The sequence below is a fragment of the Streptococcus oralis SK304 genome, from assembly GCF_000287715.1.
In the GTDB taxonomy this organism is placed as follows: domain Bacteria; phylum Bacillota; class Bacilli; order Lactobacillales; family Streptococcaceae; genus Streptococcus; species Streptococcus oralis_Y.
The window spans coordinates 1-230686 of the sequence record NZ_ALJN01000006.1 but is presented as its reverse complement, the minus strand read 5'-3'; the positions used below and the strand labels follow the sequence as shown (position 1 = coordinate 230686).

The window sequence follows — 230686 nt, the reverse complement described above, 5'->3', positions numbered from 1 at the left end:
CGTTGCGTTTGCCTGACTTGAAGTCGGCAACGGCAGCTTCGTTATCCGCAAAGACTTGGTGGATGATTGGAATCAGAACATCTGGATCTGAGATTTGCACCAAGCCTGCTTTTTCCACGTATTCACGCGCGCCACCACCATTTTTAGCCAGATGGACAAAGACTTTCTTGGCAATCTTAGAAGAGATCGTGCCGTCTTCGATGATGGCAATCATTTCTACTAAGTTTTCTGGTGTCAATTCGATTTGTTCCAGTGTTTTGCCTTCAGCATTCAAGAACTGAGCGACTTCACCTTGGAGCCAGTTAGAGACTTGTTTGGCATCGCCACCGAGGGCAACAGCTTTTTCAAAGAAGTCAGAAGTGACTTTGTTTGCAGTCAACTGGCTAGCATCGTAGTCTGACAAGCCAAGATCAGATACGTAGCGAGCACGGCGTTCTTTTGGAAACTCTGGCAATTCTGTACGCATTTCCTCAATCCACTCATCTGAGATTTCAAAGAGAGGTAGGTCTGGTTCTGGGAAGTAGCGGTAGTCTGCAGCACCTTCTTTGACACGCATGAGGATGGTTGCCTTGTTGGCTTCATCGTAACGACGTGTTTCTTGGCGAATTTGACCACCTGAGCGAAGGATTTCAGCTTGGCGTTGGACTTCGTATTCAAGCCCCTTACGGACGTTAGAGAAGGAGTTGAGGTTTTTCAACTCAGTCTTGGTACCGAATTTCTCTTGACCATAAGGACGAAGGGAGATATTGGCATCCACACGCATGGAACCTTCTTCCATCTTAACGTCTGAAATGCCAGCGTACTGGATGACTTCCTTGAGGGCAGTAAGGTATGCATAGGCTTCTTCTGGCGAACGCATGTCCGCTTCAGATACAATCTCAATCAATGGCACCCCTTGGCGGTTGAGGTCAACATAAGAGTAACCATCTGTACCGTGGGTGTTTTTACCAGCGTCTTCTTCTAGGTGAGCACGTTCGATACCGATTTTCTTGGTTGTACCATCTTCTAACTCCACTTCAATCCATCCGTTGTAACCGATTGGTTCATCAAACTGAGAAATTTGGTAGGCTTTAGGATTATCAGGATAGAAGTAGTTCTTGCGGTCAAAGTGCATGTGCTTGTGGATGTCCATGTTGAGGGCAAGAGCTGCCTTGATACCAGCATCGACAACCCCTTTATTGAGAACTGGCAGAACTCCTGGGAAGGACCAGTCAATCACGTTGGTGTTGGCATTTTGGTCATTTCCAAAGTGGGCAGAAGTTGGTGAGAAGATTTTTGAATTGGTGTTGAGCTCTACGTGGACTTCAAGTCCAATGACTGTTTCAAAGTTCATTAGTTGTCACCTCCAAAAATCACGGGTTGTTGTTTGTGGTAGTCTGTTGTTGCTTCAAAGGCAGCAGCAGCTTGGTAAATGGTCTCCTCAGAGTATTTAGGACCAATCAATTGCAGACCAACAGGTAGACCTTGAGAGAATCCAGCAGGAATCGAAATTCCTGGTAGACCTGCCAAGTTGACTGGGATGGTCAAAAGGTCAGCCAAGTACATGGCAACTGGGTCATGGTTGAGTGAGTCCAAGTCATAAGCAACACTTGGAGCAGTTGGTCCCAAAATCAGGTCATAATCCGCAAAGACGTTTTCGAAATCTTGGATGATGAGGGTACGGACCTGACCAGCTTTCTTATAGTAGGCATCGTAGTAACCTGATGAAAGGCTGAAAGTACCTAGCATGATACGGCGTTTCACTTCTTCACCGAAACCTTGGCTACGGCTATTTACATAGATTTCATCAAGGTTGCTTGCATCTTCTGCACGATAACCGTAACGGATACCGTCAAAGCGTTGCAAGTTTGATGAGGCTTCTGATGAAGCGATAATATAGTAAACGGCAACACCGTATTTAGAATGAGGAAGGCTGACTTCTTCAACGATAGCACCAAGTTTTTCAAAGTGTTTGGCTGCGTTAAGAATTGTTTCCTTAACTTCTGGGTTAATTCCTTCACCAAAGTATTCCTTAGGCAAAGCAATTTTCATGCCCTTGATGTCTAGGCCAATTTTTGAAGTAAAGTCGGCAATACGGACAGGAGCAGAAGTAGAGTCTTTGGCGTCTTCACTAGCAATAGCGTTGAGTAAGAAGGCATTTTCCTTAACAGTTGGTGCAAAAGGTCCAATCTGGTCTAATGAGCTACCGAAGGCAATGAGACCGAAACGTGAAACTGTTCCGTAGGTTGGTTTGAGACCAACAATCCCGTTGAAGGCAGCAGGTTGGCGGATAGAACCACCAGTATCAGAACCAAGTGACAAACGAACTTGTCCTGAAGCTACAGAAGCCGCAGAACCGCTTGATGATCCACCAGGAACCTTGCTATGGTCCCAAGCATTTTTAGTGGCACCATAGTGTGAAGTCTCACCAGAACCACCCATGGCAAATTCGTCCATGTTGGTTTTTCCGACGACAATCATGCCCTTGGCTTTGGCATTGGCAACGGCTGTCGCATCAAAGATAGGCTCGTAGTTGTAAAGCATTTTTGAGGCTGCAGTTGTGAGGATACTGTCTGTAGAGATATTATCCTTAACAGCCAGTGGAATTCCTGAAAGAACATTGTCCACGTCAATTCTAGCTTCATCAATAGCCTTAGCTTGAGCAAGGGCTTGTTCTTCAGCGATAGTGACAAAAGCATTGATAGCTGTTTCTCGAGATTTAATATCTTCAAGCGTTGCTTGTGTCAATTCAGTTGCAGAAATTTCCTTAGAGACAAGGAGGTTGTGCAAGTCTTCAATAGTTTTGTTATTAAAAGTCATTAGGCATCTCCTCCATCATCTAAGATAGCTGGTACCTTGATATAGTAGTTTTCTTTTTCAGGTACGTTTTTAAACAAGCGATCACGGTCTGTTCCTTCTTCGGCCACATCAGGTCGGAGTACGGTCTTACGGTCAGCCATGGTCGTAGTAGGTGCGACACCAGTTGTGTCGACTTCGCCCAGCAATTCAACCATATCAACAATCTTAGACAAGGTTGTTGCAAAGGCAGCAGTTTCTTCTTCAGAGAATCTTAATTTTGAAAGATTGGCAACGTGTGTTACCTCTTCTTGCGTAATTTTCATCTTGCATCCTTTCGTGAAATGATGATTTTTAGTCTGTTCTATTTTACCATATTTTCCTATAAATAAGGGAGCCAAACTGAAAAGAAATAGAAATTGAAAAATCGCTTTTAATTCGCTATAATGGTTAAACTAGAGAATAGAGAAAATAAGAGTTAGGATAAAAATATGTTCCATCAATTTATCACCAGATCTCAGACGGTTCCTCCTCCTATTCCACTCTTTTGGTATGGGGCTATGATGCTTCTTTTAGTGCTTTGTATTTATGGAGCACTTGCTTATCACCAAAATCCGAAATTTGTCCGCTTGTTTAAGTGGATTCAGATTCTCCAGTTGCTAGCCCTATATAGTTGGTATGTTGGTTTTGGGATTCCATTTTCTAATAGCCTTCCATTTTATCATTGTCGTTTGGCTATGTTTGCGGTGGTTTTTTTGCCTGATAAATGGCGGAGCAAGCAATATTTTGCCCTCTTAGGAGCAAGTGGAGCGGTCTTTGCTTTGGTTTACCCCGTTTTTGACCCCTATGATTTTCCTCATATTACCAGTTTTTCATTTTTGATTGGCCACTATGCCCTTTTGGTGAATTCCTTGGTTTACTTGATGAATCACTATGATAAGACCTTGCTCAAGAAATATATGATTGTAGCCTATACCTTTATCCTCAATCTCTTTCTAGTTGGGGTTAATCAGGTGACGGGTGGAAATTATGGTCTCTTAAGAGATACACCGTTTATCTCGAATGCTCCTCTATGGCTAAAGTACCTCCTTGTGTCGGCCATCCTTTCACTGGCTCTTGTTCTCTTTGATATCTTGTTCAAGAAACGGTGGGAAAATAGAAATCAGGTAAAATCTATACTCTAGCTTACCTTTTCATCAGATGAGCAATTGAAAAACTCCCCAAAATCCGATATAATGGAGAGTTGAAAGGAATGGTAAAATCCAATGTAAACATCATTCTTAGCTACTGAAACAACTAAAAATAGAGAATCAAAGAAAGAGAACTTATGACTATTCAAGAAGAAATCAAGAAACGCCGTACCTTTGCCATCATCTCCCACCCGGACGCGGGGAAGACAACCATCACTGAGCAGTTGCTCTACTTTGGGGGCGAGATTCGTGAGGCTGGTACCGTAAAAGGGAAGAAAACAGGGACTTTTGCAAAGTCTGACTGGATGGATATTGAGAAACAACGTGGTATTTCGGTCACGTCATCTGTTATGCAGTTTGACTATGATGGTAAGCGCGTGAACATCCTAGACACACCAGGGCACGAGGACTTCTCAGAAGATACTTATCGTACCTTGATGGCGGTGGATGCTGCGGTCATGGTCGTCGACTCTGCCAAGGGTATCGAGGCCCAAACCAAGAAATTGTTTGAGGTTGTGAAGCACCGTGGCATTCCAGTCTTTACCTTTATGAACAAGCTGGACCGTGATGGCCGTGAACCACTAGATCTCTTGCAAGAACTAGAAGAAGTCCTAGGTATTGCAAGTTATCCAATGAACTGGCCAATCGGGATGGGGAAAGCTTTTGAGGGCTTGTATGACCTCTATAACCAACGTTTAGAGCTCTATAAAGGGGATGAGCGTTTTGCTAGTCTAGAAGAAGGTGACCAGCTTTTTGGCAGCAATCCTTTCTACGCTCAGGTTAAGGACGACATCGAACTTTTGCAAGAAGCGGGAAATGAATTTTCAGAAGAAGCTATTTTAGCGGGTGAATTAACACCAGTCTTCTTTGGTTCAGCCTTGACAAACTTTGGGGTGCAGACCTTCCTTGAAACCTTCCTTAAGTTTGCTCCAGAACCACATGGGCACAAGAAAACAGATGGCGAAATTGTGGATCCTTATGACAAGGATTTCTCAGGATTCGTTTTTAAAATCCAAGCCAACATGGATCCTCGTCACCGTGACCGTATTGCCTTTGTCCGTATCGTATCGGGCGAATTTGAGCGTGGGATGAGTGTTAACCTTCCTCGTACTGGGAAGACTGCCAAGCTTTCTAATGTCACCCAGTTTATGGCGGAAAGTCGTGAGAATGTGACCAATGCCGTGGCAGGTGATATTATCGGGGTTTACGATACTGGTACTTATCAGGTTGGGGATACCTTGACAGTTGGAAAAAATAAGTTTGAATTTGAACCACTGCCAACCTTTACCCCTGAGATTTTCATGAAAGTTTCTGCTAAGAACGTTATGAAACAAAAATCTTTCCACAAAGGGATTGAGCAATTGGTGCAAGAAGGAGCCATTCAGCTTTATAAGAATTACCAAACTGGCGAGTACATGCTAGGGGCTGTGGGACAACTCCAGTTTGAAGTCTTTAAGCACCGCATGGAAGGCGAGTACAATGCAGAAGTAGTCATGAGCCCAATGGGTAAAAAGACCGTTCGTTGGATCAAGCCTGAGGACTTGGATGAACGGATGTCCTCAAGCCGCAATATTTTGGCCAAGGACCGCTTCGACCAACCAGTCTTCCTCTTTGAAAATGACTTTGCCCTCCGCTGGTTTGCGGACAAGTATCCAGATGTAGAGTTGGAAGAAAAAATGTAACTCAGCACCAACAATTGGAACTAAAGTTCCTAATTGTTGGACGCTAGTCGCTATTTGGCGAACTAGCTAACTGCCTTACTAACTACGTTTGGCAAATAGAATCGATTTGCCAAACTCCGTGTCGTAGTGTAAAATCGGCTTACCGAAACGCTTCACTAGGAAAAGTCCACGAATCAATACCGTTCGTGGACTTTTTCCCTAATAGATAGGCAAAAGATTTTTCTAATTACTCTCTAAATTCTGCATAGAATAAGGTAGGCTGGACTAATCTCTGCACAGTAAAGATAATTGGAGTTAAGGGAAAACAAGAACCTCAGAAGTGTTCACCTTTTGTGAATTCTCTGAGGTTCTTTGCGTTTTAGTTTCCATATTTCTGGTAAAAATCGACCTTAACCTGGATAAAGGTTTCGGCTTCGCGTAGTAGCTGCAGGAGGGTGGCACGGGTTTCAAACTCCTCACGTGTTTTAGGGAGACTCCGATTGCGGAAGACTTGCAGATAGCGTTCGATGTCATCAAGTAGGTCATGAGCAGGATTGGTCTGACTTAGCTGGGCAGCAATCTTTGAAAAGAGCTGGGCCAAGATCAAACTCTCACTGGCGGCTAGGTGACAGGTATTGATCTGCTGGGCCATATTTCGCAGGATGCGACTTTGTCTCTGCCTCATCTCAAAGTAGTGGATGTGGTAGTCCGTCTGGTGAAAGAGATGATCCGAGTGATCCAGGTAGACCAGTTTGAGAGCTTCATCGAGGAGGTTGTCTAATTGGTCAACGAGTTGGGCTTGATTGCGTCCGTCTCCTCTTGACAGATAGTATTTAAAGCGAAGCAGGATGTCTTTTAACTTTTCTTCGACCTGAAGGTGGTAGCTTTGAATGGCTTTCTCACGAGAGGGCATGTAAAGGTTGACCAACAGAGCAAAGCTTGTCCCGATGAGAAAGAGAAGCACTTCATTGAGCAAGAGTTCTGAAGAAGTAGACTCCTGTACCAAGAGATGACCGACCAAGACACTGCTAGGGGTGATGCCGATTTCCCAACCCATTTTATAGGCTAGAGGCACATAGAGAGCCAGATAGAGGCCTAGACTCCAGATGTGAAAGCCCGTAAGCTGAAAGGCTAGAACGCCGATAGCGAGCGCTAGGAGCATGGAGAAGAGGCGGTTACGTGCTAATTTCAGTGTGCTTCGGCGCGTGTCAGAAAGGCTTAAGAGGGCGATAATACCAGCTGAAACAGCTGAAGATAAATCCAAAAAATAAGCGAGAAAACAAGCGAGACAGGTCGCTAAGATCAGTTTTGTCGTACGTTGGGTGATAGACATGAGAATTTCCTAAACTAATAGAATCGAGTGTTTAACGAGGAATCAGGTACTAGGGCCGAGGTTTTCGGTTTGTAGCATACTCGGCAACCGCTGTAAAGAGAACATCTGTAGAAGAGTTCAGGGCTGTTTCGCAGGAGTCTTGAACAACTCCGATCACAAAACCGACTCCGACAACCTGCATAGCCAAGTCGTTGGAAATCCCAAAGAGGCTACAAGCGACAGGAATGAGGAGAAGCGATCCCCCAGCAATTCCAGATGCCCCGCAGGCAGAAATGGCAGCTACTACACTGAGCACAAATGCTGTCCCAAAGTCTACCGAGATTCCGAGTGTATTGACAGCAGCCAGGGTCAGGACATTTATGGTAACGGCAGCGCCAGCCATATTGATGGTCGACCCAAGCGGGATGGAAACAGAGTAGGTGTCAGGATTCAGTCCCAGGTCTTGGCAAAGTTTCATATTGACCGGGATATTGGCAGCAGAGCTACGAGTGAAAAAGGCTGTAATACCACTGACACGTAGACATTTCAAAACAAGGGGATAGGGATTTTTCCTCATAAAAAGAAAGGCGATGAGTGGGTTGACGATGAGAGCAACAAAAGCCATGGTAGCAATCAAAAGTCCTAGGAGGACACCATAGTTTGCCAGACTGGCGATGCCCTTGTCTGAGATGGTCTTGAACACCAAGCCTAAAATTCCAAAGGGAGCTAGGTTGATAATCCATTCCACGATTTTAGAGGTGACATCCGCCATGGTTTTCAGTAATTCTTTACTGTGTTTACTTGCCTCTCTCATAGCCAGACCAAAGACGACTGCCCAAGAGAGAATCCCGATATAGTTGGCTTCAACAATGGCATTCAAGGGATTGTCCACCAGTTTGAGCAAGAGGTTGCTGAGAACTTGACCGATACCGTCAGGAGCAGCAACTTCTGTATTTGCACTGGTCAGAGTGATTTGTACAGGCAGTAAGAAACTAGCTAGAACGGCTACCAATGCAGCAGCAAAGGTTCCGAGCAAGTATAGGAAAATAACAGTCTTCATATTGGTATTTTGTCCCTTTTGATGTTGGGAAAGGGCATTAGCAACAAGGGCAAAAACCAAAATAGGAGCGATGGCTTTCAGTCCACCTACAAAGAGGTCTCCAAGCAGAACAATTCCTGTAAGGTTTGGAAAGAGCATCCCTAATGTCGCTCCCAAAATCATTCCAATAAGGATTCGTTTGATGAGGCTGGCCTTGGTCCAGGCTCTAATGATTCGTTTCATAGCAGTCTCCTTCAAAATGTATTGTTTATAATTATAGTATAAATATGCTATAGAGGCAAGTGATATTTTGAAAATAGGAACAATAATTGAATAATTATGAAAGAAAAGAGAAGGACGATTTTATGGTATAATAGGAAAAAGGAGTTTTATATGCAAGATTTTTTTCAACGCTATTTTGATAAACTTGATTTAACAACCATATTAGAGAATCTCTTGACCAAGGTGATTTCTCTTTTGATTTTGTTTTTACTATTTTATATAGCTAAAAAGATGCTTCACGCTACTGTCCGAAAGATTGTCAAGCCCTCACTTAAATTTTCAAATCGAGATGCAGGAAGACAAAAGACCATTTCGCGTTTGCTGGAGAATGTCTTTAACTACATTCTTTATTTCTTTTTAATCTACTGCATCCTGTCTATTTTGGGCTTGCCAGTTTCCAGCCTCCTTGCTGGGGCAGGGATTGCTGGGGTAGCCATTGGTATGGGGGCGCAAGGCTTTCTATCCGATGTCATTAATGGCTTCTTCATCCTTTTTGAACGCCAGCTTGATGTGGGTGATGAAGTGGTCCTCACAAATGGACCGATTACCGTCTCTGGAAAGGTCGTTAGCGTAGGAATCCGTACAACACAACTGCGAGGTGATGATCAAGCTCTTCACTTTGTTCCTAACCGCAATATTACCGTTGTTAGTAATTTATCCCGTACTGAATAGTCCGACTATTTTAGCAGATTTGTGGTACAATAGAAGGAGTTTGGTAAAGGAGAGAGTATGCTATTTGTAGAGAAAAAATTAGGTCACGATCGTACTTGGATAGACCTTGATGTGGACAAGATTAAAAATATGGAAGATCTTTCTGACATCTATGGATTGGACAAGGAAACCATCGAGTATGCTCTGGATAGAAATGAACGAGCCCACATGGATTATAACCGTGAAACGGAGACGGTAACCTTCATTTATAATGTTCTTGATTTAGAAAAAGACAAAGAATATTATGAAGCGATTCCGATGACCTTTATCGTTGAAAAACAACGGCTGATTACCATCAGCAATCACAAGAATACTTATGTGATTAAACGCATGGCAACCTACCTTGAAAGCCATGAAATTATTTCAATCTACAAATTTCTTTTTGCCAGTTTAGAGATTATTAGCAATGCTTACTATCCAGTTATTGAAGAGATGGATAAAAGTAAGGATGAAATCAGTGCACTTCTTCGTCAAAAAACAACTAAAAAAAATCTTTTCGCCCTCTCTGACTTGGAAACTGGTATGGTTTACCTGACAGCAGCTGCCAAACAAAATCGTCTCCTCTTGGAACACATCCAAGGGCATGCTCTTTATCGTAATCTTAATGAGGTAGAAAGAGAGCAGTTTGACGATGCTATGATTGAAGCCCATCAGTTGGTTTCAATGACAGATTTGATATCTCAAGTCTTGCAACAACTCTCAGCCTCTTACAACAACATCCTAAATAATAATCTAAATGATAATTTGACAACTTTGACAATTATCTCAGTCTTGCTAGCTATCCTTGCGGTTATTACAGGATTCTTCGGAATGAATGTTCCCTTACCGTTTACAGATGAACCAAATGCTTGGATTTATATTTTGATAGCTAGTCTCATTTTATGGGCAGTCTTAGCTCAATGTTTAAAGAAAATTGCTAGAAATTAAAAAAAGGAGCCAGAATGGCGATTGAAAACTATATGCCAGATTTTGCTGTGGAAGTAGTTTATGATCTGACAGTCCCAAGCCTGCAAGCGCAGGGGATCAAGGCTGTTTTGGTCGATCTGGACAATACCCTCATTGCTTGGAACAACCCTGATGGGACGCCAGAGATGAAGCAATGGCTACATGACCTTCGGGACGCGGGCATTCGCATCATCGTAGTCTCAAATAATACCAAAAAACGGGTTCAACGTGCAGTTGAGAAATTTGGGATTGATTACGTTTATTGGGCCTTGAAGCCTTTCACATTTGGGATTGACCGTGCCATGAAGGAATTCCACTATGAGAAAAATGAAGTGGTCATGGTTGGTGACCAGCTCATGACAGATATTCGGGCAGCGCATCGTGCAGGTATTCGCTCAATTTTGGTCAAACCCTTGGTCCAACATGACTCTATCAAAACGCAAATCAACCGGGCTCGCGAGCGCCGTGTCATGAAGCAAATTACTGAAAAGTACGGACCGATTACATATAAAAAAGGAATCTAACTATGGAAGAAATTCTCTGTATTGGTTGTGGAGCAACCATTCAGACGACAGACAAGGCTGGTCTTGGATTTACTCCCCAGTCGGCACTTGAAAAAGGTTTGGAGACTGGCGAAGTCTATTGTCAACGCTGTTTCCGTCTCCGCCATTACAATGAAATCACAGATGTCCAGTTGACGGACGATGATTTTCTCAAACTCTTGCACGAGGTGGGAGACAGTGATGCCTTGGTGGTCAATGTCATTGATATCTTTGACTTTAATGGCTCTGTCATCCCAGGCTTGCCACGTTTTGTATCGGGCAATGATGTCCTCTTGGTCGGAAATAAAAAAGATATTCTGCCCAAGTCAGTTAAACCGAGCAAGATTAGCCAGTGGCTCATGGAGCATGCCCACGAAGAAGGACTTCGTCCAGTGGATGTCGTCCTGACTTCGGCTCAGAATAAGCATGCCATTAAGGAAGTCATTGACAAGATTGAACACTACCGTAAGGGACGCGATGTCTATGTGGTCGGTGTGACTAACGTTGGAAAATCAACTCTAATCAATGCCATTATTCAAGAAATAACGGGTGATCAGAATGTCATCACGACTTCACGCTTTCCAGGGACAACCTTGGACAAGATTGAGATTCCACTTGATGATGGATCTTATATCTACGATACACCGGGGATTATCCACCGACACCAGATGGCCCACTACTTGACGGCTAAAAACCTCAAGTATGTCAGCCCTAAAAAGGAAATCAAGCCAAAAACCTATCAACTCAATCCTGAACAAACCCTGTTTTTAGGTGGTCTTGGACGCTTTGACTTCATATCAGGAGAAAAGCAAGGATTCACAGCTTTCTTTGACAATGAACTTAAACTCCACCGTACCAAGCTAGAAGGCGCTAGTGCTTTCTATGACAAGCACGTCGGAACCCTTCTAACACCACCAAATAGCAAGGAAAAAGAAGATTTCCCAAAACTAGTCCAGCATGTCTTTACCATCAAGGACAAGACAGACCTAGTCATTTCAGGCCTAGGCTGGATCCGCGTAACAGGCACCGCCAAAGTCGCCGTCTGGGCACCAGAAGGCGTCGCCGTCGTCACACGAAAAGCAATCATTTAAACACAGAAAGGAAAGGGTTATCTTTATAAAGGCGAGCATTGCGAGCCCATAGAAGATACTTTTCGCCGTGGTGTCAGTTGGTACAAGGAATTGTACCAACTGCGGAAAATTAGAGACCTTAGGCTCAAATTTTAGTCATGAAAGTCCGCAGGACTTTGCTGACGTCCATCACCACTTCAGAAAAGTATTAAAAGAAACTCTTTTAAAGAAATTATGTCATTAACATCGAAACAACGTGCCTTCCTCAACAGCCAGGCACACACCCTCAAACCTATCATCCAAATCGGAAAAAATGGACTCAACGACCAAATCAAAACCAGCGTACGTCAAGCTCTTGACGCCCGTGAATTGATCAAGGTTACGCTCTTGCAAAACACAGATGAAAACATCCATGAAGTAGCTGAAATCTTGGAAGAAGAAATTGGTGTAGATACTGTCCAAAAAATCGGACGCATCTTGATCTTGTTTAAGCAATCCAGCAAGAAAGAAAATCGCAAGATTTCTAAAAAAGTCAAAGAAATCTAAAACCTACTCCAAACAACTGTTTTTACAGAGAATTAAAGGAAGACGAGCCTATGGCAATCGAATTATTGACTCCCTTTACCAAGGTAGAGTTGGAGCCAGAAATCAAGGAGAAAAAACGCAAACAAGTCGGGATTCTAGGAGGGAATTTTAATCCCGTTCACAATGCCCATCTAATCGTTGCTGACCAAGTACGGCAACAGTTGGGACTGGATCAAGTCTTGCTCATGCCCGAATACCAACCTCCTCACGTGGATAAAAAAGAAACTATCCCTGAGCACCATCGTCTCAAGATGCTTGAATTGGCAATAGAGGGGATTGAAGGTCTCGCCATTGAAACCATTGAGCTAGAGCGCAAGGGCATTTCCTACACCTATGACACCATGAAGATTTTGACCGATCAACATCCAGACACGGATTATTATTTCATTATAGGGGCTGATATGGTGGACTATCTGCCTAAATGGTACCGAATTGATGAGCTGGTCGACATGGTTCAGTTTGTTGGAGTTCAGCGCCCGCGCTACAAGGCAGGGACTTCCTATCCAGTTATATGGGTGGATGTTCCTCTCATGGACATCTCCTCCAGCATGGTGCGTGACTTCATTGCCCAAGGTCGGAAGCCTAACTTTCTCCTACCTCAGCCAGTGCTAGACTACATCGAGAAGGAGGGGCTTTACTGATGGCATACCAAGACTATATCAACTGTTCCCGAGAGGCTTTGTTGGAAAGAATGGCAGAGCTTCTACCTGAAAAACGTTTAACCCATTGTTTGGGAGTGGAGCGTGCAGCCATAGAGCTGGCGAAGCGATTTGGAGTCGATGTTGAGAAAGCTGGTCTAGCAGGCCTTCTTCATGATTATGCAAAAAAGCTGTCAGATCAGGAATTTCTAGACTTGATTGACCGTTACCAATTAGACCCTGACCTTAAAAACTGGGGTAATAATGTCTGGCATGGCATGGTTGGTATCTACAAGATTCAGGAAGATTTGGATTTACATGATCCTGAAATCCTGCGAGCTATTGAAATTCATACAGTTGGGGCTGGTCAGATGAGCGACCTAGATAAAGTTGTCTACGTCGCAGACTATATCGAGCACAATCGTGCCTTTCCAGGAGTGGATGTGGCGCGTGAAATTGCAAGTTTGTCGCTCAATAAGGCAGTGGCTTATGAGACAGCTCGTACCGTGGAGCATTTAGCTTATCAGGGATTTCCCATCTATCCCCAAACCCTTGAAACCTATAACGCCTTTGTGCACTATTTGAAAGAGGACTAAATGAACGAAAAAGAATTACTAGAACTAGTCGTGAAAGCGGCTGATGAGAAACGTGCGGAGGATATCCTTGCACTTGATGTACAAGATTTGACCAGTGTGACGGACTACTTTGTCATCACTAGCTCGATGAATAGCCGTCAGTTGGACGCTATCGCAGATAATATCCGTGAAAAAGTAGCGGAAGCAGGCTTTAAAGGCAACCATGTTGAAGGTGATGCAGCAGGAGGCTGGGTTTTGCTAGACCTCGGTGGTGTCGTTGTGCATATCTTCTCAGAAGAAATGCGTGCCCACTATAACCTAGAAAAACTGTGGCATGAGGCGGAGTCTGTAGATATTTCTGAAGCCTTGGCCTAGTAGATGAACTCAGTTGCAGTCAACTGGGTTTATTTGCTTATTTTAGAAAAAAATGGATAGAAAGGTGAGGGCGTCGTGTTTTGTTCATCTCGAAACTGAACACGAGCTAAAAGCTACGAGAAAAAGAGTAACTTCCTTTGTATTTGACGATATAGCAGAAAGTTTCCTATTTTCTCCTTGCTTTTAACGCTCTTTGTATCTTAATTATGGCGACATATGAAACTTTTGCGGCTGTTTACGATGCTGTGATGGACGATAGTTTATACGATAAATGGACGGATTTTTCTCTACGTCATTTGCCTAAGACCAAGGATAGAAAGAAACTCTTGGAATTGGCTTGTGGGACAGGTATCCAGTCTGTGCGCTTTTCTCAAGCAGGCTTTGATGTGACGGGGCTTGACTTGAGCGCAGATATGCTGAAGATTGCGGAGAAAAGAGCTACTTCAGCCAAGCAAAAGATTGATTTTATAGAGGGCAATATGCTGGATTTGTCCAAGGCTGGTCAATACGACTTTGTTACGTGTTACTCGGACTCTATCTGCTATATGCAGGATGAGGTGGAGGTAGGAGACGTCTTTAAGGAAGTCTATAATGCCCTCAATGAAGACGGAGTTTTTATCTTTGATGTGCATTCAACTTACCAGACAGATGAAGTTTTTCCAGGCTATTCCTACCATGAAAATGCGGAAGATTTTGCCATGCTTTGGGACACCTATGAGGACGAAGCTCCTCACTCCATCGTGCATGAGTTGACTTTCTTTGTCAAGGAAGCGGACGGTTCCTTTAGTCGCCACGATGAGGTACATGAGGAGCGGACCTATGAGGTCTTGACCTATGATATTTTGCTGGAACAGGCCGGTTTCAAGTCTTTCAAACTCTATGCGGACTTTGAGGACAAGGAACCAACAGAAATTAGCACCCGTTGGTTTTTTGTCGCGCAGAAGTAGGAGATTTCTATGACCATCACAGGTATTATCGCGGAGTTCAATCCTTTTCATAATGGCCACAAATACCTGCTTGAGCAGGAGGAGGGACTGAAAATCGTTGCCATGTCTGGGAATTTCATGCAGAGAGGGGAGCCTGCTATCGTGGACAAGTGGACACGGGCCCAGATGGCGCTGGAAAATGGAGCGGATCTGGTAGTGGAATTACCCTTTTTAGTCAGTGTTCAGGCAGCGGATTTCTTTGGACAAGGAGCAGTAGATATCTTGGATCGGTTGGGCATTGATAGCCTAGCTTTTGGGACAGAGGAAGTTCTGGATTATCAGAGAATTGCCGACCTATACACCGAGCAAGGTGCTGACATGCAGAAATTTGTAGATAATCTGCCTGATTCCCTCTCCTATCCCCAGAAAACCCAGGCCATGTGGAAGGAATTTGCAGGTCTCGATTTTTCAGGCCATACCCCCAATCATGTTCTGGCTTTGGCCTATGCCAAGGCGGTTGCGGGACGAAATATTAAGCTGCATCCGATTCAGCGTCAGGGAGCTGGCTATCATTCTGTGGATAAGGATGTGGACTTTGCCTCGGCAACAGCCCTCCGTCAGCACCAATCAGACAAAGATTTTTTAGAACGCTTTATGCCTTCTGTTGCCCTCTTTGAAAATGCTAATAAGGTGAGTTGGGATAACTATTTTCCCTTGCTCCGCTATCAAATCTTGTCAAATCCAGACCTAACCACTATCTATCAGGTCAATCAAGAAATGGCGGTGCGCATCAAGGAAGATATCAAAACAGCCCAGTCTGTTGACGAATTGGTCGAGGCAGTTGCGACCAAGCGTTATACCAAGGCGCGTGTCAGACGCCTCTTGACTTATATTTTGGTGCAGGCCAGAGAAAGCGACTTGCCAGAAGCCATTCATGTCCTTGGCTTTACCGAAAAAGGCAGACAACATCTCAAGTCTCTGAAAGGGCAGGTCCATCTAGTCAGTCGAATTGGCAAAGAACCTTGGGATGCTATGACTCAAAAGGCAGACCAGATTTACCAACTGGGGCAGCCAAGTATCGCAGAGCAGAATTTCGGCAGAGTGCCTATCAAAATCGAATTAAACTAAGTCTACTGAAAGGTAGGCTTTTTTATTTTAGAAATTTTAGTTAGCAGATTGAAGATAAAATTTTTGGAAAATGACAGATTTCCTAAATTAAGAAATCAGCAAAAAATTATTAATATAATAACTAGATTCTTGTCCTTGGATCCACTTTATAACTCTTATTTTATGGTATAATCATGATAATATAGATTAAAAGGGGGATATACGAAAATATAATGCCGAGGATTCTTAATTTTCTTCTGAAATTCAAACCATTGAAATATTTATTGAAAAGACCATCATGGAGTAGTAATGTTAGAGTTGTTGAGTGGTACAAAATATTTATAGCTAGTATATGGGTACTGTATCTTGCACTTGAGATTGAACAATTTAAACGCTTTGTTTTACCTATCTATAAATTTGTATCTAATTATAATTTTTTAAAAGTTATTATTTCAATTTTGTATGAGAATCGTGTAATAATATTGTTAGCACTGACTATACCAACAATATTGTTCTGGTTTTTAGACATAATTTTTAAAAAAGTTAGTTATAAGAAACTGGACCCAGAGCTATTTCCAGAATATGACTTGGATGACCATCCTTTTCAAACTCATCTGGTGGAGTTTTTAAATAGTCCAGACTCTATCCATAATGTCTTCTGGCTGGATGGTTCTTGGGGTAGTGGGAAAACATTTTTTATAAAGACGTTTTTTGAAAATCAAATTTACAAAAAGAAAGAAATCTACTATATTTCCTGCTTTGGGATAAAAACAAGAGAGCAAGCCGAGAAAATATTGATCAATGAAATAGAAAAACAATCCATACTCGGAAATTTGGACTTTATTCCACTTGTTGGAGGAGTTTTTAAATGGTTCTTTAAAACAGTTGGAACGGATTTGATGAAGCGAGATTCTATCATTATTTTTGATGATTTCGAACGGGTTTCATATGCAGAAACATCAGATAACCCTTCAGATTACAATGATTTATTGGGTTATATTGACTATCTTTCTGAGAATAAAAGATTTAAAATTATTGTAATTTTAAATATTAAGGAAATAGGGTCAGCAGAGAGACTCATTTATAGTAAATTTAAGTTAAATCAAAATAAAATGGTATCTGCAGAAGAAGTCATAGATAATATTTTGAAAAAGAGTAAATTGAGAGATGATGACTTTGGAAAAATGTTATCATTGATTTTTAAAATTCATTATGTAGATATAGGTGAAAGAGTTGTAGAAGATAAAAATAAAGATTCAAAACTAAAAAAACTAAGCTTGAGAGAGTTCCAGAAGTCGTTAGAAAAACTTTCAAATATAACTGATAATAATGAGAAAGCAGACTACATTATCAATTGGATGAATGGTTGGGAAGAAACAGATAGTATTCTAGTATTATTTTTTCAATGTTATAAATATTTTAATGGCATAGATATGTATAACAAGTTATTTGAGTCTAACGGATATTTTCATTTTGAAATGTTAGCAAAGATTGTAGATTTTAATATTGAGGATCTTATAGCAAGTTCAGATGTTTATTTGAACGTAGATGGAAACTCATATAATAAGAAAAAGGACTATCTTTCTCAACTTTTATCGTGTTTATGGGAGATAGGGCTAAGAAATTTATTTTTATCAGAAGAATTTAAGGATATATTTTATAGTGACTATAATTATTCTAGTTATGAAATAGAGGAGCGTCTAGTTGAAATATACTATGATGTTTTAGACAAGAATATAAAAGATGATTATCGAATTAATAACATAGAGAAACTAGAAAATCCAGAATATCAGAACTTTATAAAAAAATGCCTACCTTTGGAATCAAAAGGGCAAATTACAATTAATCAAATTCCACTAGATAACTTAGTATTAAGTGATAGCTGAACTAGAAATCTTTTCTTCTAAAATTCACACAAAACTCTTCAATTTGGGTTTGTGAAAATCGGTTTTTTATGATAGAATATTAAGGAATGTATGTCATTCGATAAACAAATTTAATGAGGTAAAAACATGGAAATCATGACACTTGCGATTGCTGTTTTTGCCGTCATCATTGGTTTAGTCATTGGATATGTCAGCATCTCAGCTAAGATGAAATCATCTCAAGAGGCTGCAGAGTTGATGCTTCTAAATGCTGAACAAGAAGCAACTAATTTACGAGGACAAGCTGAGCGCGAAGCGGATTTGTTGTTAAATGAAGCCAAGAGCGAAAGCAAGTCTCTTAAAAAAGAAGCACTATTGGAGGCCAAAGAGGAAGCCAGAAAATACCGTGAAGAAGTGGACGCTGAATTTAAGTCAGAACGTCAGGAGCTCAAGCAAATTGAAAGTCGTTTGACGGAGAGAGCTACGAGCCTTGACCGCAAAGACGACAATTTGACGAACAAAGAAAAAACACTTGAACAAAAAGAACAAAGTATTTCTGATAGAGCAAAAAACCTTGATGCACGTGAAGAGCAATTAGAGGAAGTCGAAAGACAAAAAGAAGCTGAACTTGAACGTATCGGCTCGCTTTCCCAAACTGAGGCTCGAGATATTATCTTGGCTCAGACAGAGGAAAACTTGAGCAAGGAAATTGCTAGCCGCATTCGTGAGGCTGAGCAAGAAGTGAAGGAGCGTTCAGACAAGATTGCGAAAGATATCTTGGTTCAGGCTATGCAGCGTATCGCTGGTGACTATGTAGCAGAGTCAACAAACTCGACAGTTCACCTACCAGATGATACCATGAAGGGGCGCATTATCGGTCGTGAAGGTCGCAATATTCGTACCTTTGAAAGTTTGACAGGGGTCGATGTGATCATCGACGATACGCCAGAAGTGGTAACCTTGTCAGGATTTGATCCGATTCGTCGTGAAATTGCTCGTATGACCATGGAAATGTTGCTCAAGGATGGCCGCATCCACCCAGCTCGTATCGAGGAGTTGGTTGAGAAAAACCGTCAAGAGATTGACAATAAGATCCGTGAATATGGTGAGGCTGCTGCCTATGAGATTGGTGCGCCAAACCTCCATCCAGACTTGATGAAGATCATGGGACGCTTACAGTTCCGTACTTCATATGGACAAAATGTCTTGCGTCATTCGATTGAGGTTGCTAAGTTATCTGGTATCATCGCGAGTGAACTTGGTGAAAATGCGGCTCTTGCCCGTCGTGCTGGATTCCTTCACGACATCGGAAAAGCTATTGACCGTGAGGTTGAAGGTAGCCACGTTGAGATTGGTACGGAGTTGGCTCGTAAGTATAAGGAACACCCAGTTGTGGTGAATACCATTGCTAGCCACCACGGCGATGTCGAAGCTGAAAGCGTCATTGCGGTGATCGTTGCTGCAGCAGATGCCTTGAGTGCAGCGCGTCCAGGTGCTCGTAGCGAGTCTCTTGAAAGTTATATCAAGCGTCTCCATGACTTGGAAGAAATCGCCAATGGCTTTGAAGGCGTGCAAAATAGCTTTGCCCTTCAAGCAGGACGTGAAATCCGTATCATGGTAAATCCAGGACAAATCAAAGACGACAAAGTCACAATCTTGGCTCACAAAGTTCGTGAGAAAATTGAAAACAATCTCGATTACCCAGGAAATATCAAGGTAACCGTGATCCGCGAACTTCGTGCAGTAGATTATGCGAAATAAATAAAAAAGAGCAGTTGAAATATTACTGCTTTTTTGTTACACTAGATAGAAAGACTGTAGGAGGATAACTGACCTTATCATCAGTATCCGAGAGAAATTTTACTTTATTTCACAGACTAACTAAAGGAGACATAATGGCAGACCGAGGCTTGCTAATCGTTTTTTCTGGTCCTTCAGGAGTTGGGAAAGGAACGGTTAGAAGAGAGATTTTTGAGAGTTCTGAGAATCAATTTCAATACTCTGTATCGATGACGACGCGTGCGCAACGTCCTGGTGAAGTGGACGGAGTGGACTATTTCTTCCGTACTCGTGAAGAGTTTGAAGAGCTGATCCGTCAAGGCCAGATGTTGGAATATGCAGAATATGTCGGTAACTATTATGGAACTCCTCTGACCTATGTCAACGAAACTCTGGATAAGGGAATCGATGTCTTTCTTGAGATTGAAGTGCAGGGAGCTCTTCAGGTTAAGAAAAAGGTTCCAGACGCTGTCTTTATCTTTCTAACGCCACCAGATTTGGATGAATTGCAAGATCGTTTGGTAGGTCGTGGAACAGATAGCGCTGAAGTGATTGCCCAACGAATCGAAAAAGCCAAGGAAGAAATTGCCCTCATGCGTGAGTATGATTATGCCATTGTCAACGATCAGGTGCCCCTCGCTGCTGAACGTGTCAAGCGTGTGATCGAAGCAGAACACTTCCGTGTGGACCGTGTCATTGGTCACTACCAGGAGATGTTGCCAAAATCTCCAACTACTCGATAAACTATAGGAAACAGGTACAAGCAAATGATGTTAAAACCCTCTATTGATACCTTGCTCGACAAGGTGCCATCAAAATATTCACTCGTAATCTTGGAAGCAAAACGTGCCCACGAACTAGAAGCAGGCGCGCCAGCAACTCAAGAGTTTAAGTCTGAAAAATCAACTCTTCGTGCTTTAGAAGAAATCGAGTCTGGAAATGTAACCATTCACCCAGATCCAGAAGGAAAACGTGAAGCAGTTCGTCTCCGTATCGAAGAAGAAAAACGCCGCAAAGAAGAAGAAGAAAAGAAAATCAAAGAGCAAATTGCTAAAGAAAAAGAAGATGGTGAAAAAATTTAAGGTTGGGGGGACTCAATCTTATTTTTTCTATTGCAAGAATTTGCTGACAAGAAGGAGGTGAGAAAATGGCTATCGCAAAGATTATCGTGGATGTCTCCTTGATGCAGACGGACCAGCCCTACAGTTACAAGGTCCCTGAGGAATTTATAGACATGCTGGAAGTCGGTATGCGGGTCCATGTCCCCTTTGGCAAGGGCAATCGTTTGATCCAAGGGATTGTGTTGGCCTTGGAGCCCCAGTCGGATGAAGAAGTGGCAGATCAGGATTTGAAAGAGATTGCAGAGGTGCTAGACTTTTCTCCAGTCTTGACCCAGGAGCAACTTTGGTTGGCTGAGGAGCTACGTAAGTCTGTCTTTTCTTACAAAATCTCCATCCTAAAAGCTATGTTGCCGGGATTTTTAAACTCCAGTTATGATAAGATTCTCTATCCTCTGGAAGGTCTGAGTCAGGCAGATCGAGAGCGCTTGTTTGGTTCAGAAGATTCGCTAGCCTTTTCTTCTCTAGATTTGGCCAAGCAGGCAGAAATGATGCGATTGACCAGGAAAGGTCTGCTCCGCTTAGAATACCAGGCAGTCGATCAAAAGAATGTCAAGACCCAGTCTTGGTATGAGGTTGATGCTACTCAGCTAGAGAAGATCGAGATTTCCGCGCGTGCTAAGAAAAAGGCAGAGCTGAGAGACTATCTGCTGTCTCATCCTGAAAGTGCTCCTCTGGCTAGCTTGTTAGAATCCTACTCACGCGAGCAAGTCAACTTCTTTGTGGAACAAGGTGCTGTGTCCATAGTCCAAAAGGAAGTGCAACGCTCAGCTGTTTATTTTGAAGGCATTGAAGTCAGCCAACCTTTGGAATTGAATCCTGAACAAAGACAGGCACGTTATGCGGTTGTCAGTGCTATTGGCAGTCAACAGCCTCCCTTCCTCCTTCAAGGAATTACAGGAAGTGGGAAAACTGAGGTTTACTTACAGATTATCCAAGGGGCCTTGGACAAGGGTAAGACAGCTATTTTACTGGTACCTGAGATTTCCCTGACTCCACAGATGACGGAGCGCTTCATTGCTCGTTTCGGCAAGAAAGTAGCCATCCTTCATTCAGGCCTGTCCAATGGTGAAAAGTACGATGAATGGCGCAAGGTTGAACGTGGCGATGCCCAAGTTGTTGTTGGTGCCAGATCAGCCATCTTTGCCCCGCTGAAAAATCTAGGTGTCATGATTATCGATGAAGAGCATGAAGCTAGCTACAAGCAAGACAGCAATCCCCGTTATCATGCTAGAGAGGTCGCCATTCTACGGGCCCAGTACAATCAAGCAGCCCTAGTCCTTGGTTCGGCAACACCGAGCTTAGAAAGCCGTGCGCGGGCTGGCAAAGGTGTCTATCAACACTTACGCCTGACCCAACGAGCCAATCCTATGGCTACGATACCCGAGGTTCAAGTGATTGATTTTCGTGACTATATCGGGCAGAATGAGACATCAAACTTTACGCCTCCTTTGCTAGAGGCCATTCGAGACCGTTTGGATAAAAAAGAACAGGTAGTCCTCATGCTCAACCGCCGGGGTTATTCTAGCTTTGTTATGTGTCGGGAGTGCGGGACCGTGGATACTTGTCCCAACTGTGACATTTCTCTCACCCTGCACATGGATACTAAGACGATGAACTGCCATTACTGTGGCTTTTCGAAGGGAATTCCTCATGTCTGTCCCAACTGTCAGAGTCGCAGCATTCGCTACTACGGTACAGGGACTCAGAAAGCCTACGATGAGCTAGCAGAGCTCTTTCCTCAGGCCCGCATTCTGCGGATGGATGTGGATACGACCCGCAGGAAGGGTAGTCACCAAGCTCTTCTTGACCAGTTTGGCCGAGGGGAAGCAGATATCTTGCTGGGAACTCAGATGATTGCCAAGGGCTTGGATTTTCCCAATGTGACTCTGGTCGGAGTTCTTAATGCAGATACGGCCTTGAATCTACCCGATTTCCGTTCTTCTGAGAGAACCTTCCAACTCTTAACTCAGGTGGCTGGTCGTGCAGGTCGAGCGGAAAAGGCTGGGCAGGTCTTGATCCAGTCTTACAATCCTGAGCACTATGCCATTCGTTTTGCAAAAGATCAGGATTATGAAGGTTTTTATGCCTATGAAATGAGTATCAGGCGCCAACTCGGCTATCCGCCTTATTATTTCACTATTGGGATTACCCTCTCTCACAAGAAAGAAGAAGAGGTTGTCAAACATGCCTATGAAGTCATGGGAATTTTGCGCTCAGGTTTATCGGAAACTAGTAAAATCCTTGGACCGACACCAAAACCCATTGCACGTACCCACAACCTTTATCATTACCAGATTTTGATTAAATACCGTTTAGAAGATGAGCTGGGACCAACCCTCAATCAGGTCTTGGCTTTGACTCAAGAACGGGAAAATAGCGAGCTTCGTCTCAGTATTGACCACGAACCGCAGCAATTTTTATAAGAAGGAGAAGAAATGACAAAACTAATCTTTATGGGGACACCTGATTTTTCAGCGACAGTTTTGAAGGGTTTGTTATCAGATGATCGTTACGAGATCCTAGCTGTTGTGACCCAGCCAGACCGCGCTGTCGGCCGTAAAAAAGTGATCCAAGAAACCCCAGTCAAGCAGGCTGCCAAAGAAGCAGGTCTTCCCATTTACCAGCCTGAAAAATTATCTGGAAGTCCAGAGATGGAAGCTATTATGAATTTAGGAGCGGATGGGATTGTGACCGCTGCTTTTGGACAGTTTCTCTCAAGTAAACTCCTTGATAGCATGGATTTTGCGGTCAACGTTCACGCTTCCCTTCTTCCCAAACACCGTGGTGGTGCCCCCATTCATTATGCCTTGATTCAAGGGGATGAGGAAGCTGGTGTGACCATTATGGAAATGGTTAAGGAGATGGATGCAGGGGATATGATTTCTCATCGCAGTATTCCCATCTCAGATGAGGACAATGTCGGGACCTTGTTTGAAAAATTGGCAATCGTTGGTCGTGATTTGCTTTTGGACACTTTGCCTGCCTATATTGCTGGGGAAATCAAACCTGAACCGCAGGATCCAAGTCAGGTTACCTTCTCGCCAAATATCAAACCAGAAGAAGAAAAACTGGATTGGACTAAAACCAATCGCCAACTCTTTAACCAAATTCGTGGGATGAATCCATGGCCTGTTGCCCATACTTTTCTCAAAGGCGACCGCTTCAAGATTTATGAAGCTCTACCAGTAGAAGGTCAGGGAAATCCAGGTGAGATCCTCTCTATTGGCAAGAAAGAATTGATCGTCGCAACGGCTGAAGGAGCTCTATCTCTCAAGCAAGTGCAACCAGCTGGTAAACCTAAGATGGACATTGCTTCCTTCCTCAACGGAGTTGGACGGACATTGACTGTAGGAGAACGATTTGGTGACTAAAGTAGAAACGGCTAGAAGTCTAGCTCTAACAGTGCTAGAGAATGTTTTTGTCAACCAAGCATACTCCAATATTGCCTTAAATAAACACCTCAAGGGGAGTCAACTCTCAGCGGCAGACAAGGGGTTGGTGACAGAGATTGTCTATGGAACGGTAGCCCGAAAACTGACTCTGGAATGGTACCTGTCCCACTTTATCGAAGACCGGGATAAGCTAGATAGCTGGCTCTATATCCTGCTTCTTCTGAGCGCCTACCAACTTCGGTATCTAGATAAGGTTCCTAATCACGCAGTGGTCAATGAAGCAGTAGAACTCGCCAAAGCCCGTAAAAAAGGCAGTGAAAAATTGGTCAACGCCGTCCTTCGTCGTATTTTGCGAGAAGGCTGGCCAGATGTTGACAGCATCAAACGCAAAAACAAGCGTGATTCCATTGCCTATTCTCTCCCGGTTTGGCTAGTATCTAAGCTCAAGGAAGAGTACGGTGAAGAGCGAGCACAAGCCATCTTTAAAAGTCTCTTGGTGCGCAACAAAGCCAGCATCCGGGTGACTGACTTGAGCCGAAAAGAGGAAATCAAGGCCGTGTTAAAGGCGAGTGATTCACCTTTGGCCGCTTCTGGTTTGGTCAAGGAGCAGGGACACTTTGCGGGACATGATTTGTTCTCGGAGGGTGCTATTACCATCCAAGATGAGTCCAGTCAATTGGTTGCTCCGGCTCTTCATCTACAAGGCCATGAGCAGGTTCTGGATGCCTGTGCCGCTCCGGGGGGGAAAACAGCCCATATTGCCTCTTACCTCACATCTGGAAAGGTGACCGCTTTGGATCTTTATGATCACAAGTTGGACTTGTTCCAAGAAAACGCCCAACGTCTAGGTGTGGCGGATCAAGTGCAAACGAAAAAAAAGGATGCAAGAAAAGTGCATGAGTTTTTCGGTCGAGACTCTTTTGATATGATTTTAGTAGATGCCCCTTGTTCTGGAATCGGTCTCTTGCGCCGCAAACCAGATATCAAATACAATAAAGAAACAGCAGATTTCACATCCTTACAAGAAATTCAGCTGGAAATATTAGGTAGTGTTTGTCAAACACTACGAAAAGGTGGTATAATAACGTATAGTACCTGTACTATTGTCTCTGAGGAGAACTTTCAAGTCGTTGAGGCATTTTTAGAAAGTCATCCCGAGTTCGAGCAGGTTAAACTAGAACACGAATGTAAAGATATCCTGAAAGATGGCTGCATCCTGATTACTCCAGAATTGTATGGAAGTGATGGATTCTTTATTAGCCAATTTCGCAAGATATCAGAATAGGAAGGAACTGACACAATGGAAATAGCATTAATAACAGATGTTGGTCAGAAACGGACAAATAATCAGGACTATGTCAATCACTTTGTCAACCGAGCAGGACGCACTATGATCATCTTGGCTGACGGGATGGGAGGACACCGTGCAGGAAATATCGCTAGTGAGATGGCGGTAACAGACCTCGGTGTAGATTGGGTGGATACCCAAATTAACTCAGTCAATGAAGTTCGTGAGTGGTTTGCCCACTACCTGGAGATTGAAAATCAAAAAATTCATCAACTAGGTCAGGACGAAGCCTACAGAGGCATGGGGACAACGCTAGAAGCTGTTGCGTTTATTGACAACCAAGCCATCTATGCTCACATTGGAGATTCTCGTATCGGTTTGATTCGTGGAGAAGAATACCACCAGTTGACGAGTGACCATTCCTTGGTTAATGAATTGCTCAAGGCTGGTCAATTGACTCCAGAAGAGGCAGAAACTCACCCTCAAAAGAATATCATCACACAGTCTATCGGACAAAAAGATGAAATCCAGCCTGATTTTGGGATGATTACACTGGAGTTAGGAGATTATCTCTTGCTCAATAGTGATGGTTTGACCAATATGATTTCGGCAAGCGAAATTTATGATATTGTAACCAGTGATATTTCCCTAGCAGACAAGGCGGCAACCCTCATTCGTTTTGCTAACAATGCAGGAGGTTTAGACAACATTACGGTTGCCCTTGTTTACATGAACGAGGAGGCGGCGGAATGATCCAAATCGGCAAGATTTTTGCCGGGCGGTATCGGATTGTCAAGCAGATTGGTCGAGGAGGCATGGCAGATGTTTACTTGGCCAAGGATTTGATCCTAGATGGGGAAGAGGTGGCAGTTAAGGTCCTGAGGACCAACTACCAGACGGACCCGATTGCTGTGGCACGTTTCCAGCGGGAAGCGAGGGCTATGGCGGATCTGGACCATCCTCATATCGTCCGGATAACAGATATCGGTGAGGAAGATGGCCAACAGTACCTAGCTATGGAATACGTAGCAGGACTTGACCTCAAGCGTTATATCAAAGAACACTATCCTCTTTCAAATGAAGAAGCGGTTCGGATTATGGGACAGATTCTTTTGGCTATGCGTTTAGCTCATGCTAGAGGAATTGTTCACCGAGATTTGAAACCTCAAAATATCCTCTTGACACCAGATGGAACTGCTAAAGTTACTGACTTTGGGATTGCAGTGGCCTTTGCAGAGACGAGTCTGACCCAGACCAACTCGATGCTGGGTTCGGTTCATTATTTGTCACCTGAGCAAGCGCGTGGTTCTAAAGCGACTTTCCAGAGCGATATCTATGCGATGGGGATTATCTTCTATGAGATGCTGACGGGACATATCCCTTATGATGGAGATAGCGCGGTTACGATTGCCCTCCAGCATTTCCAGAAGCCACTTCCGTCCGTCATTGCTGAAAACCCATCTGTCCCTCAGGCTTTGGAAAATGTTGTCATCAAGGCAACTGCTAAGAAATTGTCTGATCGCTATCAGTCTGTTTCAGAAATGTATATGGACTTGTCAACTAGCTTGTCTTATAATCGTCGGAATGAACCGAAACTGGTCTTTGACGATGCGAGTAAGGCGGATACGAAGACTTTACCTAAAGTCCCACAAAGTACATTGACCTCGATTCCAAAAGCTCCGGCGCAGGAAGAACGTCCTCAGTCAAAGAAATTAACCCCAGAGCAAGCACCTACGCAAAAGCCAACTAAAAAGCGGAAGTTTAAGGCTCGCTATATGATTCTTTTAGCTAGTCTTCTATTAGTTGCAGCCTCTTTGGTCTGGATTTTATCTAGAACACCAGCAACGATTGCTATTCCTGACGTAGCTGGACAAACTGTTGCAGAGGCAAAAGAAGCTCTTAAAAAATCCAAGTTTGAAGCCGGTGAAGAAAAGTCAGAGGCTAGTGATACCGTAGCAGAAGGACGTGTTATTCGAACGGATCCAGAAGCTGGTAGTAGCCGAAAAGAAGGAACCAAGGTTAATTTGATCGTTTCTTCTGGTAAGCAATCCTTCCAATTGAGCAATTATGTTGGACGCAAGTATACGGATGTCGTAGCTGAACTCAAGGAGAAGAAGGTTCCTGAGAATCTAATCAAGATGGAAGAGGAAGAATCCAGCGAAAGCGAACCTGGAACCATTCTCAGACAAAGTCCTGCAGCAGGTACGACTTATGATCTTTCAAAAGCTAGCACAATTACTTTAACGGTTGCTAAGAGAGTAACAAGTGTTTCTATGCCAAGTTATATTGGTTCAAGTCTCGAATTTACAAAGAATAATTTGACTCAGATTGTCGGTGTAAAAGAGGCCAATATTGAGGTTGTCGAGGTTTCGACTGCTCCTGAAGGGACAGCAGAAGGTACAGTTGTAGATCAAACACCAAAAGCGGGTGAACAGGTTGACCTTGCTAGCACGCGTATCAAACTTTCCATCTACAAACCGAAAACACCACCATCAACTTCATCTTCTAGTTCTGCACAACGTGGGAACCAAGGTTCTTCTACAACTCCAAATCAGGGGAACCAACAAGGAAACACTCCTTCAACTAGTCAATCAAATAGTGAAGGAACCCGTGAAAGTTCTCGAGATTAAACGAATCTTTGTCATGATTTCATGACAAAGATTTTTTTTCATTGATTTTTGTGATAAAATATAGGAAGCAGAAAAGGAGGAGAAAATGGACGAATCGAGAGAGTTGAATGCCGTCATTGATGTGATTATGCTAGCTGGAACCATTCTCTTAAAAAGCGGTTCGGAGATTTATCGGGTGGAGGACACCATGATCCGTATCGCTCATTCACAGGGAATAGTGGATTGCAACGTTCTTGCCATGCCAGCAGCTATTTTCTTTTCTATTGAGAATACCAATATTTCTCGTATGAAACGAGTAACTTCTTCCTCCTACAACATCGAAAAAGTCTGCGATGTGAACCAAGTATCACGGGAGCTTGTCGGAGGGCAGATCGATCTCTCTACGGCTTTTGAAAGGCTAAAGGAAATCAGAAATCAAGCTCTTCCTTATACCAAGTTCCAAGTGACTATTGCAGCAACTCTCAGTGCCCCTTTTTTCTCGATTATGTTCGGGGGGAATACCTATGATGCTTTTGGTGCAGCCATTGCGACCTTACTTGGTTTTGCTTTTTCTCTCTATGTAGAGAAGTTTGTCCGCATTCCTTTTGTAACCGCCTTTGCGGGTGCCTTTGTTTTTGGATTGATTGCCCAGTTCTGGGCCCGCTATACAGGATTTCCTTCGACGGCAGACTTGATCATAGCGGGAGCCGTCATGCCTTTTGTTCCAGGGATTGCTCTGACAAATGCAGTTCGGGATATCATGACCAACCATATCAACTCTGGTATGAGCAAGATGTTTGAATCCTTGCTCATTACCCTCGCTTTAGGGGCCGGCACCTCCGTCGCCCTTGTTTTGATGACATAAGATGACTCTAACAAGTATTTTACTCCAAGCAGTGGCGAGTTTACTCGCCATTATCACCTTTCTAATCGTACTAAATGTTCAGCGTTCCATGCTCCTACCTGGTGGTGTTCTGGGAATGGGTGTCTGGCTCCTCTACCTCGTGCTCAAAGAACCAACCAATGTTATTGTTGCGACCTTTATTGCAGCGGTGGTTGGTTCTTGTATCAGCCAAATTTTAAGTATTGTATATAAGACGCCAGCAGTGGTCTTTGTTTTGGCCATTCTTGCTCCCTTGGTGCCCGGTTATCTATCCTATCGAACGACAGCCTTCTTTGTGACAGGCGATTACAGTCATGCCCTTACCAGTGCAACACTAGTAGTTATGTTGGCTCTGGTCATTTCTATCGGGATGGCAAGTGGAACAGTGATTCTGAAACTTTATTACTATATCCGAAAACAGCGAGGCATATCCTCCTAATGCTGTCAAAGCAAAGACTTGATTTGTTGAATCAAGTCTTTTTTCTCTCATTTGTTCCTATTTGTGATAAAATAGAATAGAACGATTTTTTACAATGAATGAAAAAACAGAGGTAAATATGACAATCGGTATTGATAAGATTGGTTTTGCGACCAGTCAATATGTCTTGAAATTACAAGACCTAGCAGAAGCAAGGGGAGTTGACCCCGAAAAATTTAGCAAGGGACTCTTGTTAAACGAAATTAGCATTGCACCATTGACTGAGGATGTTGTCACCTTAGCTGCCAGTGCAAGCAACTCTATCCTCACAGATAAAGAAAAAGAAGAAATCGATATGGTCATCGTGGCGACCGAGTCAGGAATTGACCAGAGTAAGGCAGCAGCGGTCTTTGTTCACGGTCTATTAGGTATCCAGCCGTTCGCTCGCAGTTTTGAAATCAAAGAAGCTTGTTACGGAGCAACAGCTGCCCTCCATTATGCCAAGTTGCATGTGGAAAATTCTCCAAAGTCCAAGGTCTTGGTCATCGCCAGCGATATTGCCAAGTATGGTGTAGCGACTCCAGGTGAACCAACTCAGGGAGCTGGGAGTGTGGCGATGTTGATTACGCAAAATCCGCGTACCATGGCCTTTAACAATGATAATGTTGCCCAAACGCGTGATATTATGGATTTCTGGCGCCCAAACTATTCAACCACTCCTTATGTAAACGGCTTATACTCAACTCAGCAATATCTTGACAGTCTTACGACGACTTGGGATGAATACAAGAAACGTTATGATTGGACTATGAATGATTTTGTGGCCATCTGCTTCCACTTACCTTACCCTAAGTTGGCCCTAAAAGGCTTGCGCAAGATGATGGATAAGACTTTGTCTCAGGAAAAAAAGGATAGTCTGCAAGAAAACTTTGATAAGTCCATTCTCTACAGTCAGATGATTGGGAATATCTACACAGGTTCCCTCTTCCTTGGGCTTCTCTCCCTTTTGGAAAATGCAGAAAATTTGAAGGCTGGAGATAAAATTGTCCTCTACAGTTACGGAAGTGGAGCGGTTTCAGAGTTCTTTAGTGGAGAACTGGTAGAAGGTTATGAAACTTACCTTGATAAGGATCGCTTGAGCAAACTCAAGCAACGTACAGCATTGTCTGTTGCAGACTATGAAAAAGTCTTCTTCGAAGAGGTAGAGTTGGATGAATCTGGTTCAGCCCAGTTTGCAGGTTTTGAAAATCAAGACTATGCCTTGGTTGAAATTCTCGACCACCAACGTCGTTATAGCAAGGTTGAAAAATAATGAAGAGAAGTTGGAATGGATTTTCTAAAAAGTCATACCATGAGCGCCTTGAGTTACTGAAAGCTCAGGCGCTCCTTAGTCCTGAAAAGCAAACCAGTCTGGAGCAGGATGAACAAGTCAGCTTGGCAGTTGCAGATCAGCTGAGTGAGAATGTAGTGGGAACTTTTTCTCTGCCTTATTCTATCATTCCAGAGCTTTTGGTGAACGGTCAGGACTACACAGTTCCCTATGTGACAGAAGAACCCTCAGTGGTTGCTGCGGCCAGCTATGCAAGTAAAATCATCAAGCGAGCAGGTGGCTTTACTGCTCAAGTACATGAGCGCCAGATGATTGGTCAGGTATCCCTTTATCAAGTTGCTAATCCAGATCTAGCGCAAGAGAAGATTGCCAGCAAGAAAGCGGAGCTCTTAGAACTTGCCAATCAAGCCTATCCCTCCATCGTCAAACGTGGTGGTGGGGCGCGTGATTTGCATGTAGAGCAGATCAAAGGTGAAACAGACTTTCTCGTCGTCTATCTCCATGTCGATACTCAGGAAGCCATGGGAGCCAATATGCTTAACACCATGCTGGAAGCCTTAAAATCAGTCTTAGAAGAACTCAGTCAGGGACAGAGTCTTATGGGAATTTTGTCCAACTACGCGACCGATTCTCTGGTGACTGCAAGCTGTCGTATCGCCTTTCGCTACTTGAGTCCCCAAAGGGACCAAGGACGAGAAATTGCGGAGAAAATAGCTTTGGCTAGCCAGTTTGCACAGGCTGATCCCTACCGAGCAGCTACTCACAATAAAGGGATTTTTAATGGTATTGATGCCATTTTGATTGCCACTGGTAATGACTGGCGTGCCATCGAAGCTGGGGCCCATGCCTTTGCCAGTCGAGATGGACGCTATCAAGGTCTTAGTCAATGGACACTGGACATGGAAAGAGAAGAATTGGTCGGTGAGATGACCCTACCCATGCCGGTAGCGACCAAGGGTGGCTCTATCGGTCTCAACCCACGTGTAGCCCTTAGTCATGAACTACTGGGAAATCCTTCTGCCAAAGAATTAGCTCAGATTATCGTGTCTATCGGTCTCGCCCAAAACTTTGCGGCCCTCAAAGCCTTGGTAAGTACGGGCATCCAGCAAGGCCACATGAAATTGCAGGCCAAATCCTTAGCTCTCCTAGCAGGTGCTAGTGAGTCCGAAGTTGCTCCCCTCGTTGAGCGCCTCATCGCAGATAAAACCTTTAACTTAGAGACAGCCCAGCGTTATCTGGAAAATTTACGATTATAAAAAAACTCAGACGAATTCGTCTGAGTTTTTTGTACTTAAATACTTTTTCCTGGTAATAAGGTAACTGGTAAGAAGTAACCAGTTGTCGCGACTTCCTTATCTTCGATCTTCTGCAAGAGGAGATCAACAGTGAGGTGGGCAATCTCTTCCAAGGGTTGCTTGATGGTCGCGAGTTGAGGGTAGTAGTTCTCAATAAAGTAAGTCCCGTCATAGCCGATGACTTTGAGCTCTTCAGGAACAGAGATTCCCAGTTCCTGAGCGATTTTGATCACCAGAATAGCTGTCAAATCATCCGAAGCAAAAATCGCATCTGGTTTCTGATGAGTCAAGATATTCTTGATTTCCATTTCTTTTCGGACGGGAGAAAAGTCACTCGAAACATTGATAATAGGAGCTTTTGGGAGAACGGATGCAAAGCCAGCATGACGCAGTCCAGTAGGCGAGTTGGAATTGTCATTCCCTGTAATCATGATGATAGACTGGGCGCCTGTCTTGACCAAGGTTTGGGCTGCGAGAACACCGCCGCCGTAGTTATCAGAGGAGACGACAGGGATGTCTGGAGACAAGTTTCGGTCAAAGGAAATAATCGGTGCCGTCACACGATTGTAGTCTTCGATTCCCAAGTTGTGACTTCCAGAAATGATACCATCGACCTGGTTGGCCTCCAGCATTTCAATGTACTCCCGTTCTTTTTCAGAGTCATGTTCGCTGTTACAGATGATGGTCTTGTAGCCATTTTTGAAGAGTTGGTGTTCCAACTTGTCAATCAACTCCGCATAAAAGACATGACTGATGTTTGGAAAAATAAGTCCAATCAACTTGGCAGATTTTCCTTGGAGACTTCGAGCCAGATTATTGGGCTTATAGCCTAGCTCTCGCATGGCTTCATTAACCTTTTGAATGGTTTTCTCAGATAGATACCCCTTTTTATTGATGACCCGTGAGACGGTAGTGGGGCTGACGCCTGCAAGTTTTGCGACATCAGTTAGTTTTGCGACCATAATCTAATTCATAGTAAGTTCCGGTTGGGTTTCCAGACTTGATCAGGATACCATTTTGGTCCGCATGTGGGAAGACACGACCAGAAAATACTTTTTCTCCTTTATTGATGAAAATTTCAAAGACTGACTTGTCGATGAAGATAGTGGCAGTAGTAGCTTGGTTATCGATAGGGCAAGAACGAGTCGTACCAAATTCTTGGGCGTACTGTTCACCAGCCTGACTACGATCTACTGTCACTTGTCCATTGACAAGGTCAAAGTTGATGGAAAGCCCCTTGCCTTCTTGATCAGCAAGTAAGATAATCTCGCTCTGGCTATTGGCCTCCAAGTTGAGCTCGAGTTCATAGGTGTTGTTGGTTTGAGTACGATTTGAGAAGACCTCTTCAGAAGAACGAAGTTCTTTGATAGCTGCGATAGGGTATTGGTAGAGTTTCCCATCTTTGATGGTCAGTTCCTTAACCAGTGAGAGGGCACCTTGATAATCAAATCGATCAGATGGGTAGGCTACATCTGGTAACCCAAGCCAACTTACTGCTAGTGCACGTCCGTCAGGAGCGTTGAAGGCTTGAGTTGCATAGGCTTCGAAACCATAGTCTAGATTATGAAGTTGAGACACATCTACCATTTTAGCATTTTCAGGATCAAAGGAAGCCCCGATTTTGTACATATTTGGAAAGATATTATCGTAGTCTAGAACTTTTTTATCCAATCCTTGTGGACAGTAAAGAAGGACAGGTTGCTCCCCTACAAAGACCAGATTTGGGCATTCCATCATGTAGGCAGTGCGATCGTTAGCGAAGTCAAGGTCGCCAACTGCTTGCCAGTTTGTATAGTCATTGTCCACAGCCTTGTAGAGACGGACGAAGCCTTTTTTCTCCAAGTCCTGTCCGCCGACGATAGCATAATATTGTCCCTTAAAGTTAAAAACTTGCGGATCGCGGAAGTGGTCAGTAGAGTCTGCTGGCTGGTCAATCAAGATCTTGTCAATCTTTGTAATCTTACCATCCTTATCCATCAAAGCACCAATCTGGTAAGGGTGACGAATCCAGTTTTCATCACGGACATTTCCTGTATAAAACAGGAACAACTGATCGCCAAACTGCATGGCAGAACCAGAGTAGGCACCGTGGCTATCTAATGGAGTATCTGGCAAAACTTTGACTCCAGTTTCTCTAAAGTGTACTAAATCATCACTTTCAAGCTGCACCCAAGACTTCAACCCATGGGCTGCACCAAAGGGGAAGTTCTGGTAAAAGAGAATCCATTTGCCATCAAAATAAGAAAAGCCATTTGGATCATTGAGAAGCCCCATTTTAGGCTCGACATGGTAACGAGTATGCCAAGGAGATTGTGCTATCTTTTCCTTGATTTGCTTGATTTCATCATTAGACCAATCTTCATAGCGTCTATAACGGCGCTCAGTTGTCCATTCCATTTTATCTTTCCTCCATAAGTTCTATTCTATTATTAATAGTAAACGTTTTCGATAAAAAAAGCAAGTCTTTTATGTTAAAAAAGAGAAAAATATGTCAAACGATTACCAGAAATCAAGCAAAGGAAATTTGACAAATTTTCACGAAAAAATGAAAGAAAATGTAAATAAAAAGCTTTGAACCCTCTAATATAAGGATATTTTTTTGAGGAAAAAGAAAATATCCCTCAAAAACGAGCAAGAATAATCAGGAGTAAAAGAAAGAAAATAAAAAATTCTGCAAAACGCTTGACATATTTTAGAAACATGATAAAATAATAGTCGTAGGGCGAATAAAATCGCTTTCAAACAAGAACAAAATTTTATAAGGAGATTTTTGCAAATGAACAATCAGGATATTGCAAAAAAGGTCATCGAAGCCCTCGGCGGACGTGAAAATGTCAACAGTGTAGCCCACTGTGCGACTCGTCTACGTGTCATGGTCAAAGATGAAGGGAAAATCAATAAGGAAGTGATTGAGAACTTGGATAAAGTTCAAGGAGCTTTCTTTAACTCAGGTCAATACCAAATCATCTTTGGTACTGGTACAGTAAATAAGATGTACGATGAAGTGGTTGCACTTGGTTTGCCAACATCTTCTAAAGAAGATATGAAAGCAGAAGCTGCTAAACAAGGAAACTGGTTCCAACGTGCTATCCGTACTTTCGGTGACGTCTTTGTGCCAATCATCCCAGTTATCGTAGCAACTGGTCTCTTCATGGGTCTTCGTGGACTCTTGAACGCTCTTGGAATGACACTTCCAGAAGATGTTACCATTTACAGCCAAATCCTCACAGATACAGCCTTCATCATCTTGCCAGGTTTAGTTGTGTGGTCAACCTTCCGTGTATTCGGTGGTAACCCAGCTGTTGGTATCGTCCTCGGTATGATGCTGGTTTCTGGCTCACTTCCAAACGCTTGGGCTGTAGCATCAGGTGGTGAAGTAACAGCTATGAACTTCTTTGGCTTCATTCCTGTTGTTGGTTTGCAAGGTTCCGTTCTTCCAGCCTTCATTATCGGGGTGGTCGGAGCCAAGTTTGAAAAAGCTCTCCGCAAAGTGGTCCCAGATGTCTTGGATCTCTTGGTGACACCGTTCGTGACACTTTTGGTCATGTCTATCCTTGGACTCTTTGTCATCGGACCAGTCTTCCACGTCGTTGAAAACTACATCCTTCTTGGAACAAAAGCGATTCTTGCCTTGCCATTTGGTCTTGGTGGTTTGGTCATCGGTGGGGTTCACCAATTGATCGTCGTATCAGGTGTACACCACATCTTCAACTTGCTTGAAGTGCAATTACTTGCTGCTGACCATGTGAACCCATTTAACGCTATTATCACTGCAGCGATGACAGCTCAAGGGGCTGCAACTGTTGCCGTTGGTGTCAAAACTAAAAATCCAAAACTGAAAACACTTGCTTTCCCAGCTGCTCTTTCTGCCTTCCTCGGTATTACAGAGCCTGCTATCTTCGGGGTAAACTTGCGTTTCCGTAAACCATTCTTCCTTTCATTGATCGCTGGTGCTATCGGTGGTGGATTGGCTTCAATCCTTGGACTTGCTGGTACTGGTAATGGTATCACCATCATCCCTGGTACAATGCTTTACGTTGGTAACGGTCAATTGCTTCAATACCTTCTTATGGTAGCTGTATCATTCGTTCTTGGTTTTGCCCTTACTTACATGTTTGGTTATGAGGATGAAGAAGAAGTCGCTACTGAAGTTGCGACAGAGCGCTTGGTCCAAGAAGAAACAACTGGTAACATTCCAGTAGCTCCTCAAAATGAAACAATCCAAACTCCTATCGTTGGGGACGTAGTTGCTCTTGAGAATGTCAATGACCCAGTCTTTTCAAGTGGTGCAATGGGACAAGGGATCGCTGTAAAACCAAGCCAAGGTGTGGTTTACGCACCAGCTGATGCCGAAGTATCGATCGCCTTTGCTACAGGACATGCTTACGGTTTGAAGACAGCAAATGGAGCTGAGATCTTGATTCACGTTGGTATTGATACGGTGACTATGAACGGTGAAGGCTTTGAACAAAAAGTTGCTCAAGGCGACAAGGTCAAAGCAGGAGACGTTCTCGGAACCTTTGACTCAAACAAAATCGCTGCTGCAGGTCTTGATGACACAACAATGGTTATCGTGACTAATACAGCAGACTACGCTTCTGTGACACCAGTCGCAAGTGGTTCAGTTGTCAAGGGTGACGCGATCATCGAAGTGAAAGCCTAATCCTCTTCAAAAATCAAACCTAAAAACGAACAAATGTCATGTTTGTTCGTTTTTACTTGAATGGTAAGATTTACAGAGGAAAATCTAAAATATAGAGAAATGTAGACTTTCAAAATGTGCTATAATAGAGAAAACAAAGATAAGAGGTTTATCATGACAAAATTATACGGAAGCTTAGAAGCAGGCGGTACAAAGTTTGTCTGTGCTGTCGGAGATGAAAATTTTAACATTGTAGAAAAAACACAGTTTCCTACAACAACTCCTATCGAGACTATCGATAAAACCATCGAGTTCTTTTCAAAATTCGATAATCTTGCAGGTCTTGCTGTCGGATCGTTTGGCCCTATCGATATCGACAAAAATTCAAAAACCTATGGCTTTATCACAACGACTCCAAAACCTCACTGGGCAAATGTAGACCTACTTGGTGCCCTTCGTCGTGCCCTAAATGTGCCCATGTATTTCACCACAGACGTAAACAGCTCTGCCTACGGTGAAGTAGTTGCTCGTAACAATGCTGGCGGTCGTATCGAGAATTTGGTCTACTACACGATCGGTACAGGGATTGGTGCAGGTGTTATCCAACGCGGTGAGTTTATCGGAGGTGTCGGACACCCTGAAATGGGGCACTACTATGTGGCCAAACACCCAATGGATATTGAAAAAGAATTCAACGGTGTTTGTCCATTCCACAAAGGCTGTTTGGAAGGTTTTGCGGCTGGACCAAGTTTGGAAGCTCGTACAGGTATTCGTGGTGAAAATATTGAACTCAACAGCCCTGTCTGGGATGTTCAAGCCTACTATATCGCTCAAGCCGCGGTCAACGCAACAGTGACTTTCCGCCCAGACGTGATCGTCTTTGGTGGTGGAGTCATGGCCCAACAACACATGTTGGACCGTGTACGTGAGAAATTCACAGCTCTGCTCAATGGCTATCTACCAGTACCAGACGTGCGTGACTACATCGTGACGCCAGCAGTCGCAGGCAATGGTTCCGCTACACTTGGGAATTTTGTCCTTGCAAAAGAAGTTTCAAAATAAAAAAAGCATCCGTTTGGGCAACCAAACGGATTTTTCTATTCTTAAAACATCTGCCAGAAGAAATCAATAATATAGGTCAAACCATAAGTATAAACCACTAGGGTAAAGGGTTTGGTCAAAACGATGATAATCATATAGCGCTTGAAGGTCATCTTGGTCAAAGCTGCCAGCATGCAGAGAAAGTCAGCTGGGCTAACTGGCCAGATCATCATAAAGATAAAGAAACGCTCAAAACGATTGCCCTTATCTAGCCAGCCAATGTACTTGTCATAGGTGCGCTTGCTGACGACGGACTGGACAAAGGCCGCACCGTAGAGGCGAACCAGATAAAAGATAATGGCACAGCCAATCACGATACCGATATAGTTATAGATAGTCCCGATGATATGTCCGTAAATAAAGACCCCAGCCACTGAGGTCAAAGCTCCCGGAATGATCGGAACAACGGTTTGTAGGATCTGTAAAAAGATAAAGAGTGGTGGCCCCCAAATCCCAGCTTGCTGGATAAAGGCCGATAGGGTTTCTTTGGACTGTAAAACACCCGCCTGATAGGCCCAAATACAGAAAATCAAGGTGCCGACTCCCCCGACGATAGACGAAATATTGATGACTTGCTGCAGAAGGGGAGAAACAGCTTTCATTTGCTTATGCTGTGACATAGAAACTCCTTATAGATAGTATGATTCTACTATACCATATTTTTCTTATAAAGACTAATTTGATTCCTTATCTTGCTTTTTATATAAGTGTGGTACAATTAAAGAAGTAAGTCAAGAGATATAACGGTGAAAGAAATGTTAGATTTAAATTTTAAAGGAAGATGGAGAAAATACCAAAAACAGGTCTTGGATCGTTTTCAAGACTATCAAGCAGATGGGCATGTTCACCTAGTGGCGGCACCAGGGTCCGGCAAGACCACCATTGGTATCGAGCTAATCGCTCGTTTTGGCAATCCAGCCCTTGTCTTGGTTCCAACTGTCACCATTCGTGAACAATGGGTGGACAGGATTCAAACAGCCTTTTTAGAGAACGAACAGAAGATTTCAGATCTCGTTTCCCAAAACTTAAAGGAAATGAAAGCATTAACGATTGTGACCTATCAGGCTTTTCATAGCGCCATGAACCAATTGCAATCACAAGAAGATGGAGAAGCAGAGGATTTTGTGGGGTTTGATTTGTTTTCAAGTCTAAGAACTCAGAAAGTTGCTACCCTTTGCTTGGACGAATGCCACCACCTGCGCAATGAATGGTGGAAAAGTCTGGAAGCCTTTCGCAAGCAGTATGAACAGCTGCAAGTCATCTCCCTGACAGCGACACCACCTTATGACAGCGAGCCTGAACTCTGGGAACGCTATATCCGTATGTGTGGGGAAATTGACCAAGAAATCACGGTACCTGAACTAGTCAAGGAAGACACTCTTTGCCCTCATCAGGATTTTGTCTATATGTGTTCACCAACAGCTGAAGAGGCGGAACGTCTCAAACGGTTTGAGGAGTCTAAGTGGGACTATATTCACCACCTTATAGTTGATCCTGATTTTCAAACATTTGTAGTAGGGTCTAAGGTCCTCAAAGGGGATATTTCATCTGATTTGCTCTTAGAAGATCCCAAGTACTTGTCTGCTATTTTGATTTATATGCATTCTCAGGGGTTAACGATTCCTCCCTCTTTGCAAAATTTACTGGGAACCCAGAAGCTTCCAGCATTGACCTCCTACTGGCTGGAGACGCTGTTGCAGAGCCTACTCTATCAGACACCAGATTGGTATGAGGGTCCAGATGGATATAAGAAAAAGTTAGAGGCTGACTTGAAGGCGCGTAGCTTGGTGGAAAAACGTCAGGTTTATCTGGTTAAGTCTAAGGCTTCTGACCAGCTTTTAACCCAATCTCTGGGGAAGTTGTCTGCCATTGTCGATATCTTTTTGACGGAGTATGAGAGTCTAGGTCAGGAACTGAGACAGTTAGTACTAGCTGACTATATTCGCAAGGATTTTGCTACCTATCTGGGAGATAATCAGGCAACCATTTCTCAGTTGGGGGTACTTCCTTATTTTGAAAGCATTCGTCGAAAAGCTCAGGAGCAAGAGATCCCTGTATCTTTGGCTGTCTTGTCAGGTAGTGTCGTTATTTTGCCTACCGATGTGGTAGCAGAGTTGAAGGAACTCTTGCCTCAGGTTCCTCTTAGTTTCTCATCTATTGGTCACTTGGATCCAAAAGATTATGTGCAGGTTGGTTTTCCTAGCTCAGCTAAGGGAATCGTAGCGGCAGTGACGGAGCTTTTTCAACGAGGGCAGATTCAAGTCCTAGTCGGAACCAAATCTCTCCTCGGAGAGGGTTGGGATGCTCCTTGTGTTAATTCCCTAATACTCGGAAGCTTTGTGGGGAGCTTTATGCTAAGTAACCAGATGCGTGGCCGTGCCATTCGTATCTGGCCGGGACATCCAGAAAAGACCAGCAACATCTGGCATCTGGTAGCCGTTCAAGCGCAAGCACTTATCACTCTTCCTGGTGAGGAGCCTAGACCAGAGAGCAATCAGGATCTGCAGACCTTGTCGCGACGGATGGAGCATTTTCTTGGCTTGGCCTATAATCAGGAGAGTATTGAGACCGGTTTGGATCGTTTGGATTTTCCCAAGCCCCCTTTTAGGAAAAAGCAAATCAGCGAGTATAATGAGCGAGTTAAGAGTCTCTCCAAGGATCGAGCAGGCTTGCGCAAAAAATGGCAAGATGCTCTCGTAGTGGCAGATCGATTTGAGATTGTCACTGAAGTCGCTGCTCAACAACAGAAGATTCCAATCATGCTCCAGTTTGATGCATTAAAATGGGTTCGCATGTCTTTGTTGCTCCTAGCAGTGGATTTATTGCTCTTGTTGTTTAGATTGAGACTGATTAGAGTTTGGTGGCTTACGGCAGCCTGTCTCCTCTTTTTTGCCTTTGCATCTTGGCGCTACCTCTGCTATAAGAGTCCCTATAAACGATTGCAGTCTCTGGGTGAGCAGATTCGAAAGGCTCTGCTAGATTTGGGGCATCTAACGGACGGTCAATCCCGCGTTCAGGTAGAGGAGGACAAGGGAAATTATATGATTTTTGTCTATCTCAAGGGAGGAAGCATGAGGAACAAGGAGTTGTTTGCTCAGACTGTGGGAGAATTCTTTGCTCCAGTGGACAATCAGCGCTATCTCTTGAAGGCAGAGAAAGTCCGACAAGATCAGTCACCTTACTATGCCGTGCCTAGTCTTTTTGACAAGCGCAAGGAAGAAGCGCAGAAATTCCTCGACTTTCTGACTCCGACTATCGGACATTATCACCTCGTCTACACACGAACAGAGGCCGGACGGAAAACTCTTCTCGAAGCTCGTATCAAAGCTCTCTCCAATAAAAACGACCGTACCTTGACTAAGAAGAAGGTTAAGAGCCGGTTGGAGTAGGAGCGTATGGAAAAATCCATCTGAAACATGATATAATATAGTAAAATTGTGCATTATAAAGGAGAGAATGATGCAAGTAAAACCAGAACTGGAGATAGAAAAACAACTAATCACCCAACTGGTAACTGGGGAAAGTCAATGGACTTATCGAGAAGATTTAAAAACAGAAGACCAATTATGGGACAATTTCTTTACTAAACTAGCCCAAAACAACGTTGCCCTGCTAGCAGACTATCCTTTGACAGAGCAGGAAAAACGCCAGATAAAAAACCAACTCAACTTTATCAGCTACTATGATGCTGCCAAGTGGTTGGTCGGTGAAAACGGCATTGCCAAAGTCGAGGTTCAAAGAGAGGATGCAAGCCTAGGAACCATCCGCTTATCCGTCATCTGGCGAGACAATATCGCAGCTGGTAAGTCTAGCTATGAAGTTGTCAATCAAGTCGAGAGAGACAGGGCCAATCCCCTAGATCAAGACCGTAGGCTAGATGTGACCCTCCTCATCAATGGCTTGCCCATGATTCAAATTGAACTTAAAAGTCCTAGAGTTCCCTTTTTAGATGCCTTTCATCAGATTAAAAAATATGACCGCGAAGGCAAGTTCCGTGGCATCTACTCTAGTTTACAGATGTTTGTTGTGACCAATAAGGTAGACACTCGCTATATCGCTGCAGCTAGGGAAAATAAACTCAATAAGCAATTTCTAACCAAGTGGGTAGATAAGGACAATCATCCTGTGACAAACTTAACCAGCTTTGCTCACGAAGTCCTTTCCATCCCTCGTGCCCACCAGATGGTCATGCAATACTCGGTCATTGATGATAGCAAGAAAGCTCTCATCCTCTTGCGCCCCTACCAAATCCATGCTATCGAAGCGGTGCAAGAAGCTTCTCGCCAGCAAGCATCAGGATATGTTTGGCATACGACAGGTTCAGGGAAGACCCTGACTTCTTATAAGGTGGCTCGGAATCTCCTCCAGATTCCATCCATCCAAAAGACGATTTTTGTCGTTGACCGCAGGGACTTGGACCAACAGACCACTTCATCTTTTCTCTCTTATGCGACCAATGATGTCATTGATATCGATGAGACGGATAATACCCATGATTTGGTCAAGCGCTTAGGAAGCAATGATAAGCGTGTCGTGGTGACAACAATCCAGAAAATCACCACCATGATGCGCAAGTTTGAACAAGGACTTTACCAACGAGATGCGGACAAAATCAAGGGACTCCGAGTGGCCTTTGTCGTGGATGAATGCCACCGTGCCGTGACTCCACAGACACAAAAAGATATTAAGGCCTTTTTCCCTCAGTCCCTCTGGTATGGCTTTACAGGCACCCCCATCTTTAAGGAAAATAAACGCCAGCAAGTCGGCGACCTAGCCCAAACCACCCAGCAACAGTATGGAGACCGTCTACATGAGTATACAGTCAAGGAAGCCATCCATGATGGCGCAGTTCTAGGGTTTAAGGTGGATTATCGCAATACCCTCATCACAGATCAGTCTGAAGATCAAGTCCCAGATAGTGTCTACGAAGATGAGGAGCATATGCTGGAAGTCTTGGATGCCATTATCAATAAATCCCGGCAACAGCTAGGCTTCCAAAAGGGAGTAGGTAAGACCTACAATGCCATCCTAACCGTTAAGTCCATCCCTCAAGCCCAAGCCTACTATGACCTACTCAAACGAGTCAAGGCTGGGGAGACGAGAGTCAAGGTATCGGAGAGGGTCAAGCAAGTCCTTCCTGATTTTCCAAAGGCGACCATCACCTACTCCGTTACGGAGAATGAAGAAGAGTCAAGAGCCAACCAAGACCACATGAAGCAGGTTCTAGAAGACTATAATCGAGAGTTTGATACCCACTTTACCATGGCGGATCTTCGTGGCTTTAATACAGATGTCAATAACCGCCTAGCTCGAAAACAGGACAAATACCTCTATCGCAAGGAGCAGTTAGACTTGGTTATTGTGGTCAATCGTCTCTTAACGGGATTTGATGCTCCTTGTCTATCGACTCTCTTTATCGACAGAAAGCCTATGCAACCGCAGGACTTGATCCAAGCCTTTAGTCGAACCAATCGGATCTTTGACTCCAGTAAGACCTATGGTCATATCATCACTTTCCAAAAGCCTCTAGCCTTTAAGGAAGCGGTGGATAATGCCCTCAAGCTCTACTCAAATGGTGGAGAAAACGAGGTTCTAGCCCCAAGCTGGGAAGAGGAAAAGAGGAACTTTTTACGGAGTTGCAGTGATTTCCAAAATCTCATCACCGATGATCCTGATGAAGGACTCCAAATCGAGCAAATCTCTACATCTGAGTTGAGAAAGCTCGCCAAGGCCTATCAGGTCTTTGATAAATACTTAGCTTCTATCCGAGTTTATAAAGAGTATGATGAGGAAGAAATCTACGCCCAGACGGGACTAAGCGCAGAAGAATTGGAAACCTATCTAGGCTTTTATCAAAATATCCTGGCAGAATTAAAAAGTCGAAGAGATGATGGTGGTGAGGATGGGGAGCCCCTTGATATTCACTATGAACTAGAGTCTATCCAAGTGGATGAGATTAACTATGCCTACATCCTAACCTTAATCCAAAGCCTGATCGAGCAAGGTCAAAGTCAAGAAAAGAACCTAAGCGCTCAAGATAGAGAAGCAGTGGATAACTATATTGAGAGCCTTGAGAAGACCAATCCAAATCTTGCCCAGATCATCACTGAACTATGGAGAGAAGTCCAAGCAAATCCAGAAAGCTATCGTGGTCAGTCCATTGCCAATATCTTGGATCAGATGATCGAGGCAGTTATCCAGCAACATATCCAAGTCTTTAGCAAACGTTGGTATGTCGGAGAGGATGAACTCCGTTACTATGTCGAGCACTACCGCAAGGGAGCTAAAAAACAACTAGGAGAGAGCCAGCTGACCAAGAGCCAGCGCTATCAGGACTATAAGATAGAAGTGGCGGATGCCCTCAATCCCCTCCTCTATAAAAAACAAATCAAGGAAGCTTGTAAGCAACTTGTCGAAGAAGTTATTGAGCCACTCAGAGTGGGGAGATAGTCCTTCGAAGTTTCGAAGATATAGACTTCCTAAAGTTTATATGTATTCTAAGCTTCGAATGATAAGAAATACATAAATTTATGAGTGTTCTAAGCTTCGAATACTCTACCTGAGAAAGTTTTGAGGTCTTCGAACTTTCGAATAGTCGTCTTTCCTAAAGTTTAGATGTATTCTAAAGCTAGAAAAGTTAAAATCTAAAAATAGTAAGAGTCTCTATCTGACAGACGGATGTGTGTCTAGTCAGATAGAGATTTTCTGTTTCTGAAATGGCTGATTTATCCTGTAAAAGTAAGAAATAGACTGAAAAAGTGCTGTTGAGCTGATAAAGTAGACAGTTGAGCGGATGAGTGTCCTAGGTTCTTTGCTATTTGTTAGAATTGTCTTATCAACTTAAAGGAGAAATCTGATGAAGAAAGATAAAGTAAATGAGGAGAGTTTCCTATCGGTGCTTCCTCTATGGGGACTCCTATTTTTGCTCTGTTCATTGTTTCAAGTCTATGTAGGAAAGGATAGACCTTTGATTCAACCTGATAAACAAGGAAGTATTGTAAAAACAGATCAAAAACAGGTCTATCTTCCAGAACTAATCCAGTCTTTATTTGATAAAGAAAAAACTAAATGATTCGTTAAATAGAAAGGTTATCATCATGACAAAAACATTCACCATCCGTCCGCTAAGCTATACCAACTTTACCAACCGCGAGTTTGAAAGTCTCATGGTAGATACGGGTCAACTACTAGAAGTTTTTGCCAAGGCACATAAGGACGAGCCTATGTATAGCAAGCACCTCGATTCCTTCAAGAGCAAGCTAGCAGACTTCCAAGGGCAACTCGCTATCGTGGAAAAGAAAGAGACGACGAACCTGACCGAGGTCGATCGCAATCGTGATAGCGCCCTAGTCGGTCTCTTTACTCTTCATAGGGGCTTTGCTAAGATCAAGGAGAGCAAGCTCAAAGAAGCTCATGAGACCTTGAAACCAGTCTTTACCAAGTACAAGGATATCACCAAGCATAGCAATGATGTGGAAACCGCAGAAATCAAGAGTCTGCTCAAAACGCTGAGCGAAGAACCCTACCAGATGGCAGTTACTAGCCTGGGACTAACCCCTATGCTGACGGCGGTGACTAGTGCGCAGGAGGAATATGATAAGGTGGAAAGTCAGGCGCGTGCGCATAAGTCTGCCAAGGAAGTCGGAAAGACCAGACAAGTCCGTACCGAACTAACCAGCATCTACGACCTCTTTATGCGCTACACCGCAGCCAGCGCAGAAGCCTACCCAGAAAAAGAACACCTAACCAAACTCCTCAAGGACCTGAATACAATCCGAGATAGCAAGCGACGATTGACTGGTTCAGGTAAGAAGGATAAGAAAGTGAAAACAGAAGAAACTACACAAGTAGCAGGATAAAGACAAACGTCTTTAGATATATTATTATCTAAAGGCGTTTTTTGGTGGATTCGTGGTATAATTTTAGTAGAAGATAATGGAGGAAAAATTTTCTTTAAAGTTTCAGATTTTATGGTAGTCGTGTTTTAGATATTTAGAAGAGAGGCAGGATAATAAATTGGAAGTTAATAATAATTCAATAAAAATTAAAGAAGTAACAACTCATCTTGGGACATTTGATATTTTATCAAATACTAAGTTGGAAGTTTTTTCGTTTATAATAAATGCCAATGAGTTTGACTATAGAAATGCTATAGAATATTTGTTAGAATCAGTCGCGGAGTTTGCTTTATCTAGGAAGATAAATAAAGAATACAAAGATAGCCCACTGCATTTATCAAAAAAAGCTAGAGAAAAATTTAGAGATTATACAAAGAATACAGGGGAATTAGGGGAATTTTTTTTATATTGCTTTTTAGAAGGTCATCTTGGAGCACCAAAAATTCTATCAAAATTAGAGTTAAAGACAGCAAAGAATATGTATGTGAATGGTGCTGATGGTTTACATTATTTAAAATTAGATGATGGGAATTATCATTTGATTTTTGGAGAATCAAAGGTCGAGAAAAAATTAACTGATGGCTTGAGGAGTGCTTTTGAATCAATCAGTGATTTTAAAGAAGGTAAAAATAAAAAAGGTGATAATAAAAGTGGAATAATGTTTGAAAAAGGCTTATTAAATTCAAATCTTAGTAGAGAAATTGAAGATGAAGATGAGAAGATGTTTTTGAAAAGCATTATTTATCCATCCTCTAAGTCAGATTTTTATGTAGATGATGCTTTTGGAATTTTTGTTGGATTTGAGTATAATTATTCCGAATTGCAAAAATTATCTAATATTGAATTTAGAAAAGCTATTAAAGAAAAAATTTTAGAAGCAACAAAAAAGCAAATTAAGAATATCAATAGATATGTGCAAGTGAATAAATTGTTTGGTCACACTTTTTATATATATGTTTTGCCATTTGCGGATATCGAAATTGATAGGAAAATGATTTTAAAGGAGTTATTGAGTTAATGAACTTTATAGAAGAACTAACAGAAGAAGCTCTTCGTGATGAATATTTAACTTCGTTAGTTACTAAAATTGAAAAGAGTTATGGACGTTTTCTTTTCAATGGTAATTATATAAGATTGGATAATAAAGAATTTTATGATTTAATGCGCTTCACAGATATCTTATCTAGAAGTAATAATACGAAAGCGAAAAATTTAGTATTGAAAATTTTAGCACTTTGTAGTGAGCATCCTAATATAAAAGAAAATCAGGATTTTAAAATTTTTGCTTCAAGTGCTTTGGTAAAAATGGGAAACTTCCCATCTCTAAATATTGTTAATCCAGACGGCGAATTAAATTCTGAAATTGTTATTGATAAAGTAGTAAAGGAAGTTTTTCAAGAGTCACCTAAAGAAGGTTATTTCTTTACAGATGCTCAATATAAGTTGTTTGAAAATCTGAAAGATAGTAATCATTTCAGTTTTTCTGGTTCAACTTCTTTTGGGAAATCATTTGTAATTGAGTCGTTCATTAAATATATTATAGATACAAAAAATTCCAGTGAAAATATTGCTATCATAGTTCCAACTAAAGCATTAATTAATCAAAATGTTTTGAAATTAAAAGATGAATTGAATAATGATAAGTATGAGGTTGTTGCTTATCCTAAAATACCGTTACTTTATAAGTTAAAAAATAAGCGTTTTATATTTGTTTTTACCCCAGAAAGGTTAATTTCATATTTTGCTGAAAATTCTAATCCCTCAATAGGTTACTTATTTGTTGATGAAGCACAAAAATTGTTAAATGATGATACACGAGCGCCCCTATTGTACCATTCTATTGCTCAAGCTAAAAGGAAAAGTGTCAATATTTATTTTGCGTCACCCAACATCCCGAATGTAGAAGATTTTTTAAAACTTTTTGGTAGTAGTAGAGAAGAAAGTATGGCAATTTATGAAAAGTCGGTCACACAAAATAAGTTTTTAGTGGATTCGTTTAATAAAAAATCTGCTATGATATTGGAGAATGAAATTGAGTATCCGTTGGGAGGATTAAATTATTTTGAAACAGAAGATGAAAATATAAGAGAAATTCTTACAAAGTTAGGAAGAGGATGTCAAAATATAGTATATTGTAACACAGTGAAGTATACTTTAAATTTTTCAGTAAATTTTGCTATAAATTTACCTGATATAAAAAATGAGAAATTAGAGAAATTAATTAAAAGAGTATCTTCTACTATTCATAAAGACTATTATTTGATTGATTGTTTACGGAAGGGAGTTGCTTATCATTTTGGAAATTTACCACAGGTTGTTCGAGAAGGAATCGAAGAATTGTTCAAAGAAGGTGTTATAAAATACTTGTTTTGTACATCAACACTTTTAGAAGGAGTGAACCTACCGGCAAAGAATATTTTTATTTTTTCTGAAAAAATAGGTTTACAAAAAATGGATGATATTGATTTCTGGAATTTATCCGGTAGAGCGGGTAGACTAACAAAAGAATTAAGTGGCAATATCTTTTGTTGTTATATAATTGACAAAAAAGGATATTGGAAAGACAGTGATTTTGCTATTTTAAAGAAGAAAAAAATTGAACAAAAGATTCCTGTCTTGTTAAGAAAAAGGAATCAAAATTTCTATCAAAATATAAATAATTTGTTAAATAATGCACCATTAACTAATAAAAAATTACCTGAACCTAAAAAGAAAATTTTAGAAATGTATTCAAACATACTTCTATACCAAGATTTTGTTGAAGGATCTTCTATTTTGAAAGATAAATTTTTAGAAAAAATAGGTGATAGTGGTAGGAAAACATTGAAAAAAAAGCGATTAGAATTAGTAGTTCCAGAAAAAATTATTGAACAAAGCATTAATATTAATTTAGACTCACAAAATAAAATATTGACAGGTATAGCTACTCCTTTTCCAAATAAATTTGACTATGATGCTTGCTTGGAAATATTAAAAATATTATGCCAAAAATACAACTGGCTTATTTTAGAGAGCGGTGGTAATCATCCGTTGTTAAAAAAAGAAAGTCAACTTAAATATTTAGCAACATTGATGTTAAATTGGATTAGTGGCAGACCCTTAAATCAAATTATTAATTATATGATTAATTATTACCATAATAAAGGAAATCCTCGAGATTTTGAGATAGATAATAATTTTTATATTCCTTTTGACAAATTTAATAGAGATCATGTAAATGCATTAATTAATCAAATTATTAGAGACATAAATACGAAGATTCAATTTAAAATTAAAAATTATATTTCTAATTATGTCCTGTTACTTATTGAAAAAGGTATCGAAATTGATAGTGAGTGGGCTAGTTATTTAGAATATGGGACTACTGAGAAACAAGTAGTAGAATTGCAAAATTTAGGTTTTTCAAGAACAACTTCCTTATTTCTAAACAAAAATTTTATTGAACAGTTTATCTTTAATGAGATGGGAGAAATTATAGAGATAAAAGAGGAAGAGTTGCAAAAAAAATTGGACGTGGCAGAATTCTCTGAGGAATTTCATGAAATTAGCGAAATATTGAGATGGGAGAAATGATGGGAAAAAAGAATATTCCTAGAGTTAGATTTAATGGCTTCAATCATCAATTTGCTACCAAAATATTTGGTGAGCTCATAAAATCAATAAGTACAAAACATTACATTACAAATGTTATAAGTAATTCAGGAGAATATGCGGTCATACAACAAGGAGATATTCCGATTTTAGGTTATTCTAACGAGCAACCATTTAAAAAATATAATAGTGTCATTCTTTTTGGAGATCATACTTTATCACTATATAGACCTGAGTTCCCATTTCTTTTAGCTACTGATGGATTAAAAGTTTTGCAATCGAGTGTCTTGAAACGAGATTATTTATATTATCTAACTCAAAAATATGTTCCGAAAAATCAAGGATATAAGAGGCATTTTTCAATTCTAAAAAGCATTTTTATTAATTTCTCGCAAGATTTAGCTGAACAATTCGCCATAGGTTCTCTTTTCCGCACCCTTGACGAACTTCTTACTAGCTACAAGGACAATCTCGCCAACTACCAATCTCTCAAGGCAACCATGCTCTCCAAGATGTTTCCCAAAGCTGGAAAGACTGTTCCTGAGATTCGTTTGGATGGATTTGAAGGTGAGTGGAGAATTATAAAATTAGGTGATGTATTATCTGAGTTAAAAAGTGGCTTGTCACGAGAATTATCAAATGATGATATTGGTCTTCCGGTTATTCGAGCTAACAATATTAGTGACGGCAATTTGAATTTGGATAGGGATATAAAATACTGGTTTAAGGAAGATCCTAAAGGAGCCAATACAGCAAATTATTTTGTAAAAGAGAATGACATATTGGTTAATTTTATAAATAGTGAGGCAAAAATGGGGACGGCTGCAATTGTGTTAAGGAAACCAGATAGAGAGACAATATATACAACAAATATATTGAAATTAACCGTAAAAGAAGACTATTATCCTTATTTTATATATTTAATGACTTTCGTACAAAGTTATCAAAATTATATAAAATCTATTACTAAACCTGCGGTAAATCAGGCAAGTTTTACAACTGTTGACTTTAAAAAATATGAATTTTTATATCCGGCATTTCAAGAACAACAAGCCATCGGCTCCTATTTCTCAAACCTTGATAACCTTATCAATTCTCACCAAGAAAAAATTTCTCAGCTTGAGACTTTGAAAAAGAAACTTTTGCAGGATATGTTTATATAAAAAGGAGAACTTATGGTATCTGTAACACAACGTATCAAAGAAATTAATCAACCTCGAGGTGGTTATCTGCCCATCAAGTTATTTTCAGTAGAGCAGTTCGAAGATCACAGAGTGCTGCATCCTGTAGAGTCTGTATCTCCTAGTTTAGTGGGGATTTGTGTGGACTACTTGACTCGTTTTATGAAAGGGGCAGAAGCCCGTGATGCTTTCAGAATTTCTCTCATGGGAGCTCGGATGGTTGGCATGGGAGACCTAGCAGAAGCACTACTCGATTTGGTGATAGGATTGGATGACTTATCGATAGAAAGTGCTTGTCGTTTGGTTTCTTTTGATGTCGTTTTTCGTGCAGGGGTTAAGTATTATAAACCTTTTGAAGAAATTACGGTGGATGCTGAAACGATAGAGAATATTCGCATCATGGTAGAACGAAGTCTTTGCTTTTTCGACCTCTATGGTCCTTTGGTAAAGGATGGCTTTCATTTTCTTGGAGGTTATACAGATACGATTGATAAGGGTGATGGAGATTTTCTTACCAAGGATACATTATGGGATTTTAAGGTGACTAAAACAGCTCCTAATAAAGACCATACGCTACAAGTCCTTGTATACTATATCATGGGCTTACATTCCTTTGATCCTGACTTCCTTTCTATCGAAAATCTTGGATTTTATAATCCTCGAAAAAACATCGTTTATCAACTTCCAGTCTCTTCTATTCCTTTAGATTTGATTCGAACGATAGAAGATGAAGTGATTTGTTATAAATGATTGCTTGTTTAAAAAATAATTGCAAAACTTAGAAAGAAACACTATGGAAACAACACAAACTTCCCAGTCGCTCTACCAAGCCCTGTGGAACTCATCGGATGTTCTCCGCTCCAAAATGGATGCCAACGACTACAAGTCCTATCTTTTGGGCATGGTCTTTTACAAGTACCTGTCTGACAAGATGCTCTTTTTCGTAGCAGAGACTATGGAGGAGGGGACAGATAGTCTGGAGGATGCCCTTAAGCTTTATCGCTCCTACTACGAAGATGCGGACACTCACGAGGATCTCCTAACGGTCATGAAGGATGAACTCAACTATAGTATCAAGCCAGATCTGACCTTTACTGCTCTGGTAGCACGTGTCAATGAGGGGACTTTCCAGTTGGAAGACTTGGCTCAAGGTTTTCGTGATATCGAGCAGAGTGACGACCTCTATGAAAATCTCTTTGAAGATATCGACCTCTACTCTAAAAAGCTAGGGGCTACTCCGCAAAAGCAAAACCAAACGGTAGCAGCAGTCATGAAGGAGTTGGCTGTGCTGGATGTGGCTGGTCATGCAGGCGATATGCTGGGGGATGCCTATGAGTATCTGATCGGTCAGTTTGCGACTGACTCGGGTAAGAAGGCTGGTGAGTTTTATACACCTCAGCCAGTTGCCAAGCTCATGACTCAGATTGCCTTTTTGGGTCGTGAGGATCAGCAAGGTTTTACCCTCTATGATGCGACTATGGGGTCTGGCTCTCTCTTGCTCAATGCCAAGAAATATTCTCATAAACCGCAAACGGTTGTCTATTTTGGTCAGGAGCTCAATACCTCCACTTATAACTTGGCTCGGATGAATATGATTCTACACGGGGTTCCAGTTGAGAATCAATTTCTCCACAATGCCGATACCTTGGATGAAGACTGGCCGACACAGGAACCGACCAACTTTGATGGGGTTCTCATGAACCCTCCATACTCTGCCAAGTGGTCAGCAAGTTCTGGCTTCTTGAATGATCCTCGTTTCTCTCCTTTTGGGAAACTGGCACCCCAGTCCAAGGCTGACTTTGCCTTCCTTTTACATGGTTACTACCATCTCAAGCAAGATAATGGAGTTATGGCTATCGTCCTTCCTCACGGTGTTCTTTTCCGTGGAAATGCGGAAGGGACCATTCGTAAGGCCTTGTTAGAAGAAGGGGCTATTGACACAGTTATCGGTCTTCCTGCCAATATCTTCTTTAATACCAGTATTCCGACCACGGTCATCATTCTCAAAAAGAACCGCACCAATCGTGATGTTTACTTTATCGATGCTTCTAAGGAGTTTGATAAGGGCAAAAACCAAAATATCATGACGGATGCTCATATAGAGAAGATTCTGGAAGCCTACAAATCTCGTGAGGAGATTGACAAGTTTGCCCATCTGGCAAGCTATGAAGAAATCGTCGAAAATGACTACAACCTCAATATCCCTCGCTATGTAGACACCTTTGAGGAAGAAGAAGTTGAGCCGCTGACAGACATCGTCAGCAAAATTAACGACACAAATAAAGCTATCGAAAGTCAAACAGCTTCTCTACTTGAAATGCTGAGCAAACTCCACGGAACCACACCAGAAGCCGATGCAGAACTCAAAGAGTTTTTGAAAAAATTTAAAGGGTGATGAGGAAATAAGGATATAGCAAAGGAAGTGTGCTTATGAAGTCAAATGAAAATGAAAAAAATCAAACAAGTGTAGGAATAACATTGACCTCACGTCATGAAATTAGTAGTGATTCAGATAAATCGGCTTGGGATTTTTATTTGAAATATTATGGGGAAAGTTTATATAAAGAGGGAAAAAAATTTCTTTTCTCAAATAAAGTGGAATCAATCGAAGTTAACGGAGATGTGTCTTTTAATATAGATTCTACAGTCTTTAATAAAGGTACTAAACTTTATGAGTCAATTTTAAAGGAGACCAATATTTCGGAAGGGTTAAAGGATTCTCTTGGCGTTATGCGTTATTCGCCTATGAACATCAGTATCATGCCTAAAACTGGTGGTTTAAATATCATAAAAAAATCTTTAGGGAACGATAGATTTGATACTTTTGCTTACTTTATTAATCAATATTATGAAGGCTTTAAAACTCCCATCATTAATGCTGGTTCTTTAACAATGGGAATTGGGAATAGATTGTTTTTAGAAAAATTTTTGGATAGCTATAAAACTGCTGGAGAGTTCTTTGAAGATATCTATGGTATTGATGAAACATTTGTTAGCGAATTGATAGAATCAGGTAAGTCTCTAATAATAAATAGAGAAGACTACTGTAATTACATGAAATTAGCTTGTAAGTATTGGGAGTTGAGACTAAAACAGAAGAAAATTAAGAATTACATAGATAGTAGTATGATTAAAAACTATCAAAATCATTTGAATACCATTTTAAACGAGATTGAAATACTAGAAAATAGTATTAATAAGCAATAAAGCATACTTCAAGAGTCTACTTTATAGGACTGTTACTTTGTTTCCATATTTCCTGGAAACGGATAGATAGCAAGGAGAAACATGGAACAAACTAACCAAAAATCCCAGTGCCAACAACTCTGGGCTAGAAACAAATATCTCGTTTTGAGCCATTCCAGCAATATTTACAATGAGATTCGTCAATATCTCAAGAATGAACAGGTGGAGGTAAGTCATGTTCAAGAACTGATCGACCGTGCCTGTCAAATCCCAGAGCATAGAGGTCAGGTTTGTAATGCCTTTCAGCATATTTGGGGCTATTTCAAAAAGAAAGCGACAGATGCCGAGCGTAAGGACTATATGCTCTTGCTGGATCGCTACCGCTTTGGTCAAGTTTCCAAGGAAGACTTGATTACTAAAACTCGAGAGTTGCTTGATCGCTATCCGAATACCTACTTGCAACATTCGACCTTACTGAAAGGAGACACCTATGAGACTTTGGCATGAGGCTTTGATTTCACAACTTCCCCGTCCACAGCTTTTGGGGCAACACCGAGAGTGCTGTGCCCTTCGTGGCAATGGCTGGGGCAGAAAGCATGCGACGGTGGACTATGTCTTTACCCACTCGCCCTATCGTCTCTATGCCTATCATCGCTTGATCATGGAGGAGATGGCCGACCGTGGCTATAATGTCAGTCCAGAGTGGCTGGACAAGGACTACCGAGGTAAGACCTGCCCTCCTTATCAAGACTTGCCTGAGGAGAACCTAGGTAATCCCGTCTATAGTGAGCATGACGCAGGATACTATGAGGAGTGCTTAGCTAATCTTCGTGAGAAGGGGATTGAGCTGGAGTAAGAGTCAGACTTATCTCCAATTTATAACTCTTCTCGTAATTTTTTCGAATAATAAAAATGAGACCTTTAGATTTTTTCTAAGGTCTTCTTTTTATGAGTGTTAAGATTTACTTTCAATAACTTTTGAGTTATAATTTAATTAGAAAGAGGCTACTTGGTTCATACGATTTACTTCTATAAGGACAAAAATGGAAACGAGCCAGTCTTAGATTATATGAGAGAATTGGCTAGTCAGAAAAGTAAGGATAGTCGCATCAAACTCAATAAACTAAACGACTATATCGAGTTGCTTAGTCAGCATGGGACTAGAGCAGGTGAACCCTATATCAAACATTTGGAAGATGAGATTTGGGAGCTTAGACCTCTTAGGGATAGGATATTATTTGTGGCTTGGCTTGGTGGGAGTTTCGTTCTCTTACATCATTTTGCCAAAAAGACTCAGAAAACTCCTAGAAGAGAAATTGAAAAAGCCAAGCGTGAACTGAATGACATAAAAGAAAGAGGGTTAAGTGATGAAGAATAGGGCTATTGGGAGTAATTGGAAGGATGTCCGATCTGAACTCCTTACCAAGGAGGAAATTCTTGAAAGTGATATGCGAGTGGCTATTATGAGTGAGTTGATTGAGGCTAGACATGAGCAAGGTATTAGTCAGAAAAAGCTAGAGGAACTCAGTGGGGTAAGCCAGCCTGTCATAGCTAGGATGGAAACAGGAAAGACTAGTCCTCAGTTGGATACGGTCTTGAAAGTCTTAGCCAGTTTAGGAAAGACACTAGCAGTCGTCCCACTTGAACAGGAAAAAAGTTGATAGAGATGAGATTACTTGGTTGGCTAAAATTATCCACAGAACAATTTTACCTCCCGTCCGCACTTTTCAAGGGAAATATCAAAAATACCAAAGGAAAATCAACCTATAGTCTTTTCTAATAACAAGCCATAGTCACTTATAAGAATCGTCAATATCTCGTTTGAGCATTCCAACTAAAATACAGCCACAAAACAAGCTATACAAAGGATTTGAGACATTTGTTTCAAGTCTTTTTCTTTTGACCAAAAGAGTGATATAGTTTCAAACTATATCAAAGCCTAATTATTTACAATTATACAGACAGTTTCTTTTCTGTTAAGATAGTTTCAACAACAAATTTTGGAGGACACATCATGTCAACTACGATCATCGGTTTCCCTCGTTTGGGTGAATTCCGCGAATTAAAATTTACAACTGAAAAATATTTTAGAAAAGAAATCTCAGAAGAAGAACTCCTTGCAGTAGCAAAAGACTTGCGTGCTAAACACTGGAATATTGTCAAAGATAAAGGCATCACTGAAATTCCATCAAATGACTTTTCTCACTATGATAACTTCCTAGATGCAGCCTTCCTCTTCAACGTGGTTCCAGCTTCTGTTCAAAACTTGGACTTGTCTGATCTTGAGCGCTACTTTGCTTTGGCGCGTGGTTACCAAGGTGAAAAAGGGGACGTTCGAGCCCTTCCGATGAAGAAATGGTTCAACACTAACTACCACTACATCGTTCCTAAATTTGAAAAAGACACTCAAGTCAAATTGGCTGGTCACAAGATTTTTGATGAGTTCCAAGAAGCAAAAGAACTTGGTCTTAACACTCGTCCTGTCCTTGTAGGTCCATTCACTTTCCTTCAATTGTCAGACTTTGAAGAAGGCGTGAAAGCGGAAGACTTCGTAGATAGCTTAGTGGCTGCTTACCAAGAAGTTTTTGCGAAATTGGCTGAACTTGGTGCGACACGTATCCAACTCGATGAAGCGGCTCTTGTCAAAGATTTGACAGCTGAAGAAAAAGCTCTCTTCTTGAACATCTACAACAAACTTTTGGCTGACAAGAAAGGTCTTGAAGTCTTGCTTCAAACTTACTTCGGAGATGTTCGTGACGTTTATGCTGACCTTGTCAAATTACCAGTAGATGCCATCGGTCTTGACTTCGTTGAAGGTAAGAAAACTCTTGAATTGGTTAAAGGTGGTTTCCCAGCTGACAAGACTCTCTATGCAGGGATTGTCAATGGTAAAAACATCTGGCGCAACAACTACGAAAAGAGCTTGGCTGTTCTTGAGCAAATCCCAGCTGAAAACATTGTCTTGACAAGCTCATGCTCACTTCTTCATGTGCCATTTACAACTGCTAATGAAGAATTTGAACCAGCTATCTTGAACCACTTTGCTTTCGCAGTTGAAAAATTGGATGAGATTCGTGATTTGGATGCTATCCGCAACGGTCAAGGGGATCAAGCTCTTGCAGCTAACAAAGAACTCTTTGCGACTGAGCGTGTGGGTGTAAATGCGGAACTTCGTGCCCGTATCGCTGGCTTGACTGGCGCAGACTATACTCGTTTGCCAGCCTTTGCAGAACGTGAAGCTATCCAAGAGGAAGCTTTCAAACTTCCAGCTCTTCCAACAACAACCATCGGTTCATTCCCTCAAACAAAAGAAGTTCGTGCTAAACGTTTGGCCTTCCGTAAGGGTGAATTGAGTCAAGAAGAATACGATGCCTTCCTTGCTGAAACCATCGACGAATGGATCAAATGGCAAGAAGAAGTTGGATTTGACGTGCTTGTACACGGTGAGTTCGAGCGTAACGACATGGTTGAGTACTTCGGTCAAAACTTGTCAGGTTACCTCTTCTCTAAGAATGGTTGGGTACAATCATACGGTATGCGTGGGGTTAAACCACCAATCATCTGGGGTGATGTCACTCGTCTCAACCCAATCACTGTCAAATGGTCTAGCTACGCACAAAGCCGTACTGACAAACCTGTTAAAGGTATGTTGACTGGACCTGTTACCATCCTTAACTGGTCATTCCCACGTGAAGACATCTCTATTAAGGATTCTACTCTTCAAATCGCTCTTGCAATCAAGGATGAAGTTCTTGACCTTGAAGCTGCAGGCGTGAAGATTATCCAAATCGACGAGGCTGCCCTTCGTGAGAAATTGCCACTCCGTCGTAGCGACTGGTACGAAGACTATCTTGACTGGGCTATTCCAGCCTTCCGCTTGGTACACTCAACAGTAGCGCCAGATACTCAAATCCACACTCACATGTGTTACTCAGAATTTACAGATATCATCCCAGCTATCGACAACATGGATGCGGACGTTATTTCCTTTGAAGCAAGCCGTTCAAACCTTGAAATCTTGGACGAACTCAAAGCGAAAAACTTCCAAACAGAAGTGGGACCTGGGGTTTACGATATCCACTCACCTCGTGTGCCAAATGAAGGCGAAATCGATCACACTATTGAAGCTATCCTTGCTAAAGTTCCAAGCAGAAAAGTTTGGATCAACCCTGACTGTGGTTTGAAAACACGTGGTATCCCAGAAACAAAAGAAAGCTTGATCCGCCTTGTCGAAGCAGCAAAAGCTGCGCGTGAGAAATTGTAAGATAAGATTTCTCTCTTGACACTGACTGTTCAAGGAACTGCTTGGCCCTAGCTGCTCAGCAATAATGAAATCAAAAAGAAAAGGATAATGACTATGTCACGCCAAACGCCGTCACTTTCATTTGAAGTGTTCCCTCCAAACCCAGCTGTGGGTAATGATAAAATTATTTCAGCCTTGCAGGATATGCGGGAGCTGACACCGCACTTTATCAGTGTGACCGCCAGCAATAATAAGTTTAATATCAAGGAAACAACGGTTCGTTTGGCTGACTTTATCCAGAATGATTTGGCGATTCCAACTATTGCCCACTTGCCAGCTATCTATCTGACCAAGGAAAAGGTTGCTGAAACCATTGCAGACTTGGATAAGGTTGGGGTACAGAAAATCTTGGCCCTGCGTGGGGATATTATCCCTGATGTGGAACCACAAAAGGATTTCCGCTATGCAACGGACTTGATCGGGTTCATCAAGGAACAAGCCCCTCACTTTGATATTGTTGGCGCTTGCTATCCAGAAGGGCACCCTGACTCGCCAAACCAGATCTCGGATATTCAAAATCTCAAGAAGAAAGTGGATGCAGGCTGTTCAAGCCTTGTAACGCAGCTTTTCTTTGACAATGAGCGTTTCTATGATTTCCAAGACAAGTGTACCTTGGCAGGGATTGATGTTCCTATTCATGCGGGGATTATGCCAATTCTGAATCGAAATCAGGCTCTCCGTCTCTTGAAGACTTGTGAGAATATCCACCTTCCACGTAAATTCAAGGCCATCTTAGACAAGTATGAGCATGACCCTGAGTCGCTCAGAGCAGCAGGACTTGCCTATGCCGTGGATCAGATCGTGGACTTGGTGACCCAGGATGTCGCAGGTGTGCATCTCTACACCATGAACAATGCTGAAACAGCCAAATATATCCACCAAGCAACCCATGCCTTGTTTAATCATCAGTCTTTAGGGTAATCGATTCTTTTAGCACTGAGACGACAGCTTGTCATTCACTTGCTTTTAAATGAAAAATGACAGTTGCGAGAGCCAAAGAATTTGCTAAATAAAATAAACAACAAACCATTCCTCTTTTCATGGGGGAATGGTTCCTTTTTAATAGAAAAGCCCGCACTTTTTAAGAAAAATATGATAAAATAGACTCTGTACGTACTTGATACAAAGATGAGGGTATAAAATAATACAATGCATTCAAATTGCAAGATTTAGCGACACGAGCGAGTCAAATCGATATTATTTGACAAGGGAGTTAGTAAAGCATTTAGCTAATCGCATGATAGCGATTAGCGTGAAAGGCTTAGATGCTTTAGCATCAATCCTTTCTAATGATTTGTATCTTGAGTAATTGAACCCGGCCGAAAAGCCGTGTAAAAAAGATAAACTGTCTTGTCTTCATCGAAGACTTCGCCAGTTTCCTATTTTTACTTTGCTTTTTGCGGCCTTAGTATCTTGATCTTTGTAGGCAAGGCGTATAATTTCATCAATCCAAAGGGGATTAAAATGACAAAACAAGTGTTTCAAACGACTTTTGCGGGTCGTGAGTTAATCGTAGAGACTGGTCAGGTTGCTAAGCAAGCAAATGGCGCTGTTGTTGTGCGTTACGGTGAGTCAACTGTACTGACTGCGGCCGTTATGTCTAAGAAAATGGCAACTGGGGATTTCTTCCCACTTCAAGTCAACTACGAAGAAAAAATGTATGCGGCTGGGAAGTTTCCTGGTGGCTTTATGAAACGTGAAGGACGTCCTTCAACAGATGCGACTTTGACAGCGCGTTTGATTGACCGTCCAATCCGTCCGATGTTTGCGGAAGGTTTCCGTAACGAAGTGCAAGTGATCAACACTGTGCTTTCTTATGATGAAAATGCATCTGCACCAATGGCAGCCATGTTCGGTTCATCTTTGGCATTGTCTATCTCAGATATTCCATTTGACGGACCAATCGCTGGGGTACAAGTGGGCTATGTCGATGGTCAAATCATCATCAACCCTACTCAAGAACAAGCAGAGCAATCTCTTCTTGAATTGACAGTAGCTGGTACCAAGCACGCTATTAACATGGTTGAGTCTGGTGCCAAAGAATTGTCAGAAGAAATCATGTTGGAAGCCCTTCTCAAAGGGCACGAAGCAGTCAAAGAATTGATTGCCTTCCAAGAAGAAATCGTTGCTGCAGTTGGTAAAGAAAAAGCAGAAGTGGAACTGCTTCACGTAGATGCTGAATTACAGGCTGAAATCATCGCAGTCTATAACAGCGACCTTCAAAAAGCCGTTCAAGTCGAAGAAAAATTGGCTCGTGAAGCTGCTACTCAAGCAGTTAAGGATCAAGTAACTGCTGTTTACGAAGAAAAATATGCAGACCACGAAGAATTTGACCGTATCATGCGTGATGTGGCTGAAATCTTGGAACAAATGGAACACGCTGAAGTGCGCCGTTTGATCACAGAAGATAAGGTTCGTCCTGACGGTCGTAAGGTCGATGAAATCCGTCCTTTAGATGCGCAGGTTGACTTCCTTCCTCGTGTGCATGGTTCCGGTCTCTTCACTCGTGGCCAAACTCAGGCTCTTTCAGTCTTGACCTTGGCTCCGATGGGTGAAACTCAAATCATTGATGGTTTGGATCCAGAGTACAAGAAACGCTTTATGCACCACTATAACTTCCCTCAATACTCTGTAGGGGAAACAGGTCGTTATGGTGCACCAGGTCGTCGTGAAATTGGTCACGGTGCTCTCGGTGAGCGTGCCCTTGCTCAAGTCTTGCCAAGTCTGGAAGAATTCCCATACGCTATCCGTCTGGTAGCAGAAGTCTTGGAATCAAATGGTTCTTCTTCTCAAGCTTCTATCTGTGCGGGAACGCTTGCCCTTATGGCTGGTGGTGTGCCAATCAAAGCACCAGTAGCAGGGATTGCCATGGGTCTCATCTCAGATGGTAATAACTACACAGTATTGACCGATATCCAAGGTTTGGAAGACCACTTTGGAGACATGGACTTTAAGGTTGCTGGTACTCGTGAGGGGATTACAGCCCTTCAAATGGATATCAAGATCCAAGGGATTACTGCAGAAATCTTGACTGAGGCTCTTGCCCAAGCTAAGAAAGCCCGTTTTGAAATCCTTGATGTGATTGAAGCAACCATTCCAGAAGTGCGTCCAGAATTGGCTTCGACTGCTCCGAAAATTGATACCATCAAGATTGATGTCGACAAGATTAAGATTGTCATCGGTAAGGGTGGAGAAACCATCGACAAGATTATCGCTGAAACAGGCGTTAAGATTGATATCGACGAAGAAGGTAATGTTTCTATCTACTCTAGCGACCAAGATGCTATTAACCGTACCAAAGAAATCATCGCTGGCTTGGTTCGTGAAGCTAAAGTCGATGAAGTTTACCATGCTAAGGTTGTTCGTATCGAGAAATTTGGTGCCTTTGTTAACCTCTTTGACAAGACAGATGCCCTCGTTCACATTTCTGAAATGGCTTGGACTCGTACCAACCGTGTCGAGGACTTGGTAGCTATCGGTGATGAAGTCGACGTTAAGGTTATCAAGATTGATGAAAAAGGCCGTATCGATGCCTCTATGAAAGCCCTTCTTCCTCGTCCTCCAAAACCTGAGCATGATGAAAAAGGCGAAAAGTCTGAGCGACCTCACCGTCTACGTCATCACAAGGACCACAAACCTAAGAAAGAATTTACAGAAACACCAAAAGATTCAGAATAAGAAAAGGAGAAATGTATGGGATGGTGGCGCGAAACCATTGATATTGTAAAAGAAAATGATCCAGCGGCACGCAACAGTTTGGAAGTTTTGCTGACTTATCCAGGTGTCAAGGCCTTGGCTGCCCACCGTCTCTCACATTTTCTATGGAAGCACGGCTTCAAACTCCTGGCTCGTATGCACAGTCAGTTTTGGCGCTTTTGGACTCAGATTGAGATTCATCCAGGTGCCCAGATTGATTCAGGTGTCTTTATCGACCACGGTTCGGGCTTGGTGATTGGAGAGACAGCGATTGTTGAAAAAGGCGTTCTGCTCTATCATGGAGTGACTCTCGGTGGAACAGGGAAGGATGTTGGCAAACGCCATCCGACTGTGCGTAAAGGAGCTCTCATATCAGCCCATGCCCAAGTTATCGGACCAGTGGAAATTGGTGAAAATGCCAAGGTCGGTGCTGCAGCAGTTGTCGTGGCAGACGTACCTAGTGATGTGACAGTGGTCGGAATTCCTGCTAAAATCGTCCGAGTTCATGGACAGAAGGATGAGCCAATGATTCATGAAGTTGAAGAAAAACGAGAGTACTACGTCAATAAACTCGAGCATGCTAGAGAAGCCAGCCACAGATCGTCGGGGTTGTAGAGAGTTGTGATGCTTTAGGTAGGAGGTTAGGTAAATGCTATTAGAAGAATTCGAAAATGTACCTGCTGTTATCGAACCAACTGATCGAAGTATTCGTGGTGGTGGAGAAATTTGTGATACGATTATTTTATCTTTTAATGGAGAAATTGTTGAACGAGTAAAGCAGTTTAAAGATGTTTACGAAGGTGGCTATCTAACCAATCTAAATGGTAGATTTCCATGGTATATCTATGAAAAAGATGGGAGTAAGGTAGCAGTTGCTATAGCTACGATTGGAGCCCCGATGGTTGTTGGACTCTTAGAAGAACTCAAAGCAAGAGGATTTAAGAACTTTATTGTTTTGGGTTCTTGCGGAGTTCTAGATCAGTCTATTCAGGCAGATAAGATTATCCTACCAAGTTCAGCTCTACGTGATGAAGGTACAAGTTACCATTACGCTCCTGCAAGTGATGAAATAGCTTATGATGAAACTCTACTCTTAACCATAGAAGAAGCTTTGAACAAATCTGATATTGAGCACATTCGAACAAAGGCTTGGACCACAGATGCTTTCTATCGTGAAACAGCTGATAAGGTCAAACGTAGATTAGCAGCAGGTGCGACTGTTGTGGATATGGAAGCTTCTGCAATTATGGCTTGGACGCAATTTCGACAAGCCAAAGTTTATCAATTTTTTTATACGGCTGATTATGTTGACCATCACAATCATGAATGGGATGCAAGACACGAAGAAAGAAAAACAGATGCTATGACTTTCTTTGAGATAGCCTTAGTAATTGCTAGAGAGTTGGATTGAAACGACTCTTTACTATAAACAAGAAACAAAAAGGAGACAGTGAGTGATTAAAATCTATGACACCATGTCTCGTGATTTGCGAGAATTTGTCCCAATCGAGGACGATAAGGTCAAGATGTATGTCTGTGGGCCTACGGTATATAACTATATCCACGTGGGGAATGCCCGTTCGACGGTGGCTTTTGATACCATTCGTCGTTATTTTGAGTACCGTGGGTACGAGGTTGCCTATATTTCCAATTTTACAGATGTGGATGATAAGATTATCAACCGTGCCAAGGAAGAAGGTATCACGCCTCAGGAGATCGCGGACAAGTACATCGCTGCCTTTCGTGAGGATGTGACGGCTTTGGGCGTGAAACCTGCGACTTGCCATCCACGTGTAGTAGAGTTCATGGCTGACATTATCCGCTTTGTGGAAGACTTGATTGAAAAAGGCTTTGCCTACGAGAGTCAAGGGGATGTTTACTTTCGTGTGGAAAAATCCCACAACTATGCCAAGTTAGCCAATAAAACCTTAGAAGATTTGGAGCTGGGTGCTTCAGGTCGTACAGATGAAGAAACGGCTCGTAAGGAAAATCCTGTGGACTTTGCCCTCTGGAAAGCTGCCAAGCCAGGCGAGATTTCTTGGGATAGTCCTTGGGGACCTGGTCGTCCAGGCTGGCATATCGAATGTTCGGTTATGTCAACAGAGATTTTGGGCGATACCATTGATATCCACGGTGGTGGAGCCGATCTGGAGTTTCCGCATCATACCAATGAAATTGCCCAATCAGAAGCTAAAACAGGTAAGACTTTTGCCAACTACTGGATGCACAATGGCTTTGTCAATATCGACAATGTCAAGATGTCTAAGTCTTTGGGGAACTTTATCACTGTTCATGATGCCCTCAAAACCATCGATGGTCAAGTCCTTCGTTTCTTCTTTGCAACACAACACTACCGCAAACCAATCAACTTTACGGAAAAAGCAGTGCGGGATGCAGAGACCAATCTTAAGTATCTAAAGAACACTTACGAGCAACCATTTACTGGGACTGTTGATGCTCAAGAGTTACAAGACTTTAAAGATAAGTTTGTAGCGGTTATGGATGAGGACTTTAACGCTGCTAACGGTATCACAGTTGTCTTTGAAATGGCCAAGTGGATCAACTCTGGCAACTATGATGCAAGTGTTAAGAAATCTCTTGCGGCTATGTTAGAGGTCTTTGGGATTGTCTTTGTTGAGGAAGTTTTGGATGCAGACATTGAAGCCTTAATCCAAAAACGTCAAGAAGCGCGTGCTAATCGTGACTTTGCGACAGCAGACCAAATCCGTGACCAACTAGCTGCTCAAGGAATTAAGCTCCTTGACACTAAGGATGGAGTGAGGTGGACTCGTGATTGATGTCAATCTCATTAATGGGATTGCGCTGGCTTTTGAGGGGGATGCGGTTTATTCCATGTATATTCGCCGTCACCTCATCCTCAAAGGCATGACCAAGCCCAATAAACTTCACCAAGAGGCGACCAAGTATGTCTCAGCCAAGGCTCAGGCTCGCCTGATTTCCCTCATGTTGGAGGAGCAAGTCCTTACGGAAAAAGAAGAAGAAATCTATAAACGAGGTCGCAATACCAATAGCCACACAAAGGCTAAAAATGCAGATGTGGTGACTTACCGCATGTCCACTGGATTTGAAGCAGTCATGGGCTATCTCCATCTGACTGAAAATGTGGAGCGTCTAGAGATCTTAATTTCTTGGTGCATCCAAAAAGTGGAGGGCTAGAATATGATTGCAAAGGAATTACAAGACTGGTTTCCTGAGGCTCAGATTTCAGATCAGCCGATTGAGAAATCAGGATATCTCACTCTCCCTTTAGCTTCTCAGCAGTGGATTTTACTGGAGGAAGCTGGGCTCAGCGAGCGTGAAAAGCAGCTTGTTGCCCTTTTGACTCAGCAGGAGCAGGCTCGTTCGCTCAATCCTTGGTATCCCTATCTGATTGAGGGGAAGGGGCAGGCACCGCAAGCTTTTAAAAAGATTCAGCTGGTTTATTGCCATTTGTCTTATTACCAACAGGAAAATCTTTTCTCTTGGCTGGATATGATGCGGACTCTTTTTCCTAATTGTCAGACGGTGCTACAGGTCGGAGCTCAGGATTATGTATTTGTGCTTCAACAAGATAAGTACACCTCTGTTCGCTCTATCTTATCTGATACGATTGAAGCGGTTGAGTATGACTTTGGCCTTCGTCTGTCTATCATGTTAGGCCAGGTGTGGTCTCAGACAGGCCCTCAAGCTCTATCAGACTTAATCAAAGCGGAGCGGGACTTGTTTAAGACTTGGTGGCGTCAAGGTCATCAAGGTGTTCACACTTTTTCACAACTCTATCTCTGGAGTCTTGGGGAAGGGCTTGTGGATCTGAGGGTTATTAAAGAATGCCTGCATCAGATGATCTTGGATCAGGACCAGATTCAGGAAATTATTCTTTCTCTTTGGGAAAACAGTGCTGTCTTAACCAAAACTGCCCAGCAACTCTACCTGCATCGCAATTCTCTCCAATACAAGATTGATAAATGGGAAGAATTAACAGGGCTTCAGTTAAAAGAATTGACAGATTTGACCTTATGTTATCAGTTGATTTTACCAGATATTCTCTAAAGTTTTGTGCAAGTTGCACAGAACTTTTTTATTTTTTTGGTCACCTTGCCATAGAAATATAAAGCGTTTTCATTTATAATAAAACTATCAAAAATAAAAGGAGTTCACCTTCCATGGTAGAATTAAATCTTAAAAACATTTACAAAAAATATCCAAATAGCGAACACTACTCAGTTGAAGATTTCAACTTGGACATCAAAGACAAAGAATTTATCGTTTTCGTAGGTCCATCAGGATGTGGTAAATCAACAACTCTTCGTATGATCGCTGGTCTTGAAGACATTACAGAAGGTACTGCGTCTATCGATGGTGTGGTTGTCAACGACGTAGCTCCAAAAGACCGTGACATCGCCATGGTATTCCAAAACTACGCTCTTTACCCACACATGACTGTTTATGACAACATGGCTTTCGGTTTGAAATTACGTAAGTACAGCAAAGAAGACATCGACAAACGTGTACAAGAAGCTGCAGCAATCCTTGGTTTGAAAGAATTCTTGGATCGTAAACCAGCTGACCTTTCAGGTGGTCAACGTCAACGTGTTGCCATGGGTCGTGCCATCGTCCGTGATGCAAAAGTGTTCTTGATGGACGAGCCTTTGTCAAACTTGGATGCCAAACTTCGTGTATCTATGCGTGCTGAAATTGCGAAGATTCACCGTCGTATCGGAGCTACAACTATCTACGTAACTCACGACCAAACAGAAGCAATGACACTTGCCGACCGTATCGTTATCATGTCAGCAACTAAAAACCCTGCTGGTACAGGTACTATCGGACGTGTAGAACAAATCGGTACTCCTCAAGAAGTTTATAAAAATCCAGTTAACAAATTTGTTGCAGGATTCATCGGAAGCCCAGCTATGAACTTCATCAACGTAAAATTGGTTGGTAGCGAAATTGTTTCTGACGGTTTCCGCTTGAAAGTTCCAGAAGGTGCTTTGAAAGTTCTTCGTGAAAAAGGCTACGAGGGAAAAGAATTGATCTTCGGTATTCGTCCAGAAGACGTGAATGCAGAGCCTGCTTTCCTTGAAACATTCCCAGAATCAGTTGTCAAAGCTACTATCTCAGTATCAGAATTGCTTGGTTCAGAATCTCACCTTTACTGCCAAGTTGGTAAAGACGAATTTGTTGCCAAAGTGGATGCTCGTGACTACTTGCAAACAGGTGCAACAGTTGAACTCGGATTTGACTTGAACAAAGCACACTTCTTCGACGTAGAAACTGAAAAAACAGTTTATTAGGATAAATAAAAACAGTAAAGCACTGCAGAGTTTCTCTTGCAGTGCTTTTTCCTTTTAAATGCAGAGGCTAGGCATGAAAATAGGCTTTTCTAGTTTTAATATTCTTAAAAAAGTGATAAAATGGTAGGAAGAATTGGAGAGTATAGATGCCGAAAGAAGTGAATTTGACGGGCGATCAGGTAGTCGCTTTAACGAGAGAATATTTAACAAAGGAAGACGTTGCTTTTGTACAAAAAGCATTGATTTACGCAGTTGATTGTCATAGTGGGCAGTTTCGGAAATCAGGTGAGCCCTATATTATCCATCCCATTCAGGTAGCAGGCATTCTGGCTAAGCTCAAGTTGGATGCCGTAACCGTTGCCTGTGGTTTTTTGCATGACGTTGTTGAAGACACAGATGCGACACTGGATGATCTGGAGAGAGAATTCGGTCATGATGTTCGGATTATCGTTGATGGGGTGACCAAACTTGGTAAGGTTGAGTACAAATCACTCGAGGAACAATTGGCGGAAAATCACCGCAAGATGCTCATGGCCATATCTGAGGATATCCGCGTTATTTTGGTTAAATTATCGGATCGTTTGCACAATATGCGGACTCTCAAACACCTTCGAAAGGACAAGCAAGAACGTATCTCCAGAGAAACCATGGAAATTTACGCACCACTTGCTCATCGTCTGGGTATTTCCAGCGTCAAGTGGGAGTTAGAAGACTTGTCCTTCCGCTATCTCAATCCAACTGAGTTTTATAAGATAACTCACTTGATGAAGGAAAAACGCAGAGAACGTGAGGCTTTGGTCGATGAAGTCGTGACAAAGTTAGAGGAGTACACTTCCGAACGCAATCTAAAAGGGAAAATCTATGGCCGTCCCAAGCATATCTACTCTATCTATCGCAAGATGCAGGATAAGAAGAAACGCTTTGAGGAAATTTATGACCTGATTGCCATTCGTTGTATCTTAGATACCCAGAGTGATGTTTACGCTATGCTTGGCTATGTGCATGAGCTGTGGAAACCGATGCCAGGGCGTTTTAAAGATTATATCGCCAACCGTAAGGCCAATGGTTACCAGTCTATCCATACGACTGTCTATGGACCAAAAGGGCCGATTGAATTCCAGATTCGTACCAAGGAAATGCACGAGGTTGCTGAGTACGGGGTTGCGGCTCACTGGGCTTATAAAAAAGGAATCAAGGGGCAGGTTAACAGCAAAGAATCAGCTATCGGGATGAACTGGATCAAGGAAATGATGGAGCTCCAAGACCAGGCTGATGATGCCAAGGAATTTGTGGATTCTGTTAAGGAAAACTACCTAGCTGAGGAGATTTACGTCTTTACCCCAGATGGGGCTGTGCGTTCCCTTCCAAAAGATTCAGGCCCCATTGACTTTGCCTATGAAATTCATACCAAAGTCGGTGAAAAGGCAACTGGCGCTAAGGTCAATGGCCGTATGGTTCCTCTGACAACCAAGCTCAAAACTGGGGACCAGGTTGAAATTATCACCAATCCCAACTCATTTGGCCCGAGTCGTGACTGGCTCAACATGGTTAAGACTAGCAAGGCACGCAACAAAATTCGTCAGTTCTTTAAAAACCAAGATAAGGAATTGTCTGTTAACAAGGGCCGTGAAATGCTGATAGCTCAGTTCCAAGAAAATGGCTATGTAGCCAATAAATTCATGGACAAGCGCCATATGGACCAAGTCCTTCAAAAGACTAGCTACAAGACAGAAGCATCTCTCTTTGCGGCCATTGGTTTTGGAGAAATCGGTGCCATTACGGTCTTTAATCGTCTGACTGAAAAGGAACGCCGTGAGGAAGAGCGTGCCAAGGCCAAGGCGGAAGCAGAAGAGCTTGTCAAAGGTGGCGAAGTTAAGGTTGAAAATAAAGAAACCCTCAAGGTCAAGCACGAGGGGGGTGTGGTGATTGAAGGTGCCTCAGGACTCCTCGTTCGGATTGCCAAGTGTTGCAATCCCGTTCCTGGAGACGATATTGTTGGCTATATCACCAAGGGCCGTGGTGTGGCCATTCACCGCGTGGACTGTATGAACCTTCGCGCCCAAGAAAACTACGAGCAACGTCTCCTTGATGTGGAATGGGAAGACCAGTACTCAAGCAAGGAATATATTGCTCACATCGATATCTACGGCCTCAACCGGACAGGTCTCTTAAATGATGTTCTGCAAGTTCTTTCCAACACAACTAAGAATATCTCAACTGTTAACGCCCAACCAACCAAGGATATGAAATTTGCCAATATCCATGTGTCTTTTGGAATTTCAAACCTTTCTACGCTGACAACGGTCGTTGACAAAATCAAGAGTGTGCCAGAAGTTTACTCTGTCAAACGAACCAACGGATAATTGAATAGGAAGGCGCCTATGAAAATCATCATTCAACGGGTTAAAAAAGCCCAAGTGAGTATCGAAGGTCAGGTTCAGGGGAAAATCAATCAAGGCCTCTTATTGTTGGTCGGTGTAGGCCCAGAGGACCAAGAGGAAGATCTGGATTATGCTGTGAGAAAACTGGTCAACATGCGGATTTTTTCAGACGCAGAAGGCAAGATGAATCTGTCTGTTAAGGATATTGAAGGGGAAATCCTTTCTATTTCTCAGTTTACCCTCTTTGCGGACACTAAGAAGGGCAATCGTCCAGCTTTTACAGGTGCAGCCAAGCCTGATAGGGCATCAGACTTTTATGACGTTTTCAATCAAAAACTAGCACAAGAAGTGCCTGTTCAGACAGGTATCTTTGGAGCGGATATGCAGGTGGAGCTGGTTAATGATGGGCCAGTCACCATCATCCTTGATACTAAAAATAGATAAGAAAACCAAGCCCAGTCGGCTTGGTTTTTGTTTAGAGACAATCCCACAAAGAAATATGTTTGTCGTAAAAGTCTGGATAGTTTTCTCTTAGGTAGTTAGCCGTCAGATAATAAAAAGTAGAATGGCAAGAAGTGACGATTGGCATAAGAGAGGAAAATCGCTGAGAACTAGTGAAGGCTAAAAGGACAAATAATAGAAAATCAATGATGAGAACCCCTAAATAGTAGAGGCGAATTTTTTTGTTCATCTGAGGATAAATCTCAGCGAAATGATGTTTGAGTCGGAAGACCAAGCGAAATAGCAGTAATCCCTGAGCAAGGATTAAAATGAAGCCAGAGAGCAGGAGCCAGTCCAAAGAGGGATTGTTTTTGGAGATAAAAATTACTAACAGTAGCAAATCGCTGAGTGCAATGACTGCGAAGTGTAGTCTAAAGAGTTTTTTCATAGGATGACCTCCCTCTTTTATCTAACTTCATTTTACACCAAACGAATGGGAGTTGCAACCAACATAATAAAAAATCCCTGAAAGGAGTTTCTTTCAGGAATAAGGGGTTAGTTGATTTTTTCGACATAGAGTTGTTTGGCGATATCCAGACTAACTTGGAGGTCTTCGTCTTTGTTGATCAGAGTAAAGCTATTGGAAAAGCTATCAAACTGCTTGACTTGGAGTTGGTCACCGATATGAATTGCGTGCTTTTCTAAATATTTGAGTAGTTCAAAGCTATCATGAACACGAGTCAGGAGATAGGTTCCAGCTTCCTGGACGGTTGCTAGTGGCAGGTTATTGATTTCAACCAAGAGTTCTCCCTCGGCAGGTATGGTTCCACCGTGGGGACAGGTTTGAGGGAAGCCAAGCAGTTTATCCAGTCTCTTTACAAATAGGTCAGAGACAGTGTGCTCTAGGACCTCAGCTTCTTCGTGGATTTGATCGCTAGTATAGTCCAGATGGTGAACTAGAAAGACTTCAATCAACCGGTGTTTGCGATAGAGCTCGGAGACTAGTTTGAGCCCAATATCTGTCAATAGATAGCCATTCTCCTTGTCCTTGAGGATGAGATCTTCACTTTTCATACGTTTGATCATCTCTGTTACGGCAGGTGGAGAGACTTGCATACGGGCAGCAATTTCTTTGTTGGTGATTTTTTGCATGTCCGTACCGATTTCATAAATACATTTTAAATAATCTTCTTTATTTGGAGTCATTCGTTTCCTCTTGTTCCTTCTCTCCATCTAGTATACCAAAAAAAGCTAGATTTCTCTAGCTTTCTGCCATAATGCTTGTGATTTTAGTCTAGTTCTTTAACCGCAGCAATGGCAGCTTCAAAGTTTGGCTCCGTGTTGATATTGTCAACGTATTCTACATAACGGATGATATTGTCAGCATCGAGAACAAAGACGGCACGTGCAAGGAGATGCCATTCGTTGATCAAGAGGGCATAATCACGTCCGAAAGAATGGTCAAAGTAGTCTGAAAGCATGATGGCATTGTCAAGGCCTTCAGCCCCACACCAGCGTCCTTGGGCAAATGGTAGGTCCATAGAAACAGTAAGAACGACAGTATTGTCAAGGTTGGCTAGTTCTTGGTTGAAGCGACGCGTTTGCGTTGAGCAGATACCAGTATCGATAGAAGGGACAACACTCAAGACCTTTTTCTTCCCATCAAAGTCGGCAAGACTTTTTTTAGAGAGATCGGTTGTAGTGAGGGAAAAGTCGAGCGCCTTGTCTCCGACTTGTAGTTGTTTACCTGTAAAGGTTACAGGATTTCCGAGAAAAGTGGTCATGAAACTACTCCATTCTTTTTTCTTCCATTTTACCGAGAATTGTCAGTTTTTTCCAATGATTTGACCGGAAAGTGTAAAAAAACGCCAATTCCGTGAGAACGACGTTTTTTAATGGATTACTTAGACAAACCTTCAGCAATCTTGTCAAGGTTGTATTTCATCATGTTGTAGTAGCTGTCACCTTCTTTACCTTCTTCAGCGATTGAGTCAGTAAAGATTTGTGCGTAGATTGGGATATTTGTGTCTTGTGAAACAGTCTTCATTGGACGGTCATCGACACTTGATTCAACAAAGAGTGATGGAACTTTTGTTTGGCGAAGTTTTTCAACCAAGGTCTTGATTTGTTCAGGAGTCCCCTCTTCTTCCGTGTTGATTTCCCAGATGTAGGCACTTGGAACTCCGTAAGCTTTAGAGAAGTATTTGAAGCATCCTTCGCTGGTTACGATGAGTTTCTTCTCAGCAGGGATATTGTTAAATTTCTCTTTGGCTTCCTTGTCCAGTTTGTCTAGTTTTTCAGTATAGTCTTTAAGATTTTTTTCGTAGAATTCCTTGTTGCTAGGGTCTTTTGCAATGAGCTGTTTAGCGATATTTTTAGCATAAATCATCCCATTTTCAAGGTTGAGCCAAGCGTGTGGATCTTCTTTGCCTTTCTCGTTTTGGCCCTCAAGGTAGATAACATCAACGCCTTCGCTAACTGCAAAGTAGTCTTTGTTTTCAGTTTTCTTGGCATTTTCTACTAATTTGGTAAACCAAGCATTGCCACCCGTTTCAAGGTTGATACCGTTATAGAAAATCAAATCAGCTTGAGAAGTTTTCTTAACGTCTTCAGGAAGTGGTTCGTATTCGTGTGGGTCTTGACCAACAGGAACGATACTGTGAAGATCAATCTTGTCACCAGCGATATTCTTGGTAATATCAGCGATGATTGAGTTTGTAGCAACAACTTTTAGTTTTTGACCAGAAGCTGCATCTTTTTTCCCACTAGCACATGCTACAAGTGCAATGACGGAAAGAAAGAGTACAAGCAATGTACCTAATTTTTTCATTAGATTCCTCCAATTTATTGGGACTTTGCCCCTTATTTTAACAAATGTTTATTTTTTAGTTTCAAATATCGTTGTTTTGGAGCGATAAAGAAGCTAATGAGAAAGAAACTAGCAGCTGTGAGCACGATGCTCGATCCTGCTGCAAGATTTAAGCTATAGCCGATAAAGAGTCCCACAACAGAAGCAAGGGCTCCGAGACTTGATGAAAGGAAAATCATGCTCTTTAAGCTATTAGCATAGAGATAAGCCGTCGCAGCTGGGGTGATCAACATGGCCACGATAAGAATGGTTCCAACACTTTGCATGGCAGTGACTGACACAAGGGTCAAGAGCACCATGAGCAGATAGTGGTAGAAATTGACGGGCATTCCCATGGCTTTAGCCAGGAGTTCGTCAAAGGATGTAATCAATAGTTGTTTAAAGAAAATCCCGATAATCAAGAGAATCAATGCACCCACACCAATGGTGATCCACATGTCCGTATCTTGGACAGCGAGGATATTCCCAAAAAGGATATGGAAGAGGTCTGTCGAACTCTTGGCAACACTAATCAAGATGACACCTAAGGCTAAGAAAGATGAAAAGGTAATACCAATGGCAGTGTCACTCTTGATGATAGAGTTCCCCTTGATGTAGGTAATGATGATGGAGGCCATCAAGCCAAAGATGATCGCTCCAATAAAGAAATCAATTCCCAGGATAAAGGAAAGGGCTACGCCGGGCAAAACTGCATGAGAGATGGCATCTCCCATGAGAGACATCCCACGTAGGATGATAAAACATCCCACGGCTCCAGCAACCACCCCGATGACTATAGCTGTTATCAAGGCGTTTTGTAGGAAATGGAAATGTTGCAATCCATCGATAAATTCTGCTATCATAGGTCACCTCCATTAAAGAAGAGCTTACTACCATAAGCTTTTTTGAGATTGGCTTCGGTAAAGGTTTCTTCAGTCGGACCAAGGTCTATTAATTCTCGATTGAGAAGCAAAACTTGGTCGAAATAATGGGGGACTTTGCTGAGGTCATGATGGACGATGAGAACGGTTTTACCAGCTTTTTTAAGGTCTCTCAGCGTATTCATGATAATCTCTTCACTGATCGAGTCAATCCCGACAAAAGGCTCATCTAAAAAGATGTAGTCAGCTTCCTGCACTAAGCAGCGGGCAATCAAAACACGTTGAAATTGTCCTCCTGAGAGCTGACTGATTTGGCGATCAGCATAGTCTGAGAGTCCAACGATTTCAAGTGCATCCGCCACTTTTTTCCAGTGGCTGGCCTTTAAAGTGTGGAAGAGCGGGATAGATGGATAGAGTCCCAGTGAGACACATTCCTTGACCTTGATAGGGAAATTGTAGTCGATATGGATTTTTTGCTCGACATAGGCAACTCGATGTAAAGATTTCTTGACTTCTTTGTCATCGAGAAAGGCCTGACCTTCGTGTGGGATAATTCCCAACATACTTTTTAATAAAGTTGATTTTCCAGCACCGTTTGGACCAATAATTCCGGTAATAGTTGGTCCGTGGAGCACTAGTGAAATATCCTTTAGTGCCAACGTTTCTTTGTAGGAGACACTGAGGTGTTCAATACGTATCATAACAAATTCCTCCCTCCTGTATTTAATATACCTTAAAAAAAAAATTAAGTCAAGTTAATTTTTGAAAAATTTAAAATAATAACTGAAAAATGAAGAAAAAAGAGTGACCATTTTTAATTGCATTCCCAAGTGTTTTTTGCTAAGCTAAGAATAAGTGAAAAATGAAAGCGAGAACAAGATGACACGTTATCAAGACGATTTTTATGATGCAATCAATGGCGAATGGGAAAAAACAGCTGTCATTCCAGCTGACAAATCTCGAACAGGTGGTTTTATTGACCTTGATGAGGAAATTGAAGAGTTGATGCTAGCGACTACGGACAAGTGGTTGGCAGGTGAGGATGTCCCAGAGGATGCTATCCTCGCCAACTTTGTTAAGTACCATTGCATGGTACGCGATTTTGACAAGAGAGAAGCAGATGGGGTTAAGCCTGTCCTTCCTCTACTCAAGGAATACCAAGATCTGGAGAGTTTTGCGGATTTTACCAGCAAACTAGCAGAATTTGAACTAGCTGGTAAACCAAATTTTCTTCCTTTTGGTGTTTCACCAGACTTTATGGATGCTAGAACCAATGTTCTCTGGGCCAGTGCACCAGGCATCATCCTACCAGATACGACTTACTATGCTGAAGACCATCCTCAACGTGAGGAGTTGCTAGGTTTGTGGAAGGAAAGTACCACAAATCTTCTCAAAGCCTATGATTTTTCAGATGAGGAAATCGCAGACTTACTAGAGAAGAGATTGGAATTGGACCGTCGTATCGCAGCGGTGGTTCTTTCTAACGAAGAAAGTTCAGAATATGCCAAACTTTACCATCCATATGCCTTTGAAGATTTCAAGAAATTTACCCCTGCCCTACCTCTGGATGATTTCTTCCAAGCAGTGATTGGACAAACTCCAGATAAGGTTATCGTAGACGAGGAACGTTTCTGGCAAGCAGCAGACCAATTCTATAGTGAAGAAGCGTGGCCTCTACTTAAAGCAACCTTGATTTTGGGCGTTGTCAATCTCTCAACAAGCTATCTCACAGACGAGATTCGTGTCTTGTCAGGTGCTTATGGTCGTGCTCTTTCAGGTGTTCCAGAAGCTCAGGACAAGGTCAAGGCAGCTTATCACTTGGCTCAAGGTCCTTTCAAGCAAGCCCTTGGTCTCTGGTACGCGCATGAAAAATTCTCTCCAGAAGCTAAGGCAGACGTAGAGAAAAAAGTAGCGACTATGATTGATGTTTATAAGGAACGCTTGGCTAAGAACGACTGGCTCACACCTGAAACGCGTGACAAGGCCATTGTCAAACTCAATGTCATCAAGCCTTATATCGGTTATCCAGAGGAATTGCCAGAACGCTACAAGGATAAGGTAGTGGACGAAACTGCCAGTCTCTTTGAGAATGCCTTAGCCTTTGCGCGTGTGGAAATCAAGCACAGCTGGAGCAAGTGGAACCAGCCGGTTGATTACAAGGAGTGGGGAATGCCAGCTCACATGGTCAATGCCTACTACAATCCTCAGAAGAACTTGATTGTCTTCCCAGCTGCTATTTTACAGGCTCCATTCTATGACTTGCATCAGTCGTCTTCAGCCAACTATGGTGGTATTGGTGCTGTTATTGCCCATGAGATTTCTCATGCCTTTGATACAAATGGTGCTTCCTTTGATGAAAATGGTAGCCTCAAGGATTGGTGGACTGAGAATGACTATGCTGCCTTCGAGGAAAAGACTCAGAAAGTTATCGACCAGTTTGATGGTCAAGAATCTTACGGAGCAAGGATCAACGGAAAACTAACCGTATCAGAAAATGTTGCCGACTTAGGAGGGATCGCTGCAGCGCTTGAAGCTGCCAAGAGAGAGCCAGACTTTTCTGCTGAAGAATTCTTCCACAATTTTGCTCGTATCTGGCGTATGAAAGGCCGACCAGAGTTAATGAAACTCATGGCCAGTGTCGATGTCCACGCGCCTGCTAAACTCCGTGTCAATGTCCAAGTACCAAACTTCGATGACTTCTTTACAACTTATGATGTCAAAGAAGGCGACGGTATGTGGCGTTCACCAGAGGATCGTGTGATTATTTGGTAAGACAAAAACCAAGGATGCTATCCTTGGTTTTTTTGCTTGCTAAAAAAAGGATTAAAGGTCTTTTCATGAGCGATGGTCGTAGCTGGACCATGCCCTGGATAGACATCGTAGTTAGGAAGAGTAAAGAGTTGAGTCTGAACACTATGGAGGAGTTGTTCCATGCTACCTGTAGGAAGATCCGTCCGTCCGATGGTTTCGCGGAATAGAGCATCTCCTGTTAAGACTAAGCGGGCATCAGGAAAGACTATAGAAACACCTCCGATAGAGTGGCCAGGTGTTGGCAATACTGTAAAACGGAACTCTTTGATCTGGTATTCCTCGTCAAAGACATAGGTGTGTTCAGCTGGTTTGCAGACGACATCCTCCATATCGTCGTGCCGTGGGAGGCCAGAGAGATTGTCTACAGGAGTGTAGAGCCAGCTGGCTTCACTTTCTGCGACGTAGACTGGGGGATTTCCAAAAGTATCTCTGACCAAGTCAAGAGTCATAATATGGTCGTAGTGGGTGTGGGTCAGGAGAATCGCACAGACGGGTTTGTTGATTTTCTTGATAGTTTTGCGAATAGCTTCCCAATGGCTACCAGGGTCGACCACAATCAGGTGTTGGTCTCCCTCTATGTAGTAGGTGTTTTCATAGGCAACGGGATTCACGGTTTTATGGATTTTCATAAAGGCTCCAATCTCAAAGAAAGTACTGTTATCAGTATAACATAGAAGAGAAGAATGAGGGTATCAGAAGGTCTTTTTCCTACCTTAACGATTTTTCCAAGCTTGGTAGCGGGTGTCAATCAAGAGTTGGGTTAGGCGTCCCATGGTTTCTCTTTCTTCGGGAGTGAGGGATTGAGCTTGGACAAAGAGATGGTGAATGTGTTCAATGACCTTGAAGGAAGAAAGATCGTTGATAGAGGAGATGCCTGCATCAAGAATGATTCCAAAAAAGAGGTCGAAGTAGAGCTGCAGTTCCGTATCAGGGACCGTCTCAACCCATTCCTTGAAAGTAGTATCGACTTGCTGACTGTCACTATTGGTCTCATCCAGTTGGACAAAGTGTTTGTCTTCAACCTGCCAACTAAAGGTGTCGTGCTGGGCAAGACCACCTAAAGCAGTGCTTCGAACGACTATTTTCTTATCAGGGATTTCCAGCATCATTCCGATGATAGAACCTTGTGGGACAAATACTTTTGTTCTTTCCATCATGTTTTGATAGCCAGCTGTTTCGGTCAGTTCCTTGTGAAGTCCAGGCGCATCAAAAGTATAGACGGCGACAATGTTTTTTTGTAAAAGTGGGTCGAGTTGACTGGCAGCATAGACAGCTAAATTGCCACCCTTTGAGTGTCCTGCTAGGATAACCTTTTGGTTAGGATGTTGGACAAAAAAGTCCTGTAAATACTGTAGGGCATGTTTTTGAGCTGGGATTTCCTTCATATAGGTCATATGGAAATCTTCTTTCCAACCGATGATACTGTCATCCGTCCCACGAAAAACAAGCAAATAGGTATCGAGACTGATACGATAAGTCATAGCCGCAAACTGTTTTTGCAATTCAGGATCAATATCATTGATAAAGTTTGAGAGCTTACAATTTTTAAACCGTTTGTGTTGAGAGAGTTGATCCAACAACTGGAGGCGGTTCTTATTGGTCAACATAGTCATTTCTCTAGGGATTTGAGGTGCTAGATCTATGAGACGCTTTGGTTCTTGAGCGACTAAATCATCAAAAGGAAGATAGGTTAATTCAGTCAAGGCAAGAACATCTAACTCGTTCACGGGGAGGTCATAAAAGGAATCGTATGCTACATCATTCAAGTAGTCAAAAATATTGGCCATAAAAGCTCCTTTCTCTATGTTTATCCTATCATATTTACATAGAATTAGCTAGTAGGCTTGCTGGCTTTTACTATTTGACTAGAGTGCTGATTCAAATACAGGTTTGCGTTTTATCCAATTAGAAAATCTGTTATAATAATAGAAAAAGGAGGAGCGCATGCACAAGATTTTACTAGTAGAAGATGACCAAGTTATTCGGCAACAAGTGGGAAAACTGCTCTCTGAGTGGGGCTTTGAGGTCATTTTGGTGGAGGACTTTATGGAAGTATTGAGCCTTTTTGTTCATTCAGAGCCTCATTTGGTCCTCATGGATATTGGCCTGCCACTCTTTAATGGTTACCACTGGTGCCAGGAGATTCGTAAGATTTCTCAGGTACCTATCATGTTTCTGTCTTCGAGAGATCAGGCGATGGATATTGTCATGGCGATCAATATGGGTGCGGATGATTTTATAACCAAACCTTTTGACCAGCAGGTGCTCCTTGCCAAGGTTCAGGGATTGTTGCGCCGTTCCTATGAGTTTGGACGGGATGAAAGTCTGCTGGAGTATGCGGGTGTGATCCTCAATACCAAGTCTATGGACCTGCACTATCAGGGGGAAGTCCTGAGTTTGACCAAGAATGAATTTCAGATTTTGCGGATTTTGTTTGAACATGCGGGTAATATCGTGGCGCGTGATGACCTGATGCGGGAACTCTGGAACAGCGACTTTTTCATCGATGACAATACCTTGTCTGTCAACGTTGCTCGCTTGCGCAAAAAGTTGGAGGAGCAAGGCTTGGCAGGATTTATCGAAACCAAGAAGGGAATAGGGTACGGACTGAAACATGCTTGATTGGAAATTATTTTTTCTGGCCTATCTGCGTTCTCGCAGTCGTCTTTTTGTCTATATTTTTTCATTGGGTTTTCTTGTTTTTCTCTTTCAGTTTTTATTCGCTAGTATAGGATTTTATTTCTTCTATTTTTTCCTCCTCAGTAGCTTTTTAACCCTTTTATTTTTGGTTTGGGATATTTTTGCAGAAGCTCAGATTTACCGGCAGGAAGTACTGTATGCTGAAAGAGACCCAAAGTCTCCTTTGGAATGTGTGCTAGCGGAAAAACTCGAAGAGCGTGAGTCTGAATTGTATCAAAAGAAGTCAGAAGCCCAAAGTAAACTGACGGATTTGCTTGACTACTACACCTTGTGGGTTCATCAGATAAAGACTCCTATTGCAGCGAGCCGTCTCTTGGTAGCAGAGGTCTCTGATCGTGAGGTTAAGCAGCAACTGGAACAGGAAATCTTTAAGATTGACTCCTATACCAATCTGGTGTTGCAGTACCTGCGTTTGGAGAGTTTCCATGATGACTTGGTATTTGAAAAGGTTCAAGTGGAGGAACTGGTGAAGGAAGTTGTTCGTAAGTATGCTCTTTTCTTTATCCAAAAGGGACTGACGGTCAATCTACATGACCTTGACAAAATCATCGTGACCGATAAGAAGTGGCTGTTGGTCGTCATTGAACAAATCCTCTCAAACAGCCTCAAATACACCAAGAAAGGTGGACTCGAGATTTATATGGAGGGTCAGGAGCTCTGTATCAAGGATACGGGAATCGGGATAAAAAACAGTGATGTGCTCCGAGTCTTTGAACGTGGCTTTTCAGGATATAATGGTCGCCTAACCCAGCAGTCATCTGGACTTGGACTTTACCTATCTAAGAAAATTTCTGAAGAACTGGGTCACCAGATTCGTATCGAGTCTGAGGTCGGAAAAGGAACGATAGTGCGGATTCAGTTTGCTCAAGTGAACTTAGTCCTTGAGTGAGAAGAGTAGATAAGAGCCCAAGATAAGACAACTGGGCTTTTCTATCTTTAACTGTGTATCCTAGTAAATTATTTTATCTACTATAAACAAATCTCTGAGGGATATGAAGACCACGAACGAAAAGGTAGGTCTAGATCAAAAGCAGATTAAGCAAACCATTAACAAGCAAATCTTGACAGTTTTCTTCCTTCCTGTAATTTTTGCATTTCTCCATTGGCCTTTGCTTATCATATGCTTAGTTTAGTTCTCGAGATCATTGAAGTAGTCGATGATACCATGAGGTTGACGATAACTTTCTCTATCTGTTCAATTGATAGATTTCTTCAGATAAAGACTGTAAAATTTTTGATATAACGTTAAGGATGGACTGACGGATATTTAAAGGATAATTTTCAAAAAAATAACAGGTGAGAATTAAAAATATGTAAGATTGAACAGAAGTCTCTCTACCATCATCCAAGCAGAAACAAGATTATATGAAATAAAAGGAGTAACCAATGACCGGAAATTATTCAACACGTGAATACCGTGAGAAATTATATGATGATCTTCATGTTCGATTAAGAGATACAGTGATTTTGATGTGTGCGATTTTTATTGCCTCTATAGGTTTAAATATGAATTCAACAGCTGTCGTTATTGGAGCCATGTTGATTTCCCCTCTTATGACACCGATTGTTGGACTCGGATTTGGTTTAGCTATTTTTGATACCCGTTTAATCAAACAATCTCTAGAGGTTTTATTTACTCAAGTATTGGTCAGTTTGCTTGTCTCGACTTTGTATTTCTGGATTTCTCCCTTATCTTATGCAAGTAGCGAACTGATTGCACGAACCTCTCCAACCATTTGGGATGTTCTCATTGCTATTGCAGGTGGGATAGCAGGTGTCATTGGGTCAAGGAAAAAAGAAGCAAACAATATCGTACCAGGAGTAGCCATTGCAACAGCTCTGATGCCACCTATCTGTACTGCAGGCTATGGTTTAGCTAATGGAAATGTACGATTTTTATTTGGAGCTCTCTATCTTTTCTTGATCAACTGTGTCTTTATCATGCTAGCCAATATTGTCGGAACAAGAATTTTGATGAGAAAATCTCCCTTAAGTTCATTTAAAGAGCTAAATATTAAAATGAGAATTGGGTTGATATCCTTGATTGTATTATTGGTTCTTCCAGCCAGCTATTCAGCAGTCACTCTGTCGATAGATCAAGCGCGAAAAGAAGGAATCAAACAGTTTATAGCAAAAGAGTTCGTCAATCACACGGTCATCAATCAAGTCTACAAGTCAAGGAACAATGAATTGGTCTTGACGGTTGTTGGAGATCCGATTTCAGACGAAGAATTAGAAACGCTCCATCAAAAACAAGCCTCTTACGGTATTCAATCTGTTCAATTAAAAGTCAATCAAGTTCATAATTCGACAAAATTAGACAGTGATACGACCAAGGAATTTTATGAAACCATTAACAAGTATATCGATCAAAAACTCTCTGAAAAGGATTCACAAAAAGAGATCGTAAAAGAAAATGAAGCAGATAAGGATTGAGGATATTGACCTTATCTAACTCATGAAAGCAAATCTTGTGTGGTGGTTTGACCAATCACTACTAGCTCAGATTAAATAAAATATAAAAAGCAACAGCTGAAATAGTTGTTGCTTTTTCTGGCTCTGAAAAATGTTTCTCAGACTGTGATTGTTTTATTTCTCAACGCGTGATTTGTTGGCGATATCAGTTAGGATAGCTTGAATAAAGTCATCAACTGGGATAGTTTGTGTTTCTTTTTGGCCGTAGCGACGAACGTTGACAGTTCCGTCTTCCATTTCCTTGTCACCAACGATCAATTGGTAAGGAATCTTGCTTGTTTGAGAAGCGCGGATCTTGAACTGCATTTTTTCATTGCGTTCATCGACGTCGGCACGAACCCCACGGTCACGAAGTTTCTTCGCCACTTCCCAAGCGTAGTCCACATGTTTTTCGTTAGACACTGGGATAAGGGTTACTTGGTGAGGGGCAATCCAGGTTGGGAAGGCACCCTTGTAGTTCTCAATCAAGATGGCAGTAAAGCGTTCCATGGTTGAGATAACCCCACGGTGAATCATTACTGGACGGTGTTCTTCCCCATCCGCTCCGATGTAGTGAAGGTCAAAACGTTCTGGAAGCAAGAAGTCCAACTGGATGGTAGAAAGAGTTTCTTCCTTACCGAGAGCTGTTTTCACTTGGATATCCAATTTTGGTCCATAAAAGGCTGCTTCACCTTCAGCTTCGTAGTATTCAACACCCATGTCATCAACAGCTGCTTTCAACATGCGTTGTGCATTTTCCCACATCTCATCGTTGTCAAAGTATTTGTGTTTATCTTCTGGGTCACGATAAGACAAGCGGAAACGGTAATCTGTCAAATTAAAGTCTTCATACACGTCGATAATCAATTGAAGAATTTTCTTGAATTCTTCCTCAATTTGTTCTGGAGCTACAAAAGTATGACCATCATTGAGGGACATTTCACGTACACGTTGAAGACCTGTAAGGGCGCCAGATTTTTCATATCGGTGCATCATGCCAATCTCAGCGATACGGATTGGTAATTCACGGTATGAGTGTACATGGTGTTTATAAACTTCGATATGGTGAGGACAGTTCATTGGGCGGAGGACAAACTCTTCACCGTCTCCCATGTCCATAGTTGGGAACATATCTTCACGGTAGTGATCCCAGTGACCAGAAGTTTTATAGAGTTCCACTGAGGCAATTGGTGGAGTGTAAACATGTTGGTAGCCTGCAGCGATTTCCTTGTCGACAATGTAGCGTTCCAATTCACGACGGATAGTGGCTCCGTTTGGTAACCAGAATGGTAAACCTTGTCCGACTTCTTGTGAAATCATGAAGAGGTCAAGTTCTTTACCGAGTTTACGGTGGTCACGTTCCTTGGCTTCTTCACGCATTTGAAGGTAGTTCTTCAAGTCTTTCTTGTCAAACCAAGCTGTACCGTAGATTCGTTGCATCATCGCGTTGTCGCTATTTCCACGCCAGTAGGCACCAGCTACGTTGAGCAGGTGGAAAATTTGGATACGACCTGTTGATGGGACGTGAGGACCACGGCAGAGGTCCACGTATTCGCCCTGACGGTAGATAGTCAAACCGCCTTCGTCTTCTGAGTGTTCTTCAATCAATTCCAATTTGTAAGGGTCGTTCTTGAAGATTTCACGGGCCTCGTCCTTAGTCACTTCTTCACGGATTGATGGGAAGTTTTCTTTAACGATTTTTTTCATTTCTTCTTCGATACGAGGCAGGTCTTCGTTGGAGATTTGGCCAGCAGTATTGTCGGTATCGTAGTAGAAGCCGTCTTCGATAGCTGGACCGACACCCAAATGAATGTCTGGGAAGAGGCGACGAGCTGCTTGGGCAAACAAGTGAGCAGCTGAGTGGCGCAAGATTGGCAGAGCATCTTCGTGATCAGGCGTCACGATTTCGATGCTTCCATCTTCAGTGATAGCACGAGTTGTATCGATGAGTTTGCCGTTAAATTTACCAGCCAAGGCCTTTTTAGCAAGGGAATTGCTGATAGATTGGGCAATTTCAAAAGTAGTAACGCCAGATTCGAATTCACGAACAGCGCCATCTGGGAAAGTAATCTTAATCATGGTTTTCTCCTTAAATATTTATTCTTTTTTTGTTGGACAATTTTAAGAGCCGAGCAACTTCTTCCGCAGTCTGATTTTCTGATTGACTGCCATCTGTTATGAGACTAGAATAGCCTAATTTCATCGCTTCCTTACGAACCATTTGAGCAAAAAGAATATCTCGTTGCATCCAGTTTTCAAAAGCTTGCTCAGGGTTGGTTGTACCCTCTAAGACATAAGGAACCCATTCTCTCTGTCTATAATGCTTTTTTTGAAAATCGGCTGTTGGAGTCAAGCATAGATAGGAAGACGTTGGACATTCAAGCTCCTTTACCAAGTGAGGCAAAAGTCCAGCTCCCTCCACCAAGAGAGGTCTGTTTTGATTTTTTATCAAGTAAGATTTTACATAAGGAAAAATCTCTTCATAAAAGCGCCATTCTTCATCTGCCATCTCTTCTATCAAATCATCCAGTTTGATATGAAGTAGTTGATACTGTCTTGCAAGAAGTGAGGCAATTGTTGATTTTCCACTGCAAGGCGATCCGCCAATCATATAAAGCATTGTTCTTCCTCCTTCTGACAAAACAAAAAAGCGACATCCTCGAAAGGACGTCGCAACGTGGTTCCACCTTCATTTATGTTCCTCAAAAAAGAGGGACACCTCAGATCGGCTTTAACGTGGCCACCGTTTTATGTTTTCATAAAAGTCAGTTGAGTAGTATCAGTTTAGGCTCTCTATGCGTTTCCAGCAACCACGCACTCTCTAGTAGAAAGGGACTAAGTGACTTGTCTCTATGCATTATTATAGCATGATTGCGAGAATTTTCAAGGTTTTTGTATAATTTTTTTGTTTTTCTCTCTTTGGAAGACATGCTTGATACCCATGCCAGCAGCCAAGCCAAGTAGGGCAAAGAGTTCATAAGCTAGGAAATAAACGAGAATGAATTCATTAAAAGTGATGATGGTAAAGCAATAGAGCAATCCGACACCAAGCAGCCACCACAGTGAGAATTGGAAACGGTAGCTATAAAGAAGGGACACGATGAAGGTTGCCAAAGGTGAAAAGACGAGAATGTTGTAAATGTACAGTCCCTTCAGTGTATATGGGTCAGTGATGAGTAGTGAGAATAGCTCATAGAGGGGCCAGTAAAAGAAGAAAATGACAAGGTAGTATGGGAGATACTTAAGATAGTTACGCATGGCAATAGTCCTCCAATCTACAAAAATTGAGAGAGGTTGAATACCACATAATCCTAAATGAAGGGGAGCTCTCTACCTATATTATAGCACATCTTGGAAGCCTTTACAAGTTAATCCAGTGAGTAGTGATAGTGCTCTTTTTGAGTGTTTTCTGCTATAATACTAACAAAAGAAGTAAGAGGAAATGAGGAGAAAGGATGACGAAAATAGCAGTTCTTTCAGACATACATGGGAATACGACAGCCTTGGAAGCTGTACTGGCTGATGCTAAAAAGTCAAAGGTAGATGAGTACTGGCTTTTGGGGGATATTCTTATGCCGGGAACGGGACGTAGAAGGATATTGAATCTTTTAGCGGCTTTGCCTATTACTGTAAGAGTTCTTGGTAATTGGGAGAATAGTCTCTGGCGAGGTTTGCATCGTAAGCTAGATTTGACAAAAGCTAGTCATCGCTACCTCCTACGTCAATGCCAGTATATATTAGAAGAAATCAGCCCTGAAGAAATCGAAGACCTTCACAATCAACCCATGCAAGTTCATCGTCAGTTTGGTGATTTGATGGTGGGAATCACTCACCATCTCCCTGATAAAAACTGGGGTAGGGAGTTGATTCATACGGGAAAACAAGAAGATTTTGATAGATTAGTGACGGAACCGCATGCCTCCATCGCAGTATATGGCCATATCCACCAACAGTTGCTTCGTTATGGAAGTGATGGACAGTTGATTCTTAATCCAGGGTCCATTGGACAACCCTTCTTTTTAGATGCGGGATTACGTAAGGACCTACGGGCCCAGTATATGATTTTAGAGTTTGATGAAGCAGGTTTGTCTGATGTTGATTTTCGTCGAGTGGATTATGATGTAGAAGCCGAATTACAGCTGGCTAAGGATTTAAAGCTCCCCTATTTCCAGATTTACTATGAAAGCTTGGTAAATGGAATTCACCACACTCATAACCATGAATTGTTGGTGCAGATTAGCGAGCAAGAAGGTTATGATCAGGATGTTGAACTCTGGGTGGAAAGAGAAAAGAAAGATTGGTTTTAAAAGGAGTTTTGACTAGAAATAGGATAGTCTAGTGACTGCTGTTTCGCGATAAGTCGAACTGGATATGAATTGACTACTTATAAAATTTATGCTAGAATATGGAAAAATATATAATTTGAACACCATACTAATTGATGTTCAAAATAATAGGGAGATAATTTATGAAGCCAGAAGAATTACAGGCAATTGCGTCGGGATTAGGCCTACAGTTTGATGAGGAGTCTGGAAGCATTTATGGCGTACAATCAGGCTACTTGCTATTGCTACATGAAACAGATGTAAAAAATCAGTTTCGACTTAGTGTCAGTGTGAGCTTGAATGGCAATCCTGCGGATTCAGAAGAAAACGAGTTGGTGTGGGATGACTTTAAGAGCGAATCACTTCCAAACTTGTCAACCTTATCTATTAATCAGTACACTGTATCTATTGTTGTCAAGGGTGCGATGCGCAAATCAAAGACAATTGAAAAGTTACAGACACTTATAAGAGACTTTGTAGATTTCCTTGAATCCCATCACTTCGTTCAAGTTTGTGACTACAGTGGTCAAGAGGGGCCAGTTAGTCTTTATCAATTAGGAGAGTCGGTTTTCATTATCAATGAAGAAAGCTATCAATTTTTGAAGAGCAATCTCCAAATTGAAATGGATTCTTATCATAGTCAGAAGGAAAATGTTCTTCTTGGAACCATTGGAGCCTTACTTGGAGCCTTGATTGGTGGGGCGGTTGCTCTTTTCATCGCACGTCTTGGTTATGTAGCTGTCGCAGCGGGGCTTGTTCTTGGAATTTGTACCATTAAAGGATATGAAATGTTTGCAAGAAAGTTATCACGAAAAGGGATTCTGATTTCTGTTGTTTTGATGGTAGTTACAGTCTTTTTAGTAAATCAAATCGATTTGGCAATGGAAGTCGTAGCTCAACTAGGGGTTGAGTTTGCCTATGCTTTCCGAGTGGTCAATGAACTAATTGCAAGCGGAGAATATCCAGATAATTATTTCTTTAATCTAGGGATGTTAGCTGTTTTTACCTTGGTCGGTGCGGGGATTTCTATCAGTTCAGTCTGGTCAAGTCACAAAACAAAGGGAACTGCTCGTAAAATTGGATAAAGGATAAGCTTTTGTATTCTCTATGTCATTGGACTTATTAGGGAATACAAGGCTTTTTTAGAGGACACTCTTTGTAGTAATAATTGACATTACAACATAAAAGGGTATAATGGGTATCAGATAGGATGTAAAAGGAGAAGAAGATGCAAATTTCAAGTCGATTTACGATTGCGACTCATATGTTAATCATTATTGCCATTAAGAGTCAAGAGAGTAAGGTAACTAGTGATTTTCTCGCAGCCAGTGTTGGAGTCAATCCAGTTATTATTCGCAAAACCTTGTCCCAACTCAAAAAAGCTGAACTGATATCAGTTGCGCGTGGGACGGGCGGTACCGAAATTATAAAGGACCTACGAGATATCAACCTTTTTGATGTGTATCAGGCTGTCGAATGTTTGGGAAAATCTGGTAAACTCTTTAGTTTCCATGATAATCCCAACCCCAACTGTCCAGTAGGGGCCAATATCCATAAAGTCTTGGATCAAAAATTGCTGGATATCCAACTAGCGATGGAAAACCAGCTTCGTCAGACGAGTCTGGCTCAGGTTGTGGCTGATACTCAGAATAAAATGACAAAGTAAGAGGGCTAGAGTCCTCTTTATCTATTGCCATAATTATGGTACAATGTAGTCATCAAAGGAGAAGACTATGTACTTTATTACAGGATTTTTTGTCCTATTTTTTCTGATTTCATTTTTTAGGGACAATCGCAGTCTCTGGAATCCTGCTCTTTTGCTTTTGTCTCTGCTCTTTTCTTATATGTCCATTGCCAATCTTTTTTACGAAGCTGGACAGAAAGAAGTGCACATGGTTTTCTTTGCAGGGATTTTTCTCCTGCTGCCTCTTTTAGTTTTTCTAAGTGGTTTTTTCCTTATTTATAATGGATTTGTGTTATTGAAAAAAGAAGGAAAATCCAAGGCAAATTATTTGTCTCTAGGATTAGGTTGTGTGATTCTATTCTTTTTTGTGATCATGGCGATTCGAGTGAGCGATACCAAGGGCTTGTTTTACACCAATCATCTAGTGAATATTATCTTTTTCTTTTTGATTTATTCGTATTTGATTTTTGGTTTTGCCTTTGCAGGATTTCTGCTTTATTCTATCCTGTATCTTTTTATTCCTAAGAAAAAATATTATGATTTTATTATCATTCACGGAGCAGGCTTGTTGAATGGAGAAAAAGTGACTCCCTTACTGAAGAGTCGCATTGATAAGGCAGTAGAAGCTTATCACCAGTCTCTCAATCCCAATGTTAAAATCATCGCAAGTGGTGGTCGAGGTGGGGATGAGAAGATTTCCGAAGCTCAGGCAATTTGTAATTATTTGCTGGAAGAGACGGATGTTCCGAGAGAAGCAATTTTCCTAGAGGACGACTCAACGACAACCTATGAGAATCTTCTCTTCTCAAAAGAAATAGGAGAGAGGCTGGTGACCAGTCCACGTTTTCTCTTTGTGACCAATGATTACCATGTTTTTCGTACCAGTACCTATGCTCGCCGTATTGGGATGAAGGGAGATGGCCTTGGTTGCCGTACAGCTGCCTACTATATTCCATCGGCCTTTATTAGAGAATATATTGCTCTATGTGTGAAGATGAGATGGCTTTTTATCGCTTTCTATGTTTTGTTGATTTTAGCTCTGATTTTCTCTTATAGAGGTATTCTATGGTAATATGTAAAATTCATATTGTAATTCTTGTTAGAATCTCTAAAAAATCCTGTAGTAATCCTAAGGGAAAAAGTGTCACTAGTAATGAAAGAGCAGGGTAAGTGATTGTGAGTGCGGTTTTTGGAACGGCTTCATGATTGCTCGTCAATCAATTGAACAATTTCTAACCTAGTTACAGATTTTCAGAGAGAGCCAAAAATAGGCAACTGAATATGAGTAGACTAGAATTTTACAGTCAACGACAAATAAAAATGTGAACAACAACAGAGGTTCACATTTTCTTTTTGGTCTATGGCAAAATGGCTTTTAGTTCCTTCAGGATAGTTTGCAAGGTTACGATCGCTTGTTCTCCTTGTTGTGGTTGATAGAGTAGTTGGAAATACTTGCGAATAGTTTCTTCAAATTGTTTAGGGAGGAGGGTACAATTGGTCTTTGCGTACTCCAACATTCGTTTTTCACCAGGATGGGTTTGCTCATTGAGCGCAAATAACAAGTCAAAGTAGGAAGCAAAAAACTCACTCGTACGATGATTCATACTGAGAAGATCTTGGCGTTTGATAGCTTTTTCTATTTGGTGAGAGAAGGCAGGCATGGCTTGTTCTAGCAAAAGGAGTTGCCTTTCGATGATATGCTTTTTGAGTTCCTGTGGATAGGGAATCTGGTAGGCTCTTTGGAGCGAAGCATAGTTTCCATTCGGATCGTATAGAATCTTGCTGTGGAGTAGATTATGCCACATGCAAGTTGTATAAGCATTTTGAGCTTTGTGTTGAAAAACGGTTGAGTTCAATTCTTGTTCAAACGACTCCAGCGAACGATAAATCAACTCGATTTGGATACCGTTGTTTAGTACACAGTCGTCCTCTAACTCCCAAAACTGATTTCCAATTTCCATATGGGAGCAGTATTTACTCAAAATTTTTAGGCGAGTCGCCTCGTCAATAGAAGCGTTGAGATAGACATAAACGTCATAGTCAGAATTTTGATCGTAGTCTTGTCCTGCACGTGAACCACCAAGAGCGATAGCTTCTACTTGTTCCAGTTGAGAGAATTCTTTGTAAAGGTCTTGAATCATTGTTTTTCTCCTTGCTTTATGGTTTTAAAGTCATTTTACCAAAAAGTAAAACGTTTGCATAGCATTGAGTTGCCCTTTTTCATTTATAGCAAAAAATGTGAACCCTTGTTTTGAGTTCACATTTCTTTCTTTATTCTGCTGCTTGTTGCCAACGTTTTGCCAGCTTATGAGACAAGCTAGAAATAGCAAAGTTAAAGATAAAGTAAATCAAGGCAATCAGGATATAAAGACTGAAGACCTGCTCTGGTTCGAAATAGCGTCCCATGAGAATTTGGCTAGCGCCAAAGAGTTCTTGTAGAGCGATAACAGAGTAGAGAAGGCTAGTATCCTTAATCACAGTTACAAACTGAGAAATGATGGCTGGCAGCATTTTACGGATCGCTTGTGGGAGAATGATGTAGTAGAGGATTTGCGCAGAGGTGAATCCTTGCGACATTCCTGCTTCGTACTGCCCCTTGTCTACGGCATTGAGGCCACCTCGGATAATCTCAGCTAGGGCTGCTGATGTAAAGAGGGTGAAGGCGGTAATGCCAGCTGGCGTCGACTTCATCTTGAAAACCAAAAAGATAGTGAAAATCCAGAGAAGGTTGGGAACATTACGCACAAATTCGATGTAAATGCTGGAGATGATCCGTAAGATAGGATTTTTCCCATTTCTCATGACGGCTAGTACTGTTCCGATAAGGGTTGATAGGACGATAGCAATTAGAGAAATGTAGAGGGTCAAGCCAAATCCTTTAAAGATAAAGATTAGGTTATCTGGGGTCAAAACTTCTAAAATAGATTCCATAGTAACCTCCTAAAGTGAATAGGCTTTTTTGTTGGCTTGCTCCATCTTGCGACCAAACTGGGCAACAGGGAAGCATAGAGCAAAGTAGAGAAGAGCAGCGCCTAAAAAGGCTGGGATATAGTTTCCGTTGAGAGCCGACCAAGACTTGGTCACAAACATCAAGTCCACTCCAGAGATGATGGCTACGGTAGAGGTGTTCTTGATGAGATTAACAATTTGGTTGGTCAATGGAGGGAGAATGATACGGAAGGCCTGAGGCAAGATAATTAAGCGCATAGCACTGATATAGGTAAATCCTTGTGACAAGGCGGCCTCCATCTGACCGCTAGGGATAGACTGAATCCCTGAACGAATAACCTCAGCGATATAGGCGCCGTGATAGAGTCCCACGCAAAGTACAGCTGTCCAATAAATCGGAATCATGATGGTGTGTTCACTGATAAGAGGCAAACCATAAAAGACGATGACAAACTGCACCAAGAGGGGAGTGTTTTGGTAAAATTCGACAAAGATACGAGCCAAAATACGCAAGAATGGGCGTTTGCTGGTTGACATGGCTCCAAAGAAGATGCCCAAAACCATGGCGAGGATAAAGGAACCAATCGCTAGGGCAAGGGTGAAGAGGAAACCATTGAAAAATTGTCCAAAATCCTGAAAATAGGCTGTCCAAGATGATAAATCTGTCATGGGGTGTCCTCCTTAATCTGCGGTATGGCTAGATGGTTTGAGCTTGTAACGGTCATAAAGTTTCTGCAAACTACCGTCCTTGGTCCATTTAGTGACCAAGCTATCAAGATAATCGTTGAGCTCGGTGTTTGATTTCTTGGTAACAATACCGTAGTCAGATGGTTTAAAACTATCATCTAGTAGTTCTGTCCGTTTACTAATGTAGCCAGATAGGATAGAGCGGTCCACGGAAAAGGCATCAATACGGTGAGCGTGAAGGGAAGTAATCAATTCTGGGTAGGAACCAAGTTCGACAAATTTAAAGGTTAGACCTTTCTTTTTGCCCAGTTCAGTAATCAGGCGTTGGGTGATGGAACCTTGGGCAACCCCAATGGTTTTGCCGTTTAGGTCCTCAATGCTTTTGATGTTGGCGGATTTATTGACCAAAAATCCAGAAGCGTCCGTATAGTAGGGACTGGTGAAGTTATAGAGTTTTTTACGTTCTTCTGTGATAGTAAAGGTCGCGATATCCAAATCGACTTGTTCATTGTCAAGAAGGGGGCCACGAGTTTGAGCGGTAACAGGAACGTAGCGAACCTTGACCTTGAGTTCATCCGCAATCATCTTGGCCAGGTCTGTTTCGATACCAGAATAAGTCCCTGTCTTGGGATCCTTGTAACCAAAATTGGGAACGTCTTGTTTGACACCGACAACTAGTTCGCCTCTTTTTTGAATGTCTGCGACGCTGGTATCAGCCTGAACTGGTTTGGCAGCAACAAGGCTGAAAAGGCTAATCAATAATGCTGATAAAAAGAATTTCTTTTTCATAGGCACCTCCTTATTTGACTTTATCACTTTCGTGGTTGATAATTTTGCTGAGGAATTGTTGGGCACGAGGTTCGCTTGGATTGTCGAAAAAGTCATCGACATCTGTCGTATCTACTAAAACTTCTCCGTCAGCCATAAAGATGATGCGGTCCGCAACTTCACGGGCAAAGCCCATTTCGTGGGTAACGATGATCATGTTCATCCCATCATGCGCCAGTTTTTGCATAACTGCTAGAACATCTCCGATGGTTTCAGGGTCAAGAGCAGATGTTGGCTCATCAAAGAGGAGGAGTTCCGGATGCATAGCGAGGCCACGTGCGATGGCGATCCGCTGTTTTTGTCCACCAGATAGCATGGCGGGATAGGAATCTTTCTTGTCCCACATATTTACAAATTCCAGATATTTTTGGGCGGTTTTTTCAGCTTCTTTTTTATCAATTCCTAGAACTTTTATGGGTGCGAGTGTTACATTTTCTAACACTGTTTTGTGTGGATAAAGGTTAAAATGTTGAAAAACCATGCCGACTTCCTTACGAAGAGGAACCAGATCTTTCTGGCTAGCACCTGCTACTTGGTGTCCATTGACCAGGAGACTTCCTTTGTCAACAGCCTCTAAACCATTGATAGTACGGATAAGAGTGGACTTCCCAGAACCAGAAGGTCCAAGCAGGACAACAACTTGTCCTTTTTCAAAACGGAGATTGATGTCGCGGAGTGCGTGATAGTCTCCGTAATATTTTTCGACGTTTTTAAATTCTACTAAAGCCATGAGAGATCTCCTTTGTGTTAGATTTTATAACATGATTCTACAACAAAAGAATGTTCTTGTCAAATCATATCTGAAAAAAATTCACTAAAATATTATAAAAAAGCAATCTGGATAGAGAAAATGCCTAAATCATGTTATAATGAAACGATAGAATTCTTAGAAAGAGTGGATGTCTTTTTGATAACTCCTACTTATGAATGGCAGTTTGCCCCGCAGGTTGAAGATGCGGATTTTACAAAGATAGCCAAGAAGGCTGGGCTGGGTCCTGAGGTGGCTCGATTATTATTTGAAAGAGGAATTCAGGATGAAGAAAGTCTAAAGAAGTTTTTAGAACCTTCTTTAGAGGACTTGCATGACCCCTATCTGCTCCATGATATGGACAAGGCAGTGGAACGGATTCGTCAGGCCATTGAAGAAGGGGAAAACATTCTCATCTACGGAGACTACGATGCGGATGGTATGACTTCAGCGTCGATTGTGAAGGAAAGTTTGGAACAGCTTGGCGCCGAGTGCCGTGTTTATTTGCCAAATCGTTTTACCGATGGCTATGGTCCCAATGCCAGTGTCTATAAATATTTTATCGAGCAAGAGGGAATTTCCTTGATTGTGACAGTGGATAATGGGGTTGCAGGTCACGAAGCCATTGAATTGGCTCAGACTATGGGTGTGGATGTCATTGTGACCGATCACCATTCCATGCCGGAAACCCTTCCTGATGCCTATGCGATTGTTCACCCTGAGCATCCAGATGCGGATTATCCCTTCAAATATTTGGCCGGATGCGGAGTGGCTTTCAAGCTAGCTTGCGCTCTTTTAGAAGAAGTGCAAGTGGAATTGCTTGATTTGGTTGCTATCGGTACCATTGCAGATATGGTGAGTTTGACAGATGAAAACCGTATTTTGGTTCAATATGGTCTGGAAATGCTGGGGCATACTCAGCGTATTGGTCTACAAGAAATGCTGGATATGGCTGGGATTGCTGCGAATGAAGTTACAGAAGAAACGGTTGGTTTCCAGATTGCCCCTCGTTTAAATGCCTTGGGGCGATTGGATGATCCCAATCCTGCCATTGATTTGCTGACTGGGTTTGACGATGAGGAAGCGCATGAGATTGCCCTCATGATTCAGCAGAAAAATGAAGAGCGCAAGGAAATCGTCCAGTCTATCTATGAAGAAGCTAAGACCATGGTGGATCCTGAGAAGAAGGTCCAGGTCTTAGCCAAGGAAGGCTGGAATCCTGGCGTTCTGGGTATCGTTGCTGGTCGTTTGTTGGAAGAGCTAGGGCAAACAGTTATCGTTCTTAATATAGAAGATGGTCGTGCCAAGGGTAGCGCTCGTAGTGTGGAAGCAGTCGATATTTTTGAGGCTCTGGATCCCCATCGAGACCTCTTCATCGCCTTTGGTGGACATGCTGGTGCAGCAGGGATGACGCTAGAGGTTGAGAAACTCTCAGATTTATCCCAGGTTTTGGAAGATTATATCCGTGAAAAAGGTGCAGATGCTGGTGGTAAGAACAAGTTAAATTTAGATGAAGAGTTGGACTTGGAGACTCTTAGCTTGGAAACGGTCAAAAGTTTTGAACGGTTGGCACCTTTTGGAATGGACAATCAGAAACCTGTCTTTTATATCAAGGATTTTTATGTCGAAAGTGCCCGTACTATGGGGGCAGGCAATGCCCACCTAAAACTAAAAATTTCCAAGGGTGAGGCGAGTTTTGAAGTGGTGGCCTTTGGACAAGGTAGATGGGCGACAGAGTTTGCTCAAACCAAGAATCTAGAATTGGCAGTCACCTTGTCTGTCAACCAATGGAATGGGCAAACTGCCCTCCAGTTGATAATGGTGGATGCGCGTGTGGAAGGTGTTCAACTCTTTAACATTCGTGGGAAGAACGTAGCCTTGCCAGAAGGGGTTCCAGTCTTGGATTTCTCTGGAGAGGTGCCAGATTTAGCGACTAGTGATGCTGTGGTTGTGAAAACCATTCCCGAGGATATTACCTTGCTGAAGACCATTTTTCAGGAACAAGATTTCTCTGCTGTCTATTTCAAGAACGACATCGACAAGGCCTACTATCTAACAGGTTATGGGACTAGAGAGCAGTTTGCCAAATTATACAAAACCATCTACCAATTCCCAGAGTTCGATATTCGCTATAAGCTGAAGGATTTAGCATCTTATCTCAATATTCAACAAATCTTGCTGGTCAAGATGATTCAAGTATTTGAAGAGCTAGGTTTTGTGACAATCAAAGACGGTGTCATGACAGTCAATAAAGAAGCGCCGAAAAGGGAAATTGGTGAAAGTCAGATTTACCAAAATCTCAAACAAACTGTCAAAGACCAAGAAATGCTGGCGCTGGGGACAGTGCAAGAAATGTATAACTTTTTGATGAGAAAAGAGTAGAAGTTAGGAAAGAGTTGGGCAACCAGCTCTTTTTTGAAAACAAACCTTCATTTTGAAAATCATCAAAAAAATGGTATAATGGTAGGAAAAGATTCGGCTGAAAGTTTTAGAACTTTTAGAATAAGAGGGTAAACCTACCCTATAATCAAGATAAATTAAGTTTCGGAGGGGAAATGAGTAATATCAGTTTAACAACACTAGGTGGTGTACGAGAAAATGGGAAAAATATGTACATTGCTGAAATCGATGAATCTATCTTTGTTTTGGATGCAGGGCTTAAATACCCTGAAAATGAACAACTAGGGGTTGATGTCGTCATTCCAAACATGGACTACCTTTTTGAAAATAGCGACCGTATCGCAGGGGTCTTCTTGACTCACGGGCATGCGGATGCCATTGGTGCCCTGCCTTATCTCTTGGCAGAGGCTAAGGTGCCTGTGTTTGGCTCTGAGTTGACTATCGAGTTGGCGAAACTCTTTGTCAAAGGAAATGATACGGTTAAGAAATTCAATGACTTCCATATCATTGATGAAAACACGGAGATTGACTTTGGGGGAACGGTTGTTTCCTTCTTCCGTACGACTCACTCTATCCCAGAAAGTCTGGGAGTTGTGTTAAAAACACCAAAAGGGAACATTGTTTACACAGGCGACTTCAAATTTGACCAGACGGCTAGTGAATCCTATGCGACGGATTTTGCGCGTTTAGCCGAAATCGGCCGTGACGGTGTCTTGGCACTTCTCAGTGATTCTGCGAATGCAGACAGCAATATCCAGGTGGCGAGCGAGAGTGAAGTTGGAGATGAAATTACCCAAACTATCGCTGATTGGGATGGTCGTATCATCGTTGCAGCAGTTGCCAGCAACCTTTCTCGTATCCAGCAGGTTTTTGATGCAGCTGCGGAGACTGGTCGCCGAGTCGTTTTGACTGGATTTGATGTTGAAAATATCGTTCGTACAGCGATTCGTCTCAAAAAATTGTCTCTAGCTAATGAAAGCCTTTTGATTAAACCAAAAGAAATGTCTCGTTTTGAAGACCATGAGTTGATTATCCTAGAGACAGGTCGTATGGGTGAACCCATCAATGGACTTCGCAAGATGTCCGTTGGGCGCCACCGTTATGTAGAAATCAAGGATGGGGACTTGGTCTATATCGTAACAACTCCATCCACCGCCAAAGAAGCGGTTGTGGCTCGCGTTGAAAATATGATTTACCAAGCTGGTGGTGTGGTAAAACTCATTACCCAGAGCTTGCGAGTATCTGGACACGGGAATGCGCGTGATTTGCAGTTGATGATCAATCTTTTGCAACCGAAATATCTTTTCCCTGTACAAGGGGAGTACCGTGAGTTGGATGCGCATGCCAAGGCTGCCATGGCAGTTGGCATGTTGCCAGAACGCATTTTTATCCCTAAAAAGGGAACGACCATGTCCTATGAACATGGAGACTTCGTCCCAGCTGGAGCAGTTTCTGCAGGCGATGTCATGATTGATGGAAATGCCATTGGTGATGTTGGGAATGTCGTTCTTCGCGACCGTAAGGTCTTGTCAGAGGATGGAATCTTTATCGTGGCTATCACTGTTAACCGTCGTGAGAAGAAGATTGTGGCTAAGGCTCGTGTTCATACGCGTGGATTTATCTACCTTAAGAAGAGTCGCGACATTCTCCGTGAAAGTTCCGAATTGATTAACCAAACGGTAGAAGAGTATCTTCAAGGTGATGACTTTGATTGGGCAGATCTCAAAGGCAAGGTTCGTGACAATCTGACCAAGTACCTCTTTGATCAAACTAAGCGTCGCCCAGCAATCTTGCCAGTCGTGATGGAAGCAAAATAATAAGCAGAATACCTACAGAAAAAGTCGAAATTCGGCTTTTTCTTATAGAATAGTAAAAGGAGAGATTCATGGCGGTTATGAATATTGAGTATTACTCAGAAGTTTTGGATATGGAGTGGGGTGTTACCGTACTCTATCCAGATGGCAGTCGGGTGACTGAACCAGATTGCACAGATATTCCTGTCCTTTATCTTTTGCACGGAATGTCAGGAAATCAAAATAGCTGGCTCAAGCGAACTAATGTCGAACGTTTGTTGCGCGGGACCAATCTCATTGTCATCATGCCCAATACTAGCAATGGCTGGTACACAGATACCCAGTATGGTTTTAACTACTTTACTGCTCTAGCAGAAGAGTTACCTCAGGTTATGAAACGTTTCTTCCCCAATATGACCAGCAAGCGAGAAAAGACCTTCATAGCAGGTCTCTCCATGGGTGGCTACGGCTCCTTCAAACTCGCTCTATCGACGAATCGTTTTTCTCATGCGGCTAGTTTTTCTGGTGCGCTCAGTTTTCAAGAATTTTCTCCTGAAAGCCAGGATTTGGGCTCTCTTGCCTACTGGCGAGGAGTTTTTGGAGAAATCAAAGACTGGACAGCTAGCCCTCATTCGCTTGAAAGTCTAGCTGCGAAATCGGATAAAAAGACCAAACTATGGGCTTGGTGTGGAGAGCAAGACTATCTCTACTCTGCCAATAATCTCGCAGTGAAAAACCTCAAAAAGCTTGGTTTTGAGGTAACCTATAGTCACAGTCCAGGTAAGCACGAGTGGTACTACTGGGAAAAACAATTGGAACGTTTTTTAGCTACTCTACCAATTGACTTTGTCTTGGAAGAACGCTTATCTTAGTTTTAGATTTCTTTCAGCTTTATTCAGTAAAATAGAGAATCTATCTTGATTAAGGAGAATGTGATTTCAAGATAGGTTCTTATTTTTATGAAAGGTGGAGTGTCATGTTCTGGATTATTCGATTATTGTTCCGATTTCTGTTGGGAATTTGGCGTTTCTTCTGGCGTCTGGTTTGGACTGTGGTCATTCTACTACTCATTGCTTTTGGAGTGGTTTGGTATCTGTCTGGTGATTTTCATTCTGCGGTCAATCATGTTGAAAAAATGAGCAAGATTGGTCAAGGTGGCTGGAATCAATGGAAAGAGACGGGGACGCTGGAAGTCTTGTCTCAGACAGACAGTCACCAACATGCAGAAGGCAAGTGGGCTCAGGCCTCAGCTCGCATCTATATTGAGCCTCAAATGGATGAGACCTTCCAAGCTGCCTATGCAGAAGCTATAAAAAACTGGAATCAAACGGGAGCCTTTACCTTTGAGGTGGTTGCGGATCCTAGTCAGGCAGATATTGTGGCAAGTGAGATGAATGATGGATCGACAGCTGTAGCTGGGCAAGCCGAGAGTCAAACCAATCTATTGACCAATCAATTTATATCTGTAACGGTTCGCCTAAATCACTATTATCTATCCAATCCAAACTATGGATATTCTTACGAACGGATCGTGCACACGGCAGAACATGAGCTGGGGCATGCCATCGGATTGGATCATACCAGCGAAATTTCTGTCATGCAGCCGGCAGGTTCCTATTATGGGATTCAGCCTCGGGATGTGAAGGCTGTTCAAGAACTCTATGCCAGTAGCGACTAGATGAAGTCGATACAATCTAAAATAAAATCAAAGCTCCTCCAACAAGTGATTGGTGGGGCTTTTTGTTCGTCCTGTTACGGCCTTTTTGCTATAATGGAACTATGAATAACTTGATCAAATCAAAACTAGAGCTCTTGCCGACTAGTCCTGGATGCTACATTCACAAGGATAAAAATGGCACTATTATCTATGTAGGAAAGGCTAAAAATCTGCGCAATCGCGTGCGGTCCTATTTTCGTGGGAGTCACGATACCAAGACGGAAGCTCTGGTATCTGAGATTGTAGATTTTGAATTTATCGTTACCGAGTCTAATATCGAGGCCCTTCTGCTGGAAATCAACCTCATCAAGGAAAACAAGCCCAAGTACAATATCATGCTCAAGGATGATAAGTCCTATCCTTTTATCAAAATCACCAATGAGCGCTATCCACGGCTTATTATCACCCGTCAGGTCAAAAAGGACGGTGGTCTTTATTTTGGCCCTTATCCTGATGTGGGGGCAGCTAATGAAATCAAGCGACTACTGGATCGGATTTTCCCTTTTCGTAAGTGTACCAATCCACCCTCTAAGGTTTGTTTTTACTATCATATTGGCCAATGTATGGCCCATACCATCTGTAAAAAAGATGAGGCCTATTTCAAGTCCATGGCTCAGGAGGTTTCTGATTTTCTAAAAGGACAGGATGACAAAATCATTGATGACCTCAAGGGGAAGATGGCAAAGGCAGCCAAAAGTATGGAGTTTGAACGTGCGGCGGAATATCGTGACCTGATTCAGGCCATTGGAACGCTTCGGACCAAGCAACGGGTTATGGCCAAAGATCTTCAAAATCGCGATGTCTTTGGCTACTATGTAGATAAGGGCTGGATGTGTGTTCAGGTTTTCTTTGTCCGTCAAGGCAAGCTCATTGAGCGGGATGTCAATCTCTTCCCTTACTACAACGATCCGGACGAGGATTTTTTGACCTATGTAGGACAATTCTATCAAGAAAAATCCCACCTAGTTCCCAACGAGGTATTGATTCCACAGGATATCAATGAAGAAGCTGTCAAGGCCTTGGTGGATACCAAGATTCTCAAGCCCCAGCGTGGTGAGAAAAAACAGCTGGTCAATCTAGCCATAAAAAATGCCCGTGTTAGTCTGGAGCAGAAGTTCAATCTGCTAGAAAAATCTGTCGAGAAGACCCAAGGAGCTATTGAAAATCTGGGACGCTTGCTTCAAATACCGACTCCAGTTCGCATCGAGTCCTTCGATAACTCTAATATCATGGGAACCAGTCCTGTTTCAGCCATGGTGGTCTTTGTTAACGGAAAACCGAGTAAAAAAGATTACCGTAAATACAAAATCAAGACGGTTGTTGGACCAGACGACTATGCTAGTATGAGAGAAGTCATTCGCAGACGCTATGGCCGAGTTCAACGTGATGGTTTAACCCCGCCAGATTTGATTGTCATCGATGGGGGACAAGGTCAGGTCAATATCGCTAAGCAAGTCATTCAAGAGGAGCTGGGCTTGGATATTCCAATTGCAGGTCTGCAAAAGAATGACAAGCACCAAACCCATGAACTGCTCTTTGGAGATCCGCTTGAGGTGGTGGAGTTGTCTCGTAATTCTCAGGAATTTTTCCTTCTCCAACGCATCCAGGATGAGGTGCACCGCTTTGCTATCACTTTCCACCGCCAACTGCGCTCCAAAAACTCCTTTTCATCACAACTGGATGGGATTGACGGTCTAGGACCTAAACGCAAGCAAAATCTCATGAAACATTTTAAGTCTCTCACTAAAATCAAGGAAGCCAGTGTGGATGAGATTGTCGGAGTTGGGGTGCCAAGGGCAGTCGCAGAAGCTGTTCAGAGAAAGTTGAACCCTCAGGAAGAAGTGGAATGGGCTCAAGTAGCGGAACCATTAAAAGAATTAGAATAAGTATCTAGATAGAAAGTAGAAGAAATGAATAGGATTGAGATTGACAGAGATATACTCCTTTTTTTACGATTTGCTTACTTTGGGAATTCAAAAGATTTATTTTTAGCTGCAACTACTCGAGCCTATCTTGATTTTAATCGAACCTTGCGATTTCATGGCATGCCAGATGAACAGCGCTTGGAGATGAGAAATCGAGCTTCTAAGTGTATCAAAGAAGCGATTTTAAATCTCTTGAATCGGGACAAGCTGTGTCAAACTGATTTTGATAGTTGGCATCATAGGACTTGTGATGTTCTGATAGATTGCTATCGCTCAAATGGGATTCGATTCACTTACGGTCATGCTCAAAAGTGGATTAATATGACTTTCAAGTATCTGTATATGCTTGAAGCTGTAACCCTAGACTTCGTTTTTCCTTTTTTACACGTACCGATAGATAACATCGTGTTAGAGAGGGCGAACAAACAGTTGTGTATCCCAAGACCTTCTCAAGTGTGGAGTAGTTGGGGAGATTACGCTTTCTATCTTCAATATCAAGGTTATTTGAGACAAAGAATAGGCAAGGAAGATCCTCTTCGTTGGGAGTTTCACAATTGGCTAGATGAAATAGAAAAAGGAAATCATCATGAACCATAAAATCGCAATTTTATCAGATATTCATGGCAATGCAACGGCATTAGAAGCAGTGATTGCAGATGCTAAAACTCAAGGAGCCAGTGAATATTGGCTTATGGGAGATATTTTTCTTCCTGGTCCAGGTGCAAATGATCTGGTTGCTCTGCTAAAGAATCTTCCTATCACGGCAAGTGTTCGAGGCAATTGGGATGATTGTGTCCTTGAGGCTTTAGATGGGCAATATGGCTTAGAAGACCCACAGGAAGTCCAGCTCATGCGATTAACCCAGTTTTTGATGGAGCGAATGGATCCTGAAACGATTGTCTGGCTACGAAGCTTGCCTTTGCTGGAAAAGAAAGAAGTTGACGGACTGCGCTTTTCTCTCTCTCATAATTTACCTGAAAAAAACTATGGTGGGGACCTGTCTGTTGGGAATAACACAGAGAAATTTGACCAACTCCTAGATGAGGAAACTGACGTGGCAGTCTATGGTCATGTCCACAAGCAGTTGCTTCGTTATGGAAGCCGAGGACAACAAATCATCAATCCAGGTACGATTGGCATGCCCTATTTTGATTGGGAAAAGTTAAAAAATCACCGTGCCCAGTATGCTGTGATAGAAGTTGAAGATGGGGAATTGGTAAATATCCAATTTCGTAAAGTCGCTTATGACTATGAAGCTGAGTTAGAATTAGCCAAGTCTAAGGGGCTTCCCTTTATCGAAATGTATGAAGAGCTACGTCGTGAAGATAACTATCAGGGGCACAATTTGGAACTTTTGGCTAGTTTAATCGAAAAGCATGGGTATGTAGAGGAGGTAAAAGATTATTTTGATTTTCTGCAAAGTGAGAAATAAAGCGGGTGGCCCTTAATTTGAAGTGAGGTTTGTAGTCGAATCGCTTAGAAAAGAGTTAGACGATGATAAGGAAAAAGAGATAGCTCAGCTAAAGTTTGACATTGAAATTATTTTGTTATACAATGAACTTAATTCTTAATATAAAGGAGAACATTATGAAGAAAATTATTACAGCCAGTATGGCTCTTTTATCTGTTGTTGTTTTAGCAGCATGTTCAGGGAAAACAACGTCTGATTCTTCGACTAAGGCTTCAAGCTCTGTAGAACAAACTTCTTCTTCAGAGACTTCATCAACAACGTCTAGTTCAAAGACAGAAAATAATGAGGTTGTTTTGATCACCGATGAAGAAATTGACAATGCTAAAACTGTTGGAGATGTGAAGAAAGTCTTTGGTAAACTAGTCGACAATTATAAAAAGCATGCAGTTGAAATTGGGGAAAAAATTCCAGAGAGTGGAAAAGAAGCATATAACGCCCAAGTTGAACCCGCGCTTAAGTCTATGGAGACTGTAAGAGAGTCATTTAACGAAAGCCTTTCAAGTATTGGTTCTGATGATACAGTAGTGCCAGAACAAACTCGTACTCTATTTGTTCAACAGTTGAAAACTGGACGTGATACAATGAAGAAAGCGCTGGAAGCGGCTTATAAAGCAGTTGCTCCATACACATCTGGTCAATAATATGAGAAAGTAGGTGTTCGATCACCTGCTTTTTGATTGTCTCAAATCTAAAACGATACCTACCTAAAGAGCTACAAGTGAATAGTAGAGAGTTTGAAAGAAGTACTAACTCTATTAAAAATCTCTGCAAGCTCTTTCAAAATATGGTAGAATGGATGCAGTAGAATTAGAAAAGGAAATCGATTATGAAATTTCTTGAATTAAATAAAAAACGTCATGCGACTAAGCATTTCACTGATAAGCCGGTGGATCCCAAGGATGTGCGTACGGCTATCGAAATCGCAACCTTGGCCCCAAGTGCCCATAACAGCCAGCCATGGAAGTTTGTGGTTGTTCGTGAGAAAAATGCTGAATTGGCAAAATTGGCTTATGGTTCGAACTTTGAGCAGGTATCGTCAGCGCCGGTGACCATTGCCTTATTTACCGATACAGACCTTGCCAAACGTGCTCGTAAGATTGCTCGCGTTGGTGGTGCAAAGAATTTCTCAGAAGAGCAACTTCAATACTTTATGAAAAATTTGCCTGCTGAATTTGCACGTTACAGTGAACAACAGGTCAGTGACTACCTAGCCCTCAATGCTGGTTTGGTTGCCATGAACTTGGTTCTGGCTTTGACAGACCAAGGAATCGGTTCTAACATTATCCTTGGTTTTGACAAATCAAAAGCCAATGAAGTTTTGGAAATTGAAGACCGCTTCCGCCCAGAACTCTTGATTACAGTGGGTTACACAGATGAAAAATTAGAACCAAGCTACCGCTTGCCAGTAGATGAAATCATCGAGAAAAGATAGAAAGAAGAAAAAATGACAGCAATTGATTTTACAGCAGAAGTAGAAAAACGCAAAGAAGACCTTTTGGCTGACTTGTTTAGCCTTTTGGAAATCAACTCAGAACGTGACGACAGCAAGGCGGACGCTCAGCATCCATTTGGGCCTGGTCCGGTAAAAGCCTTGGAGAAATTCCTTGAAATCGCAGATCGTGATGGCTATACAACTCAAAATGTTGATAACTATGCCGGACATTTTGAGTTTGGTGATGGAGAAGAAGTTCTTGGAATTTTTGCCCATATGGACGTGGTGCCAGCTGGTAGCGGTTGGGATACAGACCCTTACACACCAACTATCAAAGATGGGCGCCTTTATGCGCGCGGAGCTTCGGATGACAAGGGACCTACAACAGCTTGTTACTATGGCTTGAAAATCATCAAAGAATTGGGCCTTCCAACTTCTAAAAAAGTTCGTTTCATCGTCGGAACAGACGAAGAATCAGGTTGGGCAGACATGGACTACTACTTTGAACATGTAGGACTTGCGAAACCAGACTTTGGCTTCTCTCCAGACGCTGAATTCCCTATCATCAATGGTGAAAAAGGAAATATCACAGAATACCTCCACTTTGCAGGTGAAAATGCAGGTGCTGCCCGTCTTCACAGCTTTACAGGTGGTTTACGTGAAAACATGGTACCTGAATCAGCGACAGCAGTCGTTTCAGGTGACTTGGCTGACTTGCAAGCTAAACTAGATGCCTTTGTTGCGGAGCACAAACTCAGAGGAGAACTCCAAGAAGAAAACGGTCAGTACAAGGTGACTGTGATTGGTAAATCAGCTCATGGTGCTATGCCTGCTTCAGGTGTCAATGGTGCGACCTACCTGGCCCTTTTCCTCAGTCAGTTTGACTTTGCTGGCCCTGCAAAAGACTACCTCGACATCGCTGGTAAGACTCTCTTGAATGACCATGAGGGTAAAAATCTCAAGGTGGCTCATGTGGATGAAAAGATGGGTGCCCTTTCTATGAATGCAGGTGTTTTCCGCTTCGATGAAACAAGCGCTGACAATACGATTGCCCTCAACTTCCGTTATCCAAAAGGAACAAGTCCAGAGCAGATCAAGTCAATCCTTGAGACATTGCCAGTTGCTTCTGTTAGCCTTTCTGAACACGGACACACGCCTCACTATGTACCGATGGAAGATCCACTTGTGCAAACCTTGTTGAATGTCTATGAAAAACAAACTGGACTTCAAGGTCATGAACAAGTCATCGGTGGTGGTACCTTCGGTCGCTTGCTAGAACGTGGGGTTGCCTACGGTGCTATGTTCCCAGACTCAATTGACACCATGCACCAAGCCAACGAATTTATCGCCTTGGACGATCTCTTCCGAGCAGCAGCAATCTATGCTGAAGCTATTTATGAATTGATCAAATAAAACGATAGAAGTCTGAGATTTTATGCTTAGACTTCTTTTTGGAGGGAAAACAGATGTCTCAAATCGAAAGAATCAAGCAAGCCATTATGGCGGATCCGCAGAATGCCAGCTACACAGAACGCGGAATCGAACCTCTCTTTGCGGCGCCAAAAACTGCTCGCATCAATATTGTCGGTCAAGCTCCGGGGTTTAAAACGCAAGAAGCTGGAATTTATTGGAAGGATAAGAGTGGTGACCGTCTGCGTGAGTGGCTAGGTGTTGATGAAGACACCTTTTACAATTCGGGTTTGTTTGCAGTTATTCCCATGGACTTTTATTTCCCAGGACATGGAAAATCAGGCGACCTTCCACCTCGTACAGGTTTCGCAGAAAAATGGCACCCACAACTCCTCAAGGAATGTCCAAATATTGAATTGACCCTTTTGATTGGGCAATATGCTCAAGCCTATTATTTACATGAGAAAATTAGTGGCAAGGTAACAGAACGGGTAAAACGCTACAAAGACTATCTACCAGAATTTTTCCCTCTGGTTCACCCATCACCACGAAATCAAATCTGGATGGCTAAAAATCCTTGGTTTGAGTCAGAAGTGGTGCCAGATTTGAAAAAAAGAATTAAAATCATTTTATAGTCAATGAAAATCAAAGAGCAAACTAGGAAGCTAGCTGCAGGCTGCTCAAAGTACAGCTTTGAGGTTGCAGATAAAACTGACGAAGTCAGCTCAAAACACTGTTTTGAGGTTGTGGATAGAACTGACGAAGTCAGTAACCATACCTACGGTAAGGCGACGCTGACGTGGTTTGAATTTGATTTTCGAAGAGTATTAGGAGAAAAAGAATGAAAGAAATTTCCTTCGATGAATTTTATCAGCTTTACCAAAATGGTCAGCTTTCTCTAGTAGACGTGAGAGAAATAGAAGAGTTCAAGATGCTTCATTTAGAAGGTGCACACAACTTACCGCTTAGTCAACTGGCTGATACTTATGAGCAGTTGGAAAAGGAGCAGTTACATTATGTTATTTGTAAATCTGGGATGAGATCAGCTCGTGCTTGCCAGTTTTTAGAGGAGCATGGATATAAGGTCATCAATGTTCAAGGTGGCATGACGGCCTTTGAAAATCTTTAAAATTTTGCATTTCTCCTACTTGGTGTGTACTAGGTAGGAGAATTTTGTTTTTAGATAATTCTTATTTTTAAAAATATTGAAAACATTCAATATTTACTTCGTGATGCTTTTTTCATACTCTTATTCGTGATATACTAGGTCAGTATTTTAGAAATATGAAGGAGATTCTTTATGGCTAAAAAAGGTGCCCTAACAGGTTTGCTCCTGTTTGGAATATTTTTTGGTGCGGGGAACTTGATTTTTCCGCCTTCTCTAGGTGCCCTATCTGGAGAACATTTTCTTCCTGCCATTGCAGGTTTTGTCTTTTCAGGCGTCGGTATCGCCGTTTTGACTCTCATTATTGGAACTCTCAATCCTAAGGGATACATTTATGAGATTTCTAAGAAAATCTCACCTTGGTTTGCGACGCTTTATCTCGCAGTCCTCTATTTATCAATTGGTCCCTTCTTTGCCATTCCACGTACAGCCACAACAGCTTACGAAGTCGGGATTAGCCCCCTTTTATCAGATGCGAATAAAGGACTTGGATTGATTGTCTTTACCGTACTATATTTTGCAGCGGCTTATTTGATTTCACTCAATCCATCAAAGATTTTGGATCGGATCGGACGTATCTTGACACCAGTCTTTGCTTTGTTGATCGTTATCTTGGTTGTACTAGGTGCCTTCAAGTATGGTGGAACAAGTCCTCAAGCGGCCTCAGAAGCCTATCAATCCTCTGCTTTTGGAACAGGTTTCCTAGAAGGGTATAATACCTTGGATGCTCTTGCTTCAGTCGCCTTTAGTGTGATTGCTGTTCAAACCTTGAAACAACTTGGATTCTCAAGTAAGAAAGAGTACATTTCAACTATTTGGGTGGTTGGTATCGTTGTAGCTCTTGCCTTTAGCGCTCTTTACATCGGTTTAGGATTCCTTGGAAATCACTTCCCGGTACCAGCAGAAGCAATGAAGGGTGGAACACCAGGTGTTTATATCTTGTCGCAAGCTACTCAGGAAATCTTTGGTTCAACAGCTCAACTCTTCCTTGCTGTTATGGTAACTGTAACCTGCTTCACAACGACAGTTGGCTTGATTGTGTCTACAGCTGAGTTCTTTAATGGACGTTTCCCACAAATCAGCTACAAGGTCTATGCAACTGCCTTTACCTTGATTGGATTTGCTATTGCAAACCTCGGTTTGGATGCAATCATCAAGTACTCAGTTCCAGTATTAGTAATCTTGTACCCAATCACCATCGCCATTGTGATGATTGTGATTGTTAATAAGTTTGTCGCCCTATCAAAACCAGGTATGCAGTTAACTATTGGGCTTGTTACAGCGATTGCTCTTGCAAGCGTCCTTGGAAGTTCTTTTAAGATTGAGTTTCTAGCAAATCTCGTCAATGCTCTTCCGTTTGCAGCTGTCTCTCTACCATGGTTGGTGCCAGCAATTATCGGAATCTTGCTTTCATTGGTTCTACCAAACAAACAAGAGAGTGACGTTTTTGAGATGGAATAAAAAAATTCTTGGTCATCGACCAAGAATTTTTTGTATGAGCACGACTCATTAGTTGGTTTGTTCAGTATAACCAGCTTCTTTAAGCATTTTTTTCGAGGCAGCAAAGCTTACACGGTTTCCAATACCAGAATATTCGTTCGGCATTGCTTTTTTCAATTCGTCAAGACTCGCGACAGTCATGTCAACCTCGATGTTTTGGATAACTTTTCCGTCTTGAATTTCAACTTTTTGTGTAACCCCTTTGACCCCTTCATAACCTTTATAAGTATCGTCAACAATTTCCTTAATACCTTCCGCGGTATTATTAAGTTTTTCAGGGTCAAGTACATTATGAACAGTTTGTTTTACAACGTCATCTCCCTTCACAGTATAAGTCAAGGTAGAATGAATCCCAGGTTTGCTATTGTGGACAAATGTGTGAGTTTCTGTCTCATCTTTCTTTTCAGATGATTGTTGACTGCTTTGTTTGGTCTCGCTTGACTGAGTTGTTGTGTCTTCTTTGCTACTGCTGCTAGCAGGTGTTGATGCCTGTTTGGAACATCCGAGTAGGAGGACAAGTGAAGCCACAAGGGTTAGTGATACTTTAAAGTAGGATTTCATATTTTTACTTTCCTTTCATAATCAAAGTATTTGTATTATAACATGGATCTATAGTGAAAGCAACTAAACACAGTTTTTCTCCTTTTGAGAAGGAGTCTGACTAGAAAAATGTTATAATGGTAGGAAGGAGGTGAAGAAATGAATCAAACTGTAAACTATATCAAAGAATTAACCGCTATTGCATCTCCAACAGGCTTTACTCGTGAGATTTCAGACTACCTAGTCCATACTTTAGAAGAGCTTGGTTACCAGCCGGTTCGTACAGCCAAGGGCGGTGTCAATGTGACCATTAAAGGTCAAAATGATAAGCAACAACGTTATGTGACTGCCCATGTGGATACGCTAGGAGCTATTGTTCGTGCAGTCAAACCAGACGGTCGTCTCAAAATGGACCGTGTCGGTGGTTTCCCTTGGAACATGATTGAAGGGGAGAACTGTACGGTTCATGTGGCTAGCACAGGTAAAAAGGTATCTGGAACCATCCTCATCCACCAGACTTCTTGCCATGTCTACAAGGATGCAGGAACTGCAGAACGCACACAGGACAATATGGAAGTGCGTTTGGATGCAAAAGTGACCAATGAAAAAGAAACTCGTGCCTTGGGCATCGAGGTTGGCGATTTTATCAGCTTTGACCCGCGAACTGTCGTGACAGAGACTGGTTTTATCAAGTCCCGTCACTTGGATGATAAAGTCAGCGCAGCGATTTTGCTCAATCTTCTTCGTGTTTATAAGGAAGAGGGGATTGCATTGCCAGTAACAACTCATTTTGCTTTTTCAGTCTTTGAAGAGGTGGGCCACGGTGCCAACTCCAATATTCCAGCTCAGGTAGTAGAATATCTGGCTGTCGATATGGGAGCTATGGGCGATGACCAGCAGACGGATGAGTATACAGTGTCTATCTGTGTCAAGGATGCTTCGGGTCCCTATCACTACGACTTCCGTCAACATTTAGTGGCTTTGGCAAAGGAGCAAGATATTCCATTTAAGCTCGATATTTATCCATTTTACGGTTCGGATGCTTCCGCAGCTATGTCAGCAGGAGCAGAGGTCAAGCATGCCCTCCTTGGAGCTGGTATTGAGTCCAGTCACTCTTACGAACGAACACACATTGATTCGGTCGTGGCGACTGAGCGTATGGTAGACGCCTATCTCAAGAGTGCATTGGTAGACTAATATGTGCTTGATTTGTCAAAGAATTGAATGGATAAAGGTAGGGAAGAATCCCTACTTTGTAAAAGAACTAGAAACAGGCTATGTTGTTATTGGAGACCACCAATACTTTAGGGGTTATACCTTATTTCTAGCAAAGGAGCATGTCACAGAACTCTATCAGATGGAGAGTTCTGTGAAACTTCGTTTTCTAGAGGAAATGAGTTTGGTCCAAGAAGCTGTTGCCAAAGCGTTTAAAGCTGAAAAGATGAACATCGAACTTCTAGGAAATGGAGATGCCCACGCTCACTGGCACCTCTTTCCAAGACGATCAGGTGATATGAATGGTCATGGTCTTAATGGTCGTGGTCCAGTCTGGTGGGTGCCCTGGGAAGAAATGGCGGCAGAAGATTGCCAAGTGCAATCCCGTGAGTTGAAACAAATGATTAAAACCTTATCCGATGAATTAGAGAAGCATGTGATTTAAGAGAGGAAGAAAAAAATGAAAAAAAGATACATCGTTTTATCCGGTTTGCTAGCAGTAACCCTAGCAGCATGTTCTCAAGAAACACCTAAAAATGAAGAAAATACTCAAAAAACGGAACAAACTAGTCAACCTGAGGGTACTGTAGGGAGCAAATCTCAAGCTTCTAGTCAGAAAAAGGCAGAAGTTGTGAATAAGGGAGATCACTATAGTATACAAGGGAAATACGATGAAATCGTCGTGGCTAATAAGCACTATCCTTTGTCAAAAGACTACAATCCAGGAGAAAATCCAACAGCCAAGGCGGAGTTGCTGAAACTCATTGCAGCAATGCAAGCAGCTGGCTACCCAATCAGCGATCACTACAGTGGTTTTAGAAGTTATGAAACTCAAACCAAACTTTATCAAGACTATGTGAATCAAGATGGTAAGGAAGAGGCAGATCGCTACTCAGCCCGCCCTGGATACAGTGAACACCAAACAGGTCTTGCTTTTGATTTGATTGGGACTAATGGAGAATTAGTGACAGAGGAGAAGGCAGCCCAGTGGCTCTTGGATCATGCAGCTGACTATGGCTTTGTTGTTCGCTATCTCAAAGGAAAGGAAAAAGAGACTGGCTACATGGCGGAAGAATGGCATCTTCGCTACGTTGGAAAAGAAGCCAAAGAAATTGCTGCAAGTGGCCTTAGTTTGGAAGAATACTATGGCTTTGAAGGCGGAGATTACGTCGATTAAAAAAGAAATTTTTCTCTTGCATTTTTAGATAAATAGTGTATAATAGATGGGTATGTGTAAAGCATACTTGTGGGAGGTAAAAATCTTTAATTACCGCCAAAACCACAAAGGAGGATTTAAAAATGGCTAAAAAAGTCGAAAAACTTGTAAAATTGCAAATCCCTGCTGGTAAAGCTACACCAGCTCCACCGGTTGGACCTGCTCTTGGTCAAGCTGGTATCAACATCATGGGATTCACAAAAGAGTTCAACGCTCGTACAGCTGACCAAGCTGGTATGATTATTCCAGTTGTTATCTCAGTATACGAAGACAAATCATTTACTTTCGTTACAAAAACACCACCAGCTGCTGTTCTTTTGAAAAAAGCTGCAGGTGTTGAAAAAGGATCAGGTACACCTAACAAAACTAAAGTTGCTACAGTTACTCGTGCACAAGTACAAGAAATTGCAGAAACTAAGATGCCAGATTTGAACGCAGCAAACATTGAGTCTGCAATGCGTATGATCGAAGGTACTGCTCGTTCTATGGGATTCACTGTTGTTGACTAATCAATAACACAGTAGAAAATCTCACAGCAGTCTATTAGTTGCTTTTCATACTAGGCAAGTGACTGACGCTTGTACTTGGGTACAGCAAAGGAACTGAACGAAGTAGGAATAGGAAAAGGAAAATAATAGACTGAAAACCCGCAAGACTTCATCATTTCGAGAAGTGACGTGGGAGATGAAAATCGATTGAACCACTTACAAGGAGAATAGAAAATGGCTAAAAAAAGCAAACAACTTCGTGCTGCTCTTGAGAAAATCGACAGCACAAAAGCATACAGTGTAGAAGAAGCTGTAGCACTTGCAAAAGAAACTAACTTTGCAAAATTTGACGCAACTGTAGAAGTTGCTTACAACTTGAACATTGACGTTAAAAAAGCTGACCAACAAATCCGTGGCGCAATGGTATTGCCAAACGGTACTGGTAAAACTTCACGCGTTCTTGTTTTCGCACGTGGTGCAAAAGCTGAAGAAGCAAAAGCTGCTGGTGCAGACTTTGTTGGTGAAGATGACCTTGTTGCGAAAATCAACGACGGTTGGTTGGATTTCGACGTAGTTATCGCTACACCTGACATGATGGCTCTTGTTGGACGTCTTGGACGTGTCCTTGGACCACGTAACTTGATGCCAAACCCTAAAACTGGTACTGTAACAATGGATGTTGCTAAAGCAGTTGAAGAGTCTAAAGGTGGTAAAATCACTTACCGTGCTGACCGTGCAGGTAACGTTCAAGCAATCATCGGTAAAGTATCATTTGAAGCTGAAAAATTGGTTGAAAACTTCAAAGCTTTCAACGAAACAATCCAAAAATCAAAACCAGCTACAGCTAAAGGAACTTACGTAACAAACTTGACAATCACAACTACTCAAGGTGTTGGTATCAAAGTTGACGTAAACTCACTTTAATCAGTAGTTTATAAAAGAGAAGACGAGTACGAAAGTGCTCGTTTTTTTGATGAGTATTACCTTTTAGAAAAATCAGTTCATTGATCAGCTTTGTAGCAATAGTGCTTTTCCTCTTCTTCTTTCACAGAAAATATGGTATAATAGAGAGTAAAAAATTTTGAAAGAAAGAAAAAGATGAATTTAAAAGATTATATCGCAACGATTGAAAATTATCCTAAGGAAGGCATCACCTTCCGTGATATCAGCCCATTGATGGCAGATGGAAATGCCTATAGCTATGCTGTTCGTGAAATTGTTCAGTACGCAACAGACAAAAAAATTGACATGATCGTGGGCCCAGAGGCTCGTGGATTTATTGTCGGATGCCCCGTTGCCTTTGAGTTGGGAATTGGCTTTGCACCTGTTCGTAAACCAGGGAAATTACCACGTGAAGTGATTTCTGCTGACTATGAAAAAGAGTACGGTATTGATACTTTGACCATGCATGCTGATGCCATCAAACCAGGTCAACGCGTTCTCATCATAGATGATCTCTTGGCAACAGGTGGAACTGTCAAGGCAACAATTGAGATGATTGAAAGACTTGGTGGAATTGTAGCAGGCTGTGCTTTCTTGATTGAACTGGATGAACTTAAAGGTCGTGAAAAAATCGGAGATTACGATTACAAGGTACTTATGCACTATTAATGAGAAACAGTCCTTGGGGCTGTTTTCTCTTCTTTTGCTATATAAATTAACTATAGCTAGTTAGAGAAAAACTATAATTGAAAACTATATCTTCATACAGTATAATAAGGGGAAGAAGTATTTGGAGGTTTTTGCTTTCAAACAGACAACATCATTCCCGAAATAGAGAACTGTTAGGAGGGTATTATGCCGATTCGACTTGATAAAAAATTACCAGCTGTTGAGATTTTAAGAACAGAAAATATCTTTGTTATGGACGACCAACGGGCCGCTCATCAAGATATTCGCCCCTTGAGGATTTTGATTTTAAATCTCATGCCCCAAAAGATGGTAACAGAAACGCAACTCTTGCGGCATTTGGCTAATACACCGTTGCAATTAGATATTGATTTCTTATATATGGAAACACATCATTCAAAGACAACCCGTGCCGAACATATGGAAACCTTCTATAAGACCTTTCCAGAGGTCAAGAATGACTTCTTTGATGGAATGATTATCACGGGAGCGCCAGTGGAGCATTTGCCTTTTGAGGAGGTGGATTACTGGGAAGAATTCAAGCAGGTCATCGAATGGTCCAAGACGCATGTTTTTTCAACTCTGCATATCTGTTGGGGAGCACAAGCAGGTCTTTATGTTCGCTATGGTGTTGAAAAGCACCAGATGGATCGGAAGCTATCAGGTATTTACCCACAGGATACCTTGAAAGAAGGGCACCTTCTTTTTAGAGGTTTTGATGATCGCTATGTAGCTCCTCATTCTCGTCACACTGAGATTTTAAAAGAAGAAATCTTAAACAAGACCAATCTAGAGATTCTGTCAGAAGGTCTTGAGGTTGGTGTTTCTATCTTAGCTAGTCGAGATTTGCGTGAGATTTATAGTTTTGGTCATTTGGAGTACGATCGTGACACTTTAGCAAGAGAGTATTTTCGTGATTATGAGGCGGGGCTCGACCCTCATATCCCAGAGAACTACTTTAAAAATGATGATGTGAATGAGACACCGTGTCTCTGTTGGTCTTCATCAGCTGCCCTCTTTTTCAGCAATTGGGTGAACTATGCAGTTTATCAGGAAACCCCTTTTGACTGGAAAAAGGTAGAGGATGATGCGGCTGCATTTGGATATTTATAAGAGGAATTATGACATATTTTGACGCTTTCAAATCAGGGAACTTGCTTTTGCCAAGTGCCCTGCTCTTGCATTTTAAGGAACTCTTTCCTTCCAGCGAAGATTTTCTGGTCTGGCAATTTTTCTATTTACAAAATACCACAGCCCTAGGAGATGTTTCGCCTAGCCAAATAGCTGAAATCATTGGGAAAGAGGTGGCAGATGTCAACCAATCCATTTCGAATTTGACTGAAAATGGTTTGCTACAATATCGGACCATTGAACTAAATGGGGAAATTGAGCTGATTTTTGATGCTAGTCTGGCTTTTGAACGCTTGGATAGCTTGTTAGATAGCCAAACTCCAGCTGCAACTGCTCCAAACTCCAAAAATCAATTGAAGGATCTGGTTGAAACCTTTCAGCAGGAATTGGGGCGCTTGTTAACCCCATTTGAAATCGAAGATCTTTCCAAGACTGTCAAAGAAGATGGAATCAAGGCGGATTTGATCAAGGAAGCTCTCCGAGAGGCGGTTTTTAATGGCAAACCAAACTGGAAGTACATTCAGGCAATCCTTCGTAACTGGCGCCATGAAGGTATCCAGTCTGTGGCTCAGGTGGAGGCCAAACGAGCAGAGCGAGAAGCGAACAATCCCAAACAAGTTCAGGCTTCAGCTGATTTCCTCGATGCTATGAATTTGTGGCAAGATTAGTCGCTTGAAAAATCTTGAAAATTAGAGTATGGTTTGCAAGCTCCTTATAAATATGATAGAATAATAGTGAATAAAATGAAAAAAGAGGTATGTGAAATGTCACGTAAACCATTTATCGCTGGTAACTGGAAAATGAACAAAAATCCAGAAGAAGCAAAAGCATTCGTTGAAGCCGTTGCATCAAAACTTCCTTCATCAGACCTTGTTGAAGCAGGTATCGCAGCTCCTGCAGTTGATTTGACAGCTGTTCTTGCTGCTGCTAAAGGTTCAAACCTTAAAGTTGCTGCTCAAAACTGCTACTTTGAAAATGCAGGTGCATTCACTGGTGAAACTAGCCCACAAGTTTTGAAAGAAATCGGTACAGACTACGTTGTGATCGGTCACTCAGAACGTCGTGACTACTTCCATGAAACTGACGAAGATATCAACAAAAAAGCAAAAGCAATCTTTGCAAACGGTATGCTTCCAATCATCTGTTGTGGTGAGTCACTTGAAACTTACGAAGCTGGTAAAGCGGCTGAATTCGTAGGTGCTCAAGTATCTGCTGCATTGGCTGGCTTGACAGCTGAACAAGTTGCTTCAACAGTTATCGCTTACGAGCCAATCTGGGCTATCGGTACTGGTAAATCAGCTTCACAAGACGATGCACAAAAAATGTGTAAAGTTGTTCGTGACGTCGTAGCAGCTGACTTTGGTCAAGAAGTTGCGGACAAAGTTCGTGTTCAATACGGTGGTTCTGTTAAACCTGAAAACGTTGCTTCATACATGGCTTGCCCAGACGTTGACGGTGCCCTTGTTGGTGGTGCGTCACTTGAAGCTGAAAGCTTCTTGGCATTGCTTGATTTTGTAAAATAATCTAGCTTATTCCAGACAGACAGTTAAAAGTACTAAGTGACTTTGACTGCCTGTCTTATTTTTACTTGGAGCATTCTTGTGAAAGAGGGATTTTTCTAGACTAGGAAAGTTCTTTAGGGAAAGAAAGGCGTGCAGATGCGCGCTCTTTTCTATATCAAAAAGTTATGAAAGGGGGAGTTATGCTCTATATTTGGTCTTATTTGAAAAAATATCCCAAGTGGTTATTCTTGGATTTCTTTGGAGCGGTTTTCTTTGTTATTGTCAATCTTGGACTGCCAACTGTTCTGGCTCGGATGATTGATGAAGGTGTGAATAAAGGGAATGAACAGCAATTGTATGTTTGGGCTGCAATTATGCTGGTGATTATCCTATGTGGAACCTTGGGGCGTATAGTCTTAGCCTACGCTGCTAGTAAGCTGACGACCAATATGGTCAAGGATATGAGGGATGATCTCTATGCCAAATTACAAGAGTATTCTCATCATGAATATGAAAAGATTGGAGTGTCTTCACTGGTTACTCGCATTACCAGTGATGCCTTTGTTCTCATGCAGTTTGCAGAACAGACCTTAAAACTGGGTGTCATCACCCCCATGATGATGCTGTCTAGTATCTTAATGATCTTCCTGACCAGTCCGTCATTAGCCTGGATAGTGGCCTTTGCAGTACCTTTCTTAGCCGTGGTGGTCATTTATGTAGCGGTCAAGACTCGACCATTATCAGAGAAACAGCAGGCTACCTTAGATAAGATAAACCAATATGCCAGGGAAAATCTAATGGGACTCCGTGTCATTCGTGCCTTTGCCCGTGAGGAGTTTCAAGAGGAACGCTTTGCAGGACAAAATGCAGTCTATGCAGCTAATTCCAATCGTCTGTTTAAACTAACCGGTTTGACGGAACCCTTGTTTGTTCAGATTATCATTGCCATGATTGTAGCTATTGTCTGGTTTGCTCTGGACCCTATCAAACAAGGAAGCTTGCAAATTGGGGACCTAGTAGCCTTTATCGAATATAGTTTCCACGCCCTCTTGTCCTTCCTTTTCCTATCCAATCTCTTCACCATGTATCCTCGTACAGCCGTTTCGAGTGAACGTTTGAAAGAAGTCATGGATATGCCGATTTCTATTGATCCCAATGAAGGAGGAGTCAGAGAGACAGAAACTCACGGTTATTTGGAATTTGAAAATGTCACATTTGCCTATCCTGGTGAGACGGAAAATCCTGTTTTGCACAATATTTCTTTCAGTGCTAAACCAGGTGAAACCATTGCCTTTATCGGATCGACCGGATCGGGCAAGTCCTCTCTTGTGCAATTGATTCCTCGTTTTTACGATGTCACACTTGGGAAAATCAAGGTTGATGGTGTCGATGTGAGGGATTACCGCCTCAAGTCTCTCCGTCAAAAGATTGGTTTTATCCCGCAGAAGGCCTTGCTGTTTACAGGAACTATCGCTGAAAATATCCGCTATGGGAAGGAAGATGCTAGTCACAAAGACCTACATCAGGCAGCGGATGTGGCGCAAGCTAAAGATTTTATCGAAAGCCGAGAAGAAGGCTTTGCGACCCATCTAGCTGAAGGTGGAAGCAACCTTTCCGGAGGACAGAAACAACGTCTCTCAATTGCCAGAGCGGTTATAAAGAATCCTGATATCTATATTTTTGACGATTCTTTCTCAGCCTTGGATTATCGTACGGATGCCATTTTGCGCCGTCGTCTCAAGGAAGTAACACAGAATGCAACGGTTTTAATTGTTGCTCAACGTGTCGGAACCATCATGGATGCGGACCAGATCATCGTTCTGGATAAGGGTGAAATCGTGGGTCGTGGTCGACATGAAGAATTGATGGAGACAAATGCCATCTATCGTGAGATTGCTGAGTCGCAGTTGAAAAATGCATCTCTAACAGAAGAATAGGAGGAAATATGAAAACACAATCTAGTTTGGCTCGTTTGTGGAGCTATTTGAAAGCCTACCGTTTTTCTGTCTTCTTTGCAGTCTTTCTAAAAATTTTGAGTGTGGTCATGAGTGTCTTGGAGCCTTTTGTCTTGGGGCTAGCCATTACGGAGTTGACAAAAAATTTCTTAGATATGGCTAATGGTCTTTCAGGCGTTCGTATCAATACTGGCTACATCGGAACTGTTTTAATCATTTACCTCTTTAGAGGTCTCTTGTATGAACTTGGTTCTTATTATTCTAACTATTTCATGACCAATGCGGTCCAGTCTATGACCCAGGATCTGCGAAATGAAATGACCGAGAAAATCAATCGTATCCCAGTATCTTTCTTTGACAAACACCAATTTGGTGATTTATTGGGGCGCTTTACCAGTGACGTTGAGACAGTGTCTAATGCTCTTCAACAGTCTTTTCTCCAAATTGTAAATGCCGTTTTGACGATTGTTCTCGTCATGGGAATGGTTTTATACTTGAACTTTCAACTGGCTATAGTGGTGATTCTATCCATTCCAGTGACCTATTTCGGTGCAAGAAGTATCCTGAAACGTTCTCAGCCTTATTTTAAAGAGCAGGCGGCTATTTTAGGACGGATGAATGGCTATGTGCAGGAAAATCTTACAGGTTTTAATGTCTTGAAACTCTACGGTCGTGAGGAAACTTCTCATAAAGAATTTTCTAAGATTACTGACGACCTCCAACGTGTTGGCTTTAAAGCCAGCTTTATCTCTGGGCTTATGATGCCAGCCCTTCATGCTGTATCGGACTTAACCTATCTGATCGTTGCAGTTCTTGGTGGTTTGCAAGTGATTGCGGGTCGTTTGACAGTGGGGAATATGCAGGCCTTTGTTCAGTACGTTTGGCAGATCAGCCAGCCTATTCAAAACATCACACAACTTGCGGGTCAAATGCAAAGTGCTAAGTCTTCGCTAGACCGCATCTTCGATATCTTGGATGAGACAGAGGAAGTCAAGGGAGAAGAACTCGAAATCCTTGAACCCTTAACAGGTCAGGTGACCTTCCAACTTGTTGACTTCCAGTATGTTGAAAACAAACCATTGATTCGAGACTTTAATCTGGAAGTTCAACCGGGAGAGATGGTGGCGATTGTCGGTCCTACTGGAGCTGGTAAGACGACCTTGATCAATCTGCTTATGCGCTTTTACGATGTCACAGCAGGCGCAATCTTGGTTGACGGGCAGGATATTCGCCAGTTGTCACGTCAAGACTATCGCCGTCAGTTTGGGATGGTCTTGCAGGATGCTTGGCTTTATGAAGGTACGATCAAAGAAAACCTACGTTTTGGAAATCTTGACGCCAGTGACGAGGAAATAATAGAAGCTGCCAAAGCAGCAAATGTAGACCACTTTATCCGAACTCTTCCTGGCGGTTACAACATGGAGATGAACCAAGAGTCAAGTAATATTTCCCTCGGGCAAAAACAACTCTTGACCATCGCGCGTGCTCTCCTAGCCAATCCTAAAATTCTCATTCTGGATGAAGCAACTTCCTCTGTTGATACCCGTTTGGAACTCTTGATTCAAAAAGCTATGAAACGCTTGATGAAGGGAAGAACTAGCTTTGTCATCGCCCACCGTCTCTCTACCATTCAAGAAGCAGACAAGATTCTCGTTCTTAAGGATGGACAGATTATTGAGCAGGGAAATCATGAAAGCTTGCTCCAAGCAAAAGGCTTTTATTATGATCTGTACCAAAGCCAATTTTCAAGCAAATCCGAGCAAGTCGGCTAATTAAAACTGTCCAGACTATTCTTAAATTATCAGTCTATTACAACTTTTCTCAGATAGTACACTTTCCTTGCTATCGTTTTCTAGTAGTAGTATACTTATATTGTAACCACTAAGAAGATGGTTACAAAAAAATGAAAGAGGTAAGAAATATGGTTGAATTGAAAAAAGAAGCAGTAAAAGACGTTACAACATTATCTAAAACAGCGCCAGTAGCATTAGCAAAAACGAAAGAAGTATTGAACCAAGCAGTAGCAGACTTGTATGTGGCTCACATTGCCCTTCACCAAGTTCACTGGTATATGCGTGGTCGTGGTTTCCTCGTATGGCATCCAAAAATGGATGAATACATGGACAGCCTTGATGGTTATCTTGACGAAATCAGCGAACGTTTGATTACCCTTGGTGGCAAACCTTACTCAACTTTGACAGAATTCCTTCAACACAGTGAAATCGAAGAAGAAGAAGGAGAATTCCGTAACGTTGAAGAAAGCTTGGAACGTGTTCTAGCGATTTATCGCTACCTCATCGCTCTTTTCCAAAAAGCTTTGGATGTAACTGACGAAGAAGGCGATGATGTTACAAACGATATCTTTGTTGGGGCTAAGGCTGAACTTGAGAAAACAGTTTGGATGCTTGCAGCAGAACTTGGACAAGCTCCTGGTTTGTAAGATATAGTTGCTACCCCTTTTATCATGAGGCGCTTGATAAGTGCTCATGATCAATCATCTTTTAAAAGTCATGTAACTGTGAAAAGTTGCATGACTTTTTTGTCTGCTAGACTTAGGACACATTGTCAAAAGTAGGATTTTACGGTATAATAGTTGCTGTTCGAGAAATTTTGATTTTCAAAGAATAGTGAAATGTTATAAGGAGAACCTATGAACAATTTACCAAATTGCCCAAAATGTAATTCAGAATATGTCTACGAAGACGGAAGTCTCTTGGTCTGCCCAGAGTGTGCCTATGAGTGGAATCCTGCAGAAGTTGCAGAAGTAGAAGAAGGCGTTGTCGCTATCGATGCCAATGGAAATAAATTGGCTGACGGCGATACTGTAACTCTTATCAAGGACTTGAAAGTAAAAGGTGCGCCAAAGGATTTGAAACAAGGAACTCGTGTCAAAAATATCCGTATCGTAGAAGGTGACCACAACATCGACTGTAAGATTGATGGTTTTGGAGCTATGAAATTGAAGTCAGAGTTTGTTAAGAAAATCTAGCTATGAAAACGAACTACAAATTTATCTTTTATAGTCGTGTGCTCTTGTTCTTAGCGGCATTTACAGGAGTTTATTTAGAGATCACCAAGCATGGTGGTTTTGGTATGCTCCTTTACTACACAGTATTGTCCAATCTTTTGGTAACGATTTTCACGGGCTATTTGCTCCGTGTGATGAGCCGTTCAGGTGAAAATTGGCAAAGTCCGACCTTGCTTCGTCTCAAGGGTGGTGTTACCATGAGTATCATGATTACCTGTGTAATTTACCATTTTATGCTTGCTCCGATCGCGACAGACTTTTACCGTGTGGAAAATTTCCTTTGCCACTATATCGTTCCACTCTGGTTTTTAGCCGACACCCTCTTCTTTGATAAACAGGGTCAATACAAGATCTGGGATCCAGTCTTGTGGACCATCTTGCCCTTGGTTTATATGATTTTTGCCTTGTTTAACGGTCTGGTCTTAAAACTCAATATTCCGAATTCCAAGGACAATCCCTTCCCTTATTTCTTTTTAAATGTGAACAAGGGTTGGGACGTGGTTATCAAATGGTGTTTGATCATTTTTGCGGCCTATATGGTTGCAGGCTTCATCTTCTATCTGATCAAGCAAATCAAGCGAAAATAGTCTTCCTATTAGGAAAGTTAGGACGGAGTCTCTAGTTCAATCGGGCTCCTTCTTTTCTTGCCATCTTCCTTTTAAAAGGATAAACAGTGAGAAATATACAGAAAGAAAATTCATGAAACAATATTTAGAACGGGCTAGTATTTTGGCCCTCTCCCTCGTTTTGATTACCTCCTTCTCCATCTCAAGTGCTCTGCCAGCCATGTTTGACTACTATCAAGGCTATCCCAAAGAACAAATCGAGCTCCTGGTCAGTCTCCCTTCTTTTGGAATCATGATTATGCTGGTTTTAAATGGGTTTTTGGAGCGTTTGCTTCCTGAGCGACTTCAGATTAGTCTGGGACTTCTCATCCTCTCTATCGGTGGAACAGCTCCCTTCTGGTATCAGGAGTACAACTTTGTCTTTGCAATGCGGATTTTATTTGGCTTGGGTGTTGGAATGATCAATGCCAAGGCTATTTCCATCATCAGCGAACGCTATCATGGAAAGACACGGATTCAGATGCTGGGTCTCCGTGGATCAGCAGAAGTTGTCGGGGCGTCGATTTTGACTCTAGTGGTAGGTCAACTCTTATCCTTGGGATGGACAGTGACCTTCTTGGCCTACGGTGCGGGATTTTTAGTATTGATCCTTTATCTGCTCTTTGTCCCTTATGGGAAAGAAAAGAAAGAAACAAAGAAAAAAGAGGCCGAAACGACTCGTTTGACAGGACAGATGAAAGGCTTAATTTTTCTATTGGCTGTCGAAGCAGCAGTTGTTGTCTGTACCAACACAGCTATCACCATTCGTATTCCTAGTCTGATGGTGGAAAGAGGTCTAGGGGATGCCCAGTTATCTAGTTTGGTTTTAAGTATCATGCAGTTGATTGGTATCTTGGCAGGTGTGAGTTTTTCTTTCTTTATCTCTCTGTTTAAAGAAAGGTTGCTCCTTTGGTCAGGTATCACCTTTGGATTGGGGCAGATTGTGATTGCCTTGTCTCCGTCATTGGGTGTGATGGTAGTTGGAAGTGTTGTGGCAGGTTTTTCTTACAGTGTGGCCTTGACCACTGTCTTTCAGCTTCTTTCTGAAAGAATCCCAGCCAAGCTCCTTAATCAGGCAACATCTTTTGCAGTGCTAGGATGCAGCTTTGGAGCCTTTACGACACCTTTCATTCTTGGGGCAATCGGTCTGGTCACTCAAAACGGTATGTTGGTCTTCAACATTCTAGGATGCTGGTTGATTGTCACTTCTATCTTTGTTATGTACGCACTTCAAAAGAGAGCTTAGGATTGGTTTCCTAAGTTTTTCTTTTTGGGAATTTTGTACCCAGACAATTATTGGTTTTTAAACTTGTTTACACTTTTATTTCCTGATAAAATAGAAGTTATGACAAGATATAAAGCAATCATTTCCTATGACGGGTATGCATTTGCTGGTTTTCAGCGCCAGCCTCATGCGCGGAGCGTTCAAGAGGAAATCGAAAAAACCTTAACGAGACTCAATAAGGGGCATGCCATCACTGTTCACGGTGCTGGTCGGACGGATAGTGGGGTTCATGCTTTGGGACAGGTGATTCATTTTGACTTGCCCTATCAGATGGATGAGGAAAAACTCCGTTTTGCTCTAGATACCCAGTCTCCTGAAGATATCGATGTGATTTCGATTGAGATTGTGGCGGATGATTTTCATTGCCGTTATGCAAAACATAGCAAGACCTATGAGTTTATCGTGGATAGAGGGCGCCCCAAAAATACGATGCGCCGTCACTATGCTACTCACTTTCCTTATCCGCTTGATGTGGAGCGGATGCAGATGGCAATCAAAAAGCTAGAGGGAACCCATGATTTCACCGGTTTTACAGCATCTGGAACCAGTGTAGAGGACAAGGTTCGGACCATTACAGAAGCGAGTTTAACAGTCGATGAGACAGGCCAATTTTTGACCTTTACCTTTTCAGGAAATGGCTTCTTGTATAAGCAGATTCGCAATATGGTGGGGACGCTGCTCAAAATCGGAAATAATCGAATGCCAGTAGAGCAGATTGACTTGATCTTGGAAAAAAAAGACAGACAGCTTGCAGGTCCAACAGCAGCACCAAATGGCTTGTATTTAAAGGAGATTCGTTATGAAGAATAATCGTATTTTAGCCCTTTCTGGGAATGATATTTTTAGTGGTGGTGGTTTATCAGCCGATCTTGCTACCTATACCTTGAACGGCTTGCATGGCTTTGTAGCTGTAACTTGTTTGACGGCCTTGACCGAAAAGGGCTTTGAAGTCTTCCCTACGGATGATACTATTTTTCAACATGAGTTGAATAGCTTGCGTGAGGTCGAGTTTGCAGGGATTAAGATTGGCCTTCTTCCTACTGTCAGTGTGGCTGAGAAGGCACTGGACTTTATCAAGCAACGACCTGGAGTGCCGGTGGTATTGGACCCCGTCTTGGTCTGTAAGGAAACGCATGATGTGGCAGTCAGCCAACTCTGTCAAGAGTTGATTCGCTTTTTCCCTCATATCAGTGTGATTACGCCTAATCTTCCTGAAGCCGAATTATTAGCGGGTCAAGAGATCAAAACCTTGGAAGACATGAAGGTAGCAGCACAGAAATTACATGATTTAGGAGCGCCAGCAGTCATTATCAAGGGAGGTAATCGCCTTAGTCAGGACAAGGCTGTGGATGTCTTTTATGATGGACAAACTTTCACTGTCCTAGAAAATCCCGTTATCCAAGGCCAAAATGCTGGTGCAGGTTGTACCTTTGCCTCAAGCATTGCCAGTCACTTGGTTAAAGGTGATGAACTTTTACCAGCAGTAGAAAGTTCTAAAGCTTTCGTTTACCGTGCTATTGCACAAGCAGATCAATATGGAGTAAGACAATATGAAGCAAACCAAAACAACTAAAATCGCCCTTGTATCCCTCTTAACCGCCCTTTCTGTGGTTCTAGGTTATTTCTTAAAAATTCCAACACCAACAGGTATTCTAACTCTCTTAGATGCGGGTATCTTCTTTGCAGCCTTCTACTTTGGCAGTAAAGAAGGGGCTGTCGTTGGAGGACTAGCAGGTTTCTTGATTGACCTCTTATCAGGCTATCCACAGTGGATGTTCTTTAGCTTGATCAACCATGGCTTGCAGGGATTTTTCGCAGGATTTAAAGGAAAATGGCAATGGCTAGGCCTTATCTTAGCTACTATTGCGATGGTAGGAGGCTACGCCTTGGGTTCAACTTTGATGAATGGATGGGCAGCAGCCCTACCAGAAGTCCTACCAAACTTCCTGCAAAATATCGTGGGAATGGTTGTAGGGTTTGTGCTTAGTCAAAGTATTAAGAAAATTAAGTAAAGCGGCTGGAGAAAAGTTCTAAAAATCAGAAAAACGCATAATATCAAGTGTTGAAAAAACTTGATACTATGCGTTTTATTGTGGGAAGATTTTATACTCTTCGAAAATCAAATTCAAACCGCGTCAACGTCGCCTTGCCGTACTCAAGTACAGCCTGCGGCTAGTTTCCTAGTTTGTTCTTTGATTTTCATTGAGTATTAGATGAATATTAATCAAAATAAAGCAAGTCTTTGCTGGTGCTTGTAAAGAGGTCAAAGCCATCCTTGGTAACAACACCACAGTCTTCGATACGAACGCCGACTTTACCAGGGATATAGATACCTGGTTCAACAGAGAAGCACATGCCTTCTTCGATGACCATGTCGTTTCCTTCCATGATAGATGGGAATTCGTGGACATCCATACCGATACCGTGACCGAGACGGTGGTTGAAGTACTCACCGTAACCAGCTTTTTCGATGACTTCACGGGCAGTGCGGTCTACTTCATGAGCAGTCACACCAGGTTTGATAAAGTCAAGAGCAGCTTGTTGGGCTTCAAGGGTCAAGTTGTAAATATCTTTCTTGAATTGGTCTGGTTTGCCGACAGCGACTGTACGAGTCATATCTGATGCGTAGCCATTGACCATAACACCCAGATCAAAGAGGAGAAGGGCGTCTTTTTCGACCTTGTTTGCACCAGGAATTCCGTGTGGATTTGCAGCATTGTCACCAGTCAAGACCATGGTATCAAAACTCATTTCATAGCCTTCACGTTTTAAGGCGAAGTCGATTTGGGCGATGATATCTGTCTCTGTTTTATCAAGAGAGATATTGTCAAAACCAACTTTTACAGCTTTATCAGCATAGAGACCTGCAACCATCATTTTTTGCACTTCGTCAGCTGATTTGATGAGGCGCATGCGTTGGATGCGAGGAGTGAGGTTTTCGAACTCAGCATTTTCAAAGACTGCTTTCAAACCATGGTATTTGGTTAAGATGAGATTGTCAAACTCGACAGCGACACGTTTGAAATCGTGCTGAGGCAAAGCGTTTTTGATTTTTTGCCATGGATTTTCAGAATCCACATAGCCCACTACTGGGAAGGAAACAGTGCTGCTTGCACGCTCCACTTCAAGGGCTGGGACAAAAAGGAGAGGTTCCCGGTCCGCTAGGACAAAAAGGAACATTTGGCGTTCATGAGGGTCACTGTAAAAACCAGTGAGGTAATTAATAGTGACGGGGTCAGATACGACAGCGACGTCTAGTTTTTCTGATTCAAGATATGTTACGATTTGTTGTAATTTAGACATATGCTACCTTCTTTCTACCCCTCTATTTTGGCAAAAAAAGAGAGAAAATGCAAGAGAGAAGGGTAAAAGAACAGGCAAAAAGAACTCCGACAGGATAGTGGAGTTCTTTTATCTAATTTTCCTTAGTTTAAGAAAAGTCAGCCTTGCTTTTGACGTCGCTGTATTCTTCAGCGATTTCTTGACTGAGAATGTCCTCATAAGCAGGGAGTTGGATGTCCTGACCGTATTTTTTCCGGAGGGCAGTAGTAACCAGGCGATAAGCTAGATTGGCATTACGAGAGAGGATAGGTCCGTGGAAGTAGGAACCAAAGACATTCTTATAATGAACCCCTTCGCCGACCTTTTCTTCGTTGTTTCCATTTCCATAGACAACCTGACCCAGCGGTTTTTGGTCATCTGAGAGGAAGGTACGTCCCTGGTGATTTTCAAAGCCATAGTAGGTTTCATCAAAATCTTCATTGTGAATTTTGATGTCACCGATAAAGCGATTATTGGTCTGGTTGAGGGTATAGTGGCCCATGACACCGAGCCCTTCGATACGTTTGCCTGAAGCCTCAACATAATATTGCCCCAATAGTTGGAAACCACCGCAGATAGCGAGAACCACACCGTCATTTTGGATGTAGTTGTCAATGCTCTCTTTTTTAGCAGGAAGGTCGCCTGCGATGATGCTTTGTTCAAAGTCTTGACCGCCACCGAAAAAGGCGATATCATAGTGGTTTTCATCAAAGTCATCATGGAGAGAAACTATGTCAACCGTCACATGAGCTCCCAGTTTTTCAGCCACATACTTGAGCATGAGGATGTTGCCATTGTCCCCGTAGGTATTCATGAGGTTTCCATAGAGGTGGGCAATGTTGAGCTGATAGGGGTAATTGCCAGCTTTTGAGGAAAGTGAAGTATAAACCATTAGTTCATCTCCTTTCTAACAATCTGACGACTAGCCAGCAGTTCGCGGAATTCCAGCATAGCAGTATAGGTAGCCAGGATATAGGCATGCTTGCAGTCTTGGTTCTCAATGGTCTTGAGAACTTGTTCCAGATTGCTTGTCTCAGTGATTTTCTCAGCTGGATAACCCGTCACTCGTAGACGACGAGCGATTTCAGAATGACGGACACCGCCAGCGTTGATTTCTGGAATGTCCATGTCAGTGATTTGTTCAAAGTCAGCATCCCAGATCCAACTGGTGTCAATCCCATCAGCATAGTTGGCGTTGAGAAGGACAGAAAGACTAAATGGATAAGGCGCTAGTTTAATCATCTCGATAGCTTGAGTTGCACCGACTGGATTCTTAATCAAGACGAGAGTACATTCCTTGTCACCGATATGGAAGGTTTCCTGGCGTCCAAAGACAGCACGGCTCTTGTCAAATCCTTGCTTGATCCGTTGCGAATCTGCACCGAGGAAACGGGCAATAGCAACCGCAGCTAGCGCATTGTAGATGTTGTAAAGTCCACCGATTTGGATTCCGTATTCTTGTCCGTCAATGACAAAGCGGGAGCGATTGTTGCTCAACTCAACCAGTTCTGTCAAGCGATAGTCGAGATCAGGACGTTTGCAACCACAATTTTCACAGATATAGGCACCCAAGTTGGCATAGGTATTGAGTTCATATTTTAGTATGCCTTGACAGTCGGGGCAGAGAATCCCTTCGGTATTGTAGTGAGCAAGCTTTGCTGGACCTTTTTCCAAGTCAAAACCAAAATACTCTACAGGATTTGGAATAGCTGGCTTGTAGAAAAGTGGACTGTCACCATTGAGGAGAACAGTAGCCGTAGGCACCTTACGGATGGCATCCAAAATCATGTTATAAGTTGTGTAAATCTCACCATAGCGGTCCATCTGGTCACGGAAAATATTAGTGATAACAAAAAGGCTAGGATGGATGTAGTCACAGATACGAGAAAGACTGGCCTCGTCAATTTCTAGAACGGCAATGTTTTTCCCGGTTTTAGAGGATTTGGCCGTCAAGAAGGTTGTCGTTATCCCTGTGATCATGTTGGCACCACTTGGATTGGTCAGAACCTGACCATAAACCTCTTTTAAGATGCCGACAGTGAGGGCAGTTGTCAGGGTTTTTCCGTTGGTTCCAGTGACCACGACAATCTCGTAGTTCTTAGCTAGATGTTGTAAAATATCTTTATCAAATTGAAGGGCGAGTTTTCCTGGGAGCGTGCTTCCACGGCCAAGACGGCTTAAAACGAAGTGGGAAGAACGCCCAGCAAGAAGGCCCAAAGTAGTTTTTAATTTCATGTTTCTATTATATCATACTGCGCCCAGCAGTCCAATAACTAAAGTAACCTCTAAGATCAACTAAAGAAGTAACCTTAGAAGTGCTTTTTAGGTTCTGATTAAACCAAACCAATCAAATACAATATCTTTGGATTTGATAACTTTGGCAACTTTAAGAAATAAATCTTTCTCACTCTGAATATAAGAAAGGAGAGGACATCGATTATCCTCTACAGGTTTTAAAATTTCATTAATCCATTATAACTGACAAAGATACCTAACTTTTGGGATTTAGATCATTTTTTGGAAAGTCTCTTTTATAATAAATTACGAATTTTTTCTTTTATAAATGCGTTAAGAGGATAGTGTTTATCAAGATATTCTAGGAGTTCCTGAGCAGATTCAGAAATTCGTTCGTAACCTTGCAAAAAGTGAGGCAATTGTTTGGCCTCGTTTGGATAACCTTTTTCAAATCTTCTGTTGCTGTTAAAAATATCTATAAAATCAGATTTAGAAGTTTTTTCCAAATTGATTAGTTCGGTCCAAAGCTTGACGGATCTGTTTTGGATGAAATCATAAGCAGCCAATTTTTCGCCTCGTTGATAGCGACCTAGTCCTATATATAGGTTGCATAAAATTTCTCCCAACAGCCATTCACGGTCTCTATTTTCTTTTGATGGCAATCTTTGTGGCTGGCAGATTGTTCCATCAAAACCGACCTCCTTCCAGATAATCTTGCCTTCAGCGAAGGGAATGTTTACTAGTTCATGAGCTTCAAAGACAGCAAATTCACAAAAAACATCATCTTCAAATAGAACTTTATGTCCGTCCACTGTATTTTGGTAGTGAAATGCAATTGGTTCTAGATTACTTAACCAAGTTAGATCCTGTATATAGGCCTGCTTGTAGCCATCTTTTACAATAACAAAAAAATCCAAATCTGAGTATTGATCCAATCGGTCTCTTTCTACTCCGCAAGAACCAAGTGCCAGCAAAGCTAGTGCTTGTCTAGAATCTTTTAGAGACTGACCAATATCATCTAGTCTTTGTAACAGTAATTCTGTTTTATTCATATCGTTACCTCATTATTTCTTGTTTACAGACATTATATAGTTAATATTTTCGAAAGTCAATTTCATCCCATACCAAATATATACTAATGTAATATGGGATTTCTTTCGATATTTTTTACAATGATAAGGTTTAAACATTTTGCGGAGTATTGCTCATATTATCAAGAACGAAGAAATTTGAAGTATCCTTTGATTGATTAGAAAGTGATTCTTATCTTTAAAAAGATTAAATAATTTGTAAAATATTTAAGAAGAAAAAATATATCGACTTAGCCATCAAGTTGCAAACAGTAAAATCTTCTCACAAATGATGAAAATACACATATGACCGCGCGAAGAGTGCCTAATTTACCTAATTAGGCACGAAACAATCATTGCAAAATATCTTTTTAAATTACTCATAAAACGATGAGTTGAAGCAAGTTATTTAAAGTCATATGTATTGCTGATATTTAAAAGAGCGACCTGAGACTCAATATATAATTAGGACTGCTAAGTAAAGTGTGGACATTATATCATAAAAGAAAGAAAAGACAGATTTGAGATTTCTCAGAAACAAAAACAGCCCGAAGAGGGCTGTGAGTGATTAGTTCTGAAACCAAGTTGCGATTGGGAAGTCGTTTTGTTTCAGTTCCAGTTTTGTTTTAGTTAGAAGTTGGCCATTTTCTAAAGAATACAATAACAAATGTTGATTGGTTACGACCAATATCTTGTTTGTCAAACTTGTATCGATGTGTATTATCTCTTCTGTAGAATCAGGCAAATCTTTTCTGACATTAATCAGATAGCTAGATTCATCAGAGAGATTGACAATAGATAAGGCACAGCGATCATTTCCATCCGCCTCATGTTTTACAATCAATCGGTCTTCTTTCGGTGTTTTATAAAGAAGATTTGGGTTGTCCTCTGGTAGCTTGATGAAGTGCTTTTCCTTACTAGACAAGTTCATGACAAGTATGCGATTGTCTGGATCTTTGGAGAAAGTTTCTGTATTTCGAGTATAAGCAACGCTACTGTAATAAATGTCACCGATTAATTCAGAAGAAGTCAACATTTCAACGATCTTTCCTTCGCTTGTCAGAGGTGTGCGAGACAATTCCTTTAGTTGGTCATTTTCGTCCAATTCAACTAAATATCCATCAAACACTAAAGCGGGTCGTTGACGAGACTCATCGTGAAATCCCAGACCGAGGTAGAGGCGATTCCTTCTTCCATGAAACTGGATTGGAAAGGAAGTGGATTCGGAGAATGCTTTCTGAGTAATCAGCTTTCCTGAGATGTCAAACATACTGAGCACTCCATCCTCAGTTGTAGTTTGGCCTGTGTAGAAGAACTTGTCTGATACTCCAGCTCCCGAATAAGCATAGAAGGGAGTAGAAGTTTTCCGGATGTCCCCTGTCTGAAAGTCAAGGGATACGATGTTCTGAGTGGATGCCTTCCCTCTGGTATTTCCAGATGAGAAGACGAGATAGCGATTGTCAAACCGTCCCTGAGGAAACCAGAAATTGACATCTTCTGCAATGGAGACGTCCTCAGTCTTCGTGAGCTGAAACTGATCGTTTTGCAACTGATAACTTTGAATGGATTTCGAATTGACAAGGTAAAAATCAACAGTCTGATTGACTTTGAATTGCTGTTTTTGAGGTGAAATCAAGCGAAAAAGCATCCAGAAAAGTAGGAGAAAAATGAAGACTATACTGACACAGAAAACCAGTGTTTTCACAGCCGTACTTTTTTCTTTGGATAGGAAGGAAAAAGGAGAGTGTTTTGGTGATTTAACTTGCTTTCCCATTTGATTAGCCTCCTCTTTGAACAGAAAATGAAGACAACATCCTACACCTATATTATAAGCTTTTACAGCTAAAAGCACAAATAATCTTGTAAGGAAACTATGGATTGGATAGAAACAGACAAGCACCAAAATGGATACTTGTCTTGTGTAGAATATTTGAAATCTTAAATCGCAAACAAGTCATTCAAGTTCTCAGCCAAGGTTGGGTGAGTGAAGATTTGTTTTGTGAAGTAAGTGTAAGGAATCTTGTTGTCCATTGCAACAGTGATGATGTTGATGATTTCTTGAGAACCTTCTGAGAAGATAGTTGCACCGAGAATTTCTTTTGTTTCAGTATTCACAACAGCTTTGAAAGCTCCGCGAAGGTCGCCATTTACATGACCACGAGGCATGGCAGCAACAGGGATTTCCTTAACTGCGTATGGAAGTTTCAAATCAGCTGCTTGTCTTTCCGTCAAACCAACTTGTGAAAGAGCTGGTGTGATGAACATGGTGTTTGGTACATTGAGACGGTCTTCAAGTGTGTAGCTGCCATCTCCAGCAAGGTAGCTGTAGACAACACGGAAGTCATCAAGTGAGATGTAGGTAAATTGAGGTCCACCGTTTACATCTCCAACTGCAAAGACACCAGGAACGTTTGTCTGGCAGTGTTTGTCTACTTTAATAGCACCACGCTCAGTTAGTTCAATATCTGTATTTTCAAGTTGAAGTGGTTCTACGTTTGGTTTACGTCCAGTTGCGTAGAGAAGGGCGTCGAAACGGTAAGTTTCGTTTTCAGTTACGACAAGGACTTGGTCACCGTCGTTTTTGATTTCAGTAGTACGGATGTTTTGAAGCAATTCAATACCGTCTTCTTCCATGTATTGTTTAGCAAGAGCTGCGATGGAAGGTTCTGCACGAGGTAGGAAAGTATCCAAGGCATCTAGGACTGTAACTTTGCTTCCAAGTTTGTTGTAAAGACCTGCAAATTCAAGACCGATGTTTCCGCCACCAAGGACACCAAGTTTTTCAGGCAATTTGTCCAAGTTTTGGATACCTGTTGAGTCAAAGACGTTTTTGCTTGTAGCAAGTCCAGGGATTGGCAAGACGTTTGAAACAGCACCAGTGTTGATAACGATAGTTTCAGCAGTCAGTTCTTGTTTTTCATCACCAGCTTGGATTTCGATGACCTTGTTTGAAAGGAAGTGAGCTTCCGCATCAAATATATCCACACCTGTACCAGCAACAGTAGCATAGTTTTTACCGTTGAGGCGACTAGTGATAGTATTTTTGGTAGCAATGACTTCTTCAAAAGACAAGTCCTTCTCAGCAGCGACTAGCAAGGTTTTAGTTGGGATACATCCGATGTTGATACAAGTTCCACCGTACATAGCTTTGCTACGTTCAACGAGGGCAACTTTTTTGCCAGCTGAAGCCAATTTACCAGCTAGTGTCTTCCCAGCTTTACCAAATCCAATAACGATTAAATCATATGTTAACATTTATAGTCCTCCTGTTTGATTTTCATTCTAGCACAAGAAAACACTTTTTGCACAAATCTGCTACGGGAAATGAAGTAAGTTTGAAATGCTCCCTTCAAATCCTTTGATAAACAAGTTTCAGACCACTTTACTATTAGAAAATCGTTTACATGATTTTCCTTAAGGATTCTACTATCTTTTGCCCCGCTCTTGTGTTATACTAGATAGGTTGCAAAGAAACTAGTACTTTTCTTTCGTGGAAAAGAAGCAACACGGTATCTCTTTTTTGAAGAAGATATGTCATGAAAAGAAAAGTATAAACTAAAGCCCTATAGGGTGGCTTCGCACCACCTTTAGAAAGAAGAATAACGTGAAATTTAATGAATTTAACTTGTCTACTGAATTGCTAGCAGAGATTGAAAAAGCTGGATTTGTAGAAGCCAGTCCCATCCAAGAACAGACCATTCCCTTGGCTCTCGAAGGAAAAGACGTTATCGGTCAAGCTCAGACAGGTACAGGTAAAACCGCAGCCTTTGGCTTGCCAACCCTTGAAAAAATCCGTACAGAAGAAGCGACCATCCAAGCCTTGGTCATCGCTCCAACTCGTGAACTCGCTGTCCAAAGTCAAGAGGAACTGTTCCGCTTTGGCCGTAGCAAAGGAGTGAAAGTTCGCTCAGTTTACGGTGGTTCAAGCATTGAAAAACAAATCAAGGCTCTTAAATCAGGTGCCCACATCGTGGTAGGAACACCAGGCCGTCTCTTGGACTTGATTAAACGCAAGGCCTTGAAATTACAAGACATTGAAACCCTCATCCTTGACGAAGCGGACGAAATGCTCAATATGGGCTTCCTTGAAGATATCGAAGCCATCATCTCCCGTGTCCCTGAAAATCGTCAAACCTTGCTCTTTTCAGCAACCATGCCAGATGCTATCAAACGTATTGGTGTTCAGTTTATGAAAGACCCTGAGCATGTGAAGATTGCTGCCAAGGAATTGACAACAGAGCTAGTGGATCAGTACTATATCCGTGTTAAGGAACAAGAAAAATTTGATACTATGACCCGTCTCATGGACGTGGAACAACCTGAATTATCCATTGTATTCGGTCGTACCAAACGCCGTGTGGATGAATTGACTCGTGGACTGAAAATCCGTGGCTTCCGTGCAGAAGGAATTCATGGTGACCTAGACCAAAATAAACGCCTTCGTGTCCTTCGTGATTTTAAAAATGGCAATCTTGATGTTCTAGTTGCGACAGACGTTGCAGCACGTGGTTTGGATATCTCAGGTGTGACCCATGTCTACAACTACGATATTCCACAAGATCCTGAAAGTTATGTTCATCGTATCGGTCGTACAGGTCGTGCTGGTAAGTCAGGTCAGTCTATTACCTTTGTTTCTCCAAACGAAATGGGCTACCTTCAAATCATCGAAAACTTGACCAAGAAGCGCATGAAAGGTCTTAAACCTGCAAGTGCAGAGGAAGCCTTCCAAGCTAAAAAGCAAGTGGCGCTCAAGAAAATCGAACGTGATTTCGCAAATGAAGAAATTCGTTCCAACTTTGAGAAATTTGCTAAAGACGCTCGTAAATTAGCTGCAGAATTTAGTCCTGAAGAATTGGCTATGTATATCTTGAGTTTGACTGTCCAAGACCCTGACAGCCTTCCAGAAGTTGAGATTGCACGTGAAAAACCATTGCCATTTAAACCATCAGGTAATGGCTTCGGTGGCAAAGCTAAGGGAGGTCGAGGAGGCCGTCGTGGAGACGACCGTCGAGATCGTGATCGCCGTGGCAATGGTCGTCGTGATGAGTTCAAGAAAGGTAGTCGTGGAAACGACCGCTTTGATAAAGACAGACGTTACCGTAATAAAGACAATAAAAAACCTCGCAACACTTCAAGCGAAAAGAAAACAGGCTTTGTTATTCGTAACAAGGGAGACAAATAGAAAAAAGCGATTCACTGGGTGAATCGCTTTTATATATATAAGGAGACCGATAGTAAAAGAAGATGGTGATAGTAAAGGATAGGTGAAACGGAAAGGGATTTACCATGTCATCTTCTTATAATGTTATAATATCAAAAATAAAATAGGATGTCAATAAAAAAATCGCTTTTTTTCTAAAATATTTTTGCTGTTCAAAATTGCAATTAAATAAGCAATTTTCAGATAATAATTGAAAATTCACGCTCTTTATGTTATAATGGTAGCGATTAAATGCGAGGTAAAAAATGGCACACTTATTAGAGAAAACAAGAAAAATTACTTCTATTTTGAAACGCTCAGAGGAGCAACTTCAAGATGAACTTCCTTACAATGCGATTACACGCCAGTTGGCAGATATTATTGATTGTAACGCTTGTATTGTGAATAGCAAGGGACGCCTTTTAGGCTACTTCATGCGTTATAAAACGAATACAGATCGTGTAGAGCAGTTTTTTCAAACTAAGATTTTTCCAGATGATTATATTCAAGGTGCAAACATGATCTATGATACGGAAGCCAACCTTCCTGTTGAACATGATTTGACCATTTTCCCTGTAGAGAGCCGTGCGGATTTTCCAGATGGTTTGACGACCATTGCTCCGATTCATGTGTCAGGGATTCGCCTAGGTTCGTTGATCATTTGGCGCAATGATAAGAAATTTGAAGATGAAGATTTGATCCTTGTCGAGATTGCGAGCACGGTGGTAGGGATTCAACTGTTGAACTTCCAACGTGAAGAGGATGAGAAAAATATTCGCCGTCGTACTGCTGTTACCATGGCGGTTAATACCCTTTCCTATTCAGAACTTCGTGCCGTATCAGCCATTTTAGCTGAATTGGATGGAAATGAAGGGCAGCTGACTGCATCAGTTATTGCAGATCGTATTGGCATTACGCGCTCAGTGATTGTCAATGCGCTTCGTAAATTGGAGTCGGCTGGAATTATTGAGAGCCGTTCACTCGGAATGAAGGGGACTTATCTCAAAGTTCTAATTGGTGATATTTTTGAGGAAGTGAAAAAGAGGGACTACTAATGGCAAAGGCTTTAATCTCGATTGACTATACAGAGGATTTCGTAGCAGACCATGGAAAGCTAACTGCTGGAGCACCTGCTCAAGCCATATCAAAAGCCATTGATCAGGTAACTAGATTGGCTTTTGAACGTGGGGACTATATCTTTTTCACCATTGATGCCCATGAGGAGAAGGATACATTCCACCCAGAAAGCAAGCTCTTTCCACCGCACAACATCATCGGAACTAGTGGTCGTAACCTCTATGGTCCCCTAGCTGATTTTTATGCTGAGCATGGGGTGGATAGTCGTGTCTTTTGGATGGACAAGCGTCACTATTCAGCATTTTCAGGAACGGATCTAGATATCCGTTTGCGGGAACGTCGTGTAGATACAGTCATTTTGACCGGTGTATTGACCGACATTTGTGTTCTTCATACGGCTATTGATGCCTATAACCTCGGCTATCATATTGAGATTGTCAAGCCTGCAGTTGCCTCTATCTGGCCAGAACATCATCAGTTTGCTCTTGGTCATTTTAAGAACACTCTGGGAGCCAAGTTGCTGGATGAAAATTTGGCTGAAATCCAAGAATAATTCCCTTGGAAAAATGAAAAAAATCTGAAAAAAGTGTTGACAAAGATTTTGAAAGTTGATATACTAGTAAAGTAATCGACGCGGGGATGGCGGAATTGGCAGACGCGCAGGACTAAGGATCCTGTGACCGCTTTAGGTCGTGAGGGTTCAAGTCCCTCTCTCCGCATAGGGTAAGAGTTGGCTTTTGCTAGCTTTTTTTTGTTAGTGTGCATAGTGATTATTCAACAAGTGAGGTCTGCCTTTCTTGTTTTTTTCTTTTCTTTTAAATAGTGCTATAATTGCTATAATATAGATAGAAAGTAACCGTAAAAGCTCTTATACGAAAGATAATAGAGTAATGGATACTAATAGGTTTAGTTAAAGCAGATATATAAGTTAGGAAAGGAGGAGTAGATAGTCGTTTTGTATTTGAAATGAGTATTTCAAAAGTGTAAAGGAGGATTACGATGGGTAATGAACTTCAACGAATAATGAGTGCCGTTATTCAAATTCTCTTTATTATTTTACTACCTTCTATCTGGTGGTTTCTGACTGTGAGGGGGAAGGTCCCATTTATGGAATAGATGGGGCTAAAAGCTATCAAAAGAGTAAAAACTTTACAACTGATTTTATGGATGGTGGGGGGATTTTCCTTATATACTATTTTTTCTATCCTTATCTTTCCTCTTACTCGTGGTCTAGAAACAGCTACTTCGGCTTTTTCTGATATCGGTTCTAAGGCTTTACCAAGTGTTCTAATTTACAGTATTTTGCAAACATCTTTACCAGAGGAACTATTATTTAGAGGTTTTCTACTGAAACGAATGGCAAATCACATGCCGTTTGTCTTTGCAAATACCATACAGGCTTTCGCTTTTGGATTACTTCATGGAGTATTATTTGCTTCAGTAGTAAGTTTGGAAGTCACTTTTTTCATTGTATTTTTTACTGGAGCAATAGCAGCTTATCTTGGTTTTGTTAATGAAAAGAAAGCAGGAGGATCAATTATACCAAGTTGGCTAATGCATGCCACAGCCAACATCCTCTCTGGTTTAGTTTCTGCATTTTCTTTGCTTTGAGTGGATAAAGTTATAAAAATGGAGCTGGTAGAAATACCAGCTTTTTTTCAAAAAATAAATCAAAAAATATTTTTGATTTCATAAACATTTCATATTTGGATTTTATAATAGTCTTACAAATATGGAGGTGACAAATGAATCCAATCCAAAGAGCTTGGGCTTACGTCAGCAGAAAACGACTGAGAAGTTTTATTTTATTTCTGATTTTATTAGTCCTTTTAGCAGGAATTTCAGCCTGTTTGACGCTGATGAAGTCCAACAAAACAGTAGAAAGCAATCTTTACAAATCTCTTAATACCTCTTTTTCTATTAAGAAGATAGAGAATGGTCAGACCTTCAAGTTATCGGACCTAGCATCCGTGAGCAAGATTAAGGGACTGGAAAATGTCTCTCCTGAACTTGAGACGGTCGCAAATTTGAAAGACAAGGAAGCGGTGAGTGGTGAGCAGAGCGTTGAACGGGATGATTTGTCAGCTGCGGAAAAGAACTTGGTTAGCTTAACGGCTCTTGAGGATTCATCCAAGGATGTCACCTTTACCAGTTCGGCTTTCAATCTAAAAGAAGGGCGACATCTTCAGAAAGGGGATGCAAAGAAAATCCTTATCCACGAAGAGTTGGCCAAGAAGAACGGTCTTTCGCTTCATGACAAGATTCGCTTGGATGCTGGTCAGTCAGAATCAGGAAAAGGGCAAACAGTTGAGTTTGAGATTGTCGGCATCTTTTCTGGTAAAAAACAAGAAAAGTTCACAGGTTTGTCTTCCGACTTCAGTGAAAACCAGGTCTTTACAGACTATGAAAGTAGCCAAACGCTTCTGGGAAATAGTGAACCGCAAGTCAGTGCAGCGCGCTTCTATGTAGAAAATCCTAAGGAAATGGACGGACTCATGAAGCAGGTGGAAAACTTGGCTTTAGAAAGTCAAGGTTACCAAGTTGAGAAGGAAAACAAGGCCTTTGAACAAATCAAAGACTCAGTTGCAACCTTCCAAACCTTCCTCACCATCTTCCTTTATGGGATGTTGATAGCAGGAGCAGGAGCTTTGATTTTGGTCTTGTCTCTCTGGTTGAGAGAAAGAGTCTACGAAGTGGGAATTTTACTCGCACTTGGAAAAAGCAAGAGCTCGATCTTCCTACAGTTCTGTTTAGAGGTAGTGTTGGTATCTCTCGGAGCTTTGCTTCCATCCTTTATCGCTGGAAATGCCATCACATCCTATCTGCTCCAAACTGTACTAGCCAGTGGAGATCAGGCAAGCTTACAAGACACGCTGGCCAAAGCAAGCGGTCTATCAACCAGTCTCCTATCCTTTGCAGAATCCTATGTCTTTCTGCTCCTGATTGGTTGCTTGTCTGTAGCCCTTTGTTTCCTATTCTTATTTAGAAAATCACCGAAAGAAATTTTATCATCTATTAGTTAAGAAGGAGAAATCATGACTTTATTACAATTGCAAGATGTTACCTACCGTTATAAGAACACTGCTGAAGCAGTTTTATATCAGATCAAGTATAATTTTGAACCCGGAAAATTTTATAGTATCATTGGTGAGTCAGGAGCAGGAAAATCCACTCTCTTGTCCCTGCTTGCGGGTCTAGATAGTCCTGTCGAAGGTTCTATCCTTTTCCAAGGAGAGGACATTCGGAATAAGGGATATTCTTACCATCGCATGCACCATATTTCCCTGGTCTTTCAAAATTATAACTTGATAGATTATCTTTCTCCGCTGGAAAATATCCGCTTGGTCAACAAAAAAGCAAGCAAGGATACACTTCTTGAGCTTGGTTTGGATGAAAGTCAGATCAAGCGGAATGTTCTCCAGTTATCAGGTGGTCAACAACAACGTGTTGCCATTGCTCGCAGTTTGGTATCAGAAGCTCCAGTTATTCTTGCTGATGAGCCAACAGGAAATCTGGACCCTAAAACTGCTGGAGATATTATCGAACTGCTCAAGTCACTTGCTGAGAAAACAGGTAAATGTGTGATCGTCGTCACTCACAGTAAAGAAGTGGCACAAGCATCAGATATTACACTTGAATTGAAGGACAAGAAACTGACTGAAATATAGAATCTAGTTATTAAACTTTAAAATAGTATTAGTTGGTAACCAGATACGTGTAAAGTAATAATAAACAAAGTGAGTCTTTAACAACTATTTCCCGCAATAGTGATAGCCTAGATAATAACAGAGTTATTATCTAGGCCGGAATTTTTGAGACATATGGCTCAAAAATTAGGGATGAAATTCCTATAGGAAGTTGCTCCCGTTCACACAATCTAAGGGAAATAGTAAAAAAATAATTTATATAAGTTATAAGACATTGAAATAGAACAAAATCTAGAAAGGGAACCTATGTTACACAACGCATTTGCCTATGTTACAAGGAAGTTTTTCAAATCGATTGTTATCTTCCTGATTATTCTCCTCATGGCGAGCTTGAGTTTGGTCGGCTTGTCGATCAAGGGAGCTACAGCCAAGGCTTCTCAGGAGACCTTTAAAAATATCACCAATAGCTTCTCCATGCAAATCAATCGTCGCGTTAATCAAGGAACGCCACGTGGTTCTGGGAATATCAAGGGTGAGGATATCAAAAAAATCACCGAAAATAAGGCCATCGAGTCTTATGTTAAACGCATCAATGCTATCGGAGATTTGACTGGATATGACCTGATTGAAACGCCAGAAACCAAGAAAAATCTCACTGCAGACCGTGCCAAACGGTTTGGAAGCAGTTTGATGATTACAGGTGTTAATGACTCCTCAAAAGAAGATAAGTTTGTCTCTGGCTCATATAAGCTGGTTGAAGGTGAGCACCTAACCAACGACGACAAAGACAAGATCCTCATGCACAAGGACTTGGCTGCTAAACACGGCTGGAAAGTCGGAGATAAGGTCAAACTAGACTCCAATATCTACGATGCAGACAATGAAAAAGGAGCTAAGGAAACAGTTGAAGTGACAATCAAGGGACTCTTTGATGGTCACAATAAGTCAGCAGTAACCTACTCACAAGAACTCTATGAAAATACAGCTATCACAGACATTCACACTGCTGCAAAACTTTATGGATACACAGAAGACACAGCTATTTATGGGGATGCAACCTTCTTTGTAACAGCAGACAAGAACTTGGATGACGTCATGAAAGAGTTGAATGGTATCAGTGGTATCAACTGGAAGAGCTACACACTTGTAAAGAGTTCCTCTAACTACCCAGCTCTAGAGCAATCCATCTCTGGTATGTACAAGATGGCCAACCTCCTCTTCTGGGGTAGCTTGAGCTTCTCAGTTCTTCTCCTTGCACTCTTGCTCAGCCTTTGGATCAATGCTCGTCGCAAGGAAGTGGGGATCCTCCTCTCTATCGGTCTCAAGCAGGCAAGTATCTTGGGGCAATTCATCACCGAATCGATCTTGATTGCCATCCCTGCTCTCGTTTCTGCTTACTTCCTAGCCAACTACACAGCTCGTGCAATCGGAAATACTGTTCTTGCCAATGTCACTTCAGGTGTTGCCAAGCAAGCCAGCAAGGCTGCTCAAGCCTCTAACCTTGGTGGTGGTGCTGAAGTAGATGGCTTTAGCAAGACCTTGTCGAGCCTAGATATTTCTATTCAGACATCAGACTTTATCATCGTCTTTGTCCTTGCATTGGTTCTAGTGGTTCTCGTCATGGCGCTTGCCTCAAGCAATCTCCTTAGAAAACAACCAAAAGAACTCTTGCTCGATAGCGAATAAAAAACTTGCTACCTATTCTCCCCTAAATGGGGTATAATATAGGTAGCATTTTTATCTATTTTGCCTTGATAGGAAGAGGTCCTATCAAGGCAAAATAGAAAGATTTACAAGAAATTTAAAGGAATGTGAAACGTTTTTTCTATGAAAATTTTAATTGTAGAAGATGAAGAGATGATCCGTGAGGGAATCAGTGACTATTTGACAGATCGTGGTTATGAAACCATTCAGGCAGCAGACGGTGAGGAAGCTTTGGAGCAATTTTCAAACTATGAAGTTGCCTTAGTTTTACTGGATATCCAGATGCCCAAGCTCAATGGTTTAGAAGTCCTAGCTGAGATTCGTAAGACCAGTCAGGTTCCTGTCTTGATGCTGACTGCCTTTCAGGATGAGGAATACAAGATGAGTGCCTTTGCTTCTCTAGCAGATGGCTATCTGGAAAAACCCTTCTCCCTCTCCCTCTTAAAAGTGAGGGTAGACGCGATTTTCAAGCGCTACTACGATACAGGACGAATCTTTTCCTATAAGGATACCCAAGTGGACTTCGAGAGCTACAGTGCAAGCCTAGCAGGTCAAGAAGTGGCTATCAATGCCAAAGAGTTGGAAATTTTGGACTATCTGGTGAAAAATGAAGGACGGGCCTTAACTCGGTCGCAGATTATCGATGCTGTCTGGAAGGTGACAGATGAGGTGCCTTTTGACCGTGTTATTGATGTTTATATCAAGGAACTGCGGAAAAAGCTAGACTTGGATTGCATCCTCACTGTGCGCAATGTTGGTTATAAATTGGAGCGAAAATGAAACGAACAGGTTTATTTACAAAGATATTTATCTATACCTTCTTGATTTTTAGTGTTTTGGTCGTCTGTCTTCATTTAGCCATTTATTTTCTTTTTCCTTCGACTTATCTGAGCCATCGTCAGGAAACCATTGGTCAGAAAGCGACAGCCATTGCCCGGTCCCTAGAAGGAAAGGATAGGAAAAGTATCGAACAAGTGTTAGACTTGTATTCCCAGACTAGTGATATCAAGGGAGCCGTCAAGGGAGAGATGACAGAGGACAAGTTAGAAGTCAAGAACAGCCTTCCTCTGGACACAGACCGCCAGACCACCTCTCTCTTTATCGAGGAGCGTGATGTGAAAACGCAAGATGGTAGCGCCATGACTCTTCAATTTCTAGCTTCGATGGACTTGCAAAAGGAAGCAGAGCAGATTAGTCTCCAGTTTCTTCCCTATACCTTGCTGGCATCCTTTCTGATTTCCCTCTTGGTAGCCTACATCTATGCTCGAACCATTGTTGCACCGATTTTGGAAATCAAGCGGGTGACCCGTCGGATGATGGAACTGGATGCTCAAGTGCGATTGCGCGTGGATTCTAAGGATGAGATTGGTGATCTAAAGGAACAGATCAATAGCCTCTACCAGCACCTGTTGACCGTCATTGCGGACTTGCATGAGAAGAATGAAGCTATTCTCCAGCTTGAAAAGATGAAGGTCGAATTCCTACGAGGAGCTTCTCATGAATTGAAAACACCTCTGGCAAGTTTGAAAATCCTAATCGAAAATATGAAGGAAAATATTGGTCGTTACAAGGATAGAGACCACTATCTGGGAGTTGCCTTGGGAATTGTGGATGAGCTCAATCATCACGTTCTTCAGATACTTTCTCTTTCTTCTGTTCAGGAAATTCGAGAGGAGAAGGAGAACATTGACCTACTCCAAATGACGCAAGCCTTGGTCGAGGATTATGCTCTACTCGCTAAGGAAAGAGAGCTTCGGATAGAGAATAGCTTGACCCATCAGCAGGCTTACATAAATCCATCTGTGATGAAATTGATCCTTTCTAATCTCATCAGCAATGCCATCAAGCACTCCATTTCAGGGGGCTTGGTTCGTATCAGAGAGAGTGAAGGAGAACTCTTTATCGAGAATAGTTGTAGTCCTGAAGAACAAGAAAAACTGGCCCTGTCTTTTTCTGGCAATGCTAGTCGCAAGGCCAAGGGTTCAGGAATGGGGCTCTTTGTGGTCAAAAGTTTATTAGAACATGAGAAATTACCTTATCATTTTGAAATGAAAGATGATCGTTTGACCTTCTTCATGCGTTATCCTAAAGTCACACAAGACTAGGGGAAAGAAAGGGTTTACATTGATTGAGTTGGAAGAAATTCAATCTAAAGTATGGGAAAAACTAGCTTTTTTTGTCAAAAAGTGATAAAATGAACAATGTAAATGGGATGTCCCAAAAAATATATAGGAGGCCTGACAAATGGCAATCGTTTCAGCAGAAAAATTTGTCCAAGCAGCTCGTGACAACGGTTATGCAGTTGGTGGATTTAACACAAACAACCTTGAGTGGACTCAAGCTATCTTGCGCGCAGCAGAAGCTAAAAAAGCTCCAGTTTTGATCCAAACTTCTATGGGTGCTGCGAAATACATGGGTGGTTACAAAGTATGTAAACTTCTCATCGAGAACCTTGTAGAATCAATGGGAATTACTGTACCAGTTGCTATTCACCTTGACCATGGTCATTATGAAGATGCACTTGAATGTATCCGAGTTGGTTATACTTCAGTTATGTTTGACGGTTCACACCTTCCAGTTGAAGAAAACCTTGAAAAAGCTCGTAAAGTTGTAGAATTTGCTCATGCAAACGGCGTATCAGTAGAAGCTGAAGTTGGTACTATCGGTGGTGAAGAAGACGGAATCATTGGTGATGGCGAATTGGCTCCAATTGAAGATGCTAAAGCAATGGTTGCAACTGGTATTGACTTCTTGGCAGCTGGTATCGGTAACATCCACGGTCCTTACCCAGCAAACTGGAAAGGTCTTCACCTTGATCACTTGCAAAAATTGACAGAAGCAGTTCCAGGCTTCCCAATCGTATTGCATGGTGGTTCAGGTATTCCTGATGACCAAATCCAAGCAGCTATCAAACTTGGTGTTGCGAAAGTTAACGTTAATACTGAATGCCAAATCGCATTTGCTAACGCAACTCGTAAATTTGTTGCTGAATACGAAGCAAACGAAGCAGAATACGATAAGAAGAAACTCTTTGACCCACGTAAATTCTTGAAACCAGGTTTCGAAGCAATTACAGAAGCTGTTGAAGAACGTATCGACGTATTCGGTTCAGAAGGTAAAGCTTAATCTAGCTGAACAATACATACAGAACCTGCCCATTGGGTGGGTTTTTTTGGTGTTCTAGGGAAATTATCAAACCAGAATTTTTGATTAAAACTATTATTTTAAGAGTAAAATCTCTAATTTCATAATCTTCAGGCAAACGCTTGCATTCCGTTTTTTATTGGGCTATAATAGGTTGGTATAAAGCCTTCTGTAGTAATAAAATGTAGAAGTTGTAGAAAGTAAGGATTTAGATATTTGTAGTTAAAAATACAATGTTGCTATTCCTTGCTATAGGGAGAGATTTATGGCAATGATAGAAGTGGAACATCTTCAGAAAAATTTTGTGAAAACAGTAAAGGAACCAGGCTTGAAGGGGGCTTTGCGCTCCTTTATTCATCCTGAGAAGCAGACCTTTGAAGCGGTTAAAGATTTGACCTTTGAGGTATCAAAGGGTCAGATTCTAGGCTTTATCGGGGCCAATGGTGCTGGTAAGTCAACAACCATTAAAATGCTGACAGGAATTTTGAAACCGACGTCTGGTTTTTGTCGGATTAACGGCAAGATTCCGCAAGACAATCGCCAAGATTATGTCAAGGATATTGGAGTGGTCTTCGGACAACGTACCCAGTTATGGTGGGATTTGGCTCTGCAAGAGACCTACACGGTTTTGAAAGAGATATACGATGTGCCGGACTCGCTTTTCCACAAGCGCATGGACTTTTTGAATGAAGTCTTGGATTTGAAGGAATTTATCAAAGACCCCGTGCGGACTCTTTCACTTGGCCAACGGATGCGGGCGGACATTGCGGCGTCCTTGCTCCACAATCCCAAAGTTCTCTTTTTAGATGAGCCGACTATTGGTTTGGACGTTTCGGTCAAGGACAACATTCGTCGCGCCATCACCCAGATCAATCAGGAGGAAGAAACAACCATTCTCTTGACCACTCACGACCTGAGTGATATTGAGCAACTCTGTGATCGGATTTTTATGATTGATAAGGGGCAAGAGATTTTTGATGGAACGGTGAGCCAGCTCAAGGAAACCTTTGGCAAGATGAAGACTCTTTCTTTTGAACTGGTGCCAGGTCAAAGTCATCTCGCTTCTCACTATGAAGGCCTGCCTGATATGACCATTGATAGACAAGGAAATAGCCTCAATATTGAATTCGATAGTTCCTGCTACCAGTCGGCCGATATTATCAAGCAAACCCTGTCTGATTTTGAAATCCGCGATTTGAAGATGTTGGATACGGATATTGAGGATATTATCCGTCGCTTCTATCGAAAGGAGCTCTAAGATGGTCAAATTGTGGAGACGTTATAAACCCTTTATCAATGCAGGGATTCAGGAGTTGATTACTTATCGAGTCAACTTTATTCTCTATCGGATTGGGGATGTTATGGGAGCTTTTGTGGCTTTCTATCTCTGGAAGGCGGTCTTTGATTCCTCGCAGGAGTCTTTGATTCAGGGCTTTAGTATGGCAGATATCACTCTCTACATTATCATGAGTTTTGTGACTAATCTTTTGACTAGGTCGGATTCTTCTTTTATGATTGGGGAGGAGGTCAAGGATGGCTCCATTATCATGCGCTTGTTGCGACCGGTGCATTTTGCGGCCTCTTATCTCTTCACCGAGCTTGGCTCCAAGTGGTTGATTTTTATCTCTGTTGGACTTCCTTTCTTGAGTGTGATTGTCTTGATGAAAATCCTTTCTGGGCAAGGGATTGTAGAAGTGCTGGGGCTAACTACCCTTTATCTATTTAGCTTGACGCTGGCCTATCTGATTAACTTTTTCTTTAATATCTGCTTTGGATTTTCAGCTTTTGTGTTTAAAAATCTTTGGGGTTCCAATCTACTTAAAACTTCCATAGTGGCCTTTATGTCTGGAAGTCTGATTCCCTTGGCTTTCTTTCCAAAGCTTGTTTCAGATATTCTGTCCTTCTTGCCTTTTTCATCTTTAATTTATACTCCGGTTATGATCATTGTTGGGAAGTACGATGCCAGTCAGATTCTTCAGGCATTCGCTTTGCAGTTTTTCTGGCTCTTAGTGATGGTGGGCTTGTCTCAGCTGATTTGGAAACGAGTCCAGTCCTTCATCACCATTCAAGGAGGTTAGTATGAAAAAATATCAACGCATGCATCTGATTTTTATCAGACAATACATCAAGCAAATCATGGAATACAAGGTTGATTTTGTGGTTGGTGTTTTAGGTGTCTTTCTGACCCAAGGTTTGAACCTCTTGTTTCTCAATGTCATCTTTCAACACATTCCATCCCTAGAAGGCTGGGCCTTTCAAGAGATTGCCTTTATCTATGGTTTTTCCTTGATTCCCAAGGGATTGGACCATCTCTTTTTTGATAATCTCTGGGCACTGGGGCAGCGCTTGGTGCGAAAGGGAGAATTTGACAAGTATCTGACTCGTCCTATCAATCCTCTCTTCCATATCCTCGTTGAGACCTTTCAGATTGATGCCTTGGGTGAACTTTTGGTCGGAGGTATTTTGCTAGCGACAACAGTATCAAGCATTGCTTGGACTCTTCCCAAATTCCTGCTTTTCTTAGTCTGTATTCCTTTTGCGACCTTGATTTATACTTCCTTGAAAATCGCGACTGCCAGCATCGCTTTTTGGACCAAGCAGTCAGGCGCCATGATTTACATTTTTTATATGTTTAATGACTTTGCCAAATATCCAATTTCCATTTACAATTCCCTTCTTCGTTGGTTGATTAGCTTTATCATCCCCTTTGCCTTTACAGCCTACTATCCTGCCAGCTATTTCTTAGAGGACAAGAATGGGCTCTTTAACATTGGTGGGTTGATTCTGATTTCACTTATCTTCTTTGCAATTTCTTTGAAACTATGGGACAGGGGCTTAGATGCCTACGAAAGTGCGGGTTCGTAAGAGATAAGATAGGATGAGAGTTAAAAATTAAATATGTTACAAACAACCGTTGAAAATTATAGCGGTTGTTTTTGCATATTTATTTAAGTATAAGTTGTATCCATCCCCCCTTTTTGCGATTTTGGTAGTTATTCCGGTTAATTGATAATATTTTTGATGGTAGGAATGAGTTTATATTGTAGCCAGTTAACTATAATATTTATTGACTAGACTATTTGTTAACATGGATTAAAAAAAAAATTAACCTGGGTTAATTTTTCTTGACTTAAATTTTTTTAATTGATATACTGTTTTTCAGAGAGCTAACAATTATATATAAATGTACTACTCTACCCCACTAGATGATACGTCATAAAACTTTTTATAACAAAGGCTAGCAAGGTTAAAGTTTTCTATCTATTGGGTTTAAAATAAAAAATTAAGGAATTAAAATGAAAAAAAGTACGGTATTGTCATTAACTACTGCTGCAGTTATTTTAGCAGCATATGCCCCCAATGAGGTAATTTTAGCAGATGCACCTAGTTCTGAAGATGCTTTAAGAATTTCTGATAAAGAAAAAGTAGTAGCAGATGCACCTAGTTCTGAAGATGCTTTAAAAATTTCTGGTAAAGAAAAAGTAGTAGCAGATAAAGAAACAGAAAACAATGAACAATCTGAAGATATTCATAATGTTATAGAAACTTCAAAGGATATTGAGGAGAAGAAGACAACAGTTATTGAGGAAAAAGAGGTTGTTAGTAGAAAGTCTGAGATAGACAAAAAAACTAGTAACGAAGGAGCAAGTATCAAAGAAGACTCCAAGCAACCCAAAGGAGATGATGCGGACTCATTTGTAAATAAAGATACAGAAAATCCGAAAAAAGAAGATAAACTTGTCTATATTGCTGAATTTAAAGATAAAGAATCTGGAGAAAAAGCAATCAAGGAACTATCCAATCTTAAGGATACAAAAGTTTTATATACCTATAATACGATTTTTAATGGCGCTGCCATTGAAACAACTCCAGATAATTTGGACAAAATTAAACAAATAGAAGGTGTTTCGTCGGTTGAACGATCACAAAAAGTCCAACCAATGATGAATCATGCCAGAAAGGAAATTGGAGTTGAGGAAGCTATTGATTACCTAAAGTCTATTAATGCTCCATTTGGGAAAAATTTTGATGGTAGAGGTATGGTTATTTCAAATATCGATACTGGAACAGATTATAGGCATAAGGCTATGAGAATCGATGATGATGCCAAAGACTCGATGAAATTTAAAAAAGATGACTTAAAAGGCACTGATAAAAATTATTGGTTGAGTGATAAAATCCCTCATGCGTTCAATTATTATAATGGTGGTAAAATCACTGTAGAAAAATATGATGATGGTAGGGATTATTTTGACCCACATGGGATGCATATTGCAGGGATTCTTGCTGGAAATGATACTGAAAAAGACATCAAGAACTTTAATGGCATAGATGGAATTGCGCCTAATGCACAAATTTTCTCTTATAAAATGTACTCTGACGCAGGATCTGGGTTTGCGGGTGATGAAACAATGTTTCATGCTATTGAAGATTCGATCAAACACAATGTCGATGTTGTTTCGGTATCATCTGGCTTTACGGGAACAGGTCTTGTAGGTGAGAAATACTGGGAGGCTATTAGAGCATTAAGAAAAGCTGGAATCCCAATGGTTGTTGCTACAGGTAATTTTGCGACTTCTGCTTCAAGTTCTTCTTGGGATTTAGTAGCAAATAATAATCTGAAAATGACAGATACTGGAAATGTAACACGAACTGCCGCACATGAAGATGCGATAGCGGTCGCTTCTGCTAAAAATCAAACCATTGAGTTTGATAAAGTTAACATAGGTGGACAAAGTTTTAAATACAGAAATATAGGAGCTTTTTTCGATAAGAATAAAATCATAACAAATGAGGATGGCTCAAAAACTCCAAATAAATTAAAATTTGTATATATAGGCAAAGGTCAAGACCAAGATTTGATAGGCTTGGATCTTAAGGGCAAAATTGCAGTAATGGATAGAATTTATACCAAGGATTTAAAAGATGCTTTTAAAAGAGCAACGGATAAAGGCGCACGTGCCATTATGGTTGTAAATACTGTAAATTACTACAATAGAGATAATTGGACAGACCTTCCAGCTATGGGATATGAAGCGGATGAAGGGACTAAAAGTCAAGTATTTTCAATTTCAGGAGATGATGGTGTAAAATTATGGAACATGATTAACCCTGATAAAAAAACTGAAGTCAAAAGAAATAATAAGGAAGATTTTAAAAATAACTTAGAACAATACTATCCAATTGATATGGAAAGCTATAATTCTAATAAACCGAATGTAGGTGATGAAAAAGAAATTGACTTTAAATTTGCAGCTGACACAGACAAAGAACTTTATAAAGAAGATATCATCGTTCCAGCAGGGTCTACATCTTGGGGGCCAAGAACAGACTTGCTTTTAAAACCGGATGTTTCAGCACCTGGTAAAAATATTAAATCTACTCTAAATGTTATTAATGGTAAATCCACTTATGGTTATATGTCAGGAACTAGCATGGCAACTCCAATCGTAGCAGCTTCTACTGTTTTGATTCGGCCAAAATTAAAGGAATTGCTTGAAAGACCTGTCTTGAAAAATCTTAAGGGAGATGACAAAATAGACCTCACAAGTCTTACAAAAATAGCCCTACAAAATACTGCAAGACCTATGATGGATGCAACCTCTTGGAAAGAAAAGAGTCAATACTTTGCATCACCTAGACAGCAGGGAGCGGGGCTAATTAATGTTGCCAACGCTTTGAGAAATGAAGTTGTAGCGACTTTCAAAAATACAGATTCTAAAGGTTTGGTAAATTCATATGGTTCCATTTCTCTTAAAGAAATAAAAGGTGATAAAAAATACTTTACAATCAAGCTTCACAATACCTCAAATAGACCTTTAACCTTTAAAGTTTCTGCATCAACTGTAACTACAGATGCTCTAACTGATAGGCTAAAACTCGATGAAACATATAAAGATGAAAAATCTCCGGACGGGAAGCAAATTGTTCCAGAAATTCACCCAGAAAAAGTCAAAGGAGCAAATATCACATTTGAGCATGACACTTTCACTATAGGCCCAAATTCCAGCTTTGATTTAAATGCGGTTATAAATGTTGGAGAGGCTAAAAACAAAAATAAATTTGTAGAATCATTTATTCATTTTGAGTCAGTGGAAGAAATGGAAGCTCTAAACTCCAACGGGAAGAAAATAAATTTCCAACCATCTCTATCGATGCCTCTAATGGGATTTGCTGGGAATTGGAACCACGAACCAATCCTTGATAAATGGGCCTGGGAAGAAGGGTCAAAATCAAAAGCGATGGAAGGTTATGATGATGATGGCAAACCAAAAATTCCAGGTACCTTAAATAAGGGGATTGGTGGAGAACATGGTATAGATAAATTTAATCCAGCAGGAGTTATCCAAAATAGAAAAGATAAAAATACAACATCCCTAGATCAAAATCCAGAATTATTTGCTTTCAATAACGAAGGAATCAACGCACCCTCATCAAGTGGTTCTAATATTGCTAAAATTTATCCTTTAGATTCAAATGGAAATCCTCAAGATGCTCAACTTGAGAGAGGATTAACGCCTTCTCCACTTGTATTAAGAAGTGCAGAAGAAGGGGTGATTTCAATAGTAAATACAAATAAAGAAGGAGAAAATCAAAGAGACTTAAAAGTCATTTCGAGAGAACACTTTATTAAAGGAATTTTAAACTCTAAAAGAAATGATGCAAAGGGCATTAAATCTTCTAAACTAAAAGTTTGGGGTGACTTGAAATGGGATGGACTCATTTATAACCCTAGAGGTAGAGAAGAAAATGCCCCAGAAAGTAATGACAAAAAAGATCCTGCTACTAAGATACGAGGACAATTTGAACCGATTGCGGAAGGCCAATATTTCTATAAATTTAAATATAGATTAACCAAAGATTACCCATGGCAGGTTTCCTATATTCCTGTAAAAATTGATAACACACCTCCAAAGATTGTTTCAATTGATTTTTCAAACCCTGGAAAAATTAAGTTAATTACAAAGGATACTTATCACAAGGTCAAAGAGCAATACAAGAATGAAACGCTATTTGCGAGAGATCAAAAAGAACATCCTGAAAAATTTGACGAGATTGCCAACGAAGTTTGGTATGCTGGGGCCGCTCTTGTTAATGAAGATGGAGAGGTTGAGAAAAATCTTGAGGTCACTTATGCAGGTGAGGGTCAAGGACGAAATAGGAAACTTGACAAAGATGGAAATACCATTTATGAAATTAAAGGTGCAGGAGATTTAAGAGGCAAAATCATTGAAGTGATTGCATTAGACGGTTCTAGCAATTTCACAAAGATTCATAGAATTAAATTTGCTGATCATGCTGATGAAAAGGGGATGATTTCCTATTATCTAGTAGATCCTGATCAAGATTCATCTAAATACCAAAAGCTTGGCGAGATTCCCGAATCTAAATTTAAAAATTTAGAAAATAGAAAAGAGGATAGTCTTAAAAAAGATACAACGGAAGTAGAACATCATCAAGAAAATGAAGAGGCTACCGAAGAAAAATCTAGCTTGACTATTCATAAAACTATTTCAACAATTAGAGATTTTGAAAGTAAAGACTTAAAGAAACTCATTAAAAAGAAATTCAGAGAAGTTGATGACTTTACAAGTGAAACTGGTAAGAGAATAGAGGAATACGATTATAAATACGATGATAAGGGAAATATCATTGCTTATGACGATGGTAGTGCCTTACAATATGAAACTGAAAAACTTGATGAAATCAAATCAAAAATTTATGGCATTCTAAACCCGTCTAAAGATGGACACTTTGAAATTCTTGGAAAGATCAGTAATGTTTCTAAAAATGCCAAGGTATATTATGGCAATAATTATAAATCGATAGAAATCAAAACGACCAAGTATGATTCCCACTCAAAAACGATGACATTTGATTTATACGCTAATATTAATGATATTGTGGATGGATTAGCTTTTGCAGGAGATATGAGGTTTTTTGTCAAAGATGATGGTCAGATAAAAGCTGAAACTAAAATTAGAATGCCTGAAAAAAATAAGGAAACTAAAGCAGAATATCCGTATGCATCAAGTTATGGGAATGTAATAGAATTAGGAGAAGGAGATCTCTCAAAAAACAAACCAAACAATTTAACGGACATGGAATCTGGTAAAATCTATGCTGATTCAGAAAAACAACAATATCTGTTAAAGGATAATATCATTCTGAGAAAAGGCTATGCACTAAAAGTGACTACCTATAATCCTGGAAAAACGGATATGTTAGAAGGGAATGGAGTTTATAGCCAGGAAGATATAGCAAAAATCCAAAAGGCCAATCCTAATCTAAGAGTCTTATCAGAAACAACAATTTATGCTGATAGTAGAAATGTTGAAGATGGAAGAAGTACTCAATCAGTATTAATGTCGGCTTTGGACGGCTTTAACATTGTAAGATATCAAGTGTTTACCTTTAAAATGAATGATAAAGGGGAGGCAATCGATAAAGATGGCAATCTTGTGACAGATCCTTCTAAACTGGTATTATTTGGTAAGGATGGTAAAGAGTACACAGGAGAGGATAAGTCCAATGTAGAAGCTATAAAAGAAGATGGCTCTACGTTATTTATTGATGCAAAACCAGTAAATCTTTCAATGGACAAGAACTACTTTAATCCATCTAAAACTAATAAAATTTATGTACGAAATCCAGAATTTTATTTAAGAGGTAAGATTTCTGATAAGGGTGGTTTTAACTGGGAGTTGAGAGTTAATGAATCGGTTGTAGATAATTATTTAATCTACGGAGATTTACACATTGATAACACTAGAGATTTTAACATTAAGCTTAATGTTAAAGACGGTGACATCATGGACTGGGGGATGAAAGACTATAAAGCAAACGGATTTCCAGATAAGGTAACAGATATGGATGGAAATGTTTATCTTCAAACTGGCTATAGCGATTTGAATGCAAAAGCGGTTGGAGTACACTATCAATTTTTATATGATAATGTCAAACCAGAAGTAAACATTGACCCTAAGGGAAATACTAGTATCGAATATGCTAACGGAAAATCTGTAGTCTTTAACATCAATGATAAAAGAAATAATGGATTCGATGGTGAAATTCAAGAACAACATATTTATGTAAATGGAAAAGAATATAGATCACTTGATGATATTAAACAAATAACAGATAAGACACTAAACATTAAGATTGTTGTAAAAGATTTTGCAAGAAATACAACCGTAAAAGAATTCATTTTAAACAAAGATACGGGAGAGGTAAGTGAACTAAAACCTCATAGGGTAACTGTGACCATTCAAAATGGAAAAGAAATGAGTTCAACGATAGTGTCGGAAGAAGATTTTATGTTACCTGTCTATAAGGGTGAATTAGAAAAAGGATACCAATTTGATGGTTGGGAAATTTCTGGTTTCGAAGGGAAAAAAGACGCCGGCTATGTTCTTAATCTATCAAAAGATACCTTTATAAAACCTGTATTCAAGAAAATAGAGGAGAAAAAGGAGGAGGAAAATAAACCTACTTTTGATGTATCGAAAAAGAAAGAAAAAACACAATCTGATTCAACTAATGATGTCAACAGTATTGTTTCTGATGAAAATGATAAAAACTTTGAAATTGACAAGAACGTTTATCTAAATGAACAAGGGAACTTAACTAATAAAAATACTAACATCAATAGTAAATCAACTAGTAACAATCCTAATCAGTTGCCAAAAACCGGAACAGCAAGCGGAGCCCAGACACTATTAGCTGCCGGAATCATGTTTATAGTAGGAGCTTTTCTTGGATTGAAGAGAAAAAATAAAGATTAAGACAAAAGCTATAGAAAAAATGCTTTAAGTACTGAGATTAGATAGTGAGGTGATGACATAGTTTTGTGAAAATATTGATTTATAAATATATTATTTAGATTTCTATGAAAATAGGAGATTTTAAAGAGATATATGTAAAAGCCTTGTCACAGGACAGGCTTTTTCTAATGGAGATGGGTTCTGTTTAAAATCCATTTCTTCGGCTTATAAAAATATAAATACAAACTATGGTTTATATTTTGTGGTATAATGTATTGTAATAAATACTTGTTTTGATACCAATCTAGAGATATTTTTATAGTTATTTATTCTAGAAATTTTTGCTTGGATTTTTTTTAAAAGTCATAAAAGTTCATGGATAGTAACGAATGAAGTATCGTAAGCTTGGCTGAATATCAATCAAAAAGGAGAAAATTATGAATAAGAAAGAACGGGAAAAACAATTTGAAGAGATCAATGGACCTAAGCGGTCTGAATCAAAGTCGGCTCCGAATAAAAATATAAAAATCTATATTGGCCTAGCACTCTCTGTTTTAGTCACTCTCATCTTGGTAAGTATTTTCTCATATCTTCTGATTGGAAAGAAAGAGCCAAATCAAGCATCGTCTGCAGTTTCAACTACAGAGACAACAAGTCAAGCTTCTACAAGCCAAGGAAAAACGGATGAGACTGATAAGGATAAACAAGAGGAAATTCAGAAACTCAAGAATCAACTTGCTGCTTTAGATACCAAGATTACGGAAGCAGAAGCACTTGTTAGCAAGTTGAAGAAAGAAACTACCGTTCCAAAATTAGATATTGAAGCAATTAAGAACAATGACTTGTCTAGTTTAGAGGGTACTTGGCGTAGTCAATCTGGTAATGAATACATTATTAATGATTCTGGAGAAGTACGTGCGACTTGGTTTACAAATGATCAAAAGTACGAATCTGTAGTTGGATTAAAGGTATCAAAAGGTCAAGATAGTCGTAATCCTGAGACAGCTTCTATCAGTGCATGGGTAAAAGATTCTGTTGCTGGAGGATTTGTAGTAGTTGCTGTTCCAAGTGGAGTTGTTATGCAACCTGCTGATGATGGAAAGATTACGGATAAAAGCAATCATGCTGAAGAAAGACTACTTTCAGGACAAGATTATGGGTCTATGTTAATGAAACCAGAAAATGTTTATTATCGTGTGAAACCAGATACCAGTAAACTTGAGGAAGAAGAAAAGAACTTAGCTCAACTACAAGCAGACCGTGAATCAATTAAATCTTCTCTTGAGGCAAAGGAAAAGAAAAACTAGGTTGTATTCGTTCAAAAATACTGTTACAATCGGCAGAATCAAGAAGCCCATTAGGGCTTCTTTTTCTTTTATCACGACTATTCAACCACTTAGACAGAGATATTGACCAGATAGGCAAAAGGGCTTGTTCTTGAAAAATTCCTCTGCTATAATGATTCATGTAAGGGACGTGAGGGGTCAGTATCAGACAACTCAAGAACCTAAAAAAGAAAATGGAGACATAAAAATGAAAAAATTATTGGGACTTGTATTTTTAGTAGCAGCAGCGCTAGTATTGTATTTCGGATCTGTTGGCTGGCCAAGTTTGGATGTCAACCTCTGGTCACTCATTCCGGTAGGATTGTTCCTCTATTTCACGCTAGAAAACTTTTTGAAAAAAGACTACAAGTCTAGTCTGATGTGCTTGATCATTGCCTTTATCATTGCAAATGCTATTTTTGATCTCTTGCCAATTTCAAGTGGTTTGGTGATTGGTGCCGGTGTGCTAGCTTGTGTAGGACTTGGCTACCTCTTTCCTGATAAAGATAAAAAAGAAGGCAAATAAAAAGTCTCGAGATTTCTCGAGACTTTTTTTACTGACCAGCATAATATTTTTGGATCCCCTTTACGATGCCTGCGACCAGTTTATCTTGGTAGTGGCTATCTCTGATTTGTTGGTTTTCGGAGAAATTATCCATATAACCAAGTTCTAGGAGAACGGCTGGTTTGGCTGTTTCGCGTAGTACGGCATAGCTGCTCTCCAACAGGCCAGCATCCTTAGCTCCTGTTTCTGCTAGAAGAGAGGAGTGGATGGCAGCGGCGAGGCGTTTGCTTTCACTCATACGATCTGGGTGATTGTGCCAGTATTTATTAATCTTACTTGGATAATCAGGTTCATCGCTATAGGAGTAGGTTTGAATACCGCTCGCTTTTGAGTAGGTATTACCAGTAGCGTTGAAGTGAATACTGATAAAGATGTCAGAGTTGGTTTTATTAACCATACGAGAACGTTCAGTAACAAAGTCAACGTCAATATCACTATCACGAGAAGTGAGGACCTTGTAGCCTAGTTCTTCTAACTTAGTACGAAGCTTACGGTAAATCTGCATGTTGAGGTCTTTTTCAGCAACATTGTAGTAAAAGGCACCTGAATCTCGACCACCATGCCCAGGATCTAGGAAAATGGTATTGCTGTATAGTCCTTTTGTAAATCCGCCTTCAGTTGAAACTTCAGAAATCCATTGACCGTATTTTTGGAACAGGTGTTCCTTACCGTCTATCTTGTAAGTTCCTGAAACATAATGCCCATTATTATCTAGGTAGTAGCGAGCTTTGTCAGCGTTATCGTAAATCCATTCACTCTTTGCCATGTAACCACCTGACTTGAGGTAGTATGCTCCAATCCACTCCTGATTTGCATAACGACCATCCGCTTTTAGATAGAACCAGCTCTTGTAGGCTTTATCAAAGATCCACTCATTCTCCGCCATAGCTCCACTGGTTTTAAGGTAGTAGCTTTCTTTCCATTTGTCTGCTAGCATCCCACCATTCTGGTCAAATGAGTACCAAGAACCCTGAATTTTTTGCCAGTTTTCTTGGACATATCTCCCTGACCCGTTCGCATAGAACCAAGTATCCTTGATTTTGACCCAGTTGTTTTCTGCCATAGCTCCGCTCTGGTTAAAGAGGTAGCCCTTGAAGGTTGTCGCACTCAGCATTCCACCGTCTTTGTCAAAGTAATACCAAGAACCGTTGATTTTCTCCCATTTATCCTGTGAGATCTTTCCAGAAGGAGCGACATAATACCAAATTTGGTCTAATTTAGTCCAGCCCTTTTCTGCCATAGCTCCGCTTTTTGTGAGAAGATAGCCGTCAACGGCGGTGTTGCTGAGCATGCTTCCAGTTTGGTCAAAATAGTACCAAGAACCATTGATTTTTTTCCAGGTGTTCTGAGCTAGTCGTCCAGAGGAATCAGCATAATACCATTGATTGTCCAGTTTGGTCCAGCTATTTTCTATCATGACACCATCTTGGTCAAAGGCATAGCCTTTGTAGACAGTAGAATGAAGACGATTACCATCTTGATCGAAGTAGTACCATTTGCCTTGGATTTGTTTCCAGTTCAAAGCAGGCTTATCATCTTGGTAAAAACGCCAGTGATGATTTTCTTGGTACCACCCTTCTTTTTTTGTCTTGTCTTCTTGCGCATCTACTTTCGGAAGAACTTCTGATTTAGAGTTTTCCTCAACACTTGATTCTTTCTTTTCTTCTTTGGCAATTGCTTCCTTGACAGCAGATGTGGATTGAGTTGTGTTTTCTTCTCCTGAGACGGATGCGGGTGCTAATCCTGCGATTGAAAGGATTAAAGCACTAGTCAGTAGTATCTTTTTCACTTTCTATTTCCTAACTTTTTCGTTTTTCCTATTTATCAACTATCAAACTGAACTTCTTCTACTAAGTATTCGATAAAGCGTTCGCCCATCTTAGACAGGCTGGTTTTTTCATGCTGGATGTAGACTAGCTCGATAGGATCGTCTATGTCCAGTGGAATGGAAACGATATTGTCTCCGTTGAGGTTGCTGTTCAAAATCCCTGTTGCAATCGTGTATCCGTCCAAACCAATTAAGAGATTAAAGAGGGTGGCACGGTCGCTGACCACGATAGATTTTTTGTGGTATTCCTGCGAGAGAATCTCTTCAGAGAAGTAGAAGGAGTTGTGAGTCCCTTGGTCATAGCTGAGGTAAGGGAAGTTCTCCAAGTCTTCTAGTTTAACCTTATCTTTCTTTGCTAGAGGGTTGGTTTTGCTGACGAAGATATGGGGTTGAGCGGTAAAGAGGTGGTGGGCTAGCAGGTGATTGTCATCTAGCATTTTCGTTAAAACATCGCGATTGTAGCTATTTAAAAAGAGGACACCGACCTCACTACGGAAGTTCTTGACGTCATCGATAATCTCCCAAGTCCGCGTTTCACGAAGGAAGAGCTCGTATTTTTCCATATCACTTTTCTTGAGCAGAGAGACAAAGGCATTGACTACAAAAGCATAGTGTTGAGAAGAAACGCTGAAAAGTTCGCGGTGGGCGACAGGATTTTTATAACGTTCCTCCAGAAGTTGGGTTTGCTCAACGACCTGACGGGCATAAGAGAGAAACTCCATCCCATCACGGGTCAAGGTAATGCCCTTGGGATTGCGGATAAAGATTTCAATACCCATTTCATTTTCCAAGTCCCGAACGGCATTAGAGAGACTGGGTTGGGTGATAAAGAGTTGCTTGGCTGCTTCATTCATGGAGCCAGTTTCGACGATTTTGATAATATAGTGTAGTTGTTGAATTCTCATGCTTTTATTGTACCACACTTGCGGAAGAATGGGCAATGAAGACGAAGAAAATAGGGGGAAAGAGCCGGTCCAGTATTGAAAAAAAGTCTAAAATCTGTTAGAATGAAAGCTATGAAAACATTCTATGATGTGCAGCAATTTCTCAAACAATTTGGCATTATTGTTTACATGGGGAAGCGCTTGTATGATATTGAACTGATGAAGCTCGAACTCTCTCGGATCTATGATGCAGGTCTGATGGACAAGCTAGATTACCTAGAAGCGGAAGCTGTTCTCCGCAGGGAGCACAAGATAGAATTAGACTATATTGAGAAAAATGGAGAAATGAACTGATGATTACTTGGATTTTGTGGGCGCTTATACTGGCAATGGTGGCATGGATGGGCTATAACTACCTTCGTATTCGTCGTGCGGCTAAGATTGTGGATAATACAGAATTTGAAGCCTTGATTCGAAAAGGGCAGTTGATTGATTTGCGCGACCCAGCAGAATTTCACAGAAAACATATCCTCGGAGCTCGCAATATTCCTTCAAATCAGTTGAAGTCAAGCCTTGCAGCCCTTCGTAAGGATAAACCTATCCTTCTCTACGAAAACCAACGCGGACAACGAGTGACCAATGCAGCACTTTATCTGAAAAAACAAGGTTTTTCTGAGATTTATATCCTTTCTTATGGGTTGGATTCTTGGAAAGGGAAAGTGAAGACTAGCTAAGATTCTTTAAAAAACTGTCGAATGATAGATAAAGCTAGTATCTTAAGGTATCATTATTTATAATAAATTTAAGGAGATTTTATAATATGAATTCACAACAAAAGAAAAAACCTTCACTTATTTTAGGTATCTTATCTATCGTCCTTGGTTTGCTATTTCCAATAGTAGGTCTGATTTTGGGGATCATAGGATTGGTCTTGGCTTTTTCATACCAAAAAGAATCTGGACTAGACTATAAAACAGAAAAAATTCTCAATATCGTAGGACTTGTGGTTTCTGTACTTAACTGGATTGTAACTGTCGCAGTATTTTTTAGAATTGTAGCTGTCGCAGTATTTTTTAGATAAGCAATAAACAAAAAAGCTTTAAATTTAAAGCTTTTTTTCTTTTATCCACTTTTCTCTAAATAGTTTTTAATGATTTCTAATTCCTCTGGATTTAAGGGACGGTATTGCCCTTCTGATAGCTCTGAATTTAATGTAAAATCGCCGAACTGGACTCTTTTTAAGGCAGTCACCTTGACACCAACTGAGAGGAACATTTTTTTAACCTGATGAAATTTTCCTTCTGAGATGGTAATAGAGGCATGGCTCTCTGTTGGGCTTGCGTCTAGAATTTCAAGCTGAGCAGGTTTACAAGTGGTCCCATCTAAAAAGACAATCCCCTCTTTGAATGACTGGATATGGTCTGGTGTGAGCAGTCCATTTACCACCACTTGATAGGATTTATCAACATGGTGCTGGGGATGGAGGAGTTGGAATCCTAAAGGTCCATTGTCTGTCAAAAGGAGTAGCCCCGTCGTATCGCGGTCTAATCTGCCGACAGCATAGAGCTGGTCAGACTGGATGTCAGGTGGCAGGAGCTCCATGACGGTTGGTAGGTCCTTATCCTTGCTAGCTGTAACGACTCCGTTTGGCTTATGAAGCATGAGGTAGGTGTGCTCGTATCCTTGAATCTGCCGTCCTTGAAAAACTAGTTTCTGCAATCCAGTGTCGACATTTTGAGCGAGGGAGCTGGCTGGACAATCGTCCACTATGATTTCTTTTTTCAAAAGTGCCTGTTTCATAGCCTTGCGACTGACCTTTTCTTGGGCTAATAATCTATCTAAACGCATACCAGCTTATCTTATCATAAGTCTCTGACTTTGAAAAGAGTTGCCTTGACTAGAAAAGCGGAGTGAAAACATTTACACTTACTTGAATTATGTTATTTACTTGAAAATATGGTATAATTGCTCAGTTAGAAAATAAATTTTAAATATTATAGAGGAAATCATGACAAAATTAAGAGAAGATATCCGTAACGTAGCCATTATTGCCCACGTTGACCACGGGAAAACAACCCTCGTTGATGAATTATTGAAACAATCAGAAACGCTTGATGCACGTACTGAATTGGCAGAGCGTGCTATGGACTCAAACGATATCGAAAAAGAGCGTGGAATTACCATCCTTGCTAAAAATACAGCCGTTGCTTACAATGGAACTCGTATCAATATCATGGACACACCAGGACACGCGGACTTCGGTGGAGAAGTTGAGCGTATCATGAAAATGGTTGACGGTGTTGTCTTGGTCGTAGATGCCTACGAAGGAACCATGCCACAGACTCGTTTCGTATTGAAAAAAGCCTTGGAACAAGACCTTGTCCCAATCGTGGTTGTCAACAAAATCGATAAACCATCAGCTCGTCCAGCAGAAGTAGTGGACGAAGTCTTGGAACTCTTCATCGAGCTTGGCGCAGATGATGACCAGCTTGATTTCCCAGTTGTTTATGCTTCAGCTATCAACGGAACATCCTCCTTGTCAGATGATCCAGCTGATCAAGAAAAAACAATGGCGCCAATCTTTGACACCATCATCGACCATATCCCGGCTCCAGTGGATAACTCAGATGAGCCTTTGCAGTTCCAAGTGTCACTTTTGGACTACAACGACTTCGTAGGTCGTATCGGTATCGGTCGTGTCTTCCGTGGTAGTGTGAAGGTTGGGGACCAAGTTACCCTTTCTAAGCTAGATGGTACAACGAAGAACTTCCGTGTAACAAAACTCTTCGGTTTCTTTGGTTTGGAACGTCGTGAAATCCAAGAAGCCAAAGCAGGTGACTTGATTGCCGTATCCGGTATGGAAGATATCTTTGTTGGTGAAACTATTACTCCGACGGATGCCATTGAACCTCTTCCAATCCTACATATCGATGAACCAACCCTTCAAATGACCTTCTTGGTAAATAATTCACCATTTGCAGGTCGTGAAGGGAAATGGGTGACTTCTCGTAAGGTAGAAGAACGCTTGCAAGCAGAATTGCAAACAGACGTTTCCCTTCGTGTTGACCCGACTGATTCACCAGATAAATGGACCGTTTCAGGACGTGGAGAATTGCACTTGTCAATCTTGATCGAAACCATGCGTCGTGAGGGTTATGAACTTCAAGTATCTCGTCCAGAAGTTATCGTAAAAGAAATCGACGGTGTCAAATGTGAGCCGTTTGAGCGCGTGCAAATCGACACTCCAGAAGAATACCAAGGTTCTGTTATCCAAAGCCTTTCTGAACGTAAGGGTGAAATGTTGGATATGATTTCAACTGGTAATGGTCAAACTCGTTTAGTCTTCCTTGTACCAGCGCGTGGTTTAATTGGATACTCAACTGAGTTCTTGTCAATGACTCGTGGTTACGGTATCATGAACCATACCTTTGACCAATACTTGCCATTGATTCCAGGGGAAATTGGTGGACGTCACCGTGGTGCCCTCGTTTCCATCGATGCTGGTAAGGCAACAACTTACTCAATCATGTCCATCGAAGAACGTGGAACTATCTTTGTCAACCCAGGTACTGAAGTTTATGAAGGAATGATTATCGGTGAAAACTCTCGTGAAAATGACTTGACAGTTAACATCACCAAGGCTAAACAAATGACCAACGTTCGTTCTGCTACCAAGGACCAAACGGCTGTTATCAAGACTCCTCGTATCTTGACCCTTGAAGAGTCTCTTGAGTTCTTGAACGACGACGAATACATGGAAGTAACGCCTGAATCTATCCGTTTGCGTAAGCAAATCCTTAACAAGGCAGAGCGTGAGAAAGCCAACAAAAAGAAAAAATCAGCTGAATAAGAGCTAGAAAGAGATAAAGATGGTCTATTTAATCATAGGGATACTCTTATTACTACTCTATGTATTTGCGACACCTCAAAGTATCAAAGGAACAGTCAACATCGTTATCTTGGTCTTTGTAGTTGTTGCACTCCTGATTTTGCTGATGTTGTCCATCTTGCAAATCTTCCAACTACCGACAGAATTCTTTGTTACAATCGCCATGCTGGCCCTAGCCTACTTTAGCTTGAGAGACATTACGCTCATGTCTGAAAAAAAGAGCAAAAGAAGATAAATAGAAAGAGAGCTTCGGCTCTCTTTTTCTATGCTAGAATGAAGGCTAGAGCATTTTCGTTTAGTATTATTTCCATAAAAATGGTAAAATAGTAGGAGTAGAAATGGAGTTTGAGATATGAAAGTAATTGATCAATTTAAAAATAAGAAAGTCCTTGTTTTAGGTTTGGCTAAGTCTGGTGAGTCTGCGGCTCGTTTGTTGGACAAGCTGGGTGCTATAGTCACTGTTAATGACGGTAAACCTTTCGAGGAAAATCCTGCTGCACAAAGTCTGTTAGAAGACGGGATCAAGGTTGTCACTGGTGGGCATCCTTTGGAGCTCTTGGATGAAGAGTTCGCTCTGATGGTAAAAAATCCAGGGATTCCTTATAGCAATCCCATGATTGAAAAGGCATTGGCAAAGGGAATTCCAGTCTTGACGGAGGTGGAATTAGCTTACTTAATTTCAGAAGCACCAATTATCGGTATTACAGGTTCAAATGGGAAAACGACCACAACGACTATGATTGGGGAAGTTTTGACTGCTGCTGGACAACATGGTCTCTTGTCAGGGAACATCGGTTATCCTGCTAGCCAAGTGGCTCAAACTGCAACAGCCAAGGACACGCTTGTCATGGAACTTTCTTCTTTCCAACTGATGGGTGTTCAAGAATTCCATCCTGAGATTGCGGTTATTACCAATCTCATGCCCACTCATATCGACTACCACGGTTCTTTTGAGGCCTATGTAGCAGCTAAGTGGAATATCCAAAATAATATGACAGCAGCTGATTTCCTTGTCTTGAACTTTAACCAAGACTTGGCAAAAGAATTGGCTACTAAAACACAAGCCACTGTTGTTCCATTTTCAACATTGGAAAAGATTGATGGAGCTTATCTGGAAGATGGTCAACTCTACTTCCGTGGGGAAGTGGTCATGGCAGCTAGTGAAATCGGAGTTCCAGGTAGCCACAATGTAGAAAATGCCCTTGCGACTATTGCTGTGGCCAAGCTCCGTGGTGTGGATAACCAAACCATCAAGGAAACTCTTTCAGCCTTTGGTGGTGTCAAGCACCGTCTCCAGTTTGTGGATGAAATCAAGGGGGTCAAATTCTATAACGATAGCAAGTCAACCAATATCCTAGCTACTCAAAAAGCCTTGTCAGGATTTGACAATAGTAAGGTCATTTTGATTGCAGGTGGTTTGGACCGCGGCAATGAGTTTGACGAATTGGTGCCAGATATTACTGGACTCAAGAAGATGGTCATCCTTGGTCAGTCTGCAGAACGTGTCAAACGGGCAGCGGATAAGGCTGGTGTGGCTTATGTGGATGCCACTGATATTGCAGATGCGACCCGCAAGGCCTATGAGCTTGCGACTCAAGGAGATGTAGTCCTTCTCAGTCCTGCAAATGCTAGCTGGGATATGTATGCTAACTTTGAAGTACGTGGCGACCTCTTTATCGACACAGTAGCGGAGTTAAAGGAATAATATGAAAAAAATTGTCTTTACAGGTGGGGGGACGGTTGGACATGTCACCCTCAATCTTTTGTTAATGCCTAAGTTCATCGAAGACGGCTGGGAAGTTCACTACATTGGTGATAAACACGGAATCGAACACCAAGAAATCCTCAAGTCAGGTTTGGATGTTACTTTCCATTCTATTGCGACTGGGAAGTTGCGTCGCTATTTTTCTTGGCAAAATATGCTGGACGTGTTTAAAGTTGGTTGGGGAATTGTCCAATCCCTCTTTATCATGTTACGACTGCGTCCACAGGCTCTTTTTTCTAAGGGAGGATTTGTCTCAGTACCGCCGGTTATCGCAGCGCGTGTGTCAGGAGTACCTGTCTTTATTCACGAATCGGACCTGTCTATGGGCTTGGCCAATAAAATTGCCTATAAATTTGCGACTAAGATGTATTCAACCTTTGAGCAGGCTGCTGGTCTCGCAAAAGTCGAGCATGTGGGAGCAGTAACAAAGGTTTCAGATCAAAAAACTTCAGAACCAGATGAATTGGTGGATATCCAAACCCACTTTGATCCTAAATTGCCAACTGTATTGTTTGTGGGTGGTTCTGCAGGAGCTCGTGTATTTAACCAATTAGTGACAGACCATAAAAAAGAGTTGACAGAGCGCTACAATATTATCAATTTAACTGGAGATTCAAACCTCAATGAGTTGAGTCAAAATCTCTTTCGTGTTGATTATGTGACCGATCTCTATCAACCCTTGATGGAGATGGCAGATGTGGTAGTGACGCGTGGTGGTGCCAATACGATTTTTGAACTCTTGGCCATGGCGAAACTCCATCTCATTGTTCCTCTTGGACGTGAGGCGAGCCGAGGAGATCAGATTGAAAATGCTGCCTATTTTGTTAAAAAGGGCTATGCAGCAGAACTCCAAGAGACAGAATTGACCTTGGAAAGCTTGGAGGAGAAAGTCAGTCACTTGCTTAGTCACAAGGATCAGTACCAAGCTAACATGAAGGCATCAACTGAATTGAAATCTCTTGCGGATTTTTACGATCTACTAAGAAAAGACCTATCATAAGGAATATCAATGTCAAAGGATAAGAACAAAGAATCAAACCAGAAGCAAGAATTGTCTGAATGGCAGAAACGAAACCAGGAATACCTGAAGAAGAAGGCTGAGGAAGAAGCTGCCCTAGCTGAGGAGAAGGAAAAGGAAAAACAGGCTCGAATGGGGAAAAACTCTAAATCGTTAGAGGAAAGTAAGAAGTTATCAAGTGATTCCGACCAGAACGAAACTGTTCCAGACGAAGAATCATCCGAAAAAGAAGAAAAACCTCAAAAGGATGACCCTAAAGTCAACGAAGAAAAAGTGAAGAAGAAAAAAGAAAAACCAGAGAAACCAGCCAAACCTAAAATTGCGCCTGTTCATATTTGGCGAGCTGTGAGTATCTTAGTGCCAAGTACTCTGGTCCTCCTTCTCTCAGTCTATCTGTTGACTCCACTTTCGACCATCAAAAATGTCGAAGTTAAGGGAAATAGTAACACCCAGGCGGATGACATTAAACAGGCTTCTGGGATTCAAGATAGCGACTATACCTTAGCTCTGTTGTTGGATAAGGAAAAATACGCTGAGAGAATCAAGTCCAACCATTGGATAGAGTCAGCAAAGATTGATTATCAATTTCCAACTAACTTTACGATTGAGGTTAAGGAATTTGATATTGTTGGTTACTATGTGTCGGGTGAAGAATATTATCCAATTCTTTCTAGTGGTACAGTAGAGTCTACTCCTGTTAATCGCTTAAACTTGCCTGAGACTTATCTGACAGTTACTTTTAACGACGAGCAGCAGGTGAAAGAGCTGATCACGGGATTGTCTACTATCAGTGAGGATATCAAGAGCCAAATCCAGAAAATAGAATTAGCGCCAAGCAAGGCAACAGCAGACCTTTTAAAAATTACTATGCTGGACACAGATGAGATTTTGGTTCCCTTGTCAGAATTGAGTAAGAAATTGCCTTATTACAGCAAAATCAAGCCACAATTGACAGAACCGAGTGTAGTCGATATGGAGGCTGGAGCATACAGCTATACCATAGCGGATAAATTGATAGAAGAGGCTGAGGAAAAAGCCAAACAAGAGGCCAAGGAAGCTGAGAAGAAAAAACAGGAAGAAGAAAAGAAAAAACAAGAAGAACAGGGAAATCAAAGCCAAACGAGTCAGCAATCACAGAGTCGTTAGACTAACTTTTCCTCTTGATTTTGAATGGTATAGAAGTCCAGTTTCGAGTTTTTGCTTGACAAGTCCTACTATAAATAATAGAATAGAAAAAAACCTTTAAAGCAGTCCAGAGAGGCAGCTAAGGTTAGACGGTGAAAGGGTAGAGACTACCCATTTTTCGTGGAACCTTGCTGTTGGCAGGTTCCTTTTTTCGTGGTTTATTTTTGACCATACTCTCTTGCTAGCTAAGGTAAAAGGAGAAAGGTATGCGTGAATATCGTCCAGTTATTGCTCTTGATTTTCCTAGTTTTGAGGCGGTCAAGGAATTTTTATCTCTTTTCCCGGCAGAAGAAAGCCTTTATCTAAAGGTAGGGATGGAGCTCTATTATGCAACGGGTCCTGAGATTGTGTCTTACTTGAAAGGTCTGGATCATAGTGTCTTTCTGGATCTCAAGCTTCATGACATTCCCAATACAGTCAAGTCAGCTATGAAGATCTTGTCTCAGCTTGGTGTGGATATGACCAATGTTCATGCCGCTGGTGGTGTAGAGATGATGAAGGCAGCGCGTGAAGGTCTTGGGACACAAGCCAAATTAATCGCTGTGACCCAGCTTACATCAACGTCGGAAAGCCAGATGCAGGATTTTCAAAATATCCAAACCACTCTGCAAGAGTCTGTGATTCACTATGCCAAGAAGACAGCTGAAGCGGGCTTGGATGGTGTCGTTTGCTCGGCTCAGGAAGTGCAACTCATCAAGCAGGCCACCAATCCAGATTTTATCTGTCTGACACCGGGAATTCGTCCAGCGGGAGCTGCGGTTGGAGACCAAAAACGCGTCATGACGCCAGCGGACGCCTATCAAATCGGTAGTGACTATATCGTAGTAGGACGTCCCATTACCCAAGCTGAAGATCCTGTTACAGCTTATCATGCTATCAAGGATGAATGGACACAGGACTGGAATTAAAGAAATAGATTAGAAAAATAAAAGGAGAATACCATGACACTTGCTAAAGATATCGCTAGCCACCTCTTAAAAATCCAAGCCGTTTACCTCAAACCAGAGGAGCCTTTCACTTGGGCATCTGGTATCAAGTCACCGATTTACACTGATAATCGTGTGACACTAGCCTATCCAGAAACTCGTACCCTAATTGAAAATGGCTTTGTGGAAGTTATCAAAGAAGCTTTTCCTGAGGTAGAAGTGATTGCAGGAACAGCAACAGCGGGGATTCCTCACGGAGCTATCATTGCTGACAAGATGAACTTGCCTTTTGCCTACATCCGTAGCAAACCAAAAGACCACGGAGCTGGTAACCAAATCGAAGGCCGTGTAGCTCAGGGGCAAAAGATGGTTGTTGTTGAAGACCTCATTTCAACGGGTGGTTCAGTTCTTGAAGCCGTAGCAGCCGCTAAACGAGAAGGAGCAGATGTGCTTGGAGTTGTAGCGATTTTCAGCTACCAATTGCCAAAAGCAGATAAGAACTTCTCAGATGCAGGTGTCAAACTTGTGACACTTTCAAACTACAGTGAGCTGATCCATCTAGCCCAAGAAGAAGGTTATATCACGCCAGAAGGACTCGCTCTCCTAAAACGCTTTAAAGAAGACCAAGAAAATTGGCAAAACGCTTAAAAGTAGAAAATCAGGTAGTCACTAGGATTATCTGATTTTTTATATGTGGGCAATAAAACAAAGCTCCCTAAAGGTAAAGAAGAATATAGGATAATGGTAGAATGAGAGTCCTCTCTTTTTTGGGGGCATATTCAGATAATCAGTTTGAAATTTCCAGACAAATTTTTTGAAAGGAATCTGAAAAAGAGTTAAGATAGTTAATGTAAGAAAAAAGTAAACGCTTACTTAACAAGGAGGACATTTTATGTCGTATAAAACAAGCAATGCAGAAGGGCCTGTAGATTTTATTAACACTTATGATTTGGAGGCAATGGCGCAACAAGTTATTCCGAAAGCAGCCTTTGGCTATATCGCTAGTGGGGCGGAAGATACTTTCACTTTGCGTGAGAATATTCGTGCCTTTAACCACAAACTCATCGTTCCTCATACTCTTTGTGATGTTGAAAATCCAAGTACAGAGATTGAATTTGCAGGTGAAAAATTGTCTTCACCAATCATCATGGCGCCTGTTGCAGCTCATAAATTGGCAAATGAGCAGGGTGAAGTGGCGACTGCGCGTGGTGTGCATGAGTTTGGTTCTCTTTACACAACTAGTTCTTACTCTACTGTAGATCTTCCAGAAATTACAGAAGCCCTTCAAGGGACACCTCACTGGTTCCAATTTTACTTTAGTAAGGATGACGGTATCAACCGCCATATCATGGACCGTGTGAAGGCTGAAGGTTATAAAGCGATTGTCTTGACAGCAGATGCTACTGTAGGGGGCAATCGTGAGGTCGACAAGCGCAATGGTTTTGTCTTCCCCGTTGGTATGCCAATTGTTGAGGAATACCTGCCAGAAGGTGCTGGTAAATCAATGGACTTTGTATACAAGTCAGCCAAACAACGCTTGTCTCCACGTGATGTAGAATTTATCGCTGCATACTCAGGTCTTCCTGTTTATGTCAAGGGGCCACAATGCCGTGAGGACGTTGAACGCTCTCTTGCCGCAGGTGCTTCTGGTATCTGGGTAACCAACCACGGTGGCCGCCAAATCGACGGTGGGCCAGCGGCCTTTGACTCACTTCAAGAAGTCGCTGAAGCAGTTGATAAACGTGTGCCAATTGTCTTTGACTCAGGTGTTCGTCGCGGTCAGCACGTCTTTAAAGCCTTGGCTTCAGGTGCGGACCTAGTGGCTATTGGACGCCCTGTTATCTATGGCTTGGCCCTTGGTGGTAGTGTTGGTGTACGTCAAGTTTTTGAACACTTGAATGCAGAATTGAAGACAGTCATGCAGTTGTCTGGAACTCAGACTATTGAGGATGTCAAACACTTCAAACTCCGTCATAACCCATACAATCCAACCTTCCCAGTTGACCCACGTGACTTGAAATTGTATTGATAAGTAAGACGGCCTCCACCTGATGTGGAGGTTTTTCTTCGTGTATAGAAAGATTAAATCGTTATCAGAAACTATATAAATATATTTTCCGGTCAAATATCTTGCTAGGGCTTTCAATTTCTGTTATACTGGTCCAGTAATAAAATAATAAAGACATTTGGGGTGCCTTAGGCTGAGATGATACCCATTGAACCTGATACAGTTAAAACTGGCGAAGGGAAATGTGAAAAGGTTTTTTTCGTATGTTGAAGGAAACTGTCTAATCTTGTAAGGTGAACTCTAATTCTTAATTGTAATTGGAGTTTTTTTGTTTATCAAAAGAGGATAGGCTTGACGGCAAGCCTTTTGGTAGCTCTCCTTGAATGCCCCACTTTTCTTTAAAAAAGGAGTTTTTTATGTTGAAAAAATGGCAGCTAAAAGACGTTATCTTGCTTGCTTTCTTGTCTATCTTTTTTGGTGGCGTTTTTGTGGGTTCAGGCTATCTGTTTGATATTCTCACACTAATCTTAGCCCCTCTTGGTTTGCAGGCCTTTGCCAATGAAATCCTCTTTGGTCTCTGGTGTATGGCTGCGCCCATTGCAGCTATCTTTGTTCCAAGAGTCGGAAGTGCAACGATTGGAGAAGTGCTTGCTGCACTTGCTGAAGTCCTTTATGGTAGCCAATTCGGTCTAGGCGCTCTTTTGTCTGGTTTGGTTCAAGGTTTGGGAAGTGAATTTGGCTTTCTTGTGACCAAGAATCGCTATGAAAGTTGGCTCTCTCTAACTGCTAATAGTATTGGGATTACCCTTTTTAGCTTTGTCTATGAATACTTTAAATTAGGTTACTATGCCTTCTCCCTTCCTTTTGTCCTTTTCTTGCTTGTGGTTCGCTTTATTTCTGTCTTTTTCTTCTGTACCATTTTGGTTCGTGCCATTGTCAAACTCTATCATCAGTTTGCAGCTGGAGGAAAGGCATAGATGGGCCTGAAATTACGGGAGATTCAGTCCCCAATCTTCTCAGAGCCAATTGATTTTACTTTTCATGAGCAAGCTTTTACCTTGTTAGTTGGGAGCAGTGGTTCAGGAAAATCCAGTCTCTTTCAAGTCATTGCCCAAGTCAGTTCTCTTCCCTATAGTGGCCAAGTCCTGATAGATGGGAGTGAGGTCAGTCAGCTTTCTATCGTCGAACGTGTCCAGACAGTTGGGATTCTCTTTCAAAATCCCAATCATCAATTTACCATGGAGAACTTGTTTGAGGAGCTGATTTTTACCCTGGAGAATATCGGCCATCCCGTTCAGGAAATTGATTCTAAAATAGCAGAGGTTGTCCAGCAATGTCGCTGCAAGGCGATTTTGCACCGTCCAATTCATCACTTATCAGGTGGGGAAAAGCAAAAGGCTGCTTTGGCTGTTCTCTTTGCTATGAATCCTAGGGTCTATCTCTTGGATGAGCCCTTCGCTTCCATTGACCGCAAGAGTAGGATAGAGATATTGGAGATTCTAAAAGAGTTGGTCTCTGATGGGAAGACAGTTATCCTGTGCGACCATGATTTAACGGACTATGAAGTCTATATCGACCATATGGTGGAGCTAAGAGATGGCCAACTAAGGGAAGTGTTTCAAATCCCTACCTCTGAGATGACAAAGGTTGCTTCAAAGGAAGTTGCTTCTAGCCCGGAATTGTTCCATATGGATAGAACGACTTGTGAGCTGGATAAGCGTCCCCTCTTTTCCATTGCGGATTTTACATTCTACCAAGGAATCTCCTGTATTTTGGGTGACAATGGTGTCGGGAAATCAACCCTCTTTCGGTCTATTCTTCAATTTCAAAAGTATAAGGGGCGCATTACCTGGAAGGGAACAGTCCTGAAAAAGAAAAAGAGTCTGTATCGTGATCTGACGGGTGTTGTTCAGGAAGCTGAGAAGCAGTTTATCAGAGCCAGTCTGCGAGAAGAGCTTCAATTAGATGGACCTGATTCTGAAAGAAATCAGCGAATTTTCCAAGCTTTACAATATTTTGATCTGGAGCAGGCGCTTGATAAGAGTCCCTATCAATTAAGTGGTGGCCAGCAAAAGATTGTTCAGCTCTTGACCATCTTGACTAGTAAGGCTTCTGTGATCTTGCTAGATGAACCTTTTGCAGGTTTGGATGATAGAGCTTGCCATTATTTTTGTCAGTGGATTGTGGAGGAGAGAAATCAGGGAAGAAGTTTTTTGATCATTAGCCATCGTTTAGATCCCTTGATCTCTGTGGTTGATTATTGGATTGAGATGACTAGTCAGGGTCTCAGTCATGTGAAAGAAGTGACAATTACCAAACCTCTCCCATCTCTGAATAATGATACTCTAGGGGAGGTGAGGTAGTATGATCAAAGTAGCAACCCAGACACCGATTATCAGTCTCTTCTTGCTGATTTTATCCTTGGAAACATCTTTCATTCCTTCGATTGCTCTGAATCTTTCGGTAGTCGCATTTTGTATTCTCTTTATGCTCTATTACCATCGATTTAAGATGTTGGCTTGGATGATTCTACTAGCCATTTTGCCATCTTTGGCCAACTACTGGGCAGTTCAGTTACACGGAGATGCTTCGCAGGCATTGATACTTGGAACGAGAGCTTTTGTGACGGTTTGTATCGGTCTTGTCTTTGTTTCCAGTATTTCCCTAAAAGAGCTTCTCTTGTACTTGGCTCAAAAGGGGTTATCGCGTTCTTGGGCCTATGCCTTGATTGTGGTATTCAATTCCTTTCCCCTCATTCAGCAGGAGATCAAGTCCCTCAAGGAAGCTTGCTTATTGCGTGGCCAAAAACTGCATGTTTGGTCGCCCTTGATTTACAGTAAGGTTCTGATGACGGTTTTTAGATGGCGCCATCTCTACTTGAGAGCTCTGTCTGCACATGGATATGACGAACATTCGCAGTTGGAGAATCGCTATCGGATTTTTTATATTTCTAAAAAAACAAAATTAATCTACCTGCTGTTCTTTTTATTACTTCAAACCAGTCTATTTCTATAAAGGAGTTATTATGAAATTTACAGATATTGCGATGGAATTATCCAAGGAAGCTTGGAAGGCTTCTTTTCATCACCCCTTTGTTTTACAGTTACAAGAGGGGAATTTAGAACCTTCTATTTTCCGCTATTACCTAATTCAGGATGCCTACTATCTGAAGTCTTTTTCAGAAGCCTATCACCTCTTGGCTGATAAGACTTCAAACGAAAAGATGAAAAGACTCTTGAAACAAAATGCCCAGAGTCTAGTGGATGGTGAGTTGTTTATCCGCCAACAATTTTTCAAGGAATTAGGAATCAGTGACCAGGAAATGGAGCAACATCCAATCGCTCCAACCTGTTATCATTACATTTCTCATATTTATCGACAGTTTGCAGAACCAAACTTGGGCATTGCTTTTGCTAGTTTGCTCCCATGTCCTTGGTTATACCATGATTTGGGCAAGGCACTTAATCGCAGACCATCCCCGAATCCTCTTTATCAGCAGTGGATTGAAACCTATATCACCGATGAATTAGAACAGCAGATTAAAGAGGAAGAAGCGCTAGTCAATCAACTCTATCGAGAAAGCAACGAGACAGACAAACAAAAAATGCTAGAGGCCTTCCACCGAAGTGTCCACATGGAAGCCAAGTTTTGGGAAATGGCTTACCAACACCAAACATGGACGAGTGATTTGCAGTCCTTAGAAAAAGAGAAGAAATAGAAAATGAGAAACCACCAACTTCAAGTTCACAAATTAACCATTTTATCCATGATGATTGCCCTTGACGTAGTTCTTACACCCATCTTTCGAATTGAAGGGATGGCACCGATGTCCAGTGTAGTCAACATTCTTGCAGGAATCTTGATGGGACCTATTTATGCCTTGGTCATGGCTACTGTTACAGCCTTTATCCGTATGTCTACTCAAGGCATTCCGCCCTTGGCCCTCACTGGAGCTACTTTTGGAGCCCTCCTTGCAGGTCTCTTTTATAAGTACGGTCGAAAATTTTACTTTTCTGCTCTAGGAGAAATCTTGGGAACAGGGGTAATCGGTTCTATTGTTTCCTATCCTGTCATGGTTCTCTTTACGGGATCTGCTGCCAAGCTCAGCTGGTTTATCTACACCCCTCGATTTTTCGGAGCAACCTTGATCGGTACAGCCATAGCTTTCCTCGCCTTTCGATTTTTGATCAAGCAGGAATTCTTTAAAAAAGTGCAGGGATATTTCTTTGGAGAAAGGATAGAATGATGCAGAAATTGACAAATCCTTTCCCTCTGGCAACCAGTTCCTTGATTCACTGTATTACCAATGAGATTTCTTGTGAGATGCTGGCCAATGGCATTTTGGCTCTGGGATGCAAACCAGTCATGGCAGATGACCCTCGTGAGGTTCTTGATTTTACTATGCAAAGTCAGGCTCTCTTCATTAATTTAGGGCATTTGTCAGCTGAGAAGGAGAAAGCAATCCGTATGGCAGCTACTTATGCAAACCAAGCTTGTCTCCCAATGGTAGTAGATGCGGTTGGCGTAGCGGCTTCCCCCATTCGTAAGGATCTAGTCAGAGATCTTTTTGAATACAAGCCCACAGTCCTTAAAGGAAATATGTCAGAAATCCGAAGTCTTGTTGGTTTAAAGCACCACGGAGTTGGAGTTGATGCTAGCCATAAAGATCAAGAAACTGAGGATCTGCTTCAAGCCTTGAAGGACTGGTGTCAGCTTTATCCTGGTATGTCATTCTTAGTCACTGGCCCCAAGGACCTTATCGTTTCGGAGAATCAGGTTGCAATATTGGGAAATGGCTGTGCAGAATTGGACTGGATAACAGGGACAGGAGACTTGGTTGGAGCCTTGACAGCCGTTTTTCTCAGCCAAGGAAAGCCTCCTTTTGAAGCTTCTTGCCTAGCGCTCTCTTATCTCAATATCGCTGCTGAGAGAATAGTTGTTCAAGGAATGGGACTGGAAGATTTTCGTTACCAAGTTCTCAATCAGCTCTCTCTCCTAAAAAGAGACGAAAACTGGCTAGATGCCATCAAAGGAGACTTTTATGAATAGAGAAGCACTTAAACTGTATCTAGTAACCAATCGCTACCAAGATTCCTTGGAATGTTTTCTTGAAAAAGTCGATACGGCCTGCCGTTCAGGTGTTACCATCATCCAATTACGAGAAAAAAATCTCACCACCAATCAATACTATCAACTGGCAAAACAAGTCAAGGAAATAACAGATGCCTATCAGGTACCCTTGATAATCGATGATCGATTGGATATCTGTCTAGCAGTCGATGCTGCAGGTTTGCATATTGGCGACGATGAACTACCCGTTTCGGTTGCCCGCAAAGTCTTGGGTCCTGAAAAAATCCTCGGTGTCACTGCTAAAACGGTTAAAAGAGCTCTCGAAGCAGAAACATCGGGTGCGGATTACTTGGGGACAGGAGCCATTTTCCCGACTACAACCAAGGAGAATGCTCCCATCACCCTGATTTCAACCTTGAAAACCATTTGCCAAAGGGCCGCCATTCCAGTAGTTGCTATCGGAGGTCTGACGTCAGAGAATATTGACCAACTTACTGGCACTGGTATAGCTGGTGTTGCTGTTGTACGTGATTTGATGCAGGCAGAAGACATTGAGGCTAAAGTGCATGCCTTTTTAACAAAGCTGGATGATATTATTTTCTAATTAATAAACAATGAAAATCAAAGAGCAAACTAGGAAGCTTGCCGCAGCTTGCTCAAAGCTCAGCTTTGAGGTTGTAGATAAAACTGACAAAGTCAGTAATATACGTACATCAAGATGAAGCTGACGTAGTTTGAAGAGAAGTATAAAAACTCTCTAATTCCCTTAAAGTAGGAACTAGAGAGTTTTTCTGGCTCTATAATTTCTGTAGTGGGTAAAACTACCATAGGAATTATGGAGCCTATTTTGTTGTAGAAAAAAAGTCCCATAAGACCTATAATGAAAAGTGACCAAACCATCATTAGAAAGAATCTTATGGAACAATTAAATTTTATCACAAACTTACTCGGAATTAAAGACAAGAACATTATAATCTTGAATTATCTGGATTCTAAAACACATAAAGAAATCATCGCTAAGCTAGATTATCCTGCTCCTAAGTGTCTCGACTGTCAAGGACAAATGGCTAAATATGACTTCCAAAAAGAATCTAAAATTCCCTATCTAGGGTGTGCGGGCTACAAGACTCTCATTCGATTGAGAAAACGCCGTTTTCGTTGTAAAGTATGCGGGAAAATGGCTGTCGCAGAGACTTCCTTAGTCAAGAAGAACCACCAAATCTCAACGATCGTCAACCAGAAAATCACTCAAAAATTAATCGAGAAAATCCCTATGACAGCTATCGCCGAAAGTTTATCCATCTCTACTTCAACAGTCATTCGTAAATTGAAAGAATTTAAATTCAAGATAGATTTATCTTCCCTTCCAACTCACATGTCTTGGGATGAGTACAGCTTCAAGAAAGGTAAGATGAGCTTCATTGCACATGATTTTGATTCCAGAAAGATCGTAGCTATCCTTGATGGGCGGACTCAAGTAACTATTCGCAATCATTTCCTTCGTTATTCTAGACAGGTGAGAAGTCGTGTGAAAGTCATTATCATGGACATGTTTAGTCCCTACTACGATATTGCTAGAAAACTTTTTCCAAATGCAAAAATCGTTCTCGACCGCTTTCACATTGTCCAGCATCTCAGTCGAGCAATGAATCGCGTACGCATACAAATTATGAATCAGTTTGATCGGAGATCGCACGAATATAAAGCACTGAAACGTTACTGGAAACTCATCCAACAGGATAGCCGTAAACTCAGTGATAAACGATTTTATCGACCAACTTTTCGGTCACACTTGACCAATAAAGAGGTTCTAGAAAAGCTGCTTTCATACTCTCAAGAACTTAGATACCACTATGAACTCTATCAGCTATTACTGTTTCATTTTCAAGAGAAACAAACAAACCATTTCTTTGAACTGATGGAAGAAACGATTTCTTATGTAAATCCTATTTTTCAAACTGTTTTTAAGACCTTTTTGAAAGATAAGGAGAAAATCATTAATGCACTGGAACTGCCCTACTCAAACGTAAAACTAGAGGCTACCAATAACCTTATCAAAGTCATCAAGCGAAATGCTTTTGGCTTCCGGAACTTTGACAACTTTAAAACTAGAATTCTCATTGCTTTGAACATCAAAAAGGAGAGAACCAATTTAGTCCTCTCCAAGTTGTAACTTTTCATCAACCCACTACAGTTGACAAAGAGCCGTTTTTCTTAATCTTTAAAGCTTGTATGATTGACTGGGCCAGAACCATGTCCGAGTTGAGGAGCGTCTTGGATAGCTTTTGTGATAAAGGCCTTGGCCTTATCAACTGCCTGGTAAAGACTTCTGCCCTTGGCTAGTTCAGCCGTAATTACAGCAGCAAAGGTACATCCAGTACCATGGGTGTGACAAGTTTGAATTCTTGGACTTTCCCAGACAAATTGTTCATCCTTGGTAAAAAGGAAATCTTTGGCACCACCCTCGAGATGGCCACCTTTGATAACAACGGACTGAGGACCAAATTCTTTTAAAATCAGGCGACCCGCGCGCTGCATGTCTTCGGGGTCATGGATTGAAAAACCAACAATCTCTTCTGCTTCAGGAAGATTGGGAGTGATAATGCTTGCAAGGGGAAGCAGATTTGTTTTTAGGTAGTCTCTGGCACGGGTATCAATCAGGGTGTCCCCACTCGTAGCGACCATAACAGGGTCCAGCACATAGGGACAGTCCAGTTTTTTAAGATAGGGCTGGATGATTTCCATGATTTCAATAGTTGCCAACATCCCAGTTTTTACCGCCTGAGGTGGGATATCAGAAAAGACACTGTCCAATTGAGCTTTCAACATTTGAGGAGAGACGTGCTCGATTAATTGAACGCCTCTGGTATTTTGAGCGACAAGGCTGGTCACAACGGCCATTCCATAGACATCTCTAGCTTGGAATGACTTTAAATCAGCCATAATGCCAGCACCGCCACTAGGGTCAGTTCCTGCAATGGTTAGAGCAACGGGTAAATAAGTCATCTAAAACCTCCCAACCAACTGAAGTTTGTATTCTTAAGAACAAGCTAGTCTGTTTTAGGAAAGCAATAGAAGACAAGTAGTCCTCATGATCATTTCCACTTCCATCAGCTAGCATTACCTAGATTGAGTCAAAGGGATCTAACAGTCGTTAATCTCAGCTTTACGCACCCCTAGTGGTTGTTTTCTTTTTTCTACAGTATAGCATATTTTTATAGTTTATATAGTAAAATTTGACTGCAAATCTCTCGTTACATGATTAGAATTCTATTTTTCGAAAAAATAATAAAAATTATAGTTGACAAATGTAGATTTTGAGAGTATACTAAGAGTCATAATTGACAAATGTAGATTTTGGAGGTATGCTGATGCAGATTTCAGATGCAGAATGGCAGGTTATGAAGATTGTTTGGATGCAGGGCGAGCAGACCAGTAGCGATTTGATCAGGGTTCTGGCAGAGCGGTTTAACTGGTCCAAGTCCACTGTTCAAACTCTTTTGGCTCGCTTAGTAGAGAAAGAGTGCCTGACTAGGAAAAAAGAGGGCAAGTCCTTTGTATATTCAGCTCTTTTAACTTTGGATCAAAGTCGAGACTTGCTTGTTCAAGATATCAAAGACAAGGTTTGTTCCCGTAGAATTAAGAACTTGCTGGCTGATTTGATTGTGGGATGTGATTTTACTTTGGCTGATTTGGCAGACTTGGAAGCTGTGATTTCTGAAAAAAAAGCCAGCCCAGTTGCTGAAGTAAGATGTAATTGTATGTAAAGGAGATGTCATGTTAAATAGTATTGTAACCATTGTTTGTATTGCCCTTATCCTTTTTATTCTATTTTGGTTTTTCAAAAAGCCTGAAAAATCTGGACAAAAGGCCCAGCAAAAAAAGGGTTATCAAGAGATTCGAGTGGAAGTCATGGGAGGCTATACGCCTGAGTTGATTATCCTCAAGAAATCAGTGCCAGCCCACATTGTTTTTGACCGTAAGGACCCTTCACCCTGTCTGGATCAAATTGTTTTTCCAGACTTTGGTGTGCATGCGGACCTGCCTATGGGGGAAGAGTATGTAGTGGAAATCACACCTGAACAGGCTGGAGAGTTTGGTTTCTCTTGTGGTATGAACATGATGCACGGCAAGATGATTGTAGAGTAGGAGGAAACTATGACTGAAATTGTGAAAGCAAGCCTAGAAAATGGCATTCAAAAAATCCATATCACAGCTGAAAAAGGCTATCATCCTGCCCATATCCAGCTTCAAAAAGGGATTCCCGCTGAAATTACCTTTCATCGTACAACTCCTTCAAACTGTTACAAGGAAATTCTTTTTGAAGAAGAAGGCATCTTAGAACCAATCGGCGTAGACGAAGAGAAAACAATTCGTTTTACACCTCAAGAGTTGGGTGAGCATGAATTCTCATGTGGTATGAAGATGCAAAAGGGAAGCTATACCGTAGTTGAGAAGACTCGAAAATCTCTATCCCTCTTGCAACGTTTTTGGATTACTAGTATCTTTACTGTGCCTCTTGTTTTCCTCATGATTGGGATGTTGACAGGGACTATCAGTCACCAAGTCATGCATTGGGGAACCTTTCTAGCCACAACACCTATCATGCTAGTAGCAGGTGGCCCATATATCCAGAGTGCTTGGGCCAGCTTTAAAAAACACAATGCCAACATGGATACCTTGGTTGCTCTGGGAACCCTAGTGGCCTATCTCTATAGCCTAGTTGCCCTCTTTACTGGGCTTCCTGTTTACTTTGAAAGTGCTGGATTTATCCTCTTCTTTGTTCTTTTGGGAGCCGTTTTTGAGGAAAAAATGCGGAAAAATACTTCCCAAGCTGTGGAGAAACTACTGGACTTGCAAGCTAAAACAGCAGAAGTCTTGCATGATGATAACTATGTTCAAGTTCCCTTGGACCAAGTCAAGGTAGGTGATCTGATTCGAGTGCGTCCTGGTGAAAAGATTGCGGTTGATGGTGTTGTAGTGGAAGGTATGTCCAGTATTGACGAATCCATGGTAACAGGTGAGAGTCTGCCGGTAGACAAAACAGTTGGAGATACCGTCATTGGCTCCACCATCAATAATAGTGGAACGCTTGTTTTTAAGGCAGAAAAAGTTGGCTCAGAGACGGTCTTGGCACAGATTGTAGACTTTGTCAAGAAAGCTCAGACCAGCCGCGCACCGATTCAGGATTTGACGGATAAAATTTCAGGAATTTTTGTCCCAGCAGTTGTCATTTTAGCGATTCTAACTTTTTGGATTTGGTTTGTCTTGCTTGAGGCTAGCTTTGTGGCCTCTCTTCTTTATGGGGTAGCAGTTCTGATTATCGCCTGCCCTTGTGCCCTGGGTCTCGCAACACCGACAGCCCTGATGGTAGGGACAGGACGTAGTGCCAAGATGGGTGTTCTCCTCAAAAATGGGACCGTCTTACAGGAAATCCAGAAAGTCAAAACTCTCGTCTTTGATAAGACAGGAACTTTGACGGAAGGAAAACCAGTAGTCACTGATATCATTGGCGACGAGACAGAAGTACTTGGCTTAGCTGCCTCTTTAGAAGAAGCCTCTCAACACCCATTGGCTCAAGCTATTGTCAAGCGAGCGAGTGAAGCAGAACTTGAGCTTCATACTGTAGAGAATTTCCAAGCCGTTCATGGAAAAGGTGTTTCAGGGCAAATCCATGGGAAACAAGTCTTACTTGGAAATGCCAAAATGCTTGATGGAATGGATATTTCGAGCACTTACCAAGAAAAACTAGAGGAACTGGAAAAAGAAGCTAAGACAGTTGTGTACTTGGCTGTTGACAATGAAATCAAAGGCTTGCTTGCCTTGCAAGATATTCCCAAGGAAAATGCTAAACTCGCCATCAATCAGCTGAAAAAACGTGGTCTCCGAACAGTTATGCTGACAGGAGATAATGCTGGCGTGGCGCGTGCCATTGCAGATCAGATCGGCATTGAAGAGGTTATTGCGGGTGTCTTGCCAGAAGAAAAAGCCCATGAAATCCATCAACTGCAACAGGCTGGTAAAGTAGCCTTTGTCGGAGATGGTATCAATGATGCGCCAGCTCTCAGTGTGGCGGATGTGGGGATTGCTATGGGAGCTGGAACAGATATCGCCATCGAGTCAGCAGATTTGGTGTTGACAACCAATAATCTCTTAGGAGTGGTACGTGCCTTTGACATGAGTAAGAAGACCTTTAATCGTATTCTGCTCAATCTTTTCTGGGCCTTTATCTACAATGTTATCGGAATTCCGATTGCAGCAGGAGTCTTTTCAGGAATTGGTCTCGTTCTCAATCCAGAACTGGCTGGTCTAGCCATGGCCTTTAGTTCTGTATCTGTATTAACCAGTTCACTCATGCTAAACTTTAGTAAAATAGACTAAAAGCGAGCTTGCTCGCTTTTTATACTCTTCGAAAATCTCTTCAAACCACGTCAACGTCGCCTTGCCGTAGCTATATGACATTGACTCCGTCAGTTCTATCCACAACCTCAAAACAGTGTTTTGAGCAACCTGCGGCTAGTTTCCTAATTTGGCCTTTAATTTTCATTGAGTATTATAAAACAGTTCTGAAAAACGCTTTCAAACTGTACTGTAATAGAGAATAAAAACTTCTGAGCACATTCTTAGGAGACCCAAAACAAATGTGGTAAAGTAGTAGAGTAAAAATTTGCTGAAACGTTTCCAATTAGTATATGAAAACGGATGAATCAAGTTTTAAAAATATTTGAAGGAGAGTTATCATTATGACTCAAGGGAAAATTACTGCATCTGCAGCAATGCTCAACGTATTGAAAACATGGGGCGTAGACACTATCTACGGTATCCCATCAGGAACACTCAGCTCACTCATGGATGCTTTGGCTGAAGACAAAGATATCCGCTTCTTGCAAGTTCGCCACGAAGAAACAGGTGCTCTTGCAGCGGTTATGCAAGCTAAATTCGGCGGCTCAATCGGGGTTGCAGTTGGTTCAGGTGGTCCAGGTGCGACTCACTTGATTAACGGTGTTTACGATGCAGCTATGGATAACACTCCATTCCTTGCTATCCTTGGATCACGTCCAGTTAACGAACTCAACATGGATGCTTTCCAAGAATTGAACCAAAACCCAATGTACAACGGTATCGCTGTTTACAACAAACGTGTAGCTTACGCTGAGCAATTGCCAAAAGTAATCGACGAAGCTTGCCGTGCTGCAGTTTCTAAAAAAGGTCCAGCTGTTGTTGAAATCCCAGTAAACTTCGGTTTCCAAGAAATCGACGAAAACTCATACTACGGTTCAGGTTCATACGAGCGTTCATTCATCGCTCCTGCCTTGAACGAAGTTGAAATCGACAAAGCGGTTGAAATCTTGAACAACGCTGAACGTCCAGTTATCTACGCTGGTTACGGTGGTGTTAAAGCAGGTGAAGTGATTACTGAATTGTCACGTAAAATCAAAGCACCAATCATCACAACTGGTAAAAACTTTGAAGCCTTTGAGTGGAACTATGAAGGTTTGACAGGTTCTGCTTACCGTGTTGGTTGGAAACCAGCCAACGAAGTGGTCTTTGAAGCAGACACAGTTCTTTTCCTTGGTTCAAACTTCCCATTTGCTGAAGTATACGAAGCCTTCAAGAACACTGAAAAATTCATCCAAGTGGATATCGATCCTTACAAACTTGGTAAACGCCATGCCCTTGACGCTTCAATCCTTGGTGACGCAGGTCAAGCAGCTAAAGCTATCCTTGACAAAGTAAACCCAGTAGAATCTACTCCATGGTGGCGTGCAAATGTTAAGAACAACCAAAACTGGCGTGATTACATGAACAAACTCGAAGGTAAAACTGAGGGTGAATTGCAATTGTATCAAGTTTACAATGCAATCAACAAACATGCTGATCAAGACGCTATCTACTCAATCGACGTAGGTGACACTACTCAAACATCTACTCGTCACCTTCACATGACACCTAAGAACATGTGGCGTACATCTCCACTCTTTGCGACAATGGGTATTGCCCTTCCTGGTGGTATCGCTGCTAAGAAAGACAATCCAGATCGCCAAGTATGGAACATCATGGGTGACGGTGCATTCAACATGTGCTACCCAGACGTTATCACAAACGTTCAATACGACCTTCCAGTTATCAACGTTGTCTTCTCAAATGGTAAATATGCCTTCATCAAGGACAAATACGAAGACACAAACAAACACTTGTTTGGTTGTGACTTCCCTAATGCTGACTATGCGAAAATCGCTGAAGCGCAAGGTGCTGTAGGATTTACAGTTGACCGTATCGAAGATATTGATGCAGTTGTTGCAGAAGCTGTTAAATTGAACAAAGAAGGTAAAACTGTTGTGATCGATGCTCGCATCTCTCAACATCGTCCACTTCCAGTAGAAGTACTTGAACTCGATCCAAAACTTCACTCAGAAGAAGCAATCAAAGCCTTCAAGGAAAAATACGAAGCAGAAGAACTCGTACCATTCCGCCTCTTCTTGGAAGAAGAAGGATTGCAATCACGCGCAATCAAATAATTCCTCTCGTCGAAAATCAAATTTTAAATTTGTAGACTTTATTCTTTGATTTTCATAGAGTGGAACTTGAAAAGATCGGAGCAATCCGGTCTTTTTCTGGAGGATAATCAATGAATTTAAATCAATTAGATATTATCGTTTCAAATGTTCCCCAAGTCTGTGCTGACTTGGAGCGTCTTTTGGATAAAAAGGCTGATTATGCTGATGATGCTTTTGCTCAGTTTACGATTGGCAGTCATTGTCTCATGTTATCACAAAATCACCTGATTCCTTTGGACAATTTTCAGTCAGGAATCATTCTTCACATCGAGGTTGAGGATGTAGACCAGAATTACCAACGATTGAAAGAGCTTGGTGCCGAGATTTTACACGGTCCAGCTGTAACTGATTGGGGAACAGAATCCTTGCTTGTAAAAGGCCCTGCTGGCCTAGTGATTGATTTTTATCGTATGAAATAGGGCGATTAGTCATTTGAAGTTAACCTTAATCATTCTTAAAACAGAATGTGAGAATAGGAACTATTGAAAGATCGGAGAAATCCGGTCTTTTTCTTATCACAAGATTGTGATAGTTTACATCTTCATAACAAAAGCTTCAAAGTCTTGATTGTTTTGAAGAAAGATTATAAAATATGATTCATAAAAATGAAAGAGGTTTTGAAAATGTCTGAAAAACAAATGAAAATTTTGGGTTGGGTAGCGACCTTCATGTCCGTTATGATGTACGTGTCTTACTTCCCACAAATTATTAACAACCTAGCTGGTCAAAAAGGGAACTTTATCCAGCCCTTGGTTGCAGCCATCAACTGTAGTCTCTGGGTTTACTACGGTCTTTTCAAAAAGGAAAGAGATATTCCACTTGCGGCTGCCAATGCTCCAGGTATCGTTTTTGGTCTGGTAACAGCTATTACGGCATTAATTTAAAAAGAAGACTGGTCTCAGTCTTTTTTTGTACATAAAAATAGATTCTCAAGTAAAGAAAGTCTAATGAGAGCTGAGGAGAATAGCCGTTGACAGCGAGCTTTCTGAGTGCTGCTTTAGAGGTTCCTCCATAAAGTAAAAGATTATTTCGTTACTATTTTTATAAAATCTTCTCCCTACTTTATAAGATGTGAAAAAGAGTTCAATTAAATCGAGCTTTTTGCTATAATGAGGGGAGAAAAATCAGACAGGAGATAGACATGTCAGAACCATTATTTTTACAATCAGTTATGCAAGAAAAAATCTGGGGAGGAACCAAGCTACGTGATGAGTTTGGCTACGACATTCCAAGTGAAAAAATCGGGGAATACTGGGCTATCTCAGCTCACCCAAATGGGGTTTCAAAGGTCGCTAATGGTCGCTTTGAGGGAACAGACCTCGCTACTTTGTATGCGGAGCACCGTGAATTGTTTGGCAACCGTCCAGAGCCTGTATTTCCACTGTTGACCAAAATTCTTGATGCCAATGACTGGCTCAGCGTCCAAGTTCACCCAGACGATGCCTATGGATTAGAACATGAAGGCGAGCTCGGAAAAACAGAGTGCTGGTACATCATCGCAGCAGATGAAGGTTCAGAGATTATCTATGGTCACAATGCCAAGTCAAAAGACGAACTCCGTCAGCAAATCGAAGCTAAAGACTGGGATGGTTTATTAACAAAAGTCCCTGTCAAGGCTGGTGATTTCTTCTATGTACCAAGCGGAACCATGCACGCTATTGGAGCAGGTATCTTGATTCTTGAAACCCAGCAGTCTAGCGATACCACCTATCGCGTCTATGACTTTGACCGCAAGGATGACAAGGGCAACTTGCGTGAACTTCACCTTGAAAAATCCATCGATGTCTTGAACATTGGTGAACCCGCAAATAGCCGACCTGCCACTGTCAAAGCAGATGATCTACGTTCCACTCTCCTTGTGTCCAATGATTTCTTCGCAGTTTACAAGTGGGAAATTACTGGAAAAGTTGACTTCGAAAAGACAGCTGACTACAGCTTATTGAGTGTCTTGGATGGGGAAGGTCAGTTAACAGTTGACGGGAAAAACTATCCAATCCAAAAAGGTAGCCACTTTATCCTACCAAGTGATGTTGAAGCTTGGACCTTGGAAGGGCAAGGTTTGGAATTGATTGTGAGCCATCCATAAAAAAAGAAAGGGCCTGAGTTCATACTCAATGAAAATCAAAGAGCAAACTAGGAAACTAGCCGCAGGCTGTACTTGAGTACGGCAAGGCGGCGTTGACGTGGTTTGAAGAGATTTTCGAAGAGTATCACTACTCAAGTCCTTTTTGATTACATAAATTGGGCGATAAAGACCACGATGATGATGATTGGAATGATGAAACGAAGAAGGAAGAGCCAGACTTGGAAAAGTCCTTGTTTCCATGCTCTTTCATCAAGATGCAGTTCCTCCATGGCAAGGGCCTTTTTAAAGATATAGCCAGTAAAAAGTGACAGACAGAGGGCTCCAAATGGCATGAGGAGATTGGAAACCAAGAAGTCCATAGCGTCAAAGAAGGTCTTCCCAAAGATGTGAACATCCGCCATAATACCGTAAGAAAGGGCTGAAGGAATTCCAAAGATAAAGGTCAAGATTCCTAAAATAGCACTCCATTTAGCACGCTTGCGGTTGTCCTGGTTGGTGATATTGCCCACATTGATTTCCAGCATCACGACAGAAGAAGTAACCGTCGCAAAGAGGAAGAGCAAGAGGAAAAGAATGTAGAAAATAGTTCCAAAAGGCATCTTGTCAAAGAGTTGAGGCAAGACGATAAAGAGCAGGCTTGGTCCCCCTTCCGACTGGATATTGAAAGCTGACATGGCTGGGAAAATGGCTAGTCCCGCCATGATGGAAACCGAGATGTTCATGGCTACGATGGAAATCCCTGACTGGACCAGATTGGTTTTCTTGTCCAAGTAGGAAGCATAGGTCAGCATGGCTGTAACCCCTAGTGAGAGAGCAAAGAAAGATTGACCCAGAGCATAGAGGAGCCCAGCACTGGTTAGTTTTGAAAAGTCTGGTTTTAGGAAGTAAAGAACCCCTTCCATAGCATTTGGCAAGCTGAGAGAGCGACCGATGATAACAACAAAGATGATAAAGAGCAAGGGCATCATGACTTTCGAAGCTCTTTCAATCCCTTTTTGAACCCCACGTGATACAATAAAGATATTCAACAAGATAAAGGAAGCTTGAGCCCCTAGAGCAATGGCTGGATTTGAAATGATTGAAGTGAATAACTGAGCATAATCATCCGTTCCGCCAAGCTGGAACAATTTCCCAAACTCAATGCCTAGATAGACTAAAATCCAACCCCCAATAACACTATAGAAAGAGAGAAGGATGAAGAGGGCAAAGGCACCAATCCAACCGATAAAGTTGTACTTGTTATTCTTGCCCAGTTTTCCAAAGGTTTTGATAGCGGAAACGCCAGCGCTACGGCCAAGGGCAAACTCAGCCAGCAAGAGCGGGAAACCGATTAAAATGGTAGAAATGAGAAAGACCAGTAAAAAGCCTCCACCGCCATTAGCAGCAGTCATGTAAGGAAACTTCCAAACGGCACCAAGCCCGATGGCTGAACCAGCAGATGCTAGGATAAAGCCAAGTTTCGAACCCCATTGCGATTTTTCTGACATAGTTGAAACTCCAATTTCGTTTTTTAAAATAAGAAAAGGCTACTTGAGTTGTCAAATAGCCTTCTCTCAATGGCACTTTATGAGCCTTCTGTTTGATTGATAGACTTGACTATCCTATCATGTTTTATAAGGTCTGTCAAGAAAACCATTTTCAAGTTTTCACACCTTTCTCAAAAAGTTAAAAATGTTTCGCAAAAACACTTGACTCTGACCTAGGGGGAAGGTTTATACTATCTATGTAAGGAGGAAATCATGTACCATATCAAAGAAGCTGCGCAGCTTTCAGGTGTCTCTGTCAAGACCCTGCACCACTATGACAAGATAGGACTCTTGGTCCCCTTAAAGTCGGAAAACGGCTATCGAACATATAGTCAAGAGGATTTGGAACGCCTTCAGGTCATTCTTTACTACAAATATCTAGGCTTTTCTTTAGAAAAAATAGCAGAGCTATTAAAGGAAGAAAGGAAAGATTTATTGCCCCATTTGACTAGGCAGTTGGACTATTTGACCCAAGAAAGGCAACATCTGGATACCTTGATTTCCACCTTGCAAAAAACCATTCAAGAACAAAAAGGAGAAAGAAAAATGACCATTGAGGAAAAATTCACTGGATTTAGTTATCAAGACAATCAAAAATACCACCAAGAAGCGGTAGAGAAGTATGGACAAGAAGTCATGGATCAAGCCCTCGAGCGCCAAAAAGGCCGCGAAGATGAGTCTACGGCCGCCTTTAACCAAGTCTTTCAAACTTTGGCACAAAATCTTCAAGCTGGTTTACCTGCAACAGCAGCCGAAAACCAAGAGCAAGCAGCTAAGCTCTTGCAAGCCATTCGCACTTATGGATTTGACTGCTCTATTGAAGTCTTCGGACATATCGGTAAAGGATACGTCTATAACCCAGAGTTCAAGGAAAACATTGATAAATTTGGACCTGGGACAGCCCAGTACACATCAGATGCCATTGCAGCTTACGTTCAGACAAATGCAGAATAAATAGGCTAGGAATTTCCTAGCCTATTTTTTACTTCAAATCATAAAGCCAGTTTTCGCCGTTTTTATAGTAGAAGAACTCACTGAGATCCTCCTCTACAAATACACGAAGCATATCTGACATATCATTTGTTGCAAGTTTTAGTTGTGAGAGATTTTCAAAATTTTCCCACCAAACCTTTCCTTCGTCTGAAGATTGGGGCTCACCAGTAAAGTGTTCGGTCTTGTAAAATAGAACGACATGACGGTAATCCTCGTCGTCGTACCAGTCCTTGATGCCACAGAGTTGGGGCTTGGAAATGGTCAGACCAGTTTCTTCTTTCACTTCACGAATGACAGCGTCGACAAAGGATTCACCACGTTCAACATGACCTCCTGGGAAGGTAATGCCAGGCCAGTCAGGACTCACTCGGTCTTGAACCAGCACCTTGTCTCCGTTTTGAATCATACACATGTTGACAAATTCGACTGTTTCTCTTCTGTTCATTTTTCACAACCTTTGATCTTTAATCATAATGCAGACTTCCTGCCACCCATCCGGTACAGAGGGCAGAAGTAATGTTAAAGCCGCCTGTATGGGCATTGATATCCAGTACCTCGCCAGCAAAGTGAAGGCCAGGTACCAGCTTACTTTCAAGGGTTTTAGGGTTGATTTCCTTGAGACTAACACCACCTTTGGTAACAAAGGACTTAGCCAATGACATTTTGCCTGTGACAGAGATTTTGAGAGCTTTGATAGACTGGAGCAGTTGTTCGCGTTCTTTTTCAGTTAGCTGTTTAACTTTTTCAGGATATCCTTGTACAAAAAATTCAGCTAAACGTTCTGGTAACAAGGTTTTCAAAGCATTTCTCAAGGATTTTTCTCGATGATTCTCCAGAAATTCCAACAAATCACTCTCAGAAAGTTGAGGCAAGACATCCAGTGAGAGAATCTCTCCGCCCTTGACAAAGCTGGACATGCGTAGGGTAGCAGGTCCTGATAAACCAAAGTGGGTAAAGAGCAGATCATGAGTGATGACATGCTTGCCATAGCTTAAGGTCACATCGTCAAGCGAAATCCCTTGTAAGGCCTTATGTGGAAAATCTGTCAATAAAGGACTTTCAGCAGCCTCAAGCTCGGTAATGGTGTGCTTAAAATGACGGGCAATCTCGTGTCCAAAACCAGTTGAACCAGTGGAAGGGTAGGATTTTCCACCAGTTGTGACAATGAGTTTATCGCAAGTGAAGGTTTGGTCCGCGGACTTAAGGACAAACTGGTCGTCTATCTTTTTAACCGAAACAATCTCCGTTTGAGTAGCAACTTGTCCGCCTAGCTCAGCGATTTTCTTTTCCAGCGCATCGATAATGGTTCGCGATTTGTCGCTGGCAGGAAAGACGCGGCCGTGGTCTTCAACCTTTAGTTTAACACCGTTTTCTGTGAAAAAGTTAATGATATCATGGTTATCAAACTGGGAAAAGACACTGTATAGAAAGCGGCCATTTCCAGGGATGCCAGCTAGTAGGTCATCTAAGCTTCCGTTATTGGTCACATTGCAGCGACCACCGCCCGTTCCAGCTAATTTTTTACCAAGTTTTCGATTTTTTTCGATGAGAAGGGTTTTCTGACCATAAAAGCTACTGGAAATGGTAGCCATCATACCAGCAGGCCCTCCACCAATGACAATAGTATCAAAATGTTTCATAGCTCTATTGTACCACAAAAAACAAGAGATGCTTGGCATCTCTTGTTGCTAATGATCTTAGTTGATTTCATATCCCATCAACAAACCGCCATCTTCTGCATAAAAACTGCAGAGACCAGATGTTGGGATGATATTGATATCAGCTTGTGAGAATGTTTCCAGCAAGCGGTCTGACAATTGCTGACAGAATTTTTCATTGCTGCGATGAGCCATGACGATACGCCCACCAGTATAGCCAGCCTTGATGAGTTCTTCATAGGCTGCTTGAAGGGATTTTTTTGGTCCACGCGCCTTTTGGAGCAGTTCTAGGGTTCCAGTTTCACTTGCTTCCCCGACCATACGGATGTTGAGAAGGCCAACGACTGTACCGATCAGCTTACTCAAACGGCCATTTTTTACCAAGTTATCGACCTTAGCGAGGACAAAGAGCAACTTGGTTTTTTCTTGGTAGGCTGTAATAGCTTCAACAATTTCCTCAAAAGAAAGTCCTTGATCAATCAAGTCATTGATTTTTTCTACAATTAGGTCAACTTCCCCACCAGCAGATAAACTATCAATCACATGAATCTGAGTGTCAGGGTGTTCTTCAAGGTAGATATTCTTAGCAAGTTGAGCACTATTATGGCTACCTGAAAGAGTACCAGTAATAGTAACGACAAAGATATGCTTCGCACCTTCGAATGCACGCAGGTAATCATCAGGGCTAGGACAGGCTGATTTTGAAGCCTCAGAAGTCGCATACATGGTTTCCATCATGTGGTCAATGTCAAGATTGGCATCATCGATAAAGACCTGATCAGCTACTTGAATGGTTAAAGGAACACTCACAAATTCGGTATCAATAGCAGGAGTTGCCAGTTGACGATAATCACAACCAGAGTCAGCTACAATCTTCCAAGTCATAGAAATTCTCCATCTTTGTCACTTATACATTGACAAAGGTTCTGTCTTTTTTTACAATTATATCATGAAAGCCCTTGAAACAAAAGTACCACCTCTCTGTTGTCACAAGTAGAAAGAAATTGTTATGTCTGAACGCAAAATATCTGAAAAATCACTTGAAAATCTCAGAAAATCAAATCAAGAATCCAATTTCTTGACCAGAGAAGCGATTGAGACTGCTCTTTTGCAACTTCTGGAAAAAAAAGACTTAGCCAAGATTAGCATTTCAGAGCTGGTCAAACGGGCGGGCGTTTCTCGTGCTGCCTTCTATCGAAATTATGACTCCAAAGAAGAGATTTTGGAAAGCGTCTTTAAACGCAGTGTTCACAATATCATGGAACAGCTCAGCCATTACGATGTCAAAACGGATCTTTATCTGGTCTGGGTTCATCTTTTTCGGGCAGCAAAGAAAGAAGCTAAGGTTATCCAACTTGCTTTGGACTACCACTTGGAAAAGATTTTTGTCCAAGCCATGCAGGAATTTCTGGAAAAATACCACGGAAAATCAAAAGGTGTCAGCAGCTACCTTCATTCCTTTTGGAGTTCTGCCATCGTATCGGTTCTGCTCAAATGGATCAAGGATGGTATGAAGGTTCCAGCTGAAAAGATTGCTGATTTACGCTTGCCATTTTTCAAAAAATAGAGGAAAAGGAGAAGACTTATGACAGAAAAAAGACTGGCTTGGGATGAGTACTTTGCAGCCCAGGCCTTACTGATTGCCAATCGTTCTACTTGTAAACGCGCCAAAGTAGGAGCTGTCCTAGTCAAGGATAATAAGGTCATTTCAACAGGTTACAATGGTTCTGTATCAGGAACGGAGCACTGTATTGACCACGAATGTCTGGTCATTGAAGGACACTGTGTCCGAACTCTTCATGCTGAGGTCAATGCCATCTTACAGGGAGCCGAACGTGGGGTTCCCAGAGGATTTACAGCCTATGTGACCCATTTCCCTTGTCTGAACTGCACCAAACAACTGCTACAAGTCGGCTGCAAACGTGTGGTTTATATCAATCAGTATCGTATGGACGACTATGCCAAATACCTTTATCACGAAAAAGGCACCGAGTTGACCCATTTACCATTAGAGACTGTTCAGACAGCTCTTCAAGAGGCAGATTTGATTTAAAAATTAATTAAAATAAATGGTTTAGAAAGCTTTTTAAACCGTTTTTTGATATAATAAGAAGAATAAATTGAAAGAAGGAACTCAGAAAATGGGAAAAATTGAAGTCATTAATCATCCACTCATTCAGCACAAATTGTCTATCTTGCGTCGTACAGACACTTCCACAAAAGCTTTCCGTGAGCTAGTAGATGAGATCGCAATGTTGATGGGATATGAAGTACTTCGTGATCTTCCACTTGAAGACGTTGAAATCGAAACACCTATCACAAAGACCGTTCAAAAACAATTGGCTGGTAAAAAATTGGCGATTGTCCCAATCTTGCGCGCAGGTATCGGGATGGTAGATGGGCTCTTGAGCTTGGTTCCAGCAGCCAAAGTTGGTCACATCGGTATGTACCGTGATGAAGAAACCCTTCAACCAGTTGAATACTTGGTGAAATTGCCTGAGGATATTGACCAACGACAAATCTTTGTCGTTGATCCAATGTTGGCAACAGGTGGCTCAGCTATCTTGGCTGTAGATTCGCTTAAAAAACGTGGCGCTTCAAATATCAAGTTTGTTTGCCTAGTATCTGCTCCAGAAGGAGTGAAAGCTCTTCAAGAAGCACACCCAGATGTAGAGATCTTTACAGCAGCCTTGGATGAACGCTTGAACGAACACGGTTATATCGTTCCAGGTCTTGGAGATGCTGGAGACCGCTTGTTCGGTACTAAATAAAATCCCAAAGTAAATATTGAAACTAGAAGTTCGTTTTTAACTTGAAAGGAGGTTGAGTTTTTGTTTCTGTTTAGAGAATAGAGCAAAAATTTGACCTTTTTTGACCAAAAAGATATAATAGTTCTGTATTGAGTCGTAAGACTAAGAAAATTCAACATTAAAAGGAGAAATGAATGATTCCTGTAGTTATTGAACAAACAAGCCGTGGAGAACGTTCATATGATATTTACTCACGTCTACTAAAAGATCGTATCATCATGTTGACTGGACCAGTTGAAGACAACATGGCCAACTCCGTTATTGCCCAATTGCTCTTCTTGGATGCCCAAGACAGTACAAAAGATATTTACCTTTATGTCAATACACCTGGGGGCTCTGTTTCAGCTGGTTTGGCAATCGTTGATACCATGAACTTTATCAAGGCAGATGTCCAAACAATCGTTATGGGGATGGCTGCATCCATGGGGACTGTCATTGCATCAAGTGGCGCAAAAGGCAAACGTTTCATGCTTCCAAATGCAGAGTACATGATTCACCAACCAATGGGTGGTACAGGTGGTGGTACCCAACAGACAGATATGGCAATCGCTGCAGAGCACTTACTTAAAACTCGTAAGACTTTGGAGCAAATTCTTGCAGATAACTCTGGTAAAACAGTTGAGCAAATTCATGTAGACGCAGAACGTGATTACTGGATGAGTGCCCAAGAAACACTTGAGTATGGTTTTATTGATGAAATCATGGCCAACAACTCTTTGAGCTAACCAACCTAAAAAGCAAACTCGACGGGGTTTGCTTTTTTTGGTATAATAGGGGAAGATTTCTTAGAAAGAGGATTCCTCATGTTTGAAAAAACAAATCGATCTGGATTAATCATCTATCTCTACTATAATCGGGATGCAAAAAAACTTCAGGAATGCGGTGATATCTGTTACCATTCCAAAAAACATCGTTACTTGCAGCTCTATGTTCCAACTGAGGAGCTAGATGACTTAGTTGAGAGATTAGGTAAGGAAAGATATATCAAGAAAATTAGACGGTGTCACATTCAAGAGTTAGAAACTCCTTTTGTTGGGAATCTCTATCGAAATGAAGAAAACGTTATCATTTAAAAAAGTGAATAAAAAGGTTGACAATTTTCTGATAATTCGGTATATTCTTAACATACTATTTTGGAACAACATTATAAGGAGATTAAAAATGAAGAAAAAATTTGCCCTATCTTTTGTGGCTCTTGCTAGCGTAGCCCTTCTCGCTGCTTGTGGAGAGGTCAAGTCAGGAGCGTCAAATACAACTGGTAACCCAGTAGACGAAAAGACTATCAAAATCGGTTTTAACTTTGAAGAAACAGGTGCCGTAGCAGCCTACGGAACATCTGAACAAAAAGGGGCCCAACTTGCCGTTGATGAAATCAATGCAGCAGGTGGTATCGATGGAAAACAAATCGAAGTTGTAGACAAAGACAACAAGTCAGAAACTGCCGAAGCAGCTTCTGTTACAACGAACCTTGTAACCCAATCAAAAGTGGCAGCTATTGTAGGACCTGCGACATCTGGTGCAACTGCTGCAGCTGTAGCTAACGCTACCAAAGCAGGAGTGCCATTGATCTCACCAAGTGCTACTCAAGATGGATTGACTAAAGGTCAAGATTACCTATTTATCGGAACATTCCAAGATAGCTTCCAAGGGAAGATTATTTCAAACTATGTGACAAACAAATTGAATGCTAAGAAGGTTGTTCTTTATACTGACAATGCTAGTGACTATGCTAAAGGTATTGCTAAATCTTTCCGTGAAACCTACAAGGGTGAGATTGTAGCAGATGAAACGTTTGTAGCAGGTGATACAGACTTCCAAGCAGCCCTTACTAAAATGAAAGGGAAAGAGTTTGACGCTATCGTTGTCCCAGGCTACTACACAGAAGCAGGTAAAATCGTAAACCAAGCCCGTGGTATGGGAATTGATAAACCAATCGTTGGTGGTGATGGATTTAACGGTGAAGAATTTGTTCAACAAGCAACAGCTGAAAAAGCATCAAACATTTACTTCATCTCAGGATTCTCAACTACAGTTGATGTTTCTGAAAAAGCTAAAGCCTTCCTTGAAGCATACCGTACTAAATACAATGAAGAACCTTCAACCTTCTCAGCCTTGGCTTATGACTCAGTTTACCTAGTAGCCAATGCTGCAAAAGGTGCTAAAAACTCAGGTGAAATCAAGGATAACCTTGCTAAAACAAAAGATTTTGATGGTGTAACTGGTCAAACGAGCTTTGATGCTGACCACAATACAGTGAAAACTGCTTACATGATGACCATGAACAATGGTAAAGTAGAAGCAGCAGAAGTTGTAAAACCATAACATTAGAATAGTAGTTGAAATAGGGAATGAGCCTTTGACTCACTCCCTGTTTCGGTGTTTATGAACTTGTGAAAATGATGAAATTTTCTAAAAAATAACGATAGAAAAGAGTGAATGCTATGCTCCAACAACTTGTGAATGGTTTAATCCTGGGTAGTGTTTATGCACTTTTGGCCTTGGGTTATACCATGGTTTATGGAATTATCAAACTCATCAACTTCGCCCACGGTGATATTTATATGATAGGTGCCTTTATTGGTTACTTTTTGATTAATTCCTTCCAAATGGATTTCTTTTTAGCTTTGATTATTTCAATGGCAGGAACCGCACTACTTGGTGTTGTGATTGAATTTCTTGCTTACCGTCCTTTGCGACACTCTACACGTATTGCCGTATTGATTACTGCCATCGGAGTGTCTTTCCTACTGGAATACGGAATGGTTTATCTAGTAGGTGCCAATACTCGTGCCTTTCCTCAAGCAATTGAAACAGTCCGCTTTGACTTGGGACCAATTAGCTTGACAAATGTTCAATTGATGATTTTAGCAGTTTCTGTACTCTTGATGGTTTTATTGCAATTAATCGTCCAAAAAACAAAAATGGGGAAAGCCATGCGTGCGGTATCAGTTGATAGTGACGCAGCTCAATTGATGGGAATTAATGTAAATCGTACAATCAGCTTTACCTTTGCTTTGGGTTCAGCCCTTGCTGGTGCGGCAGGTGTCCTCATTGCCCTTTACTACAACTCTCTTGAACCTTTGATGGGCGTGACTCCAGGTCTGAAATCATTCGTTGCAGCCGTACTTGGTGGTATCGGGATTATTCCTGGTGCAGCTCTAGGAGGATTTGTGATTGGCTTGTTGGAAACTTTTGCAACTGCCTTCGGTATGTCTGATTTCCGTGATGCTATCGTATATGGGATCTTGCTTTTAATTCTGATTATTCGTCCTGCAGGTATCCTTGGTAAGAATATGAAAGAGAAGGTGTAAACAATGAAGACAAATCTTAAAGTAAATATTCTCTGGTTATTCCTTCTGTTAGCGGGTTATGGATTGATTAGCGTACTGGTTTCTGTTGGTGTTCTCAATCTATTCCATGTTCAAATTTTAGAACAAATTGGGATTAATATTATCCTTGCAGTAGGTTTGAACTTAATCGTTGGTTTTTCAGGACAATTTTCACTCGGTCATGCAGGTTTTATGGCGATTGGGGCTTATGCAGCAGCGATTATTGGTTCAAAATCACCAACCTATGGTGCCTTCTTTGGAGCAATGGTCTTGGGTGCCTTGATTTCTGGTGCAGTTGCTTTGCTTGTTGGGATTCCAACTCTACGCTTGAAGGGGGACTATCTGGCTGTTGCAACACTAGGTGTTTCAGAAATCATCCGTATCTTTATCATTAATGGTGGCAGTTTGACCAATGGTGCCGCTGGTATCTTGGGTATTCCAAACTTTACCAACTGGCAAATGGTTTATCTATTTGTGGTGATCACAACTATTGCAACTCTCAACTTCTTACGTAGTCCAATCGGACGCTCTACTCTATCTGTTCGTGAGGATGAGATTGCTGCAGAGTCTGTTGGGGTAAACACTACAAAGATCAAGATCATCGCTTTTGTCTTTGGTGCTATTACTGCAAGTATTGCAGGGTCACTTCAGGCTGGATTTATCGGATCTGTTGTCCCAAAAGATTACACCTTTATTAATTCCATCAATGTGTTGATTATCGTTGTATTTGGTGGACTTGGATCGATTACTGGTACCATCGTTTCAGCGATTGTTTTAGGAATTTTAAATATGCTCCTTCAAGATGTTGCTAGCGTACGTATGATTATCTATGCCTTGGCTCTTGTATTGGTCATGATTTTCAGACCAGGTGGACTTCTTGGGACATGGGAATTAAGTCTATCACGTTTCTTTAAAAAATCTAAGAAGGAGGGACAAAACTAATGGCATTACTTGAAGTTAAACAGTTAACCAAACATTTTGGCGGTCTAACAGCTGTTGGAGATGTCACTCTTGAATTGAACGAGGGAGAATTGGTTGGTCTGATTGGACCAAACGGGGCTGGTAAGACAACCCTTTTCAATCTCTTGACCGGTGTTTATGAACCAAGCGAAGGTACTGTGACACTAGATGGTCACCTCCTAAATGGGAAAACTCCCTACAAGATTGCCTCACTTGGTCTCAGTCGTACCTTCCAAAATATTCGTTTGTTCAAGGACTTGACAGTTTTGGAAAATGTTTTGATTGCATTTAGCAATCATCATAAACAGCATGTCCTTGCGAGCTTTCTACGTCTACCAGCTTTTTATAAGAATGAGGAAGAATTAAAAAGCAAAGCTTTGGACTTGCTAAAGATTTTTGATTTGGATAGTGATGCAGATACTCTTGCCAAGAATCTGGCCTATGGTCAACAACGTCGATTAGAAATCGTTCGTGCTCTGGCAACTGAACCTAAAATCCTCTTTTTGGATGAACCGGCAGCTGGGATGAATCCTCAAGAAACAGCTGAATTGACAGAACTGATCCGTCGTATCAAAGATGAATTTAAAATTACCATCATGCTTATCGAACATGACATGAATTTGGTTATGGAAGTCACTGAGCGTATCTATGTTCTTGAATATGGTCGCTTGATTGCTCAGGGAACTCCTGACGAAATTAAGACGAATAAACGTGTTATCGAAGCTTATCTAGGAGGTGAAGCCTAATGCCTATGTTAAAAGTTGAAAACCTCTCTGTACATTATGGTATGATCCAAGCAGTTCGTGATGTGAGTTTCGAGGTTAATGAAGGAGAAGTTGTTTCCCTTATCGGTGCCAATGGTGCTGGTAAAACAACCATTCTTCGTACCCTTTCAGGTTTGGTTCGCCCAAGTGCTGGTAAAATTCAGTTTTTGGGAAAAGAAATTCAAAAGTTGCCAGCGCAAAAAATCGTGGCAGGTGGCCTTTCACAAGTTCCTGAGGGACGCCATGTTTTCCCAGGTTTGACTGTTATGGAAAACTTGGAAATGGGAGCTTTCTTGAAGAAAAATCGTGAAGAAAATCAAGCCAACTTGAAAAAAGTCTTTTCACGTTTCCCTCGTCTGGAAGAACGCAAAAACCAAGATGCGGCAACTCTTTCAGGTGGTGAACAGCAGATGCTGGCTATGGGACGCGCTCTCATGTCTACACCTAAGCTTCTCCTCTTGGATGAGCCGTCAATGGGACTTGCTCCTATCTTTATCCAAGAAATTTTTGATATCATTCAAGATATTCAGAAGCAAGGAACGACAGTTCTCCTAATTGAACAGAACGCTAACAAGGCTCTTGCTATCTCTGACCGTGGTTATGTACTTGAAACAGGCAAGATTGTCCTATCAGGAACAGGAAAAGACCTCGCCTCATCAGAAGAAGTCAGAAAAGCATATCTAGGTGGCTAAAAAGGTCCGGGGGACCTTTTTAGTCGGCGGATAAAAATTGCGCAAGCAATTCTCCTCTAGTCTGGGAGACTAGTTTAGGTTGCGGATGGAGATTGCGCACGCAATCCCTCTATAGACCGGGGGACCTTTTTAGTCGGCGGATAAGAATTGTGCAGCTATTCTCCTTTAGTCTGGGAGACTAGTTTAGGTTGTGGATGAGAGTTGCGAAAGCAATTTCCCTATAGACCCGGGGGCATTTCAATCGTTAGATGAAGATGGCCAAACAATCATCCTATAACAGGGGCTTACTTTCCTAATCATCAGATGATAAAATGTTCTGGAGCTCCAACTTAGGAGCTTTTTCGTTTATAGTTGGATTTTGGAAATAAATGAAATGGTGCCTTAATTTTAACTAGATGATTTCGTGTTTGAATTGACAGTCCTTTTTGTTCATATTATAATATGGGTAAGTGGAAATTGAACAGGAGGACTGAGAGATGGTAACAGAAAAACAATTTAAACTTTTGCGTTTTATGTTGACACATAAAGAAAATACATTTACTCAGAGACAGTTAGCTGGAGAGTTAGACCTATCTTTAGGAACAATTAACACATTGTTGAAAAAACTGAAAGAAGAGAAGTGGATTGATGAGGAGCTTCACTTAACAGAACTAGGCCAGAAAGTTTTAGAACCCTATCGAGTAGAAAATGCTATTATAATGGCTGCTGGCATGAGTAGCCGTTTTGCTCCTTTGTCTTATGAAATTCCTAAAGGATTGCTTCAAGTTAAGGGGGAACGCTTGATAGAGAGGGAAATCAGACAACTGCAAGAAGCAGGAATAGAAGACATAATCGTTATCGTAGGCTATCTTCAAGAAAAAATGTTCTATCTTGCAGAGAAGTTTGGTGTAAAAATTGTAGTGAATAATGATTACTACAAATACAATAACTGTTCGTCTCTTATGTTGGTTAAAGATCAACTTTCCAACACTTATATTTGTTCATCGGATAATTATTTTGTGGAAAATCCGTTTGAGCAATATATTTATAGAGGTTACTACTCGACCATATTTGCAGAAGGTCAAACGGACGAATATTGTGCTATAAAAGATTCGAATCACACGATCATTGATATTCAGATTGGTGGGGAAAATACTTGGGCCATGGTGGGGCACGTTTATTTCGACCGTGCATTTAGCGAGAAATTCAAGGAAATTTTAGAAACCGAGTTTAAGCACGAACCTTATCGTGAACAGCTTTGGGAGGATTACTATAGTCGCCATGTCAAGGAACTCCTTTTAGAAGCTCGTCACTATTCAGCGGATATTGTTAAAGAATTTGATTCACTAGATGAACTCCGTCAATTTGATGAACGTTATTTGGTAAATGCAGATTCGGCCATTATTGATAATATCTGTAAGACATTAAAGTGTGTGGCTTCAGATATTGTCAATATCAAACCACTAAAAGATGGATTAACCAACACATCATTTTCATTTGACTGCCTAGGGAGGAAATATGTTTACCGTCATCCAGGTAGAGGAACGGAGAATTATATCGATCGTGCTAGCGAGGCAGCTTCCATGGAAATTGCTGCAAAATTGAAGATTGACCGTACCTTTGTTGCCATGAACAAGGATGAGGGCTGGAAAATTTCAGAATTTATCCCTAATGCTAAGCAACTTGATTATGAAAATTGGGATGATGTGGCACAAGCAATGGATCTCTTGAGACGGTTACACCAATCTGGAGAAAAAACGGGACATTCCTTTGACCAATTTGAAGGAATTGATGATTTTAGAGAAAAATTAAAGGCTAGAAATCGATTCGAGTTTGATGGTCTCGAGGAATTGGATCAAACTGTTTCAATTCTCAAAAATTATTTACAGAAGGATCCCAAACAGATTGTTCTTTGTCATGGAGATTCCTATAGTCCTAATTTTTTGTTAAATGAAGCAGGCGAAATGAGTTTGATTGATTGGGAATATTCTGGAATGGGAGAGCCAGCAGGAGATTTAGGAACCTTTATCGCTTGTTCCAATTATTCCGTAGAGGATGCTGAAAAAGTACTGGAATTGTATCTACAAGAAGTACCAGATAAGAAAACCAAACGTCACTACTTAGCTTATGTCGCAGTGACCTCATATTATTGGTTCTTATGGGCTTTGTTCCAGGAGAGTGTCGGAAAACCAGTTGGTGAATTTCTTTACATCTGGTATCGCTATACCAAACAATATGGACAACTGGCCCTTGATTTGTATTTGGAGGAAAACTGAGATGAAAACGACATCCGAAATTGAAGAATTAGTAGCAACTGAAACAAAGAGAAGATTGGAAGAAATGGAGTCTCCAAACTACGAGTTTGTTCAACCCTTCCTAAAAAGTGATTTCATTTTAATCATCTCCATAGTCCTAATCAACCTTATTTTGATTATCTTAGCAATGACGGGAGGAATTCAATAATATGTCTAAAATGAATGACTATATCCAACAAGAAACCATAACAGGAATTGTTCCCATGACCAATAAGGATCGTCAGTATTCTTTTTGGGATCTTTTTCTATCGACAAGTGGTTTTGCCATTGCTACTTGGTGTTATACCCAAGGGGCTTATGTAGCTCAATATTTGACCTTTAATCAAATGTTGATTAATATTTTTAGTTTCAACATTATCTGGGTTTTTATCGAATGTCTCCCAATCTTGTTTGCTGTTAAATATGGAATTGATTTGTGGATTTGGTTGAGAGCCGTTCTAGGTAGAAAAGGGGTGGCCTTGCTATCAACTATTATTAGCTTGGCTAACTTTGGCTGGTACGCCGTTGCAGCTAATCTTTTTGCCAGTTCCATGATTCATTTGGCAAACAATTTTGGACTTGGTTTAGACAAGGGAGTATGGGCGCCTATTCTTGGTACACTCTGTGTTCTTCTTGGAACTCTCATTGCTCTAGGGGGTCCAGAGGTGATCAAATGGACCAATCGCTTCTTGGTTATCGCCCTGTTGATTGTTGGTCTGATTATTGTTGGAATCTGTTTTGTAGCTGTGCCTATCACTGACATTATGAACATTCAACCAGCCACTCAAGGAGATTTGACGCCATTAGAACGCTTCATGCTTTCTGGAGAAGGAAATGTAGCCTTTGCCTTCTCTTGGTCTACACAAGCATTGGTTTTACCGCGTTTGGCAAAATCAGAACGTAGTGGCTATTGGGCTACAGCCTTATCATACGGAGTTGTTGCGCCCTTCTTCGTTGCGACAGGTGGAGTGATGGCTTTGGCCATGTTTGTTAAAACAGGTGTTTATGAAAGTGATCCAACAACCATGCTATCAACTCTAAGCACACCTGCCTTTGCTCTCTTAAGTCTACTACTAGTAGCCTTTGCCAATATTGGAACCCAGGGGACAGGATCATACGTGAACTGTATGATTGTCAAAAGTGGAATGCCCAAAGTAAGCTATAAACTAATGGTTTGGATTGCCATGGTCTACGTGAGTCTACTCACTATCTGGGGAGGAGTAGAAGAGTATTTCGGATCCTTCATCTCCCTAGCAGCCTATATTCAGGGGCCAATTATTGGTATGATTGTTGTTGACTATTTTATCTTAAGAAAACGAAAACTCGACTTGCGGTCAGCCTATTTCCTTGAAGGGCATGACGCCTACGAGTTTACCAAAGGATTTAACTTAGTTGGCTTGTCTTGCGTATTTATCTCCTTATTGGTAGCGGTACTATTTGTTTACAACCCTGTAACTGCACAAATTCAAAGTCCAATCTTTTTAATCACAACGGGTAGTGGTTTTACTGCGCTATTTGGTGGTCTACTATACTGGCTAGCTAGTCTTAGCCCATTGAAACGTTATATGATAAAAGATCGAGACACTGTTACGATTTAAGAAGAGAGGGAACTTCGGTTCCCTTTTAACTTACACTGGCATTTTATGCAAACTTCTCAGATTATTCAAAATCTTGAAAAAGAGATGAAAGCGTTTGATAGATTTTCTAAGAAAGTGTATAATAAAAGTAGCAATATAGAAGGAGAAGTCTCATGGCAGTTAAAGATTTCATGACCCGTAAGGTAGTTTATATCAGTCCAGATACGACTGTAGCACACGCAGCAGATTTGATGCGCGAGCAAGGCTTGCACCGTTTACCTGTTATCGAAAACGATCAATTAGTCGGATTGGTAACAGAAGGAACCATCGCGGAAGCCAGCCCATCTAAAGCAACAAGTCTCTCTATCTATGAGATGAATTATCTTTTGAATAAAACCAAAGTAAAAGATGTGATGATTCGAGATGTCGTGACTGTTTCTGGATATGCTAGTCTAGAAGATGCGACCTATCTGATGCTGAAAAATAAAATTGGGATATTACCAGTCGTAGACAACCATCAAGTTTATGGCGTAATTACAGATCGCGATGTCTTTCGGGCATTCTTGGAAATTGCCGGATACGGAGAAGAGGGAATTCGTGTTCGTTTTATCACAGAAAATGAAGTCGGTGTACTGGGGAAAATTGTAGCTTTAATTGTAGAAGAGGATTTAAATATTTCCCATACTGTAAACATTCCACGTAAGGATGGCAAGGTCGTCATCGAAGTTCAAATTGATGGAAAAATCGATTTGACTGCATTAAAGGATAAGTTTGAAAAAGAAGGAATTCAAGTGGAGGAGATCACTCATACCTCTGCTAAAGTCCTTTAAACAAGAGGCTTTAGAGCCTCTTTTCTTTTGCCATCAAAAGCGGTGAAAAGCAAAATATGGAAAGAAATGAGAGATTATGGTATAATAAAACGATATGAAAAGGAGTATCTATGGACATTTCAGAAATTCGTCAAAAAATTGACGCAAATCGTGAAAAATTAGCTTCTTTCAGGGGGTCTCTTTGACCTCGAAGGCTTAGAGGAAGAGATTGCCATCTTGGAAAACAAGATGACAGAACCTGATTTTTGGAACGATAATATCGCGGCCCAAAAAACGTCGCAAGAATTAAATGAATTAAAAAATACCTACAATACCTTCCGTAAAATGGAAGAGTTGCAGGATGAAGTTGAGATTTTATTGGACTTCTTAGCAGAAGACGAGTCAGTCCATGATGAACTGGTCGAGCAGCTAACCGAGTTGGATAAGATGATGGCCAACTACGAGATGACCCTTCTCTTGTCAGAACCTTATGACCATAATAATGCCATCTTGGAAATTCATCCAGGATCTGGTGGTACTGAGGCTCAGGACTGGGGTGATATGTTGCTCCGCATGTACACCCGTTATGGAAATGCCAAAGGCTTTAAAGTAGAAGTTTTGGATTACCAGGCAGGTGATGAAGCAGGTATCAAGTCTGTGACCTTGTCTTTTGAAGGACCGAATGCTTATGGCCTACTTAAATCAGAAATGGGTGTTCACCGTTTGGTTCGTATTTCACCATTTGACTCTGCCAAACGTCGCCATACTTCATTTACATCCGTAGAGGTTATGCCTGAACTGGATGATACTATCGAAGTGGAGATTCGTGAAGATGATATCAAAATGGATACCTTCCGTTCAGGTGGTGCTGGTGGACAAAACGTAAATAAAGTTTCAACAGGTGTGCGTTTGACACACATTCCTACAGGAACTGTCGTCCAATCAACGGTCGATCGTACCCAGTATGGAAATAGAGATCGTGCCATGAAGATGTTGCAGGCTAAACTCTATCAGATGGAGCAAGAAAAGAAAGCTGCGGAAGTTGATTCCCTCAAAGGTGAGAAAAAAGAAATTACATGGGGAAGTCAGATTCGTTCTTATGTCTTCACACCTTATACTATGGTAAAAGATCACCGTACAAGCTTTGAAGTTTCCCAAGTAGATAAGGTTATGGATGGAGACCTTGATGGTTTCATCGATGCCTATCTCAAGTGGCGAATTAGCTAAGAAAGAAAGGAACTCATATGTCAATCATTGAAATGAGAGATGTTGTCAAAAAGTATGACAATGGAACGACTGCCCTGCGTGGTGTCTCTGTTACCATTGAACCAGGAGAGTTTGCCTATATCGTAGGACCTTCTGGGGCAGGTAAGTCAACCTTTATTCGAGCTTTATACCGAGAAGTAAAGATCGAAAAAGGAAGCCTATCAGTTGCAGGCTTTAATCTAGTTAAAATCAAGAAGAAAGATATCCCGCTTCTACGTCGTAGTGTCGGGGTTGTCTTTCAAGATTACAAACTCTTGCCTAAGAAAACGGTTTATGAGAATATTGCCTACGCAATGGAAGTTATCGGAGAGAATCGCCGTAACATCAAAAAACGTGTTATGGAAGTATTGGACCTAGTAGGTTTAAAACACAAGGTTCGTTCTTTCCCGAATGAACTCTCAGGTGGAGAACAGCAACGGATTGCGATTGCCCGTGCGATTGTCAACAATCCTAAAGTATTGATTGCTGATGAACCAACAGGAAACTTGGACCCAGATAATTCGTGGGAAATTATGAATCTGTTGGAACGCATCAATCTTCAAGGTACAACTGTTTTGATGGCGACCCACAACAGCCAAATCGTAAATACCTTGCGCCACCGTGTCATTGCCATTGAAAATGGCCGTGTCGTTCGTGACGAAGCTAAAGGAGAATATGGATACGATGATTAGTAGATTTTTTCGCCATTTATTTGAATCATTAAAAAGTTTAAAACGAAATGGCTGGATGACAGTAGCAGCAGTGAGTTCGGTTATGATTACCTTAACACTCGTTGCCTTGTTTGCATCTGTAATTTTTAATACAGCAAAACTGGCTACCGATATTGAAAACAACGTTCGTGTTATGGTCTACATTCGTAAGGATGTAGCAGATAACAGTGAAACGATTGAAAAAGAAGGTCAGACAGTTACCAATAATGACTACCACAAGGTCTATGATGCTTTGAAGGCGATGCCTGCTGTAAAAAGTGTTACCTTCTCAAGTAAAGAAGAACAATACGAGAAACTGACGGAAACCATGGGTGACGATTGGAAGGTCTTTGAAGGGGATGCAAATCCTCTCTATGATGCCTATATCGTCGATACAAATTCTCCAAGTGATGTTAAAACAGTAGCTGAAGAAGCGAAGAAAATTGAGGGAGTATCAGAAGTTCAAGATGGTGGAGCCAACACTCAACGACTTTTCGAACTGGCTTCCTTTATCCGTGTTTGGGGATTGGTTATTGCAGGACTCTTGATTTTTATCGCAGTCTTCCTCATTTCCAATACCATCCGTATTACCATTATTTCACGTAGTCGTGAGATTCAGATCATGCGTCTTGTTGGAGCGAGAAATGGTTATATCCGTGGCCCATTCTTGCTAGAAGGTGCTTTTATTGGCTTGCTTGGCGCAGCGATTCCCTCAGTTCTTGTATTCTTTGTTTACAATATCGTTTATCAATCGGTCAATAAATCCTTGGTAGGTCAAAACTTATCAATGATTACGCCAGATGTGTTTGTCCCTTTGATGACAGTTCTACTATTTGTAATCGGAATTTTCATTGGTTCAATTGGTTCAGGAATTTCGATGCGTCGATTCTTGAAAATCTAATTGGATATAAATGCAAATTGCAGAACAAATCAGAAAAATGATACATTTTTAAAAGAGAAGTTTTCGTAAACTTCTCTTTTTTCTTCTAAAAATTAAAAAAAGTAGACAATTTTTTATAAAAGCCTTTACAAAAAAAAATAAAGTGGTATAATTGAATTATAAATAAGTGCAAACGTTTTCGTAAAACGTTTGCCTAAAAAATATAAAGGAGATTTGAATGATGAAAGATACATTCAAAAATGTCTTGTCTTTCGAATTTTGGCAAAAATTCGGTAAGGCTCTAATGGTGGTTATCGCTGTTATGCCAGCGGCTGGATTGATGATTTCAATCGGTAAGTCGCTTGCATTGATTGACCCAAATCTTGCCCCACTTGTTATTACAGGTGGAATTCTTGAGCAAATCGGTTGGGGAGTTATCGGTAACCTTCATATTTTGTTTGCTCTTGCTATCGGTGGTAGCTGGGCTAAAGAACGTGCAGGCGGTGCATTTGCAGCAGGACTTGCCTTTATCTTAATCAACCGTATCACTGGTACTATCTTTGGAGTTACAAGTGATATGCTGAAAAACCCTGAGGCTATGGTCACTACCCTCTTTGGAGGCTCAATCAAAGTTTCTGATTACTTCATCAGTGTTCTTGAAGCACCAGCATTGAACATGGGTGTTTTTGTAGGGATTATCTCTGGTTTTGTAGGGGCAACTGCCTTTAACAAATACTACAACTACCGTAAACTTCCTGATGCGCTTTCATTCTTCAATGGGAAACGCTTCGTACCATTCGTTGTCATCCTTCGTTCAGCTATTGCAGCAATTGTACTTGCAGCTTTCTGGCCAGTTGTTCAAACAGGTATCAACAACTTTGGTATCTGGATTGCCAATTCACAAGAAACAGCACCTGTTCTTGCACCATTCTTGTATGGTACTTTGGAACGTTTGCTCTTGCCATTTGGTCTTCACCACATGTTGACTATCCCAATGAACTATACAGCTCTTGGTGGTACTTATGACATTTTAACTGGTGCAGCTAAAGGTACTCAAGTATTCGGTCAAGACCCACTATGGCTTGCATGGGTAACAGACCTTGTAAACCTTAAAGGTACTGATGCTAGTCAATACCAACACTTGTTAGATACTGTTCACCCAGCTCGTTTCAAAGTTGGTCAAATGATTGGTTCATTCGGTATCTTGATGGGTGTCATCGTTGCTATCTACCGCAATGTTGAAGCAGACAAGAAACACCAATACAAAGGAATGATGATTGCAACAGCTCTTGCAACTTTCTTGACAGGGGTTACTGAACCAATCGAATACATGTTCATGTTTGTTGCAACACCTCTTTATCTTGTATATTCTGTTGTTCAAGGTGCTGCCTTCGCTATGGCTGATATTGTTCACCTTCGTGTGCACTCATTCGGTTCAATTGAATTCTTGACTCGTACTCCGCTAGCTATCAACGCTGGTCTTGGTATGGATATCATTAACTTTATCTGGGTAACTGTCCTCTTTGCAGTCATCATGTACTTCATTGCCAACTTCATGATTAAGAAATTCAACTATGCAACTCCAGGACGTAACGGAAACTATGAAACTGCTGAAGGAGCATCAGAAGATGCAACTCCAGGAGAAACAAAAGTTGCAGCAGCTTCTCAAGCTGTAAATATCATTAACCTTCTTGGTGGTCGTGCAAACATCGTAGATGTAGATGCATGTATGACTCGTCTTCGTGTAACTGTTAAGGATGCAGATCGTGTTGGTACTGAGGAACAATGGAAAGCAGAAGGCGCTATGGGTCTTGTCATGAAAGGACAAGGTGTCCAAGCTATCTACGGACCAAAAGCTGACGTATTGAAATCTGATATCCAAGACATCCTTGACTCAGGTGAAGTAATTCCTGAAACTCTTCCAAGCCAAATGACAGAAGCTCAAAAAAATACTGTACATTTTAAAGGTGTAACTGAGGAAGTTTACTCAGTAGCTGACGGTCAAGTTATTGCCTTGGAACAAGTGAAAGATCCAGTCTTTGCTCAAAAAATGATGGGTGATGGTTTTGCAGTAGAACCAGCAAATGGAAACATTGTATCTCCAGTTACAGGTACTGTATCAAGTATCTTCCCAACAAAACATGCACTTGGACTTGTTACTGAATCAGGTCTTGAAGTACTTGTTCATATTGGTTTGGATACTGTAAGCCTTGAAGGAAAACCATTTACTGTTCACGTTTCTGAAGGACAAAAGGTTGCAGCAGGTGATCTTCTTGTTACAGCTGACTTGGATGCTATCCGTGCAGCAGGTCGTGAAACATCAACAGTGGTTGTCTTTACAAATGGTGATGCTATCAAATCAGTTAAATTAGAACAAACAGGTTCTCTTGCAGCTAAAACAGCAGTTGCTAAAGTAGAATTGTAATATACTCGAGGTTGGAAGCTGTTTTCCAACCTCTTGTTTTAGGAGAAAAGCATGAAATTTTTAACACTCAATACTCATAGTTGGATGGAAAAAGAAGCAGAGGAAAAATTCCAGCTCTTGCTCCAAGATATTCTTGACAAAGATTATGATTTGATCTGTTTTCAAGAAATTAATCAAGAAATGACTTCGCCGGAGGTAGAGGTTAACAATCACTATCAAGCTTTGCCATCAGCAGAACCTATTCATCAGGATCACTATGTACGACTTCTGGTTGAAAAATTGGCTGAGAAAGGGAAAAACTACTACTGGACTTGGGCTTATAATCATATTGGCTATGACCGCTACCATGAAGGTGTAGCTATCTTATCCAAAACACCTATTAAGGCGCGTGAGATTTTAGTATCAGATGTAGATGATCCAACGGACTACCATACTCGCCGTGTTGTCTTAACTGAGACAGAGGTTGAAGGCAAGGAACTTGCTCTTGCAAGTGTCCATCTCTCTTGGTGGGATAAAGGTTTCCAAGAAGAATGGGCACGATTTGAGGCTGTATTAAAAGAGTTGAACAAACCTCTGATTTTAGCTGGAGATTTCAACAACCCAGCTGGTCAGGAAGGCTATCAAGCGATTTTAGCTAGCCCATTAGGATTACAAGACGCGTTTGAAGTTGCGAAAGAAAGAAGTGGTAGCTATACCGTTCCACCAGAAATTGATGGCTGGAAAGGCAATACCGAATCACTACGAATCGACTATGTCTTTACGACAAAAGACTTAGAAGTGGAAAGTTTGCATGTAGTTTTTGATGGCCAAAATGGTCCACAAGTCAGTGACCACTATGGTTTGAATGCTGTATTGACCTGGAAATAATGAAAGAGGTTGGAATCAGAGGTTCCAACCTTTTAAGCTACTTGAATCTTTAATACAGGACTGAGATTCAAATGAAGCTACTGAAATAGGACAAAATATGGTATAATTGAAAGGATAGAATCGAGGATAGTATGTCATTTAAGAAATTTCAATTTAAAAATTATATAGCAGAAGCCTTGGAGGAGTTGAAGTTTACGACTCCTACCGAAGTTCAGGAAAAGTTGATTCCTATTGTCTTGGCAGGTCGTGACTTGGTGGGCGAGTCAAAAACAGGTTCAGGAAAGACCCACACTTTCTTACTACCCATTTTTCAGCAATTAGATGAAACTAGCGATAGTGTGCAGGCGGTCATTACTGCACCAAGTCGTGAGTTGGCCACTCAAATCTACCAAGCAGCTCGTCAGATTGCAGCTCACTCAGATGTCGAAGTTCGTGTGGTTAATTATGTGGGTGGTACGGATAAGGCGCGTCAGATTGAAAAACTGGCCAGCAACCAACCACATATCGTTATCGGAACGCCAGGTCGCATCTATGACTTGGTCAAATCTGGTGATTTGGCTATTCACAAGGCTAAGACATTTGTAGTTGATGAAGCCGATATGACCTTGGATATGGGATTCTTGGAGACAGTCGATAAGATTGCAGGGAGCCTTCCAAAAGACTTGCAATTCATGGTCTTTTCAGCGACCATTCCACAAAAATTGCAACCGTTCTTGAAAAAATACTTGTCAAATCCTGTCATGGAAAAAATCAAGACCAAGACAGTCATCTCAGATACGATTGATAACTGGTTGATTTCGACCAAGGGTCGCGACAAGAATGCTCAAATTTACCAGCTGACTCAGTTGATGCAGCCTTATTTAGCAATGATTTTTGTTAACACAAAAACGCGTGCTGATGAGTTACATGCCTACTTGACTGCTCAAGGATTGAAGGTAGCTAAGATTCATGGAGATATTGCTCCTCGTGAACGCAAGCGGATCATGAACCAGGTGAAAAATCTGGATTTTGAGTACATTGTCGCAACGGACTTGGCAGCGCGTGGAATTGATATTGAAGGGGTCAGCCATGTTATCAATGATGCCATTCCGCAAGACTTGTCCTTCTTTGTTCACCGAGTTGGACGTACTGGACGCAATGGTCTTCCTGGTACAGCTATTACCCTTTACCAGCCTAGTGATGACTCGGATATCCGTGAGTTGGAGAAATTAGGGATCAAGTTTACTCCTAAGATGGTCAAAGACGGAGAGTTTCAAGATACCTATGACCGTGATCGTCGTGCCAATCGTGAAAAGAAGCAGGATAAGCTTGATATCGAAATGATTGGCTTGGTTAAAAAGAAAAAGAAAAAAGTCAAACCTGGCTATAAGAAGAAGATTCAATGGGCGGTGGATGAAAAACGTCGCAAAATCAAGCGTGCTGAAAATCGTGCACGTGGGCGTGCAGAGCGGAAAGCCAAACGCCAAACATTTTAAGAACAAAATTGGAGCTGAATGGCTCCTTTTTGTAACTTCATTTTATAAATCATCGAAAAGAATGCAAAAATGAGTAAAAAGTGGTATAATGATAAGGTTATATAGTCCCGATAAGATGGTAGAAATTTCTATCAGTACTTTGTAACTCTATAACAATATTTTTTAAGGGGGGACATTTTTATGTCAGAACGTAAATTATTCACGTCTGAATCTGTATCTGAGGGGCATCCAGATAAGATTGCAGACCAAATTTCAGATGCGATTTTGGATGCTATTTTAGCAAAGGATCCAGAGGCGCACGTTGCTGCTGAGACAGCTGTATACACTGGTTCTGTCCATGTTTTTGGTGAAATTTCTACAAATGCCTATGTGGATATCAACCGTGTGGTTCGTGATACCATTGCAGAGATTGGTTATACGAATGCAGAATATGGTTTTTCTGCGGAAACAGTTGGAGTTCATCCATCGCTTGTTGAGCAGTCACCGGATATCGCCCAAGGTGTTAACGAAGCCTTGGAAGTCCGTGGAAGTGCAGATCAAGATCCGCTTGACTTGATTGGTGCTGGTGACCAAGGTCTCATGTTTGGATTTGCAGTGGATGAGACAGAAGAACTCATGCCATTGCCAATCTCACTCAGCCACAAGTTGGTTCGTCGTTTGGCAGAACTTCGTAAGTCTGGTGAAATCAGTTATCTTCGTCCAGATGCCAAATCACAAGTTACAGTTGAGTACGATGAAAATGATCGTCCAGTACGTGTGGACACAGTCGTTATTTCAACTCAGCACGATCCAGAAGCTACTAATGAACAAATCCATCAAGATGTGATTAACAAGGTTATCAAAGAAGTTATTCCAGCTTCTTACTTGGATGAGCAAACAAAATTCTTCATCAATCCGACTGGCCGCTTTGTAATCGGTGGACCTCAAGGAGACTCAGGTTTGACTGGTCGTAAGATCATCGTGGATACCTATGGTGGCTATTCTCGTCATGGTGGCGGTGCCTTCTCTGGTAAGGATGCGACTAAGGTGGATCGTTCTGCGTCATATGCAGCTCGCTACATTGCCAAGAATATCGTGGCAGCAGGTCTTGCTAAGAAAGTAGAAGTGCAATTGGCCTATGCCATCGGTGTGGCACAGCCTGTTTCTGTTCGTATCGATACTTTCGGTACAGGAACAGTAGCTGAAAGCAAACTTGAAAAAGCAGCGCGTCAAACCTTTGATCTTCGCCCTGCAGGAATTATCCAAATGCTGGATCTTAAACGTCCAATTTACCGTCAAACAGCGGCTTATGGACACATGGGACGTACAGATATTGACCTTCCATGGGAACGTTTGGACAAGGTAGAGGCTTTGAAAGAAGCTGTGAAATAAAATAAAAAAGATTGGTAGTACACAACTACCAATCTTTTTTGCAAGTGAAAACCAGCTTAAAAGCTGGTCTTCTTATTTTATAGGGATTGAGATCTCAATCAATTTATCCGAATAGAGGGTTTTGATATTTGCTTCATCGATACTTTCTTTGTCGATTTTACGTTTCAAGAAGAAGTCTTGGATGGTTTCAATTTCGGGTTCACGAATAGCACGGTGTTTGTTCGAAATGAGGATTTCATAGTGAAGCGGGGCTTGTGTGAAAACCACATCTGTATTTCCGGCCGAATAGACCTCAACAAGAGTTGCGTCAGTACTTTCTAATTGGCTTTTAACAAGTTGCGAGTGTGAATTAGTCGTGTTGATAAGCTTCATAACAGTTCCTCCGATTTTCTAACTCTATTATAGCACTTTTTGGATAAAATCGTGCAATTTAGTCAATTCCATGTTGGATTTTCCAAGCTTCAATTCCCCATTTATGGCTACCACGTTTGAGTTTTTCAATTGCTTCATCAATAGGAAACCAAGCAATATGATTAAAATCTTCCAATGGTTTTTGTACTTCTTGGAAAGAAGTAGCTTCATAGAGATAAGCTGGGTTGTAGTAGTAGGTATCACGGTGGCGAGAGTAGAAATACTCATCAGCTTGCCCATAATAGGTTCCAATCTCAGCTGTAAAGCCTAGTTCTTCGATTAGTTCTCTCTTCAGTGCTTCTTGATGATCTTCGCCTGCTTCAATTTCTCCACCTGGCAAGAACCAAGCACCATTGGGAGCTTGAACTAGGACAATTTGTTTTTTTTCTGCATCCGGAATAACTGCGTACACACCATAGCGGGGCTGGTAGGTTACATTCTCTTTTTTTTCACCAAAAGTGGGGTTTTCCATTGCTTTTTCCTCATTCTCTAGTGTCTTTATTATTATCATAATGGACGAGGGGCTAGCTGTCAAGAATTTACAGTTATTTTAGTAAAAAAAGGTGCAGAAAATGATAGACTTCCTGCACCTGTTAGGTCGTTTTATTCTTCTTTTTCAGAAGTAACCTCTTCTGTTTTTTCAGTTTTTTTGGCAGATTTGATTTGAATCTTACCATTGCTTGTCATGACTGCCTTGAGGTCTTTTTCGCTTGGATTTTCAAGGTAGTAGTCTGTAATAGCATCCTCGATATGGTCTTGAATGGTACGACGGAGTGGGCGTGCTCCCATTTTGGGATCATAACCTAGGTCAACCAACTTTTCCTTGACCTTGTCTGTCACATCGAGGTGGATGTTGTTGCTAGAAAGGCGTTTGTTGACATCCGCTAGCATGAGATCGACGATTTGGAGGAGGTTGTCCTTGCTGAGAGGTTTAAATTCGATGATGCCGTCAAAACGGTTCATAAACTCAGGACTAAAGAAGTTGCCGAGTTCACCGAGAACAGAGTTGGTTCGACCTTCACGAGCAGCTCCAAAACCAACGCTGGCTTCGGCCTTACCAGTACCGGCATTTGAGGTCATGATGATGATGGCATCCTTAAAGCTAACTGTACGTCCTTGCCCGTCTGTCAAACGGCCATCGTCTAAGACTTGAAGGAACATGTGCATGACATCTGGATGGGCTTTCTCGACCTCATCGAGAAGGATGAGTGAGTAAGGATTACGACGAACTTTTTCCGTTAACTGACCCGCTTCATCGTAGCCAACATAACCTGGAGGGGCTCCGACTAATTTAGCCACACTGTGTTTTTCCATGTATTCACTCATATCAAAGCGAATCATGCTGTCAGCAGAACCAAAGAGTTCAATGGCTAGTTGTTTGGACAGTTCTGTCTTACCGACACCAGTTGGTCCGACAAAGAGGAAACTTCCGATTGGGCGGTTAGGAGTTCCAAGACCAACACGATTACGACGGATGGCTTTGGCAATCTTATCGACAGCTTCATCTTGACCAATGACATGAGCTTTGAGGTCGTCTGCTAGATGGATAAGCTGAGACTGTTCTTTTTCTTTGAGTTCTCCGACAGGAATATTGGTTTTCTGCTCAATGATATGCTCAATGGTTTTCTCGCTAATGATAGGAGTATCCTGGTCAGTCACCTTGTTTTTCTGCATTTCCTTGTATTTGGCAATCTGATCGCGGAAATAGGCAGCCTTTTCAAAGTCTTCCTCTCGAGTAGCCTGAGCCTTGAGATTCTCAGCTTCAATTAAACGCTGATCAATCACTTTAGGATCAACAAAGTTCAGCGTCAGATTCATCTTAGAACCAGCTTCATCTAACAGGTCAATAGCCTTGTCTGGCAAGAAGCGGTCTTGGATATAGCGATTGGAAAGATTTGCAGCAGCTTCGATAGCAGTGTCTGTGTACTTGACGTGATGGTAGTCTTCGTATTTCTTTTGAACCCCTTTGAGGATGATAATGGTTTCTTCGACAGTTGGTTCATCAACTTTGACAGGCTGCATACGACGTTCCAAAGCAGCATCTTTTTCAATGATACGGTATTCATTGAGAGTAGTAGCGCCAACCAATTGCAATTCACCACGGGCAAGGGCTGGTTTCAGGATATTGCCTGCATCCATATTGCCATCACCTGCTGACCCTGCACCAACAATTTCATGGATTTCGTCGATAAAGAGGATGATGTCCTCGCGTTTGCGAATTTCTTCCATGAGCTTTTGCATGCGTTCTTCAAATTGGCCTCGAATCCCTGTTCCTTGAACTAGACTGACCACATCCAGACGGATGACCTGTTTGCCTTGGAGTTTATGGGGAACATCGCCATCGACAATCTTCTGAGCTAAACCTTCGACAACAGCTGTTTTACCAACACCTGGTTCTCCGATAAGGACAGGATTGTTTTTGGTTCGACGGTTGAGGATTTCTATAACGCGGATAATCTCCTCGTCTCGGCCGATAACAGGGTCAATATCTCCTCGACGAGCTATTTCAGTCACGTTGATACCATATTCCTCTAGGAGCCCTCTTTCTTGGCTAGGAGGAGGTGTTTGAACAGGTCCGCGGTTTTGAGGTCCGTATCCCCCATTGCCTCCGTATCCCCCACCGGATTGAGTTGGAGGGACGTTATTTGAAGAAGCCCTGAAATTGTTCAAATCATTGAAAAAGTCTCCAAAAGGATCAAAGTCACGATTGTTTAAGTCAGTCATTCCTTTAAAGAGGGTATTATTTGGATCTGTTTTGATAATTTTATAGCAATTTTGACAGAGATCAATTTGTTTTTGCTGTCCATTGATATTGGTATACAGATGAATTGTTGAGTCGTTAATTTTACAGTTTTGACAGAGCATACATCTACCTCATTTCATTCGTATTCTTGGCCTAAGAAAAAGGTCAAGAATAGTCAAAGTTTTATACTCTCATTATAGCATGATTAAGGTGTAAAGCAAGTAAAAAGATTGGGAAGTGTTCGTTTTTAAAAGAAGGATTTATGGAGAATCAAGCGACATTGAAGGTAAGAAAAAATCCCATTTGTGGTGACAAAAAGGATTCTCATTCATCGGGCCTTACTGCCCGTTGTTTTTATATTAGTAAAGGAGTTCGTAGATCTCCATTGCAATCAAATCAATGCTATCAAAAGTATAAGTTTCACGAGCCTCTACATCGCGAAGGGTAAAGAGTGATCCGTTTTCTTCGTCGTGGCTGTAGGCAACTTCTGCGACAACAACACCTTCACGTTCAAAATTACGTTTTAGATTTCCACCATCTTTTGTCATTGCTTCTAGGCGGTTAATGATTCTAACCAAATGTGATTCCATTTTGATTCTCCTCCATTTCTTATCGTTTCTATTTTACCATAAACAAGAGGTAGTTGACTAGAAAAAAACTGTGATTTCTCTCTATTTCTCTGTTCTAACAAGTTAGTTGTTAAAATTGGTGAAAAAGGATTGAATTTTAATTCAATTCATGTTATAATCATACAATCTAATACATAGAAAGTTGATTGAATATGAATTTTTCTTTTTTACCAAAGTATTTACCTTATTTTAATTATGGTGCTCTGATTACCGTGTTAATTTCCATCTTTGTTGTCTGCTTAGGAACTATTATAGGTGTGTTACTGGCCTTTGCTCAGCGATCACGCTTTAAACCGCTCGTTTGGTTTGCCAATGTGTATGTTTGGATCTTCCGTGGAACTCCGATGATGGTTCAGATTATGATTGCCTTTGCTCTTATGCATATCAATGCTCCGACTATCCAAGTGGGAATTTTAGGAGTTGATTTTTCTCGTTTGATTCCTGGTATTCTGATTATTTCTATGAATAGTGGAGCTTACGTTTCAGAAACTGTTCGTGCAGGGATCAATGCGGTTCCTAAAGGGCAGTTAGAGGCCGCATATTCTTTAGGTATTCGTCCGAAAAATGCCATGCGTTATGTCATTTTGCCACAAGCTATCAAAAATATTCTTCCAGCTCTGGGAAATGAATTTATCACCATTATCAAGGATAGTTCCCTCTTGTCTGCGATTGGGGTGATGGAGTTGTGGAATGGTGCAACGACTGTAGCGACAACAACTTATTTACCGTTGACTCCCCTTTTATTTGCAGCCTTTTACTATTTGATTATGACCTCTGTTTTGACAGTGGCGTTGAAAGCATTTGAAAAACATATTGGACAAGGAGACAAGAAATAATGACAGAAACCTTGATTAAAATTGAAGAATTACATAAGTCTTTTGGGAAAAATGAAGTTTTAAAAGGCATCAACCTTGAGATTAAACGAGGAGAAGTTGTGGTCATTATCGGTCCGTCAGGTAGCGGGAAGTCAACTCTACTTCGTTCGATGAATCTCCTTGAAGAAGCAAGTAAAGGTAAGGTTATCTTTGAAGGAGTTGATATCACTGATAAGAAAAATGACCTTTTTGCTATGCGTGAAAAGATGGGCATGGTATTCCAACAATTCAACCTCTTTCCCAATATGACAGTGATGGAAAATATCACTTTGTCACCAATTAAAACCAAAGGAGAAAGCAAGGAAGTTGCGGAGAAAAGAGCACAGGAACTGTTAGAAAAAGTTGGCTTGCCAGATAAGGCGACGGCCTATCCACAGAGTTTGTCAGGTGGTCAGCAACAACGGATTGCCATTGCACGTGGACTTGCTATGGAACCAGATGTTTTGCTTTTTGATGAGCCGACTTCAGCCCTAGACCCTGAGATGGTTGGAGAAGTTCTAGCTGTGATGCAAGACCTTGCCAAGTCGGGGATGACTATGGTGATTGTGACGCATGAAATGGGCTTTGCGCGTGAGGTAGCAGACCATGTTATCTTTATGGCGGATGGAGTTGTTGTCGAAGATGGAACGCCTGAGAAGATTTTCGATCAAACAAAAGAACAACGGACCAAGGAATTTTTGAGTAAAGTTTTGTAAGACCTCATTTTTAGAAGAAATGGAGTAGGCATCATGGCTTCCAGTAAAGAATATTTAGATTTTATTCTCGAACAGCTATCATAAGCTAGAGGAGATGAGTTATCGTCCAATGATGGGAGAGTATATCCTTTATTATCGTGGGAAGATTATTGGGGGAATCTATGATAATCGTTTGTTACTGAAGCCTGTGAAGGTGGTCATGGATCAACTGGGACAGACTAGGCTTGAACGTCCTTATGAAGGAGCCAAAGAGATGATTTTGATAGAAGACCTTGAAGATAAGTCATTTCTAATGAGATTAATTAAGGATATGTATGAAGTCTTACCGGCTCCTAAAGTTTAAAAAGAAAGCATGACAGATTTGCCTAATATAAATAGGTAAAAAAGCTCGATAAGGGCTTTTTCTTATAGTTTTTGACTATAAGGTCCATTAGTCAAGAAATGTTAGAATGACAAGGTATTTTTTGTTATAATAGGGGATATCTGATAGAAAAGAGAAGAGATATGGCACAGATTATTGATGGGAAGGCTCTTGCGGCTAAGTTACAAGGACAGTTGGCTGAAAAGACTGCCAAACTAAAAGAAGAAACAGGTTTAGTTCCAGGATTGGTAGTGATTTTGGTGGGGGACAATCCTGCCAGCCAAGTCTACGTTCGTAATAAGGAACGGTCAGCTCTCGCTACTGGCTTCCGTAGTGAAGTAGTGCGAGTTCCAGAGACCATTACCCAAGCGGAATTGTTAGACTTGATTTCCAAATACAATCAAGATCCAGCTTGGCATGGGATTTTGGTCCAGTTACCTTTACCAAAACATATTGACGAAGAGGCAGTTTTATTAGCCATTGACCCCGAAAAAGACGTGGATGGTTTCCATCCGCTAAACATGGGACGCTTATGGTCTGGGCATCCAGTTATGATTCCTTCGACACCTGCAGGAATTATGGAAATGTTTCATGAGTATGGGATTGATCTAGAAGGTAAAAATGCGGTTGTTATCGGTCGTTCAAATATTGTCGGAAAGCCAATGGCTCAGCTTCTTTTGGCTAAAAATGCGACTGTGACCTTGACTCACTCACGCACCCATAACCTTGCCAAGGTAGCTGCTAAAGCAGATATTCTTGTGGTTGCAATCGGTCGCGCTAAGTTTGTGACTGCTGACTTTGTCAAACCAGGAGCGGTTGTCATTGACGTTGGGATGAACCGAGATGAAAACGGCAAGCTTTGCGGAGATGTTGATTATGATGCCATTGTACCACTTGCTAGTCACATCACACCTGTACCGGGTGGAGTTGGTCCTATGACCATTACCATGCTGATGGAGCAAACCTATCAGGCAGCGCTTCGAACACTAAACAAGGACTAGGAAGATGAAATTCGTATTTGACCTGGATGGAACGCTATCTTTTGACTACATGACCATAGATGAGGAGATTAAGCAGGTTCTTTTAAAGGCTAGCGATTATGGACATGAGGTTGTATTTGCCTCAGCTCGCTCATATCGGGATTGTCTGGGCTTATTAGGTACCGATCTCAGTCAGCGCTTGGTCATAGGGTTGAATGGAGGCGTAGCCTATCATCTGGGGAAGGCTGTTTTCGAAAGGAATCTCGATACTAGAGTTTATCAGGCGCTAGTGGATTATTGCCTGACCTATAATCTCCCTTTCTTTGCAGATGATTGCTTTGACTATAGTGGTCAGATCGTGGAGAAGATTCCATTTATCTCTAGTGTGGATCCCCTAAAGGTAGCTCGTCATCAGAAACTCGAGGACTTGGGTACTCCGATTAAGGTAGTCGTTTATATGGGCGACCATGAGGATTTGCTTGATGACCTGCTTGGTCAGCTAGAAAGACTGGGGCAGGCTCATCTGTCCTATCATGCTCATGAAAAGTGCCTTTATGTCAACCCCTGGGATACTCATAAGGCGAAAACTGTTGAAAAATTGTGTGGAGAGAACTTCATTGCTTTTGGAAATGACCAAAATGATATTGAACTGTTTAAAACATCTCTCTACTCTGTCCAGATAGGAGATTTTGCTGGCCTTAGTCCATATGCAGATGAAATGTTTGAGCTAAAAGGAGAACCTTCTCCAGCAGTGGCAGCTAAAATCTTACAGACCTTTGCGGAATTTAAGGGAAAATAGATAAAAGGAGGTCTGAACCTCCTTTTGTAGTATAATGGAGTGAGAGGAAAATAACGATGAAAGTGATTGATCAAACTTTACTAGAAAAAGTCATTATTGAACGTTCTCGTCACAGTCATAAGGGAGATTACGGTCGTCTGCTCTTGCTGGGAGGGACCTATCCTTATGGGGGAGCTATCATCATGTCAGCCATTGCAGCTGTCAAAAGTGGGGCAGGGTTGGTGACTGTTGGCACGGATAAGGAGAATATTCCGGCTCTGCATAGCCATTTGCCTGAGGCCATGGCTTTTTCTCTTCAAGACCAGCAATTGTTAAAAGAACAGTTAGAAAAGGCAGAAGTTGTCTTGTTAGGTCCGGGTTTGCGAGAGGATGCATTTGGAGATAAACTCGTAAAACGGGTTTTTGATAAGCTCAGAAATGACCAGATTTTGATTGCAGATGGTGGTGCTTTGGGCATCTTAGCAAAAGGCAAGTTACCATTTCCTTCCAGTCAGCTCATCCTAACTCCCCACCAAAAGGAATGGGAAAGACTGTCTGGTATAGTTCTTGACCATCAAAATACAGAGACGACTGCTAGGGCTCTTTCAGCTTTTCCTCAAGAAACGATTCTTATCGAGAAAAGTCCAGCAACTCGTATCTGGCAAGCTGGTCAGTCTGAATATTATCAGTTACAGGTTGGAGGCCCCTATCAAGCAACTGGTGGGATGGGAGATACTCTAGCTGGGATGATTGCTGGTTTTGCAGGTCAGTTTCACCAAGTCAGTCTCTATGAGAGAGTGGTGGTAGCGACTCACCTTCATTCAGCTATCGCGCAAGAACTAGCTCAAGAAAATTACCTTGTCTTGCCTACCGAAATTAGTAAAGCTCTTCCGAAAACAATGAAAAAAATATCTCAAAAAGGCAGCTAATACCTTGGTTGTCTTTTTATGTTGACGTAGGTTTGTTGATAAGGTTTTCAAATACCTCAGAACCAGCAATCAACTGCTGAATTTACGAGGAATTCTCACTTTTAAGGTCTTGATTTTTACTCAAACTCAAAAGAAAAGCGAGATTGTTATCAAAGTTGAGGGGTGTCAAATCATGCTTTTTTTGATATAATTTTTAATGATGAATGCAAGAAATGATCGGTATGTGGTCGTTGATTTAGAGGCGACCAGCACCGGAAGCAAGGCAAAAATTATTCAAGTAGGCATTGTGGTGATTGAGAATGGTGAAATCATCGATCAGTATGCGACTGATGTCAATCCCCATGAACCCTTGGATTCTCATATCAAAGAATTAACGGGTCTGACCGATCAGCGTTTGGCTGCGGCACCAGAGTTTTCTCAGGTGGCCGGAAAAATTTTTGAATTGGTTAAGGACGGTATTTTTGTTGCGCACAATGTACAGTTTGATGCCAACCTTCTTGCGGAATTTCTCTTTTTTGAAGGATATGAATTGCGCACACCGCGAGTGGATACAGTTGAGCTTGCCCAAGTTCTGTATCCTCAGTTTGAAAAGTATAACTTAGGTATCCTTTGTCAAGAGTTGGGCATTGAGCTGGAACATGCCCATACTGCCCTGTCAGATGCTCAGGCAACAGCTGAACTCTTGCTTTACATGCGTCAAAAACTTTTTGAGCTACCTAAAGGGCTTTTAGAAAGCTTGTTAGACCTTGCAGACAACCTTCTCTATGAAAGTTATCTGGTGATTGAGGAGGTTTACCAGCAACAATCTCTCTTATCTTCGCCCGACTTGATGGAGCTTCATGGGCTTTTCCTCAAAAAGGAAAGCAAAGCCTTAGTCCCACGAAAGTTATCCAAAGATTTTGCTAAAAATATTTCTTTATTGGGGCTGGAGGACCGTCCGCAACAGCTGGATTTTGCGGAGAAGATTGAGCAATTATTGGAAGAACACCAGACATCCTTTATCCAAGCTCAAACGGGACTGGGCAAGACTTATGGTTATCTCCTCCCTGCTTTGAACTTGGAGAGTCAAACAGGTATCCTAGTGAGTGTTCCGACCAAAATTCTTCAAAATCAAATCATGCAAGAAGAAGGTCAGCGCTTAAAAGAGGTCTTCCATCTGGAGATTCATAGTCTCAAGGGGCCTCAAAATTACTTGAAATTGGATGCCTTTCACCGAGTCCTCCATCGACCGGAGTCCAATCGCCTTTTCACACGTTTTAAAATGCAACTGCTCATCTGGTTAACAGAGACAGAGACTGGTGACTTGGACGAAATCGGGCAGCTTTATCGCTACCAGCACTTTCTGCCGGAACTAGTCCACGATGGTAAGCTTTCAAAGAAAAGTTTATTTGCTACAGAGGATTTTTGGAAACGAGGGCAGGAAAAGGCCAAGACCAGTCGCGTTCTCTTGACTAATCATGCCTATCTGGTCACTCGTTTGGAAGACAATCCAGAGTTTGTTGACAACCGTTTGGTAATTTTGGATGAAGCTCAAAAAATGCTGCTAGCCCTTGAAAATCTAGCCCAGCAGGCTTATCGCCTTGAGGAACTTGTAACCCAGCTTGATAAGTCCATAGAGTCAGAGGAAGATTTGGTTCAGAAACGCTTGCTTGAGAGTATCGGATTTGAATGTCGTTACTTGATGGAGCACTATCAGTCAGGTCTGAAGAATGGAAAGTGGTTGGATTCTCTCGAACACTTGCGCCAGCATTTTTCGGAGTTAGCTCTCCCAGAGTATCGAGAACTTGCAAACTTTTTCACCTCGGACCGTGAATTTTGGCTTGCTACAGCAGAGAAATCGATCAAGGATGTCTTGATTTGTTCAAGTAAAAAAGGCCGCTTTATACTAGCAGACCTATTGCCAGAAGATTGTAGGCTCCTAGGAGTATCGGCCACTCTTGAAATCAGTAATCGGGTTTCCTTAGCAGATTTGTTGGGATTTCCAGATGCTCCGCTTGTTAAGCTTGATGTAGCAAAACAGGAGCAACAAGAAGTCTTTCTAGTCAATGACTTTCCTCTTGTGACAGAAGTTTCGCCTTTTGACTATGCTAGTGAAGTGGCTTCTGTCATTCGAAGGTTACAGGCCTTTCAAGAACCCTTATTGGTTTTGTTTACTTCAAAAGAAATGCTGCTGGCAGTTTCGGACCTGCTCGACCAACCGCATCTAGCTCAGTATAAAAATGGGGAACCAAGCCAACTGAAAAAACGTTTTGAAAAAGGCGAACGCCAGATCTTGCTCGGAACAGGTAGTTTCTGGGAAGGAGTTGACTTTTCTACCCATCCTTGCGTAATCCAAGTGATTCCGAGATTGCCTTTCCAAAATCCCCAAGAACCGTTAACCAAAAAATTAAACCAAGAACTGCGTCAAGAAGGGAAGAATCCTTTCTATGATTATCAGTTACCGATGGCGATCATTCGGTTAAAGCAAGCCCTTGGTCGTACTGTTAGACGATCTGACCAAGGTTCGATTGCTCTAATCTTAGACAGTCGTGTCGTTAGCAAGCGTTACGGCAAACAAATTGCTCAGGCCTTGTCAAAAGAAAGGGCTGTTCAGGTTCTTTCTAGAGAACAGCTAGAGCCTGCTGTAGCTGATTTTCTCCAATCTCGTCGCAATAGAATGAAAGAAAAATCCAAGAAAGAGAAAAGGTAAAAAATATGAAACGTTCCTTCGACTCTCGAGTCGATTATAGCCTCCTCCTACCAGTGTTTTGTTTACTGGTGATTGGAGTAGTGGCCATTTATATAGCAGTTAGTCATGACTATCCAAATAATGTATTACCAATTCTAGGTCAGCAAATCGCTTGGATTGCCTTGGGGCTTGTCATTGGATTTGTGGTCATGTTCTTTAATACCGAGTTTTTATGGAAGGTGACTCCCTATCTTTATGGTCTAGGGTTGGCTTTGATGGTCCTCCCCCTTGTTTTCTACAATCCAAATCTTGTAGCGTCAACAGGTGCCAAGAACTGGGTATCGATTGGTGGAACGACACTTTTCCAGCCATCGGAATTCATGAAGATTTCCTATATCTTGATGTTGGCTCGAGCCATTGTAAGATTCACTCAAAAACACAAGGAATGGCGACGGACTATTCCCTTGGATTTCCTATTGATTGGTTGGATGATCGCCTTTACCATACCAGTCTTGATCCTCTTAGCCCTACAAAGTGACTTGGGGACTGCCTTGGTCTTTGTAGCTATTTTTGCAGGCATGGTCCTCCTTTCAGGTGTTTCGTGGAAGATCATCATTCCTGTTTTTGCGACAGGAGTGACTGCAGTTGCAGGCTTCATGGCCATCTTTATAAGCAAGGATGGACGTGCCTTCTTGCATCAGATTGGGATGCCAACTTACCAGATCAACCGCATCTTGGCTTGGCTCAATCCCTTTGACTTTGCACAAACAACAACATATCAACAGGCGCAGGGACAAATTGCGATTGGAAGTGGTGGCTTGTTTGGGCAAGGTTTCAATGTGTCCAATCTCCTCATTCCAGTACGTGAGAGTGATATGATTTTCACGGTGATTGCTGAGGATTTTGGCTTCATTGGTTCGGTCTTTGTCGTTGCCTTGTACTTACTTCTCATCTATCGGATGTTGAAGATTACTCTCAGGTCAAATAACCAGTTCTACACCTACATTTCGACTGGTTTTATCATGATGTTGCTCTTCCATATCTTTGAAAATATCGGTGCCGTGACAGGCTTACTTCCTTTGACAGGGATTCCTCTACCTTTCATCTCTCAAGGGGGCTCCGCAATTATTAGCAACCTCATTGGTGTCGGTCTCCTCTTATCTATGAGTTACCAGACCAATCTAGCAGAGGAGAAAAGTGGAAAAGTTCCATTCAAACGAAAGAAAGTCGTTCTAAAACAAATCAAATAAGGAGGCCACTATGACAAAAGTTGCAGTTATCTTAGCACAGGGTTTTGAAGAAATTGAAGCCTTGACAGTAGTCGATGTCTTGCGCCGAGTAAACATTTCTTGTGATATGGTAGGATTTGAAGAGCAGGTGACAGGATCACATGGCATACAGGTAAAAGCCGACCGTATCTTTGATGGTGATTTGTCCGACTATGACTTGGTAGTTCTTCCAGGTGGCATGCCAGGCTCAGCTCACCTACGGGATAATCCAGCCCTCATTTCTGAGATTAAAGCCTTTGACCAAGCAGGAAAGAAAATTGCAGCCATCTGTGCAGCTCCAATCGTCCTTCATCAAGCAGGTGTCCTGAAAGACAAGCACTTTACCTGCTATGACGGTGTTCAGGAAAACATCAGTGACGGAATTTACCGAAAGGAAACAGTAGTTGTGGATGGCAATCTAATAACTAGCCGAGGACCGTCAACTGCCCTTGCCTTTGCCTATGAGCTGGTAGAGCAGTTGGGAGGAGATGCAGAAAGTTTACGAGTCGGCATGCTCTATCAAGATGTCTTTGGAAATTAACAGTAAGACGAGAGTTCGGCTCTCGTTTTTGCTTGGAAAAATCTAGGAAATCATCGCTTTTTTCGTAAAAAGATGGTATAATGAAGGGTATGAAATATCACGACTATATATGGGATTTAGGTGGTACCCTATTGGATAACTATGAGACTTCTACAGCAGCCTTTGTAGAGACCTTAGCCCAATACGGAATAGAGCAAGAACACGACCGTGTTTACGGAGCCTTGAAGGTTTCGACAGCTTTTGCTATCGAGAAGTTTGCCCCAGACATCGAGAATTTTTTAGAAAACTACAAAGAAAATGAAGCGCGTGAGCTAGAATACCCAGTTTTGTTTGAGGGAATTCCAGAACTACTCAAAGACATTTCTGACAAGGGTGGCCGTCATTTCTTAGTTTCTCATCGAAATGACCAAGTTCTAGAACTTCTTGCAAAGACTCAGATAGCTGACTATTTCACAGAAGTTGTGACTGCCAGTTCCGGTTTCAAACGAAAACCAGATCCTGAGTCCATGATTTATTTACGTGATAAATATCATATTACATCTGGTTTGGTCATTGGAGACAGGAATATTGATGTAGAAGCAGGGAAAGCTGCCGGCTTAGATGCCTATCTTTTTAAAAACGTTGTGACACTGAGACAAGCAATAGACATGTAAGAAAAGGGAAAAAATGACAGAAGAAATCAAAAATCAACAGGCACAGGATTATGATGCCAGTCAAATTCAAGTTTTGGAGGGGTTGGAAGCCGTTCGTATGCGTCCAGGTATGTATATTGGGTCGACTTCAAAAGAAGGCCTTCACCATCTAGTCTGGGAAATCGTTGATAATTCAATTGATGAAGCCCTAGCAGGATTTGCCAGTCATATCCAAGTCCTTATTGAGCCAGATAATTCCATCACTGTTGTAGATGATGGGCGTGGAATTCCTGTTGACATTCAGGAAAAGACAGGACGTCCTGCTGTTGAGACCGTCTTTACTGTTCTTCACGCTGGAGGAAAGTTCGGCGGTGGCGGATACAAGGTCTCAGGTGGATTGCACGGTGTGGGGTCATCAGTAGTAAATGCCCTTTCAACTCAACTAGATGTTCGGGTTCATAAAAACGGAAAAATTTATTATCAAGAATACCACCGTGGGAATGTCGTTGCTGATCTTGAGGTGGTTGGAGATACGGATAGAACCGGAACAACAGTTCACTTCACGCCGGACCCAGAGATTTTTACAGAAACAACGACCTTTGACTTTGAAAAATTAAACAAACGTATTCAAGAACTAGCCTTTTTGAACCGAGGTCTTCGAATTTCCATCACAGATAAGCGTGAAGGTCTCGAACAGACTAAACAATATCACTATGAGGGTGGGATTGCTAGCTACGTTGAATATATTAACGAGAACAAGGATGTTATCTTTGATACACCAATCTACACAGACGGTGAGATGGATGATATCACAGTTGAAGTAGCCATGCAGTACACAACTGGTTACCACGAAAACGTCATGAGTTTCGCCAATAATATTCACACCCATGAAGGTGGAACGCATGAGCAAGGTTTCCGTACAGCACTGACGCGTGTTATCAATGATTATGCCCGCAAAAATAAGCTGCTAAAAGACAATGAAGACAACCTAACAGGGGAAGATGTCCGTGAAGGTTTGACTGCTGTGATCTCTGTCAAGCATCCAAACCCGCAGTTTGAAGGACAAACCAAGACCAAACTGGGCAATAGTGAAGTGGTCAAGATCACCAATCGCCTCTTCAGCGATGCCTTCTCTGATTTTCTCATGGAAAATCCACAGATTGCCAAGCGTATCGTGGAAAAAGGAATTTTGGCTGCCAAGGCTCGTGTGGCTGCCAAGCGTGCGCGTGAAGTCACTCGTAAAAAATCTGGTTTGGAAATTTCCAATCTTCCAGGAAAACTAGCAGACTGTTCTTCTAACAACCCAGCTGAAACCGAACTCTTCATCGTCGAAGGGGACTCAGCTGGTGGATCAGCCAAATCTGGTCGTAACCGTGAGTTCCAAGCTATCTTACCAATTCGTGGTAAGATCTTGAACGTTGAAAAGGCTAGCATGGATAAAATTCTTGCTAACGAAGAAATTCGGAGTCTCTTCACAGCCATGGGGACAGGATTTGGTGCAGAATTTGATGTCACTAAGGCTCGTTACCAAAAACTCGTTTTGATGACTGATGCCGATGTTGATGGAGCCCACATTCGAACTCTCTTGCTAACCTTGATTTACCGCTACATGAAACCAATCCTAGAAGCTGGTTATGTTTATATTGCCCAACCACCGATTTATGGGGTTAAAGTTGGAAGTGAGATCAAAGAATACATCCAGCCAGGTACAGATCAAGAAATTAAACTCCAAGAAGCCTTAGTACGTCATAGTGAAGGGCGCTCAAAGCCAACCATCCAACGTTATAAGGGATTAGGAGAAATGGATGACCACCAATTGTGGGAAACAACCATGGATCCAGAACATCGCTTGATGGCGCGTGTTTCAGTAGATGATGCTGCTGAAGCAGATAGAATCTTTGATATGTTGATGGGCGATCGGGTAGAGCCTCGTCGCGAATTTATCGAAGAAAACGCTGTTTACAGTACACTTGACGTCTAAAAAATGTGGGAAATAGTTCCCTTGGTTTAAAAAATATGATATAATCATTACGATTGTTTCTAGTATAAAAGGAGTTTGATATGTCTAATGGACAACTAATTTATCTAATGGTTGCGATTGCGGTCATTCTGATTTTAGCTTATGTAACAGCCATTTTCCTACGTAAGCGTAATGTAAGCAGATTAACGGCGCTTGAAGAAAGAAAAGAAGAACTCTACAACCTTCCTGTAAATGATGAGGTTGAAGCCGTTAAAAATATGCACTTGATTGGTCAAAGTCAGGTAACCTTTCGTGAATGGAATCAAAAATGGGTTGATTTATCTCTGAACTCATTTGCAGACATCGAAAATCACCTCTTTGAAGCTGAAAACTACAATAATTCTTTCCGTTTCTTTAAAGCAACTCACAAGATTGATCAAATTGAAAGCCAGATTAGTTTGATTGAAGAAGACATTGCAGCTATTCGCAATGCCCTTTCTGAACTTGAAAAGCAAGAATCTAAGAACAGTGGTCGCGTCCTACATGCTTTGGACTTATTTGAAACCCTTCAACATACGGTTGCAGAGGACGCAGAGAAATATGGAAAAGCTCTTCCTGAGATTGAGAAACAATTGGAAAATATCCAATCGGAATTCTCTCAATTCGTTACCCTTAACTCATCAGGTGACCCAGTTGAAGCTGCAGCAATCTTAGATGATACTGAAAATCATATTCTTGCTCTAACGCATATTGTTGATCGGATTCCAGCTCTTGTTGAAACCTTGACAATGGAATTACCAGACCAATTAGCAGATTTGGAAGAAGGCTATCGTAAGCTTTTGGATGCCAACTATCACTTTGCTGAAACAGATATTGAGTCACGTTTTCAACTTTTGCATGAATCTTTGAAGAATAATCAAGAAAACATTCGTCAGTTGGAGTTGGACAATGCAGAGTATGAAAATAATCGCATTCAAGAAGAAATCAATGCGCTTTACAATATCTTCACTCGCGAAATTGCAGCTCAAAAAGTGGTTGAAAGTCTTCTTTCGACATTACCAACTTATCTCAACCACTTGAAAGAAAATAATCAGGTGCTTGTTCAAGACCTTGAACGCTTGACTAAAACCTACCTTCTTCCTGAAAGCGATGGAAATCATGTTCGTCGTCTTCAAGCAGAATTGGCTGCACTTGATACGGCAATCATGGAAGTGACAGAGGATCAAGGTGAGTCAACACAAGCCTACTCTGCTCTTGAAGAACAGTTGGAAATGCTTCAAAGCAATCTCAAAGATATTGAAGATGAGCAAATTTCTGTGAGCGAACGACTTGCGCAAATTGAAAAAGATGACCTCAATGCTCGCCAAAAAGCAAATGTCTATGTGAATCGTTTGCACACTATCAAACGTTACATGGAGAAGCGAAACTTACCAGGAATCCCTCAAAGTTTCTTGAAACTCTTCTTTACTGCAAGTCATAACACTGAAGATTTGATGGCGGAGCTAGAACAACCGCAGGTTAATATTGAATCTGTTAAGCGAATTCTTGAAATTGCAACGAATGATATGGTAGTACTTGAGACAGAAACATATGACATTGTTCAGTATGCAACTTTGACAGAGCAACTTCTTCAATACTCAAATCGCTACCGTTCATTTGATGAACGCATCCAAGAGGCTTTCAACGAAGCACTTGAAATTTTTGAGAAAGAGTTTGACTATCGGGCATCATTTGAGAAGATTTCCCAAGCCTTGGAAGTTGCAGAACCAGGAGTTACAAATCGTTTTGTGACTTCATATGAAAAAACACGTGAAGTAATTCGCTTTTAAAATAGAAGCTTAGAGAACTCTAAGCTTTTTCTTTATTTTTTGAAATGGAGCTAGATTACCTGTTTATCATTGAAATAATAGCTTTGATTTGATATGATGGAAATATGAAGAAAAATATGAACCGTGTTTCTCACGATAAAAAGAGAAGTATATTGCTTTCCTTTGTTGGGATCTTAGGAATCGCTATGATTCTTTTAGGAAGTGCCATTGGCTACAAGGTTCTACAAAAGCAATCTTATGAACAAAAAATTGAAGCATTAAAAAGCGAAAAGGACCAGCAATTCAACTCAGGTAGTCAGAAGGACCATTTCCGAAAAGGGCAAGCTGAGGTGATTGCCTACTACCCTCTGCAAGGAGAGGAAGTCATTGCGTCTATTAGAGAAAAAATCAACCAGGATATCAAAGAAAAGCTAGAAGATAAAGAGGATTTGGTCTTTTATTATACTGAGCAGCTGGATCCCGTCCTAAAGGGAGTTGTTACTCGTAATATCAGTAAGCAAGTCTACGATTTGTCTGCATCTAAGGTTGAAGAAAAAGAAAAGACTTCTTTAGGAAAAATTTTCTTGACTGAAGATGGGAAAGATTTTGACCTCAGCAAACTCTTCAAAGATGCAAGCAAGGCTAAGGAACTCTTACTGAGTCAGGTCAAATCAACTCTAGAAGATAAGAAACTTGACCAGGCAAAAATTGATCAAGTTGTAAAAAACTTCACAGATCAGGACTTATCATCTTGGAGTTTTGATTATAAAGATAGTCAAATCATTCTTTATCCTGCTAATTCTGAAGAGACTGTTGAAGAAATTGCTTTACCAATATCCAGTTTCTTTGATGTCATTGAGTCCTCTTATCTATTAGAAAAGGATTCGGAACTCTACCAATCTTACTTTGCTAAGAAAAATAAAAAGGTTGTAGCCTTGACCTTTGATGATGGTCCAAATCCGACTACAACTCCACAAGCTTTGGATACCTTGGCTAAGTACGGTGTAAAGGCAACCTTCTTTGTACTTGGAAAAAACATAGCAGGAAATGAAAATCTTCTGAAACGAATGAAATCGGAAGGCCATGTTGTGGGAAATCATAGCTGGGATCATCCTGTCCTTTCTAAATTATCCCTCGAAGATGCTAAAAAGCAAATCACTGATACAGAAAATTTGTTAACTCAAGTTTTAGGATCAAGCTCTAAACTGATGCGCCCACCTTATGGTGCCATCACTGATGATATTCGAAATAGTCTTGATTTGAGTTTTATCATGTGGGATGTGGATAGTTTAGACTGGAAGAGTAAGAATGAAGCTGCTATTTTGACAGAAATTCAACACCAAGTTCGTAATGGTTCTATCATTCTCATGCACGATATCCATGGTCCTTCTGTTAATTCTCTACCAAGTGTCATTGAGTATCTAAAGGGTGAAGGGTATACATTTGTGACCGTTCCTGAATTGCTCAATTCTCGCTTGAAAGCTCACGAGATGTATTACGATCGTGATCAATAATTGTTAAAATCTAAAGGGGCAAGTGTACTGCTAATCAGGACTTTGTTTCTTTAGATTTTCTTCACATAGAAAGGAAAAACGATGAAATCATATACCCTTAATAATGGAGTTTCAATTCCTGTTCTAGGATTTGGAACATGGAAGGCTGAAAATGGAGAAGTAGCCTACCAAGCTGTTTTAGAAGCCTTAAAGGCTGGTTATCGTCATATCGATACTGCAGCTATCTATAAAAATGAGGAAAGTGTTGGTCGTGCTATTCGAGATAGCGGTGTTCCACGCCAAGAAATCTTTGTAACGACTAAACTTTGGAATACTAATCACAGCTATGATGAAACTCGCCAAGCATTTGAAGAATCAATGGAAAAACTGGGATTGGATTATCTAGATTTGTACCTTATCCATTGGCCAAATCCAAAACCACTAAGAGAAAATGACGAATGGAAAACTCGCAATGCTGAAGTCTGGCGATCGATGGAGGATCTTTACAAAGAAGGCAAAATCCGTGCTATCGGCGTTAGTAATTTCCTTCCCCATCATTTGGATGCCTTGCTTGAGACAGTAAGAGTCATTCCGGCGGTCAATCAGGTACGCTTGGCACCAGGAGTTTATCAAGAGGAAGTGGTTGACTACTGTAAAGAGAAAGGAATTCTCTTAGAGGCTTGGGGGCCTTTTGGGCAAGGGGAGTTGTTTGAACAGAAAGAAGTCCAAGAAATTGCTACTAAGCATGGGAAATCAGTGGCTCAAATTGCCTTGGCTTGGAGTTTGGCAGAAGGATTTTTACCTCTACCTAAGTCAGTGACAGCCTCTCGCATACAGAGCAATCTTGACTGTTTTGGAATTGAACTCAGCAAAGACGAGCGAGAAGTCTTAAAGACAATTTCAGTGACTTCGGGCGCACCACGTGTGGATGAGATGGATTTTTAGTTTGTATAATCTATTTATACCGAAATAACAAAGACTAGGAATTTTAAATCCTAGTCTTTTTTGCATCTTGAATATACAATATAAGTACACAATAAAAACTCATAAGATGGGTACTGCCCCCATAAAATGAGACACAAGAAAAACACTCCTGTTGAAAATGAACTGCACCCCAAAAGTTAGACAGAAAAAATCTAACTTTTGGGGTGTTTTTATTATGAAATTGAGTTATGAAGATAAAGTTCAGATCTATGAACTTAGAAAACAAGGATATAGCTTAGAGAAGCTTTCAAATAAATTTGGGATAAACAATTCTAATCTTAGATACATGATTAAATTGATTAATCGTTACTATTCTCCTGAATTAAAACAAGAAATGATTAATAAAGTCTTACATGAAGGCTGGACTAAAGATAGAGTTTCTCTTGAATACGGTCTCCCAAGTCGTACGATACTTCTTAATTGGCTGGCGCAATACAGGAAAAACGGGTATACTATTGTTGAGAAAACAAGAGGGAGACCAGCTAAAATGGGACATAAACGGAAGAAAACCTAGGAAGAAATGACAGAACTAGAGCGACTCCAAGAGGA

Annotated in this window: 211 protein-coding genes, 1 tRNA gene, 3 pseudogenes and 2 riboswitches (1 of these 217 cut by a window edge); of the genes and pseudogenes, 172 read left to right on the top strand and 43 right to left on the bottom strand. The window is 41.5% G+C overall.

The features are described 5' to 3' along the window. The 3 genes in view from gatB to gatC are tightly spaced (each overlapping or abutting the next) and all read right to left on the bottom strand, a layout consistent with a single transcriptional unit that may run on beyond the window. Positions 1 to 1333 carry the 5' portion of an Asp-tRNA(Asn)/Glu-tRNA(Gln) amidotransferase subunit GatB gene (gatB, locus tag HMPREF1125_RS04370; RefSeq protein WP_001008635.1) on the bottom strand. The gene continues 113 nt to the left of window position 1, outside the view, so only the first 1333 of its 1446 coding nucleotides appear in the window; it begins with the start codon at positions 1331 to 1333; its stop codon lies beyond the left edge, outside the window. After that, the gene (gene gatA / locus HMPREF1125_RS04365; RefSeq protein WP_000143711.1) at positions 1333 to 2799 is read right to left on the bottom strand and encodes an Asp-tRNA(Asn)/Glu-tRNA(Gln) amidotransferase subunit GatA; all 1467 of its coding nucleotides are present in this window, start codon (positions 2797 to 2799) and stop codon (positions 1333 to 1335) included. The genes gatB and gatA overlap by 1 nt, the downstream gene beginning before the upstream one ends. After that, positions 2799 to 3101, bottom strand: a complete 303-nt coding sequence (gatC, locus tag HMPREF1125_RS04360) for an Asp-tRNA(Asn)/Glu-tRNA(Gln) amidotransferase subunit GatC (protein WP_000705420.1) — start codon at positions 3099 to 3101, stop codon at positions 2799 to 2801. Before gatC ends, gatA begins: the two co-directional genes overlap by 1 nt. A 165-nt stretch (positions 3102 to 3266) precedes the next feature. Here gatC and HMPREF1125_RS04355 point away from each other — a divergent pair, with 165 nt between their 5' ends. After that, positions 3267 to 3959, top strand: a complete 693-nt coding sequence (locus HMPREF1125_RS04355) for a TIGR02206 family membrane protein (protein ID WP_000468948.1) — start codon at positions 3267 to 3269, stop codon at positions 3957 to 3959. 143 nt (positions 3960 to 4102) lie between these two features. After that, positions 4103 to 5647 (top strand): peptide chain release factor 3, encoded by a 1545-nt coding sequence (locus HMPREF1125_RS04350; protein WP_000155108.1) that lies wholly within the window; start codon positions 4103 to 4105, stop codon positions 5645 to 5647. Positions 5648 to 6005: 358 nt separating this feature from the next. On the opposite strand, the gene HMPREF1125_RS04345 is transcribed toward HMPREF1125_RS04350, so the two are convergent. Both HMPREF1125_RS04345 and sstT read right to left on the bottom strand, forming a co-directional pair. After that, positions 6006 to 6959, bottom strand: coding sequence for an aromatic acid exporter family protein (locus HMPREF1125_RS04345; RefSeq protein WP_000029016.1), 954 nt, complete (start codon positions 6957 to 6959; stop codon positions 6006 to 6008). A 49-nt stretch (positions 6960 to 7008) separates the two neighbouring features. Further along, a complete protein-coding gene (gene sstT / locus HMPREF1125_RS04340; protein ID WP_000821330.1) occupies positions 7009 to 8220 on the bottom strand; it encodes a serine/threonine transporter SstT in 1212 nt (403 codons plus the stop codon). A gap of 150 nt (positions 8221 to 8370) precedes the next feature. On the opposite strand from sstT, the gene HMPREF1125_RS04335 reads away from it, so the two are divergent. The 23 genes from HMPREF1125_RS04335 to HMPREF1125_RS04225 all read left to right on the top strand — a co-directional run bounded on the left by HMPREF1125_RS04335 (position 8371) and on the right by HMPREF1125_RS04225 (position 31674). Next, on the top strand, positions 8371 to 8931 hold the full coding sequence (locus HMPREF1125_RS04335; RefSeq protein WP_001150568.1) for a mechanosensitive ion channel family protein: 561 nt from the start codon (positions 8371 to 8373) through the stop codon (positions 8929 to 8931). Between the two features lie 57 nt (positions 8932 to 8988). Continuing rightward, a complete protein-coding gene (locus tag HMPREF1125_RS04330; RefSeq protein ID WP_000899718.1) occupies positions 8989 to 9897 on the top strand; it encodes a magnesium transporter CorA family protein in 909 nt (302 codons plus the stop codon). Between the two features lie 14 nt (positions 9898 to 9911). Then, positions 9912 to 10439 carry a YqeG family HAD IIIA-type phosphatase gene (locus HMPREF1125_RS04325; protein ID WP_000963751.1) on the top strand — a complete coding sequence of 176 codons (528 nt, stop codon included), beginning with the start codon at positions 9912 to 9914 and terminating at the stop codon, positions 10437 to 10439. Positions 10440 to 10441: 2 nt separating this feature from the next. Then, positions 10442 to 11548, top strand: a complete 1107-nt coding sequence (yqeH, locus tag HMPREF1125_RS04320; protein WP_000391198.1) for a ribosome biogenesis GTPase YqeH — start codon at positions 10442 to 10444, stop codon at positions 11546 to 11548. A gap of 213 nt (positions 11549 to 11761) precedes the next feature. Beyond that, positions 11762 to 12073: a ribosome assembly RNA-binding protein YhbY gene (yhbY, locus tag HMPREF1125_RS04315; RefSeq protein ID WP_000060169.1), complete on the top strand. Its 312-nt coding sequence runs from the start codon at positions 11762 to 11764 to the stop codon at positions 12071 to 12073. Positions 12074 to 12123: 50 nt separating this feature from the next. Beyond that, positions 12124 to 12753 (top strand): nicotinate-nucleotide adenylyltransferase, encoded by a 630-nt coding sequence (locus HMPREF1125_RS04310; protein WP_000963704.1) that lies wholly within the window; start codon positions 12124 to 12126, stop codon positions 12751 to 12753. Next, entirely contained in the window at positions 12753 to 13346 is a 594-nt protein-coding gene (yqeK, locus tag HMPREF1125_RS04305; RefSeq protein ID WP_000331236.1) for a bis(5'-nucleosyl)-tetraphosphatase (symmetrical) YqeK, read from the top strand. Before HMPREF1125_RS04310 ends, yqeK begins: the two co-directional genes overlap by 1 nt. After that, positions 13347 to 13700: a ribosome silencing factor gene (gene rsfS / locus HMPREF1125_RS04300; protein WP_001003003.1), complete on the top strand. Its 354-nt coding sequence runs from the start codon at positions 13347 to 13349 to the stop codon at positions 13698 to 13700. Between the two features lie 206 nt (positions 13701 to 13906). Beyond that, positions 13907 to 14647, top strand: a complete 741-nt coding sequence (locus HMPREF1125_RS04295) for a class I SAM-dependent DNA methyltransferase (RefSeq protein WP_000257054.1) — start codon at positions 13907 to 13909, stop codon at positions 14645 to 14647. A gap of 9 nt (positions 14648 to 14656) precedes the next feature. Beyond that, positions 14657 to 15754 (top strand): nucleotidyltransferase, encoded by a 1098-nt coding sequence (locus tag HMPREF1125_RS04290; RefSeq protein ID WP_000156387.1) that lies wholly within the window; start codon positions 14657 to 14659, stop codon positions 15752 to 15754. A 263-nt stretch (positions 15755 to 16017) separates the two neighbouring features. Beyond that, positions 16018 to 17619 (top strand): P-loop NTPase fold protein, encoded by a 1602-nt coding sequence (locus HMPREF1125_RS04285; protein WP_230454486.1) that lies wholly within the window; start codon positions 16018 to 16020, stop codon positions 17617 to 17619. A gap of 126 nt (positions 17620 to 17745) precedes the next feature. After that, positions 17746 to 19359, top strand: a complete 1614-nt coding sequence (locus HMPREF1125_RS04280; RefSeq protein ID WP_000404957.1) for a ribonuclease Y — start codon at positions 17746 to 17748, stop codon at positions 19357 to 19359. Between the two features lie 134 nt (positions 19360 to 19493). Beyond that, positions 19494 to 20120 (top strand): guanylate kinase, encoded by a 627-nt coding sequence (gene gmk, locus HMPREF1125_RS04275; RefSeq protein ID WP_000775041.1) that lies wholly within the window; start codon positions 19494 to 19496, stop codon positions 20118 to 20120. 24 nt (positions 20121 to 20144) lie between these two features. Next, a complete protein-coding gene (gene rpoZ, locus HMPREF1125_RS04270) occupies positions 20145 to 20459 on the top strand; it encodes a DNA-directed RNA polymerase subunit omega (RefSeq protein ID WP_002874282.1) in 315 nt (104 codons plus the stop codon). A gap of 65 nt (positions 20460 to 20524) precedes the next feature. Then, entirely contained in the window at positions 20525 to 22921 is a 2397-nt protein-coding gene (locus tag HMPREF1125_RS04265) for a primosomal protein N' (RefSeq protein WP_000951915.1), read from the top strand. Positions 22922 to 22933: 12 nt separating this feature from the next. After that, positions 22934 to 23869, top strand: a complete 936-nt coding sequence (gene fmt, locus HMPREF1125_RS04260; protein ID WP_000163661.1) for a methionyl-tRNA formyltransferase — start codon at positions 22934 to 22936, stop codon at positions 23867 to 23869. Then, positions 23862 to 25175, top strand: a complete 1314-nt coding sequence (rsmB, locus tag HMPREF1125_RS04255; RefSeq protein ID WP_004181542.1) for a 16S rRNA (cytosine(967)-C(5))-methyltransferase RsmB — start codon at positions 23862 to 23864, stop codon at positions 25173 to 25175. Before fmt ends, rsmB begins: the two co-directional genes overlap by 8 nt. 15 nt (positions 25176 to 25190) lie before the next feature. Further along, entirely contained in the window at positions 25191 to 25931 is a 741-nt protein-coding gene (locus tag HMPREF1125_RS04250) for a Stp1/IreP family PP2C-type Ser/Thr phosphatase (RefSeq protein ID WP_000401525.1), read from the top strand. Continuing rightward, positions 25928 to 27808 (top strand): Stk1 family PASTA domain-containing Ser/Thr kinase, encoded by a 1881-nt coding sequence (gene pknB / locus HMPREF1125_RS04245; RefSeq protein WP_000614519.1) that lies wholly within the window; start codon positions 25928 to 25930, stop codon positions 27806 to 27808. The genes HMPREF1125_RS04250 and pknB overlap by 4 nt, the downstream gene beginning before the upstream one ends. A gap of 85 nt (positions 27809 to 27893) precedes the next feature. After that, positions 27894 to 28652 (top strand): threonine/serine exporter family protein, encoded by a 759-nt coding sequence (locus tag HMPREF1125_RS04240; protein WP_000344546.1) that lies wholly within the window; start codon positions 27894 to 27896, stop codon positions 28650 to 28652. A gap of 1 nt (position 28653) precedes the next feature. Then, positions 28654 to 29109, top strand: a complete 456-nt coding sequence (locus HMPREF1125_RS04235) for a threonine/serine exporter family protein (RefSeq protein WP_000176910.1) — start codon at positions 28654 to 28656, stop codon at positions 29107 to 29109. A gap of 118 nt (positions 29110 to 29227) precedes the next feature. Continuing rightward, entirely contained in the window at positions 29228 to 30400 is a 1173-nt protein-coding gene (locus HMPREF1125_RS04230; protein ID WP_000151969.1) for a hydroxymethylglutaryl-CoA synthase, read from the top strand. Continuing rightward, positions 30400 to 31674, top strand: a complete 1275-nt coding sequence (locus HMPREF1125_RS04225; RefSeq protein ID WP_000831270.1) for a hydroxymethylglutaryl-CoA reductase, degradative — start codon at positions 30400 to 30402, stop codon at positions 31672 to 31674. Before HMPREF1125_RS04230 ends, HMPREF1125_RS04225 begins: the two co-directional genes overlap by 1 nt. A 35-nt stretch (positions 31675 to 31709) precedes the next feature. On the opposite strand, the gene HMPREF1125_RS04220 is transcribed toward HMPREF1125_RS04225, so the two are convergent. Together HMPREF1125_RS04220 and HMPREF1125_RS04215 are read right to left on the bottom strand one after the other, a co-directional pair. Further along, entirely contained in the window at positions 31710 to 32675 is a 966-nt protein-coding gene (locus HMPREF1125_RS04220) for a LacI family DNA-binding transcriptional regulator (RefSeq protein WP_000225992.1), read from the bottom strand. Then, positions 32656 to 34110: a sucrose-6-phosphate hydrolase gene (locus HMPREF1125_RS04215; protein WP_000455331.1), complete on the bottom strand. Its 1455-nt coding sequence runs from the start codon at positions 34108 to 34110 to the stop codon at positions 32656 to 32658. The genes HMPREF1125_RS04220 and HMPREF1125_RS04215 overlap by 20 nt, the downstream gene beginning before the upstream one ends. A 379-nt stretch (positions 34111 to 34489) precedes the next feature. Here HMPREF1125_RS04215 and HMPREF1125_RS04210 point away from each other — a divergent pair, with 379 nt between their 5' ends. Continuing rightward, positions 34490 to 36376: a sucrose-specific PTS transporter subunit IIBC gene (locus HMPREF1125_RS04210; RefSeq protein WP_001064511.1), complete on the top strand. Its 1887-nt coding sequence runs from the start codon at positions 34490 to 34492 to the stop codon at positions 36374 to 36376. Between the two features lie 153 nt (positions 36377 to 36529). After that, entirely contained in the window at positions 36530 to 37417 is an 888-nt protein-coding gene (gene scrK, locus HMPREF1125_RS04205) for a fructokinase ScrK (RefSeq protein ID WP_000164282.1), read from the top strand. 41 nt (positions 37418 to 37458) lie between these two features. On the opposite strand, the gene HMPREF1125_RS04200 is transcribed toward scrK, so the two are convergent. Next, complete coding sequence (locus tag HMPREF1125_RS04200; protein WP_000077674.1) at positions 37459 to 38076, bottom strand: TVP38/TMEM64 family protein; 618 nt, start codon at positions 38074 to 38076, stop codon at positions 37459 to 37461. A gap of 135 nt (positions 38077 to 38211) precedes the next feature. Here HMPREF1125_RS04200 and HMPREF1125_RS04195 point away from each other — a divergent pair, with 135 nt between their 5' ends. From HMPREF1125_RS04195 to dtd, 25 genes are all read left to right on the top strand, one after another. Next, positions 38212 to 40845, top strand: a complete 2634-nt coding sequence (locus HMPREF1125_RS04195; RefSeq protein WP_025172325.1) for a DEAD/DEAH box helicase family protein — start codon at positions 38212 to 38214, stop codon at positions 40843 to 40845. 67 nt (positions 40846 to 40912) lie between these two features. Next, entirely contained in the window at positions 40913 to 43906 is a 2994-nt protein-coding gene (locus HMPREF1125_RS04190) for a type I restriction endonuclease subunit R (protein ID WP_029748401.1), read from the top strand. 406 nt (positions 43907 to 44312) lie between these two features. After that, complete coding sequence (locus HMPREF1125_RS04185; RefSeq protein WP_000710894.1) at positions 44313 to 44528, top strand: hypothetical protein; 216 nt, start codon at positions 44313 to 44315, stop codon at positions 44526 to 44528. Between the two features lie 25 nt (positions 44529 to 44553). Continuing rightward, positions 44554 to 45315 (top strand): DUF6261 family protein, encoded by a 762-nt coding sequence (locus HMPREF1125_RS12795; protein ID WP_000167737.1) that lies wholly within the window; start codon positions 44554 to 44556, stop codon positions 45313 to 45315. A 157-nt stretch (positions 45316 to 45472) separates the two neighbouring features. Continuing rightward, the gene (locus HMPREF1125_RS04175; protein ID WP_000453642.1) at positions 45473 to 46372 is read left to right on the top strand and encodes a DUF1837 domain-containing protein; all 900 of its coding nucleotides are present in this window, start codon (positions 45473 to 45475) and stop codon (positions 46370 to 46372) included. Beyond that, positions 46372 to 48927: a DEAD/DEAH box helicase gene (locus HMPREF1125_RS04170; protein ID WP_001009223.1), complete on the top strand. Its 2556-nt coding sequence runs from the start codon at positions 46372 to 46374 to the stop codon at positions 48925 to 48927. Before HMPREF1125_RS04175 ends, HMPREF1125_RS04170 begins: the two co-directional genes overlap by 1 nt. Further along, entirely contained in the window at positions 48927 to 50108 is a 1182-nt protein-coding gene (locus HMPREF1125_RS12855; RefSeq protein ID WP_000516814.1) for a restriction endonuclease subunit S, read from the top strand. The genes HMPREF1125_RS04170 and HMPREF1125_RS12855 overlap by 1 nt, the downstream gene beginning before the upstream one ends. A 12-nt stretch (positions 50109 to 50120) precedes the next feature. Beyond that, positions 50121 to 50876 carry a hypothetical protein gene (locus tag HMPREF1125_RS04160; RefSeq protein ID WP_000255409.1) on the top strand — a complete coding sequence of 252 codons (756 nt, stop codon included), beginning with the start codon at positions 50121 to 50123 and terminating at the stop codon, positions 50874 to 50876. Between the two features lie 43 nt (positions 50877 to 50919). Beyond that, complete coding sequence (locus tag HMPREF1125_RS04155) at positions 50920 to 52521, top strand: type I restriction-modification system subunit M (RefSeq protein WP_000450456.1); 1602 nt, start codon at positions 50920 to 50922, stop codon at positions 52519 to 52521. 35 nt (positions 52522 to 52556) lie between these two features. Further along, positions 52557 to 53333: a hypothetical protein gene (locus HMPREF1125_RS04150; protein WP_000840048.1), complete on the top strand. Its 777-nt coding sequence runs from the start codon at positions 52557 to 52559 to the stop codon at positions 53331 to 53333. Between the two features lie 81 nt (positions 53334 to 53414). After that, a complete protein-coding gene (locus HMPREF1125_RS04145) occupies positions 53415 to 53819 on the top strand; it encodes a YbgA family protein (RefSeq protein WP_000438482.1) in 405 nt (134 codons plus the stop codon). After that, positions 53803 to 54168 carry a TIGR02328 family protein gene (locus tag HMPREF1125_RS04140; protein WP_001241795.1) on the top strand — a complete coding sequence of 122 codons (366 nt, stop codon included), beginning with the start codon at positions 53803 to 53805 and terminating at the stop codon, positions 54166 to 54168. Before HMPREF1125_RS04145 ends, HMPREF1125_RS04140 begins: the two co-directional genes overlap by 17 nt. Before the next feature lie 213 nt (positions 54169 to 54381). Next, positions 54382 to 54690: a type II toxin-antitoxin system RelE/ParE family toxin gene (locus tag HMPREF1125_RS04135; RefSeq protein ID WP_050547201.1), complete on the top strand. Its 309-nt coding sequence runs from the start codon at positions 54382 to 54384 to the stop codon at positions 54688 to 54690. Next, positions 54680 to 54973, top strand: coding sequence for a helix-turn-helix domain-containing protein (locus tag HMPREF1125_RS04130; RefSeq protein WP_000796006.1), 294 nt, complete (start codon positions 54680 to 54682; stop codon positions 54971 to 54973). The genes HMPREF1125_RS04135 and HMPREF1125_RS04130 overlap by 11 nt, the downstream gene beginning before the upstream one ends. Before the next feature lie 353 nt (positions 54974 to 55326). Further along, positions 55327 to 57576 (top strand): 5-methyltetrahydropteroyltriglutamate--homocysteine S-methyltransferase, encoded by a 2250-nt coding sequence (gene metE / locus HMPREF1125_RS04125; RefSeq protein ID WP_000108254.1) that lies wholly within the window; start codon positions 55327 to 55329, stop codon positions 57574 to 57576. 93 nt (positions 57577 to 57669) lie between these two features. After that, positions 57670 to 58536: a methylenetetrahydrofolate reductase [NAD(P)H] gene (gene metF, locus HMPREF1125_RS04120; RefSeq protein ID WP_004181733.1), complete on the top strand. Its 867-nt coding sequence runs from the start codon at positions 57670 to 57672 to the stop codon at positions 58534 to 58536. 543 nt (positions 58537 to 59079) lie between these two features. After that, positions 59080 to 61293 carry a polyribonucleotide nucleotidyltransferase gene (pnp, locus tag HMPREF1125_RS04115; protein WP_000166408.1) on the top strand — a complete coding sequence of 738 codons (2214 nt, stop codon included), beginning with the start codon at positions 59080 to 59082 and terminating at the stop codon, positions 61291 to 61293. A 15-nt stretch (positions 61294 to 61308) separates the two neighbouring features. Next, entirely contained in the window at positions 61309 to 61926 is a 618-nt protein-coding gene (gene cysE, locus HMPREF1125_RS04110; RefSeq protein ID WP_000539958.1) for a serine O-acetyltransferase, read from the top strand. A gap of 34 nt (positions 61927 to 61960) precedes the next feature. After that, entirely contained in the window at positions 61961 to 62722 is a 762-nt protein-coding gene (locus HMPREF1125_RS04105) for a nucleoside phosphorylase (RefSeq protein WP_000923418.1), read from the top strand. A gap of 43 nt (positions 62723 to 62765) precedes the next feature. Further along, the gene (gene cysS, locus HMPREF1125_RS04100) at positions 62766 to 64109 is read left to right on the top strand and encodes a cysteine--tRNA ligase (RefSeq protein ID WP_000591085.1); all 1344 of its coding nucleotides are present in this window, start codon (positions 62766 to 62768) and stop codon (positions 64107 to 64109) included. Beyond that, a complete protein-coding gene (locus HMPREF1125_RS04095; protein ID WP_000567924.1) occupies positions 64102 to 64488 on the top strand; it encodes a Mini-ribonuclease 3 in 387 nt (128 codons plus the stop codon). The genes cysS and HMPREF1125_RS04095 overlap by 8 nt, the downstream gene beginning before the upstream one ends. 3 nt (positions 64489 to 64491) lie before the next feature. Further along, the gene (locus HMPREF1125_RS04090) at positions 64492 to 65361 is read left to right on the top strand and encodes a helix-turn-helix domain-containing protein (protein WP_000560738.1); all 870 of its coding nucleotides are present in this window, start codon (positions 64492 to 64494) and stop codon (positions 65359 to 65361) included. A gap of 113 nt (positions 65362 to 65474) precedes the next feature. Then, entirely contained in the window at positions 65475 to 66605 is a 1131-nt protein-coding gene (locus HMPREF1125_RS04085; RefSeq protein ID WP_000229945.1) for an ABC transporter ATP-binding protein, read from the top strand. 146 nt (positions 66606 to 66751) lie between these two features. Next, positions 66752 to 68968: a RelA/SpoT family protein gene (locus HMPREF1125_RS04080; RefSeq protein ID WP_001123778.1), complete on the top strand. Its 2217-nt coding sequence runs from the start codon at positions 66752 to 66754 to the stop codon at positions 68966 to 68968. 18 nt (positions 68969 to 68986) lie between these two features. After that, positions 68987 to 69430, top strand: coding sequence for a D-aminoacyl-tRNA deacylase (gene dtd / locus HMPREF1125_RS04075; RefSeq protein WP_000691423.1), 444 nt, complete (start codon positions 68987 to 68989; stop codon positions 69428 to 69430). A 31-nt stretch (positions 69431 to 69461) separates the two neighbouring features. Here the strand turns inward: dtd and HMPREF1125_RS04070 are convergent, their stop codons facing one another. The 6 genes from HMPREF1125_RS04070 to HMPREF1125_RS04045 form a co-directional block, all read right to left on the bottom strand. Next, positions 69462 to 69875, bottom strand: coding sequence for a hypothetical protein (locus tag HMPREF1125_RS04070; protein ID WP_000732802.1), 414 nt, complete (start codon positions 69873 to 69875; stop codon positions 69462 to 69464). Positions 69876 to 69982: 107 nt separating this feature from the next. Then, entirely contained in the window at positions 69983 to 70633 is a 651-nt protein-coding gene (locus HMPREF1125_RS04065; RefSeq protein ID WP_000188529.1) for a metal-dependent transcriptional regulator, read from the bottom strand. 83 nt (positions 70634 to 70716) lie between these two features. Further along, on the bottom strand, positions 70717 to 71211 hold the full coding sequence (gene tpx / locus HMPREF1125_RS04060) for a thiol peroxidase (RefSeq protein ID WP_000206532.1): 495 nt from the start codon (positions 71209 to 71211) through the stop codon (positions 70717 to 70719). 116 nt (positions 71212 to 71327) lie between these two features. Next, entirely contained in the window at positions 71328 to 72257 is a 930-nt protein-coding gene (locus tag HMPREF1125_RS04055; RefSeq protein ID WP_000733079.1) for a metal ABC transporter substrate-binding protein, read from the bottom strand. A 32-nt stretch (positions 72258 to 72289) separates the two neighbouring features. Further along, the gene (locus HMPREF1125_RS04050; RefSeq protein WP_000559773.1) at positions 72290 to 73138 is read right to left on the bottom strand and encodes a metal ABC transporter permease; all 849 of its coding nucleotides are present in this window, start codon (positions 73136 to 73138) and stop codon (positions 72290 to 72292) included. Further along, positions 73135 to 73857, bottom strand: a complete 723-nt coding sequence (locus HMPREF1125_RS04045) for a metal ABC transporter ATP-binding protein (RefSeq protein WP_000618099.1) — start codon at positions 73855 to 73857, stop codon at positions 73135 to 73137. Before HMPREF1125_RS04045 ends, HMPREF1125_RS04050 begins: the two co-directional genes overlap by 4 nt. 178 nt (positions 73858 to 74035) lie before the next feature. Here HMPREF1125_RS04045 and HMPREF1125_RS04040 point away from each other — a divergent pair, with 178 nt between their 5' ends. Beyond that, entirely contained in the window at positions 74036 to 75928 is a 1893-nt protein-coding gene (locus HMPREF1125_RS04040) for a M13 family metallopeptidase (RefSeq protein ID WP_000199229.1), read from the top strand. Positions 75929 to 75945: 17 nt separating this feature from the next. On the opposite strand, the gene HMPREF1125_RS04035 is transcribed toward HMPREF1125_RS04040, so the two are convergent. Together HMPREF1125_RS04035 and HMPREF1125_RS04030 are read right to left on the bottom strand one after the other, a co-directional pair. Continuing rightward, entirely contained in the window at positions 75946 to 76596 is a 651-nt protein-coding gene (locus HMPREF1125_RS04035; RefSeq protein WP_000690830.1) for an MBL fold metallo-hydrolase, read from the bottom strand. 84 nt (positions 76597 to 76680) lie between these two features. Next, positions 76681 to 77754 carry a DUF2974 domain-containing protein gene (locus HMPREF1125_RS04030; protein ID WP_001273847.1) on the bottom strand — a complete coding sequence of 358 codons (1074 nt, stop codon included), beginning with the start codon at positions 77752 to 77754 and terminating at the stop codon, positions 76681 to 76683. A 157-nt stretch (positions 77755 to 77911) separates the two neighbouring features. Between HMPREF1125_RS04030 and HMPREF1125_RS04025 the strand changes: the two genes are divergently transcribed. The 4 genes and pseudogenes from HMPREF1125_RS04025 (at position 77912) to HMPREF1125_RS04015 (ending at position 81103) form a co-directional block, all read left to right on the top strand. Then, positions 77912 to 78589 (top strand): response regulator transcription factor, encoded by a 678-nt coding sequence (locus HMPREF1125_RS04025; RefSeq protein WP_000548971.1) that lies wholly within the window; start codon positions 77912 to 77914, stop codon positions 78587 to 78589. Further along, positions 78582 to 79556 (top strand): sensor histidine kinase, encoded by a 975-nt coding sequence (locus tag HMPREF1125_RS04020; protein WP_000887934.1) that lies wholly within the window; start codon positions 78582 to 78584, stop codon positions 79554 to 79556. Before HMPREF1125_RS04025 ends, HMPREF1125_RS04020 begins: the two co-directional genes overlap by 8 nt. A 75-nt stretch (positions 79557 to 79631) precedes the next feature. Next, a pseudogene (locus tag HMPREF1125_RS12475) lies at positions 79632 to 79910 on the top strand (ABC transporter permease); the annotation flags it as partial. A gap of 143 nt (positions 79911 to 80053) precedes the next feature. Then, positions 80054 to 81103, top strand: coding sequence for a DUF389 domain-containing protein (locus tag HMPREF1125_RS04015; protein WP_000147516.1), 1050 nt, complete (start codon positions 80054 to 80056; stop codon positions 81101 to 81103). Positions 81104 to 81256: 153 nt separating this feature from the next. On the opposite strand, the gene thrS is transcribed toward HMPREF1125_RS04015, so the two are convergent. The 3 genes from thrS to HMPREF1125_RS04000 form a co-directional block, all read right to left on the bottom strand. Then, positions 81257 to 83200 carry a threonine--tRNA ligase gene (gene thrS / locus HMPREF1125_RS04010; protein WP_000591035.1) on the bottom strand — a complete coding sequence of 648 codons (1944 nt, stop codon included), beginning with the start codon at positions 83198 to 83200 and terminating at the stop codon, positions 81257 to 81259. Between the two features lie 10 nt (positions 83201 to 83210). Beyond that, on the bottom strand, positions 83211 to 83741 hold the full coding sequence (locus tag HMPREF1125_RS04005; protein ID WP_000966508.1) for a hypothetical protein: 531 nt from the start codon (positions 83739 to 83741) through the stop codon (positions 83211 to 83213). 263 nt (positions 83742 to 84004) lie between these two features. After that, positions 84005 to 84379, bottom strand: a complete 375-nt coding sequence (locus HMPREF1125_RS04000; RefSeq protein WP_001246990.1) for a hypothetical protein — start codon at positions 84377 to 84379, stop codon at positions 84005 to 84007. A 197-nt stretch (positions 84380 to 84576) separates the two neighbouring features. On the opposite strand from HMPREF1125_RS04000, the gene HMPREF1125_RS03995 reads away from it, so the two are divergent. The 4 genes from HMPREF1125_RS03995 (at position 84577) to HMPREF1125_RS03980 (ending at position 88202) form a co-directional block, all read left to right on the top strand. After that, on the top strand, positions 84577 to 85428 hold the full coding sequence (locus HMPREF1125_RS03995; RefSeq protein WP_000161102.1) for a metallophosphoesterase family protein: 852 nt from the start codon (positions 84577 to 84579) through the stop codon (positions 85426 to 85428). Between the two features lie 161 nt (positions 85429 to 85589). Beyond that, on the top strand, positions 85590 to 86531 hold the full coding sequence (locus tag HMPREF1125_RS03990) for a hypothetical protein (protein WP_000801530.1): 942 nt from the start codon (positions 85590 to 85592) through the stop codon (positions 86529 to 86531). A 143-nt stretch (positions 86532 to 86674) separates the two neighbouring features. Further along, positions 86675 to 87112: an Rrf2 family transcriptional regulator gene (locus tag HMPREF1125_RS03985; RefSeq protein WP_001167384.1), complete on the top strand. Its 438-nt coding sequence runs from the start codon at positions 86675 to 86677 to the stop codon at positions 87110 to 87112. A 67-nt stretch (positions 87113 to 87179) separates the two neighbouring features. Continuing rightward, entirely contained in the window at positions 87180 to 88202 is a 1023-nt protein-coding gene (locus tag HMPREF1125_RS03980; protein ID WP_000273626.1) for a YdcF family protein, read from the top strand. Positions 88203 to 88488: 286 nt separating this feature from the next. Here HMPREF1125_RS03980 and HMPREF1125_RS03975 read toward each other — a convergent pair whose 3' ends face one another. From HMPREF1125_RS03975 to HMPREF1125_RS03955, 5 genes are all read right to left on the bottom strand, one after another. Beyond that, positions 88489 to 89271 (bottom strand): DUF4037 domain-containing protein, encoded by a 783-nt coding sequence (locus HMPREF1125_RS03975; protein WP_000613844.1) that lies wholly within the window; start codon positions 89269 to 89271, stop codon positions 88489 to 88491. A gap of 130 nt (positions 89272 to 89401) precedes the next feature. Continuing rightward, the gene (locus HMPREF1125_RS03970; RefSeq protein WP_000443852.1) at positions 89402 to 90061 is read right to left on the bottom strand and encodes an amino acid ABC transporter permease; all 660 of its coding nucleotides are present in this window, start codon (positions 90059 to 90061) and stop codon (positions 89402 to 89404) included. A gap of 9 nt (positions 90062 to 90070) precedes the next feature. Next, positions 90071 to 90748, bottom strand: coding sequence for an amino acid ABC transporter permease (locus HMPREF1125_RS03965; RefSeq protein ID WP_000131124.1), 678 nt, complete (start codon positions 90746 to 90748; stop codon positions 90071 to 90073). Positions 90749 to 90760: 12 nt separating this feature from the next. Continuing rightward, the gene (locus HMPREF1125_RS03960) at positions 90761 to 91555 is read right to left on the bottom strand and encodes a transporter substrate-binding domain-containing protein (RefSeq protein WP_000726195.1); all 795 of its coding nucleotides are present in this window, start codon (positions 91553 to 91555) and stop codon (positions 90761 to 90763) included. Between the two features lie 10 nt (positions 91556 to 91565). Continuing rightward, positions 91566 to 92324: an amino acid ABC transporter ATP-binding protein gene (locus HMPREF1125_RS03955; RefSeq protein ID WP_001229587.1), complete on the bottom strand. Its 759-nt coding sequence runs from the start codon at positions 92322 to 92324 to the stop codon at positions 91566 to 91568. Between the two features lie 177 nt (positions 92325 to 92501). On the opposite strand from HMPREF1125_RS03955, the gene recJ reads away from it, so the two are divergent. From recJ to brnQ, 13 genes are all read left to right on the top strand, one after another. Beyond that, positions 92502 to 94724: a single-stranded-DNA-specific exonuclease RecJ gene (recJ, locus tag HMPREF1125_RS03950; RefSeq protein WP_025172323.1), complete on the top strand. Its 2223-nt coding sequence runs from the start codon at positions 92502 to 92504 to the stop codon at positions 94722 to 94724. Between the two features lie 173 nt (positions 94725 to 94897). Beyond that, positions 94898 to 96559, top strand: a complete 1662-nt coding sequence (locus tag HMPREF1125_RS03945) for a ribonuclease J (protein ID WP_000065597.1) — start codon at positions 94898 to 94900, stop codon at positions 96557 to 96559. Positions 96560 to 96627: 68 nt separating this feature from the next. Further along, positions 96628 to 97407, top strand: coding sequence for an alpha/beta hydrolase (locus tag HMPREF1125_RS03940; RefSeq protein WP_000290053.1), 780 nt, complete (start codon positions 96628 to 96630; stop codon positions 97405 to 97407). Positions 97408 to 97511: 104 nt separating this feature from the next. Beyond that, positions 97512 to 98213 carry a M57 family metalloprotease gene (locus tag HMPREF1125_RS03935; protein ID WP_000498561.1) on the top strand — a complete coding sequence of 234 codons (702 nt, stop codon included), beginning with the start codon at positions 97512 to 97514 and terminating at the stop codon, positions 98211 to 98213. A 101-nt stretch (positions 98214 to 98314) separates the two neighbouring features. Further along, on the top strand, positions 98315 to 100138 hold the full coding sequence (uvrC, locus tag HMPREF1125_RS03930) for an excinuclease ABC subunit UvrC (protein WP_001061122.1): 1824 nt from the start codon (positions 98315 to 98317) through the stop codon (positions 100136 to 100138). 24 nt (positions 100139 to 100162) lie between these two features. Beyond that, entirely contained in the window at positions 100163 to 100774 is a 612-nt protein-coding gene (locus tag HMPREF1125_RS03925) for a hypothetical protein (protein WP_001079519.1), read from the top strand. Beyond that, positions 100764 to 101609 (top strand): metallophosphoesterase family protein, encoded by an 846-nt coding sequence (locus HMPREF1125_RS03920; protein ID WP_001015756.1) that lies wholly within the window; start codon positions 100764 to 100766, stop codon positions 101607 to 101609. The genes HMPREF1125_RS03925 and HMPREF1125_RS03920 overlap by 11 nt, the downstream gene beginning before the upstream one ends. A gap of 155 nt (positions 101610 to 101764) precedes the next feature. After that, positions 101765 to 102289, top strand: coding sequence for a hypothetical protein (locus HMPREF1125_RS03915; protein WP_000720912.1), 525 nt, complete (start codon positions 101765 to 101767; stop codon positions 102287 to 102289). A 185-nt stretch (positions 102290 to 102474) separates the two neighbouring features. Next, positions 102475 to 103080, top strand: a complete 606-nt coding sequence (locus HMPREF1125_RS03910; protein ID WP_000670153.1) for a nitroreductase family protein — start codon at positions 102475 to 102477, stop codon at positions 103078 to 103080. 12 nt (positions 103081 to 103092) lie between these two features. Beyond that, positions 103093 to 104493 carry a dipeptidase PepV gene (pepV, locus tag HMPREF1125_RS03905; RefSeq protein ID WP_000125057.1) on the top strand — a complete coding sequence of 467 codons (1401 nt, stop codon included), beginning with the start codon at positions 103093 to 103095 and terminating at the stop codon, positions 104491 to 104493. 53 nt (positions 104494 to 104546) lie between these two features. Further along, positions 104547 to 105125, top strand: coding sequence for a uracil-DNA glycosylase family protein (locus HMPREF1125_RS03900; RefSeq protein ID WP_000078124.1), 579 nt, complete (start codon positions 104547 to 104549; stop codon positions 105123 to 105125). Between the two features lie 206 nt (positions 105126 to 105331). Continuing rightward, the gene (locus tag HMPREF1125_RS03890; protein ID WP_000659137.1) at positions 105332 to 105619 is read left to right on the top strand and encodes a rhodanese-like domain-containing protein; all 288 of its coding nucleotides are present in this window, start codon (positions 105332 to 105334) and stop codon (positions 105617 to 105619) included. Between the two features lie 171 nt (positions 105620 to 105790). Next, positions 105791 to 107116 (top strand): branched-chain amino acid transport system II carrier protein, encoded by a 1326-nt coding sequence (gene brnQ, locus HMPREF1125_RS03885; RefSeq protein ID WP_001074569.1) that lies wholly within the window; start codon positions 105791 to 105793, stop codon positions 107114 to 107116. 48 nt (positions 107117 to 107164) lie between these two features. On the opposite strand, the gene HMPREF1125_RS03880 is transcribed toward brnQ, so the two are convergent. Further along, positions 107165 to 107716: a DUF1307 domain-containing protein gene (locus tag HMPREF1125_RS03880; protein WP_000844337.1), complete on the bottom strand. Its 552-nt coding sequence runs from the start codon at positions 107714 to 107716 to the stop codon at positions 107165 to 107167. Positions 107717 to 107854: 138 nt separating this feature from the next. Between HMPREF1125_RS03880 and HMPREF1125_RS03875 the strand changes: the two genes are divergently transcribed. The 18 genes from HMPREF1125_RS03875 to HMPREF1125_RS03790 all read left to right on the top strand — a co-directional run bounded on the left by HMPREF1125_RS03875 (position 107855) and on the right by HMPREF1125_RS03790 (position 123761). Further along, positions 107855 to 108892: a M42 family metallopeptidase gene (locus HMPREF1125_RS03875; protein WP_001077276.1), complete on the top strand. Its 1038-nt coding sequence runs from the start codon at positions 107855 to 107857 to the stop codon at positions 108890 to 108892. Position 108893: 1 nt separating this feature from the next. After that, positions 108894 to 109355: an HIT family protein gene (locus tag HMPREF1125_RS03870; protein ID WP_000335645.1), complete on the top strand. Its 462-nt coding sequence runs from the start codon at positions 108894 to 108896 to the stop codon at positions 109353 to 109355. A gap of 15 nt (positions 109356 to 109370) precedes the next feature. Continuing rightward, a complete protein-coding gene (ldcB, locus tag HMPREF1125_RS03865; RefSeq protein WP_000747747.1) occupies positions 109371 to 110087 on the top strand; it encodes an LD-carboxypeptidase LdcB/DacB in 717 nt (238 codons plus the stop codon). A gap of 122 nt (positions 110088 to 110209) precedes the next feature. Continuing rightward, the gene (rplK, locus tag HMPREF1125_RS03860) at positions 110210 to 110635 is read left to right on the top strand and encodes a 50S ribosomal protein L11 (protein WP_001085808.1); all 426 of its coding nucleotides are present in this window, start codon (positions 110210 to 110212) and stop codon (positions 110633 to 110635) included. A gap of 213 nt (positions 110636 to 110848) precedes the next feature. Continuing rightward, on the top strand, positions 110849 to 111538 hold the full coding sequence (gene rplA / locus HMPREF1125_RS03855; protein WP_001085676.1) for a 50S ribosomal protein L1: 690 nt from the start codon (positions 110849 to 110851) through the stop codon (positions 111536 to 111538). A 174-nt stretch (positions 111539 to 111712) separates the two neighbouring features. Next, positions 111713 to 112225, top strand: a complete 513-nt coding sequence (locus tag HMPREF1125_RS03850; protein WP_001049314.1) for an adenine phosphoribosyltransferase — start codon at positions 111713 to 111715, stop codon at positions 112223 to 112225. A 186-nt stretch (positions 112226 to 112411) separates the two neighbouring features. Further along, entirely contained in the window at positions 112412 to 113356 is a 945-nt protein-coding gene (gene metA, locus HMPREF1125_RS03845; RefSeq protein WP_001122749.1) for a homoserine O-acetyltransferase MetA, read from the top strand. Positions 113357 to 113364: 8 nt separating this feature from the next. Next, positions 113365 to 114042, top strand: coding sequence for a DnaD domain-containing protein (locus tag HMPREF1125_RS03840; protein WP_000220737.1), 678 nt, complete (start codon positions 113365 to 113367; stop codon positions 114040 to 114042). Positions 114043 to 114138: 96 nt separating this feature from the next. After that, positions 114139 to 114897, top strand: a complete 759-nt coding sequence (gene tpiA, locus HMPREF1125_RS03835) for a triose-phosphate isomerase (protein ID WP_000087900.1) — start codon at positions 114139 to 114141, stop codon at positions 114895 to 114897. Positions 114898 to 115076: 179 nt separating this feature from the next. After that, positions 115077 to 116813: an ABC transporter ATP-binding protein gene (locus tag HMPREF1125_RS03830; protein WP_000965827.1), complete on the top strand. Its 1737-nt coding sequence runs from the start codon at positions 115077 to 115079 to the stop codon at positions 116811 to 116813. A gap of 8 nt (positions 116814 to 116821) precedes the next feature. Next, positions 116822 to 118603, top strand: a complete 1782-nt coding sequence (locus HMPREF1125_RS03825) for an ABC transporter ATP-binding protein (RefSeq protein WP_000857074.1) — start codon at positions 116822 to 116824, stop codon at positions 118601 to 118603. A 149-nt stretch (positions 118604 to 118752) separates the two neighbouring features. Beyond that, positions 118753 to 119271 carry a Dps family protein gene (locus tag HMPREF1125_RS03820; protein ID WP_000229890.1) on the top strand — a complete coding sequence of 173 codons (519 nt, stop codon included), beginning with the start codon at positions 118753 to 118755 and terminating at the stop codon, positions 119269 to 119271. A 210-nt stretch (positions 119272 to 119481) separates the two neighbouring features. Continuing rightward, positions 119482 to 119820: a zinc ribbon domain-containing protein YjdM gene (locus HMPREF1125_RS03815; RefSeq protein WP_001061600.1), complete on the top strand. Its 339-nt coding sequence runs from the start codon at positions 119482 to 119484 to the stop codon at positions 119818 to 119820. Positions 119821 to 119822: 2 nt separating this feature from the next. Next, positions 119823 to 120446 (top strand): Pr6Pr family membrane protein, encoded by a 624-nt coding sequence (locus HMPREF1125_RS03810; protein WP_000856468.1) that lies wholly within the window; start codon positions 119823 to 119825, stop codon positions 120444 to 120446. Positions 120447 to 120558: 112 nt separating this feature from the next. Next, the gene (locus tag HMPREF1125_RS03805; RefSeq protein ID WP_000816263.1) at positions 120559 to 121710 is read left to right on the top strand and encodes an MFS transporter; all 1152 of its coding nucleotides are present in this window, start codon (positions 120559 to 120561) and stop codon (positions 121708 to 121710) included. A gap of 99 nt (positions 121711 to 121809) precedes the next feature. Further along, positions 121810 to 122559, top strand: coding sequence for a tRNA pseudouridine(38-40) synthase TruA (gene truA / locus HMPREF1125_RS03800; protein ID WP_004181706.1), 750 nt, complete (start codon positions 121810 to 121812; stop codon positions 122557 to 122559). Further along, complete coding sequence (locus HMPREF1125_RS03795) at positions 122549 to 123322, top strand: bifunctional hydroxymethylpyrimidine kinase/phosphomethylpyrimidine kinase (protein WP_000794790.1); 774 nt, start codon at positions 122549 to 122551, stop codon at positions 123320 to 123322. The genes truA and HMPREF1125_RS03795 overlap by 11 nt, the downstream gene beginning before the upstream one ends. Further along, positions 123300 to 123761, top strand: a complete 462-nt coding sequence (locus tag HMPREF1125_RS03790; RefSeq protein WP_000814964.1) for an ECF transporter S component — start codon at positions 123300 to 123302, stop codon at positions 123759 to 123761. Before HMPREF1125_RS03795 ends, HMPREF1125_RS03790 begins: the two co-directional genes overlap by 23 nt. Positions 123762 to 123969: 208 nt before the next feature. Here the strand turns inward: HMPREF1125_RS03790 and HMPREF1125_RS03780 are convergent, their stop codons facing one another. The 6 genes from HMPREF1125_RS03780 to HMPREF1125_RS03755 all read right to left on the bottom strand — a co-directional run bounded on the left by HMPREF1125_RS03780 (position 123970) and on the right by HMPREF1125_RS03755 (position 131630). Further along, complete coding sequence (locus HMPREF1125_RS03780; RefSeq protein WP_000040940.1) at positions 123970 to 125052, bottom strand: M24 family metallopeptidase; 1083 nt, start codon at positions 125050 to 125052, stop codon at positions 123970 to 123972. A gap of 127 nt (positions 125053 to 125179) precedes the next feature. Continuing rightward, positions 125180 to 125962, bottom strand: coding sequence for a lipid II isoglutaminyl synthase subunit GatD (gene gatD / locus HMPREF1125_RS03775; protein WP_000263172.1), 783 nt, complete (start codon positions 125960 to 125962; stop codon positions 125180 to 125182). Then, on the bottom strand, positions 125962 to 127305 hold the full coding sequence (gene murT, locus HMPREF1125_RS03770) for a lipid II isoglutaminyl synthase subunit MurT (protein ID WP_000770027.1): 1344 nt from the start codon (positions 127303 to 127305) through the stop codon (positions 125962 to 125964). Before murT ends, gatD begins: the two co-directional genes overlap by 1 nt. Before the next feature lie 296 nt (positions 127306 to 127601). Further along, positions 127602 to 128357 carry a hypothetical protein gene (locus HMPREF1125_RS03765; RefSeq protein WP_001043926.1) on the bottom strand — a complete coding sequence of 252 codons (756 nt, stop codon included), beginning with the start codon at positions 128355 to 128357 and terminating at the stop codon, positions 127602 to 127604. Between the two features lie 586 nt (positions 128358 to 128943). Then, positions 128944 to 130149 (bottom strand): hypothetical protein, encoded by a 1206-nt coding sequence (locus tag HMPREF1125_RS03760; protein ID WP_000517981.1) that lies wholly within the window; start codon positions 130147 to 130149, stop codon positions 128944 to 128946. A gap of 164 nt (positions 130150 to 130313) precedes the next feature. After that, a complete protein-coding gene (locus HMPREF1125_RS03755) occupies positions 130314 to 131630 on the bottom strand; it encodes an FAD-containing oxidoreductase (protein ID WP_000958952.1) in 1317 nt (438 codons plus the stop codon). A gap of 349 nt (positions 131631 to 131979) precedes the next feature. Here HMPREF1125_RS03755 and HMPREF1125_RS03750 point away from each other — a divergent pair, with 349 nt between their 5' ends. The 17 genes from HMPREF1125_RS03750 (at position 131980) to HMPREF1125_RS03670 (ending at position 154762) form a co-directional block, all read left to right on the top strand. Then, complete coding sequence (locus HMPREF1125_RS03750) at positions 131980 to 133557, top strand: DEAD/DEAH box helicase (protein WP_000671084.1); 1578 nt, start codon at positions 131980 to 131982, stop codon at positions 133555 to 133557. Positions 133558 to 133841: 284 nt separating this feature from the next. Next, positions 133842 to 134630, top strand: coding sequence for a GTP-sensing pleiotropic transcriptional regulator CodY (gene codY, locus HMPREF1125_RS03745; protein ID WP_000940727.1), 789 nt, complete (start codon positions 133842 to 133844; stop codon positions 134628 to 134630). Beyond that, entirely contained in the window at positions 134630 to 135205 is a 576-nt protein-coding gene (locus tag HMPREF1125_RS03740) for a cysteine hydrolase family protein (protein ID WP_001029653.1), read from the top strand. Before codY ends, HMPREF1125_RS03740 begins: the two co-directional genes overlap by 1 nt. A gap of 80 nt (positions 135206 to 135285) precedes the next feature. Then, positions 135286 to 135371: transfer RNA gene (locus tag HMPREF1125_RS03735), tRNA-Leu, on the top strand. Positions 135372 to 135768: 397 nt separating this feature from the next. Further along, on the top strand, positions 135769 to 136263 hold the full coding sequence (locus tag HMPREF1125_RS03730; RefSeq protein ID WP_000523121.1) for a CPBP family intramembrane glutamic endopeptidase: 495 nt from the start codon (positions 135769 to 135771) through the stop codon (positions 136261 to 136263). A 134-nt stretch (positions 136264 to 136397) separates the two neighbouring features. Then, positions 136398 to 137675, top strand: a complete 1278-nt coding sequence (locus tag HMPREF1125_RS03725) for an ABC transporter permease (RefSeq protein WP_001068270.1) — start codon at positions 136398 to 136400, stop codon at positions 137673 to 137675. 12 nt (positions 137676 to 137687) lie between these two features. Next, positions 137688 to 138320, top strand: coding sequence for an ABC transporter ATP-binding subunit Vex2 (gene vex2 / locus HMPREF1125_RS03720; RefSeq protein WP_000173734.1), 633 nt, complete (start codon positions 137688 to 137690; stop codon positions 138318 to 138320). Between the two features lie 285 nt (positions 138321 to 138605). Further along, complete coding sequence (gene vex3, locus HMPREF1125_RS03715) at positions 138606 to 139985, top strand: ABC transporter permease subunit Vex3 (RefSeq protein WP_000903002.1); 1380 nt, start codon at positions 138606 to 138608, stop codon at positions 139983 to 139985. Positions 139986 to 140126: 141 nt separating this feature from the next. Then, positions 140127 to 140783, top strand: coding sequence for a response regulator transcription factor VncR (vncR, locus tag HMPREF1125_RS03710; protein WP_000697950.1), 657 nt, complete (start codon positions 140127 to 140129; stop codon positions 140781 to 140783). Then, positions 140780 to 142108 carry a sensor histidine kinase VncS gene (gene vncS, locus HMPREF1125_RS03705; RefSeq protein WP_000831357.1) on the top strand — a complete coding sequence of 443 codons (1329 nt, stop codon included), beginning with the start codon at positions 140780 to 140782 and terminating at the stop codon, positions 142106 to 142108. The genes vncR and vncS overlap by 4 nt, the downstream gene beginning before the upstream one ends. Positions 142109 to 142247: 139 nt before the next feature. After that, the gene (locus HMPREF1125_RS03700) at positions 142248 to 143129 is read left to right on the top strand and encodes a class II fructose-bisphosphate aldolase (protein WP_001019007.1); all 882 of its coding nucleotides are present in this window, start codon (positions 142248 to 142250) and stop codon (positions 143127 to 143129) included. Between the two features lie 283 nt (positions 143130 to 143412). Next, complete coding sequence (locus HMPREF1125_RS03695) at positions 143413 to 144405, top strand: ABC transporter ATP-binding protein (protein WP_001240818.1); 993 nt, start codon at positions 143413 to 143415, stop codon at positions 144403 to 144405. 1 nt (position 144406) lies between these two features. After that, positions 144407 to 145225, top strand: coding sequence for an ABC transporter permease (locus HMPREF1125_RS03690; RefSeq protein ID WP_000240148.1), 819 nt, complete (start codon positions 144407 to 144409; stop codon positions 145223 to 145225). Position 145226: 1 nt separating this feature from the next. Beyond that, a complete protein-coding gene (locus HMPREF1125_RS03685) occupies positions 145227 to 146012 on the top strand; it encodes an ABC transporter permease (RefSeq protein ID WP_000760716.1) in 786 nt (261 codons plus the stop codon). Between the two features lie 431 nt (positions 146013 to 146443). Further along, positions 146444 to 152932: a S8 family peptidase gene (locus tag HMPREF1125_RS03680; RefSeq protein ID WP_000750016.1), complete on the top strand. Its 6489-nt coding sequence runs from the start codon at positions 146444 to 146446 to the stop codon at positions 152930 to 152932. 416 nt (positions 152933 to 153348) lie between these two features. Next, complete coding sequence (locus HMPREF1125_RS03675; protein WP_001034386.1) at positions 153349 to 154218, top strand: DUF6287 domain-containing protein; 870 nt, start codon at positions 153349 to 153351, stop codon at positions 154216 to 154218. 226 nt (positions 154219 to 154444) lie between these two features. Next, positions 154445 to 154762 carry a LiaF transmembrane domain-containing protein gene (locus HMPREF1125_RS03670; RefSeq protein ID WP_000734663.1) on the top strand — a complete coding sequence of 106 codons (318 nt, stop codon included), beginning with the start codon at positions 154445 to 154447 and terminating at the stop codon, positions 154760 to 154762. Positions 154763 to 154790: 28 nt separating this feature from the next. On the opposite strand, the gene HMPREF1125_RS03665 is transcribed toward HMPREF1125_RS03670, so the two are convergent. Together HMPREF1125_RS03665 and HMPREF1125_RS03660 are read right to left on the bottom strand one after the other, a co-directional pair. Then, positions 154791 to 156590 (bottom strand): N-acetylmuramoyl-L-alanine amidase, encoded by a 1800-nt coding sequence (locus HMPREF1125_RS03665; protein ID WP_000722528.1) that lies wholly within the window; start codon positions 156588 to 156590, stop codon positions 154791 to 154793. A 35-nt stretch (positions 156591 to 156625) separates the two neighbouring features. Continuing rightward, entirely contained in the window at positions 156626 to 157534 is a 909-nt protein-coding gene (locus tag HMPREF1125_RS03660; protein WP_001222591.1) for a LysR family transcriptional regulator, read from the bottom strand. A gap of 102 nt (positions 157535 to 157636) precedes the next feature. Between HMPREF1125_RS03660 and HMPREF1125_RS03655 the strand changes: the two genes are divergently transcribed. The 3 genes from HMPREF1125_RS03655 to HMPREF1125_RS03645 all read left to right on the top strand — a co-directional run bounded on the left by HMPREF1125_RS03655 (position 157637) and on the right by HMPREF1125_RS03645 (position 158594). Beyond that, on the top strand, positions 157637 to 157867 hold the full coding sequence (locus HMPREF1125_RS03655) for a YqgQ family protein (protein WP_004181724.1): 231 nt from the start codon (positions 157637 to 157639) through the stop codon (positions 157865 to 157867). Next, the gene (locus HMPREF1125_RS03650; protein WP_000634057.1) at positions 157867 to 158247 is read left to right on the top strand and encodes a rhodanese-like domain-containing protein; all 381 of its coding nucleotides are present in this window, start codon (positions 157867 to 157869) and stop codon (positions 158245 to 158247) included. Before HMPREF1125_RS03655 ends, HMPREF1125_RS03650 begins: the two co-directional genes overlap by 1 nt. A gap of 86 nt (positions 158248 to 158333) precedes the next feature. Further along, complete coding sequence (locus HMPREF1125_RS03645; RefSeq protein ID WP_001088136.1) at positions 158334 to 158594, top strand: hypothetical protein; 261 nt, start codon at positions 158334 to 158336, stop codon at positions 158592 to 158594. A gap of 41 nt (positions 158595 to 158635) precedes the next feature. Here HMPREF1125_RS03645 and HMPREF1125_RS03640 read toward each other — a convergent pair whose 3' ends face one another. After that, positions 158636 to 159361, bottom strand: coding sequence for a 16S rRNA pseudouridine(516) synthase (locus HMPREF1125_RS03640; RefSeq protein WP_001235074.1), 726 nt, complete (start codon positions 159359 to 159361; stop codon positions 158636 to 158638). Positions 159362 to 159521: 160 nt separating this feature from the next. Between HMPREF1125_RS03640 and typA the strand changes: the two genes are divergently transcribed. The 16 genes from typA to HMPREF1125_RS03560 all read left to right on the top strand — a co-directional run bounded on the left by typA (position 159522) and on the right by HMPREF1125_RS03560 (position 175547). Further along, the gene (typA, locus tag HMPREF1125_RS03635) at positions 159522 to 161363 is read left to right on the top strand and encodes a translational GTPase TypA (RefSeq protein WP_000164126.1); all 1842 of its coding nucleotides are present in this window, start codon (positions 159522 to 159524) and stop codon (positions 161361 to 161363) included. Positions 161364 to 161382: 19 nt separating this feature from the next. Next, positions 161383 to 161637: a DUF3165 family protein gene (locus HMPREF1125_RS03630; RefSeq protein WP_000262662.1), complete on the top strand. Its 255-nt coding sequence runs from the start codon at positions 161383 to 161385 to the stop codon at positions 161635 to 161637. A 117-nt stretch (positions 161638 to 161754) separates the two neighbouring features. Next, a complete protein-coding gene (murD, locus tag HMPREF1125_RS03625; RefSeq protein WP_000863068.1) occupies positions 161755 to 163107 on the top strand; it encodes a UDP-N-acetylmuramoyl-L-alanine--D-glutamate ligase in 1353 nt (450 codons plus the stop codon). A gap of 1 nt (position 163108) precedes the next feature. Further along, positions 163109 to 164167 (top strand): UDP-N-acetylglucosamine--N-acetylmuramyl-(pentapeptide) pyrophosphoryl-undecaprenol N-acetylglucosamine transferase, encoded by a 1059-nt coding sequence (locus HMPREF1125_RS03620; protein ID WP_000724792.1) that lies wholly within the window; start codon positions 163109 to 163111, stop codon positions 164165 to 164167. Between the two features lie 9 nt (positions 164168 to 164176). Further along, positions 164177 to 165331, top strand: a complete 1155-nt coding sequence (locus HMPREF1125_RS03615) for a cell division protein FtsQ/DivIB (RefSeq protein ID WP_000031185.1) — start codon at positions 164177 to 164179, stop codon at positions 165329 to 165331. Between the two features lie 245 nt (positions 165332 to 165576). After that, complete coding sequence (gene pyrF / locus HMPREF1125_RS03610; RefSeq protein WP_001209638.1) at positions 165577 to 166278, top strand: orotidine-5'-phosphate decarboxylase; 702 nt, start codon at positions 165577 to 165579, stop codon at positions 166276 to 166278. Positions 166279 to 166311: 33 nt separating this feature from the next. Then, a complete protein-coding gene (gene pyrE / locus HMPREF1125_RS03605) occupies positions 166312 to 166944 on the top strand; it encodes an orotate phosphoribosyltransferase (RefSeq protein ID WP_000170921.1) in 633 nt (210 codons plus the stop codon). 244 nt (positions 166945 to 167188) lie between these two features. Beyond that, positions 167189 to 168325, top strand: coding sequence for an L-lactate oxidase (gene lctO / locus HMPREF1125_RS03600; protein ID WP_000120732.1), 1137 nt, complete (start codon positions 167189 to 167191; stop codon positions 168323 to 168325). A 148-nt stretch (positions 168326 to 168473) separates the two neighbouring features. Further along, positions 168474 to 168562: riboswitch (TPP riboswitch) on the top strand. Between the two features lie 158 nt (positions 168563 to 168720). Next, entirely contained in the window at positions 168721 to 169281 is a 561-nt protein-coding gene (locus HMPREF1125_RS03595; RefSeq protein WP_000915268.1) for an ECF transporter S component, read from the top strand. Continuing rightward, entirely contained in the window at positions 169282 to 170667 is a 1386-nt protein-coding gene (locus HMPREF1125_RS03590) for an ATP-binding cassette domain-containing protein (RefSeq protein ID WP_000523385.1), read from the top strand. A 1-nt stretch (position 170668) separates the two neighbouring features. Continuing rightward, positions 170669 to 171319 carry an energy-coupling factor transporter transmembrane component T gene (locus HMPREF1125_RS03585; protein ID WP_000598431.1) on the top strand — a complete coding sequence of 217 codons (651 nt, stop codon included), beginning with the start codon at positions 170669 to 170671 and terminating at the stop codon, positions 171317 to 171319. 10 nt (positions 171320 to 171329) lie between these two features. Further along, positions 171330 to 172022 (top strand): thiaminase II, encoded by a 693-nt coding sequence (tenA, locus tag HMPREF1125_RS03580; protein WP_000673064.1) that lies wholly within the window; start codon positions 171330 to 171332, stop codon positions 172020 to 172022. Positions 172023 to 172025: 3 nt separating this feature from the next. Next, positions 172026 to 172550, top strand: coding sequence for an energy coupling factor transporter S component ThiW (thiW, locus tag HMPREF1125_RS03575; RefSeq protein ID WP_001244050.1), 525 nt, complete (start codon positions 172026 to 172028; stop codon positions 172548 to 172550). Continuing rightward, positions 172550 to 173353 carry a hydroxyethylthiazole kinase gene (locus HMPREF1125_RS03570; RefSeq protein ID WP_025172321.1) on the top strand — a complete coding sequence of 268 codons (804 nt, stop codon included), beginning with the start codon at positions 172550 to 172552 and terminating at the stop codon, positions 173351 to 173353. The genes thiW and HMPREF1125_RS03570 overlap by 1 nt, the downstream gene beginning before the upstream one ends. Then, the gene (gene thiE / locus HMPREF1125_RS03565; protein WP_001078199.1) at positions 173346 to 173978 is read left to right on the top strand and encodes a thiamine phosphate synthase; all 633 of its coding nucleotides are present in this window, start codon (positions 173346 to 173348) and stop codon (positions 173976 to 173978) included. The genes HMPREF1125_RS03570 and thiE overlap by 8 nt, the downstream gene beginning before the upstream one ends. Before the next feature lie 312 nt (positions 173979 to 174290). Beyond that, positions 174291 to 175547 (top strand): ISL3 family transposase, encoded by a 1257-nt coding sequence (locus tag HMPREF1125_RS03560; protein ID WP_080585578.1) that lies wholly within the window; start codon positions 174291 to 174293, stop codon positions 175545 to 175547. A 41-nt stretch (positions 175548 to 175588) separates the two neighbouring features. Here the strand turns inward: HMPREF1125_RS03560 and thiD are convergent, their stop codons facing one another. Next, positions 175589 to 176380, bottom strand: a complete 792-nt coding sequence (gene thiD / locus HMPREF1125_RS03555; RefSeq protein WP_000221731.1) for a bifunctional hydroxymethylpyrimidine kinase/phosphomethylpyrimidine kinase — start codon at positions 176378 to 176380, stop codon at positions 175589 to 175591. Positions 176381 to 176463: 83 nt separating this feature from the next. After that, positions 176464 to 176562: riboswitch (TPP riboswitch) on the bottom strand. A gap of 183 nt (positions 176563 to 176745) precedes the next feature. On the opposite strand from thiD, the gene HMPREF1125_RS03550 reads away from it, so the two are divergent. The 7 genes from HMPREF1125_RS03550 to manA all read left to right on the top strand — a co-directional run bounded on the left by HMPREF1125_RS03550 (position 176746) and on the right by manA (position 184018). Beyond that, on the top strand, positions 176746 to 177141 hold the full coding sequence (locus tag HMPREF1125_RS03550; RefSeq protein WP_001167222.1) for a CopY/TcrY family copper transport repressor: 396 nt from the start codon (positions 176746 to 176748) through the stop codon (positions 177139 to 177141). Between the two features lie 10 nt (positions 177142 to 177151). After that, positions 177152 to 177523, top strand: coding sequence for a cupredoxin domain-containing protein (locus tag HMPREF1125_RS03545; protein WP_000935078.1), 372 nt, complete (start codon positions 177152 to 177154; stop codon positions 177521 to 177523). Between the two features lie 9 nt (positions 177524 to 177532). Beyond that, positions 177533 to 179755: a heavy metal translocating P-type ATPase gene (locus tag HMPREF1125_RS03540; RefSeq protein ID WP_000136278.1), complete on the top strand. Its 2223-nt coding sequence runs from the start codon at positions 177533 to 177535 to the stop codon at positions 179753 to 179755. 362 nt (positions 179756 to 180117) lie between these two features. Next, positions 180118 to 181893 carry a pyruvate oxidase gene (gene spxB / locus HMPREF1125_RS03535; RefSeq protein ID WP_000191808.1) on the top strand — a complete coding sequence of 592 codons (1776 nt, stop codon included), beginning with the start codon at positions 180118 to 180120 and terminating at the stop codon, positions 181891 to 181893. 110 nt (positions 181894 to 182003) lie between these two features. Then, positions 182004 to 182351, top strand: coding sequence for a VOC family protein (locus tag HMPREF1125_RS03530; protein WP_001052666.1), 348 nt, complete (start codon positions 182004 to 182006; stop codon positions 182349 to 182351). A 204-nt stretch (positions 182352 to 182555) separates the two neighbouring features. Continuing rightward, entirely contained in the window at positions 182556 to 182816 is a 261-nt protein-coding gene (locus HMPREF1125_RS03525; protein ID WP_001291469.1) for a SemiSWEET family transporter, read from the top strand. A 257-nt stretch (positions 182817 to 183073) separates the two neighbouring features. Next, entirely contained in the window at positions 183074 to 184018 is a 945-nt protein-coding gene (gene manA / locus HMPREF1125_RS03520) for a mannose-6-phosphate isomerase, class I (protein WP_001294292.1), read from the top strand. A gap of 146 nt (positions 184019 to 184164) precedes the next feature. Here manA and HMPREF1125_RS03515 read toward each other — a convergent pair whose 3' ends face one another. Next, the gene (locus HMPREF1125_RS03515; protein ID WP_002875775.1) at positions 184165 to 185505 is read right to left on the bottom strand and encodes a sodium-dependent transporter; all 1341 of its coding nucleotides are present in this window, start codon (positions 185503 to 185505) and stop codon (positions 184165 to 184167) included. Between the two features lie 252 nt (positions 185506 to 185757). Here HMPREF1125_RS03515 and HMPREF1125_RS03510 point away from each other — a divergent pair, with 252 nt between their 5' ends. Next, entirely contained in the window at positions 185758 to 186498 is a 741-nt protein-coding gene (locus HMPREF1125_RS03510; protein ID WP_000274772.1) for a MerR family transcriptional regulator, read from the top strand. Between the two features lie 28 nt (positions 186499 to 186526). Here the strand turns inward: HMPREF1125_RS03510 and HMPREF1125_RS03505 are convergent, their stop codons facing one another. From HMPREF1125_RS03505 to HMPREF1125_RS03495, 3 genes are read right to left on the bottom strand one after another with little or no spacing between them, the layout of a single operon-like run. Beyond that, complete coding sequence (locus HMPREF1125_RS03505; RefSeq protein WP_004181562.1) at positions 186527 to 186982, bottom strand: 8-oxo-dGTP diphosphatase; 456 nt, start codon at positions 186980 to 186982, stop codon at positions 186527 to 186529. Positions 186983 to 187001: 19 nt separating this feature from the next. After that, a complete protein-coding gene (locus HMPREF1125_RS03500) occupies positions 187002 to 188177 on the bottom strand; it encodes an NAD(P)/FAD-dependent oxidoreductase (protein WP_000680046.1) in 1176 nt (391 codons plus the stop codon). Between the two features lie 57 nt (positions 188178 to 188234). Next, a complete protein-coding gene (locus HMPREF1125_RS03495) occupies positions 188235 to 189080 on the bottom strand; it encodes a DegV family protein (RefSeq protein WP_000219946.1) in 846 nt (281 codons plus the stop codon). Positions 189081 to 189204: 124 nt separating this feature from the next. On the opposite strand from HMPREF1125_RS03495, the gene HMPREF1125_RS03490 reads away from it, so the two are divergent. The 21 genes from HMPREF1125_RS03490 to metK all read left to right on the top strand — a co-directional run bounded on the left by HMPREF1125_RS03490 (position 189205) and on the right by metK (position 210382). Further along, complete coding sequence (locus HMPREF1125_RS03490) at positions 189205 to 189762, top strand: TetR/AcrR family transcriptional regulator (protein ID WP_000003897.1); 558 nt, start codon at positions 189205 to 189207, stop codon at positions 189760 to 189762. An 18-nt stretch (positions 189763 to 189780) separates the two neighbouring features. Beyond that, positions 189781 to 190248: a deoxycytidylate deaminase gene (locus HMPREF1125_RS03485; protein ID WP_000136988.1), complete on the top strand. Its 468-nt coding sequence runs from the start codon at positions 189781 to 189783 to the stop codon at positions 190246 to 190248. 88 nt (positions 190249 to 190336) lie between these two features. Further along, positions 190337 to 190966, top strand: a complete 630-nt coding sequence (upp, locus tag HMPREF1125_RS03480) for a uracil phosphoribosyltransferase (RefSeq protein WP_000515974.1) — start codon at positions 190337 to 190339, stop codon at positions 190964 to 190966. Between the two features lie 173 nt (positions 190967 to 191139). Further along, positions 191140 to 191730 (top strand): ATP-dependent Clp protease proteolytic subunit ClpP, encoded by a 591-nt coding sequence (clpP, locus tag HMPREF1125_RS03475; protein WP_000613469.1) that lies wholly within the window; start codon positions 191140 to 191142, stop codon positions 191728 to 191730. 78 nt (positions 191731 to 191808) lie between these two features. Further along, a complete protein-coding gene (locus tag HMPREF1125_RS03470; RefSeq protein WP_000462106.1) occupies positions 191809 to 192078 on the top strand; it encodes a YlbG family protein in 270 nt (89 codons plus the stop codon). 88 nt (positions 192079 to 192166) lie between these two features. Continuing rightward, positions 192167 to 193327, top strand: a complete 1161-nt coding sequence (locus tag HMPREF1125_RS03465) for an ABC transporter substrate-binding protein (RefSeq protein WP_000726135.1) — start codon at positions 192167 to 192169, stop codon at positions 193325 to 193327. Positions 193328 to 193446: 119 nt separating this feature from the next. After that, the gene (locus tag HMPREF1125_RS03460; RefSeq protein WP_000941408.1) at positions 193447 to 194316 is read left to right on the top strand and encodes a branched-chain amino acid ABC transporter permease; all 870 of its coding nucleotides are present in this window, start codon (positions 193447 to 193449) and stop codon (positions 194314 to 194316) included. 3 nt (positions 194317 to 194319) lie between these two features. Continuing rightward, positions 194320 to 195276, top strand: coding sequence for a branched-chain amino acid ABC transporter permease (locus tag HMPREF1125_RS03455; protein ID WP_000856264.1), 957 nt, complete (start codon positions 194320 to 194322; stop codon positions 195274 to 195276). Further along, on the top strand, positions 195276 to 196040 hold the full coding sequence (locus HMPREF1125_RS03450) for an ABC transporter ATP-binding protein (protein WP_001186017.1): 765 nt from the start codon (positions 195276 to 195278) through the stop codon (positions 196038 to 196040). The genes HMPREF1125_RS03455 and HMPREF1125_RS03450 overlap by 1 nt, the downstream gene beginning before the upstream one ends. Next, a complete protein-coding gene (locus HMPREF1125_RS03445) occupies positions 196040 to 196750 on the top strand; it encodes an ABC transporter ATP-binding protein (RefSeq protein ID WP_001132116.1) in 711 nt (236 codons plus the stop codon). The genes HMPREF1125_RS03450 and HMPREF1125_RS03445 overlap by 1 nt, the downstream gene beginning before the upstream one ends. Positions 196751 to 197226: 476 nt before the next feature. After that, positions 197227 to 199005, top strand: coding sequence for a phosphotransferase (locus HMPREF1125_RS03440; RefSeq protein WP_000255712.1), 1779 nt, complete (start codon positions 197227 to 197229; stop codon positions 199003 to 199005). Between the two features lies 1 nt (position 199006). Further along, a complete protein-coding gene (locus HMPREF1125_RS03435; RefSeq protein WP_000859102.1) occupies positions 199007 to 199192 on the top strand; it encodes a hypothetical protein in 186 nt (61 codons plus the stop codon). A 1-nt stretch (position 199193) separates the two neighbouring features. After that, complete coding sequence (locus HMPREF1125_RS03430) at positions 199194 to 200621, top strand: cytosine permease (protein WP_000041474.1); 1428 nt, start codon at positions 199194 to 199196, stop codon at positions 200619 to 200621. 152 nt (positions 200622 to 200773) lie between these two features. Beyond that, a complete protein-coding gene (locus tag HMPREF1125_RS03425) occupies positions 200774 to 201430 on the top strand; it encodes a CBS domain-containing protein (RefSeq protein ID WP_000268649.1) in 657 nt (218 codons plus the stop codon). Between the two features lie 110 nt (positions 201431 to 201540). Further along, positions 201541 to 202636 (top strand): peptide chain release factor 2 gene (prfB, locus tag HMPREF1125_RS03420; RefSeq protein WP_142357139.1). Its coding sequence is split into 2 segments (ribosomal slippage): positions 201541 to 201612 and positions 201614 to 202636, totalling 1095 coding nucleotides; the frame shifts between segments, so codons are not numbered across the junction. Between the two features lie 17 nt (positions 202637 to 202653). Further along, complete coding sequence (gene ftsE / locus HMPREF1125_RS03415) at positions 202654 to 203346, top strand: cell division ATP-binding protein FtsE (RefSeq protein WP_000022271.1); 693 nt, start codon at positions 202654 to 202656, stop codon at positions 203344 to 203346. Then, positions 203339 to 204265 (top strand): permease-like cell division protein FtsX, encoded by a 927-nt coding sequence (ftsX, locus tag HMPREF1125_RS03410; RefSeq protein WP_000625557.1) that lies wholly within the window; start codon positions 203339 to 203341, stop codon positions 204263 to 204265. The genes ftsE and ftsX overlap by 8 nt, the downstream gene beginning before the upstream one ends. A 217-nt stretch (positions 204266 to 204482) precedes the next feature. Continuing rightward, positions 204483 to 206669 carry a PTS transporter subunit IIBC gene (locus tag HMPREF1125_RS03405; RefSeq protein WP_000974084.1) on the top strand — a complete coding sequence of 729 codons (2187 nt, stop codon included), beginning with the start codon at positions 204483 to 204485 and terminating at the stop codon, positions 206667 to 206669. Between the two features lie 51 nt (positions 206670 to 206720). After that, positions 206721 to 207536, top strand: coding sequence for an endonuclease/exonuclease/phosphatase family protein (locus HMPREF1125_RS03400; RefSeq protein WP_000670866.1), 816 nt, complete (start codon positions 206721 to 206723; stop codon positions 207534 to 207536). Between the two features lie 131 nt (positions 207537 to 207667). Beyond that, positions 207668 to 209011: a DEAD/DEAH box helicase gene (locus tag HMPREF1125_RS03395; RefSeq protein ID WP_004181712.1), complete on the top strand. Its 1344-nt coding sequence runs from the start codon at positions 207668 to 207670 to the stop codon at positions 209009 to 209011. A 180-nt stretch (positions 209012 to 209191) separates the two neighbouring features. After that, positions 209192 to 210382: a methionine adenosyltransferase gene (metK, locus tag HMPREF1125_RS03390; protein ID WP_000003926.1), complete on the top strand. Its 1191-nt coding sequence runs from the start codon at positions 209192 to 209194 to the stop codon at positions 210380 to 210382. Positions 210383 to 210454: 72 nt separating this feature from the next. On the opposite strand, the gene HMPREF1125_RS03385 is transcribed toward metK, so the two are convergent. The 4 genes from HMPREF1125_RS03385 to HMPREF1125_RS03370 all read right to left on the bottom strand — a co-directional run bounded on the left by HMPREF1125_RS03385 (position 210455) and on the right by HMPREF1125_RS03370 (position 214126). After that, positions 210455 to 210754, bottom strand: coding sequence for a DUF1827 family protein (locus HMPREF1125_RS03385; protein WP_000767203.1), 300 nt, complete (start codon positions 210752 to 210754; stop codon positions 210455 to 210457). Between the two features lie 58 nt (positions 210755 to 210812). Further along, the gene (locus HMPREF1125_RS03380) at positions 210813 to 211265 is read right to left on the bottom strand and encodes an NUDIX hydrolase (protein WP_000431190.1); all 453 of its coding nucleotides are present in this window, start codon (positions 211263 to 211265) and stop codon (positions 210813 to 210815) included. Between the two features lie 131 nt (positions 211266 to 211396). Continuing rightward, complete coding sequence (locus HMPREF1125_RS03375; protein WP_000882489.1) at positions 211397 to 213658, bottom strand: ATP-dependent Clp protease ATP-binding subunit; 2262 nt, start codon at positions 213656 to 213658, stop codon at positions 211397 to 211399. A gap of 237 nt (positions 213659 to 213895) precedes the next feature. Beyond that, positions 213896 to 214126: a DUF1797 family protein gene (locus HMPREF1125_RS03370; protein ID WP_000443577.1), complete on the bottom strand. Its 231-nt coding sequence runs from the start codon at positions 214124 to 214126 to the stop codon at positions 213896 to 213898. Positions 214127 to 214317: 191 nt separating this feature from the next. Between HMPREF1125_RS03370 and HMPREF1125_RS03365 the strand changes: the two genes are divergently transcribed. From HMPREF1125_RS03365 to HMPREF1125_RS03295, 15 genes and pseudogenes are all read left to right on the top strand, one after another. Beyond that, positions 214318 to 215001: an amino acid ABC transporter permease gene (locus tag HMPREF1125_RS03365; protein WP_001011618.1), complete on the top strand. Its 684-nt coding sequence runs from the start codon at positions 214318 to 214320 to the stop codon at positions 214999 to 215001. After that, the gene (locus HMPREF1125_RS03360) at positions 215001 to 215735 is read left to right on the top strand and encodes an amino acid ABC transporter ATP-binding protein (RefSeq protein WP_000140924.1); all 735 of its coding nucleotides are present in this window, start codon (positions 215001 to 215003) and stop codon (positions 215733 to 215735) included. The genes HMPREF1125_RS03365 and HMPREF1125_RS03360 overlap by 1 nt, the downstream gene beginning before the upstream one ends. 33 nt (positions 215736 to 215768) lie before the next feature. Continuing rightward, a pseudogene (locus HMPREF1125_RS03355) lies at positions 215769 to 216091 on the top strand (TfoX/Sxy family protein). Positions 216092 to 216239: 148 nt separating this feature from the next. Then, complete coding sequence (locus HMPREF1125_RS03350; RefSeq protein ID WP_000057234.1) at positions 216240 to 217097, top strand: bifunctional methylenetetrahydrofolate dehydrogenase/methenyltetrahydrofolate cyclohydrolase; 858 nt, start codon at positions 216240 to 216242, stop codon at positions 217095 to 217097. Between the two features lie 4 nt (positions 217098 to 217101). Continuing rightward, positions 217102 to 217875 carry an HAD hydrolase family protein gene (locus HMPREF1125_RS03345; protein WP_000673617.1) on the top strand — a complete coding sequence of 258 codons (774 nt, stop codon included), beginning with the start codon at positions 217102 to 217104 and terminating at the stop codon, positions 217873 to 217875. A 56-nt stretch (positions 217876 to 217931) separates the two neighbouring features. After that, complete coding sequence (locus tag HMPREF1125_RS03340) at positions 217932 to 218783, top strand: NAD(P)H-hydrate dehydratase (protein WP_000863088.1); 852 nt, start codon at positions 217932 to 217934, stop codon at positions 218781 to 218783. A gap of 199 nt (positions 218784 to 218982) precedes the next feature. Next, on the top strand, positions 218983 to 221472 hold the full coding sequence (locus HMPREF1125_RS03335) for a bifunctional DnaQ family exonuclease/ATP-dependent helicase (RefSeq protein WP_025172319.1): 2490 nt from the start codon (positions 218983 to 218985) through the stop codon (positions 221470 to 221472). Positions 221473 to 221477: 5 nt separating this feature from the next. Beyond that, entirely contained in the window at positions 221478 to 222701 is a 1224-nt protein-coding gene (locus tag HMPREF1125_RS03330) for an FtsW/RodA/SpoVE family cell cycle protein (protein ID WP_000830412.1), read from the top strand. 10 nt (positions 222702 to 222711) lie between these two features. Continuing rightward, on the top strand, positions 222712 to 223260 hold the full coding sequence (locus HMPREF1125_RS03325) for a DJ-1 family glyoxalase III (protein WP_000169626.1): 549 nt from the start codon (positions 222712 to 222714) through the stop codon (positions 223258 to 223260). A gap of 89 nt (positions 223261 to 223349) precedes the next feature. After that, the gene (locus HMPREF1125_RS03320) at positions 223350 to 223913 is read left to right on the top strand and encodes an HAD-IA family hydrolase (RefSeq protein WP_025172318.1); all 564 of its coding nucleotides are present in this window, start codon (positions 223350 to 223352) and stop codon (positions 223911 to 223913) included. Positions 223914 to 223926: 13 nt separating this feature from the next. Continuing rightward, positions 223927 to 225873 (top strand): DNA topoisomerase (ATP-hydrolyzing) subunit B, encoded by a 1947-nt coding sequence (gene gyrB / locus HMPREF1125_RS03315; RefSeq protein WP_000134081.1) that lies wholly within the window; start codon positions 223927 to 223929, stop codon positions 225871 to 225873. A gap of 80 nt (positions 225874 to 225953) precedes the next feature. Continuing rightward, positions 225954 to 227681 carry a septation ring formation regulator EzrA gene (gene ezrA / locus HMPREF1125_RS03310; protein WP_000064801.1) on the top strand — a complete coding sequence of 576 codons (1728 nt, stop codon included), beginning with the start codon at positions 225954 to 225956 and terminating at the stop codon, positions 227679 to 227681. A gap of 104 nt (positions 227682 to 227785) precedes the next feature. Further along, complete coding sequence (gene pgdA / locus HMPREF1125_RS03305) at positions 227786 to 229174, top strand: peptidoglycan-N-acetylglucosamine deacetylase PgdA (protein ID WP_000739948.1); 1389 nt, start codon at positions 227786 to 227788, stop codon at positions 229172 to 229174. Between the two features lie 81 nt (positions 229175 to 229255). After that, a complete protein-coding gene (locus HMPREF1125_RS03300) occupies positions 229256 to 230098 on the top strand; it encodes an aldo/keto reductase (RefSeq protein WP_000844575.1) in 843 nt (280 codons plus the stop codon). A 214-nt stretch (positions 230099 to 230312) separates the two neighbouring features. After that, positions 230313 to 230648 (top strand): annotated as a pseudogene (locus HMPREF1125_RS03295) (IS3 family transposase); the annotation flags it as partial. Between the last annotated feature and the right edge of the window lie 38 nt (positions 230649 to 230686).

Coding starts and splice junctions, on each gene's coding strand:
- HMPREF1125_RS03980 (WP_000273626.1), top strand. CDS start 87,180: ATGTACTTTATTACAGGATTTTTTGTCCTATTTTTTCTGATTTCATTT.
- HMPREF1125_RS04225 (WP_000831270.1), top strand. CDS start 30,400: ATGAAGAGAAGTTGGAATGGATTTTCTAAAAAGTCATACCATGAGCGC.
- HMPREF1125_RS03450 (WP_001186017.1), top strand. CDS start 195,276: ATGGCATTACTTGAAGTTAAACAGTTAACCAAACATTTTGGCGGTCTA.
- HMPREF1125_RS03385 (WP_000767203.1), bottom strand. CDS start 210,754: ATGAAGCTTATCAACACGACTAATTCACACTCGCAACTTGTTAAAAGC.
- HMPREF1125_RS04030 (WP_001273847.1), bottom strand. CDS start 77,754: ATGGCCAATATTTTTGACTACTTGAATGATGTAGCATACGATTCCTTT.
- HMPREF1125_RS03655 (WP_004181724.1), top strand. CDS start 157,637: ATGAAAGCTATGAAAACATTCTATGATGTGCAGCAATTTCTCAAACAA.
- HMPREF1125_RS03495 (WP_000219946.1), bottom strand. CDS start 189,080: ATGACTTGGAAGATTGTAGCTGACTCTGGTTGTGATTATCGTCAACTG.
- HMPREF1125_RS03725 (WP_001068270.1), top strand. CDS start 136,398: ATGAATCCAATCCAAAGAGCTTGGGCTTACGTCAGCAGAAAACGACTG.
- HMPREF1125_RS04055 (WP_000733079.1), bottom strand. CDS start 72,257: ATGAAAAAATTAGGTACATTGCTTGTACTCTTTCTTTCCGTCATTGCA.
- HMPREF1125_RS04135 (WP_050547201.1), top strand. CDS start 54,382: ATGAGAGAATTGGCTAGTCAGAAAAGTAAGGATAGTCGCATCAAACTC.
- HMPREF1125_RS03365 (WP_001011618.1), top strand. CDS start 214,318: ATGAATTTTTCTTTTTTACCAAAGTATTTACCTTATTTTAATTATGGT.
- HMPREF1125_RS03645 (WP_001088136.1), top strand. CDS start 158,334: ATGAATTCACAACAAAAGAAAAAACCTTCACTTATTTTAGGTATCTTA.
- upp (WP_000515974.1), top strand. CDS start 190,337: ATGGGAAAAATTGAAGTCATTAATCATCCACTCATTCAGCACAAATTG.
- HMPREF1125_RS04290 (WP_000156387.1), top strand. CDS start 14,657: ATGACCATCACAGGTATTATCGCGGAGTTCAATCCTTTTCATAATGGC.
- pyrE (WP_000170921.1), top strand. CDS start 166,312: ATGACACTTGCTAAAGATATCGCTAGCCACCTCTTAAAAATCCAAGCC.
- HMPREF1125_RS04195 (WP_025172325.1), top strand. CDS start 38,212: ATGTTAGATTTAAATTTTAAAGGAAGATGGAGAAAATACCAAAAACAG.
- HMPREF1125_RS03925 (WP_001079519.1), top strand. CDS start 100,163: ATGAATAGGATTGAGATTGACAGAGATATACTCCTTTTTTTACGATTT.
- HMPREF1125_RS03350 (WP_000057234.1), top strand. CDS start 216,240: ATGGCACAGATTATTGATGGGAAGGCTCTTGCGGCTAAGTTACAAGGA.
- HMPREF1125_RS04155 (WP_000450456.1), top strand. CDS start 50,920: ATGGAAACAACACAAACTTCCCAGTCGCTCTACCAAGCCCTGTGGAAC.
- HMPREF1125_RS04250 (WP_000401525.1), top strand. CDS start 25,191: ATGGAAATAGCATTAATAACAGATGTTGGTCAGAAACGGACAAATAAT.
- HMPREF1125_RS04230 (WP_000151969.1), top strand. CDS start 29,228: ATGACAATCGGTATTGATAAGATTGGTTTTGCGACCAGTCAATATGTC.
- HMPREF1125_RS03875 (WP_001077276.1), top strand. CDS start 107,855: ATGAATCAAACTGTAAACTATATCAAAGAATTAACCGCTATTGCATCT.
- HMPREF1125_RS03335 (WP_025172319.1), top strand. CDS start 218,983: ATGAATGCAAGAAATGATCGGTATGTGGTCGTTGATTTAGAGGCGACC.
- HMPREF1125_RS03620 (WP_000724792.1), top strand. CDS start 163,109: ATGAAAAAAATTGTCTTTACAGGTGGGGGGACGGTTGGACATGTCACC.
- HMPREF1125_RS03765 (WP_001043926.1), bottom strand. CDS start 128,357: ATGAATAAAACAGAATTACTGTTACAAAGACTAGATGATATTGGTCAG.
- HMPREF1125_RS03435 (WP_000859102.1), top strand. CDS start 199,007: ATGAAAACGACATCCGAAATTGAAGAATTAGTAGCAACTGAAACAAAG.
- HMPREF1125_RS04265 (WP_000951915.1), top strand. CDS start 20,525: ATGGCTATCGCAAAGATTATCGTGGATGTCTCCTTGATGCAGACGGAC.
- HMPREF1125_RS03780 (WP_000040940.1), bottom strand. CDS start 125,052: ATGTCTAAATTACAACAAATCGTAACATATCTTGAATCAGAAAAACTA.
- HMPREF1125_RS03545 (WP_000935078.1), top strand. CDS start 177,152: ATGTTAAATAGTATTGTAACCATTGTTTGTATTGCCCTTATCCTTTTT.
- HMPREF1125_RS03945 (WP_000065597.1), top strand. CDS start 94,898: ATGAGTAATATCAGTTTAACAACACTAGGTGGTGTACGAGAAAATGGG.
- uvrC (WP_001061122.1), top strand. CDS start 98,315: ATGAATAACTTGATCAAATCAAAACTAGAGCTCTTGCCGACTAGTCCT.
- HMPREF1125_RS03485 (WP_000136988.1), top strand. CDS start 189,781: ATGACAGAAAAAAGACTGGCTTGGGATGAGTACTTTGCAGCCCAGGCC.
- HMPREF1125_RS03915 (WP_000720912.1), top strand. CDS start 101,765: ATGAAGAAAATTATTACAGCCAGTATGGCTCTTTTATCTGTTGTTGTT.
- HMPREF1125_RS03990 (WP_000801530.1), top strand. CDS start 85,590: ATGAAGCCAGAAGAATTACAGGCAATTGCGTCGGGATTAGGCCTACAG.
- HMPREF1125_RS03880 (WP_000844337.1), bottom strand. CDS start 107,716: ATGAAATCCTACTTTAAAGTATCACTAACCCTTGTGGCTTCACTTGTC.
- HMPREF1125_RS03695 (WP_001240818.1), top strand. CDS start 143,413: ATGGCAATGATAGAAGTGGAACATCTTCAGAAAAATTTTGTGAAAACA.
- clpP (WP_000613469.1), top strand. CDS start 191,140: ATGATTCCTGTAGTTATTGAACAAACAAGCCGTGGAGAACGTTCATAT.
- HMPREF1125_RS03440 (WP_000255712.1), top strand. CDS start 197,227: ATGGTAACAGAAAAACAATTTAAACTTTTGCGTTTTATGTTGACACAT.
- HMPREF1125_RS03375 (WP_000882489.1), bottom strand. CDS start 213,658: ATGCTCTGTCAAAACTGTAAAATTAACGACTCAACAATTCATCTGTAT.
- HMPREF1125_RS03960 (WP_000726195.1), bottom strand. CDS start 91,555: ATGAAAAAGAAATTCTTTTTATCAGCATTATTGATTAGCCTTTTCAGC.
- HMPREF1125_RS03810 (WP_000856468.1), top strand. CDS start 119,823: ATGAAAACGAACTACAAATTTATCTTTTATAGTCGTGTGCTCTTGTTC.
- HMPREF1125_RS03975 (WP_000613844.1), bottom strand. CDS start 89,271: ATGATTCAAGACCTTTACAAAGAATTCTCTCAACTGGAACAAGTAGAA.
- vex3 (WP_000903002.1), top strand. CDS start 138,606: ATGTTACACAACGCATTTGCCTATGTTACAAGGAAGTTTTTCAAATCG.
- HMPREF1125_RS04355 (WP_000468948.1), top strand. CDS start 3,267: ATGTTCCATCAATTTATCACCAGATCTCAGACGGTTCCTCCTCCTATT.
- HMPREF1125_RS03320 (WP_025172318.1), top strand. CDS start 223,350: ATGAAATATCACGACTATATATGGGATTTAGGTGGTACCCTATTGGAT.
- murT (WP_000770027.1), bottom strand. CDS start 127,305: ATGAAATTAAAAACTACTTTGGGCCTTCTTGCTGGGCGTTCTTCCCAC.
- HMPREF1125_RS03670 (WP_000734663.1), top strand. CDS start 154,445: ATGAAAAAATTATTGGGACTTGTATTTTTAGTAGCAGCAGCGCTAGTA.
- HMPREF1125_RS03560 (WP_080585578.1), top strand. CDS start 174,291: ATGGAACAATTAAATTTTATCACAAACTTACTCGGAATTAAAGACAAG.
- murD (WP_000863068.1), top strand. CDS start 161,755: ATGAAAGTAATTGATCAATTTAAAAATAAGAAAGTCCTTGTTTTAGGT.
- ftsE (WP_000022271.1), top strand. CDS start 202,654: ATGTCAATCATTGAAATGAGAGATGTTGTCAAAAAGTATGACAATGGA.
- HMPREF1125_RS04090 (WP_000560738.1), top strand. CDS start 64,492: ATGATTGCAAAGGAATTACAAGACTGGTTTCCTGAGGCTCAGATTTCA.
- HMPREF1125_RS04210 (WP_001064511.1), top strand. CDS start 34,490: ATGAACAATCAGGATATTGCAAAAAAGGTCATCGAAGCCCTCGGCGGA.
- HMPREF1125_RS03935 (WP_000498561.1), top strand. CDS start 97,512: ATGTTCTGGATTATTCGATTATTGTTCCGATTTCTGTTGGGAATTTGG.
- HMPREF1125_RS03395 (WP_004181712.1), top strand. CDS start 207,668: ATGTCATTTAAGAAATTTCAATTTAAAAATTATATAGCAGAAGCCTTG.
- HMPREF1125_RS04345 (WP_000029016.1), bottom strand. CDS start 6,959: ATGTCTATCACCCAACGTACGACAAAACTGATCTTAGCGACCTGTCTC.
- gmk (WP_000775041.1), top strand. CDS start 19,494: ATGGCAGACCGAGGCTTGCTAATCGTTTTTTCTGGTCCTTCAGGAGTT.
- metK (WP_000003926.1), top strand. CDS start 209,192: ATGTCAGAACGTAAATTATTCACGTCTGAATCTGTATCTGAGGGGCAT.
- HMPREF1125_RS03825 (WP_000857074.1), top strand. CDS start 116,822: ATGAAAACACAATCTAGTTTGGCTCGTTTGTGGAGCTATTTGAAAGCC.
- HMPREF1125_RS03585 (WP_000598431.1), top strand. CDS start 170,669: ATGATCAAAGTAGCAACCCAGACACCGATTATCAGTCTCTTCTTGCTG.
- rsfS (WP_001003003.1), top strand. CDS start 13,347: ATGAACGAAAAAGAATTACTAGAACTAGTCGTGAAAGCGGCTGATGAG.
- HMPREF1125_RS03820 (WP_000229890.1), top strand. CDS start 118,753: ATGGTTGAATTGAAAAAAGAAGCAGTAAAAGACGTTACAACATTATCT.
- lctO (WP_000120732.1), top strand. CDS start 167,189: ATGTCGTATAAAACAAGCAATGCAGAAGGGCCTGTAGATTTTATTAAC.
- metA (WP_001122749.1), top strand. CDS start 112,412: ATGCCGATTCGACTTGATAAAAAATTACCAGCTGTTGAGATTTTAAGA.
- HMPREF1125_RS03540 (WP_000136278.1), top strand. CDS start 177,533: ATGACTGAAATTGTGAAAGCAAGCCTAGAAAATGGCATTCAAAAAATC.
- HMPREF1125_RS04160 (WP_000255409.1), top strand. CDS start 50,121: ATGGTATCTGTAACACAACGTATCAAAGAAATTAATCAACCTCGAGGT.
- vex2 (WP_000173734.1), top strand. CDS start 137,688: ATGACTTTATTACAATTGCAAGATGTTACCTACCGTTATAAGAACACT.
- HMPREF1125_RS03470 (WP_000462106.1), top strand. CDS start 191,809: ATGTTTGAAAAAACAAATCGATCTGGATTAATCATCTATCTCTACTAT.
- HMPREF1125_RS03400 (WP_000670866.1), top strand. CDS start 206,721: ATGAAATTTTTAACACTCAATACTCATAGTTGGATGGAAAAAGAAGCA.
- HMPREF1125_RS04220 (WP_000225992.1), bottom strand. CDS start 32,675: ATGGTCGCAAAACTAACTGATGTCGCAAAACTTGCAGGCGTCAGCCCC.
- HMPREF1125_RS04085 (WP_000229945.1), top strand. CDS start 65,475: ATGGTAGAATTAAATCTTAAAAACATTTACAAAAAATATCCAAATAGC.
- HMPREF1125_RS03510 (WP_000274772.1), top strand. CDS start 185,758: ATGTACCATATCAAAGAAGCTGCGCAGCTTTCAGGTGTCTCTGTCAAG.
- HMPREF1125_RS04170 (WP_001009223.1), top strand. CDS start 46,372: ATGAACTTTATAGAAGAACTAACAGAAGAAGCTCTTCGTGATGAATAT.
- HMPREF1125_RS03700 (WP_001019007.1), top strand. CDS start 142,248: ATGGCAATCGTTTCAGCAGAAAAATTTGTCCAAGCAGCTCGTGACAAC.
- HMPREF1125_RS03505 (WP_004181562.1), bottom strand. CDS start 186,982: ATGAACAGAAGAGAAACAGTCGAATTTGTCAACATGTGTATGATTCAA.
- ldcB (WP_000747747.1), top strand. CDS start 109,371: ATGAAAAAAAGATACATCGTTTTATCCGGTTTGCTAGCAGTAACCCTA.
- metF (WP_004181733.1), top strand. CDS start 57,670: ATGTCACGCCAAACGCCGTCACTTTCATTTGAAGTGTTCCCTCCAAAC.
- pknB (WP_000614519.1), top strand. CDS start 25,928: ATGATCCAAATCGGCAAGATTTTTGCCGGGCGGTATCGGATTGTCAAG.
- brnQ (WP_001074569.1), top strand. CDS start 105,791: ATGGCTAAAAAAGGTGCCCTAACAGGTTTGCTCCTGTTTGGAATATTT.
- pyrF (WP_001209638.1), top strand. CDS start 165,577: ATGCGTGAATATCGTCCAGTTATTGCTCTTGATTTTCCTAGTTTTGAG.
- HMPREF1125_RS03345 (WP_000673617.1), top strand. CDS start 217,102: ATGAAATTCGTATTTGACCTGGATGGAACGCTATCTTTTGACTACATG.
- HMPREF1125_RS03300 (WP_000844575.1), top strand. CDS start 229,256: ATGAAATCATATACCCTTAATAATGGAGTTTCAATTCCTGTTCTAGGA.
- spxB (WP_000191808.1), top strand. CDS start 180,118: ATGACTCAAGGGAAAATTACTGCATCTGCAGCAATGCTCAACGTATTG.
- HMPREF1125_RS03920 (WP_001015756.1), top strand. CDS start 100,764: ATGAACCATAAAATCGCAATTTTATCAGATATTCATGGCAATGCAACG.
- HMPREF1125_RS12855 (WP_000516814.1), top strand. CDS start 48,927: ATGGGAAAAAAGAATATTCCTAGAGTTAGATTTAATGGCTTCAATCAT.
- HMPREF1125_RS03740 (WP_001029653.1), top strand. CDS start 134,630: ATGGCAAAGGCTTTAATCTCGATTGACTATACAGAGGATTTCGTAGCA.
- HMPREF1125_RS04150 (WP_000840048.1), top strand. CDS start 52,557: ATGAAGTCAAATGAAAATGAAAAAAATCAAACAAGTGTAGGAATAACA.
- HMPREF1125_RS12795 (WP_000167737.1), top strand. CDS start 44,554: ATGACAAAAACATTCACCATCCGTCCGCTAAGCTATACCAACTTTACC.
- HMPREF1125_RS03340 (WP_000863088.1), top strand. CDS start 217,932: ATGAAAGTGATTGATCAAACTTTACTAGAAAAAGTCATTATTGAACGT.
- vncR (WP_000697950.1), top strand. CDS start 140,127: ATGAAAATTTTAATTGTAGAAGATGAAGAGATGATCCGTGAGGGAATC.
- thiD (WP_000221731.1), bottom strand. CDS start 176,380: ATGACTTATTTACCCGTTGCTCTAACCATTGCAGGAACTGACCCTAGT.
- HMPREF1125_RS03955 (WP_001229587.1), bottom strand. CDS start 92,324: ATGGCTTTAGTAGAATTTAAAAACGTCGAAAAATATTACGGAGACTAT.
- HMPREF1125_RS03360 (WP_000140924.1), top strand. CDS start 215,001: ATGACAGAAACCTTGATTAAAATTGAAGAATTACATAAGTCTTTTGGG.
- HMPREF1125_RS04035 (WP_000690830.1), bottom strand. CDS start 76,596: ATGAAAATCCATAAAACCGTGAATCCCGTTGCCTATGAAAACACCTAC.
- rpoZ (WP_002874282.1), top strand. CDS start 20,145: ATGATGTTAAAACCCTCTATTGATACCTTGCTCGACAAGGTGCCATCA.
- rplA (WP_001085676.1), top strand. CDS start 110,849: ATGGCTAAAAAAAGCAAACAACTTCGTGCTGCTCTTGAGAAAATCGAC.
- HMPREF1125_RS03685 (WP_000760716.1), top strand. CDS start 145,227: ATGAAAAAATATCAACGCATGCATCTGATTTTTATCAGACAATACATC.
- HMPREF1125_RS03815 (WP_001061600.1), top strand. CDS start 119,482: ATGAACAATTTACCAAATTGCCCAAAATGTAATTCAGAATATGTCTAC.
- gatD (WP_000263172.1), bottom strand. CDS start 125,962: ATGGTTTATACTTCACTTTCCTCAAAAGCTGGCAATTACCCCTATCAG.
- yqeH (WP_000391198.1), top strand. CDS start 10,442: ATGGAAGAAATTCTCTGTATTGGTTGTGGAGCAACCATTCAGACGACA.
- HMPREF1125_RS04140 (WP_001241795.1), top strand. CDS start 53,803: ATGAGACTTTGGCATGAGGCTTTGATTTCACAACTTCCCCGTCCACAG.
- tpiA (WP_000087900.1), top strand. CDS start 114,139: ATGTCACGTAAACCATTTATCGCTGGTAACTGGAAAATGAACAAAAAT.
- HMPREF1125_RS04105 (WP_000923418.1), top strand. CDS start 61,961: ATGCTATTAGAAGAATTCGAAAATGTACCTGCTGTTATCGAACCAACT.
- ftsX (WP_000625557.1), top strand. CDS start 203,339: ATGATTAGTAGATTTTTTCGCCATTTATTTGAATCATTAAAAAGTTTA.
- HMPREF1125_RS04310 (WP_000963704.1), top strand. CDS start 12,124: ATGGCAATCGAATTATTGACTCCCTTTACCAAGGTAGAGTTGGAGCCA.
- HMPREF1125_RS03380 (WP_000431190.1), bottom strand. CDS start 211,265: ATGGAAAACCCCACTTTTGGTGAAAAAAAAGAGAATGTAACCTACCAG.
- HMPREF1125_RS03445 (WP_001132116.1), top strand. CDS start 196,040: ATGCCTATGTTAAAAGTTGAAAACCTCTCTGTACATTATGGTATGATC.
- HMPREF1125_RS04070 (WP_000732802.1), bottom strand. CDS start 69,875: ATGAAAAAACTCTTTAGACTACACTTCGCAGTCATTGCACTCAGCGAT.
- HMPREF1125_RS04020 (WP_000887934.1), top strand. CDS start 78,582: ATGCTTGATTGGAAATTATTTTTTCTGGCCTATCTGCGTTCTCGCAGT.
- vncS (WP_000831357.1), top strand. CDS start 140,780: ATGAAACGAACAGGTTTATTTACAAAGATATTTATCTATACCTTCTTG.
- HMPREF1125_RS03640 (WP_001235074.1), bottom strand. CDS start 159,361: ATGCGTTTAGATAGATTATTAGCCCAAGAAAAGGTCAGTCGCAAGGCT.
- HMPREF1125_RS03790 (WP_000814964.1), top strand. CDS start 123,300: ATGAAGCAAACCAAAACAACTAAAATCGCCCTTGTATCCCTCTTAACC.
- HMPREF1125_RS03325 (WP_000169626.1), top strand. CDS start 222,712: ATGACAAAAGTTGCAGTTATCTTAGCACAGGGTTTTGAAGAAATTGAA.
- HMPREF1125_RS03595 (WP_000915268.1), top strand. CDS start 168,721: ATGTTGAAAAAATGGCAGCTAAAAGACGTTATCTTGCTTGCTTTCTTG.
- HMPREF1125_RS03490 (WP_000003897.1), top strand. CDS start 189,205: ATGTCTGAACGCAAAATATCTGAAAAATCACTTGAAAATCTCAGAAAA.
- HMPREF1125_RS03425 (WP_000268649.1), top strand. CDS start 200,774: ATGGCAGTTAAAGATTTCATGACCCGTAAGGTAGTTTATATCAGTCCA.
- HMPREF1125_RS03995 (WP_000161102.1), top strand. CDS start 84,577: ATGACGAAAATAGCAGTTCTTTCAGACATACATGGGAATACGACAGCC.
- scrK (WP_000164282.1), top strand. CDS start 36,530: ATGACAAAATTATACGGAAGCTTAGAAGCAGGCGGTACAAAGTTTGTC.
- HMPREF1125_RS03985 (WP_001167384.1), top strand. CDS start 86,675: ATGCAAATTTCAAGTCGATTTACGATTGCGACTCATATGTTAATCATT.
- HMPREF1125_RS04295 (WP_000257054.1), top strand. CDS start 13,907: ATGGCGACATATGAAACTTTTGCGGCTGTTTACGATGCTGTGATGGAC.
- truA (WP_004181706.1), top strand. CDS start 121,810: ATGACAAGATATAAAGCAATCATTTCCTATGACGGGTATGCATTTGCT.
- HMPREF1125_RS04200 (WP_000077674.1), bottom strand. CDS start 38,076: ATGTCACAGCATAAGCAAATGAAAGCTGTTTCTCCCCTTCTGCAGCAA.
- HMPREF1125_RS04350 (WP_000155108.1), top strand. CDS start 4,103: ATGACTATTCAAGAAGAAATCAAGAAACGCCGTACCTTTGCCATCATC.
- HMPREF1125_RS03455 (WP_000856264.1), top strand. CDS start 194,320: ATGAAGACAAATCTTAAAGTAAATATTCTCTGGTTATTCCTTCTGTTA.
- HMPREF1125_RS04130 (WP_000796006.1), top strand. CDS start 54,680: ATGAAGAATAGGGCTATTGGGAGTAATTGGAAGGATGTCCGATCTGAA.
- HMPREF1125_RS03675 (WP_001034386.1), top strand. CDS start 153,349: ATGAATAAGAAAGAACGGGAAAAACAATTTGAAGAGATCAATGGACCT.
- HMPREF1125_RS03850 (WP_001049314.1), top strand. CDS start 111,713: ATGAATTTAAAAGATTATATCGCAACGATTGAAAATTATCCTAAGGAA.
- HMPREF1125_RS04215 (WP_000455331.1), bottom strand. CDS start 34,110: ATGGAATGGACAACTGAGCGCCGTTATAGACGCTATGAAGATTGGTCT.
- yhbY (WP_000060169.1), top strand. CDS start 11,762: ATGTCATTAACATCGAAACAACGTGCCTTCCTCAACAGCCAGGCACAC.
- HMPREF1125_RS03370 (WP_000443577.1), bottom strand. CDS start 214,126: ATGGAATCACATTTGGTTAGAATCATTAACCGCCTAGAAGCAATGACA.
- rplK (WP_001085808.1), top strand. CDS start 110,210: ATGGCTAAAAAAGTCGAAAAACTTGTAAAATTGCAAATCCCTGCTGGT.
- HMPREF1125_RS03500 (WP_000680046.1), bottom strand. CDS start 188,177: ATGAAACATTTTGATACTATTGTCATTGGTGGAGGGCCTGCTGGTATG.
- HMPREF1125_RS04280 (WP_000404957.1), top strand. CDS start 17,746: ATGGAAATCATGACACTTGCGATTGCTGTTTTTGCCGTCATCATTGGT.
- sstT (WP_000821330.1), bottom strand. CDS start 8,220: ATGAAACGAATCATTAGAGCCTGGACCAAGGCCAGCCTCATCAAACGA.
- HMPREF1125_RS03525 (WP_001291469.1), top strand. CDS start 182,556: ATGTCTGAAAAACAAATGAAAATTTTGGGTTGGGTAGCGACCTTCATG.
- HMPREF1125_RS04185 (WP_000710894.1), top strand. CDS start 44,313: ATGAAGAAAGATAAAGTAAATGAGGAGAGTTTCCTATCGGTGCTTCCT.
- HMPREF1125_RS03965 (WP_000131124.1), bottom strand. CDS start 90,748: ATGACAGATTTATCATCTTGGACAGCCTATTTTCAGGATTTTGGACAA.
- HMPREF1125_RS03530 (WP_001052666.1), top strand. CDS start 182,004: ATGAATTTAAATCAATTAGATATTATCGTTTCAAATGTTCCCCAAGTC.
- gatA (WP_000143711.1), bottom strand. CDS start 2,799: ATGACTTTTAATAACAAAACTATTGAAGACTTGCACAACCTCCTTGTC.
- HMPREF1125_RS04235 (WP_000176910.1), top strand. CDS start 28,654: ATGACTCTAACAAGTATTTTACTCCAAGCAGTGGCGAGTTTACTCGCC.
- yqeK (WP_000331236.1), top strand. CDS start 12,753: ATGGCATACCAAGACTATATCAACTGTTCCCGAGAGGCTTTGTTGGAA.
- HMPREF1125_RS03690 (WP_000240148.1), top strand. CDS start 144,407: ATGGTCAAATTGTGGAGACGTTATAAACCCTTTATCAATGCAGGGATT.
- HMPREF1125_RS03550 (WP_001167222.1), top strand. CDS start 176,746: ATGCAGATTTCAGATGCAGAATGGCAGGTTATGAAGATTGTTTGGATG.
- manA (WP_001294292.1), top strand. CDS start 183,074: ATGTCAGAACCATTATTTTTACAATCAGTTATGCAAGAAAAAATCTGG.
- tpx (WP_000206532.1), bottom strand. CDS start 71,211: ATGACCACTTTTCTCGGAAATCCTGTAACCTTTACAGGTAAACAACTA.
- gatC (WP_000705420.1), bottom strand. CDS start 3,101: ATGAAAATTACGCAAGAAGAGGTAACACACGTTGCCAATCTTTCAAAA.
- HMPREF1125_RS04050 (WP_000559773.1), bottom strand. CDS start 73,138: ATGATAGCAGAATTTATCGATGGATTGCAACATTTCCATTTCCTACAA.
- HMPREF1125_RS04025 (WP_000548971.1), top strand. CDS start 77,912: ATGCACAAGATTTTACTAGTAGAAGATGACCAAGTTATTCGGCAACAA.
- HMPREF1125_RS03805 (WP_000816263.1), top strand. CDS start 120,559: ATGAAACAATATTTAGAACGGGCTAGTATTTTGGCCCTCTCCCTCGTT.
- thrS (WP_000591035.1), bottom strand. CDS start 83,200: ATGATTAAGATTACTTTCCCAGATGGCGCTGTTCGTGAATTCGAATCT.
- thiE (WP_001078199.1), top strand. CDS start 173,346: ATGAATAGAGAAGCACTTAAACTGTATCTAGTAACCAATCGCTACCAA.
- HMPREF1125_RS03970 (WP_000443852.1), bottom strand. CDS start 90,061: ATGGAATCTATTTTAGAAGTTTTGACCCCAGATAACCTAATCTTTATC.
- HMPREF1125_RS04190 (WP_029748401.1), top strand. CDS start 40,913: ATGATGCAAGTAAAACCAGAACTGGAGATAGAAAAACAACTAATCACC.
- HMPREF1125_RS03755 (WP_000958952.1), bottom strand. CDS start 131,630: ATGTTAACATATGATTTAATCGTTATTGGATTTGGTAAAGCTGGGAAG.
- HMPREF1125_RS03795 (WP_000794790.1), top strand. CDS start 122,549: ATGAAGAATAATCGTATTTTAGCCCTTTCTGGGAATGATATTTTTAGT.
- tenA (WP_000673064.1), top strand. CDS start 171,330: ATGAAATTTACAGATATTGCGATGGAATTATCCAAGGAAGCTTGGAAG.
- HMPREF1125_RS03910 (WP_000670153.1), top strand. CDS start 102,475: ATGAAATTTCTTGAATTAAATAAAAAACGTCATGCGACTAAGCATTTC.
- cysE (WP_000539958.1), top strand. CDS start 61,309: ATGGGATGGTGGCGCGAAACCATTGATATTGTAAAAGAAAATGATCCA.
- HMPREF1125_RS03590 (WP_000523385.1), top strand. CDS start 169,282: ATGGGCCTGAAATTACGGGAGATTCAGTCCCCAATCTTCTCAGAGCCA.
- HMPREF1125_RS04000 (WP_001246990.1), bottom strand. CDS start 84,379: ATGCGTAACTATCTTAAGTATCTCCCATACTACCTTGTCATTTTCTTC.
- HMPREF1125_RS03630 (WP_000262662.1), top strand. CDS start 161,383: ATGGTCTATTTAATCATAGGGATACTCTTATTACTACTCTATGTATTT.
- HMPREF1125_RS04325 (WP_000963751.1), top strand. CDS start 9,912: ATGGCGATTGAAAACTATATGCCAGATTTTGCTGTGGAAGTAGTTTAT.
- HMPREF1125_RS03460 (WP_000941408.1), top strand. CDS start 193,447: ATGCTCCAACAACTTGTGAATGGTTTAATCCTGGGTAGTGTTTATGCA.
- HMPREF1125_RS04005 (WP_000966508.1), bottom strand. CDS start 83,741: ATGCTTTATATGATTGGCGGATCGCCTTGCAGTGGAAAATCAACAATT.
- HMPREF1125_RS03430 (WP_000041474.1), top strand. CDS start 199,194: ATGTCTAAAATGAATGACTATATCCAACAAGAAACCATAACAGGAATT.
- codY (WP_000940727.1), top strand. CDS start 133,842: ATGGCACACTTATTAGAGAAAACAAGAAAAATTACTTCTATTTTGAAA.
- HMPREF1125_RS03650 (WP_000634057.1), top strand. CDS start 157,867: ATGATTACTTGGATTTTGTGGGCGCTTATACTGGCAATGGTGGCATGG.
- HMPREF1125_RS03760 (WP_000517981.1), bottom strand. CDS start 130,149: ATGGGAAAGCAAGTTAAATCACCAAAACACTCTCCTTTTTCCTTCCTA.
- HMPREF1125_RS03465 (WP_000726135.1), top strand. CDS start 192,167: ATGAAGAAAAAATTTGCCCTATCTTTTGTGGCTCTTGCTAGCGTAGCC.
- pnp (WP_000166408.1), top strand. CDS start 59,080: ATGACAAAACAAGTGTTTCAAACGACTTTTGCGGGTCGTGAGTTAATC.
- HMPREF1125_RS03515 (WP_002875775.1), bottom strand. CDS start 185,505: ATGTCAGAAAAATCGCAATGGGGTTCGAAACTTGGCTTTATCCTAGCA.
- HMPREF1125_RS03940 (WP_000290053.1), top strand. CDS start 96,628: ATGGCGGTTATGAATATTGAGTATTACTCAGAAGTTTTGGATATGGAG.
- HMPREF1125_RS03890 (WP_000659137.1), top strand. CDS start 105,332: ATGAAAGAAATTTCCTTCGATGAATTTTATCAGCTTTACCAAAATGGT.
- ezrA (WP_000064801.1), top strand. CDS start 225,954: ATGTCTAATGGACAACTAATTTATCTAATGGTTGCGATTGCGGTCATT.
- HMPREF1125_RS03730 (WP_000523121.1), top strand. CDS start 135,769: ATGGGGCTAAAAGCTATCAAAAGAGTAAAAACTTTACAACTGATTTTA.
- HMPREF1125_RS04240 (WP_000344546.1), top strand. CDS start 27,894: ATGGACGAATCGAGAGAGTTGAATGCCGTCATTGATGTGATTATGCTA.
- metE (WP_000108254.1), top strand. CDS start 55,327: ATGTCAACTACGATCATCGGTTTCCCTCGTTTGGGTGAATTCCGCGAA.
- HMPREF1125_RS04045 (WP_000618099.1), bottom strand. CDS start 73,857: ATGATACGTATTGAACACCTCAGTGTCTCCTACAAAGAAACGTTGGCA.
- HMPREF1125_RS04335 (WP_001150568.1), top strand. CDS start 8,371: ATGCAAGATTTTTTTCAACGCTATTTTGATAAACTTGATTTAACAACC.
- HMPREF1125_RS03830 (WP_000965827.1), top strand. CDS start 115,077: ATGCTCTATATTTGGTCTTATTTGAAAAAATATCCCAAGTGGTTATTC.
- HMPREF1125_RS03870 (WP_000335645.1), top strand. CDS start 108,894: ATGTGCTTGATTTGTCAAAGAATTGAATGGATAAAGGTAGGGAAGAAT.
- gyrB (WP_000134081.1), top strand. CDS start 223,927: ATGACAGAAGAAATCAAAAATCAACAGGCACAGGATTATGATGCCAGT.
- HMPREF1125_RS03570 (WP_025172321.1), top strand. CDS start 172,550: ATGCAGAAATTGACAAATCCTTTCCCTCTGGCAACCAGTTCCTTGATT.
- pgdA (WP_000739948.1), top strand. CDS start 227,786: ATGAAGAAAAATATGAACCGTGTTTCTCACGATAAAAAGAGAAGTATA.
- thiW (WP_001244050.1), top strand. CDS start 172,026: ATGAGAAACCACCAACTTCAAGTTCACAAATTAACCATTTTATCCATG.
- HMPREF1125_RS03840 (WP_000220737.1), top strand. CDS start 113,365: ATGACATATTTTGACGCTTTCAAATCAGGGAACTTGCTTTTGCCAAGT.
- pepV (WP_000125057.1), top strand. CDS start 103,093: ATGACAGCAATTGATTTTACAGCAGAAGTAGAAAAACGCAAAGAAGAC.
- typA (WP_000164126.1), top strand. CDS start 159,522: ATGACAAAATTAAGAGAAGATATCCGTAACGTAGCCATTATTGCCCAC.
- HMPREF1125_RS03900 (WP_000078124.1), top strand. CDS start 104,547: ATGTCTCAAATCGAAAGAATCAAGCAAGCCATTATGGCGGATCCGCAG.
- HMPREF1125_RS04015 (WP_000147516.1), top strand. CDS start 80,054: ATGACCGGAAATTATTCAACACGTGAATACCGTGAGAAATTATATGAT.
- HMPREF1125_RS04330 (WP_000899718.1), top strand. CDS start 8,989: ATGCTATTTGTAGAGAAAAAATTAGGTCACGATCGTACTTGGATAGAC.
- HMPREF1125_RS03660 (WP_001222591.1), bottom strand. CDS start 157,534: ATGAGAATTCAACAACTACACTATATTATCAAAATCGTCGAAACTGGC.
- HMPREF1125_RS04040 (WP_000199229.1), top strand. CDS start 74,036: ATGACACGTTATCAAGACGATTTTTATGATGCAATCAATGGCGAATGG.
- HMPREF1125_RS04065 (WP_000188529.1), bottom strand. CDS start 70,633: ATGACTCCAAATAAAGAAGATTATTTAAAATGTATTTATGAAATCGGT.
- HMPREF1125_RS04145 (WP_000438482.1), top strand. CDS start 53,415: ATGGAACAAACTAACCAAAAATCCCAGTGCCAACAACTCTGGGCTAGA.
- HMPREF1125_RS03405 (WP_000974084.1), top strand. CDS start 204,483: ATGATGAAAGATACATTCAAAAATGTCTTGTCTTTCGAATTTTGGCAA.
- HMPREF1125_RS04080 (WP_001123778.1), top strand. CDS start 66,752: ATGCCGAAAGAAGTGAATTTGACGGGCGATCAGGTAGTCGCTTTAACG.
- HMPREF1125_RS03615 (WP_000031185.1), top strand. CDS start 164,177: ATGTCAAAGGATAAGAACAAAGAATCAAACCAGAAGCAAGAATTGTCT.
- HMPREF1125_RS03680 (WP_000750016.1), top strand. CDS start 146,444: ATGAAAAAAAGTACGGTATTGTCATTAACTACTGCTGCAGTTATTTTA.
- dtd (WP_000691423.1), top strand. CDS start 68,987: ATGAAAATCATCATTCAACGGGTTAAAAAAGCCCAAGTGAGTATCGAA.
- fmt (WP_000163661.1), top strand. CDS start 22,934: ATGACAAAACTAATCTTTATGGGGACACCTGATTTTTCAGCGACAGTT.
- HMPREF1125_RS03330 (WP_000830412.1), top strand. CDS start 221,478: ATGAAACGTTCCTTCGACTCTCGAGTCGATTATAGCCTCCTCCTACCA.